The 230,686-nt window shown below is 50.1% G+C and carries 205 protein-coding genes, 3 tRNA genes, 2 rRNA genes and 11 pseudogenes (1 of these 221 cut by a window edge); 80 read left to right on the top strand and 141 right to left on the bottom strand.

Features of this window, described 5'->3' with window-relative positions:
* Positions 1-560 carry the 3' portion of an ACP phosphodiesterase gene (gene acpH, locus ATB02_RS01160; protein ID WP_105270959.1) on the top strand. The gene continues 22 nt to the left of window position 1, outside the view, so only the last 560 of its 582 coding nucleotides appear in the window; its start codon lies off the left edge, out of view; the stop codon is at positions 558-560.
* Between the two features lie 4 nt (positions 561-564).
* Here the strand turns inward: acpH and malZ are convergent, their stop codons facing one another.
* The 5 genes from malZ to phoB all read right to left on the bottom strand — a co-directional run bounded on the left by malZ (position 565) and on the right by phoB (position 7,754).
* Positions 565-2,382 carry a maltodextrin glucosidase gene (gene malZ, locus ATB02_RS01155; RefSeq protein ID WP_123059817.1) on the bottom strand — a complete coding sequence of 606 codons (1,818 nt, stop codon included), beginning with the start codon at positions 2,380-2,382 and terminating at the stop codon, positions 565-567.
* 154 nt (positions 2,383-2,536) lie between these two features.
* Complete coding sequence (gene proY, locus ATB02_RS01150; protein WP_001353407.1) at positions 2,537-3,910, bottom strand: proline-specific permease ProY; 1,374 nt, start codon at positions 3,908-3,910, stop codon at positions 2,537-2,539.
* 75 nt (positions 3,911-3,985) lie between these two features.
* Entirely contained in the window at positions 3,986-5,305 is a 1,320-nt protein-coding gene (brnQ, locus tag ATB02_RS01145; RefSeq protein WP_105270957.1) for a branched-chain amino acid transporter carrier protein BrnQ, read from the bottom strand.
* 406 nt (positions 5,306-5,711) lie between these two features.
* Positions 5,712-7,007, bottom strand: a complete 1,296-nt coding sequence (gene phoR / locus ATB02_RS01140; protein ID WP_105270956.1) for a phosphate regulon sensor histidine kinase PhoR — start codon at positions 7,005-7,007, stop codon at positions 5,712-5,714.
* Positions 7,008-7,064: 57 nt separating this feature from the next.
* A complete protein-coding gene (gene phoB, locus ATB02_RS01135; protein ID WP_000113933.1) occupies positions 7,065-7,754 on the bottom strand; it encodes a phosphate response regulator transcription factor PhoB in 690 nt (229 codons plus the stop codon).
* Between the two features lie 189 nt (positions 7,755-7,943).
* Here phoB and sbcD point away from each other — a divergent pair, with 189 nt between their 5' ends.
* The 3 genes from sbcD (at position 7,944) to araJ (ending at position 13,596) form a co-directional block, all read left to right on the top strand.
* Positions 7,944-9,146, top strand: a complete 1,203-nt coding sequence (gene sbcD, locus ATB02_RS01130) for an exonuclease subunit SbcD (RefSeq protein WP_001221329.1) — start codon at positions 7,944-7,946, stop codon at positions 9,144-9,146.
* Entirely contained in the window at positions 9,143-12,286 is a 3,144-nt protein-coding gene (sbcC, locus tag ATB02_RS01125) for an exonuclease subunit SbcC (RefSeq protein ID WP_105270955.1), read from the top strand. The genes sbcD and sbcC overlap by 4 nt, the downstream gene beginning before the upstream one ends.
* A gap of 125 nt (positions 12,287-12,411) precedes the next feature.
* Positions 12,412-13,596, top strand: a complete 1,185-nt coding sequence (araJ, locus tag ATB02_RS01120) for an MFS transporter AraJ (RefSeq protein WP_105270986.1) — start codon at positions 12,412-12,414, stop codon at positions 13,594-13,596.
* A 131-nt stretch (positions 13,597-13,727) separates the two neighbouring features.
* Here araJ and mak read toward each other — a convergent pair whose 3' ends face one another.
* On the bottom strand, positions 13,728-14,636 hold the full coding sequence (gene mak / locus ATB02_RS01115) for a fructokinase (protein WP_105270954.1): 909 nt from the start codon (positions 14,634-14,636) through the stop codon (positions 13,728-13,730).
* A gap of 124 nt (positions 14,637-14,760) precedes the next feature.
* Between mak and rdgC the strand changes: the two genes are divergently transcribed.
* On the top strand, positions 14,761-15,672 hold the full coding sequence (gene rdgC, locus ATB02_RS01110) for a recombination-associated protein RdgC (protein ID WP_001298537.1): 912 nt from the start codon (positions 14,761-14,763) through the stop codon (positions 15,670-15,672).
* A gap of 77 nt (positions 15,673-15,749) precedes the next feature.
* Here the strand turns inward: rdgC and ATB02_RS01105 are convergent.
* The 7 genes and pseudogenes from ATB02_RS01105 to ATB02_RS01065 all read right to left on the bottom strand — a co-directional run bounded on the left by ATB02_RS01105 (position 15,750) and on the right by ATB02_RS01065 (position 21,322).
* Positions 15,750-16,205, bottom strand: a pseudogene (locus ATB02_RS01105) (SF0329 family protein).
* Positions 16,202-18,481: a DUF2773 domain-containing protein gene (locus ATB02_RS01095; protein ID WP_123059815.1), complete on the bottom strand. Its 2,280-nt coding sequence runs from the start codon at positions 18,479-18,481 to the stop codon at positions 16,202-16,204. Before ATB02_RS01095 ends, ATB02_RS01105 begins: the two are co-directional and overlap by 4 nt.
* A 143-nt stretch (positions 18,482-18,624) precedes the next feature.
* Entirely contained in the window at positions 18,625-18,909 is a 285-nt protein-coding gene (ppnP, locus tag ATB02_RS01090) for a pyrimidine/purine nucleoside phosphorylase (protein WP_000941942.1), read from the bottom strand.
* Positions 18,910-18,980: 71 nt separating this feature from the next.
* The gene (locus ATB02_RS01085; protein ID WP_001276411.1) at positions 18,981-19,658 is read right to left on the bottom strand and encodes an AroM family protein; all 678 of its coding nucleotides are present in this window, start codon (positions 19,656-19,658) and stop codon (positions 18,981-18,983) included.
* Positions 19,659-19,915: 257 nt separating this feature from the next.
* Positions 19,916-20,107, bottom strand: a complete 192-nt coding sequence (gene yaiA, locus ATB02_RS01075) for a protein YaiA (protein WP_001142441.1) — start codon at positions 20,105-20,107, stop codon at positions 19,916-19,918.
* A 49-nt stretch (positions 20,108-20,156) separates the two neighbouring features.
* Positions 20,157-20,681: a shikimate kinase AroL gene (aroL, locus tag ATB02_RS01070; RefSeq protein WP_105270953.1), complete on the bottom strand. Its 525-nt coding sequence runs from the start codon at positions 20,679-20,681 to the stop codon at positions 20,157-20,159.
* A gap of 182 nt (positions 20,682-20,863) precedes the next feature.
* Positions 20,864-21,322, bottom strand: a complete 459-nt coding sequence (locus tag ATB02_RS01065) for a YaiI/YqxD family protein (RefSeq protein ID WP_105270952.1) — start codon at positions 21,320-21,322, stop codon at positions 20,864-20,866.
* A gap of 119 nt (positions 21,323-21,441) precedes the next feature.
* On the opposite strand from ATB02_RS01065, the gene proC reads away from it, so the two are divergent.
* Positions 21,442-22,251 (top strand): pyrroline-5-carboxylate reductase, encoded by an 810-nt coding sequence (proC, locus tag ATB02_RS01060; protein ID WP_001295331.1) that lies wholly within the window; start codon positions 21,442-21,444, stop codon positions 22,249-22,251.
* Between the two features lie 16 nt (positions 22,252-22,267).
* Here proC and adrA read toward each other — a convergent pair whose 3' ends face one another.
* The 5 genes and pseudogenes from adrA to ATB02_RS26415 all read right to left on the bottom strand — a co-directional run bounded on the left by adrA (position 22,268) and on the right by ATB02_RS26415 (position 26,084).
* Positions 22,268-23,383, bottom strand: a complete 1,116-nt coding sequence (adrA, locus tag ATB02_RS01055) for a diguanylate cyclase AdrA (RefSeq protein WP_000484048.1) — start codon at positions 23,381-23,383, stop codon at positions 22,268-22,270.
* A gap of 101 nt (positions 23,384-23,484) precedes the next feature.
* Positions 23,485-23,805: a phosphate starvation-inducible protein PsiF gene (psiF, locus tag ATB02_RS01050; protein ID WP_001295332.1), complete on the bottom strand. Its 321-nt coding sequence runs from the start codon at positions 23,803-23,805 to the stop codon at positions 23,485-23,487.
* Between the two features lie 118 nt (positions 23,806-23,923).
* Positions 23,924-25,339, bottom strand: a complete 1,416-nt coding sequence (gene phoA / locus ATB02_RS01045) for an alkaline phosphatase (protein WP_105270951.1) — start codon at positions 25,337-25,339, stop codon at positions 23,924-23,926.
* Positions 25,340-25,439: 100 nt separating this feature from the next.
* Positions 25,440-25,700, bottom strand: a complete 261-nt coding sequence (gene iraP, locus ATB02_RS01040) for an anti-adapter protein IraP (protein ID WP_000792970.1) — start codon at positions 25,698-25,700, stop codon at positions 25,440-25,442.
* Positions 25,701-25,881: 181 nt separating this feature from the next.
* Positions 25,882-26,084 (bottom strand): annotated as a pseudogene (locus ATB02_RS26415) (hypothetical protein).
* Positions 26,085-26,161: 77 nt separating this feature from the next.
* On the opposite strand from ATB02_RS26415, the gene ddlA reads away from it, so the two are divergent.
* Positions 26,162-27,256: a D-alanine--D-alanine ligase gene (ddlA, locus tag ATB02_RS01030; RefSeq protein ID WP_105270949.1), complete on the top strand. Its 1,095-nt coding sequence runs from the start codon at positions 26,162-26,164 to the stop codon at positions 27,254-27,256.
* 182 nt (positions 27,257-27,438) lie between these two features.
* Here ddlA and ATB02_RS01025 read toward each other — a convergent pair whose 3' ends face one another.
* The gene (locus ATB02_RS01025) at positions 27,439-27,651 is read right to left on the bottom strand and encodes a DUF2754 domain-containing protein (RefSeq protein ID WP_105270948.1); all 213 of its coding nucleotides are present in this window, start codon (positions 27,649-27,651) and stop codon (positions 27,439-27,441) included.
* Between the two features lie 259 nt (positions 27,652-27,910).
* On the opposite strand from ATB02_RS01025, the gene ATB02_RS01015 reads away from it, so the two are divergent.
* Positions 27,911-28,219 (top strand): YaiY family protein, encoded by a 309-nt coding sequence (locus tag ATB02_RS01015; protein ID WP_000763146.1) that lies wholly within the window; start codon positions 27,911-27,913, stop codon positions 28,217-28,219.
* Positions 28,220-28,276: 57 nt separating this feature from the next.
* Here ATB02_RS01015 and yaiW read toward each other — a convergent pair whose 3' ends face one another.
* Complete coding sequence (gene yaiW, locus ATB02_RS01010; protein ID WP_105270947.1) at positions 28,277-29,371, bottom strand: surface-exposed outer membrane lipoprotein YaiW; 1,095 nt, start codon at positions 29,369-29,371, stop codon at positions 28,277-28,279.
* Positions 29,372-29,383: 12 nt separating this feature from the next.
* Positions 29,384-30,604: a peptide antibiotic transporter SbmA gene (sbmA, locus tag ATB02_RS01005; RefSeq protein WP_105270946.1), complete on the bottom strand. Its 1,221-nt coding sequence runs from the start codon at positions 30,602-30,604 to the stop codon at positions 29,384-29,386.
* Positions 30,605-30,955: 351 nt separating this feature from the next.
* Here sbmA and ampH point away from each other — a divergent pair, with 351 nt between their 5' ends.
* On the top strand, positions 30,956-32,113 hold the full coding sequence (gene ampH / locus ATB02_RS00995; RefSeq protein ID WP_105270945.1) for a D-alanyl-D-alanine-carboxypeptidase/endopeptidase AmpH: 1,158 nt from the start codon (positions 30,956-30,958) through the stop codon (positions 32,111-32,113).
* On the opposite strand, the gene iprA is transcribed toward ampH, so the two are convergent.
* Together iprA and ehaB are read right to left on the bottom strand one after the other, a co-directional pair.
* Entirely contained in the window at positions 32,114-32,737 is a 624-nt protein-coding gene (gene iprA, locus ATB02_RS00990) for a hydrogen peroxide resistance inhibitor IprA (RefSeq protein WP_001295817.1), read from the bottom strand.
* A gap of 85 nt (positions 32,738-32,822) precedes the next feature.
* Complete coding sequence (ehaB, locus tag ATB02_RS00985; protein WP_105270944.1) at positions 32,823-35,840, bottom strand: autotransporter adhesin EhaB; 3,018 nt, start codon at positions 35,838-35,840, stop codon at positions 32,823-32,825.
* A 525-nt stretch (positions 35,841-36,365) separates the two neighbouring features.
* Here ehaB and hemB point away from each other — a divergent pair.
* On the top strand, positions 36,366-37,340 hold the full coding sequence (hemB, locus tag ATB02_RS00980; protein WP_001295337.1) for a porphobilinogen synthase: 975 nt from the start codon (positions 36,366-36,368) through the stop codon (positions 37,338-37,340).
* Between the two features lie 39 nt (positions 37,341-37,379).
* On the opposite strand, the gene tauD is transcribed toward hemB, so the two are convergent.
* The 4 genes from tauD to tauA are packed head-to-tail and all read right to left on the bottom strand — an operon-like array spanning position 37,380 to position 40,794.
* Entirely contained in the window at positions 37,380-38,231 is an 852-nt protein-coding gene (gene tauD / locus ATB02_RS00975) for a taurine dioxygenase (RefSeq protein WP_105270943.1), read from the bottom strand.
* The gene (gene tauC, locus ATB02_RS00970) at positions 38,228-39,055 is read right to left on the bottom strand and encodes a taurine ABC transporter permease TauC (RefSeq protein ID WP_032302536.1); all 828 of its coding nucleotides are present in this window, start codon (positions 39,053-39,055) and stop codon (positions 38,228-38,230) included. The genes tauD and tauC overlap by 4 nt, the downstream gene beginning before the upstream one ends.
* Positions 39,052-39,819, bottom strand: a complete 768-nt coding sequence (tauB, locus tag ATB02_RS00965; RefSeq protein WP_039021002.1) for a taurine ABC transporter ATP-binding subunit — start codon at positions 39,817-39,819, stop codon at positions 39,052-39,054. Before tauB ends, tauC begins: the two co-directional genes overlap by 4 nt.
* 12 nt (positions 39,820-39,831) lie before the next feature.
* On the bottom strand, positions 39,832-40,794 hold the full coding sequence (tauA, locus tag ATB02_RS00960; RefSeq protein ID WP_001018415.1) for a taurine ABC transporter substrate-binding protein: 963 nt from the start codon (positions 40,792-40,794) through the stop codon (positions 39,832-39,834).
* 302 nt (positions 40,795-41,096) lie between these two features.
* Here tauA and ATB02_RS00955 point away from each other — a divergent pair, with 302 nt between their 5' ends.
* From ATB02_RS00955 to fghA, 9 genes are all read left to right on the top strand, one after another.
* Positions 41,097-41,726 carry a response regulator transcription factor gene (locus ATB02_RS00955; RefSeq protein WP_000621915.1) on the top strand — a complete coding sequence of 210 codons (630 nt, stop codon included), beginning with the start codon at positions 41,097-41,099 and terminating at the stop codon, positions 41,724-41,726.
* A complete protein-coding gene (locus tag ATB02_RS00950; protein WP_105270942.1) occupies positions 41,726-43,267 on the top strand; it encodes an MASE1 domain-containing sensor histidine kinase in 1,542 nt (513 codons plus the stop codon). Before ATB02_RS00955 ends, ATB02_RS00950 begins: the two co-directional genes overlap by 1 nt.
* Positions 43,268-43,339: 72 nt before the next feature.
* On the top strand, positions 43,340-44,656 hold the full coding sequence (gene uhpC, locus ATB02_RS00945; protein ID WP_077756934.1) for an MFS transporter family glucose-6-phosphate receptor UhpC: 1,317 nt from the start codon (positions 43,340-43,342) through the stop codon (positions 44,654-44,656).
* Positions 44,653-45,684, top strand: a complete 1,032-nt coding sequence (locus ATB02_RS00940; protein WP_000783756.1) for an ABC transporter substrate-binding protein — start codon at positions 44,653-44,655, stop codon at positions 45,682-45,684. The genes uhpC and ATB02_RS00940 overlap by 4 nt, the downstream gene beginning before the upstream one ends.
* A 68-nt stretch (positions 45,685-45,752) precedes the next feature.
* Positions 45,753-47,831, top strand: coding sequence for an ABC transporter permease (locus ATB02_RS00935; protein ID WP_105270941.1), 2,079 nt, complete (start codon positions 45,753-45,755; stop codon positions 47,829-47,831).
* A gap of 11 nt (positions 47,832-47,842) precedes the next feature.
* Positions 47,843-48,889 (top strand): ferric ABC transporter ATP-binding protein, encoded by a 1,047-nt coding sequence (gene fbpC, locus ATB02_RS00930; RefSeq protein WP_000078830.1) that lies wholly within the window; start codon positions 47,843-47,845, stop codon positions 48,887-48,889.
* Between the two features lie 159 nt (positions 48,890-49,048).
* Positions 49,049-49,324, top strand: coding sequence for a formaldehyde-responsive transcriptional repressor FrmR (gene frmR, locus ATB02_RS00925; RefSeq protein WP_001141271.1), 276 nt, complete (start codon positions 49,049-49,051; stop codon positions 49,322-49,324).
* 34 nt (positions 49,325-49,358) lie between these two features.
* Positions 49,359-50,468: an S-(hydroxymethyl)glutathione dehydrogenase gene (frmA, locus tag ATB02_RS00920; protein ID WP_000842112.1), complete on the top strand. Its 1,110-nt coding sequence runs from the start codon at positions 49,359-49,361 to the stop codon at positions 50,466-50,468.
* A gap of 93 nt (positions 50,469-50,561) precedes the next feature.
* Complete coding sequence (gene fghA, locus ATB02_RS00915; protein WP_105270940.1) at positions 50,562-51,395, top strand: S-formylglutathione hydrolase; 834 nt, start codon at positions 50,562-50,564, stop codon at positions 51,393-51,395.
* 225 nt (positions 51,396-51,620) lie between these two features.
* Here the strand turns inward: fghA and ATB02_RS00910 are convergent, their stop codons facing one another.
* The 8 genes from ATB02_RS00910 to ATB02_RS00875 form a co-directional block, all read right to left on the bottom strand.
* Entirely contained in the window at positions 51,621-52,160 is a 540-nt protein-coding gene (locus tag ATB02_RS00910) for a DUF2058 domain-containing protein (protein WP_001096712.1), read from the bottom strand.
* Between the two features lie 101 nt (positions 52,161-52,261).
* Complete coding sequence (mhpT, locus tag ATB02_RS00905; protein ID WP_105270985.1) at positions 52,262-53,473, bottom strand: 3-(3-hydroxy-phenyl)propionate transporter MhpT; 1,212 nt, start codon at positions 53,471-53,473, stop codon at positions 52,262-52,264.
* Positions 53,474-53,882: 409 nt separating this feature from the next.
* Positions 53,883-54,902, bottom strand: a complete 1,020-nt coding sequence (gene mhpE / locus ATB02_RS00900) for a 4-hydroxy-2-oxovalerate aldolase (RefSeq protein ID WP_001013508.1) — start codon at positions 54,900-54,902, stop codon at positions 53,883-53,885.
* The gene (gene mhpF, locus ATB02_RS00895) at positions 54,899-55,849 is read right to left on the bottom strand and encodes an acetaldehyde dehydrogenase (RefSeq protein WP_000044306.1); all 951 of its coding nucleotides are present in this window, start codon (positions 55,847-55,849) and stop codon (positions 54,899-54,901) included. The genes mhpE and mhpF overlap by 4 nt, the downstream gene beginning before the upstream one ends.
* Positions 55,846-56,655: a 2-keto-4-pentenoate hydratase gene (gene mhpD, locus ATB02_RS00890; RefSeq protein WP_105270939.1), complete on the bottom strand. Its 810-nt coding sequence runs from the start codon at positions 56,653-56,655 to the stop codon at positions 55,846-55,848. Before mhpD ends, mhpF begins: the two co-directional genes overlap by 4 nt.
* 9 nt (positions 56,656-56,664) lie before the next feature.
* A complete protein-coding gene (gene mhpC, locus ATB02_RS00885; RefSeq protein ID WP_000121898.1) occupies positions 56,665-57,531 on the bottom strand; it encodes a 2-hydroxy-6-oxonona-2,4-dienedioate hydrolase in 867 nt (288 codons plus the stop codon).
* 17 nt (positions 57,532-57,548) lie between these two features.
* A complete protein-coding gene (gene mhpB, locus ATB02_RS00880) occupies positions 57,549-58,493 on the bottom strand; it encodes a 2,3-dihydroxyphenylpropionate/2,3-dihydroxicinnamic acid 1,2-dioxygenase (RefSeq protein ID WP_000543449.1) in 945 nt (314 codons plus the stop codon).
* Between the two features lies 1 nt (position 58,494).
* The gene (locus tag ATB02_RS00875; protein ID WP_105270938.1) at positions 58,495-60,159 is read right to left on the bottom strand and encodes a bifunctional 3-(3-hydroxy-phenyl)propionate/3-hydroxycinnamic acid hydroxylase; all 1,665 of its coding nucleotides are present in this window, start codon (positions 60,157-60,159) and stop codon (positions 58,495-58,497) included.
* Positions 60,160-60,349: 190 nt separating this feature from the next.
* On the opposite strand from ATB02_RS00875, the gene ATB02_RS00870 reads away from it, so the two are divergent.
* From ATB02_RS00870 to lacA, 7 genes are all read left to right on the top strand, one after another.
* A complete protein-coding gene (locus tag ATB02_RS00870; RefSeq protein ID WP_032183403.1) occupies positions 60,350-61,183 on the top strand; it encodes a DNA-binding transcriptional regulator in 834 nt (277 codons plus the stop codon).
* Between the two features lie 114 nt (positions 61,184-61,297).
* Complete coding sequence (locus ATB02_RS00865) at positions 61,298-62,074, top strand: MBL fold metallo-hydrolase (RefSeq protein WP_123059814.1); 777 nt, start codon at positions 61,298-61,300, stop codon at positions 62,072-62,074.
* 19 nt (positions 62,075-62,093) lie between these two features.
* Positions 62,094-63,047 carry a GlxA family transcriptional regulator gene (locus ATB02_RS00860; RefSeq protein WP_105270936.1) on the top strand — a complete coding sequence of 318 codons (954 nt, stop codon included), beginning with the start codon at positions 62,094-62,096 and terminating at the stop codon, positions 63,045-63,047.
* A gap of 36 nt (positions 63,048-63,083) precedes the next feature.
* Positions 63,084-64,166, top strand: coding sequence for a DNA-binding transcriptional repressor LacI (gene lacI, locus ATB02_RS00855; RefSeq protein WP_072039662.1), 1,083 nt, complete (start codon positions 63,084-63,086; stop codon positions 64,164-64,166).
* Between the two features lie 122 nt (positions 64,167-64,288).
* Positions 64,289-67,363, top strand: coding sequence for a beta-galactosidase (gene lacZ / locus ATB02_RS00845; protein ID WP_105270935.1), 3,075 nt, complete (start codon positions 64,289-64,291; stop codon positions 67,361-67,363).
* A gap of 51 nt (positions 67,364-67,414) precedes the next feature.
* Positions 67,415-68,668 (top strand): lactose permease, encoded by a 1,254-nt coding sequence (gene lacY, locus ATB02_RS00840; RefSeq protein ID WP_000291532.1) that lies wholly within the window; start codon positions 67,415-67,417, stop codon positions 68,666-68,668.
* Positions 68,669-68,733: 65 nt separating this feature from the next.
* Positions 68,734-69,345, top strand: a complete 612-nt coding sequence (lacA, locus tag ATB02_RS00835; RefSeq protein ID WP_105270984.1) for a galactoside O-acetyltransferase — start codon at positions 68,734-68,736, stop codon at positions 69,343-69,345.
* Between the two features lie 102 nt (positions 69,346-69,447).
* Here lacA and cynX read toward each other — a convergent pair whose 3' ends face one another.
* From cynX to cynT, 3 genes are read right to left on the bottom strand one after another with little or no spacing between them, the layout of a single operon-like run.
* Complete coding sequence (cynX, locus tag ATB02_RS00830; protein WP_105270934.1) at positions 69,448-70,629, bottom strand: cyanate transporter CynX; 1,182 nt, start codon at positions 70,627-70,629, stop codon at positions 69,448-69,450.
* 5 nt (positions 70,630-70,634) lie between these two features.
* Positions 70,635-71,105 (bottom strand): cyanase, encoded by a 471-nt coding sequence (gene cynS, locus ATB02_RS00825; RefSeq protein WP_000616244.1) that lies wholly within the window; start codon positions 71,103-71,105, stop codon positions 70,635-70,637.
* A gap of 30 nt (positions 71,106-71,135) precedes the next feature.
* Positions 71,136-71,795, bottom strand: a complete 660-nt coding sequence (cynT, locus tag ATB02_RS00820; protein ID WP_032183397.1) for a carbonic anhydrase CynT — start codon at positions 71,793-71,795, stop codon at positions 71,136-71,138.
* 109 nt (positions 71,796-71,904) lie between these two features.
* Here cynT and cynR point away from each other — a divergent pair, with 109 nt between their 5' ends.
* Positions 71,905-72,804, top strand: a complete 900-nt coding sequence (gene cynR / locus ATB02_RS00815) for a transcriptional regulator CynR (RefSeq protein ID WP_105270933.1) — start codon at positions 71,905-71,907, stop codon at positions 72,802-72,804.
* A 120-nt stretch (positions 72,805-72,924) separates the two neighbouring features.
* Here cynR and codA read toward each other — a convergent pair whose 3' ends face one another.
* The 6 genes from codA to prpB form a co-directional block, all read right to left on the bottom strand.
* A complete protein-coding gene (gene codA, locus ATB02_RS00810) occupies positions 72,925-74,208 on the bottom strand; it encodes a cytosine/isoguanine deaminase (RefSeq protein WP_105270932.1) in 1,284 nt (427 codons plus the stop codon).
* On the bottom strand, positions 74,198-75,457 hold the full coding sequence (gene codB, locus ATB02_RS00805; RefSeq protein WP_000076233.1) for a cytosine permease: 1,260 nt from the start codon (positions 75,455-75,457) through the stop codon (positions 74,198-74,200). The genes codA and codB overlap by 11 nt, the downstream gene beginning before the upstream one ends.
* Positions 75,458-75,785: 328 nt before the next feature.
* Complete coding sequence (prpE, locus tag ATB02_RS00800; RefSeq protein ID WP_105270931.1) at positions 75,786-77,672, bottom strand: propionate--CoA ligase; 1,887 nt, start codon at positions 77,670-77,672, stop codon at positions 75,786-75,788.
* A 39-nt stretch (positions 77,673-77,711) separates the two neighbouring features.
* Complete coding sequence (prpD, locus tag ATB02_RS00795; RefSeq protein WP_105270930.1) at positions 77,712-79,163, bottom strand: 2-methylcitrate dehydratase; 1,452 nt, start codon at positions 79,161-79,163, stop codon at positions 77,712-77,714.
* 33 nt (positions 79,164-79,196) lie between these two features.
* Positions 79,197-80,366, bottom strand: a complete 1,170-nt coding sequence (gene prpC / locus ATB02_RS00790) for a bifunctional 2-methylcitrate synthase/citrate synthase (protein ID WP_001285908.1) — start codon at positions 80,364-80,366, stop codon at positions 79,197-79,199.
* A 253-nt stretch (positions 80,367-80,619) separates the two neighbouring features.
* The gene (prpB, locus tag ATB02_RS00785) at positions 80,620-81,510 is read right to left on the bottom strand and encodes a methylisocitrate lyase (protein WP_000052170.1); all 891 of its coding nucleotides are present in this window, start codon (positions 81,508-81,510) and stop codon (positions 80,620-80,622) included.
* Between the two features lie 238 nt (positions 81,511-81,748).
* Between prpB and prpR the strand changes: the two genes are divergently transcribed.
* Positions 81,749-83,335, top strand: coding sequence for a propionate catabolism operon regulatory protein PrpR (gene prpR / locus ATB02_RS00780; RefSeq protein WP_105270929.1), 1,587 nt, complete (start codon positions 81,749-81,751; stop codon positions 83,333-83,335).
* Between the two features lie 97 nt (positions 83,336-83,432).
* On the opposite strand, the gene yahO is transcribed toward prpR, so the two are convergent.
* Entirely contained in the window at positions 83,433-83,708 is a 276-nt protein-coding gene (gene yahO, locus ATB02_RS00775) for a DUF1471 family periplasmic protein YahO (protein WP_105270928.1), read from the bottom strand.
* Between the two features lie 184 nt (positions 83,709-83,892).
* Between yahO and ATB02_RS00770 the strand changes: the two genes are divergently transcribed.
* Positions 83,893-84,525 carry a LysE family transporter gene (locus ATB02_RS00770; RefSeq protein WP_105270927.1) on the top strand — a complete coding sequence of 211 codons (633 nt, stop codon included), beginning with the start codon at positions 83,893-83,895 and terminating at the stop codon, positions 84,523-84,525.
* Between the two features lie 16 nt (positions 84,526-84,541).
* Here ATB02_RS00770 and ATB02_RS26410 read toward each other — a convergent pair.
* From ATB02_RS26410 to ATB02_RS00700, 16 genes and pseudogenes are all read right to left on the bottom strand, one after another.
* Positions 84,542-84,782 (bottom strand): annotated as a pseudogene (locus ATB02_RS26410) (hypothetical protein).
* Complete coding sequence (locus ATB02_RS27040) at positions 84,752-84,934, bottom strand: hypothetical protein (protein WP_446718955.1); 183 nt, start codon at positions 84,932-84,934, stop codon at positions 84,752-84,754. Before ATB02_RS27040 ends, ATB02_RS26410 begins: the two are co-directional and overlap by 31 nt.
* Positions 84,935-85,154: 220 nt before the next feature.
* Positions 85,155-85,970, bottom strand: a complete 816-nt coding sequence (locus ATB02_RS00765) for a hypothetical protein (protein ID WP_001353421.1) — start codon at positions 85,968-85,970, stop codon at positions 85,155-85,157.
* 242 nt (positions 85,971-86,212) lie between these two features.
* On the bottom strand, positions 86,213-87,262 hold the full coding sequence (gene yahK / locus ATB02_RS00760; protein WP_105270926.1) for an NADPH-dependent aldehyde reductase YahK: 1,050 nt from the start codon (positions 87,260-87,262) through the stop codon (positions 86,213-86,215).
* Between the two features lie 86 nt (positions 87,263-87,348).
* Positions 87,349-88,305 (bottom strand): ABC transporter permease, encoded by a 957-nt coding sequence (locus tag ATB02_RS00755; RefSeq protein ID WP_000750346.1) that lies wholly within the window; start codon positions 88,303-88,305, stop codon positions 87,349-87,351.
* Positions 88,302-89,273, bottom strand: a complete 972-nt coding sequence (locus tag ATB02_RS00750; RefSeq protein ID WP_000818890.1) for an ABC transporter permease — start codon at positions 89,271-89,273, stop codon at positions 88,302-88,304. Before ATB02_RS00750 ends, ATB02_RS00755 begins: the two co-directional genes overlap by 4 nt.
* Positions 89,266-90,750, bottom strand: a complete 1,485-nt coding sequence (locus ATB02_RS00745; RefSeq protein ID WP_000447340.1) for a sugar ABC transporter ATP-binding protein — start codon at positions 90,748-90,750, stop codon at positions 89,266-89,268. Before ATB02_RS00745 ends, ATB02_RS00750 begins: the two co-directional genes overlap by 8 nt.
* Before the next feature lie 48 nt (positions 90,751-90,798).
* Positions 90,799-91,782, bottom strand: coding sequence for an autoinducer 2 ABC transporter substrate-binding protein (locus ATB02_RS00740; protein ID WP_001042105.1), 984 nt, complete (start codon positions 91,780-91,782; stop codon positions 90,799-90,801).
* A 253-nt stretch (positions 91,783-92,035) separates the two neighbouring features.
* Entirely contained in the window at positions 92,036-92,446 is a 411-nt protein-coding gene (locus ATB02_RS00735; protein ID WP_123059819.1) for an ASCH domain-containing protein, read from the bottom strand.
* A 296-nt stretch (positions 92,447-92,742) separates the two neighbouring features.
* Complete coding sequence (locus ATB02_RS00730) at positions 92,743-94,125, bottom strand: amidohydrolase family protein (RefSeq protein ID WP_105270925.1); 1,383 nt, start codon at positions 94,123-94,125, stop codon at positions 92,743-92,745.
* A 9-nt stretch (positions 94,126-94,134) separates the two neighbouring features.
* On the bottom strand, positions 94,135-95,085 hold the full coding sequence (locus ATB02_RS00725; protein WP_105270924.1) for a carbamate kinase family protein: 951 nt from the start codon (positions 95,083-95,085) through the stop codon (positions 94,135-94,137).
* Between the two features lie 31 nt (positions 95,086-95,116).
* Positions 95,117-95,482, bottom strand: a complete 366-nt coding sequence (locus ATB02_RS00720; RefSeq protein WP_105270923.1) for a hypothetical protein — start codon at positions 95,480-95,482, stop codon at positions 95,117-95,119.
* Between the two features lie 25 nt (positions 95,483-95,507).
* On the bottom strand, positions 95,508-96,926 hold the full coding sequence (locus tag ATB02_RS00715; RefSeq protein ID WP_032183367.1) for a DUF1116 domain-containing protein: 1,419 nt from the start codon (positions 96,924-96,926) through the stop codon (positions 95,508-95,510).
* Positions 96,926-98,473, bottom strand: a complete 1,548-nt coding sequence (fdrA, locus tag ATB02_RS00710; RefSeq protein WP_032183365.1) for an acyl-CoA synthetase FdrA — start codon at positions 98,471-98,473, stop codon at positions 96,926-96,928. The genes ATB02_RS00715 and fdrA overlap by 1 nt, the downstream gene beginning before the upstream one ends.
* Positions 98,463-99,326: a DUF2877 domain-containing protein gene (locus ATB02_RS00705; RefSeq protein ID WP_105270922.1), complete on the bottom strand. Its 864-nt coding sequence runs from the start codon at positions 99,324-99,326 to the stop codon at positions 98,463-98,465. Before ATB02_RS00705 ends, fdrA begins: the two co-directional genes overlap by 11 nt.
* Before the next feature lie 39 nt (positions 99,327-99,365).
* Positions 99,366-99,971 (bottom strand): ankyrin repeat domain-containing protein, encoded by a 606-nt coding sequence (locus ATB02_RS00700; protein WP_000023647.1) that lies wholly within the window; start codon positions 99,969-99,971, stop codon positions 99,366-99,368.
* Positions 99,972-100,228: 257 nt separating this feature from the next.
* On the opposite strand from ATB02_RS00700, the gene ATB02_RS00690 reads away from it, so the two are divergent.
* Complete coding sequence (locus ATB02_RS00690) at positions 100,229-100,726, top strand: DUF1097 domain-containing protein (RefSeq protein ID WP_105270921.1); 498 nt, start codon at positions 100,229-100,231, stop codon at positions 100,724-100,726.
* Positions 100,727-100,817: 91 nt separating this feature from the next.
* Positions 100,818-101,750: a LysR substrate-binding domain-containing protein gene (locus ATB02_RS00685; protein WP_001084390.1), complete on the top strand. Its 933-nt coding sequence runs from the start codon at positions 100,818-100,820 to the stop codon at positions 101,748-101,750.
* 41 nt (positions 101,751-101,791) lie between these two features.
* Here the strand turns inward: ATB02_RS00685 and pdeL are convergent, their stop codons facing one another.
* Complete coding sequence (pdeL, locus tag ATB02_RS00680; RefSeq protein ID WP_001305451.1) at positions 101,792-102,880, bottom strand: DNA-binding transcriptional activator/c-di-GMP phosphodiesterase PdeL; 1,089 nt, start codon at positions 102,878-102,880, stop codon at positions 101,792-101,794.
* Between the two features lie 875 nt (positions 102,881-103,755).
* Positions 103,756-105,789: a choline BCCT transporter BetT gene (betT, locus tag ATB02_RS00670; protein ID WP_105270920.1), complete on the bottom strand. Its 2,034-nt coding sequence runs from the start codon at positions 105,787-105,789 to the stop codon at positions 103,756-103,758.
* A gap of 128 nt (positions 105,790-105,917) precedes the next feature.
* Between betT and betI the strand changes: the two genes are divergently transcribed.
* The 8 genes from betI (at position 105,918) to ATB02_RS00620 (ending at position 116,820) form a co-directional block, all read left to right on the top strand.
* Positions 105,918-106,505, top strand: coding sequence for a transcriptional regulator BetI (gene betI / locus ATB02_RS00660; RefSeq protein ID WP_001353423.1), 588 nt, complete (start codon positions 105,918-105,920; stop codon positions 106,503-106,505).
* Positions 106,506-106,518: 13 nt separating this feature from the next.
* A complete protein-coding gene (betB, locus tag ATB02_RS00655) occupies positions 106,519-107,991 on the top strand; it encodes a betaine-aldehyde dehydrogenase (RefSeq protein ID WP_105270919.1) in 1,473 nt (490 codons plus the stop codon).
* A 13-nt stretch (positions 107,992-108,004) separates the two neighbouring features.
* Positions 108,005-109,693 carry a choline dehydrogenase gene (gene betA, locus ATB02_RS00650; protein ID WP_105270918.1) on the top strand — a complete coding sequence of 563 codons (1,689 nt, stop codon included), beginning with the start codon at positions 108,005-108,007 and terminating at the stop codon, positions 109,691-109,693.
* A 1,162-nt stretch (positions 109,694-110,855) separates the two neighbouring features.
* Positions 110,856-111,419 carry a tyrosine-type DNA invertase IpbA gene (ipbA, locus tag ATB02_RS00645; RefSeq protein WP_105270917.1) on the top strand — a complete coding sequence of 188 codons (564 nt, stop codon included), beginning with the start codon at positions 110,856-110,858 and terminating at the stop codon, positions 111,417-111,419.
* 329 nt (positions 111,420-111,748) lie between these two features.
* Positions 111,749-112,543: a LuxR family transcriptional regulator HyxR gene (gene hyxR, locus ATB02_RS00640; protein WP_105270916.1), complete on the top strand. Its 795-nt coding sequence runs from the start codon at positions 111,749-111,751 to the stop codon at positions 112,541-112,543.
* 153 nt (positions 112,544-112,696) lie between these two features.
* The gene (gene hyxA / locus ATB02_RS00635) at positions 112,697-113,458 is read left to right on the top strand and encodes a protein HyxA (RefSeq protein WP_105270915.1); all 762 of its coding nucleotides are present in this window, start codon (positions 112,697-112,699) and stop codon (positions 113,456-113,458) included.
* Between the two features lie 41 nt (positions 113,459-113,499).
* Positions 113,500-115,968 (top strand): outer membrane autotransporter HyxB, encoded by a 2,469-nt coding sequence (gene hyxB / locus ATB02_RS26860; RefSeq protein ID WP_274540899.1) that lies wholly within the window; start codon positions 113,500-113,502, stop codon positions 115,966-115,968.
* 183 nt (positions 115,969-116,151) lie between these two features.
* A complete protein-coding gene (locus tag ATB02_RS00620; protein WP_105270914.1) occupies positions 116,152-116,820 on the top strand; it encodes a hypothetical protein in 669 nt (222 codons plus the stop codon).
* A 242-nt stretch (positions 116,821-117,062) separates the two neighbouring features.
* Here ATB02_RS00620 and ATB02_RS00605 read toward each other — a convergent pair whose 3' ends face one another.
* The 4 genes from ATB02_RS00605 to rclR form a co-directional block, all read right to left on the bottom strand.
* Positions 117,063-117,758 (bottom strand): LutC/YkgG family protein, encoded by a 696-nt coding sequence (locus tag ATB02_RS00605; RefSeq protein ID WP_032183351.1) that lies wholly within the window; start codon positions 117,756-117,758, stop codon positions 117,063-117,065.
* Positions 117,751-119,178, bottom strand: coding sequence for a LutB/LldF family L-lactate oxidation iron-sulfur protein (locus ATB02_RS00600; RefSeq protein ID WP_000023919.1), 1,428 nt, complete (start codon positions 119,176-119,178; stop codon positions 117,751-117,753). The genes ATB02_RS00605 and ATB02_RS00600 overlap by 8 nt, the downstream gene beginning before the upstream one ends.
* 10 nt (positions 119,179-119,188) lie before the next feature.
* A complete protein-coding gene (locus ATB02_RS00595; RefSeq protein WP_105270913.1) occupies positions 119,189-119,908 on the bottom strand; it encodes a (Fe-S)-binding protein in 720 nt (239 codons plus the stop codon).
* A 517-nt stretch (positions 119,909-120,425) separates the two neighbouring features.
* Positions 120,426-121,280 carry a reactive chlorine-specific transcriptional regulator RclR gene (rclR, locus tag ATB02_RS00590; protein WP_000339584.1) on the bottom strand — a complete coding sequence of 285 codons (855 nt, stop codon included), beginning with the start codon at positions 121,278-121,280 and terminating at the stop codon, positions 120,426-120,428.
* 225 nt (positions 121,281-121,505) lie between these two features.
* On the opposite strand from rclR, the gene rclA reads away from it, so the two are divergent.
* From rclA to rclC, 3 genes are all read left to right on the top strand, one after another.
* Positions 121,506-122,831, top strand: a complete 1,326-nt coding sequence (gene rclA, locus ATB02_RS00585) for a reactive chlorine resistance oxidoreductase RclA (RefSeq protein WP_105270912.1) — start codon at positions 121,506-121,508, stop codon at positions 122,829-122,831.
* Between the two features lie 108 nt (positions 122,832-122,939).
* Complete coding sequence (rclB, locus tag ATB02_RS00580) at positions 122,940-123,176, top strand: reactive chlorine resistance periplasmic protein RclB (protein WP_000474001.1); 237 nt, start codon at positions 122,940-122,942, stop codon at positions 123,174-123,176.
* 11 nt (positions 123,177-123,187) lie between these two features.
* Positions 123,188-123,781: a reactive chlorine species resistance protein RclC gene (gene rclC, locus ATB02_RS00575; protein WP_001355150.1), complete on the top strand. Its 594-nt coding sequence runs from the start codon at positions 123,188-123,190 to the stop codon at positions 123,779-123,781.
* 159 nt (positions 123,782-123,940) lie between these two features.
* On the opposite strand, the gene ATB02_RS00570 is transcribed toward rclC, so the two are convergent.
* Positions 123,941-124,810, bottom strand: a complete 870-nt coding sequence (locus ATB02_RS00570; protein ID WP_024211919.1) for an aldo/keto reductase — start codon at positions 124,808-124,810, stop codon at positions 123,941-123,943.
* 247 nt (positions 124,811-125,057) lie between these two features.
* On the opposite strand from ATB02_RS00570, the gene ATB02_RS00565 reads away from it, so the two are divergent.
* Positions 125,058-125,915: a helix-turn-helix domain-containing protein gene (locus tag ATB02_RS00565; protein ID WP_001309280.1), complete on the top strand. Its 858-nt coding sequence runs from the start codon at positions 125,058-125,060 to the stop codon at positions 125,913-125,915.
* Positions 125,916-126,035: 120 nt separating this feature from the next.
* Here ATB02_RS00565 and fdeC read toward each other — a convergent pair whose 3' ends face one another.
* Positions 126,036-130,289, bottom strand: coding sequence for an inverse autotransporter adhesin FdeC (gene fdeC, locus ATB02_RS00560; RefSeq protein WP_105270911.1), 4,254 nt, complete (start codon positions 130,287-130,289; stop codon positions 126,036-126,038).
* A gap of 544 nt (positions 130,290-130,833) precedes the next feature.
* Between fdeC and ATB02_RS00555 the strand changes: the two are divergent.
* A pseudogene (locus ATB02_RS00555) lies at positions 130,834-131,394 on the top strand (aldo/keto reductase); the annotation flags it as partial.
* 207 nt (positions 131,395-131,601) lie between these two features.
* Positions 131,602-131,958, top strand: coding sequence for a hypothetical protein (locus ATB02_RS00550; protein WP_001038968.1), 357 nt, complete (start codon positions 131,602-131,604; stop codon positions 131,956-131,958).
* A 288-nt stretch (positions 131,959-132,246) separates the two neighbouring features.
* Here ATB02_RS00550 and ATB02_RS00545 read toward each other — a convergent pair whose 3' ends face one another.
* Positions 132,247-133,173 (bottom strand): LysR family transcriptional regulator, encoded by a 927-nt coding sequence (locus tag ATB02_RS00545; protein WP_105270910.1) that lies wholly within the window; start codon positions 133,171-133,173, stop codon positions 132,247-132,249.
* 156 nt (positions 133,174-133,329) lie between these two features.
* On the opposite strand from ATB02_RS00545, the gene ATB02_RS00540 reads away from it, so the two are divergent.
* From ATB02_RS00540 to ykgO, 5 genes are all read left to right on the top strand, one after another.
* The gene (locus ATB02_RS00540; RefSeq protein ID WP_105270909.1) at positions 133,330-134,250 is read left to right on the top strand and encodes an alpha/beta hydrolase; all 921 of its coding nucleotides are present in this window, start codon (positions 133,330-133,332) and stop codon (positions 134,248-134,250) included.
* A 244-nt stretch (positions 134,251-134,494) separates the two neighbouring features.
* Complete coding sequence (locus tag ATB02_RS00535; protein ID WP_000182343.1) at positions 134,495-135,637, top strand: NADH-dependent flavin oxidoreductase; 1,143 nt, start codon at positions 134,495-134,497, stop codon at positions 135,635-135,637.
* A gap of 472 nt (positions 135,638-136,109) precedes the next feature.
* Complete coding sequence (gene ykgR / locus ATB02_RS27035; protein WP_000662258.1) at positions 136,110-136,211, top strand: small membrane protein YkgR; 102 nt, start codon at positions 136,110-136,112, stop codon at positions 136,209-136,211.
* Between the two features lie 363 nt (positions 136,212-136,574).
* Entirely contained in the window at positions 136,575-136,838 is a 264-nt protein-coding gene (locus ATB02_RS00520) for a type B 50S ribosomal protein L31 (protein ID WP_000803998.1), read from the top strand.
* Positions 136,838-136,978, top strand: coding sequence for a type B 50S ribosomal protein L36 (gene ykgO, locus ATB02_RS00515; protein ID WP_000866436.1), 141 nt, complete (start codon positions 136,838-136,840; stop codon positions 136,976-136,978). Before ATB02_RS00520 ends, ykgO begins: the two co-directional genes overlap by 1 nt.
* Before the next feature lie 34 nt (positions 136,979-137,012).
* Here the strand turns inward: ykgO and ykgL are convergent.
* A pseudogene (gene ykgL / locus ATB02_RS00510) lies at positions 137,013-137,240 on the bottom strand (protein YkgL).
* A gap of 823 nt (positions 137,241-138,063) precedes the next feature.
* Here ykgL and ecpR point away from each other — a divergent pair.
* The 7 genes from ecpR (at position 138,064) to ATB02_RS00470 (ending at position 145,500) form a co-directional block, all read left to right on the top strand.
* Positions 138,064-138,606 carry an ECP biosynthesis operon DNA-binding transcriptional regulator EcpR gene (gene ecpR, locus ATB02_RS00500; RefSeq protein WP_024166199.1) on the top strand — a complete coding sequence of 181 codons (543 nt, stop codon included), beginning with the start codon at positions 138,064-138,066 and terminating at the stop codon, positions 138,604-138,606.
* Between the two features lie 74 nt (positions 138,607-138,680).
* On the top strand, positions 138,681-139,268 hold the full coding sequence (gene ecpA, locus ATB02_RS00495; protein WP_000730972.1) for a common pilus major fimbrillin subunit EcpA: 588 nt from the start codon (positions 138,681-138,683) through the stop codon (positions 139,266-139,268).
* Between the two features lie 57 nt (positions 139,269-139,325).
* Positions 139,326-139,994, top strand: a complete 669-nt coding sequence (gene ecpB / locus ATB02_RS00490) for a fimbrial chaperone EcpB (protein WP_105270908.1) — start codon at positions 139,326-139,328, stop codon at positions 139,992-139,994.
* 25 nt (positions 139,995-140,019) lie between these two features.
* Positions 140,020-142,545, top strand: coding sequence for a fimbrial usher EcpC (gene ecpC / locus ATB02_RS00485; RefSeq protein WP_105270907.1), 2,526 nt, complete (start codon positions 140,020-140,022; stop codon positions 142,543-142,545).
* A complete protein-coding gene (gene ecpD, locus ATB02_RS00480) occupies positions 142,535-144,178 on the top strand; it encodes a fimbrial adhesin EcpD (RefSeq protein WP_105270906.1) in 1,644 nt (547 codons plus the stop codon). The genes ecpC and ecpD overlap by 11 nt, the downstream gene beginning before the upstream one ends.
* Positions 144,147-144,857, top strand: coding sequence for a fimbrial chaperone EcpE (gene ecpE / locus ATB02_RS00475; protein ID WP_032183326.1), 711 nt, complete (start codon positions 144,147-144,149; stop codon positions 144,855-144,857). The genes ecpD and ecpE overlap by 32 nt, the downstream gene beginning before the upstream one ends.
* A gap of 313 nt (positions 144,858-145,170) precedes the next feature.
* Positions 145,171-145,500, top strand: a complete 330-nt coding sequence (locus ATB02_RS00470; protein WP_001359037.1) for a YkgJ family cysteine cluster protein — start codon at positions 145,171-145,173, stop codon at positions 145,498-145,500.
* A 248-nt stretch (positions 145,501-145,748) separates the two neighbouring features.
* Here the strand turns inward: ATB02_RS00470 and ATB02_RS00460 are convergent, their stop codons facing one another.
* Complete coding sequence (locus tag ATB02_RS00460; RefSeq protein ID WP_087890992.1) at positions 145,749-146,363, bottom strand: YagU family protein; 615 nt, start codon at positions 146,361-146,363, stop codon at positions 145,749-145,751.
* A gap of 428 nt (positions 146,364-146,791) precedes the next feature.
* Between ATB02_RS00460 and ATB02_RS27030 the strand changes: the two are divergent.
* Positions 146,792-146,903 (top strand): annotated as a pseudogene (locus ATB02_RS27030) (integrase); the annotation flags it as partial.
* Positions 146,904-147,121: 218 nt separating this feature from the next.
* On the top strand, positions 147,122-148,399 hold the full coding sequence (locus ATB02_RS00455) for a tyrosine-type recombinase/integrase (protein ID WP_001269626.1): 1,278 nt from the start codon (positions 147,122-147,124) through the stop codon (positions 148,397-148,399).
* A gap of 81 nt (positions 148,400-148,480) precedes the next feature.
* On the opposite strand, the gene ATB02_RS00450 is transcribed toward ATB02_RS00455, so the two are convergent.
* The 16 genes from ATB02_RS00450 to proB form a co-directional block, all read right to left on the bottom strand.
* On the bottom strand, positions 148,481-149,194 hold the full coding sequence (locus ATB02_RS00450; RefSeq protein ID WP_000179454.1) for a phage baseplate protein: 714 nt from the start codon (positions 149,192-149,194) through the stop codon (positions 148,481-148,483).
* A gap of 33 nt (positions 149,195-149,227) precedes the next feature.
* Complete coding sequence (locus ATB02_RS00445; protein ID WP_033558870.1) at positions 149,228-151,057, bottom strand: hypothetical protein; 1,830 nt, start codon at positions 151,055-151,057, stop codon at positions 149,228-149,230.
* A gap of 14 nt (positions 151,058-151,071) precedes the next feature.
* Positions 151,072-151,275: a hypothetical protein gene (locus ATB02_RS00440; RefSeq protein WP_000452039.1), complete on the bottom strand. Its 204-nt coding sequence runs from the start codon at positions 151,273-151,275 to the stop codon at positions 151,072-151,074.
* An 85-nt stretch (positions 151,276-151,360) separates the two neighbouring features.
* A complete protein-coding gene (locus tag ATB02_RS00435) occupies positions 151,361-152,389 on the bottom strand; it encodes a major capsid protein (protein WP_000600406.1) in 1,029 nt (342 codons plus the stop codon).
* A gap of 18 nt (positions 152,390-152,407) precedes the next feature.
* Positions 152,408-152,770 carry a hypothetical protein gene (locus ATB02_RS00430; protein WP_000582635.1) on the bottom strand — a complete coding sequence of 121 codons (363 nt, stop codon included), beginning with the start codon at positions 152,768-152,770 and terminating at the stop codon, positions 152,408-152,410.
* Positions 152,767-152,979 (bottom strand): hypothetical protein, encoded by a 213-nt coding sequence (locus ATB02_RS00425; protein ID WP_105270905.1) that lies wholly within the window; start codon positions 152,977-152,979, stop codon positions 152,767-152,769. The genes ATB02_RS00430 and ATB02_RS00425 overlap by 4 nt, the downstream gene beginning before the upstream one ends.
* A 343-nt stretch (positions 152,980-153,322) precedes the next feature.
* Positions 153,323-153,658 (bottom strand): hypothetical protein, encoded by a 336-nt coding sequence (locus tag ATB02_RS00420; protein WP_001039289.1) that lies wholly within the window; start codon positions 153,656-153,658, stop codon positions 153,323-153,325.
* Position 153,659: 1 nt separating this feature from the next.
* Positions 153,660-154,067 (bottom strand): hypothetical protein, encoded by a 408-nt coding sequence (locus ATB02_RS00415; protein ID WP_001129157.1) that lies wholly within the window; start codon positions 154,065-154,067, stop codon positions 153,660-153,662.
* A gap of 132 nt (positions 154,068-154,199) precedes the next feature.
* A complete protein-coding gene (locus tag ATB02_RS00410; protein WP_000617149.1) occupies positions 154,200-154,478 on the bottom strand; it encodes a hypothetical protein in 279 nt (92 codons plus the stop codon).
* A gap of 11 nt (positions 154,479-154,489) precedes the next feature.
* On the bottom strand, positions 154,490-155,179 hold the full coding sequence (locus tag ATB02_RS00405) for a hypothetical protein (RefSeq protein ID WP_000609986.1): 690 nt from the start codon (positions 155,177-155,179) through the stop codon (positions 154,490-154,492).
* Positions 155,180-155,230: 51 nt separating this feature from the next.
* The gene (locus tag ATB02_RS26405; protein WP_000005056.1) at positions 155,231-155,398 is read right to left on the bottom strand and encodes a hypothetical protein; all 168 of its coding nucleotides are present in this window, start codon (positions 155,396-155,398) and stop codon (positions 155,231-155,233) included.
* Positions 155,399-155,417: 19 nt separating this feature from the next.
* The gene (locus ATB02_RS00400; protein WP_000870967.1) at positions 155,418-155,606 is read right to left on the bottom strand and encodes a hypothetical protein; all 189 of its coding nucleotides are present in this window, start codon (positions 155,604-155,606) and stop codon (positions 155,418-155,420) included.
* A gap of 2,621 nt (positions 155,607-158,227) precedes the next feature.
* Positions 158,228-158,386, bottom strand: coding sequence for a hypothetical protein (locus tag ATB02_RS26400; RefSeq protein ID WP_000788777.1), 159 nt, complete (start codon positions 158,384-158,386; stop codon positions 158,228-158,230).
* Between the two features lie 605 nt (positions 158,387-158,991).
* Positions 158,992-159,067, bottom strand: a tRNA-Thr gene (locus ATB02_RS00385).
* A gap of 114 nt (positions 159,068-159,181) precedes the next feature.
* Positions 159,182-160,435 (bottom strand): glutamate-5-semialdehyde dehydrogenase, encoded by a 1,254-nt coding sequence (proA, locus tag ATB02_RS00380; RefSeq protein ID WP_105270904.1) that lies wholly within the window; start codon positions 160,433-160,435, stop codon positions 159,182-159,184.
* 11 nt (positions 160,436-160,446) lie between these two features.
* Positions 160,447-161,550 carry a glutamate 5-kinase gene (proB, locus tag ATB02_RS00375; protein WP_001285288.1) on the bottom strand — a complete coding sequence of 368 codons (1,104 nt, stop codon included), beginning with the start codon at positions 161,548-161,550 and terminating at the stop codon, positions 160,447-160,449.
* A gap of 287 nt (positions 161,551-161,837) precedes the next feature.
* On the opposite strand from proB, the gene phoE reads away from it, so the two are divergent.
* Entirely contained in the window at positions 161,838-162,893 is a 1,056-nt protein-coding gene (phoE, locus tag ATB02_RS00370; RefSeq protein ID WP_000749856.1) for a phosphoporin PhoE, read from the top strand.
* Positions 162,894-162,931: 38 nt separating this feature from the next.
* Here phoE and crl read toward each other — a convergent pair whose 3' ends face one another.
* The 3 genes from crl to gpt form a co-directional block, all read right to left on the bottom strand.
* Positions 162,932-163,333, bottom strand: a complete 402-nt coding sequence (crl, locus tag ATB02_RS00365) for a sigma factor-binding protein Crl (protein WP_000174675.1) — start codon at positions 163,331-163,333, stop codon at positions 162,932-162,934.
* A gap of 57 nt (positions 163,334-163,390) precedes the next feature.
* Positions 163,391-164,635, bottom strand: coding sequence for an esterase FrsA (frsA, locus tag ATB02_RS00360; RefSeq protein ID WP_000189544.1), 1,245 nt, complete (start codon positions 164,633-164,635; stop codon positions 163,391-163,393).
* Positions 164,636-164,726: 91 nt separating this feature from the next.
* A complete protein-coding gene (gpt, locus tag ATB02_RS00355; RefSeq protein WP_001291990.1) occupies positions 164,727-165,185 on the bottom strand; it encodes a xanthine phosphoribosyltransferase in 459 nt (152 codons plus the stop codon).
* 260 nt (positions 165,186-165,445) lie between these two features.
* On the opposite strand from gpt, the gene pepD reads away from it, so the two are divergent.
* Both pepD and ATB02_RS00345 read left to right on the top strand, forming a co-directional pair.
* Positions 165,446-166,903: a cytosol nonspecific dipeptidase gene (pepD, locus tag ATB02_RS00350; RefSeq protein WP_001293009.1), complete on the top strand. Its 1,458-nt coding sequence runs from the start codon at positions 165,446-165,448 to the stop codon at positions 166,901-166,903.
* Between the two features lie 8 nt (positions 166,904-166,911).
* A complete protein-coding gene (locus ATB02_RS00345; protein ID WP_000106440.1) occupies positions 166,912-167,193 on the top strand; it encodes a hypothetical protein in 282 nt (93 codons plus the stop codon).
* 8 nt (positions 167,194-167,201) lie between these two features.
* Here ATB02_RS00345 and ATB02_RS00340 read toward each other — a convergent pair whose 3' ends face one another.
* From ATB02_RS00340 to lafU, 6 genes are all read right to left on the bottom strand, one after another.
* A complete protein-coding gene (locus ATB02_RS00340; RefSeq protein WP_000469798.1) occupies positions 167,202-167,726 on the bottom strand; it encodes a metal-dependent hydrolase in 525 nt (174 codons plus the stop codon).
* Positions 167,727-167,788: 62 nt separating this feature from the next.
* Entirely contained in the window at positions 167,789-168,403 is a 615-nt protein-coding gene (prfH, locus tag ATB02_RS00335) for a peptide chain release factor H (protein ID WP_039021149.1), read from the bottom strand.
* On the bottom strand, positions 168,400-169,539 hold the full coding sequence (locus tag ATB02_RS00330) for an RNA ligase RtcB family protein (RefSeq protein ID WP_105270903.1): 1,140 nt from the start codon (positions 169,537-169,539) through the stop codon (positions 168,400-168,402). The genes prfH and ATB02_RS00330 overlap by 4 nt, the downstream gene beginning before the upstream one ends.
* A gap of 317 nt (positions 169,540-169,856) precedes the next feature.
* Complete coding sequence (locus tag ATB02_RS00320; protein WP_105270902.1) at positions 169,857-170,309, bottom strand: GNAT family N-acetyltransferase; 453 nt, start codon at positions 170,307-170,309, stop codon at positions 169,857-169,859.
* Complete coding sequence (gene dinB / locus ATB02_RS00315) at positions 170,306-171,361, bottom strand: DNA polymerase IV (protein ID WP_105270901.1); 1,056 nt, start codon at positions 171,359-171,361, stop codon at positions 170,306-170,308. Before dinB ends, ATB02_RS00320 begins: the two co-directional genes overlap by 4 nt.
* Positions 171,362-171,431: 70 nt before the next feature.
* Positions 171,432-172,217, bottom strand: coding sequence for a putative lateral flagellar export/assembly protein LafU (gene lafU, locus ATB02_RS00310; protein ID WP_105270981.1), 786 nt, complete (start codon positions 172,215-172,217; stop codon positions 171,432-171,434).
* On the opposite strand from lafU, the pseudogene ATB02_RS00305 reads away from it, so the two are divergent.
* From ATB02_RS00305 to ATB02_RS00295, 3 genes and pseudogenes are all read left to right on the top strand, one after another.
* Positions 172,183-173,901: pseudogene (locus ATB02_RS00305) on the top strand (flagellar biosynthesis protein FlhA); the annotation flags it as partial. The gene lafU and the pseudogene ATB02_RS00305 sit on opposite strands and share 35 nt — an antisense overlap.
* A 104-nt stretch (positions 173,902-174,005) precedes the next feature.
* Positions 174,006-174,284, top strand: coding sequence for a type II toxin-antitoxin system HicA family toxin (locus ATB02_RS00300; protein WP_000598759.1), 279 nt, complete (start codon positions 174,006-174,008; stop codon positions 174,282-174,284).
* A complete protein-coding gene (locus ATB02_RS00295) occupies positions 174,277-174,633 on the top strand; it encodes a type II toxin-antitoxin system HicB family antitoxin (RefSeq protein WP_001030482.1) in 357 nt (118 codons plus the stop codon). Before ATB02_RS00300 ends, ATB02_RS00295 begins: the two co-directional genes overlap by 8 nt.
* Before the next feature lie 56 nt (positions 174,634-174,689).
* Here the strand turns inward: ATB02_RS00295 and ATB02_RS00290 are convergent, their stop codons facing one another.
* On the bottom strand, positions 174,690-175,439 hold the full coding sequence (locus ATB02_RS00290; protein ID WP_105270900.1) for an NlpC/P60 family protein: 750 nt from the start codon (positions 175,437-175,439) through the stop codon (positions 174,690-174,692).
* Between the two features lie 209 nt (positions 175,440-175,648).
* On the opposite strand from ATB02_RS00290, the gene dinJ reads away from it, so the two are divergent.
* The 3 genes from dinJ (at position 175,649) to dpaA (ending at position 177,086) form a co-directional block, all read left to right on the top strand.
* Positions 175,649-175,909, top strand: a complete 261-nt coding sequence (gene dinJ / locus ATB02_RS00285; RefSeq protein WP_032183287.1) for a type II toxin-antitoxin system antitoxin DinJ — start codon at positions 175,649-175,651, stop codon at positions 175,907-175,909.
* A gap of 2 nt (positions 175,910-175,911) precedes the next feature.
* Complete coding sequence (gene yafQ, locus ATB02_RS00280) at positions 175,912-176,190, top strand: type II toxin-antitoxin system mRNA interferase toxin YafQ (RefSeq protein ID WP_000615979.1); 279 nt, start codon at positions 175,912-175,914, stop codon at positions 176,188-176,190.
* Between the two features lie 155 nt (positions 176,191-176,345).
* Entirely contained in the window at positions 176,346-177,086 is a 741-nt protein-coding gene (dpaA, locus tag ATB02_RS00275; RefSeq protein WP_001225681.1) for a peptidoglycan meso-diaminopimelic acid protein amidase, read from the top strand.
* Here dpaA and ATB02_RS00270 read toward each other — a convergent pair.
* Together ATB02_RS00270 and lpcA are read right to left on the bottom strand one after the other, a co-directional pair.
* Positions 177,057-177,824 (bottom strand): class II glutamine amidotransferase, encoded by a 768-nt coding sequence (locus tag ATB02_RS00270; protein ID WP_001355142.1) that lies wholly within the window; start codon positions 177,822-177,824, stop codon positions 177,057-177,059. The genes dpaA and ATB02_RS00270 overlap by 30 nt on opposite strands.
* A gap of 205 nt (positions 177,825-178,029) precedes the next feature.
* Entirely contained in the window at positions 178,030-178,608 is a 579-nt protein-coding gene (lpcA, locus tag ATB02_RS00265; protein WP_000284050.1) for a D-sedoheptulose 7-phosphate isomerase, read from the bottom strand.
* A 239-nt stretch (positions 178,609-178,847) separates the two neighbouring features.
* Between lpcA and fadE the strand changes: the two genes are divergently transcribed.
* A complete protein-coding gene (fadE, locus tag ATB02_RS00260) occupies positions 178,848-181,292 on the top strand; it encodes an acyl-CoA dehydrogenase FadE (RefSeq protein ID WP_000973081.1) in 2,445 nt (814 codons plus the stop codon).
* A 42-nt stretch (positions 181,293-181,334) separates the two neighbouring features.
* Here fadE and ivy read toward each other — a convergent pair whose 3' ends face one another.
* Positions 181,335-181,781, bottom strand: a complete 447-nt coding sequence (gene ivy / locus ATB02_RS00255) for an Ivy family C-type lysozyme inhibitor (protein ID WP_198600570.1) — start codon at positions 181,779-181,781, stop codon at positions 181,335-181,337.
* A gap of 180 nt (positions 181,782-181,961) precedes the next feature.
* Here ivy and yafV point away from each other — a divergent pair, with 180 nt between their 5' ends.
* Positions 181,962-182,732: a 2-oxoglutaramate amidase gene (yafV, locus tag ATB02_RS00250; RefSeq protein WP_105270898.1), complete on the top strand. Its 771-nt coding sequence runs from the start codon at positions 181,962-181,964 to the stop codon at positions 182,730-182,732.
* Positions 182,733-182,783: 51 nt separating this feature from the next.
* Here yafV and ATB02_RS00245 read toward each other — a convergent pair.
* The 31 genes and pseudogenes from ATB02_RS00245 to tssH form a co-directional block, all read right to left on the bottom strand.
* Positions 182,784-183,158, bottom strand: a pseudogene (locus tag ATB02_RS00245) (ISAs1 family transposase); the annotation flags it as partial.
* Between the two features lie 206 nt (positions 183,159-183,364).
* Complete coding sequence (gene ltrA / locus ATB02_RS00240; protein WP_105270897.1) at positions 183,365-184,687, bottom strand: group II intron reverse transcriptase/maturase; 1,323 nt, start codon at positions 184,685-184,687, stop codon at positions 183,365-183,367.
* A gap of 535 nt (positions 184,688-185,222) precedes the next feature.
* Entirely contained in the window at positions 185,223-185,612 is a 390-nt protein-coding gene (locus ATB02_RS00235; RefSeq protein WP_105270896.1) for a hypothetical protein, read from the bottom strand.
* 20 nt (positions 185,613-185,632) lie between these two features.
* Positions 185,633-190,159 carry an RHS repeat-associated core domain-containing protein gene (locus ATB02_RS00230; RefSeq protein ID WP_241957628.1) on the bottom strand — a complete coding sequence of 1,509 codons (4,527 nt, stop codon included), beginning with the start codon at positions 190,157-190,159 and terminating at the stop codon, positions 185,633-185,635.
* Positions 190,160-190,189: 30 nt separating this feature from the next.
* Positions 190,190-190,621: a DcrB-related protein gene (locus ATB02_RS00225; RefSeq protein WP_103253938.1), complete on the bottom strand. Its 432-nt coding sequence runs from the start codon at positions 190,619-190,621 to the stop codon at positions 190,190-190,192.
* Between the two features lie 32 nt (positions 190,622-190,653).
* Positions 190,654-192,873: a type VI secretion system Vgr family protein gene (locus ATB02_RS00220; protein ID WP_105270895.1), complete on the bottom strand. Its 2,220-nt coding sequence runs from the start codon at positions 192,871-192,873 to the stop codon at positions 190,654-190,656.
* A gap of 24 nt (positions 192,874-192,897) precedes the next feature.
* Positions 192,898-193,284, bottom strand: a complete 387-nt coding sequence (locus ATB02_RS00215; RefSeq protein ID WP_094030461.1) for a hypothetical protein — start codon at positions 193,282-193,284, stop codon at positions 192,898-192,900.
* Positions 193,281-193,982 (bottom strand): hypothetical protein, encoded by a 702-nt coding sequence (locus ATB02_RS00210; RefSeq protein ID WP_198600569.1) that lies wholly within the window; start codon positions 193,980-193,982, stop codon positions 193,281-193,283. The genes ATB02_RS00215 and ATB02_RS00210 overlap by 4 nt, the downstream gene beginning before the upstream one ends.
* 141 nt (positions 193,983-194,123) lie before the next feature.
* Positions 194,124-194,195, bottom strand: a pseudogene (locus tag ATB02_RS26555) (hypothetical protein); the annotation flags it as partial.
* A pseudogene (locus ATB02_RS00205) lies at positions 194,196-194,969 on the bottom strand (phage late control D family protein); the annotation flags it as partial. It lies immediately after the preceding pseudogene.
* A 24-nt stretch (positions 194,970-194,993) separates the two neighbouring features.
* Entirely contained in the window at positions 194,994-195,365 is a 372-nt protein-coding gene (locus ATB02_RS00200) for a hypothetical protein (protein ID WP_105270893.1), read from the bottom strand.
* Positions 195,362-195,721 carry a hypothetical protein gene (locus tag ATB02_RS26550; protein WP_241957627.1) on the bottom strand — a complete coding sequence of 120 codons (360 nt, stop codon included), beginning with the start codon at positions 195,719-195,721 and terminating at the stop codon, positions 195,362-195,364. The genes ATB02_RS00200 and ATB02_RS26550 overlap by 4 nt, the downstream gene beginning before the upstream one ends.
* A 41-nt stretch (positions 195,722-195,762) precedes the next feature.
* Positions 195,763-196,095 carry a hypothetical protein gene (locus tag ATB02_RS26545; RefSeq protein WP_241957626.1) on the bottom strand — a complete coding sequence of 111 codons (333 nt, stop codon included), beginning with the start codon at positions 196,093-196,095 and terminating at the stop codon, positions 195,763-195,765.
* Between the two features lie 192 nt (positions 196,096-196,287).
* A pseudogene (locus ATB02_RS26540) lies at positions 196,288-196,398 on the bottom strand (TagF domain-containing protein); the annotation flags it as partial.
* 27 nt (positions 196,399-196,425) lie between these two features.
* The gene (locus tag ATB02_RS00185; RefSeq protein WP_103253942.1) at positions 196,426-196,899 is read right to left on the bottom strand and encodes a hypothetical protein; all 474 of its coding nucleotides are present in this window, start codon (positions 196,897-196,899) and stop codon (positions 196,426-196,428) included.
* Entirely contained in the window at positions 196,884-197,354 is a 471-nt protein-coding gene (locus tag ATB02_RS00180; RefSeq protein ID WP_089522471.1) for a glucosaminidase domain-containing protein, read from the bottom strand. The genes ATB02_RS00185 and ATB02_RS00180 overlap by 16 nt, the downstream gene beginning before the upstream one ends.
* Positions 197,355-197,381: 27 nt before the next feature.
* Positions 197,382-198,149 (bottom strand): TagF domain-containing protein, encoded by a 768-nt coding sequence (locus tag ATB02_RS00175; protein WP_105270892.1) that lies wholly within the window; start codon positions 198,147-198,149, stop codon positions 197,382-197,384.
* The gene (gene tssM, locus ATB02_RS00170; protein ID WP_105270891.1) at positions 198,149-202,015 is read right to left on the bottom strand and encodes a type VI secretion system membrane subunit TssM; all 3,867 of its coding nucleotides are present in this window, start codon (positions 202,013-202,015) and stop codon (positions 198,149-198,151) included. Before tssM ends, ATB02_RS00175 begins: the two co-directional genes overlap by 1 nt.
* Positions 202,015-202,260: a hypothetical protein gene (locus tag ATB02_RS00165; RefSeq protein ID WP_000522897.1), complete on the bottom strand. Its 246-nt coding sequence runs from the start codon at positions 202,258-202,260 to the stop codon at positions 202,015-202,017. The genes tssM and ATB02_RS00165 overlap by 1 nt, the downstream gene beginning before the upstream one ends.
* 50 nt (positions 202,261-202,310) lie before the next feature.
* Complete coding sequence (locus ATB02_RS00160) at positions 202,311-202,985, bottom strand: hypothetical protein (protein WP_103253946.1); 675 nt, start codon at positions 202,983-202,985, stop codon at positions 202,311-202,313.
* A gap of 5 nt (positions 202,986-202,990) precedes the next feature.
* Entirely contained in the window at positions 202,991-204,307 is a 1,317-nt protein-coding gene (gene tssL, locus ATB02_RS00155; protein ID WP_105270890.1) for a type VI secretion system protein TssL, long form, read from the bottom strand.
* Positions 204,304-205,647 (bottom strand): type VI secretion system baseplate subunit TssK, encoded by a 1,344-nt coding sequence (gene tssK, locus ATB02_RS00150; protein WP_105270889.1) that lies wholly within the window; start codon positions 205,645-205,647, stop codon positions 204,304-204,306. The genes tssL and tssK overlap by 4 nt, the downstream gene beginning before the upstream one ends.
* 3 nt (positions 205,648-205,650) lie before the next feature.
* The gene (gene tssJ, locus ATB02_RS00145; protein ID WP_016233836.1) at positions 205,651-206,184 is read right to left on the bottom strand and encodes a type VI secretion system lipoprotein TssJ; all 534 of its coding nucleotides are present in this window, start codon (positions 206,182-206,184) and stop codon (positions 205,651-205,653) included.
* 67 nt (positions 206,185-206,251) lie between these two features.
* Entirely contained in the window at positions 206,252-206,737 is a 486-nt protein-coding gene (locus ATB02_RS00140; RefSeq protein WP_103253949.1) for an Hcp family type VI secretion system effector, read from the bottom strand.
* Between the two features lie 176 nt (positions 206,738-206,913).
* Positions 206,914-207,366 (bottom strand): STY0301 family protein, encoded by a 453-nt coding sequence (locus ATB02_RS00135; RefSeq protein WP_105270888.1) that lies wholly within the window; start codon positions 207,364-207,366, stop codon positions 206,914-206,916.
* Positions 207,367-207,378: 12 nt separating this feature from the next.
* On the bottom strand, positions 207,379-207,786 hold the full coding sequence (locus ATB02_RS00130; RefSeq protein ID WP_105270887.1) for a BPSL0067 family protein: 408 nt from the start codon (positions 207,784-207,786) through the stop codon (positions 207,379-207,381).
* A 51-nt stretch (positions 207,787-207,837) separates the two neighbouring features.
* Positions 207,838-209,352, bottom strand: a complete 1,515-nt coding sequence (gene tssC / locus ATB02_RS00125; RefSeq protein ID WP_163425190.1) for a type VI secretion system contractile sheath large subunit — start codon at positions 209,350-209,352, stop codon at positions 207,838-207,840.
* A gap of 24 nt (positions 209,353-209,376) precedes the next feature.
* Complete coding sequence (tssB, locus tag ATB02_RS00120; RefSeq protein WP_000996814.1) at positions 209,377-209,922, bottom strand: type VI secretion system contractile sheath small subunit; 546 nt, start codon at positions 209,920-209,922, stop codon at positions 209,377-209,379.
* 61 nt (positions 209,923-209,983) lie between these two features.
* Entirely contained in the window at positions 209,984-210,274 is a 291-nt protein-coding gene (locus tag ATB02_RS00115) for a hypothetical protein (protein ID WP_000144227.1), read from the bottom strand.
* 2 nt (positions 210,275-210,276) lie between these two features.
* A complete protein-coding gene (locus ATB02_RS00110) occupies positions 210,277-210,480 on the bottom strand; it encodes a hypothetical protein (RefSeq protein ID WP_241957625.1) in 204 nt (67 codons plus the stop codon).
* A 12-nt stretch (positions 210,481-210,492) separates the two neighbouring features.
* The gene (tssH, locus tag ATB02_RS00105; protein ID WP_105270886.1) at positions 210,493-213,126 is read right to left on the bottom strand and encodes a type VI secretion system ATPase TssH; all 2,634 of its coding nucleotides are present in this window, start codon (positions 213,124-213,126) and stop codon (positions 210,493-210,495) included.
* A gap of 332 nt (positions 213,127-213,458) precedes the next feature.
* Between tssH and tagK the strand changes: the two genes are divergently transcribed.
* From tagK to ATB02_RS00075, 6 genes are read left to right on the top strand one after another with little or no spacing between them, the layout of a single operon-like run.
* Positions 213,459-214,370 (top strand): type VI secretion system-associated protein TagK, encoded by a 912-nt coding sequence (gene tagK, locus ATB02_RS00100; RefSeq protein ID WP_105270885.1) that lies wholly within the window; start codon positions 213,459-213,461, stop codon positions 214,368-214,370.
* Positions 214,357-215,187 (top strand): type VI secretion system accessory protein TagJ, encoded by an 831-nt coding sequence (locus tag ATB02_RS00095; protein ID WP_105270884.1) that lies wholly within the window; start codon positions 214,357-214,359, stop codon positions 215,185-215,187. Before tagK ends, ATB02_RS00095 begins: the two co-directional genes overlap by 14 nt.
* On the top strand, positions 215,184-215,678 hold the full coding sequence (tssE, locus tag ATB02_RS00090) for a type VI secretion system baseplate subunit TssE (protein WP_001276639.1): 495 nt from the start codon (positions 215,184-215,186) through the stop codon (positions 215,676-215,678). The genes ATB02_RS00095 and tssE overlap by 4 nt, the downstream gene beginning before the upstream one ends.
* A 15-nt stretch (positions 215,679-215,693) precedes the next feature.
* Positions 215,694-217,577 carry a type VI secretion system baseplate subunit TssF gene (gene tssF, locus ATB02_RS00085; RefSeq protein WP_105270883.1) on the top strand — a complete coding sequence of 628 codons (1,884 nt, stop codon included), beginning with the start codon at positions 215,694-215,696 and terminating at the stop codon, positions 217,575-217,577.
* Complete coding sequence (gene tssG / locus ATB02_RS00080) at positions 217,574-218,569, top strand: type VI secretion system baseplate subunit TssG (protein WP_103253955.1); 996 nt, start codon at positions 217,574-217,576, stop codon at positions 218,567-218,569. Before tssF ends, tssG begins: the two co-directional genes overlap by 4 nt.
* A 10-nt stretch (positions 218,570-218,579) precedes the next feature.
* Entirely contained in the window at positions 218,580-219,626 is a 1,047-nt protein-coding gene (locus ATB02_RS00075; protein WP_103253956.1) for a type VI secretion system protein TssA, read from the top strand.
* Between the two features lie 132 nt (positions 219,627-219,758).
* Here ATB02_RS00075 and ATB02_RS00070 read toward each other — a convergent pair.
* Positions 219,759-219,835, bottom strand: a tRNA-Asp gene (locus ATB02_RS00070).
* Between the two features lie 132 nt (positions 219,836-219,967).
* On the bottom strand, positions 219,968-220,699 hold the full coding sequence (dnaQ, locus tag ATB02_RS00060) for a DNA polymerase III subunit epsilon (RefSeq protein WP_001353444.1): 732 nt from the start codon (positions 220,697-220,699) through the stop codon (positions 219,968-219,970).
* Between the two features lie 64 nt (positions 220,700-220,763).
* Between dnaQ and rnhA the strand changes: the two genes are divergently transcribed.
* On the top strand, positions 220,764-221,231 hold the full coding sequence (gene rnhA, locus ATB02_RS00055; protein WP_000917883.1) for a ribonuclease HI: 468 nt from the start codon (positions 220,764-220,766) through the stop codon (positions 221,229-221,231).
* Here rnhA and ATB02_RS00050 read toward each other — a convergent pair.
* Positions 221,228-221,950 (bottom strand): class I SAM-dependent methyltransferase, encoded by a 723-nt coding sequence (locus ATB02_RS00050; protein WP_001353445.1) that lies wholly within the window; start codon positions 221,948-221,950, stop codon positions 221,228-221,230. The genes rnhA and ATB02_RS00050 overlap by 4 nt on opposite strands.
* Before the next feature lie 33 nt (positions 221,951-221,983).
* On the opposite strand from ATB02_RS00050, the gene gloB reads away from it, so the two are divergent.
* Positions 221,984-222,739 (top strand): hydroxyacylglutathione hydrolase, encoded by a 756-nt coding sequence (gene gloB / locus ATB02_RS00045; RefSeq protein ID WP_001052732.1) that lies wholly within the window; start codon positions 221,984-221,986, stop codon positions 222,737-222,739.
* A gap of 71 nt (positions 222,740-222,810) precedes the next feature.
* Positions 222,811-224,169, top strand: coding sequence for a murein transglycosylase D (mltD, locus tag ATB02_RS00040; RefSeq protein WP_105270882.1), 1,359 nt, complete (start codon positions 222,811-222,813; stop codon positions 224,167-224,169).
* A 47-nt stretch (positions 224,170-224,216) separates the two neighbouring features.
* Here the strand turns inward: mltD and ATB02_RS00035 are convergent, their stop codons facing one another.
* Together ATB02_RS00035 and ATB02_RS00030 are read right to left on the bottom strand one after the other, a co-directional pair.
* The gene (locus tag ATB02_RS00035; RefSeq protein ID WP_105270881.1) at positions 224,217-224,987 is read right to left on the bottom strand and encodes a class I SAM-dependent methyltransferase; all 771 of its coding nucleotides are present in this window, start codon (positions 224,985-224,987) and stop codon (positions 224,217-224,219) included.
* Between the two features lie 77 nt (positions 224,988-225,064).
* Complete coding sequence (locus tag ATB02_RS00030) at positions 225,065-225,865, bottom strand: endonuclease/exonuclease/phosphatase family protein (RefSeq protein WP_001230983.1); 801 nt, start codon at positions 225,863-225,865, stop codon at positions 225,065-225,067.
* A 240-nt stretch (positions 225,866-226,105) separates the two neighbouring features.
* Here ATB02_RS00030 and yafC point away from each other — a divergent pair, with 240 nt between their 5' ends.
* Complete coding sequence (gene yafC, locus ATB02_RS00025) at positions 226,106-227,020, top strand: DNA-binding transcriptional regulator YafC (RefSeq protein ID WP_032302443.1); 915 nt, start codon at positions 226,106-226,108, stop codon at positions 227,018-227,020.
* Here the strand turns inward: yafC and dkgB are convergent.
* From dkgB to ATB02_RS00005, 4 genes are all read right to left on the bottom strand, one after another.
* The gene (gene dkgB / locus ATB02_RS00020) at positions 227,017-227,820 is read right to left on the bottom strand and encodes a 2,5-didehydrogluconate reductase DkgB (RefSeq protein WP_088542378.1); all 804 of its coding nucleotides are present in this window, start codon (positions 227,818-227,820) and stop codon (positions 227,017-227,019) included. The genes yafC and dkgB overlap by 4 nt on opposite strands.
* A 162-nt stretch (positions 227,821-227,982) precedes the next feature.
* Positions 227,983-228,059: transfer RNA gene (locus ATB02_RS00015), tRNA-Asp, on the bottom strand.
* A 54-nt stretch (positions 228,060-228,113) separates the two neighbouring features.
* A 5S ribosomal RNA gene (gene rrf / locus ATB02_RS00010) occupies positions 228,114-228,229 on the bottom strand.
* Positions 228,230-228,323: 94 nt separating this feature from the next.
* Positions 228,324-230,686 (bottom strand): 23S ribosomal RNA (locus ATB02_RS00005); the annotation flags it as partial.

Raw genomic sequence — 230,686 nt, 5'->3', positions numbered from 1 at the left:
ATCTAGCCCATCTCGCGGAAAGCTCGCTTTCCGGCAATTTACTGGCTGATTTCGTACGCGGAAATCCTGAAGAAAATTTTCCGCCCGACGTCGTGGCTGGCATTCATATGCATCGCCGTATCGACGTACTGACCGATAATCTGCCGGAAGTCCGCGAAGCAAGGGAGTGGTTTCGTCGTGAAACCCGCCGCGTTGCGCCTATTACGCTGGATGTCATATGGGATCACTTTCTTTCACGCCACTGGTCGCAGCTATCACCGGACTTTCCGCTACAGGAATTTACCTGTTATGCCCGGGAGCAAGTGATGACTATTCTTCCAGACTCACCGCCACGCTTTATCAATCTGAACAACTACTTATGGTCTGAGCAATGGCTGGTTCGCTATCGCGATATGGATTTCATCCAGAACGTGTTAAACGGCATGGCAAGCCGTCGCCCACGTCTGGATGCCCTGCGTGACTCTTGGTACGATTTAGACGCCCATTACGATGCTCTCGAAACCCGCTTCTGGCAGTTTTATCCGCGGATGATGGCGCAGGCGTCACGCAAGGCGTTATAAGAGGTTAATTCATCCACACCGTAGCCGAAATGGCAGACAAAGCCAGAATCCCGTCCGTCAGTTGCCCATGCCCCTCCTTGCGTTGCCATTGCGCGACATTGAGTAACGGCGACGCGGGTAGCACCACTTCACAGGCTTCGCCACGGTTGATAGCTACCAGTACACGCTGCTGATTCAGCACGCGGCCAAATACCACCACGTTATCTTCCGCATATAGCACCTGACAGCCGCCACGACGCAGCGCCTGACTTTTCTTACGCAGCGCAATCATTCGCTGGTACAGCGCGAATAACGCCGTATCCTGCTTTTCCACCTGCCAGGGGAACGGTTTACGGCAAAACGGATCGTTTTTACCATCCAGTCCCACTTCATCACCGTAATAAATGCACGGTACACCAGGCCAGGTGAACAACCAGACCACCGCCAGCGGCAGGCGCGCAATATCCCGACCGAGCAGAGTTTTAAATCGCGCAGTATCGTGGCTATCGAGCTGATTAAACATACGTAATTGCTGTTGATGAGAAAGCCCTGCGCGGTAATTATCCATCCAGGCCATACAGGTTTGGGCGTCAATTTGCTGCGGATCATAAGAGATATCGGTGTTGGCAAGAAATCCCCACAACGGGAATGTGAAGCCGCGATAGTTCATGGCGGCATCTTCCACATCGGCCTGTAACCATTGCCGTGCATCGCCAAAATGCTCTCCGACAATATACGCTTCCGGCTGAGTTTCTTTCGCCGCTTCGGTGATCCCAGCAACGTGCTGCAAATTATTGCGCGCCCCACCCGCTTCCCCCAGCATATGCACCACATCCAGCCGCCAGCCGTCCATATTCCATGGTGCTTTCAGCCAATGGCGGACAATGCTGTCTTCCCCGCGATAAATTTCATTCACCAGACTTTCCGACTGATAATCCAGCTTCGGCAAGCTGGCATAGCCCAGCCAGTCGAGCGCCGTGCCATCATCACTAAACGAGTACCAGTCGCGCCAGGGCGATTCGGGGTTGTGACAAGCTCCCCCCGTGCCACGATTGTGCCTGTCAAACCAGGCATGGGAATCGCCACTGTGGTTAAACACGCCGTCCAGCACCAGCCGCATTCCCATCTGCTGTGTATTGTTTCGTAAACGCAGCAACGCCCCATCGCCGCCAAACTGCGGATCGACATGGCGATAATCCTCGGTATCGTATTTATGTACGCTGGGAGCTTTAAACACCGGATTAAGATACAGCGCCGTCACGCCAAGTTTTTTCAGATACGGCAGTTTTTCGCTGATACCGTCCAGATCGCCGCCATAGAACGTTGATCCGCCCGCCTGCGCCGTGACCGGTTCATCCCAGTCACGCAATATGATCTCTTGTCCGGCTGCGTGATGGTAATAAACATGATCCTGTTCAGCTTCACGAGGAAGACTACGGGCGAAACGATCAGGAAAGATCTGATAAAAAACCTGATCTGCCGCCCATTGTGGCCCGATGTCCGGTACATCGACGGCAAACTGCTCCAGTCGCGCTGGCGGCATTCGACTGAAGCCCTGCGGTGTAAACCAACGCTGGCGATCGTGCCACAATAATTTGAAGCTATAGCGCCGCCGGGGTTGCCCAATGGAAATATCGATGGCCGCCCGCCATGCCGTGACACCAGGCTGGGGCTGACTGCGCTGCTTATGCATCGGTACTGACGTTTCTTCGTTATCGTTTTCTGTACGTAGCATAATCCGCTGCGGTGGGTCTTCGCCTGTCAGCCACAGTGTAATGAGTAGTTGATCTTTGCTTTGTTTAACAAATGGGGGCACCGGCAGGTGCCATGCATTTAACATCATAATTCCCCTGTGATGAAAATCTGATCACCTTGCCATAGCCTAATGCAGGATCACTCATCATCTGAAGGATATTTGGGGGAGGAGGATGGGGGCGGATAACTTTCGGAATAGCCGGATCAGGGCTTGCCTTGATCCGGCTTACAGAACGCAGTGATTAGTGATTTTCAGCCAGCTGACGATCGTGGCGGCGTTTAAACATCCAGCCAATCAACAGCAGAACAATCCACGCGAAACCAACGTACAGCGAGATACGTGTGTCCGGATGATAACCAATCAATCCGATAATAAAGAGCAGGAAAATCAAACCGCCGATGGTCGTTGCTACCCCACCTGGTACTTTAAATTTCAGTGCCTTCACTTCTTCTGGCGGCAAACGGCGACGGAAAGCAATTTGCGACAGCAGGATCATAATCCATACCCACACCGTGGCGAAGGTTGCTAGCGAAGCGATCACCAGGAAGACATTTTCCGGCATGATGTAGTTCAGATATACCGCAAACAATAGCGCGGTAGTCATCACCAGCACCGTGACCCACGGAATACCGCGACGCGAGGTTTTGCTGAAAATTTTCGGCGCGCTACCCTGCTCTGCCATGCCGTGAAGCATACGACCTACGCCAAATACGTCACTGTTAATTGCTGACAGCGAAGCGGTCAGCACAACAAAGTTAAGAATGCTGGCGGCAAAGGTAATGCCCATATGCTGGAACGTCAGCACGAACGGGCTACCGGCAGTGCCAACCTGATTCCACGGATAGATAGACATAATGACGAACAGCGTACCGACGTAGAACACCAGAATACGCATCGGCACGGAGTTAATCGCACGCGGAATCGATTTTTCCGGATCTTTCGCTTCCCCAGCGGTAATCCCGATAATTTCGATCCCACCGTAAGCAAACATTACCATTTGCAGCGACATCACCATGCCAAGCCAGCCGTTACTGAAGAAGCCGCCGTTGCTCCAAAGATTATGGATACCGGTCGGTTGCCCGCCGTTGCCAATCCCCCAGATGATGATGCCGAAACCGGCGACAATCATGATGATGATGGTGGCGACTTTAAAGAACGAGAACCAGAACTCAAGCTCACCAAATACTTTCACGCTCATCAGGTTTACGGCGCAAATGATCAGCACCACGCTCAGTACCCAAATCCAGTGCGGCACCGTCGGGAACCAGACGCCCATATAGATACCGAAAGCGGTCACATCGGCGATGGCGACAATAAGGATTTCAAAGCAGTAGGTCCAGCCAGTGATATAACCTGCCAGTGGACCGAGGTTTTCCTGCGCATAGCGCGAGAAAGAGCTGGCTGCCGGGTTATGTACCGACATTTCCCCCAGCGCACGCATAATGATATACGCCGCGATACCACCGATAATATAGGCCAACAACACGCTCGGACCGGCCATTTTGATGGCGTCTGCCGAACCGTAAAACAACCCGGTGCCAATTGCTGAACCCAGTGCCATAAAGCGTATGTGTCGGGTACTTAGCCCACGCTTTAGCTTGTTCTTACTTTCCATCAATTCCTAACCCATCAACACAATAAAAAACCACGGGGCATCGCAGCCCCGTGGTTAAAACAAATATTCAGTGATTTAGTGAGCGCTGGAGGTCACCTGACGACCTGCCGCGCGATCCCAAATAATGGCCAGAACCACCATCACCACTGTTGGCATTAACCACGCAAGACCTTGTTCGGCCAGCGGTAAACGCTGCGCCCAGAACGGTAAGATATCGCTGAATGCAGATGCTTTGATCCCGTCGAGAATACCAAAAAGCAGGCTGATAAACATCGGCGGAGCAATCACGCGGGACGAATTATGCCACCATGAGCGTGTAAAACTTAATACAACCAGTGCGATACACGGAGGATAAATAGCGGTCAGCACCGGTACGGAGATCTGAATCAGCTGGCTCAAGCCGAGGTTAGACACCACCATCGAGAAGCCGCCGAGGATGAACACCAGCGTACGATAGGAGAGCGGTACGTACTGAGCAAAGAATTCTGCACAAGCACAGGTCAGGCCAACCGCCGTGACCAGGCAGGCGATAAAGATTAACGCCGCCAGCAGGAAGCTACCGCCGCCGCCAAAGGTGTGCTGAACGTAGGCATGCAGAATAGCCGCACCGTTTGCAGACTGATCGACCAGCGACGCGCTGTCTGAACCCAGACGGAACAGCGCCAGGTACAGCAGAGTCAGACCGACACCCGCCATCAGGCCAGCCCAGACGGTATAACGGGTCAGCAGACGCGCTTCGGTAACGCCGCGAGAACGCGCCGCATTAACAATAACGATACCAAACACCATCGCGCCCAGCGTATCCATGGTCAGATAGCCATTAACGAAGCCGTTAGAAAACGCGGCGTTATGATAAGCCTCAGTCGCCGTGCTGATAGAGCCCGCTGGCCAGACAATTGCCGCAACAGACAGGATGACCAGCGCGATAATTTTCAGCGGTGCCAGGAAGTTACCGACGGTATCCAGCAGTTTGCCCGGATAGAGCGAAACCAGAATAACGATAGCGAAATAAACCAGGCTGTAGATAAACAGCGGCAGCGCGGAGTCACCCGTCAGGGGCGCAATGCCCACTTCAAAGGAGACGGTGGCTGTACGCGGCGTGGCGAACAACGGCCCTACAGCCAGGTAGCAAACCGTTGCCAGCAGTACGCCAGCGACTTTACCAATTGGCGTGCTGAGGCTGTCAACACCACCGCCAACTTTCGCCAGCGCCACTACCGTTAATACCGGCAGGCCAACGGCAGTAATGAGGAAGCCGAATGCCGCAGTCCAGACGTGTTCGCCTGCCTGCAAGCCGACCATTGGAGGGAAAATGATGTTACCTGCGCCGACGAACAACGCAAATGTCATAAAGCCCAGAGCGATGATATCGCGCGATCTTAATTGATGGGTCATAAATCATACTGCCTGTGGATGTGGTGTTGTAACGTTAAATTTTTGTGCCAATCCCTGGGGATGATACAGCGGTATATTTAAACAATTTTAGCGGGAAATACTCCCAACCAGGCGCGGCGAAGAATAGTTTTTCGATTTACCGCGTGAATGCAGTCAGTATGACAGCACCTGAAGCGCAATTTAAACGCTTATAACGTTTTAAAGCAAGAAGGGATCTAAAAACCAGAGGTATATAGCGATAAGAAATCACCAACCAGTATAAAACACTATTTCCGTGAAAAAGACATGGCTAATCATGCGAACAAAAAATCACCAACCGTTGTAAAATCTAACGCCCGTATTTTGACTGCAAAGAAAATAAGCCAGCATCAGCTGGCTTATGGCAATAAAAGATGACAAAGGCGGATTATTCGCTGTTTTTGGCAATTAAACGTTCCGGGATAACAAAACTGAAACGCGTACCTTTTCCCACCGCACTCTCAATATGCAGGCGACTTTCGTGATGATTCACCGCATGTTTCACGATCGCTAACCCTAATCCGCTACCGCCAGTTTGTCGGGAACGTGCTTTATCAACGCGATAAAAACGCTCGGTCAGGCGCGGAATATGCTCTGGTGCGATGCCCGGTCCATTATCTTCAACGCTAAATTCGGCACCGTGCGGCACTCGCTGCCAGCGTACGGTGATATGCGTACCTTCCGGCGTATGATTCACGGCGTTATAAACCAGGTTAGAAATCGCGCTGCGAAGTTGGTCTTCGTTGCCAGACACCTTGAGGTCGTTATCTATTTCAAAGGTAAATGTCTGTTTCTGCTGGCTCAGAGTCTGGGCCTCACGCTCAACGACCCGCAGCATCATCGGCACATCAACCTTTTCATTAAGCAACTGCGTTGGCGCGGCTTCTATTTTTGACAGCGTCAGTAACTGCTTCACCAGCCCTTCCATCCGCTGGGTCTGCTCGCGCATGGTGTGCAACGCTTTTTCACGTACCGCACCTTGCAGTGGTTGCTCATCCATCATCTCCAGGTAACCCTGTAACACTGTCAATGGCGTACGCAACTCATGGCTCACGTTGGCAAAAAAGTTACGCCGCGCCCCTTCCAGTTGATGCATTTGCGTGACATCACGCGCCACCATCAGCAACTGTTTGTGGGTATAAGGCATGACGCGAATTTCCAGATGCCGCCCGGTATTGAGCACCAGATTGAGCGGGCGAGAAAAATCACGCGTTTTCAGATATTGCGTAAACTCCGGATAACGAAGCAGATTAAGGATGTTCTGCCCGTTATCTTCCGGCCAGCGCAAACCAAGAATTTGTTGCGCCAGACCATTACACCAGAAAATACCGCCCTCTTCCGTGGTCAGCACCACCGCATCAGGCAGCGACTCCGCGCCGCTACGAAAGCGTTTAATCAGATTGCCCAGTTCGCGGCGACGTTTTTTATTACGCAGCTGCATCTGGTGTAAGCCGTATAGCAGCGGTTCCCAGCTACCACGCCCCGGAGGCGGGGTCATACTGCGATCCACCCACAGCCACCATGAAAGGCGCAATAAATTCCAAAAATGCCAGATAAGCAGTCCTGTTACCGATGCCAGCAAAAACCAAGGCAGGTAACCAAAAAATGCACCCAGGATGAAAGCCGGGAGGCAGCAAAGTAGCAGCTCCAGCACCAGCCTTTTCCACGACAGCCGTTCCAGCACGTAAGATACTCCAGTTAAGAAATCATAAGCCCTGCTCTGCGTCCGATGAGCAAGGCGTTAAAAGCGGGTTGAAAAACGATATCCTGTACCGCGTACGGTCTGCACCATGCGGTCATGTCCGCCGGGCTCCAGTGCCTTACGCAGGCGACGAATGTGAACATCGACCGTGCGGTCTTCCACATATACGTTGGTTCCCCAGACGTGGTTTAACAGCTGCTCGCGGCTGTACACGCGCTCGGGATGCGTCATAAAAAAGTGCAGCAGTTTAAATTCTGTCGGCCCCATCTCCAGCGGTTCTTCGCCCGCCATCACCCGGTGAGATGTCGGGTCGAGACTGAGCCCCTGCATCTCGATCACCTCTTCCACCGCCATTGGCGAAATACGGCGCATTACCGCTTTGATTCGCGCCACCAGTTCCTTCGGCGAAAACGGCTTGGTGATATAGTCATCCGCACCGGTTTCAAGGCCGCGCACGCGATCTTCTTCTTCCCCTCTGGCGGTCAGCATCACCACTGGAATATCTCGGGTCATCGATTCGCGCTTGAGGTGTTTGATGAACTGGATACCGGAGCCGCCAGGTAACATCCAGTCAAGGAGAATTAAATCCGGCCAGGGTTCATTCAGTTGATTCACAGCACTGTCATAATCTTCCGCTTCGACCGGCTGAAAGCCATTTTGTTCGAGCACGAAGCAGACCATTTCGCGAATTGGAGCTTCATCTTCTACGACCAGAATACGTCTCGCCATGATTTGCCCTGTTGTAATAAATAGGTTGCGATCATTAATGCGACGTCATTATGCGTCAGATTTATGACAGATTTATGAAAAGCACGTCGCACATATCTTCAGGTAGTTGATTTCCGTGGCGCAGAAAAAAGCAAATGGCACATCTGTTTGGGTATAATCGCGCCCATGCTTTTTCGCCAGGGAATCGTTATGCGCATCCTTCACACCTCAGACTGGCATCTCGGCCAGAACTTCTACAGTAAAAGCCGCGAAGCTGAACACCAGGCCTTTCTTGACTGGCTGCTGGAAACAGCGCAAACCCATCAGGTGGATGCGATTATTGTTGCCGGTGATGTTTTCGATACCGGATCACCGCCCAGTTACGCCCGCACGTTATACAACCGTTTTGTTGTCAATTTACAGCAAACGGGCTGTCATCTGGTGGTACTGGCAGGAAACCATGACTCGGTCGCCACGCTGAATGAATCGCGCGATATCATGGCGTTCCTCAATACTACCGTGGTCGCCAGCGCCGGACATGCGCCACAAATCTTGCCTCGTCGCGACGGGACGCCAGGCGCAGTGCTGTGCCCCATTCCTTTTTTACGCCCGCGTGACATTATTACCAGCCAGGCGGGGCTTAACGGTATTGAAAAACAACAACATTTGCTGGCGGCTATTACCGATTATTACCAACAACATTATGCCGATGCCTGCAAACTGCGCGGCGATCAGCCTCTGCCCATCATCGCCACGGGGCATTTAACGACCGTTGGTGCCAGCAAAAGTGACGCCGTGCGTGACATTTATATTGGCACGCTGGACGCCTTCCCGGCACAAAACTTTCCGCCAGCCGACTACATCGCGCTCGGGCATATTCACCGCGCACAGATTATTGGCGGCATGGAACATGTTCGCTATTGCGGTTCCCCCATTCCACTGAGTTTTGATGAATGCGGAAAAAGTAAATATGTCCATCTGGTGACATTTTCAAACGGCAAATTAGAGAGCGTGGAAAACCTGAGCGTGCCGATAACGCAACCGATGGCGGTACTGAAAGGCGATCTGGCGTCGATTACCGAACAGCTGGAACAGTGGCGCGATGTATCACAGGAACCACCTGTCTGGCTGGATATCGAAATCACTACTGATGAGTATCTGCATGATATTCAGCGCAAAATCCAGGCATTAACTGAATCACTGCCTGTCGAAGTATTGCTGGTACGCCGCAGCCGTGAACAGCGCGAGCGTGTGTTAGCCAGCCAACAGCGTGAAACCCTCAGCGAACTCAGCGTCGAAGAGGTGTTTAATCGTCGTCTCGCACTGGAAGAACTGGATGAATCACAGCAGCAACGTCTGCAACATCTTTTCACCACGACGCTGCAGACCCTCGCCGGAGAACACGAAGCATGAAAATTCTCAGCCTGCGCCTGAAAAACCTGAACTCGTTAAAAGGCGAATGGAAGATTGATTTCACCCGCGAGCCGTTCGCCAGCAATGGGCTGTTTGCGATTACCGGCCCAACCGGCGCGGGGAAAACCACCCTGCTGGATGCCATTTGCCTGGCGCTGTATCACGAAACTCCGCGCCTTTCTAACGTTTCACAATCGCAAAATGATCTAATGACCCGCGATACCGCCGAATGTCTGGCGGAAGTGGAGTTTGAAGTCAAAGGTGAAGCGTACCGTGCCTTCTGGAGCCAGAATCGGGCGCGTAACCAGCCAGACGGTAATTTGCAGGTGCCGCGCGTAGAGCTGGCGCGCTGTACCGATGGCAAAATTCTCGCTGACAAAGTGAAAGATAAGCTGGAACTGACGGCGACGTTAACCGGACTGGATTATGGGCGTTTCACCCGTTCGATGCTGCTTTCGCAGGGGCAATTTGCTGCCTTCCTGAATGCCAAACCAAAAGAACGCGCGGAATTGCTCGAGGAATTAACCGGCACCGAAATCTACGGGCAAATCTCTGCGATGGTCTTTGAGCAGCACAAATCGGCCCGCACTGAGCTGGAGAAACTGCAAGCGCAGGCCAGCGGCGTCGCGTTATTAGCGCCAGAACAAGTGCAATCGCTGACAGAAAGTTTGCAGGTACTCACTGTCGAAGAGAAACAGTTACTCGCCGCGCAGCAGCAAGAACAACAATCGTTAAACTGGTTAACGCGTCTGGACGAATTGCAGCAAGAAGCCAGCCGCCGTCAGCAGGCATTGCAACAGGCGTTAGCCGAAGAAGAAAAAGCGCAACCTCAACTGGCGGCGCTCAGTCTGGCACAACCGGCGCGAAATCTTCGTCCGCACTGGGAACGCATCGCAGAACACACTGCGGCACTGGCGCATACTCGCCAGCAGATTGAAGAAGTAAATACTCGCTTACAGCGCACAATGGCGCTTCGTGCGAGCATTCGCCACCACGCGGCGAAACAGTCTGCAGAATTACAGCAGCAGCAACAAAGCCTGAATGCCTGGTTACAGGAACACGACCGCTTCCGTCAGTGGAACAACGAACTGGCGGGTTGGCGTGCGCAATTCTCTCAACAAACCAGCGAACGCGAGCATCTGCGGCAGTGGCAGCAACAGTTAACCCATGCAGAGCAAAAACTTAATTCACTTCCGGCGATCACGTTGACGTTAACCGCCGATGAAGTTGCTAGCGCCCATGCGCAACATGCTGAGCAACGCACGCTGCGTCAGCGCCTGGTCGCGCTGCATGGACAGATTGTTCCCCAACAAAAACGCCTGGCGCAATTACAGATCGCTATCCAGAATGTCACGCAAGAACAGACGCAACGTAACGCCGCACTTAACGAAATGCGCCAGCGTTATAAAGAAAAAACGCAACAACTTGCCGATGTGAAAACCATTTGCGAGCAGGAAGCGCGCATCAAAACGCTGGAAGCTCAACGTGCGCAGTTACAGGCGGGTCAGCCTTGCCCACTTTGTGGTTCCACCAACCACCCGGCGGTCGAGGCGTATCAGGCGCTGGAACCGGGCGTTAATCAGGCCCGGCTATTAACGTTGGAAAACGAAGTGAAAAAGCTCGGTGAAGAAGGTGCGGCGCTACGTGGGCAACTGGACGCCTTAACGAAGCAGCTTCAGCGTGATGAAAACGAAGCGCAAAGCCTCCGACAAGATGAGCAAGCACTTACTCAACAGTGGCGAGCTGTCACAGCCAGCCTCAATATCACCTTGCAGCCACAGGACGACATTCAACCGTGGCTGGATGCACAAGATGAACATGAACGCCAGTTGCGGTTACTCAGCCAACGACATGAATTACAAGGGCAGATTGCTGCGCATAATCAGCAAATTATCCAGTATCAACAGCAAATTGAACAACGCCAGCAGCAACTCTTAACGGCATTGGCGGGTTATGCACTGACATTGCCACAGGAAGATGAAGAAGAGAGCTGGTTGGCGACGCGTCAGCAAGAAGCACAGAGCTGGCAGCAACGCCAGAACGAATTAACCGCGCTGCAAAACCGTATGCAGCAGCTGACGCCGATTCTGGAAACGTTGCCGCAAAGTGATGAACTCCCGCACAGCGAAGAAACTGTGGCGCTGGAAAACTGGCGGCAAATTCATGAACAATGTCTCGCGTTACAAAGCCAGCAGCAGACGTTACAGCAACAGGATGTTCTGGCGGCGCAAAGTCTGCAAAAAGCCCAGGCGCAGTTTGACACCGCGCTACAGGCCAGTGTCTTTGACGATCAACAGGCGTTCCTTGCGGCGCTAATGGATGAACAAACACTAACCCAACTGGAACAGCTCAAGCAGAATCTGGAAAACCAGCGCCGTCAGGCGCAAACGCTGGTCACTCAGACAGCTGAAACGCTGGCACAGCATCAGCAACACCGACCTGACGGCCTGGATCTCAGTGTGACGGTGGAGCAGATTCAGCAAGAGTTAGCGCAAACTCACCAAAAGTTGCGTGAAAACACCACCAGTCAGGGCGAGATTCGCCAGCAGCTGAAGCAGGATGCAGACAACCGTCAGCAACAACAAACCTTAATGCAGCAAATTGCTCAAATGACGCAGCAGGTTGAGGACTGGGGATATCTGAATTCGCTAATAGGTTCCAAAGAGGGCGATAAATTCCGCAAGTTTGCCCAGGGACTGACGCTGGATAATTTAGTCCATCTCGCTAATCAGCAACTTACCCGGTTACACGGGCGCTATCTGTTACAGCGCAAAGCCAGCGAGGCGCTGGAAGTCGAGGTTGTCGATACCTGGCAGGCAGATGCGGTACGCGATACCCGTACGCTTTCTGGCGGCGAAAGTTTTCTCGTCAGTCTGGCGCTGGCCCTGGCACTTTCAGATCTGGTCAGCCATAAAACGCGTATTGACTCGCTGTTCCTCGATGAAGGTTTCGGCACGCTGGATAGCGAAACACTGGATACCGCCCTTGATGCACTGGATGCTCTGAATGCCAGTGGTAAAACTATCGGTGTGATTAGCCACGTTGAAGCGATGAAAGAGCGTATTCCGGTGCAGATCAAAGTGAAAAAGATCAACGGACTGGGATACAGCAAACTGGAAAGTGCGTTTGCAGTGAAATAACTATTCAGCAGGATAATGAATACAGAGTGGCGAATTATCTCTTGGCCTCGCAGGCCGTTATCCTGCAAGCTATCACTTTATTGGCTACGGTGATTGGTAGCCGTTCTGGTGGTTGTGATGGTGGTATGAAAAAAGTTATTTTATCTTTGGCTCTGGGCACGTTTGGTTTGGGAATGGCCGAATTTGGCATTATGGGCGTGCTTACGGAGCTGGCACATAACGTAGGTATTTCGATTCCTGCCGCCGGGCATATGATCTCGTATTATGCGCTGGGGGTGGTGGTCGGTGCACCAATCATCGCACTCTTTTCCAGCCGCTACTCACTCAAACATATCTTGTTGTTTCTGGTGGCGTTGTGCGTCATTGGCAACGCCATGTTCACGCTCTCTTCGTCTTACCTGATGCTCGCCATTGGTCGGCTGGTTTCCGGCTTTCCGCATGGTGCATTTTTTGGCGTCGGGGCGATTGTGTTATCGAAAATTATCAAACCCGGCAAAGTCACCGCCGCCGTGGCGGGGATGGTTTCCGGGATGACAGTCGCCAATTTGCTGGGCATTCCGCTGGGGACGTATTTAAGTCAGGAGTTTAGCTGGCGTTACACCTTTTTATTGATCTCTGTGTTTAATATCGCGGTGATGGCATCGGTCTATTTTTGGGTGCCGAATATTCGCGACGAGGCGAAAGGAAAGCTGCGCGAACAATTTCACTTTTTGCGCAGCCCGGCCCCGTGGTTAATTTTCGCTGCCACGATGTTTGGCAACGCGGGTGTATTTGCCTGGTTCAGCTACGTAAAGCCATACATGATGTTTATTTCCGGTTTTTCGGAAACGGCGATGACCTTTATTATGATGTTAGTTGGGCTGGGGATGGTGTTGGGGAATGTGCTAAGTGGCCGGATTTCAGGACGTTATTCACCACTACGCATTGCGGCAGTGACTGATTTCATTATTGTGCTGGCATTGCTGATGCTCTTTTTCTTCGGCGGCATGAAAACAACGTCGCTTATTTTTGCTTTTATTTGTTGCGCGGGATTATTTGCCCTTTCAGCACCACTGCAAATATTGTTACTGCAAAATGCCAAAGGTGGAGAATTATTAGGTGCCGCAGGTGGGCAAATAGCGTTTAACCTCGGTAGCGCGGTCGGCGCATATTGCGGAGGTATGATGCTGACGCTGGGGCTGACTTATAATTACGTGGCGCTGCCTGCCGCCCTGCTTTCGTTTGCTGCGATGTCGTCGTTGCTGCTGTATGGTCGCTATAAGCGCCAGCAAGCGGCGGATAGTCCGATGCTGGCGAAACCACTGGGATAGGTTGCAGTCACTGCTTGTTGTCGGATGCGGCGCGAGCGTCTTATCCGACCTACGCGAGCTGCTCATTTTGTAGGCCTGATAAGACGCGGCAAGCGTCGCATCAGGCATGATGCACCAATTGTCTACGTTTTTTATTCTTGTGACCATAACCATGCAGCGCCGCGTACGCCGCTGGAATCACCATGTTTCGCCTTACGCATCGGCGTTTCACATTCGCCGCCGAAGACAAATTGTTTAATCAACTGCGGAACCGTTTGATATAAACGATCTACATTGCTCATCCCGCCCCCCAACACAATCACATCCGGATCGAGAATATTCACTACGTGTGCCAGCGATTTTGCCAGCCGCAGCTCGTAGCGACGCAATGCCAGTTCCGCTACCGGATCGCTTTCTTCTACCAGGCGGATAATTTCACTGCCTTTCAGCGCATGTCCGCTCAAACGACGATAATCCGTCGCGAATCCCGTGCCCGAAATAAAGGTTTCAATACAACCTTGTTTACCGCAATAACAAGGGACTTCCTCGCGATAACGCAGTTCATCTTCGTCCATCCACGGTAGCGGATTGTGTCCCCACTCGCCTGCCGTGCCATTGCCGCCGATATGCGCTCGACCATTGAACGCTACGCCCGCGCCGCATCCCGTGCCGATAATCACGGCAAATACCGTCTGCGCTCCCGCTGCTGCGCCATCTACCGCTTCCGAGACCGCCAGACAGTTGGCGTCATTTGCCAACCGCACTTCCCGTTGCAACCGCGCGCTTAAATCTTTATCAAATGGCTGACCGTTAAGCCAGGTTGAATTGGCATTTTTCACCACGCCAGTGTAAGGCGAAATCGAGCCTGGAATGCCCATGCCTACCGTTCCGCGCTGCCCTGTCGCCTGCTCCGCCATATCAACCAACGTGGCGATCGTTTCGATGGTCTGATGGTAATCATCACGCGGCGTGGGCAGACGATGACGATACAACTGCTCCCCTGCATCGCCCAGTGCAATCACTTCAGTTTTGGTGCCGCCTAAATCGATACCTATACGCACGGTACTCTCCTTATTTTTTTCAATATCAATAGCGTAGAGACGGACAACCGGATTGGCAATGCAAGGCCGCCGACAATTCGTTATCATGCCCGCTAAATTTAACGACAAGGCCGTGGAAATTATCATGCTGTGGTTCAAAAATTTAATGGTTTACCGTCTTAGCCGCGAGATTTCGCTGCGTGCAGAAGAGATGGAAAAACAGCTAGCCTCGATGGCATTTACCCCATGCGGCAGCCAGGACATGGCGAAGATGGGCTGGGTTCCTCCGATGGGATCGCACAGCGATGCGTTAACGCACGTTGCCAATGGTCAAATTGTTATCTGCGCGCGCAAAGAAGAAAAAATCCTCCCGTCTCCGGTGATTAAACAGGCGCTGGAAGCAAAAATCGCCAAGCTGGAAGCGGAACAGGCGCGCAAGCTGAAGAAAACCGAAAAAGATTCGCTGAAAGATGAAGTGCTGCACTCTCTTCTGCCGCGCGCTTTCAGCCGTTTCAGCCAAACTATGATGTGGATCGACACGGTAAACGGTTTGATTATGGTGGACTGCGCCAGTGCCAAAAAAGCAGAAGATACGCTGGCATTACTGCGTAAAAGCCTGGGGTCGTTACCGGTTGTACCATTGAGCATGGAAAACCCGATTGAACTGACTCTGACCGAATGGGTACGCTCTGGTAGTGCGGCACAAGGCTTCCAGCTGCTTGATGAAGCCGAACTGAAATCGTTGCTGGAAGATGGCGGCGTGATCCGCGCGAAGAAACAAGATTTGACCAGCGAAGAAATCACCAACCACATTGAAGCAGGAAAAGTGGTGACTAAACTGGCGCTCGACTGGCAGCAGCGCATTCAGTTTGTGATGTGCGACGATGGTTCACTCAAGCGTCTGAAGTTCTGCGACGAGCTGCGCGATCAAAACGAAGATATCGACCGTGAAGATTTTGCCCAACGTTTTGATGCCGATTTCATCCTGATGACCGGTGAACTGGCAGCATTAATCCAAAACCTGATCGAAGGATTAGGTGGCGAAGCACAACGTTAATTGCTGATTTGCCTTTAATGCCGGATGCGACGCCTGCGGCGTCTTATCCGGCGTACGAATCCACACCAGGCATATAATCATTCGCTACGGCGGGCAATAATTTTTAGCGCAGCAATATTATGCGTTTTACGCCGTAACTGATCCAACCGTCTCATCCCTATTCACCTGTCAGCGGCACGCAGAATATTCACTAACCCCCATTTATCGCTGGTAAATTGTTTCGTTAACAGCTCCGCTTTTGGGGTATCAATATATTCACGCAATAAATCAGAAATTGAACAAATATCCGTCAGATAAGGATGCCAGCAAGTTTCACCATGAAAATTACGCACTCCACCATTGCCTGCCATAAAGTCTTTTGGGTAATCCCAGATCACGTCTTTATCCAACGTGATCCAATAACGCGGTAAATCGGTGCTTCCACCATTTTGGCTGCGCATGGGATAACGGGTACAGTGAATTTGCAGGTTGATCGTTGGCGTCAGTAAGTCATAAATCTCCCTCTGTAACTTGCTCCAGGGGCGTTGTGTCATTGTTTTTCCTCAAGCCGGTTACGCGCTTCACTGCGAATTTGCCGCGTTGCCCCGGTTTTCACTAAATCACGTAACTGCGAAAGATCGGGCTGATCGACAAATAAGATTAATGATGGATCCTCTTTTAACCACGCCGTTTTCACATCGGCAGCCAACTGTGGATTATTAATAGCCAGCGCCCGATCCTGTGACTCAGTCAATGTCGTTAACAAAGAGGCTGGGGTATGTACATTGCGCAACGCCGTCTGCCGCAAATGATCATTGTGACTTTTCAGCAATCCGCACCACCATTCATCATCTGATTTATCTTTTATCGTATCCAGCTCCGCAAAAATATCGCTTTCCTCATGATTCCAGCGGTGTAATCCTCTTTCACTTTGTCTACGGGTGCTATTTTTCATACTGACAACAGACAACGCCCAGTCGGAGTTAAAACGATACTGTTGATCGAGTTTGTTGATAATTCCGGAGGGTAAATCTTTATTATCAAATAACTGGTTTCGCATCCGATAGCGGTATTCAGCAGGTAAATAAACCAGTAAATCGATAGCATTATTAAGCATCTCTTCGTCAATAATACCATTATCAATCAGCGCCAGCTGTACTTCGTAGGCTTGCTCTTGATCTTCTTGCCGTTTACTCATCATTAATTTTAAGGTGTGTTGCCATAATTGTTTCTTATACTCCAGAGGTAACAATTTATCGCGTGCCAGCTCATACCAGATGCTGGGAATGTCATGCTGATTCAGTAGATAACTAATCACTTCCTTCGAGGTCAGATAACGCATGCCGTCACGTAAATTGTGCACATCTTCTTTTGCCAAAGTCAGTTGACGCGACTCCGGCAAAGCGACCAATAACGCCTTCACGATATTTTTATTTTCTTTATTATCCAGATACATTTGTTCTGCGATACGTTCAACATCCTCTGTCCTCAGGGTCGCTGACAGTTGGGTGATTTTTAGTTCAGTAAGCGTCCGGGCTAATGCTTGACGAACTTTCAGCGATTTATCTTTACTCAACAACACCGCTTGTTGTGCGGTTAAATCGGTTCCGGTAATTCTTTCGCGTAACTCCAGATCTTCGCTATTTATCAATTCATCAACCACTGCAGTTGGAACCAGCCAGGCGTAATCGTAATGGCTGATTAATGTCTTGCGCACACTGAGAAAAGGGCTTTGACTTAACGATACAACAATATCAGGAGAAAGATTATCCTGTCTGGCCTGCTCCAGCTGTATGCTCTCGACGGGTACAGACATTAATTTTTTATTCACTTCGGCGGATATATTGCTGTTTTTAACCAGTCCTCTGGCAACAGCTTCATCTTTAATTAATACATCGGTAAGCAAATGCATGTGTTGAGCAGGCCAGGACTGCGCCATTGATTCACGCGTCTGGTCATCAGGATGCTGTAACAATTGCAGCATAACGGCGGGTGACAAACGCTCTATCTGAGTCAGAAAACGTGCCACCAGTGAATCTTCATACTTTATTTTATCCGCAGGGAAATTGTCGAGTTTACCCGCTTCAATCCACTGTAATTTCTCATTAATTTTAGAATCAGCTTTATCTCGAAAAACAGGTAACCCTTGAATTATATTATCTGCGACGCTATCATAGTCAGGATATGCATTAAAAATATTATCAGTTTCGATTTCAGTATGATCATAAAAGTCGGGATTCACCAGTGAATAGGCTTTTTGAATATTCTCGTCCCAGTTATATTCTTCACCGCTTTCATCTTCATTGATATAAAACTCAGCTTTGATGACCTCAAATTGCGTTGCTTTATCGGAAACAATAATGCCTCGCGCGCTAATTCCTTTCATCACTTCAAAGTTGTGATCATTATAATCAGCATAAACCAAACCTTTCGCTGTCATCTGCCCTTTCACATACGCGAAATCATGATTAATAAAGTTGTCGACAATAACATTACCTAGTACAATCAGATGACCATTACCTGACAGATAATCATCATAATCGCCGGAAATCGTTAAATTACCGTTCACCACCAGTTTATGCTGATTGCTGAAGTTAGTGGGTAATGATAGGTCACCATTGTGATAATACCAACGGATATTATCTTTCAGCATATAAGCAGCTTCCATACTATCGTTGGTTGCCGCTTTAACCACGTTGCGCTCATCTGCCGTCATAAGATGAAAGTCAGAGGTAATAAGGTCCTCGCTACTGATCCACTCTGTGGCACATGCATTGCCAGCCATAAAAAACACGACCATACAGATGACCAATATATTAATTCCATTCATAATCTTCACTGATATTTATATCAACCTTGATGAATTATGAATATATCGGAAATCGAAAAAATCGCAGCAAAGGAAATATTATTATGGGTTAAAGAGAGGATATTTCAGAAAAATGCCCTCCCGTTCATGGGGAAGGCGAAGAATTACAGATAGCGGCACAGATAAGAGGTGGGTTCGGCAACTTGCAGATGAAACTCGCTGTGACCGGGAACATTAAACACCGAACCGGCTTCATACACTTGCCAGTCGGTCGCGTCAGGCAGTAACACATTCAGCGCACCACTGATTACCGTCATCTCTTCAGGCTCAGCGGTGCTGAAGGTGTATTCGCCTTCAACCATAACACCCACGCTGGCGCGACCAGTGCTGCTGCTGGAAAAGCCGATCGATTTCACTTTGCCGGAAAAGTACTCATTACTTTGAAGCATAAACTGGCCCTGTCTGGTAGTTGAACATCTACTTCACTATAGGGGCCAGAGGCGCTGGCTGTCACGCAAAATTACACCAGCAATTCCGCTGCCAGCCTTGCAATCAATACGTTAGAGAGCAAGACAGGAACATCGAGCTGTTTTTGCAGTAAATCGCGATGACGCTGGTTAAATCCCAAACAATCCAGCATGATGACATCTGCGCCTTTTGCCAGTAATTCTTTCCCGGCATCAATGATTTTTTGTTCCGAATCATGAATGGGGTTACCCAATGAAAATACTGGCGGTTTCTGCAAAATTTGCCATTTTTGCGCCTGAACGGTCAGTAGCTCTTCAACCGGTACGATAACCCCCACCTGATGATCTTCAACAATAGATGAAACCAGCGGTGGCAATATTCGCGACGGCTCAAGAAAGATCGTATTACGCGCGGTCATACTACTAATGTTTGCCGTACTCATTAATATAATGACGTCGTAACCCTGATTATCGAGCACTTCAACCACACCTTGCAGGTCTCGCTCCACTTTGCGACGCGAAACATGTGCCAGCTGGTTGTCATTTAATAATGTGAGAATTGTGTCTTCGCCTGCTTCTGGCGCGTACTCCGCCATCACTTCTTCGCGGCTTAACTTCCCCAGCAGGCTATGATGGGAAATATTATCTTCGTCAATGTATTCTGTCAGGAGCGGCAAAACTTCCTGCATAGGTACAATGCCGATGGTCAGGATCGCCAACGACGCACTCATTGTTCTTCCACCTTACTTTTATTTCGTCGTTAATTACCGGGCAAGCGCTAAGCACCACTGCCGACACTTACCTGTGCTACAAATGACAAAAAGCGTAGCAGCAGACCTGCACGGCATAATGTAAAGATTCCAAATGATTCCAGTAATGGATTGTTATTGTTTAATATTCTAATTATTTGAAAAACATGAATTGTGAAAAATGTGACGCAGATCCCTTGTGGTGGCACTCAGAATCCCTTCCGAGCAGTCTGATGCGGTCACTCTTTGTCAGGGTCCTCATAGCGTTTTTTCGCATCCATCGCTTCCTGAACGGTCGGATGTTCACTGATCAACGAGTCTGGTTTAGGATGATCGGCTCTGAGTTGGTACCAGGTTACCGTCTGTCCTGGCTTTCCTTTTTCAATCGTCACTATATATGCTTCACGAGGATAAGGCGGTTTCGTTGGCATCGTTCTTCCTTATTTCACGGGATGAACGTTAAGTATAGGCGCTCGAAAATCAACAATTGCTCGTCTGTGCCAGGGCGCTGCGAATTTCAGAAATCACCTGGCTGGGTTCGTTTGTTGCGTCGATGATAATATGCGCAACTTCGCGATATAGCGCATCGCGTTCTTCCAGCACTTCCTGAACTTCTTCGCTCAGCGGTTTCCCCGTTAAGGTTGGCCGTAAATCTTCTTCCGGTGCAGCTTGCAGTCGGTTAACCAGGACTGATACTGGCGCACACAAATAAACCACGATCCCGTTATTTTGCATAAAGTGACGATTAAATTCCGTCAGGATAATGCCGCCGCCCGTGGCGATAACGGTGGATGGCGCAGTTACCGCTTCCAACGCCGCCGTTTCTCTGGCGCGGAATCCCGCCCACTCTTCCCTTTCGACGATCTCCGCGACCGTCATATTGAGCTGTGATTGCAACCACTGGTCGGTATCGACAAATCGACGGTTAAGCGAATCGGCAAGGGCCATTCCGACCGTTGTTTTACCACAGCCCCGAGGCCCGATCAGAAAAAGAGGTTGTGTCATCGTGGGTTTTCCCCAATAGGTCGCAATGCGGCGAAAGCCGGTGTCATGAGAATAGCGATCATACCATCAAACTAGTACAATTTCGATTGTAAAGAAAAAATTCCACTTAAAGTGAAAATTTTAATACATCCCTTACTATACCAATAAATTTTCAAGAATGAAGTGTAAATAATAAATTACATTCAGCCACGACTACGTTGCACTTCCAGCCACCACTTCTCCAGCTCCGCGGCAAAGGCCTGGCGGTCACGTTGTGAAAGGCTATCTGGTCCCCCGGTCTGGATCCCACTGGCGCGTAAGGTATCCATAAAATCGCGCATCGTCAGGCGCTCACGAATGGTCGCTGGTGTGTAACGTTCGCCGCGTGGATTAAGCGCCGCAGCGCCTTTCTCGATGACTTCAGCAGCCAAAGGAATATCTGCGGTGATCACCAAATCGCCAGCTTCACACTGCCGGACAATTTCGTTATCGGCAACGTCGAAACCTGCCGCGACGCGCAGCGTTCGAATAAATCGCGAAGGCGGTACGCGTAAACTCTGGTTTGCTACCAGTACCAGCGGCATCTGCATACGTTCAGCCGCGCGATACAAAATCTCTTTAATTACATTGGGACACGCGTCGGCATCCACCCAAATTGTCATAAAGTCATCCTTTGTTGGGTAATTCTCTATTGTGTCGCGCTTTTGCCTTCCGGCATAGTTCTGTTTATGCTTCTGCCAGCGATTATCAAAACAATGAATTTCACGGCAGGAGTGAGGCAATGGAAAAGAAAATCGGTTTTATTGGCTGCGGCAATATGGGAAAAGCCATTCTCGGCGGTCTGATTGCCAGCGGTCAGGTGCTTCCAGGGCAAATCTGGGTATATACCCCCTCCCCGGATAAAGTCGCCGCCCTGCATGACCAGTTCGGCATCAACGCCGCAGAATCGGCGCAGGAAGTGGCGCAAATCGCCGACATCATTTTTGCCGCCGTTAAACCAGGCATCATGATTAAAGTGCTTAGCGAAATCACCTCCAGCCTGAATAAAGACTCTCTGGTCGTTTCTATTGCAGCAGGTGTCACGCTCGACCAGCTTGCCCGCGCGCTGGGCCATGACCGGAAAATTATCCGCGCCATGCCGAACACTCCCGCACTGGTTAATGCCGGGATGACCTCCGTAACGCCAAACGCGCTGGTAACCCCAGAAGATACCGCTGATGTGCTGAATATTTTCCGCTGCTTTGGCGAAGCGGAAGTAATTGCCGAGCCGATGATCCACCCGGTGGTCGGTGTGAGCGGTTCTTCGCCAGCCTACGTCTTTATGTTTATCGAAGCGATGGCCGACGCCGCCGTGCTGGGCGGGATGCCACGCGCCCAGGCGTATAAATTTGCCGCTCAGGCGGTAATGGGTTCCGCAAAAATGGTGCTGGAAACGGGAGAACATCCGGGGGCACTGAAAGATATGGTCTGCTCACCGGGAGGCACCACCATTGAGGCGGTACGCGTACTGGAAGAGAAAGGCTTCCGTGCCGCAGTGATCGAAGCGATGACGAAGTGTATGGAAAAATCAGAAAAACTCAGCAAATCCTGATGACTTTCGCCGGACGTCAGGCCGCCACTTCGGTGCGGTTACGTCCGGCTTTCTTTGCTTTGTAGAGCGCCAAATCTGCCGATTTCAACCACTCCCGATAGTGACTCATTTGTGGATTCAGCGGCGCAACCCCCACACTAATCCGTAATGTTACCTGTGGCGTATTCGGCAAACGTAACGTGTTTAGCCCTTCATGCACCCGTAACATGGCGGTAATGGCGCTCTCAGCTGGTGTACCGGACATGATTACCGCAAACTCATCGCCACCAAACCGACCAATCACATCGCTACCGCGCAGGGTAATTTGTAATTGTCGGGTAAGCGCAACAATGGCTTCATCGCCCACATCATGGCCCCAGGTATCGTTGATGCTCTTGAAATGGTCGATATCGATAATCAGTAACGTCGCATCGCGGTTATGCCGCCGACAGTTATCAAATTCATTGCGTAACATCGTTTCCCAATGACGTCGGTTATACACGCCCGTCATACCGTCACGGGTACTCATGACCTGCAATCGGCGTTTATGTTCCGCCAGTTTGGTTGCCGTCTGGTAGCTGACCCAGCCAAACAGCAGAGGATAAATGACGATAATGGGAAGGGAGAGCCACCATTCCAGCGGCGCGCTATTGAACGACACGGTGATACCCGTCAGTTCGAGAGTGACAAGGCACGAAACCACCATCAACACCAGACCCGCAACAAACAGACGGGGGCCGCCTGCCCCCATCAAATTCAGACACATAATCATCAACATCGCGGTGGAAGGCAGCACGTTTACGCCCATTACGCCTACCCACATTCCCGCTAATACTGCATCGGTTTTTAAGTTATAAATTTCCCGGCTAAGCGGATCGACAGCCCTACTCGCAATCTGCCAGGCTAAATGCGGCCAGACGAACGCCCAGCCGACCAACACCAGCCACCACCAGCCCGGCGGCGGGTGCGAAACCAGCGTTGAAGCAATCGGTAAGAACATGCCAGCCAGGCCAACCGCGCGGGGTAGTCTGACGCGACGGGCGAAGCGCAGCCCGGACCGCTGATGTTCGTTTTGAGGAGTTAAAGGAGGTTCCTCCCCATGCGCCGCCGCTTTTTTGAAAAAGTTTTCATCATTCATTATTTTTGGGAACATTCAGAAACAATTTTCCCAAATTATAGAGACGGGGCTAAAGGCAGAAGTATGAAATTTCGGGTGAGCCATTTTCGTAGCTCACCCGTTAGCACTATCAGGTATCAGGCGGCTTTCTTGAGGCAGGCGCTCATAAACTTATTACGATCATCACCTTTCAGAGATTGTTGCGTTGCTTGATTATTACATTCGCGCATCTTTTGCTGCTGTGGCGTCAAACTTTTTTCACCTGGCGCAGACTTGCTGTTCTTCAGGCAATCACTCATGTAGGTCTTACGAGCATCCCCTTTCAACGCCTGCGCCGTCGCCTGCTGATTACAGGAGGTCATACGCTGTTGTTGCGGGGTTAAGGTTCTCTCGGCAGCGCCGACGGTGGTTAAAAAAACCAGTCCGAAAAGCAAGGTAACCAGTAATGTTATTTTCATAGCACCATCCCTCTTCATGTTTTAACCATGAGCGTTTGCGCCCGTGATCTGCCATTAAGTCTGGTTGCTAACAGCAAAAAAACCACCCGACAGCGAAAATTCACCGCCGGGCGCGGTTTTATTTCAGCCCCAGGGCGGCTTTCATGGTGTAGAAGAGATCGGTCTGGTCGGTCAGTCCAACGACATTGGCGGCATGTGGGCCATACGCCGCAATACGCAGCTGACTACCGGTATGTTCTTGTGAATCCTCTTCGGAGTTCCCGTAACTCATCACCATCACTGCGCCATCTTTGGTATTTAGCGCCTGGGTGAGGCCCGGCGCTTTGGTGTCCGGCGCGACAATCTGGCTGGCGTGGGCGTGATCAGCGGTGACTATGACCAGCGTGTTGCCATCCTTTTTAGCGAATTCCAGCGCCCGTTGTACGGCTTCGTCGAGATCGACCGTCTCGCCAATTTGCCCACAAGGATTCGCAGCGTGATCCTGTTTATCGATTGATGCACCTTCAACTTGCAGGAAAAAGCCTTTCTCATTTTTACTCAACAATTCAATGGCTTTATCAGTCATCTGCGCCAGGGTCGGTACGCTGTCATTACGTTGCGGATTAGGCGTACAGGTAACTGCGGGCTTGTCGATATTGCCGTGGTACGTTGCTTTCGGTCCTTGCCAGCGCACTGGCATATTGCCGTCAGCAAACAGGCCAAGCAGGGGTTTTTGCTGGTTCGCTTCCGTCACCGCGTTCAGCGAGGCAGCATCGTTCACTAACTGATAACCACGCACCTGCGCCTGTTCACGCAGCGTTTTTCCCTGCCATTCACCAGCGGTTGCCATTTCCGCAAAGGTTTTTGCGCCGCCGCCAAGCGTAACATCGGCACGGGCGTTAAGCAGCTGTTCTGTAATCGATCCTTTTCCGCCTTTTTCCAGCGCGTTACCCGGACATTTTTCACTGGTCGCGCTCGGACCGTAGCATTTGCGCGAAGTCACATGCGCCACCAACGCGGCGGGAGTGGCATCCTGCAACTCTGCGGTAGAAACGTTACCGGTCGCCAGCCCTGCGGCTTTTGCCATTTCCAGAATCGTTGGGTGATCTTTTTCATGAATATCGACACCCAATGCGCCATTATAGGTTTTGACACCGGTTGACCAGGCAGTTGCTGATGCAGCCGAGTCGGTAACGTAGTCCGGTTTGCCGGTTTTTTTATTCAGCGCATAGTGAGTGTATTGCCCGGTAAGCGGTAAGGCATCAATACCTTTAAAAAAGCCGCCCGCACCTTCGGCATAATTACGTGCGGCAGTAATTTCCGAATCCCCCATCCCATCGCCAATCAGCAAAATAATATTTTTTGCAGGCTTATCGCTAAGAGAATCACGCAGAGCGGCGCTCTGATCACCCGTTAAGCGGCGAGCACCGCCGGGTGCAGTAATATCGCCCTGAGCAGCCCGGTTTTCCAGAATAGGCATTTCTGGTGTCCGGGCTTTTGTCACAGGGGTAAACAGTAACGGTAAGAGTGCCAGTGCAATAGTGCTTTGTTTCACTTTATTTTCTCCATGTACAAATACATTAAAAAATAAAAACAAAGCGACTATAAGTCTCAGCCGTGACAGCTTTATGACAGCTGTTGAAAAGATTACCTTTTTACTGACGAGGATGCTTCAATAACTTCTTTACATAATCGCGCAGCAGCTCCGTATCGTCGTCAGGAATGCTGGCATCGGGCTTTACCTCGTAAAGTGCCCCCTCTACCTGATCAATCAACCGCTGTTGGTCATTTTGCGCCATATTACGAAGCATTGCAGTGACGATAATCTCCAGTGCTTCTACCTGCGCGCACAGTTCTTTCGACTCTTCTTCTTTTTGGGCAAGCTTAAATAACAACTCAGCAATGAGATTTTTCATGTCTGTATTTCCTTATCCAAAGTATGGAGAAGTTAACATTATGCTTCACAACTTCATAGTGTCTGGAGGTAGTATTTTTATGACGAATGAAATACTTTGCGCAAATATTTTTTCCATATTTACCAGCGAAACGTTTCTCTTATTTAAATAAGTAACCATACAAAGTATAGGTTTTTAATTATCAACCTTTATTATAAGTAAAAGTTATGAAATATATTCTCTTTGCTAACTTATAATTAAGAGAAAAAACTCACTGCATGGCCATTTAAACCAGGAATAAATTAGCTTCCCGTTCATCATTTTTGTGATCTTGCGCACATCTTTGAGATAACGCACTTTCTTCACCAGTACGTTGCACACTTTGTCAGTAGAAGATTGCAACATTCTGTCAGAAGGCCGCGAATCCCCCGTTTTGTCGTGGTAATGTATGCACTTTGTGTTAGACGGGATAGGTTTTCAAGATGGAAAAACTGCGGGTAGGAATCGTTTTTGGTGGTAAATCAGCGGAACATGAAGTGTCTTTGCAATCGGCAAAAAACATTGTCGATGCCATTGATAAAAGTCGCTTCGACGTTGTGCTGCTGGGCATTGATAAACAAGGGCAATGGCACGTCAGCGATGCCAACAATTATCTGCTAAATGCAGACGATCCTGCCCATATTGCGTTGCGCCCTTCGGCGACCAGTCTTGCGCAGGTGCCTGGTAAACATGAGCATCAGCTTATCGACGCGCAAAACGGTCAGCCATTGCCGACGGTGGATGTCATTTTCCCGATTGTTCACGGTACGCTAGGCGAAGATGGTTCCTTGCAGGGAATGCTGCGGGTCGCCAATTTACCGTTTGTGGGTTCTGATGTTCTGGCGTCAGCGGCCTGTATGGATAAAGATGTCACCAAACGTCTGCTACGCGATGCCGGGCTGAACATTGCGCCATTTATTACCCTGACACGCACCAATCGTCAAAACATCAGTTTTGCCGAAGTGAAGTCAAAACTGGGGTTACCGCTGTTTGTAAAACCCGCTAACCAAGGCTCTTCTGTTGGTGTCAGCAAAGTAACCAGTGAAGAAGAGTACGCAATTGCCGTCGATCTGGCGTTCGAGTTCGATCATAAAGTGATCGTTGAGCAAGGGATCAAAGGTCGTGAGATCGAATGCGCGGTTCTGGGCAACGACAATCCGCAAGCCAGTACCTGTGGCGAGATCGTACTAACCAGCGATTTCTACGCCTACGACACCAAGTACATTGACGAAGATGGCGCGAAAGTGGTGGTTCCGGCAGCCATTACGCCTGAAATTAACGATAAGATCCGGGCAATTGCCATTCAGGCTTATCAAACGTTGGGTTGCGCAGGCATGGCGCGTGTAGACGTGTTTTTAACCCCAGAGAACGAAGTGGTAATCAACGAGATCAACACACTGCCAGGCTTCACCAACATCAGTATGTATCCGAAGCTGTGGCAAGCCAGCGGTTTGGGTTACACCGACCTGATCACACGTCTGATCGAGTTGGCGCTGGAGCGTCACGCTGCGGATAACGCGTTGAAAACCACGATGTAATTTTTAAATGCCCAATAACTGTTATTGGGCATTTAAGACTGTAAGATTGCCTGATGCGCTTTGCTTATCAGGCCTACAAGATAATTGCAATATACTGATTTTGTAGGCAGGATAAGGCGTTCGCGCCGCATCCGGCAAAAACAACGAGCACTTTGTCAGCCCCCAGAACGCCCAATCCTCTGTTATTGGGCGTTTTCAGTTTCTTCATCGCGACGACGAATAATCAGCCCCGTGAGCCAGAAACTAATCACCCACGTCACCAGACCAACGGCATAGGTCTGCCAACCTTTTGCTTCAAATCCCAGTAACCCCACCACGCCATTAAGAATGAATATCAGGCCAATGGCGAACGCATAGTAGTGCCAGTCACGGCGAATTTTTACAGGCAGACTCATGGCAGCTCCGTTAACGAAAAATAACATCTTCGCATAATCGATAACTTACGTCTGTGGGGTAGACAGCATTTCCCGTATCGTTAAAAAATTTAACTTAAAGTTACCGTTTTGTGACTCGTGACAAATATTCCCGCTTCGGGAATATTCCCAACATCAATTTACCATGATTCTGATATTGACAATCTAAATGACCTGTCAGACTTGCCATAAGCCGCTGGTATGACACCAGAAGAGAAGCAGATGACTTCCGGAGGTTTTTATGGCTGATTTCACCCTGTCAAAATCGCTGTTTAGCGGAAAATATCGCAATGCCTCTTCTACGCCTGGCAACATTGCCTATGCGTTGTTTGTGCTGTTTTGCTTTTGGGCTGGGGCGCAATTGCTGAACCTGTTAGTGCATGCGCCCGGCGTCTATGAGCGTTTAATGCAGGCTCAGGAAACAGGCCGCCCACGGGTGGAAATTGGTTTAGGTGTCGGTACCATTTTCGGGCTGATCCCATTTTTAATTGGCTGCTTCATTTTTGCAGTGGTGGCGCTATGGCTGCACTGGCGACATCGCCGCCAGTAAGAGTAGGTTGTCAGATGCGGCCTAAAATGCCTTATCTGGCCTGGCGTTCCCTTTTGCTTACTGTTTCATACAACGCGCCCGCCGTTCGTCTACGCGCTTCGCAAACCAGGCCGTAGTCAGATTGCGGGTAATTTTCGGGCTTTCCAGTTGGATGCCGGGCAACATTTCGCGGGGTAGTGATCTACCCGTTTTCGCTTCGGCAAGTTGATAAACTTTCTTGTACAGCGCCGTCTCCTCAAAAGAGAAGCTGTCCCCTTTCTCTAACTGACGGCGAATTTCGCTGTCGCTCATCCCCAGTTTGCCTGCCAGTTTGCGCGTTGCCAGCTCTGTTTTCCCAGGTTCTTTACTGTCGTAACGAATTAAATCACCGTCCAGCGCCAGCTTCATGCCAGTGGCCTTACTGACCGCGTTCTGAAAAGCGGCATTACGGCTGGCGTACCAGCCAGCGTTAAAATCGGCAAAACGGTATATCGGCGCGCTATAACTGGCGGGATAATTCAGTAAATGGTAAGTACCGAACCACAATCCGCCGCGGCGACTGAAGACTTCCTGACGGACTGTACCGTCCATTTTCCACGGATACCCTTTGGTATGCTGTTCGGCAAACGCAATGCTGACCTGCATCGGTCCACCGGTACGTACCGGATTAAGCGAACCAAACAGCGTCTGCCCCATTGGCACCATGCTGATCAAATCGTCAAAAATCGCGCTTAATTGCTTTTCTGTACGCACAGAATCTAACCGCTCACTATAACTTTTGCCGTTTGGCGATTTGATTTTTAGCGCGGTATGAACCAGAAAAGCTGGGATGTGCATCCGTTCGGCACGACGGTCAATCTCTTGCCAGGCGATCTTGCTTAAGCCTGGAACGGCCGGATCTGCCTGATAATTTGACTCCTGCTGCGCCACCGCCAGCACCGAGCAGACGTTTTCCAGCGTCGGTGCCAGCCCCTGACTTTCAAACGTGGTGGCAAGATCTTTCGCCCAGGCATCGCGGTCTTTCACACTCGCGGGCATCTTCTGCCGCACGACGCTCGCCACATCTATCGCTTTTTCGCCCTTTTTCAACGGTTGCGGAGCCTGACTACTACACCCTGCTAAAACCAGAACCGCCAATAACGAAAGCGAAGATAGATGATTGACGCGCGACATTACTTCTCCTTTTTAACTCAAGGTATGGGTTACTTCCTGAATTTTGTCACCATCCAGCTCATGTTCAAAGCTGCGCAGACGTTTGTAGATAGACATCAACTCAACCAGCGTGGTCCATGAGTTAATCAGGTACTGAAAAGCACCGCGAACCTGACCAAAAACGTTGGTAATCTGCGTCATCAGGCCGAGCGTAATCGTACCGGCAACAATCGACGGAAACAGCAAGAACAAACCGAAAACGTTATCGACCTGCAAATAGAGAATGCGGGCGATGTTGAAATACATATAGTGAAAATAGAGGCGGAAATAGTTTTTCCGCACGGCGCTAAACAGCTCGCGTACCGTAGGCGGCGTCGCGCGCGATGCATCGTCTTCACCATAAACCAACTCTTTACGGTAGGCAGCTTCTACACGCTGATTTTTAAACTCCAGTCCCGGCAGTTTGATCCCTACCACTGCCAGCAATCCGGTCCCCATCAACGACCATACGATAGCAGCAATCACCAGACCATACGGAATATGCCCGACAATCGGCAGCTCCGGCACATGCGCAGAGAGCGTTACCAGTACCGGCAGGAAGGCGATCAACGTCATGATAGCGTTGATAAAACTGACGCCCATATTCTCAAGCGTTGAAGCAAAACGCATGGTGTCTTCCTGCACACGCTGGGCGGCACCTTCGATATGACGCAGTTGTTGCCAGTTCGCCATGTAATATTCGTTCATCGCCGTACGCCAGCGGAACACGTAGTGACTGACAAAGAAGTTGTTCAGCACACTGATCACCACCGCGATCAGCGCAATCCCCAGAAAGACGCCCACTTCGCGGTAAAATTGTTCGATAGTGACTTTATGCGGCGAACTTAGCGCAGTTTGAATCAGATCATAAAACGGCGCATACCAGGCGTTGACGGCAACTCCAACTTCCACCAAAAACCAGGTGACGAAGATTATCAACGCAGTACCGAGTATTGACCAGTATTGCCAACGATGCGGGCTATAAATAAACCAGAACAGTGCAAAAAGCCCTACGCAAACAATGTAGTAAGCGTAAAAAATCAGGAAATCTAACGACCAGAAACGCGCGGCGCTAATTGGGATCTGCCCGGAAGCTCCGGTGATGCGCGCCACCCAGTCCCCCCCACCGGCTTGCCAGAAGATAACGGCAATCAATGCCCAAACAAAGGCCGAGAGAAAAAACATTCCCGGCTTTGGGAAAAAAGACTTAAACATATGCACTCCTGCTAACTTCTTATCGTTTTAACAACTGCTGTGTATTAACCGCATGACCGCTACAAAGAATCAGCCAAATGAAACCGCCCATTGTGACCCATAGCAAGGCGCATAGTTCGCCAGCCTGACCATAAGAATTGTTTCGACGGATTTCACAAACCAAAGATTATTTACATTAGCGGATTAACACGCGCAGGATCACAAATGCAGGCATTGGTGAGCAGGAAAAAGATCGTGTTTACGCGCCGTTACGTTTTTAACACTATTATTGCACTAATTCGCCCTTTGCAATCCATCAATGAGTAGTATAAATACGCTCAGTTACCTTCATTCAATCTATGGACACCACCGTTGAAACGTAGTCTGCTTTTTTCTGCCGTGCTTTGTGCGGCGTTATTGACCCCCGTCCATGCGGCGCAGCCGATCACTGAACCGGAGTTCGCCTCTGATATTGTCGATCGTTATGCCGATCATATTTTTTATGGCAGTGGTGCCACGGGGATGGCGCTGGTTGTTATCGACGGTAACCAGCGCGTCTTTCGCAGTTATGGCGAAACGCGCCCGGGTAATAACGTTCGCCCGCAGCTGGATTCGGTCGTGCGTATTGCTTCGCTCACCAAGCTAATGACTAGTGAGATGCTGGTGAAATTGCTCGACAAGGGGACCGTGAAGTTAAACGATCCGCTAAGTAAATATGCTCCACCAGGCGCACGTGTGCCGACTTACAATGGCACGCCTATTACCCTGGTGAATCTGGCAACCCATACCAGTGCCTTGCCACGTGAACAGCCGGGAGGCGCGGCACATCGTCCAGTGTTTGTCTGGCCAACGCGCGAGCAACGCTGGAAATACCTTTCTACGGCGAAGCTGAAAGCCGCGCCAGGCAGTCAGGCGGCATACTCTAACCTTGCGTTCGACCTGCTGGCAGATGCACTGGCGAATGCTTCTGGCAAGCCTTATACCCAGTTGTTTGAAGAGCAGATTACCCGTCCGTTGGGGATGAAAGACACGACCTATACTCCATCGCCGGATCAGTGCCGACGTTTAATGGTTGCTGAGCGCGGTGCCAGTCCATGCAATAACACGCTGGCGGCAATTGGCAGTGGCGGCGTCTATTCCACGCCTGGCGATATGATGCGCTGGATGCAGCAGTATTTGTCATCTGATTTTTATCAGCGCAGTAATCAGGCGGATCGTATGCAGACGTTGATTTATCAGCGCGCGCAGTTTACGAAAGTGATTGGCATGGATGTCCCCGGCAAAGCGGATGCGCTTGGTTTAGGCTGGGTATATATGGCCCCGAAAGAGGGTCGTCCGGGGATTATTCAGAAGACAGGTGGTGGTGGCGGTTTCATTACCTATATGGCGATGATCCCGCAGAAGAATATTGGCGCGTTTGTGGTGGTTACTCGTTCGCCATTGACGCGCTTTAAAAATATGAGCGATGGCATCAATGACCTGGTGACCGAACTGAGCGGGAATAAACCGTTGGTCATCCCCGCGTCCTGATTAATACTCTGAAGGCAAACGGTTGATAGCAACCAGTTTGCCTTTATTCATTTCGATATAGCCGCCTTTACGTAAAGCAGCGAGAACTTCTGCGACGACAGAACGCGATATGCGTGTACGTTGATGGATATAATTCATCACGCCAATACGTGAGCGCAATTCTTCATTCCAGTCAATCATTGATAATAACGTGGCGCGGATTTGTTCGTAGGAATTATGTCCAATGAGCTGCACATCGCGTAATTCCAGAATTCTATTTTGCCAGGCTAACCAGTAAAAAGCGTCTCGCCAGAGTTGATTTTGTTCAATAAGCGTAATGGTTTGTTTGGCTGGCAGATGATATCCCGTACAATTTCCTTCTGATATTAATTTGTATGGTATATCGTTTTTCATTAAACCATCAGCCAGTCCCATAATATAAGGAGCCTGGGTAATACCGATAAGTACGTTTTCTTCTCTACGCAAAGAGATAACGCCCTCTAAAATAACGAAAGTATCTTCGCTATTGACATCACTTGAAAATATAACTTGCTTTTCATTATTAAACTCGAAGCGCGTGCCGTATCTGGACAAACATTTATCGAGCTTACCAAATTCCTGAAGAGGTTTAACTACAGATAACATTTGCGCGTCCTTTGCAGTAATGCCCGTCAAATCCTTGACGGGCATTATTTAGATTAAATTACCTATTTCTTCGGAGTGAAGAATATTACCAGGTATATTTAACACCCACATTCGCGGACCAGTCTTGATCTACGTCACCACCACCGAGGTAGTTAGCATCGGTATAGGCGCTGAAGTTCTTGGTGAAGCTGAACTGAGTACCCAGACCAACACGTACCGCAGACCCTTCAGTACCGTTATCGATGGAATCACCGTTCACATCGTTATCGTTGTTAGAGTCGTCGTAGACGTAAGCCAGTTTGAAGTACGGAGTCAGAGCCTGGTCTTCGCTGTAGGTGAAGGTATAACCTGCATCTACACCCAGTTCATAACGCATGCTGTCGTAAGACTGACCGTCAACTTTCATGTCGTTGCTCAGCTGGTAATCATCACCAGACTGGAACAGACCAGAAATGCTGCCGTAAGGAGTCACGTAACCTGCATCACCCAGTTTGAAGTCGTAACCGGCTTTCAAACCAAAGCCCCAAGCGTCGGAGTTGGTGCTGCCGTCAACGTAAGTACCGTTACTCATGGTTGCAGACAGGTCGTTGTTGAAGTGAGAGTAGCTCAAGCTACCGTCAACAAAGACGTTGTTCGCGAAGTGAGCAGAAGAGTAGATGTAGGCAGTCTGGCTGTCTTGATCCACCTGACCAGAACGGTCATTCATATCACCTTTAGCGAAGCCTGCAGCCGCACCGACGATCCACTTAGCGTTGTTACCGTCAACTTTGGTATCAACACCGACCATGATGCCGTTTACATCCTGATCATAGTTAATGGTGCCGTTGTCGCCGTTGAAGTTACCACCGAAGTAGCTTACCCATGCGCCGCCGTTATCAGCCAGACCATGACGAGAGTTGGTCAGACGAGTACCAACGGTGTCTTGTTCCAGGTTCCAGATATTGGTGTTCGCAGACGGGATGCTCAGCGCCATGTTAGCGTAGTCGGTCAGCTCCATCTGTTGCAGAACAACGGTGTTACCGCGCTGCTCAGCCTGATAGGTGTATGCACCCAGGTCAGCTTTGTTGGCAGCAGAGAAGGTCGCGTTGCTGTTTTTGTCGTTAACGTAGATCAGCTCGTTGCCGTTGTAGTCAGCAATAGAACCAGCACCAGTAGCGTTGTCGATACGAACTTTGTAGTTACCAGTTGCCGCTGCAACATGGTCACCGTTGTTATCAACTTCGTTCTGACCAGCTTCGATAGAAGCAGTGTTGTCGTTATCGCCGTTACCGTTAATGGTCAGGTGACCATCAGAGTTCATTGCGATTAAGCCATAACCGTAGTTTGACTTGGTAGTGTCGTTGGTACGGTCGTTGGTCAGGTCGGCATCAAGTACGAAGCGGTTGCTTTCGATGTTGAACACACCAGCGTGAATGTTACCACTGGTATCAGTAGTGCTGGTCAGGTTCAGAGTATCAACCTGCAGAGCATTCGCAGCAGTGTTACCTACATCCAGGATACCGTCGTTAGTCACTTTGATGTTGTTGGCATACAGAGCAGCATCACCTACAGCCCAGCCAGCAGAAACTTCATCAGAAATGGTTACGGTACTGTTGTCGATAGTCAGTGAATCAGTTGCAACATGACCATCTTCATTGATGTTCAGCGCAGAAAGACCAGTCAGAGAGATAGAGTCAGAAATCAGCGTTGAATCAGCAACATTAACAGTTGAACCACTGTTGATGCTCAGGGTGTCGATCAGAGAAGTTTTGGTGGTATCCCACTGTGAACCGGTGTTCAGGGTCACATTGAACAGACCGCTCTGGTAAACTTCGTTACCGATGATGTGATCAAATTCGCTGTATTCAGAGTCGCTGTTTTCTACACCAACAGTTGATGAAGGCCACAGGCTGTTAGCTGCGATGTCGATCAGAGTTGCAGTTGCGTCGGACCCCATCGCATAAGCATCGTAAATGCCATCCAGCGGGCTGTTTTTATCGATCTTACCATCAAGGGTATCGTTATCAACATCACCGTCGCCATCGGTATCTGTCCCAATATCTGAGCCCAGATCAACCTGATGCGCAGACATTGCCGCACCAACCCACTTGCTGCCATTGTTCAGGGTCAGATCCAGGCGATCAGTACCATCCCAACCGTTAGTATCTACATCACCGTCAGCATCACGATAGCTATCACGACCTTGTGGGAAGAAGTTCTCATCAAAATTACTTGAGAAGAATACATCGCCCATCAGTGTGGAATTATCGAATGTGGCAGTGGTTTGCATAGCGTTATCAGCATATGGATGTGCAATAACAGCTAATGCAACATCATCAGCATTCCACCCATCACCATTGTAATCACTAGCATTACCAGTATTACCAAACCAACCAGTAGTACCTTCATCAGTCCATGAACCAGAGGTCACGGTAGAATCTTTAACAGTGATGGTGTTATTAAATACTTCGCTGCTGTTTACACCAGTGCTGACAGTGTTGTCGTCGATATCTTCCCACTCATAACCCTGAGTCAGCGTAATACCAGCTACATGAGAGTTATTAGAGATGGACAGATCAACTTCCTGATCCAGAGTGATGGCAGTACCAATGTTAAATACATTTACAACATGAGTGTCAGCGGCATTATTGTAAGTGCCGTTATATGTGTAGTGTTCGTAGTTGTCATCGATCGTTGAATTATCAACGGTCAGCGCCAGACGATCATGGTAGTAGTCATCCGCACGATCAGCACAATCAGTTGTCATGCACTCGGAATAAATCATGCCGTGAATAGTGCTGTTTTTGATTGTCAGGCTATTGGCGTTGGTATTAGTAGAAATACCATCGTCCAGATAGTAGGTAGAAATCACGCCGTTAACGGTAGCGTTATTAATGACCGGATAGATATCGCCGTTGTAATAACTATCAGCGGCATAGTTATTCCAGCCTACATAACCATCATAGTAAACGTCATCAGCATAGGTGGCGTCGTTGTAGTGATGGAAAGTATTGTAAGTTTGACCAGAAATATCGTTGGTCGCTGCATTAGCCTGAGAGGTGATAGCCAGAGTGCAAGCCAATGCTAATTGTGATACTACAAGTTTCTTTTTCCAGGAGTGCATTTGTCATCCCTCCTCAGGGACGTAATAAGTTGATCCATCAATTATCAATGCATAGAAAACATATTATGTTTCGCGTTTACGATTATGCGGCGTTATAGAGGAATGGTTCAATTATTCTTTCCCCTAAGTCCGATTGCGGACATATATAAAGCACGTGAACACACATAAAGAAATAAATAACAAAAATACATTATTTCAATAGGTTAATGAAAGCACCAATTTTAAAACATAGACCATAAAAATATAAAACAACCAAACCAGACAAATAATGTATCAATAAGCAATGAACTTTACGTTATTCACTTTTTGAAAACGTCACCAAATCCCCAAAAACAATAATCTATAGCTATAAATAAAAATTAAAAATATTTTCAATGAATATAAATTTATTGCTATTTCTATTACAAAGATGTCCTGACCTCTCATTCATTCTCTTCTTATCAACATCACGACAACTTTCGTAAAACACTCCTGCCCCGCTTCAGGTATACTGTGCACCTTAATTCCACAAACATCAGGCAGACCATGACAGACCTAATCCAACGCCCTCGTCGCCTGCGCAAATCTCCTGCGCTGCGCGCTATGTTTGAAGAGACAACACTTAGCCTTAACGACCTGGTGTTGCCGATCTTTGTTGAAGAAGAAATTGACGACTACAAAGCCGTTGAAGCCATGCCAGGCGTGATGCGCATTCCAGAGAAACATCTGGCACGCGAAATTGAACGCATCGCCAACGCCGGTATTCGTTCCGTGATGACTTTCGGCATCTCTCACCATACCGATGAAACCGGCAGCGATGCCTGGCGGGAAGATGGACTGGTGGCGCGTATGTCGCGCATCTGCAAGCAGACCGTGCCAGAAATGATCGTCATGTCAGACACCTGCTTCTGTGAATACACATCTCACGGTCACTGCGGTGTTCTGTGCGAGCATGGCGTCGACAACGACGCGACTCTGGAAAATTTAGGCAAGCAAGCCGTGGTTGCAGCTGCTGCAGGCGCAGACTTCATCGCCCCTTCTGCCGCGATGGATGGTCAGGTACAGGCGATTCGCCAGGCGCTGGACGCTGCGGGCTTTAAAGATACGGCGATTATGTCGTATTCGACCAAGTTCGCCTCTTCCTTTTATGGTCCGTTCCGTGAAGCGGCGGGAAGTGCATTAAAAGGCGATCGCAAAAGTTATCAGATGAACCCAATGAACCGTCGCGAGGCGATTCGTGAGTCACTGCTGGATGAAGCCCAGGGCGCAGACTGCCTGATGGTTAAACCAGCCGGAGCGTACCTCGACATCGTGCGTGAGCTGCGTGAGCGTACTGAATTGCCGATTGGTGCGTATCAGGTGAGCGGTGAGTACGCGATGATTAAGTTCGCCGCGCTGGCGGGTGCTATAGATGAAGAGAAAGTGGTGCTCGAAAGTTTAGGTTCGATTAAGCGTGCGGGTGCGGATCTGATTTTCAGCTACTTTGCGCTGGATTTGGCTGAGAAGAAGATTCTGCGTTAATGATCATTATGCCGGGTTATCCAACCCGGCATTTCCCCCTCACCCCGCCCGATAAAACGGAATATCCCCAAGAATCGTCGCCCGATGCATAATCCGCCGCTGTGGCAGGTAATCCGCATTGGCATAGTGCTGAGTCACGCGGTTATCCCAAATCGCAATATCATTCGGTTGCCAGCGCCAGCGCACCTGAAACTCCGGTTTAGTGATATGGGCAAACAAAAAACCTAACAAGGCTTCGCTCTCTTTATCGCTGACATCAACAATTCGTGTGGTAAAACCTTCGTTCACAAACAGCGCCTGTTTACCGGTCACCGGATGCGTTCGCACAACCGGATGGAGCAACGGTGGATTTTTCGCGACCGCCTCGCGCCAGCGTTGATGCTCATCCTCGGTTTTGCGGTACTTGTATTCCGGGAACGATTTACGGAAATCATGCTCCGCACGCAGCCCGCTCAACAGCTGGCGGAAGGGAATAGAGAGCGCCTCATAGGCCGCAATGCCGCTGGTCCAGAGCGTATCGCCGCCAGTCGAGGGTAACTCTTTCGCCGCCAGAATCGCCCCTGCGGGTGGCGTTTCAATAAATGTCACATCGGTGTGCCAGTTATCGTTATCCGGCGGATTATCGTTATGAGTATCCAGTACGATGATCTCCTCAACCCCTTCGGCATGAGGGTAAACAGGATGAATATGCAGTTCGCCAAAACGCTGGGCCAGCGCGCGTTGCTGCTGCGGTGTAATGGCTTGTTCACGCACAAATACCACCTGATGGCGCAGTACCGCATGGTAAAGCTGTTCAAACTGATTATCGCTTAACGGACGCGTCAGGTCGGCACCCGAAATTTGTGCACCGATATACGGCCCCAGCGGGGTAATGCTCAGACGTTCACTCATTGTACTTCTCCATGCCAGGGCGTCAGGCGGCGCTGTAACGCGCGCAGACCCAGTTCTAAAAGAAAGGCGATAATCGCAATCACCGCGATCCCCGCCAGCACCACGTCAGTCGCGAGAAATTCACCCGCTGACTGGACCATAAAACCCAAACCGCGCGTCGCGGCAATCAACTCCGCCGCCACCAGGGTAGACCAGCCCACACCCAGACCAATGCGTAATCCAGTGAGAATTTCCGGCAGCGCACCGGGCAAAATAACAAACCACAGTACCTGTGTGCGGCTGGCCCCCAGCGACTGAGCGGCACGAATGCGAACCTGCTGCGCGCTTTTCACCCCCGCCAGCGCCGACATCGCCACAGGTGCAAAAATCGCTAAATAGATCAGTAAGATCTTCGAGGTTTCACCAATACCAAACCAGATCACCATCAGCGGCAAATAAGCCAGCGGCGGCACCGGACGATAAAGCTCGATTATCGGATCCAGAATGCCGCGCACCGTCGGGCTTAGCCCCATGGCGATCCCGACCGGAATACCGATCAACACCGCCGCGAGTAGCGCCAGCAAAATGCGCGTCAGGCTGGCTGCCAGATGCTGCCACAGCGTGGCATCCATAAATCCCTGCGGCCCGGCAATGGTGAGCAGTTTTGCCAGTACCTGTTGCGGTGGCGGCAAAAACAGTGGGCTAATCAGTTGCAGCGCCGCGACTGCCCACCATACCGTGAGTAAAACCGCTAACGTGCCAATGCTTAAGGTCACCTGACGCGAGAGCGGCCAGCGCCATTTCAGCCGATGCGAATGCAGTTTTTCATTAATGAGCACACTCATGAGAACGCCTCCCGTTGCTCAAATACGCGGCTTAAAACATATTCGCGCATGGCGATGAATTGTGGATCGGACTTGATGCTGCGGCTCGGTTCCCCGGCAACAAAGCGGCGGGCGAAGTTGAGCGGCAGCCGCTCCAGCACGCGGCCTGGGCCGGGTGAAAGCAAAACCAGTTCGGTTGCCATAAACACTGCTTCTTCTATATCGTGGGTAATCAACAACACCTGCTTGCCCGTCTCCTGCCAGAGTTTCAGCAGCAGGGTTTGCATCTGGTCGCGGGTGAAGGCGTCCAGCGCGCCAAACGGTTCGTCGAGTAATAACAGCTGGGGATTTGCCGCCAGCGCGCGGGCAATCCCTACCCGCTGACGTTGACCGCCGGAAAGCTGCCAGATATAGCGTTTTTCTGCGCCTTCCAGCCCCACTTTTTTCAGCATCTGGTGCGCGATTTCCAGGCGCTGTACTTTCTCTACACCTGCCAGTTGCAGGCCGAATGCCACGTTGTCTACCACATTACGCCACGGCAACAGCCCTTCATTCTGAAAAACCACGCCCCGCTCTGCGCCCGGTCCCTCAATGCACTTACCCGCCAGTTGAATGCTGCCATGCTGATAAGGCACAAAACCGGCAATCAGATTCAGCAAGGTGGTTTTGCCGCAGCCAGACGGTCCCAGAACCACCAGAAGCTCGCCGCTTTCCAGCGTCAGGTTGATATCTTCCAACGCCGGTTTGCCGCCATAATCGGCGTAAAGATGAGAGATTTGCAGCATCTGCGCCTCCTTTTATTGCACGAAGCGCGAGGTCACGTACTGGCTGTAATCATTCGCCACGGCAGGGACTTTGCCCTGATCTTTCAAAAACTGCGCGGTATCGATGATCGCTTTATTCACCGGTCCGGTCAGTTCTGCCGTTTGTTGCTGCGGCGTCAGATAGGTATTCCCCTTCACCAGCCCCGGAACGTCACCTTCCGGCACGCCGCTTAAACGCGCCAGCTTGCTGATGTTTTCCGGCTGTTTCAGCCACGCGTCTGGGTTAGCAATGTACGGTTGCTGAGCATCGATGGCGCTTTTAGCGAACGCTTTCACGACTTCAGGATGTTTCTCGGCAAAATCTTTGCGCACGACCCAGACGTCCAGTGTCGGCGCGCCCCACTGCCCGACCTGTTCAGAATCGGTCAGCACCTTGCCATCTTTTTCCAGGGCGTTAACCGCCGGTGCCCAGACATAAGCACCATCAATATCTCCCCGCTGCCATGCGGCGATAATCGCGGGCGGCTGCAGGTTCACAATCTCAACTTGCCCAGGTTTAATACCCCAGTGTTTCAGCGCCGCCAGCAGGCTGTAGTGGGTGGTGGAGATAAACGGTACGGCGATGCGTTTACCAATGAGATCTTCGGGTTTGCTGATGGTTTTCTTCACCACCAGCGCTTCGGAGTTACCCAGTTTTGACGCCAGCAAGAAGACTTCAATCGGCACCTGTTGGCTGGCTGCAACCGCTAATGGGCTGGAACCGAGGTTGCCGATTTGCACGTCGCCAGAAGCCAGTGCTCGCACGATGCTGGCTCCGCTGTCAAACTTGCGCCAGTCCACCGTCGCCCCGCTCTCTTTAGCAAAGGTGTTATCAGCCTGAGCCACTTTCGCCGGTTCAGCGGAGGTTTGATAGGCCACGGTGACGTTCACCGCCTGTGCCTGAAAAGCGATGAATGCCAGTGCGGCAAGAAGTGTGTTACGCGATGAAATTGCCATGATTGTCTGCTCCCCTGTCTTGTTATGGGAGCAGTATTTCGTTGCGGGTCAGTTTGATAAAGGAATTAAAACGTCTTGTTAAGAACAAAGCGTTTTTAGAAAAAAATCGGCAATGGTTAGCGAGTTTGCGCATTTTGCGGTTTTGGCGAACGTAGCCCACCGGTTCACAAGCCAGATAAGATGTTCGCGCTCCGGCAAATTATTGCCATTTTGTTACATCCATTCCATATCTGTCGCTGGTAGATTGCCAGCGCCGCGCCGTGATGCATGATAGGAGAATTAGATAATAAGAGAAGAAAAGTATGATTCGGGTAGTGCTGGTGGATGACCATGTGGTGGTGCGCTCTGGCTTCGCACAATTACTCTCTCTGGAAGACGATCTGGAGGTCATTGGTCAGTACAGTAGTGCCGCACAGGCATGGTCGGCATTAATCCGTGATGACGTCAATGTTGCCGTCATTGATATTGCCATGCCGGACGAAAACGGCCTCAGTTTGCTTAAGCGCCTGCGTGCACAAAAACCGCAATTTCGCGCCATTATTCTTAGCATTTATGACGCGCCAACCTTTGTGCAAAGCGCGCTGGATGCCGGTGCCAGCGGCTATTTGACCAAACGCTGTGGGCCGGAAGAGTTAGTACAGGCGGTGCGCTCGGTCGGGCTGGGCGGGCATTATCTCTGTGCCGATGCAATTCGGGCTTTACGCGGCGGCGGGCAACCTGCCCAGGCGCTGGAAATTCTCACCCCACGAGAACGTGAAGTGTTTGATTTACTGGTCAAAGGAGACAGCGTTAAAGAGATCGCCTTTAAACTCGAACTCAGTCATAAAACGGTACATGTGCATCGCGCCAATGTGCTGGGAAAACTGAACTGCCATAGCACCATTGAACTGGTACATTTTGCGCTCGACCACCATCTGCTGGCGGGGCATTAATGTCGCGTAACCTTCGTCATTGGGTGATTTCGCTGTTTATTGTGCTGGCCTGGGGAAGCGGCTGGCTGATGTTGTGGACGCTCAGCTTTTATCTGACCAATAACGGTCAACAGGCAGTGTTATTTCTGCCGCACGGAGTTTACCTCGCTCTTCTTATTTTGCTCTCTCGCCGTTACTGGCCTGCGTTGGTGCTCCCCCCTTTGCTGATGATGTTCTGGCTGCACAGCGAGCAACTGTTGAACGGCTATCTCATGCTGGCAACGCCGGTTATTAGCCTGCTTCCTGCCATCCTTGCACAAAACGTCTGGCACCGTTTTCCACTTTACTGGCAGCGTCTGACGTTGCTGTTAGCCTCAGTAACAGCAGCTTCATTGCTGAATACAGCCATGCTAACCCCTTTTATGTCAGGCCCAATAATGCTGCCCGGTCTGACCTCATTTACCGGCGGCGTATTGTTGACGCCGTTTGTCTATCTCATCTTTGAGTTTCTGCGCCAGCAGCATCGCTATCAGCTTCTGAGACTCGATACGCATAATCCCCCCTTGCGAACCTCTTTAATCATCTGGTGTAGCCTATTTTTTATTATTGGTATCGGCACCCAGATGGTGTTGTCGCCTGAAATCGAACGCCTGCTGCTGATCGTGGTATTTCTACCCAATGTGGTCATGGCCTGGAAATTTGGCTGGCAAGGTGGCGTACTCTCGGGGCTTTTGGGCAGCATGATGATCACTATTGCCCGCCAGATTGGCGTGGGCTTTAGTAACCTGGTGGAACTGGAGATTTTTCTCGCAACCCAGGCATTGCTGGGAATTGGCCTGGGCATTGCCATCAGTCGCCAGCAACATCTGGCGCTAAACCTGCATCATTACCGTCAGCGACTGGAGGCAGAACTGGCAGCACGGCGGGCATTGGCTGAAAAGCTGATCCACACCGAGGAAGACACGCGTAAAAGCCTGGCTCGCGAGCTGCACGACGAAATAGGTCAGAACATTACCGCCATTCAGATCCAGTCGCAACTGGTGACGCGGGCACGCGATCCGACGCAAGTTCATTCCGCAGCTAGCCAAATCAACGAACTCGCCCGCCGCATTCATCTCTCCACCCGCCAGTTGCTGCGCCAGTTGCGGCCACCCGCGCTTGATGAACTGACATTCCGCGAAGCATTACTTCATCTGATTAATGAATTTGCCTTTAGTGAACGCGGCATTCATTGCCAGTTTACCTATCAACTAACCACCACGCCAGAAAACGAAACGGTTCGCTTTACACTGTATCGGTTATTGCAGGAGTTACTCAATAACGTCTGTAAACACGCCGAAGCCAGCGAAGTGACGATTATTCTGCGCCAGCAGGGAGAGATATTGCACCTGGAGGTCAGCGACAACGGTATAGGAATCGCCAGCGGGAAAATGACCGGATTTGGCATTCAGGGGATGCGTGAACGCGTCAGTGCCCTGGGCGGCGACTTAACGCTCGAAAAACATAACGGTACGCGAGTAATTGTTAACCTGCCCACATTTTTGCAACAAATCGCCGGATAACCAGGAAAAAGTCTTAGGCATCCCGGATTTTCTCTCATCCTCTTTCACTTTCATTTTCATATAGTCAGCAACATGGAGACGACCATGCACGCGCGTTCAGCGAGAGAGATTAATCAATGCTACCGGACATTACGTCCGCGATTGCTGATGTGCATGATTATTGGCTACGCCGCATTTTATCTGACGCGAAAAAGCGTGAATTACGTCCTTCCGGCGCTGCAAACCGACCTCGGACTGGATAAAGGCGACATTGGCCTGCTGGGTTCGCTGTTTTATCTCAGCTACGGATTGTCGAAATTTACCGCCGGACTGTGGCATGACAGCCACGGACAACGCGGTTTTATGGGCGTCGGCTTGTTCGCCACTGGGCTATTGAACATGGTGTTTGCCTTTGGCGAATCACTTACGCTTCTGCTTGTGGTCTGGACACTGAACGGATTTTTTCAAGGCTGGGGGTGGCCACCGTGTGCCCGCTTACTGACCCATTGGTACTCCCGTAATGAACGTGGTTTCTGGTGGGGCTGCTGGAATATGTCGATCAACATTGGCGGAGCGATTATTCCGCTGATTAGCGCCTTTGCCGCCCACTGGTGGGGCTGGCAGGCCGCGATGCTGACACCGGGGATTATCAGCATGGCATTAGGGATCTGGTTAACGCTACAGCTTAAAGGCACACCCCAGGAAGAGGGATTACCGACGGTGGGTCAGTGGCGTCACGATCCGCTGGAATTACGTCAGGAACAACAAAGTCCGCCGATGGGGCTGTGGCAAATGTTGCGCACCACAATGCTGCAAAATCCGATGATCTGGCTGCTGGGTGTCTCTTATGTACTGGTTTATGTGATCCGGATTGCGCTAAACGACTGGGGCAATATCTGGCTGACGGAAAGCCACGGCGTCAACCTACTCAGCGCCAACGCCACGGTAATGCTGTTTGAAGTGGGCGGCTTACTCGGCGCGTTATTTGCCGGATGGGGTTCGGATTTGCTGTTTAGCGGGCAGCGAGCCCCCATGATTTTGCTGTTTACCCTGGGGTTGATGGTGTCGGTCGCTGCACTCTGGCTGGCACCGGTTCATCACTATGCCCTTCTGGCTGTGTGCTTTTTTACTGTGGGCTTTTTTGTCTTTGGCCCGCAAATGCTGATTGGACTTGCGGCAGTGGAATGTGGACACAAAGCTGCGGCGGGTTCAATCACCGGATTTCTCGGCCTGTTCGCCTATCTCGGTGCGGCGCTGGCAGGCTGGCCGTTGTCGCTGGTCATCGAACGCTACGGCTGGTCAGGAATGTTCAGTTTACTCTCGGTCGCCGCAGTACTTATGGGTTTACTGCTGATGCCGTTACTGATGGCGGGCATCACCACCACTCACGCTCGAAGGATAAAACAATGAAAATGCCCCTTACCTCTACTCTGATTGCTTCTGCCGTTGCGCTGGCAACCTTAACGGGTGCCGCACAAGCGAAAGGTCGACTGGTGGTCTATTGCAGCGCCACTAATGAAATGTGTGAGACCGAAACCAAAGCGTTTGGCGAGAAATATGATGTGAAAACCTCGTTTATCCGCAACGGCTCCGGTAGCACCCTGGCAAAAGTCGATGCTGAAAAGAAAAACCCACAGGCTGACGTCTGGTACGGCGGCACCTTAGACCCGCAGTCGCAGGCCGGCGAGATGGGCCTGTTACAGGCATATAAATCGCCTAACCTTGAACAGATCATGGAAAAATTCCGCGATCCGGCAAAAGTGAAAGGAAACCTTTCCTCCGCCGTTTATGTGGGGATCCTCGGGTTTGGCGTCAACACAGAGCGTCTGAAAGAGAAAAACCTGCCTGTGCCGAAGTGCTGGAAAGATCTCACCAAACCTGAATATAAAGGCGAAATTCAGATTGCCGATCCACAAAGTTCCGGTACCGCCTACACCGCGCTGGCTACCTTTGCGCAGCTGTGGGGGGAAGATCAGGCCTTTGATTATCTAAAACAACTTAACACCAACGTCTCCCAGTACACCAAATCAGGCATTGCCCCGGCACGTAACGCCGCCCGCGGCGAAACGGCGATTGGTATTGGTTTCCTGCATGACTACTCGCTGGAAAAAGAACAGGGCGCACCACTGGAGTTGATTTCCCCGTGTGAAGGTACGGGCTACGAAATAGGCGGCGTCAGCATTCTGAAAGGTGCGCGCAACCTCGACAACGCCAAACTGTTCGTGGACTGGGTATTATCAAAAGAAGCTCAGGAACTGGCGTGGAAGAAAGGGAAGTCTTATCAGATCCTGACCAATACCACCGCCGAAACGTCGCCAAACTCGCTGAAGCTCGACGACCTGAAATTAATCAACTACGACATGGATAAATACGGTTCAACTGATGTTCGTAAGGCATTAATTAATAAATGGGTCAGCGAAGTGAAGATGGGTAAATAAACCCGCATTGCGTGCACTTGCCGGGTGCAGCACAGACGCCTGCCCCGGCCAACCATACCGGAACTGCTATGTCACAGATACTTGCACTCCATCCCGCGAAAAAGCGGGATGCGATTTTCCTTTGGGTTTTGCTGGGCTGGCTGGCATTTATCCTGTTGCCGAGCTGGAGCCTCGATTATGGTCTGCTGGAGTCCACGAGTGATGAGATCCTCGAGGCGTACAGCTGGTCGCATTTTAATATCAGCTGGCTGTGGTATTTACTCCCGAGTTTGCTGCTGGTTCGCCCGTTTAATGAGGCCAAACGCGAGCAGCGCAGCCGTCATTATTTTGATGCCGGCTGGGCATTGCTTTGTTTAGCGTTTATGGTCATCAGTGCCACCATCGTTGGCCGCGGTCTAGGCTACGCCGCCATCGTGCTGTTTATCGAATTAAGCGCGATAATGACGCTGGCCTTAACCCGCCTCGAATGGCTGGGTGGCGACCGCTTTGTGATCGGCTCGCTGATTGCGATTGTGGCGCTGATTGGCATTTTTATCGTCTGGCCGAGCATCGCCATTTTTATCCCGATGTTCACCAACGACGCGGGAGAGTTCGCCCCACTGGCGTTTATGAATGTGCTCTCGCAGGCCCATATCATTCAGGTGATCGTCAACTCTATCGTCTTATCGATAGCGGTGGGTATTGGCTGTACTTTCTTCGGTCTGGTGCTGGCGATATATACCACGCGCATCGCTAAACGCAGCGCCGTAATCGGCCGCATCTTTTCCATTCTGCCAATTGTCACGCCACCGTTTGTGGTCGGCTTAGGCGTTACGCTCATGATGGGGCGCTCCGGCTACATAACGGAATTTATGGTGGAGTGGTTTGGGCTGACCAACACCAACTGGCTGTATGGTTTTACCGGGATCTGGCTGGCACAGGTCCTGGCATTTACGCCAATGGCTTTTATGATCCTCGATGGGGCCATTAAAACCATTCATCCCTCGCTGGAAGAAGCCTCCTACACCCTGCGCGCCAGCCGCTGGCAAACCTTTAACGGTGTGTTTGTGCCGTTGTTAAAGCCCGCGCTTGCCAATGCCTTTTTAATCGTCGTGGTACAGTCACTGGCTGACTTCAGTAACCCGCTGGTGCTTGGCGGCAACTTCGACGTACTGGCGACGCAAATTTACTTCTACATTACCGGCTCGCAGCTGGATTATCAGGCCGCCAGCACCCTTGGCGCTTTCCTGCTGCTGTTCTCGCTACTGGTGTTCTGCGTCCAGTATATGTGGATTGGTAAACGCTCTTACGTCACGGTTTCCGGAAAGTCCTACCGCGGCGATGTCCAGCCACTACCGGTCACCCTGGTGTGGAGCGTGGTCGCCATACTTGCGATATGGATTGCCTTTAACGCCCTGCTCTATGGCAGCATTTTCTACGGCAGCTTCACGGTGAACTGGGGCGTTGACTACACCTTGACGCTGGATAACTTTATCAAGTTATTTGGTCAGGGGATGAGCGACGGCGCGTGGCCTTCACTGTTGGATACCCTGCTCTACGCCGGGATTGCCGCCCCCATTACCGCTATCTTTGGTCTGCTCATCGCCTGGGTGGTGGTGCGTCAACAATTCAAAGGCAAAAAGACCATCGAGTTCACCACCATGCTGTGCTTTGCCGTACCGGGTACGGTGGCGGGCGTCTCGTATATTCTCGCCTTTAACAGCGCTCCGGTTTATCTCACCGGAACGGCGGCAATTGTGATTATCTCGATGGTGATGCGTAACGTTCCGGTGGGTATTCGTGCCGGGATTGCAGGTCTGGGGCAGATCGACAAATCGCTGGATGAAGCCTCACTCAGCCTGCGTGCGGGTTCCCTGCGAACCATAACCCACATTTTATTGCCGCTGCTGCGCCCGGCCATTCTCTCGGCCCTGATCTACAGCTTTGTGCGGGCCATCACGACGGTCAGCGCCATCGTCTTTCTCGTCACGCCGGACACCCGCGTGGCAACCGCCTACATTCTTAACCGCGTTGAAGACGGCGAATATGGCGTAGCCATCGCCTATGGTTCGATTCTGATCGTGGTGATGCTGGCGATTATTTTCCTCTTTGACTGGCTGATCGGAGAAGCACGTATTTCCCGTTCTAAAGCCAAAAACCAGGCGTAATGGAGCGCACTATGAGTCAGAAAAATTTTGTGGAACTGCGCAACGTCACTAAACGATTCGGCAGTAATACGGTTATCGACAATATCAATCTCACCATCCCACAAGGGCAAATGGTGACGCTGCTCGGTCCTTCCGGCTGTGGCAAAACCACCATTTTGCGTCTGGTTGCCGGGCTGGAAAAACCGAGCGAAGGGCAAATTTTTATTGATGGCGAAGATGTCACGCATCGTTCCATTCAACAGCGCGATATCTGCATGGTGTTTCAGTCATACGCTCTGTTCCCACATATGTCGCTGGGCGAAAACGTTGGCTATGGGCTGAAAATGCTTGGCGTGTCGCGTAGTGAAGTGAAGCAGCGGGTGAAAGATGCGCTAGCAATGGTGGATCTGGAAGGATTCGAAGACCGCTATGTCGACCAGATTTCCGGTGGTCAGCAACAGCGTGTGGCTCTGGCCCGTGCGTTGATCCTTAAGCCTAAAGTGCTGCTGTTTGATGAGCCGTTAAGTAACCTCGATGCCAACCTGCGTCGCAGCATGCGCGATAAAATCCGCGAGCTGCAAAAGCAATTTAACATCACTTCGCTCTATGTGACTCACGATCAAAGTGAAGCTTTCGCGGTGTCCGACACCGTGTTGGTGATGAATAAAGGTCACATCATGCAGATTGGTTCACCGCAGGATCTCTATCGTCAGCCCGCCTCCCGCTTTATGGCAAGTTTTATGGGCGACGCCAACCTGTTCCCGGCGAACTTTAGCGAAGAGTATGTCGATATCTACGGTTATCGCCTGCCGCGCGCGGCGCATTTCCCGGCGCAAGGTAGCGGCACCGTCGGCGTTCGCCCGGAAGCCATCACCTTAAGCAATCACGGCGAAGAAAGTCAGCGTTGTGTTATTCGCCATGTCGCCTACATGGGGCCGCAGTACGAAGTGACCGTAGAATGGCATGGTCAGGAGATTTTATTGCAAGTCAACGCCACCCGTTTACAGCCCGATATTGGTGAGCACTATTACCTCGAAATCCATCCTTACGGGATGTTTGTTTTAGCGGATGCGGCATAAAAATAGCACATAAACGGTCCCAACCTGTCTTGAGGGACCGTTCACCTGTTTAGACGTCGGACAACAATTATTCTCCGGTGTTATATACTATAGGGGGGTATGCATTGACATATAGCATACCCCCCTATAGTATATTGCGTGCAGATGATGAGGTGCGAAATGCCCAGTACTCCGGAAGAGAAGAAAAAGGTCCTTACTCGAGTTCGTCGTATTCGGGGGCAAATTGATGCTCTGGAACGGTCGCTGGAGGGTGATGCCGAATGCCGTGCCATACTCCAACAGATCGCTGCCGTTCGGGGCGCGGCTAACGGGCTGATGGCAGAAGTGCTTGAAAGCCATATCCGGGAAACGTTTGACCGAAATGACTGCTACAGCCGCGAAGTCAGCCAATCCGTTGACGACACTATTGAACTGGTTCGTGCCTATCTTAAATAGCTGAATCTATTACCATATTGAGGAAGAGCGAGAGATGAAATCACGTGCTGCCGTTGCATTTGCTCCCGGTAAACCGCTGGAAATCGTTGAAATTGACGTTGCACCACCGAAAAAAGGTGAAGTGCTGATTAAAGTCACCCATACCGGCGTTTGCCATACCGACGCATTTACCCTCTCCGGCGATGACCCGGAAGGTGTATTCCCGGTAGTTCTCGGTCACGAAGGGGCCGGCGTTGTGGTTGAAGTCGGTGAAGGCGTAACCAGCGTCAAACCTGGCGACCATGTGATCCCGCTTTATACCGCAGAGTGCGGCGAGTGTGAGTTCTGTCGTTCCGGCAAAACCAACCTCTGCGTTGCGGTTCGCGAAACCCAGGGTAAAGGCCTGATGCCAGACGGCACCACCCGTTTTTCTTACAACGGGCAGCCGCTTTATCACTACATGGGATGCTCTACATTCAGCGAATACACCGTGGTTGCGGAAGTGTCTCTGGCCAAAATTAATCCAGAAGCAAACCATGAACACGTCTGCCTGCTGGGCTGTGGCGTGACCACTGGCATTGGCGCGGTGCATAACACTGCTAATGTCCAGCCAGGTGATTCTGTTGCCGTGTTTGGTCTTGGCGCGATTGGTCTGGCAGTAGTTCAGGGGGCTCGTCAGGCGAAGGCGGGACGGATTATCGCTATCGACACTAACCCGAAGAAATTCGATCTGGCGCGTCGTTTCGGTGCTACCGACTGCATTAACCCGAATGACTACGACAAACCGATTAAAGATGTCCTGCTGGATATCAACAAATGGGGTATCGACCATACCTTTGAGTGCATCGGTAACGTCAACGTGATGCGTGCGGCGCTGGAAAGTGCTCACCGCGGCTGGGGTCAGTCGGTGATCATCGGGGTCGCGGGTTCCGGTCAGGAAATCTCCACCCGTCCATTCCAGTTGGTCACCGGTCGCGTATGGAAAGGTTCCGCGTTTGGCGGCGTGAAAGGTCGTTCCCAGTTACCGGGTATGGTTGAAGATGCGATGAAAGGCGATATCGATCTGGAACCGTTTGTAACGCATACCATGAGCCTGGATGAAATTAATGACGCCTTTGATCTGATGCATGAAGGCAAATCCATTCGAACCGTAATTCGTTACTAATTTCCCGCTGATTTTGCCTCGTCCAGTTCAGACGAGGTTCGTAATACCGTCCCCGGGCAGCTGTCCGGGGAATTAACCATGAGATAATGGCTGATGGAACTCATTGAAAAACATGCTAGCTTTGGCGGCTGGCAGAATGTATATCGGCATTATTCCCAATCACTTAATTGTGAAATGAATGTCGGGGTCTATCTCCCACCTAAAGCCGCAAGTGAAAAATTGCCAGTGCTGTACTGGCTTTCGGGCCTGACCTGTAACGAGCAGAATTTCATTACTAAATCGGGGATGCAGCGTTACGCGGCTGAGCACAACATTATTGTTGTTGCGCCAGACACCAGTCCGCGAGGCAGTCATGTCGCCGATGCTGACCGTTACGATCTCGGACAAGGTGCCGGTTTTTATCTGAACGCGACGCAAGCGCCGTGGAGTGAACATTACAAAATGTATGACTATATCCGCAGCGAGCTGCCGGATTTAGTGATGCAACATTTTCCGGCAACGGAAAGAAAGTCAATCGCGGGTCATTCAATGGGCGGTCTGGGCGCACTGGTGCTGGCGTTACGTAACCCAGATGAATATGTCAGCGTCTCGGCATTTTCGCCCATTGTCTCCCCATCGCAAGTACCGTGGGGACAACAAGCCTTTGCCGCGTATCTTGGTGAAAATAAAGAAACCTGGTTGGATTACGATCCGGTGAGCCTTATTTCACAAGGTCAACGCATTGCGGAAATCATGGTTGATCAGGGGTTGAGTGATGATTTTTACGCAGAACAGCTGCGGACTCCAAATTTTGAAAAGATCTGCCAGGAGATGAATATCAAAACGTTAATCCGTTATCACGAGGGTTATGATCACAGCTATTATTTTGTCTCCAGTTTTATTGGCGAGCATATTGCCTACCACGCCAATAAACTGAATATGCGTTGAGCATCCGCGCACGCCAGCCGGATGCGGCGTGAACGCCTTATCCGCCTACATTTCGCCCATAAACCGTAGGCATGATAAGACGCGCATAGCGTCGCATCAGGCATCTGCGCACAACTGCCGGATGCGGCGTGAACGCCTTATCCGGCCTACATTTCGCCCATGAGCCGTAGGTATGATAAGACGCGTCAGCGTCGCATCAGGCATCTGCGCACGACTTATCTATGTTTACCACATCAAATCATCAGGCACTTTGAAGTCGGCATACGGATCGTCTTCATCCTGCTCTTCGGCGCTGAGCGCGCTGTGCAACACAATACTGCTGGCATCACGCTGAGCAATTTTATCGGCAACGCTGGCGGGAATAATGGCGTATTCACCTTCGCTATTGTTATCGATCTGCAAACGTGCAATCGCCAGACGACCATTAATCAACTGCGTTTGTGTGAGCTTATCGACAAAAATCTTCTTAATCAGATTGCCATCGGTAAAGTTAAAACCGATATCGCCATTGGCAATGGTGATCCGGTTCATTTCAATAAGTTGCTTCACCTGAGCTTTATATTCTTTCGCCAGTGCCGCTTGTTTTTGCTGCTCGCTAAGCTGTTTATCACGCTCAAGCTGTGCCTTTTTATTTTCTTCTACCGCCGCCCGAGCTTCACGCGCCTGAACGCGCGATTTTTTCGCCGTTCTCTCGACCTTCGCCGCTTTTTTGCTGGTGACTAATCCTGCTTTGAGCAACTGCTCTTGTAAGGTAAGTTTTGCCATCTTTGTTTCCAAACCCGCTGAATAATTTTTAGCGAGTATACCTGTAAACGCCGTAGGTGTATTGGGGGCAAGTCCCTTTCGCCCCGGCTTAATAAGGCGCGTCAGGCATCAGCGCACGGCTGCATTCGTGATTTTCGACTCATCAAAATAAACACCGCTAATCCAGCAACAAGAATACCCGGCGCAGATGCGGCCATTACGCCAACCGTGCCAGTGCCTAATGCCAGCATTTTCCCTGCCAGCAACGGGCCGCTCATGGCACCCAGACGCCCAATCGCCACGGCGGTTCCCACGCCGGTTGCGCGGATCTGCGAACTGTAAAACAACGGAGCCAATGCATACAAAACGCTTTGCCCACCTGTTGCAAACAACCCTGCGACGAATCCCGCCAGCAACATACCGCTAAATGACGATACCGTTCCCAGTGCCAGCAGCGAAGCTAACATGCCGCTATAAATCAGTAGCGACATGGCCATGGGTCGCAGTTTATCCATCAACGCGCCCAAAATTAATGTTCCGCTCGCCGCTCCCATTTGCAGTGCAAACATCACCCCTGCCGCCTGCGATGGCTGGAATCCTTGTTCCACTAAAAGCAGCGGTAGCCAGTTGATCAACATGTAGACCACCAGCAAAGTGAAGAAATAACACAACCACAGCAGCAGCGTTGCGGTTGCCGTGTCGGGCGCAAATAACGCACGCAGCGGCGGCGCAGCCTGTTTTTCGCCAGCGAACACCATCGACTCCGGCAGCCAGCGCATTAACAGCGGCACCAGAATCAACGGCACCACGCCACCTACCCAAAACACCGTTTGCCAGGCTAAGTTTGCCCCGGCAAAACCCAGTGTCGCCGCCAGCGCCGCGCCAATGGGAACCCCGCAATACATCAGGCTCACCGCCGTTCCACGAAAACGTGGCCCCGCCGCTTCAGACGTCAGGGCGATAAGATTCGGCAACGCCGCCCCCAGCCCGACACCGGTCATCAGCCGCGCAAAGACCAGTGAGGGGAAATCCCAGGCAATAGCCGTTGCCAGCGAGAACAAACCAAACAGTGCAACTGAACCAATCAAAATGCGTTTACGACCATAACGGTCCGCCAGCATTCCGCCAACCAGCGCGCCGGGTAGCAAACCGAGTATTCCGGCACTGAATATCCAGCCCATTTGCATTTTATCGAGTGCAAAAGCCTGGGCGATGCCACCCGCCGCAATGCCAGCCGCCTGAAGATCCAGTCCTTCCATCAGAGCGACTAAAAAACAAAGCCCGATGGTCAGCATCAGGCGGGATGAAGATGATGAAGGGGTACGAGTCGACATAAGATGAACCTCGTTGCGAATGCAGGTGAATCGCGGCTGATACATTGCCAGCCGCGTAATCAAAACCATTTAATGACTGCCTACGGACGAAAGTAGGCCGGATAAGGCGTTTATGCCGCATCCGGCTGTCGTGCGCCATTGCCTGATTCGACGCTGACGCGTCTTATCATGCCTACAAATTCCCGCGCCATCCGTAGGCCGGATAAGACGTTTACGCCGCATCCGGCAGTCGTGCACAGATGCCTGATGCGACGCTGACGCGTCTTATCATGCCTACAAATTCCCGCGCCATCCGTAGGCCGGATAAGGCGTTTATGCCGCATCCGGCAGTCGTGCGCCATTGCCTGATGCGACGCTGACGCGTCTTATCAGGCCTGGGATGGGTATACAAAATGCACGTTGCCAGCAGTCAACATGATTTGTTGTTGCGCAGATCCAGCGCCACGTCGACGATCATATCCTCCTGGCCGCCGACCATCCGGCGTTTACCCAGCTCAACGAGAATATCCACCGCGCTTAAACCATAACGCGCCGCCGCCGTTTCACAGTGACGCAAAAAGCTTGAGTAAACACCAGCGTATCCCAGCGCCAGCGTTTCGCGGTCGACACGTACCGGACGATCCTGCAACGGACGCACCAGGTCGTCAGCGGCATCCATTAACGCATAGAGATCGGTCCCATGCTGCCAGCCCAGTTTATCCGCGGCGGCAATAAACACTTCCAGCGGTGCGTTACCTGCACCCGCGCCCATCCCCGCGAGGCTAGCGTCGATGCGGTCACAGCCCTCTTCCACCGCCGCGATAGAGTTCGCCACGCCAAGACTCAAGTTATGGTGAGCATGCATGCCGGTTTGCGTTTCCGGTTTGAGCACCGCTTTCAGGGCGCGGAAACGGTCACGGATATCGCTCATGTTCATCGCACCGCCAGAATCCACCACATAAATACAGGTCGCACCGTAGCCTTCCATCAGCTTTGCCTGTTTTGCGAGATTCTCTGGCGTGGTCATGTGGCTCATCATCAGAAAGCCAACGGTATCCATTCCGAGTTCGCGGGCATACTGAATATGCTGAGCGGAAACATCAGCTTCGGTGCAGTGCGTAGCCACACGAACCACCCGCGCGCCAGCCTGCCAGGCATTTTTCAAATCGTGAATAGTGCCGATTCCTGGCAGCAACAACGTCGCGATTTTGGCGTGCTTCACCACATCCGCCGCCGCTTCAATCCATTCAAGGTCGCTATGTGCGCCGAAACCATAGTTAAAGCTGGAACCCTGCAAACCGTCGCCGTGGGCCACTTCAATCGAATCCACGCGGGCATCGTCCAGTGCTTTGGCAATCTGGCGGACATTTTCAAGTGAATACTGATGACGAATGGCGTGCATACCGTCACGCAACGTGACGTCCGAGATATAAAGTTTTTTACCGTTCATGCCGCTTCTCCTGCCTTGCGCGCCAGTGACTGGGCCATTTTTTCTGCTGTCGCCAGCGCACTGGAAGTCATAATGTCGAGGTTGCCTGCGTAGGCAGGCAGATAATGCGCTGCGCCTTCGACCTCCAGCCAGACCGCCGTTTTCAGCCCAGAGAACTGACCAATGCCCGGTAAATTAACCGGTTTATCCTGCGGGATAACTTCAAACTGCACGCGCTGTTTCAGGCGATATCCCGGTACGTAAGCCTGCACCGCCTCAGCCATTTCATTGATTGAGGCTTCGATATCATCTTGTGAAGCTTCATCGCTCAATACATACACCGTGTCGCGCATCATCAACGGCGGCTCTGCCGGATTAAGCACAATAATCGCCTTCCCTTTTGCCGCGCCGCCTACGACTTCAATGGCTCGCGAGGTGGTTTCCGTAAATTCATCGATATTGGCACGCGTGCCAGGGCCAGCAGATTTACTGGCGATAGAAGCGATGATTTCGGCGTAATGAACACGCGCCACGCGTGAAACCGCCGCTACCATCGGAATGGTGGCCTGGCCGCCGCAGGTGACCATGTTGACGTTCAATTGATCGACGTTTGCGTCGAGATTAACGACCGGCACGCAGTAAGGGCCGATGGCAGCTGGCGTCAGGTCGATTAAGCGAATATCCGGTTTCGCTTCGCGCAAAGCGGCATCGTTTTTCACATGTGCGCCCGCGCTGGTCGCATCAAACACTATATCGATATCAGCAAATTCAGGCATGTTCATCAGCCCAATCACCCCTTCATGGGTGGTAGCGACGCCCATACGTCTGGCACGCGCCAGACCGTCGGACTGAGGATCAATGCCGACCATCACCGCCATCTCCAGATGCTGACCGTGACGCAAAATTTTAATCATCAGGTCGGTGCCAATGTTGCCAGAACCGATAATGGCGACTTTACGCTTACTCATGACAGACTTCCTTTTAGGGCTGCGTTTGAAAATGTCGCAGCAACTGAACCTATGCCTTCGATATGGGCTTCAAAACAATCGCCCGCATTTACCGCCACCATCGGACCTAATGCCCCGGTAAGAATGATATCTCCGGCGCGCAGCGGTTCACCCAGGCTGGCCATTTTGCGTGCCAGCCAGACGGCGGCATTAAGTGGATGCCCCAGACATTCGCTGCCGCGCCCGCTGGAAACCTCTTCGTTATTACGCGTCATCGTCATAGTGCAGTTTTTCAGATCTAACCCTGCCGGACGTTGCGCCGGACCACCGATGACATATACCCCACAGGAGGCGTTATCTGCCACGGTATCGACAAACTGAATCGACCAGTCGCGAATGCGGCTGCCCACCACTTCCAGCGCCGGAAGCACCCATTCAATGGCGCTATACAGTTCGTCGAAGGTAATATCCGTTGCGGGTAAATCGCGGTTTAGCACCAGTGCGATCTCTGCTTCAATACGAGGTTGCAGAACACGGGAAAAAGGAATGGTTTCGTTATCGCCATAACACATGTCGGCAAATAATGTTCCGAAATCCGGTTGATCAACCCCCAGTTGTTGCTGCACTTTCGGATGCGTCAGTCCCACTTTACGCCCCACAACGCGACGCCCCAGCGCGACGTCATGTTGCACATTTATGTGCTGAATGCTGTAGGCCGCTTCAGCGTTATCAATACCAATCAGATCGCGTAGCGGCGCAATCGCTTCGCCCTGTTCTGCGGCGCGGTGTAAATCCGCCGCCAGTTGCTCAAGAGTATGCTTCGTCATGACCGTTCCTTAAGGACGTGCGAGGAAATTCAGTACCAGTTGATTGAAAGCGTCGGCATGTTCCCACTGAGCCCAGTGACCACAGTCGCGGAAGATATGCAGCTCAGAACCGGCGATGCCAGAAAGCAGACGCAGCCCTGCGTCCATCGGCACAAAACGGTCGTTACGCCCCCAGACAATCAGAGTTTGCGCTTTGATTTCCGCCAGACGTGGGCCAAAATCCGGGAACTGTTTCGGATTGGCTTCCAGGCTCTTAACGAAGTTTTCCAGGTGATCGCGACGCGACAGCATATTATTCAGGCGCGCTTCAAACAGGGCGTCAGTCAAATCGCTGGTATCGAAAACGAAGATATCCATCATCAGCTTCAGATTTTCGATAGTCGGCTGGCGATAAAGCTGATTCAGTCGCTTAATGCCTTCAGTTGGCATCGGCGTAAACAAACTCATGCCACCTGTACCGCCGCCCATCAGCACCAGTTTGCCGACGCGCTCCGGCCAGTTAAGGGTGAACGCCACAGAACTGTGGCCGCCCATCGAGTTGCCCAGCAGGTGGATTTTGGCGATATCCAGTTGATCCACCACGCTTTTCAGGATGCGCGCATTGAGATCCGATCGCGAACCACTGTTAACGATCGAATCGCTCTTACCCCAACCAGGACAATCCAGCAGGATCACCCGATAACCAGCTTCTACCAGCGGATCGATATTGCGGCTGAAGTTCGCCCAGCCCGTAGCCCCCGGGCCGGAGCCGTGCAGCAGGACAACGGTTTCGTCGCCTTGACCGCAGTCATTAAAATGGATGCGCAGCGTTTTACCCGCTTCTTCTACATTCAGAAAACGGCTGGTGGCGGCTTCGGTTTGTGGCTGATAACTCATCATCTTCTCCTGCATATTCAGTTCTCTGTTCTGGCGCTTAACGAGCCAAATCCGGCAATCCACTCCGGGATCGGGCGGTAATAACGCCCTTCGCTACGCCAGTTGCCAAACGCAGAAATAGCGGCAAAAGCAGCGACCCAGGTTTTGATTTCATGTGTCGACTTTCCTGCAATGGCGGAAAGCTCTTCGTTACTGACGGCATCCAGTTCCTGTATGCGTCCCTGCTCCAGCAAAGACATGAACTGGTTATCCCAAATCGGGTTGAGCGGATGCAGAGTTCTCTGATCCTCAACAAACCTCTCAGCGGCGCTAATCACCCGTTGCTGGCGCATTTCGCGCTCATTGGCGGGCAAATCTTTCCCGCTACCCAACAGACGATCGCGCATATGGGCATCCGCTTTCGCCAGTTCTGGCACCGGCGGCTGATGGGAAAGCCCACCGGAACCCAGGAACAGCACGCGCTTATTCAGCGTGCTGGTGAAACGTCCAATGGCTTCACCCAACATGCGGGTACGCTGAAAACCAGGTAGCGGCGTGGCGACACCGTTGATGAATACAGGCAGGACCGGCACCTTATCCAGCCCACCGAGCAAGAACTCCAGCGGCTGGGCGAACCCATGATCCACCTGCATACAGTAAGAAACGGCAAGATCAATCCCGCTCTTCATGACGGCATGCGCACAAGCCTCCGCCAACTCCACAGGCACAGGAAGCTCTCCTGCCGCACTGCCGAAATCACCAATTGCCGTCGCCCCAACGCCTAAACAGAAGGGTGGCATCACGTCATAGAAAAAACCGTTGTAATGATCTGGCGCAAACAGCACCACCAGTTCAGGGGAGAAGGCCGCAATACGCTCGCGGGCACTGGCAATCACGCCATTGACCTCATCAAGTATTTCTTGCGCCGGGTCGACATACCCTACCAGCGGCGAGTGGGAAAGACAGTGAAGATAAGCGTGCATATCAGGCTACCTTTTCGACAGAAACGTCGACATCAGGGCGGTTGAGTGTCATCACGGACGCCAGTTTATTCAGCGTATTACCCAGAGTTTGCGGAATGGCGATGGCGGCAACAAAGCGATCCGGGCGCATCACCACTAGCGAAGCATTATGTTGTGCGAACCAGCTACGCAGGCGACCTTGCGTATCGCCCACGCGCAGCACGCCGTCGTGGTTATCCTGCGCGGTATGAATTTGCACATCCGGCACCACCTGAATGAAGCGAGTACCCAGCGCGCGCCATTGCTGGATTTGCTCATCGCTCATCCCCCACAGTGGATTGCATCCCCAGCCAATTACCGCGAAGTTCGCGCCGATCGCGTTATCGAGCAACGTCACGTCGCCGTTTTCCAGCGTAACTTTCGGCTGAATAAACATCTTGCCGACCGGAGAGTGTTTCGCTTCGCCTTCACGCACCAGCGCACCGGCGTAATATTGCGGCATCGGCTTGAAGCGCATTTCGAGAAAGTAGCGTTTTACTGGCGGCAGATAATTCAGCAGCCAGGAAACACCGTCACGTAACGTACCCTGCCAGCGTTTCGGCGGAGCCAGTACGTTGCCCGCCGTCACCGACAGATCAATCATCGCTTTGGCGTGATCGCGACGTTCTTGTTGATAGGTATCGAGCAGCGCATCGCGAGCTTTCCCCTGGATAACCAACGCCAGTTTCCAGGCGAGGTTAAAGGCGTCGCGCATACCACTGTTATAGCCCTGCCCCTGCCACACCGGCATGATATGTGCGGCATCGCCCGCCAGCAGTACGCGGTCAATACGAAAACGTTGTGCCAGTCGCGCGTTGTGGGTGTAGACACGCTGACGAATCAACTCGACGTTGTCCGGATTAGGCAGCACTTTGCTTAACAGTTTGCGCATATTTTGCGGCTCGCGGAGCTGTTCTTCGGTTTCGCCCGGCATCACCATAAATTCAAAGCGACGTACCGCATGAGGCAGAGCCGCAGAAACATACGGGCGCACCGGATCGCAACACAAATAGATATGCGGCGTACTTAACGGATCGTTGGCGATATCCACCACAATCCACTGATTTGGTGCGGTTTTACCTTCAAACGGCACATTCAGGGTGCGCCGGACAAAACTTGCTCCACCGTCACAGGCTACCAGCCACTGGGCTTTGACCGTTTCCCGCTGCCCTTCTGCCGTTTTCAGATACAAGGTCACTTCGTCATCTTGCTGGCTGAAGGCCTCCAGCTCGCGGGAAAACAGGCAGCGCACATTCGGAAACCGCGACAACCCTTCCAGCATCACCGCATCGACCTGCGGCTGAATAAAGGCGTTACGACGCGGCCAGCCAAATTCATCGGTCATTGGCTGAATATCAGCAAAACAGCGGCCTTTTGGGGTAAGAAAACGCATCGCATGCCACGGCGTAGTGTGCGGCAGAACATTATCGACAAGGTCAACCGACTGCATGGTGCGCAGCGCCTCGTCATCAATTCCAATCGCGCGTGGATAGTCGATCAACTTATCGAGTTTCTCCACCACCAGCACGTCAATGCCTATCTGGCCGAGATAGTTCGCCATCATCAGCCCGACCGGACCGGCACCAGCGATCGCCACCTGAACGCAATGGTTAACAGCAGGCTGGATGTCAGGGTGTTGTATTGCCATTTCAGTACCTCACGACTCGGACAAAATGCCGTTGCGCGCACAGTTCAACGCAACTTATTTTGTTAAAAACATGTGAATGATTTTTTATTGTGCGCTCAGTATAGGAAGGGTGTTTTCGGCTACAATCGAAACATGCCTGAGTGTGCACCAAGTGCACAACGTTGTTTTAACTATAGAAATGTCAATTAATATGCAGAAAGATGAGCAGACGGAATACAAAACCGTGCGCGGCTTAACCCGCGGTCTAATGTTATTAAATATGTTAAATAAACTCGATGGCGGTGCCAGCGTCGGGCTGCTGGCGGAGCTCAGCGGCCTGCATCGCACCACTGTGCGGCGACTGCTGGAAACGCTGCAGGAAGAGGGATATGTCCGGCGCAGTACCTCCGATGACAGTTTTCGTCTGACCATCAAAGTGCGGCAATTAAGCGAAGGATTTCGTGACGAACAATGGATTTCTGCACTGGCAGCCCCGCTGCTGGGCGATCTGTTGCGCGAAGTGGTATGGCCGACAGATGTGTCCACGCTGGATGTTGATGCAATGGTGGTACGCGAAACCACCCACCGTTTCAGCCGTTTATCTTTTCACCGGGCAATGGTCGGACGGCGTTTACCGCTCCTGAAAACCGCCTCGGGACTGACCTGGCTGGCCTTTTGCCCGGAACAAGAACGCAAGGAGTTAATCGAAATGTTAGCCGCCCGCCCCGGTGATGACTATCAACTGGCACGGGAACCGTTAAAGCTGGAAGCCATTCTGGCGCGCGCACGCAAAGAGGGTTACGGACAGAACTACCGTGGCTGGGATCAGGAAGAGAAGATCGCCTCCATTGCCGTGCCCCTACGCAGTGAACAACGGGTGATTGGCTGTCTGAATCTGGTGTATATGGCAAGCGCAATGACCATCGAACAGGCAGCGGAAAAGCATCTTCCGGCGCTACAACGGGTAGCAAAACAGATCGAAGAAGGGGTTGAATCGCAGGCTATTCTGGTGGCCGGACGGCGAAGCGGCGTGCATTTACGCTAGTTGCGCCAATGTGTAATTTGGCCCATTCTCATCGTTATTCGCCCATTTGCCCACATGCACAGTACGGGCTGCACGCTACGCTAATGCCATCAATACTGTGATGTGGAGCAAATCATGAAAATTACTCAAATTCGTAATGCCACCCAAATTATCCAATACGCTGGCAAAACATTTCTTATTGACCCGTTACTCGCGCCTAAAGGAAGTTATCCGGGTTTTGCCGGAACGGCACGCGCAGAAATCCGCAATCCAACGGTAGAATTACCGTGCGATTTAACAACGTTACTCAACGTTGACGCCCTAATAGTGACCCATTTGCATGAAGATCACTGGGACGAAACAGCCTCCCGCGTCGTCCCCAAAGATAAACGGATTTATGTGCAAAATGAGCAAGATGCTGAATCACTGCATAAACAAGGATTTACGCATCTTACCGTACTTGCCGACGAGACTAAATTTGGCGATATTACTCTGCATAAAACGACAGGGCAGCACGGCTCCGATCGCACCTATGCAGACCCGGCTATGGCGAAGCGTTTAGGCGCAGCCTGCGGCGTTGTTTTCCAGCACCCGACAGAGAAAACGCTCTATCTGGCTGGCGATACCCTCTGGCGTGATGACGTCGAGGCTACAATGCTAACTTTCCAACCAGAAGTGGTGGTGTTGAATGCCGGATTTGCGCATGTTCTGGGGCATGGCGCGATAATTATGGGAGCTGAAGATATTCTCAAAACACATTTTACCCTGCCAGAAGCGCAAATTGTCGCGACACATATGGAGGCCGTAAACCACTGTTTGCTGACGCGTGATGCGCTCAAGGAATACGCCAGAGATAATCAAATTATCGAATTTGTGAACGTACCAGAAGATGGTGAAACGTTGACATTCTAATTCGGAGATAAAGAGTGTTATGCGCCCGCTAACTGTTGCCATTATCGCCGTTGCCGGTTTTAGTCCTTTTCACCTTTCCGTACCGTTTATCGTGTTTAGCGAAAAAATGGCGGAGAAAAAACGCTTTCATGTAATTATCTGCGCTGAAAAGCCGGGAAATGTGGACTCTGCCGATGGGTTTTCCGTAACCGCCACCCATGACTATACGGCAGTCATCCAGGCGGATATTGTGATAATTCCTTACTGGGGAACAATTACACAAAAACCGCCACAAAAACTGCTGAAAGCCTTAACGACCGCACGAGATAACGGGGCACAGATTGTCGGGCTTTGCCTGGGCACGTTTGTGCTCGGCTATGCAGGTTTACTGAACAATAAGCGTGCTGCCACGCACTGGGAGTTCGAGCGTGAATTTCAGGCACGTTTTCCACAAACACATCTGGATATTAACGCGTTGTATGTAGACGATGATGGCATTATTACCTCTGCCGGTACTGCCGCGGCGCTGGATTGCTGTTTGTATATTGTTCGGCAACATTTTGGCAGCGACTATGCTAACCATATTGCCCGACGGATGGTCGTACCGCCATATCGCACCGGCGGTCAAGCGCAGTTTATAGAGCAACCGGTGCCGAAAAATACCCATGATGAACGCATTAACCTCCTGCTGGATTACCTGCGGCAAAACATTGCGCAACAGCATGATCTCGACTCGCTGGCTCAGCGAGTAATGATGAGTCGCCGCACACTAACCCGTCATTTTATGAAAGCGACCGGTTCGAGTATCGCCGAATGGCTCATCACTGAACGCTTACGCCGTAGCCAGGAACTGTTGGGATCCAGTCAGTTGCCCGTTGAGCGGATAGCGGCTGAGGTGGGTTTTCTCTCACCTGTGACCTGGCGTCAGCATTTTAAATCTCACTTCGGCGTCAGCCCCGCAGAATGGCGCAAAACCTTTCGTGGTATGGCATGATAGCGCCCGGAAGAAAGTCAATTCAGGGTGGTGAATGTGAAACCAGTAACGCTATACGATGTCGCGGAGTATGCCGGTGTCTCTTATCAGACCGTTTCCCGCGTGGTGAATCAGGCCAGCCACGTTTCAGCGAAAACGCGGGAAAAAGTGGAAGCGGCGATGGCGGAGCTAAATTACATTCCCAACCGCGTAGCACAACAGTTAGCGGGCAAACAGTCGTTGCTGATTGGCGTTGCCACCTCCAGTCTGGCCCTGCACGCACCGTCGCAAATTGTCGCGGCGATTAAATCTCGCGCCGATCAACTGGGTGCCAGCGTGGTGGTGTCGATGGTAGAAAGAAGCGGTGTCGAAGCCTGTAAAGCGGCAGTACACAATCTTCTCGCGCAACGCGTAAGTGGTCTGATCATCAACTATCCGCTGGATGACCAGGATGCCATTGCTGTGGAGGCAGCCTGCGCTAATGTTCCGGCGCTATTTCTTGATGTCTCTGACCAGACTCCCATCAACAGTATTATTTTTTCCCATGAAGACGGTACGCGGCTGGGCGTAGAGCATTTGGTCGCATTGGGTCACCAGCAAATCGCGCTGTTAGCGGGCCCATTAAGTTCTGTCTCGGCGCGTCTGCGTCTGGCGGGCTGGCATAAATATCTTAAACACAATCAAATTCAACCGATAGCGGAACGGGAAGGCGACTGGAGCGCCATGTCCGGTTTTCATCAAACCATGCAGATGCTGAATGAGGGCATCATTCCTACCGCGATGCTGGTTGCCAACGATCAGATGGCGCTGGGTGCAATGCGCGCCATTACCGAGTTCGGGCTGCGCGTCGGCGCGGATATCTCGGTAGTGGGATACGACGATACCGAAGACAGCTCGTGTTATATCCCGCCATTAACGACCATCAAACAGGATTTTCGCCTGCTTGGGCAAACCAGCGTGGACCGCTTGCTGCAACTCTCTCAGGGCCAGGCAGTGAAGGGCAATCAGCTGTTGCCCGTCTCACTGGTGAAACGAAAAACCACCCTGCCACCCAATGCGCAAACCGCTTCTCCCCAAGCGTTGGCTGATTCCTTAATGCAGCTGGCGCGACAAATTTCCCGACTGGAAAGCGAGCAGTGAGCGCAACGCAATTAATGTGAGTCAGCTCACTCATTAGGCACCCCAGGCTTTACACCTGATGTGTCCGACTCGTATGTTGTATGAAATTGTGAGCGGATAACAATTTCACACAGGATACAGCTATGACCATGATTACGGATTCACTGGCCGTCGTATTACAACGTCGTGACTGGGAAAACCCTGGCGTTACCCAACTCAACCGCCTTGCGGCGCATCCTCCTTTCGCCAGCTGGCGAAATAGTGAAGAGGCCCGCTATAATCGCCCTTCCCGGCAGTTACGCAGCCTGAATGGTGAGTGGCAATTTGCCTGGTTCCCGTCCCCAGAAGCGGTGCCGGAAAGTTGGCTGGAGCGCGATCTTCCTGACGCCGATACTGTCGTCGTCCCCTCAAACTGGCAGATGCTCGGTTACGATGCGCCTATCTACACCAATGTGACCTATCCCATTGCAGTTAATCCACCGTTTGTTCCCACGGAGAATCCGACAGGTTGTTACTCGCTCACATTTAATGTTGATGAAAGCTGGTTACAGGAAGGCCAGACGCGAATTATTTTTGATGGCATTAACTCGGCGTTTCATTTGTGGTGCAACGGGCGCTGGGTCGGTTACGGACAGGACAGCCGTTTGCCGTCTGAATTTGACCTGAGCGCATTTTTACGCGCCGGAGATAACCGCCTCGCGGTGATGGTGCTGCGCTGGAGTGACGGTAGCTATCTGGAAGATCAGGATATGTGGCGAATGAGCGGCATTTTCCGTGACGTCTCGTTGCTGCATAAACCGACCACACAAATCAGCGATTTCCATGTTGCCACTCGCTTTAATGATGATTTCAGCCGCGCTGTTCTGGAAACAGAAATTCAGATGTGCGGTGAACTGCGCGATGCGCTGAGGGTGACGGTTTCTTTGTGGCTGGGTGAAACGCAGGTCGCCAGCGGTACCGCGCCTTTCGGCGGCGAAATTATCGATGAACGTGGTGGTTATGCCGATCGCGTCACGCTACGCCTGAACGTTGAAAATCCGGCGCTGTGGAGCGCCGAACTCCCGAATCTCTATCGTGCAGTTATTGAACTGCACACCGCCGACGGCACGCTAATTGAAGCGGAAGCCTGTGATGTCGGTTTCCGCCAGGTGCGGATTGAAAATGGTCTGCTGCTGTTGAACGGCAAGCCGTTGCTGATTCGCGGCGTTAACCGTCACGAGCATCATCCTCTGCATGGTCAGGTCATGGATGAGCAAACGATGGTGCAGGATATCCTGCTGATGAAGCAGAACAACTTTAACGCCGTGCGCTGTTCGCATTATCCGAACCACCCGCTGTGGTACACGCTGTGCGACCGCTACGGCCTGTATGTGGTGGATGAAGCCAATATTGAAACCCACGGCATGGTGCCAATGAATCGTCTGACCGATGATCCACGCTGGCTACCGGCCATGAGTGAACGCGTAACGCGGATGGTGCAGCGCGATCGTAATCACCCGAGCGTAATTATCTGGTCGCTGGGTAATGAATCGGGCCTCGGTGCTAATCACGACGCACTCTATCGCTGGATTAAATCTGTCGATCCCTCCCGCCCGGTGCAGTATGAAGGCGGCGGAGCCGACACTTCTGCAACCGATATTATTTGCCCGATGTACGCGCGCGTGGATGAAGACCAGCCCTTCCCGGCTGTGCCGAAATGGTCCATTAAAAAATGGCTTTCGCTGCCTGGAGAGACGCGCCCGCTGATCCTTTGCGAATACGCCCACGCAATGGGTAACAGTCTTGGCGGCTTCGCGAAATACTGGCAGGCGTTTCGTCAGTACCCCCGTTTACAGGGTGGATTCGTCTGGGACTGGGTGGATCAGTCGCTGATTAAATATGATGAAAACGGCAACCCATGGTCGGCTTACGGTGGTGACTTTGGCGATACGCCGAACGATCGCCAGTTCTGCATGAACGGTCTGGTCTTTGCCGACCGCACGCCACATCCGGCAATGACAGAAGCAAAACACCAACAGCAGTTTTTCCAGTTCCGTTTATCCGGGCGAACCATCGAAGTGACCAGCGAATACCTGTTTCGTCATAGCGATAACGAGCTCCTGCACTGGTCGGTGGCGCTGGATGGCAAGCCGCTGGCAAGCGGTGAAGTGCCTCTGACTGTCGCTCCACAAGGTAAACAGTTGATTGAACTGCCTGAACTGCCGCGGCCGGAGAGCGCCGGACAACTCTGGCTTACGGTACACGTAGTGCAACCTAACGCGACCGCCTGGTCAGAAGCCGGACACATCAGCGCCTGGCAACAATGGCGACTGGCGGAAAACCTCAGTGTGGCACTCCCCTCCACGTCCCATGCCATCCCGCAACTGACCACCAGCGAAACGGATTTTTGCATCGCGCTGGGTAATAAGCGTTGGCAATTTAACCGCCAGTCAGGCTTTCTTTCACAGATGTGGATTGGCGATGAAAAACAACTGCTGACGCCGCTGCGCGATCAGTTCACCCGTGCCCCGCTGGATAACGACATTGGCGTCAGTGAAGCGACCCGCATTGACCCGAATGCCTGGGTCGAACGCTGGAAGGCGGCGGGCCATTACCAGGCCGAAGCCGCGTTGTTGCAGTGCACGGCAGATACGCTTGCCGACGCGGTGCTGATTACCACTGTCCACGCCTGGCAGTATCAGGGGAAAACCTTATTTATCAGCCGGAAAACCTACCGTATCGATGGGCACGGTGAGATGGTCGTCAGTGTGGATGTTGAAGTAGCGAGCGACACACCGCATCCGGCGCGGATTGGCCTGACCTGCGAGCTCGCACATGTCGCAGAGCGGGTAAACTGGCTCGGATTAGGGCCGCAAGAAAACTATCCCGACCGTCTGACTGCGGCCTGTTTTGACCGCTGGGACTTGCCATTGTCAGACATGTATACCCCGTACGTCTTCCCGAGCGAAAACGGTCTGCGCTGCGGGACGCGCGAATTGAATTATGGACCACACCAGTGGCGCGGCGACTTCCAGTTCAACATCAGCCGCTACAGCCAACAACAACTGATGGAAACCAGCCATCGCCATCTGCTGCGCGCGGAAGAAGGCACATGGCTAAATATCGACGGTTTCCATATGGGAATTGGTGGCGACGACTCCTGGAGCCCGTCAGTGTCGGAGGAATTCCAGCTGAGCGCCGGTCGCTACCATTACCAGTTGGTCTGGTGTCAAAAATAATAATAACCGGGCAGGCCATGTCTGCCCGTATTTCGCGTAAGGAAATCCATTATGTACTATTTAAAAAACACAAACTTTTGGATGTTCGGTTTTTTCTTTTTCTTTTATTTTTTTATCATGGGAGCCTACTTCCCGTTTTTCCCCATTTGGCTACATGACATCAACCATATCAGCAAAAGTGATACGGGTATTATTTTTGCCGCTATTTCTCTGTTCTCGCTATTATTCCAACCGCTGTTTGGTCTGCTTTCTGACAAACTCGGGCTGCGCAAATACCTGCTGTGGATGATTACCGGCATGTTAGTAATGTTTGCGCCGTTCTTTATTTTTATCTTCGGGCCACTATTACAATACAACATTTTAGTAGGGTCGATTGTTGGTGGTATTTATCTTGGTTTCTGTTTTAACGCCGGTGCGCCAGCAGTAGAGGCATTTATCGAGAAAGTCAGCCGTCGCAGTAATTTCGAATTTGGTCGCGCGCGGATGTTTGGCTGTGTTGGCTGGGCGCTGTGTGCCTCGATTGTCGGCATCATGTTCACCATCAATAATCAGTTTGTTTTCTGGCTGGGCTCTGGCTGTGCACTCATCCTCGCCGTTTTACTCTTTTTCGCCAAAACGGATGCGCCCTCTTCTGCCACGGTTGCCAATGCGGTAGGTGCCAACCATTCGGCATTTAGCCTTAAGCTGGCGCTGGAACTGTTCAGACAGCCAAAACTGTGGTTTTTGTCACTGTATGTTATTGGCGTTTCCTGCACCTACGATGTTTTTGACCAACAGTTTGCTAATTTCTTTACTTCGTTCTTTGCTACCGGTGAACAGGGTACGCGGGTATTTGGCTACGTAACGACAATGGGCGAATTACTTAACGCCTCGATTATGTTCTTTGCGCCACTGATCATTAATCGCATCGGTGGGAAAAACGCCCTGCTGCTGGCTGGCACTATTATGTCTGTACGTATTATTGGCTCATCATTCGCCACCTCAGCGCTGGAAGTGGTTATTCTGAAAACGCTGCATATGTTTGAAGTACCGTTCCTGCTGGTGGGCTGCTTTAAATATATTACCAGCCAGTTTGAAGTGCGTTTTTCAGCGACGATTTATCTGGTCTGTTTCTGCTTCTTTAAGCAACTGGCGATGATTTTTATGTCTGTACTGGCGGGCAATATGTATGAAAGCATCGGTTTCCAGGGCGCTTATCTGGTGCTGGGTCTGGTGGCGCTGGGCTTCACCTTAATTTCCGTGTTCACGCTTAGCGGCCCCGGCCCGCTTTCCCTGCTGCGTCGTCAGGTGAATGAAGTCGCTTAAGCAATCAATGTCGGATGCGGCGCGAGCGCCTTATCCGACCAACATATCAGGACGGAATGATCAAAATGAACATGTCGATGACAGAAAGAATAAAAGCAGGAAAGCTATTTACCGATATGTGCGAAGGCTTACCTGAAAAAAGACTTCGTGGGAAAACATTAATGTATGAGTTTAATCACTCGCATCCAGCGGAAGTTGAAAAAAGAGAAAGCCTGATAAAAAAAATGTTTGCCACGGTAGGGGAAAACGCCTGGGTTGAACCACCTGTCTATTTCTCTTACGGCTCCAACATCCATATAGGCCGCAATTTTTATGCAAATTTCAATTTAACCATTGTCGATGATTACACGGTAACGATCGGTGATAACGTACTGGTTGCCCCCAACGTTACCATTTCCGTTACGGGACACCCTGTACACCATGAATTAAGAAAAAACGGAGAGATGTACTCTTTTGCGATAAAGATTGGTAATAACGTCTGGATCGGCAGCCATGTGGTCATTAATCCAGGCGTCACCATCGGGGATAATTCTGTTATTGGCGCGGGAAGTGTCGTCACAAAAGACATTCCACCAAACGTCGTAGCTGCTGGCATTCCTTGTCGGGTTATTCGCGAAATAAACGATCGGGATAAGCAATATTATTTCAAAGATTTTAAAGTTGAATCGTCAGTTTAAATAAGCAAAATTGCCTGATGCGCTCCGCTTATCAGGCCTATAAGTTCAGTGATCTACGTAGGCCGCATCCGGCGTAAACAAAGCGCAGGAACGAGCGTCGCATCATGCCTCTTTGACCCACAGCTGCGGAAAACGTGCTGGTGCAAAACGCAGGGTTATGATCATCAGCCCAACGACGCACAGCGCATGAAACGCCCAGTCCATCAGGTAATTGCCACTGATACTACGCAGCACACCAGAAAACCACGGAGCAAGCCCGGCAATGATAAAACCGATCCCCTGCATAAACGCCACCAGTTTGCCAGCAATAGCGGGTTGCGCAGAGTGATCGAGCGCCAGCAGCAAACAGAGCGGAAATGCGCCACCCAGACCTAACCCACACACCATCGCCCAGAAGACCGGCAATTGCAGCGGCAGCCAGATAAAGCCGCAGAAACCCACCAGTTGTAACGCCAGTGCCAGCATTAATAGTTTGCGCCGATCCTGATGGCGAGCCATAGCAGGCATCAGCAATGCCCCTGCGGCTTGACCAAGCGTCATCAACGCCAGCAAGGAACCGCTGTACTGCGTGCTGGCACCGATCTCAATATAGAAGGCGGGTAACCAGGCAATCAGACTGGCGTAACCGCCGTTAATCAGACCGAAGTAAACACCCAGCGTCCAGGCGCGGGGAGTGAAGACTACGCGAACCGGAGTGGTTGTTGTCTTGTGGGAAGAGACGACCTCGCGGGAGCTTTGCCACCACCAGGCAAAGAGCGCAATAATGGCAGGCAGCGCCCACCAGGCGAGAGTCTGGAACCAAATCTCGCTGTGTTGAACTAACCTGGGCGTCAGGGCGGCACCAAGTCCACCGCCGCCCATCAGAGCCGCAGACCACAGCCCCATCACCAGTGGCGTGCGCTGCTGAAACCGCCGTTTAATCACCGAAGGCATCACCGCCTGAATGATGCCGATCCCCACTCCACCGAGCAGTGCGCTGCTAAGTAGCAGCACACTTTGAGGGTAAAGCTCTCGCATCAATGCGCCGACGGCTATCAGCAACAAACTGATGGCGACGCTGCGACGTTCGCTGACATGCTGATGAAGCCAGCTTCCGACCAGCGCCAGCCCGCCCATGGTGACCACCGGCAGAGCCGTCAACAGGGCAGCCACGCTAAAGCTCATTCCGCTCGCCTGGCGCAATTGCGGTAGCAGTGGCCCGACGGAGGTGAGCAGTGGTCGCATATTAAGACCAATCAGCACCAGAACCAGCAGCATCGTGAACGTCTTTTGATGGTCGCGCATGGCTGTCAGAACGGTTTGGTCGGCAGATATTTACCATCTAAAGTGATGACAGCACGTTCGCCACCTTCCGGGTCCGCCACTTTCTTGACGTCGAGTTTGAAGTTAATCGCACTGATAATGCCATCACCAAACTTCTCATGAACCAACGCTTTCAGGGTCGTACCGTACACCTGCAACATTTCATAGAAACGGTACATCGTTGGGTCGGTTGGAACACGGTCATCAATGCAGCCACGCAGTGGAATCATCTGCAACAGTAAAATGGCGTCTTCGTCGAGCTCCAGCTTCGCCCCGACCAGGCGGGCAGCGTCGGCAGGAAGCGCCTGCTGCCCCAGCAAAGCCGCGGTCACAAAGGCTTCTGCCAGACCGGTGCCGTCGGCAATCTCGGCAAATGAGAGATCTTTTTTAGCTTTGCTGAGCAAAATGGCATCGGCAAGATCAAGACGAATATTGCGGTTAATTTGCGACTGAATCATGGTGAATCTCCTGATGGTTTAAAAATAAGGTTACGCTGCGGTCGGCTGGCGTAGCGGTATGGCACAAACGCGAGGATTAGCGGCCAGTGGCACAAACTGGCGGGTTGCGCCGTCAAAGGCTGCGATACTGCCGCTTTCAATGTCGTAAACCCAGCCGTGCAGGGCGATCCGCCCCTCTTCGAGCGCCAGGCGCACCGATGGATGAGTTTGCAAATTAGCCAACTGAGCAATGACGTTTTCACGTACCATCGCCGCAGCTTTTGACGCTAAATCGGAATGCGGGCGCGCCTCATTAACGACGCGGGCTGAATCGGCATAACGCAGCCAGTGGGAAACAGCAGGCATATGGTCCATGCACTGACAGCTGGCAATGGCAGTCATCGCGCCACAGTTGGAATGACCGCAAATCACAATGTCAGATACCCGAAGCGCAGCGACGGCATACTCCACCGAAGCAGAAACGCCACCAGGTTCCGGTCCGTAGGAAGGGACGATATTGCCCGCGTTGCGAATCACGAACAGATCGCCAGGTTCGCGTTGCGTCACCAGCTCAGGGACCAGACGGCTGTCGGAGCAGGAGATAAAAAGTGTGCGCGGGCTTTGCTGTGTCGCCAGCTGTTTAAACAAGGCTTCCCGCTCAGGAAATGCCTCGCGCTGGAATTTAAGGAATCCATCAATAATCTCTTTCACCGTTAACCTCTGTCTGTCTCTGGAATGAGAGGCAGACTACTCGCCGATTGCCATAAGGTAAAAGACTCATTTATGATGAGTTCTATTGGATTTACTTATAGGTTGGCGAATGCTCTCTCGACATATCAATTACTTTCTTGCCGTGGCTGAACATGGCAGCTTCACCCGTGCCGCCAGTGCGTTGCATATCTCCCAACCTGCGCTTTCCCAGCAGATTCGCCAGTTAGAAGAGAGTTTGGGCGTACCGCTGTTTGACCGTAGCGGGCGAACGATTCGTCTCACCGATGCGGGAGAAGTCTGGCGACAGTACGCCAGCCGTGCGTTACAGGAACTGGGGGCGGGTAAACGGGCGATTCATGATGTTGCCGATTTGACGCGAGGATCGCTGCGCATCGCCGTCACCCCCACCTTCACGAGCTACTTTATCGGCCCTTTAATGGCGGATTTCTATGCGCGTTATCCCGGCATCACGCTCCAGCTACAGGAAATGTCACAGGAGAAAATCGAAGATCTGCTTTGCCGCGACGAGCTGGATGTTGGGATTGCCTTCGCGCCGGTGCATTCGCCGGAACTGGAGGCAATACCTTTACTGACAGAAAGTTTAGCGTTAGTCGTGGCGCAACATCATCCACTGGCAGTCCATGAACAGGTGGCGTTGAGTCGCTTGCATGATGAAAAACTGGTACTGCTCAGCGCGGAATTTGCCACCAGAGAGCAAATTGACCACTACTGCGAGAAAGCGGGGCTACATCCACAGGTGGTGATAGAGGCGAACTCAATTAGCGCAGTTCTGGCGCTGATTCGCCGCACTTCCCTTTCCACATTGTTGCCAGCAGCGATTGCCACACAACATGACGGGCTTAAAGCTATTTCTCTTGCCCCGCCACTACTGGAGAGAACGGCGGTTTTGTTGCGGCGGAAAAATAGCGGGCAGACAACCGCCGCAAAGGCATTTTTGCAAATGGCGTTGGATGAATGTGCGGTTGTTGGCGGGAATGAATCACGGTAGCCGCTGACACAGGTCAGCGGCTGGAATTGCCTGATGCGCGACGCTTATCAGGCCTACGAGTTCAGTGCAAGGCGTTCACGCCGCATCCGGCATAAACTACGCTCGCTGCAACCCAGCCGATTACCGTTTGTAATCGATGGCTTCCGGCTGCTCCAGATACACGGTGGTTTGTGCCGGTTGCGTGGTGGCAATCACCTTACCACCACGTACCGAATAGCGTACCGGAACCTGACGGCGCAGCGCATCAAACCCATTTTCAGCCGGCAGGATAATCAGGTTAGCGCTGTTTCCGGCGACTATGCCGTAATCCTGCAAATTCAACGTCCTGGCGCTATGGTGGGTGATTAAATTCAGGCCGTCGTTAATCTGCCCGTAGCCCATCAGCTGGCAAACATGCAGACCCATATGCAGCACTTGCAGCATATTCGCCGTTCCCAGTGGATACCACGGATCGAAGACATCATCGTGACCAAAGCAGACGTTAATGCCGGACTCCAGCATCTCTTTAACGCGCGTAATACCGCGACGTTTTGGATACGTATCGAAACGCCCTTGTAGATGAATATTGACCAGCGGGTTGGCGACAAAGTTAATACCGGACATTTTCAGCAAACGGAACAGGCGCGAGGTATACGCCCCGTTATAGGAGTGCATTGCCGTGGTGTGGCTGGCGGTGACTCGCGCGCCCATGCCTTCACGGTGAGCCAGGGCGGCAACGGTTTCGACAAAGCGCGACTGTTCGTCATCGATCTCATCACAGTGAACATCGATGAGACGGTCGTATTTTTGCGCCAGGGCGAAGGTTTTATGCAGCGACTCCACGCCATATTCACGGGTAAATTCAAAATGCGGAATCGCCCCCACTACGTCAGCCCCTAAGCGTAACGCCTCTTCCAGTAACGCTTCACCGTTGGGATACGACAAAATCCCTTCCTGCGGGAAGGCGACGATTTGCAGATCAATCCACGGCGCGACTTCCTGCTTCACTTCCAGCATCGCTTTTAGCGCAGTCAGGGTTGCATCCGAAACATCGACATGGGTACGCACATGCTGAATACCGTTGGCAATCTGCCATTTCAGCGTTTGCCAGGCGCGTTGTTTCACATCGCCATGGGTTAATAACGCTTTGCGTTCGGCCCAGCGTTCAATGCCTTCAAACAGCGTGCCGGACTGATTCCAGTTCGGTTGTCCGGCGGTTTGCGTGGTGTCCAGGTGAATATGTGGCTCCACAAACGGCGGTATAACTAAACCTTGTTCGGCATCCAGGCTGTTTTCAGTTATGGGCATCACGCCGGATTGCGCATCAATGGCGCTGATTTTTCCGTCGTGAAGATGAATCTGCCACAGCCCCTCTTTGCCTGGTAACCGGGCGTTAATAATTGTTTGTAAAGCGTTATTCGACACTGTTAGCCTCCACATGCGTCATTGCTGCTGTCGTTTTACGATTCAAAATCGGGTTAAGGATCAGATAGCTCAGCGCGCCACCTAATACCGCGTTGACCGGAACAATGCCCGGTAACCAGTGGCCTGCGGCAATCCCCAGCGCGACCGCCAGAATCGCCACCCAATTGACACTCATCATACGCGTGGTCGCAAAGTGCTCATAGCGGCGACGGTTCATCAGATAGTCGGCGATGATCACGCCACCCACCGGAGGAATAGCAGCCGAAAGGAAGGTTAGCCAGCCGACAAAATTGTTATACAGCCATAGTGCGCAGACCGTGCCGATAATACCGTTGATTACTGAAAGAGTTTTGCTCGACATACCGGTAATATTGGCGAAACCTAAACCCGACGCATAGAGCGCGTTATCGTTGGTGGTCCAGATATTCAACCCCAGCACCACAATCGCGGGCAGCAGCAAGCCCTGAGCAATCATCACATCAGAGATATCCGCCATCCCCAGTGCCGCAGCGCCTGCCGCACCGAAAATAAACATCAACGAGTTGCCGAGGAAAAAGGCCACCATCGCCACCAGCACCGCCAGTTTGGCATTGCGACCAAAGCGGACAAAGTCAGCGGTGAGCGTACCCGCACTGATAAATGACCCCACAACCAGCGCCAGCGCGACATTGAAATCTAGCGGTTGTGCGGGAACGACCGCTTTTAAGGCGTCCAAACCGCCCATGCCGTTAACGGCCAGCCATACGGAATAACCGCCAAGGCAGGCAATCGCCGGAACCGCAATCACCGAAAGTACCGTCAGCGCCGAAATGCCAAAGAAGACGGTGACGGTCATCAGTAAACCGGAAACGGCAATCAGCAAATTAATATCCAGCCCGGTTGCCTTGCCCACCGGAATAGCAAACATCGCCACGCCAACACCAAACCAGCCGACCTGAGTGCCGCCCAGCAGCAGTGAAGGCAGCCATGAGCCTTTAACACCAAACGAGAAGCGAGCAAGAAGATGGGTGGTCAGGCCGGTTTTTGCGCCAATGTAACCAAGAAATGAAGTGTAAATACCGAGGAGAAGATTACCAATGAGGACTGCGAGGAAGAAATCATGATAGCTAAGACCGGTTCCGAGAGTGCCGCCGGTCCACATACTGGCGGAAAAGAAGGTTAATCCCAGCATGACGAACGTCAATGCCAATACCCCTTTCCGCGCCGACTGCGGGACTGGCCCCTGGCTAAAGTTGTTATCTTGCGACACGAAATTCCCCCTTTTTGCTGTTTGAAACCCAAAAAATCCGCCGCATTCTATTCATCTGAAGATAAAAAGCAATCGTTTTCGTGGAGGGGATATATTTTTTATATGGATGAATGCGGAAAAGTGGATAAAAACTTATTTGAGAAAAAATGGGTACGCATGATAAGACACGCCTGCCTCGCATCAGGCATCTGCGCACAGTGTCGGATGCGGCGCGTGCGCCTTATCCGACCTGCGGTTCAGGCCTGTAGGCATAATAAGACTCGGTAAGCGTCGCATCAGGCATCGGTGCACGGTGTCGGATGCGCCACACGACACATCCGACAACACCTTACTCTTCCATCGCCTGGCGGATCTGATCCAACGACGCAGGATCATCAATGGTCGTCAGATCTCCCGGATCGCGTCCTTCACAAATCGCCTGGATCGTGCGGCGCAGCATTTTTCCGGATCGCGTTTTTGGCAATTGCGAGACAAACCAGACGTGCGCCGGGCGACCAAAGTTGCCAATCTGGCTGTCCACCAGCGCCATAATCGCCTTCTCTTGCGAGTGCGCCACCTCGCGATCTTCCAGACTGTCGCTCTCTTTCGGAATGACAAACGCCACCGCCACCTGCCCTTTCAGCGCATCTTTCACCCCAACCACCGCCACTTCAGCAACGCCCGGATGACTGGAGATACTCTCTTCAATCTCGCGTGTGCCAAGCCGATGCCCGGCAACATTAATCACATCGTCAGTACGCCCGAGAATAAAGTGATAACCGTCAGCATCGCGGATGCCCCAGTCAAAGGTGGCGTACACCGGACGGGAAAACAGCGACCAGTACGTCTTCACAAAGCGGTCGTCATCGCCCCAGATGGTTTGAATACACCCCGGCGGCAGCGGCCCTTCCACCACTACCATCCCTTTCTCGTTGACACCGCACGGTTCGCCGGTGACTTCATTGAGCAACTGCACGTTGTATCCATACATCGGCACGCCGGGGCTTCCCAGACGTGTCGGCCTGTCGTCCAGACCACGAGCAATCGCCATAATCGGCCAGCCGGATTCAGTCTGCCAGTAGTTGTCGATGACCGGCACATCCAGCGTATTGCTCACCCAACTGGCAGTCGGCTCATCCAGCGGCTCCCCCGCCAGATAGAGCACTTCCAGCGACGAGAGATCGTGTTTGCGAATTTCGGCGGTAGGGAATTTTTTCAGCACGCGAATGGCGGTTGGCGCTGAGAACATCCGGCTAACCTGATATTTCTCGACGATTTTCCACCACACACCGCAGTCAGGATAAATCGGCAATCCTTCGTAAACGATAGTCGCCATCCCCGCCAGCAGCGGCGCGTAGACGATATACGAATGCCCAACTACCCAGCCGATATCCGACGCACAGAAGAACACACCGCCCGCTTTACCGCCAAAAATGGTGTCCATTGAGGTCGCCAGCGCCACCGCATAACCGCCGACGTCACGCTGTACACCTTTTGGTTTGCCGGTCGTGCCGGAGGTGTAGAGAATGCAGGAGGTTTCGTTGGATTCCAGCCACGCCACCGGCACCCGCGCGCCGATGTGCTGATGGCGCAATGACGCGAAATCGACATCCCGTCCGGTAACGCGCGCCATTTTCGCCAGCCCGCGATCCACCAGCAAAACGTGGCGCGGCTGATGCTGCGCCTGACTTATCGCATCGTCGAGCAATTTTTTATAAGGAATGATTTTGCCACCGCGCGCTCCGGCATCTGCCGAGACAATCAGCACCGGTTTAGCGTCATCAATCCGCGCAGCCACGCTGTGCGAGGCAAATCCACCAAACACTACCGAGTGAATAGCGCCAATGCGCGCGCAGGCCAGCAGGGTAATATGCGCTTCGGCAATCATCGGCATATACACCAGCACCCGATCGCCACGCTGCACGCCCAGCGAGCGCAGCATTGACGCCACCGCGTTCACTTCGTCATGCAACTGGCGAAAGGTAAAGGTGCGCTCTTCTTCTGTTTCCGAAGAGACGGCAATTAATGCCAGCGCCTCTGGCTGTTTCTCCAGCCAGCGGTCGATAGCGTTGTGACACAAGTTGGTTCGGCCTTCACAAAACCAACGGGCAAACGGCGGATTGCTGTGATCGAGCGTTTGCGTAAAGGGCGTCTGCCAGTCAATACGCCGGGCCTGCTCGGCCCAGAATTGCTCCGGTTCGTTAATCGAACGCTGATAAAATTCGCTAAAAGACATAATGCTCTCCTGTTGAACTTACGCCTTACCGCCGTTTACTTAAATGACGTACAGGTCGAGATACTCATTGACCGGCATCTGTTCCAGGCGAGTTCTGTCGAGAGAAACCTCCAGAATGCGCTGCTGTTGGCGAGTCGGGAACTGGCGCGCGAGGTTGATTTTGAATTTATCGACCAGTTTCGGAATACCGTCCTGGCGGCGGCGAGCATGACCAATTGGGTACTCCACCACCACTTCTTCAAATCGCGTGCCGTCGGTGAACTCAAGGGTTATGGCATTGGCGATGGCGCGTTTTTCCGGGTCGTGGTAGTCAGCGGTAAATGCCGGATCTTCAAAGCAATTGATCTTCTCGCGCAGGGCGTCGATGCGTTTATCTTGCGCGACGTTGTCTTCGTAATCTGCCGCCGTTAAGCGCCCGAATAACAGCGGGATCGCCACCATGTACTGAATGCAGTGGTCGCGGTCAGCCGGGTTATTGAGCGGCCCTTTTTTGTCGATGATGCGAATACAGGCTTCGTGGGTGCGAATGGTCACTTTTTCGATATCCGCCGCCGTTTTGCCTGCTGCCTGCATCTGTTCATAGAGCGTCATCGCCGCTTCAACTGCCGTCTGGGAGTGGAACTCCGCCGGGAAGGAGATTTTGAACAGCACATTCTCCATGACGTAAGAACCGTACGGACGCTGGAAGCGGAACGATTCACCTTTAAAGGAGACGTCGTAGAAGCCCCATACCGGCGCGGTCAGGGCTGACGGGTAACCCATTTCGCCCGTTTTCGCCATCAGTGCCAGACGTACCGCGCGGGAAGTGGCATCGCCCGCCGCCCAGGATTTACGCGTGCCGGTGTTCGGCGCATGGCGATAGGTGCGCAGCGACTGACCGTCCACCCACGCCAGCGAAACGGCGTTGAGAATTTCCTCGCGGGTCAGGCCAAGCATTTCGGCGACCACGGCGGTGGAAGCCACTTTCACTAACAGAACGTGGTCAAGGCCGACGCGATTAAAGGAGTTTTCCAGCGCGATGCAGCCCTGAATTTCATGGGCTTTAATCATTGCGGTCAGCACCTGTTTCATGGTCAACGGGGCTTTGCCGCTGGCGACCGCGTTGCGTGAAAGCCAGTCTGCCGTTGCCAGAATGCCGCCGAGGTTGTCGGAAGGATGGCCCCACTCCGCCGCCAGCCAGGTATCGTTAAAATCGAGCCAGCGAATCATCGCGCCGATGTTAAATGCCGCCTGGACGGGATCGAGCTGGAACTGGGTTCCGGGGACGCGCACGCCGTTAGGTACGACGGTACCAGGAACAATTGGCCCCAGCAGTTTTTTACAGGCCGGGTATTCGAGAGCTTCCAGACCGCAGCCAAGGGTGTCGAGCAGGCAGTAATGGGCGGTGTCGTAGGCCACTCTGGAGCTGATTTCGTAGTTCATGACGTAATCGACAATATCAATAATTTCGCGGTCGAATTCCGGACGGATGTTGTTGATTTGAGCTGACATTGGGTACGTTTCCTTCTTGTTATTCGTAGAGGTTTACTGGCGCTTATCCAGCGCGACAAACGGGCGGTCTTCAGGGCCAACATAATTGGCGGAAGGACGGATAATTTTGTTGTCCTGACGTTGTTCGATAATGTGCGCCGCCCAGCCGGTGACGCGGGCGATAACAAACAGTGGCGTGAACATCTCGGTGGGAACGCCCATCATGTTGTAGGAAACGGCGGAGAACCAGTCGAGATTGGGAAACATCTTTTTGCTCTCCCACATCACCGTTTCCAGACGATCGGCGATGTTGTACATCTTCAGCGAGCCGCCTTCCTGCGAGAGCTGCTTCGCCACACGTTTGATCACCTGATGACGCGGGTCGGCGATGGTATAAACCGGATGCCCAAAACCAATGACCACTTCTTTGTTTTCAACCCGCTTGCGGATATCAGCTTCGGCTTCGTCCGGCGTTTCATAGCGTTGCTGGATCTCCAGCGACACTTCATTCGCCCCGCCGTGTTTCGGCCCGCGCAGTGCGCCAATCGCGCCGATAATGGCTGAATACATGTCAGAGCCGGTGCCCGCAATCACCCGGCTGGTAAAGGTGGAGGCGTTAAACTCGTGTTCGGCGTACAGCACCAGCGAAATATGCATCGCCTTTTCCCAGCTTTGCGACGGCTTTTCGCCATGCAGCAAATGCAGGAAATGACCGCCTATAGAATCGTCATCGGTTTCCGGCTGGATGCGTTCGCCGTTGTGGCTGTAGTGATACCAGTAGAGAAGAATCGAGCTCAGCGACGCCAACAGTTTGTCGGCAATATCACGCGCGCCAGAGACGGTATGCCCCTCTTTTTCTGGCAGCGTGCAGCCGAGCGCGGAAACGCCGGTGCGCATAACATCCATCGGGTGCGACGCCGCCGGTAAGGCTTCCAGCACGGTACGCACGTTAGCCGGTAAACCGCGCAGGGCTTTCAGTTTCGTTTTGTAGGCGGCGAGTTCGTCACGGGTCGGCAGTTTGCCGTGGATCAGCAGATGCGCCACTTCTTCAAATTCGCAATGTTCCGCCAGGTCAAGAATATCGTAGCCGCGGTAATGCAAGTCATTGCCACTTTTACCCACGGTGCAGAGCGCCGTATTGCCCGCCGGAACGCCAGAAAGTGCCACAGATTTTTTCGGTTTAATGACATGGGTGCTGTTTTGCAGGATCGTTGTGTCGCTCATGTTGTCCTCGTCATTGTTATCATTTGTAGGGTCGAGATTGTTGTCGGATGCGACGCTATGCGTCTTATCCGACCTACAGTTCAGTTCATCCCGTAGGCCTGATAAGCCGCGTCAGCGACGCATCAGGCATCGGTTGTCGGATGCGACGTCATGCGTTTTATCCGACCTACAGTTCAGTGCACCCCGTAGGCCTGATAAGTCGCGTCAGCGGCGCATCAGGCATCGGTTGTCGAATACAACCAAAGGGCGTTTTTTATTTCGCCTGGTTACGGGCAAACAGGTCGTCGAGCTTCTCTTCGTACTGGTAGTAGTTGATGCTTTCATACAGCTCGTTGCGGGTCTGCATGGTGTCGATGACGCTTTTCTGCGTGCCTTCCTGGCGCAGGACGTTGTAGACATGTTCAGCGGCGCGGTTCATTGCGCGGAAAGCAGAAAGGGGATACAGCGCCATTGCGACATGGGCGCTGCGTAATTCGTCGGTGGTAAACAGCGGCGTGGCACCAAATTCAGTAATGTTGGCGAGGATTGGCACCTGCACCGCATCGGCAAACTGGCGGTACATGGCGAGTTCGGTAATTGCTTCCGGGAACAACATCTCGGCACCCGCTTCAACATAGGCCTGCGCACGCTCGATTGCCGCATCCAGCCCTTCAACCGCCAGCGCATCGGTGCGCGCCATGATCACAAAATCAGGATCGGTTTTCGCATCCACCGCCGCGCGGATCCGATCCACCATCTCTTCTTTCGAGACGATCGCTTTGTTCGGGCGATGACCGCAGCGTTTTGCTCCAACCTGATCTTCAATATGTAAGCCCGCCGCACCGGCTTTAATCATCGATTTCACAGTGCGGGCAACGTTAAAAGCCGAAGAGCCAAAGCCGATATCCGCATCCACCAGCAGCGGCAGCGAGCAGACGTCGGTGATACGGCGAATATCAGTCAGCACATCATCAAGAGTAGAAATACCGAGATCCGGCAACCCCAGCGAACCTGCCGCCACACCACCGCCGGAGAGATAAATCGCCTGATATCCGGCACGCTGCGCCAGCAGCGCATGGTTGGCGTTAATGGTGCCGACAATCTGCAATGGATTTTCTTTAGACAGTGCAGCGCGAAATGCTTTACCTGGAGAGTGTAGAGACATAGCCCATCCTTTGTTATCAACTTGTTATTTGCGTTGATAAAGACAAAGCAAGGGGTATGCCACAATTGCCTGAATAAAATTAAATGTTTAATTTCAATTTGTTAGAGATAAAATCATGAAGTGATCCGCAAATATGCGTTTCAGTTAACGTTTCAGGCAATGTTTCACTGCGTTTCATTGCAACAATTATGAAACAAGACTAAACCCAATATTCGGTTTCTTAACTTTGCGGTGCGCTATGGCACATCCACCACGGCTGAATGACGACAAACCGGTTATCTGGACGGTATCTGTAACGCGGCTGTTCGAGCTATTTCGCGATATCAGCCTCGAGTTTGATCACCTGGCGAATATCACCCCTATTCAGCTTGGCTTTGAAAAAGCGGTGACCTATATCCGCAAAAAACTGGCAAACGAACGGTGCGACGCCATCATCGCTGCTGGCTCTAACGGCGCATATCTTAAAAGTCGCCTGTCAGTGCCGGTTATTTTGATTAAACCGAGCGGCTACGATGTGTTACAGGCACTGGCAAAAGCCGGAAAGCTCACCTCTTCTATCGGCGTTGTCACCTATCAGGAAACCATTCCAGCGCTGGTGGCGTTTCAAAAGACCTTTAATTTGCGCCTCGACCAACGTAGCTACATCACCGAAGAAGACGCCCGCGGGCAAATCAATGAGTTGAAAGCCAACGGCACCGAAGCGGTGGTCGGCGCAGGGCTGATTACCGATCTGGCAGAAGAGGCCGGAATGACCGGAATTTTTATCTATTCTGCCGCCACCGTGCGCCAGGCATTTAGCGATGCGCTGGATATGACGCGCATGTCGTTACGCCATAACACTCACGATGCCACCCGCAACGCCCTGCGTACTCGTTACGTGCTGGGCGATATGCTCGGTCAATCACCACAGATGGAACAGGTACGGCAGACTATTTTGCTGTATGCCCGCTCCAGTGCGGCGGTGTTGATTGAAGGGGAAACGGGGACGGGCAAAGAACTGGCGGCCCAGGCGATTCATCGGGAATATTTTGCCCGCCACGATGCGCGACAGGGCAAAAAGTCGCATCCTTTTGTTGCCGTCAACTGCGGGGCGATTGCTGAATCTCTGCTGGAAGCGGAGCTGTTTGGCTATGAGGAAGGAGCGTTTACCGGCTCGCGACGCGGAGGCCGCGCCGGGCTGTTCGAAATTGCCCACGGCGGTACGCTGTTTCTGGACGAGATTGGTGAAATGCCGCTGCCGTTGCAGACCCGGCTACTGCGGGTGCTGGAAGAAAAAGAGGTCACCCGCGTCGGCGGGCATCAGCCTGTTCCGGTGGATGTGCGGGTTATTAGCGCCACTCACTGCAATCTCGAAGAGGATATGCAGCAAGGGCGTTTTCGCCGTGATCTGTTTTATCGACTGAGTATTTTGCGTCTGCAATTGCCGCCGCTACGCGAGCGGGTGGCGGATATTCTGCCGCTGGCGGAAAGCTTTTTGAAAGTGTCACTGGCGGCACTTACTGCGCCGTTTTCTTCCGCGTTACGTCAGGGATTACAGGCAAGTGAAACTGTGCTGTTGCGCTACAACTGGCCGGGAAATATTCGTGAACTGCGCAATATGATGGAACGACTGGCGCTATTTTTAAGTGTGGAACCGACGCCGGATTTAACGCCGCAATTTTTGCAGTTGCTACTGCCGGAACTGGCGCGCGAGTCGGCGGAAACTCCCGCTCCACGCTTACTGACTCCACAACAGGCACTGGAGAAATTTAATGGCGATAAAACTGCCGCGGCCAATTATTTAGGTATCAGCCGAACGACATTCTGGCGGCGGCTGAAAAACTGAAATGCCGAATGCAGCGCTAACGCTTTATCCGGCATAAATTTCAATAGATGATCACCGATATACTTACGCATCGGGCATGTTTACATGGGGTGCAGAATTATTTCTTCTTATAAATATTTGCCGTGCCGTGGATCTTATTGTCAGTTTGACCAGAGGTCAGCACCAACACATCTGCCCCTTTTTCATCCGCTTTTTTGATCAGATCTTCTTTCGCATCTGCAGTCGACATTTCATTACTGGTTGAAATATCACCTATTTTTTCATATTGCGATGCAACTTTTTCAAATTCCGCTTTGGTCATTAATTCTGCGGCATAAACGTTGGTAACGGCAAACGCTAACGCACCGATTAAAATTTTAGAGATTATTTTCATATTACGGCTCCAGAGTTGTTATCAAACTATCACCCACCCATATTATTGGGTTGATTAATAATTAGTTCAGTCAGGGCATAAACGCCAGTAACCGGAAATAAGACACTTTGTGATCTCTCTCGCATCCGATTACTTTTTGTAGAAATATGATGAAGTTACTTCACTTATTTATGGATGAAATCACATGGATCCCTTGCACGCCGTTTACCTGACCGTAGGACTGTTCGTGATGACTTTTTTTAATCCGGGAGCCAATCTTTTTGTGGTGGTGCAAACCAGCCTGGCTTCCGGTCGACGCGCAGGAGTGCTGACCGGGTTGGGCGTGGCACTGGGCGATGCGTTTTATTCCGGGTTGGGTTTGTATGGTCTTGCGACACTCATTACGCAGTGTGAGGAGATTTTTTCGCTTATCAGAATCGTCGGCGGCGCTTATCTCTTATGGTTTGCGTGGTGCAGCATGCGCCGCCAGTCAACACCACAAATAAGCACACTACAACAACCGATTAGCGCCCCCTGGTATGTCTTTTTTCGCCGTGGATTAATTACCGATCTCTCTAATCCACAGACCGTTTTATTTTTTATCAGTATTTTCTCAGTAACGTTAAATGCTGAAACACCAACTTGGGCACGTTTAATGGCCTGGGCGGGAATTGTGTTCGCATCAATTATCTGGCGAGTCTTTCTTAGTCAGGCGTTTTCTTTGCCCGCTGTGCGTCGTGCTTATGGGTGTATGCAACGCGTTGCCAGTCGGGTTATTGGTGCAATTATTGGTGTATTCGCGCTACGCCTGATTTACGAAGGAGTAACGCAGCGGTGAGCAGATAATTTACTCTCTACGTAATCAACCTGATTTGCCGAATCCCGCTCATCGGCGATGATATCCCCCGTAATGCGTGGTCCTTATTTCCGATAAGTTTACTTGAGTCTTTAGCTTCCCATTTCAGCCCACTCTCCCCTGTGTGGGCTTTTTTCATTTGTCTGCTTCAGTGAGTAGCTGGCAATGCTCCATCCACTCTGCAAGGATGATAATAAGAGGATCTGATTCAGAAGAGTTTTGAAAAATTGGACCGCCATCGAGGCCTCGAACCCCGTACCATACAACAATCCTGGTTGTCGTCTGCTCTTCCTGATGAGCTAATGGCGGTTTGTGATATGAGCCTTACAGCATATTGTCTGTCAGGCTTGAGTGCGACGCGTAAGATACAGAAAAGACCCCACACAAACATGATGGAATTATGATTTTTTTCATATGAATGTCAACCAACACATTCATAAAACACTCGCACAAGTTCACTTTTTAAGCAACATGACGCCGATCACAACACAATATCGGCGAAAAAGGAGGGTAAATGCCATTTGACGTAGAGATAAGCAGATGAAATGATTACCCGCTTTGCGATTCACTCTCTGATGGAATAACAAATTGGAGATGGAAAAGTTTCTAAACTAAAGAGTGTAGCGTATTTTAACATGCTTATTTACAGGATAATATTTGTCACCTAATTCCTGCACTCTATTAGATACCCATTGATTTAATCGTGCATCATCTCTGTATGTTTTCACGTTCAGAACGGAGAGCAATAACATCACTAGCGATTCAGGAAAAACAGGGTAAATATTTTTTAAGTGCAATAATAATTCATACGCAAGCGCCTGCTTAATAGGTGCGTCTGCATCTGGAATGCGCGACATTTCGCGAAGCCATTTTTCTACATGCTCACATTCTTTCCCTTCACGGAAAAGTCTCAACAAAGGCATATGGTGCTCAAGAAGAATGCATTTGCAATCTGTTCGTACTGAATCGATAAACTGCACTAATTTCTTAAGTCCGGTGAAGCGTCCGGCATGGATATTCTCTTTAATATCAAGAAACACGTCATCCTGATCATATACCCAAACGGTCCCTTTTTGATTTTCAAGTATCCGAAAAACAAACTTAATCGGGTAATCAGGGTAATCCACCCAGTCATAAACTCCAGGGAAATCATTAAACTGCACATTTATGGTAAGCGCATTGTCGGCTGCCCACTCGCAATCTCGTACGGCAGCCATGAGATAAATGAGTTTATCATCATCGACTAAATCATCACGACAATCATAAGGATAATCATAGTATTGTTTAATCAAAACCTTGAATATATCGACACAAGAAACCAGTGTACTTCTGATATCTTCAGGTAACTGATTGTTTTTAAACGTATTGTGTACGCTTTGTTTCGTATATAGCAACAAATTATTGTGCGGCGCTTTTAATGGTATCATTGCGATCTCTCTTAAATAAAAATAAACGTCGCAGATAATAAAGCCCTGATTAAACCAGGCACTATCAGAAATCGCTCATAACTAATATATGCAGCATTGTGTACTGGAGGGAATTAATTTAACAATTTGAATTTACGTTATAGATTTTACTGCTACTTTGATAGTATTTCGCCCTTCTTAACTAAAAAGTTAAGTGGAGGGCGAAATTAATATGTTAAATCATAGAGCATTTATTAATTTTTTCAGTCTGTTAGTGTGCGATTATCGATAACAAAACGATATTTCACATCACCACGTAGCATTCGCTCATAGGCTTCATTAATTTGATCGGCCCGAATCATCTCTATATCAGCCACGATGCCATGTTCGGCGCAAAAATCGAGCATCTCCTGAGTTTCTGGAATGCCGCCAATCATAGAACCGGCTATCGCACGGCGTTTCATGATCAGGTTGAAAACTTCCGGCGATTTATGCGGTGTCGCAGGCGCACCAACCAGGGTCATGGTGCCATCGCGCTTCAGCAAGGTGGTAAAATCATCGAGATTATGTGGCGCAGCTACGGTATTCAAAATGAAATCGAAACTCTTCACATGAGCCGCCATCTCATCGGCATTGCGCGAGTTAACAACTTCATCGGCCCCAAGGGCTTTTGCCGCTTCGCGTTTTGACTCAGACGTGGTAAACGCCACTACATGCGCCCCCATCGCGTGGGCCAGCTTTATCCCCATATGCCCCAGACCGCCAATGCCGACCACTCCCACTTTTTTACCCGGCCCGGCCTGCCAGTGACGCAGCGGCGAGTACGTGGTGATCCCTGCACACAATAAAGGCGCCACCGCCGCCAGTTGCGCTTGCGGGTGACGAATACGCAGAACATATCGCTCGTGAACGACAATCTGTTGTGAGTAGCCGCCCAGCGTATGGCCCGGTTCATCCGGCGTCGGCGAGTTATAGGTGCCGGTCATGTGATCACAGTAGTTTTCCAGCCCATCTTCACACTCTTCGCAATGTTTACAGCTGTCGACAATGCAGCCGACACCGACCAAATCGCCCGGTGCATGTTTTTTTACCTGATCACCAACGGCTACCACGCGCCCTACAATTTCATGGCCCGGCACGCAGGGATAAACCGTCCCCGCCCACTCGGAACGGACCTGGTGGATATCGGAATGGCAGACGCCACAGTAAGCGATTTCAATTTTGACATCATGCGGTCCCGGTTCACGCCGGGTGATATCCATCGGTTCAAGTGGTTGTTTAGCGGAATATGCACCAACAGCTTTGATCTTCATTGTGTTTACTCCTGATTAGCTATATGTATTTGGCGATGACTGAAATGCCATCGCAGCAAAACGCGTCCATTGAATATAGCCAATATTTAAACCACCCGATCCAGCCCCAACATGCCGCGAGCCTGAATGAAACAGAGCAGCAACGTTCCCCATAAGGCCATCGTCAGGTAGGGGCTTATCCCGAGAATATTGAAGCCGCTTTCAATAATTTGCAGAAGAAACAGCGCCAGCACCATGCCGATTATCCGCCCGCTGCCACCGTCCGGATTAACCCCGCCGAGTACTGCCGCGAGGATTGACACCAGCAAGTACGATTCGCCATAAGAGGCCTTAGCCGAGTTGAGTTTCGACATCATCAAAAATGCCGCTACCGCACAAAGCAAGGCGGAAATGACATACACCCATATCAGCACCCGACGAGTGTTAATACCGGAGTAAAGTGTTGCTCGTTCGTTAGAACCAATCAGATAAATGGATTTACCGAGCGGCGTTTTCTCCAGCAATATCCACAGCCCCAGCGCCACTGCGGTAAACAACCACATCGGTAGCGGAATACCGAACCACTGTGCATGATTCAACCACAGCACCCATGAGGGATAATTGGCAATGGCGCTACCGCCTGTCACCAGAATATTTACCCCCTTGAGCAACGTCATCATCCCAAGCGTTGCAAGAATTGGCGACACTCGAATACCAGCAATCAATACGCCGTTACATAAACCGATTATCACCGCCGCGCCAGCGCCCGCCAGCAGCGTAGCGACAACCGTAGCAATACCCGGTGGATACTGAGTCGCCACCCACGCCATCACCAGTGAACAGGCGTTAGCAGTGGCAATAATTGACAAGTTAATGCCACCGCAAAGCATGGTCACCGCCATAGCCAACGCCAGAATGCCCAGCACGGGCATTTGCGAAGCGACGGACTGGAAATTACTTATCGACCAGAAAATCTCCGGCATAGTAATGCTGAAGGCGGCAACAGTTAGCACCAGCAGGCCGATCAAGTAAAACTCAACGTTATTACGCCACGATTTTTTCATAGCAGACTTCGGTTCTGATGCTGACTCCACGCCGTGGCGCTAATGCTGGCAACGATGATGATGCCTGTTATCAATGTTTGCCAGTAAGACGAGACTCCCAATAAATTTAGCCCGTTTTGCATCACTGCCAACAACACCACGCCGAGCAAAGTACCGGTTAACGTGCCGCGCCCGCCGAGCAAACTAGTGCCGCCAAGCACCACCGCAGCCAGTACTGTCAGCTCATAACCCAGAAGAGAATCGGGGGCGACAGTCATCACCGTCCACGACTGCACTACACCCGCAGCACCAGACATCAATCCCATATAGCCGTAAACGAAAAGTTGCAGTTTCAGCACGCTAAAGCCGATGCGACTGGCTGATTCACGGTTCCCACCAAGGGCATAGATTTTGCGCCCCACACTGGTGAAATTCATGATAAATGCTGTTAGCAGCACCACCGTAATCATGGCGATCAGCGGCAGACCAAGGCCATAGTCATAGCCGTCAGCATCGGTGTACTTGAACAACATTACCCCCTGCTCAAACCACGGCGGAAAGTCGTACAGCCACACACCTTTACTCAACCATAACAGCAGGCCATAGAAAATATTCAGCGTCGAAATGGTGATGATGATAGAAGGCACCCGTAGGCGATTAACCAGTAAGGCGTTTATTAAGCCAAGTAAAATGCCGATGCCGCCCGCCAGGGCAAACGCGACAGCAAAGTTGCCACCCATTTTTTGTAGCAACAGCACCATGCCGTATTGCGCAATGATGGTCATTGCTGGAAACGAAATATCAATTCCACCGGAAATTAACACCACAAACAAACCACAGGCGAGAATAGTCAACATGGCATAGTTATTGGCGAGATCGTACAAATTACCGAATGTCAGAAACTCGTCGCTGCGCCAGGCAAGGCCGACAAACAGCCCCACAATCAGTAATGCCAGCCAGAATTCATGACGTTTTTTCAGTTCAGCCATTTACCACCTCCGCAATCCTGGCCTGAGAACTGCTGTCAGGCAGGAAGCTATGGGTGATCTGACCTTTTTGCATTACCAAAATCCGGTGGCTTTGATACCACGCTTCTTCAATTTCATCGCAGATCATCAATACCGCAATGCCATGAGCCGCCAGATCGCTGATAATGCCGTATATTCCTGCTTTGTTGGCGATATCAACACCGACAGTCGGGCTATCGAGAATCAACAGTCGTGGCCCAATCGCCAGCCATTTGGCGATCGATACTCGCTGCGCGTTACCCCCGGAAAGCGTATTCACCGGGAGATGTGGGTCAGAGACTTTGATGGTCAATGCCTTAATTAGCCTGTCCACCAGGTCACGCACTTTAGCTTCACTCAGAAAGCCGAAGCGATCTTTTACCTTGTGAAAAACAGTGCTAATGATGTTGTCTTCAATAGATTGCGCCATCACCAAACCGCGCGACATGCGATCTTCCGAAACATAACCAATACCGTGGCGGATGGCGTCCTGGTTACTATGCAGTGTAACCGGCTGACCGTTGATGAGGATCTCACCAGCATCCGGTCGGGTCATACCAAACAGACTCAGACATAATTCCGTGCGCCCCGCACCAAGCAGGCCAACAATCGACACCACTTCGCCCGCTTCCACCCGCAAGTTAATATTTTGATATTCCCCATGACGACTTAAATTACGCACCTCCAGCACCGGGGTGCTGGATTTTCCCTGCCACAACTCTCGCACCTGATATTCAAACTCCTGGCCGGTCATCAGGAAACCGAGTTGTTTTGTGGTCATCTCTGCAGCTGGAAAGGTCCCGACCAGCTCACCATCTTTCAACACTGAAATACGGTCGGAAACTTCCATCACCTCTTCCAGACGATGACTGACGAAGACCACGCAAATCCCGCGTTCCCGCAATTGATGCACCACCTGTAATAACCCTTGCACTTCCTGATGGGTCAGCGAAGCGGTTGGTTCATCCATCACGATCAACCGTGCGTCCTGCGCCAGTGCACGGCAAATTGCCACCAGCTGACAGCGGGCAATTGAAAGCTCAGAAACGAGCGTATCCAGTGGCAATGTGACGTTAATACTGGTCATTGCCGCCTGCGCCACCTCACGCAGACGACGTCGGTTAACAAACAGACCGTGGTGATAGTGATTCACGGCGATATTCTCCCAGACACTCAGGTTAGGAAATAAAGAGAGGTCCTGATAAATCACCTGAATCCCCTGCGCCACCGAAGCGGCGGGTGTCAGCTTTGACCAGTTTTTCCCACCAAGCGTAATTTCCGCCCCCTCATCCGGGCGATAAACACCGGACATAATTTTAATCAACGTCGATTTACCACAGCCGTTTTGCCCGGCAAGGCAGTGCACCTCACCCGACATAAAGTCGAGAGAAACATCGCGCAGCGCTCGCGTGGCATGAAACGTTTTGTTGATATGACGAAGGGAAAGGAAGGTTTCCATAGCATCCCCTGGCAATAAGAATCGGGGCTTTCGCCCCGAAGAAATGGATTAATAAAGTGAGTCAATATTGTCTTTGTTGACCAGTAATACCTTATGGAAACGGATAATTCGCTTATCCATATCTACGTCGGCCTTACCGAGATTCTCCATTTCTAATCCAGGTTTGATCTCTTCACCCTTCAGCAACGTGCTGGCAACTGCCGCGAGTGCGTAACCTGCAGAGGCCGGATCGTAAGTAATCCCTTCGGTGATATCACCACTTTTAATCAGTGATGCCGCCTGTGAAGGGATCATCATGCCATAGACTGCGACTTTATTTTTCGCCCGTTTCTCTTTCACCGCACGTCCCGCGCCAATCGGACCGTTTGAACCAAAGGAGACAACCGCTTTCAAGTCAGGATAGGTTTTCATCAGGTCCAGTGTGGTACGACGTGAGTCATCCACACTCTCGGCAACCGGCATGCGGCGGGTAACTTCATGCATATCCGGGTAATGCTCTTTCTGGTATTTCACCAGCAAGTCAGCCCATAAGTTATGCTGCGGCACGGTCAAACTACCCACGTAAATCACATAGCCGCCCTTGCCACCCATGCGTTTCGCCATATGTTCAACATATTCAGCGGCAAATTTTTCGTTATCAATGATTTCGATATCCCAGTTAGCACTTGGCTGACCGGGGGATTCGTTGGTCAGAACCACAATTCCGGCATCTCGCGCTTTTTTGAATACCGGTTCCAGCACGTTGGCATCGTTTGGCACGATAGTAATTGCGTTAACCTTACGGGCGATTAAATCCTCAATGATTTTAACCTGTTGCGGAGCATCAGTACTTGAAGGCCCCACCTGTGACGCATTAACACCAAAGGCTTTACCCGCCTCGACCACACCTTCGCCCATGCGATTAAACCACGGCATACCATCGACTTTAGAGATATTCACCACGACTTTTTCCGCGGCCTGGAGCGGCGCAGAAATTAGCGCAGCGCCTAATAACAGCGAAGACACCATATTGATAACAAAACGTTTATTCATCATTTCAGCCTCATTGCAGGGTAGTCAGGAAGTGTTCGCCCAAATTAGCGCGCTGGAGAGAATAAGAATTTTCGAATATTTTTATGCAGAATAAACAGCCCTATTTCAGGCAGCTATTAAAAATTTGGTTATAAATATGGACAAAACGGGCAGTAACAATAAGTGTGACAATCATCACGTAAAAAATAGCAAAATAAACAAAATTAGCGATACTTTATGTTTGTGAGCTTATTTCGCGTAGAAAAATAGTTATCTACATAATGTCAATAAGGGCATATTCTTCAAAGATAACATCCATTTCGGGTGAATAGCATCCTTCTGCCTGGAAAAAACGACGGTGTTCATTGCGCCAATATTCAAGACTGAGGTCACCTTCACCTTCCTTACGGGCAAGCTCCGCGGTGACATCAGAAAAGCGCAGTAAATGCAGGCCAATAACTCTGATAACACATACAGGCTCACCACGGCTATTTTCTACAATCTTATACTCACCAATCATCGGAAATGCGTTGTCTTCAATACATCCCGCCAGCGAACCACAGGAAGCTGTTTTAACACCAGTCGCAATCAACGTTGCGAGGTGATCGGCCAACGCTGCTGAATCGCCAAAAGTACAAAAGGAAGCATGGGGATATTTTTGTGAGATTTTTTCTTTTATGGTCATGAGAATATTTTCGCGATTACGGAAAAAAATCACATCTTAATTACTGTTGATAACCATCAGCAAGAGGATCATTGGTTTTTCTATGTTTAATCTTTTTTATCCGAAGCAGGTCACATTTATGGCTTGATAAATACCTTTGTTAAAACTCACTTTTGTGTATTTCTCTCAAATAATCCCCTGGAAATTATGCCGGGAGATTATAAAGTTCAGGATCATTCATTAACAAACCATTCCCGCCCCACTCCCTGGGGCTTAAATCTCTTACTATTCACCGTTGCAGGCGTTTCAAATTCGTATCAACCTGCCACACTCCCCCACACCAGTTGCCCTTTATGGAACGTTGCGGTTCTCGGCGAGATACGCGCCACCGCCTCGGCGGAACAGGAGGCGTCCACCAGCACAAAGCTGGCGTCATCCTGCGCTTTAGGCCAGACGCGCTCGCCTTTTTCGTTGAGCGGCAATACATCACCAGTGGCTAAAAACAGCGAGCGGGACAAATTCTGTTCGTTAGGACGAATATAGAGCTGCGCGTACAGATTGGCTTTTTCCAGCATGTCGCCCAGGCCGTAAGGCGACCAGTGGTCGATAACGCTGTCGGTGCCGGTCATCACTTTTACGCCTTTGTCGTGCAGCTGTTTGAGCGGCATATGCAACGTGCCAATCGGCACCGTCGAGGCGATCGAGATTTGCTGCGCCGCCATCCGGTTCGCCAGTTCATCTACTTGTTGCTCGTTGAGGGTAGCCAGCGCAAAGGCGTGGCTGATGGTCAGCTTGCCTTTTAGCTGCGGCGTTTTCTCCACTGTTTCAACCATATAATTGATGGCTGCCACGCCCGCCGGAGTGGTTTCGTGCAGATGAATATCGACGCCTTTGTCGTAGTCCAGCGCAATCTGGAACATGGTGTCGAGGGATTTTTCCATCGCGCCATCAACACTGGTCGGGTCCAGCCCGCCGACGTAATGCGCGCCTGCCTGCATTGCTTCACGCATCAAGGGTTCCGATTTCGACAGCAGCAAACCGTGCTGCGGGAAGGCGACAATTTCACACTCGAAGCCCGCCTGACGTCGCGCCAGCACCGCCTGCAAATTTTGCAGATTTTTCAGGCCGGAAACCGGTTCGATATTGCAGTGACTGCGGGCAATGGTGGTGCCTTTCGACTGCAATAGTTCGATCAGTTTTTCCGCCCGCTCCTGCGTGTACGGTTGTAACTCCGGCAGCATTTTCTGCTCGAGTTTGATCATGTCCTGGATGGTGGTGCCTGCCGGGCGATTGAGCGAGCGCCAAGGCCCGCCGTAAAAGGTTTTGTCGAGATGAATATGCATGTCGCGGGTGGTGGGCAGCATCAGCTTACCGCCAGCGTCATAGTGCGGCAGCGTGGCGTCCGGATGCTGCTTGTTCTCATGTAGCGCAACAATTTTACCGTCCTGAATCTCCACGGTCTGGCGCGCCGTGCGGGTCTGCACCGCCATGCCATTTTCATAGTCAAAACCGGTTTCCAGCAGCACGTTATCGAGATAGTAATGCGGGTCAGTGATTTTCATGGTGTTATTCGCGTCGCAGTGGGTGGTGCCAGAGACTGCCGCATGGGCGAGCGGCACAGAGGTACCAAACAGCGCGGCGGCGGTGACCATCTTACCGCTCTGGCTCAAAAACTCACGACGGCTATTGTTTTCTTTCATCTTACGTCCTTACGTTTTAATAATATGGGTGCCCGTCTCGCCACGCAGCGCCGCGGGCAGGCATTCCGGCGTGGTGATAATCACTTCTTTGCCGCCCTGTTCTAAAAATGTCAGGCTGGCGATGATTTTTGGCAACATGCTGCCAGGCGGGAAATGCCCTTCCTGCATATAGCGGGTCATGGTGGCAACATCCACCCGATCGAGCGCCTGCTGCTGCGGTTTGCCAAAGTGAATACACACTTTTTCCACGCCGGTGGTGATCACCAGAATGTCGGCGTGAATTTCGCGGGCCAGCAGCGCGGTGGAGAGATCTTTGTCGATAACCGCGTCCACGCTTTGGTAATCTCCCGCGTCAGTACGCACCACCGGAATTCCGCCACCGCCCGCACCAATCACCACAAACCCTTGTTGGATCAGCGCTTTAATGGCAGGTGCTTCGACAATACGTTTCGGTTCCGGCGAGGCGACCACGCGGCGATAGCCGCGTCCGGCATCTTCAACAAAACGCCAGTCAGGGTTTGCCTTTTGTAATTCGTTACGCTGGCTTTCACTGAAGAATGCGCCAATGGGCTTGGTGGGGTGAGCAAATCCCGGATCGTTTTTATCCACTTCCACCTGAGTCACCACGGTGACGGCTTTTTTCTCGCCGTGGCGCGCCAGCCGATTGTTCAGCGCCTGTTGGATCAAGTAGCCAATGCCGCCTTGCGTATCCGCCACACAGTTCGCCAGCGGCGTTAAGGGCAGCCCTTCGCGCTCGTGGGCAATCTCCGCACGGCGTAGATCCAGCCCAACCTGCGGCCCGTTGCCGTGGGTCAGCACAATGTCGTAATCGGAAGCCAGCATTTCCAGCACCGTATCGGCGACGGCCTTCACCGCCTCCGCCTGATGCTCAATCGACTGGCTGGCGTTATCTTTGATAATGCTGTTGCCACCAATGGCAACGACCACAAGTTCTTTCATGTTGTTATGTCCGCTACAGAGGGTGATGGGGTTATGACCAACGCCAAATTGCCTGATGCGCTACGCTTATCAGGCCTACAGATTCTTGAGCCATTCGTAGACCGGATAAGGCGTTCACGCCGCATCCGGCAATCGTGACAAATGCCTGATGCGCTACGCTTATCAGGCCTACAGATTCTTGCGCCACTCGTAGGCCGGATAAGGCGTTCACGCCGCAACCGGCAATGGTGACAAATGCCTGATGCGCTACGCTTATCAGGCCTACAGATTCTTGCGCCACTCGTAGGCTGGATAAGGCGTTCACGCCGCATCCGGCAATGGTGACAAATGCCTGATGCGCTACGCTTATCAGGCCTACAGATTCTTGTGCCACTCGTAGGCCGGATAAGGCGTTCACGCCACATCCGGCATGAACATGTCAGTCAGACGCCGTAACGTTCGCACCAGCCAAGAATGGCTTTCTCGAAGCAGGCGAATGGTGGATGCACAATGCCCGCGCCAATCATGCCGACGCCTGCATCTTTATGGGCAATGGCGGTGTTGATCACCGGCAGAATGCCACTGCTACCCACGCGGGTGATGTCGATTGCCGTCGGCACACCCATAAAACCGAGCAGCGGAATGGTCACGTTGGGGTTTTCGCCGAGAGTGATTTCGCACATCTGACGGGAGAAATCGATAGCCTCTTCCACCGTACCGCCCACCAGCGCGACGATTGCAGGCGCGGTCGCCATAGCAAATCCACCAATGCCGTAGGTTTCGGTGATGGCGCTGTCGCCAATATCCAGCCCCGAATCTTCCGGCTTATAACCGGCAAACATCGGGCCGATGACCTGTTGCGCCGGGCCGGTAAACCACTGCCCCGGCAGGCCGCTGACTCGCAGGCCGAACTCGACACCATTACGCGCCATCGTGGTCACCACGGTGCTGTATTCGATGCCGTGCGCCGCATCCATCGCCGCTTTACACATCGCCATCCACGTCGGGCCGGAGAAGTAGTCGCTGCTGGCGACAAACTCAAACACTTCGCGCTGTTGCTCGACGGAATAACCCGCCTGAATAATCCCCGGCGTCAGCGCCTGAATCAGCAGCGTCGTCCCGGCGTTATTGCGGTTATGGCATTCATCGCCCATATGCAGCGCCTGCGCCAGCATCAAGCGCAGATCAATCTCACCGAGAATTTTCATCGCGTCACGCAGCATTGGCCCCTGCACATCGCGCATCCAGTTGAGGCGGTCAATCACGCTCTGATCGTTGGCACCCATACGCAAAATCTTCGCCATCTGCTCGCTCATATTGGTGTAAGCGATGTTGCCGAAGGTTTTGTTTTTCACGATGTGCATAAACATCGAGGCAGAGGTAACACCCGCCATCGAACCCACGCAGTCATGCTCGTGGCACGGCGAGAAAGTGATCTCCCCGGAAGCCGCCAGTTCAGCCGCCTCGTCAAGATCTTTCGCCAGCCCTTCGAACACCAGCGCCCCGGTGACCGCGCCTTTCATCGCGCCGCACATTTTTTCCCAGGTCACTGGCGGCCCGGCGTGAAGAATGGTTTTCACCGTCATGCCTGGCACCACGTTAATCGCCTGATCAAAGCCAATCAGTACCGGATGCGACTGGATAATGCGTTCCAGCGCCTGCTGGTTAGCGGCGGCGATTTTGTCTGCCAGCGGTGAATCGGCAATGTTGTCCAGCGCCTGCACCACCTGCATATTGCCCTGCCCCGGCGGCGTCCAGTCGAGTTGGGTCACTTCTACATACTGCTTTTTCAGGTCATCGCTAAACATAGCGATGCCGACGTTAATAACGTTCAACGGTTGGCTAAACAGTGACTGGCTCATCAGGCTTCCTCCCCTTTGCAGATAAATTCACGCGCCAGCAATCCGGTATTGGTGCTACTGCTCGCCAGAATCACTCCGGCATCAAGCAGCATCTGGCTTTGTTGTTCTAATGATGGCGTATCAAGATCGGTACCCAGCACATAGGCGAGAATGATCAACTCGCGTCCTTCGGCAGCGGCGATCGCTTTCGCCTCTTTGATCGCATTGATGGTGGAGCCGACCGGATCTTCATGCGATCCAAATCCGAGCACAAAATCCATCACGATCACCGCCACTTCTGGATCGCGCGCTTCTTCGATCAACCGGCTGATGCGGTTGGTGGGGTCAATCATTGGATGCGGCTTGCCGTTGGTGAAGACGTCATCACCAAAGTCGAGGAAGGTGTGTTTGATGCTGCGGTTGATATCTTGCAGGCGGAATTCCGGATCGGGCTGGATATTGCTGTAGACATCGCCGTGTTTTTCCATCACCGCGAACATGGTTTCGTCACACAGCGTGCCGCCGCAGAACAGGCCACGAATGTATTTCTGCTGCGGTTGTAGACGCGCCCGCACATCCGCAGTCAACGGCTGGTTCAGCGTATGCAGCTCGAGATGTTCTTGTTTCACGCCACAGAGCATCACCGCTTTCAATGCCGCCTCTTTACTGCCGCGGGCAAACTGTAGCCCCTGCTCATCCACTGGCGTTTCGCCACGACCGAGGAAGCAGACTACCACCGGCTTGCGGCAGGCACGTGCGCGTTCCAGCACTTTGCGGGCCACCGCAGGCGCAGGCGGTTTGGAGATAAGCACAATGATTTCAGTTTGCGGATCGTTTTCCAGCATCCCGATGGCGTCGAGCATCATCAGGCCGCCGATTTTCTCGCTCAGGTCGCGCCCGCCGGTACCGATCAGTTGCGAAACGCCGCCGCCAAATTCATGAATGCGGACGCTCAGCTCCTGGCTACCGGTGCCGGATGCGCCAACAATACCGATGTTGCCGCGACGCACAGCGTTACCAAAGCAGAGCGCCGCGCCGTTGATAATCGCCGTGCCGCAGTCTGGCCCCATCATCAGCAGCCCTTTTTCGTGGGCCAGTTGCTTGAGCGCCAGTTCATCTTCAACTGAGACATTATCGGAAAACAGCATCACGTTAAGATCGTTTTGCAGCGCCTGACGTGCTTCGCGAGCGGCAAACAGACCGTTAACCGAAATCACCGCCAGGTTACTTTCCGGGATATGCTTTTTAGCGCTGGCAATAGTGGCGTAACGCGCTTCATGCGAGCCGCTTTGCGCTTTGCTGTTGAACAGCTCTTCAATCTCCACCAGCAACTGCTCGTTGTCCGCGCCCGCTTTGCCGTTGATGACAATCATCAGGTCGCCGTTTTTCGCCTGTTCCAGCTCCGGCGTCAGCAGCCCTAAATTCTTCAGAACGCCTTTGTTCATTTCGGTCGCCATCGCCACAAATGCCTGCTCGACGCCGTCGAGTTTATTTGCACGTGTGGAGATAGACATCAGCGAGACAGAATCAAAATAGGTATTCGGTTTAATGACTATTTTAACTGACATAATTCCCTCCGTAGGTTTGGCTCAGCGCACAACCATCAGCCATGCCATACAGCATGTCGCAGCCGGAACTGGAACCAATATGTTTAATTTTTTCTATTCCCTGGGTTGAATTCCCAGGGATGCCATAAATAATGTCGTGAATAAAATGGTGAATATTTTCCCGACAACGTTGCTGTAATGCGGCTTCCAGCGTTATGGCACTTAGTAACGTGGTATTATTTCTGCCGCGTTGCAGACCGAGATAAAATTCCTCTTTGTATTTTCCCGCCGGATGCCCGGAAATAAATAAAATAAGCGCCAGGCCTGTTAAATAATCATCGGCTGATGGTGTAAGGCCAATCCCTAACCCCATCATACTGACGACCGCTGAGGCGATATTTTGTTTATCGTTTACGGCCTGAATAACTGCCCGTCGTTTAATATGTAATTCTTTTTTTAATGCCTGATAGAACGGGTTATCGCCACAATAATTAAACAGGGTTTCATTTTCCCCCAGGTGTTGATGAATAATGTCGTGCCACTGTTGCCAGGCGATAAGGTGAAAATTTTCAGCGGTCATTTGCAAAGCTGGGGACAGCCAACGCTGGCAATGACTCATCTCTATATGAAGATGTTGACCAACCGTAATACCTTGATCATCAAACTGAACCTTATCACCATGACGGAACAGACCATCAAAGTGAGTGAGTGCCAACCGACAACTGTTTGGCGCATTGTCGTACTCTTCACAAAGCAGCGTTAGCAACTGCTGGCGAACCGGGATTGCGATATTTACCGCTCTGGCAAAGACCTGTTCAACCTGTCCTTGCCCCCGCTGCGCCAGAAAATCAGCATCCGCAGTTAGCGCCCACACACACCGTCTTTCTGGTGTGTCGATAGCAAGCCTCCCGGGTTATGCGCCTGCAGCAATAAGCAACTGAGCAATCTCTTCAAAGCCTCGTTCCCGCGCCAGTTCCAGCGGCGTTTTGCCATATTTATCCGTCATGTGCGGGCTGGCACCGTGTTCCAGCAATAACTGGACAATCGCCTGCTGTTTTATCCCGCCATCATTAAGCACAATTGCTTCCAGTAGCGGCGTCCAGCCAACATGGTTGGTCTGGTTAACGTTAATCTCCGTATGCGCCAAAAGCTCTTTTACAATACTTAAATGGCCTTTTTCACAGGCAGGCGTCAGGCCGACACCGCCAAAACGGGTGACGCAATTAAGATCGGGTTTAGCCGGTAAAATAATCCGTAACAGGGTTAAATCGCCGGTCAGGCAGCTCATTAAAAAAGGATTTAAACAGGTCTGGTCTTGTTTATTAATATCCGCACCGGCATCAATTAACGCCTGAACGCAAGCATATTGCTGATATAAACTTGCCAGCGTAATTGCCGTTTTCCCCTGGCGATCGCAGGTATTAATATCGACACCCAGAGCAAGGCAGGTTTTTACTTTATCGATATCACCCTGTTGCGCAGCCAATAAATAGTCGGCAGGTAGATTTTTTATACTCATTAACATTCCCCTGGTTTTTGTGGCTGTTTTCGATGAATTGAGAATAGCAACGATAATCTGATAAAAGAACCCGCTTAAATTTAATTCGCCGTATTTCGCCTTTTTGTTGAATGATGTTCAACAATCTTTTCGCAGTGTGCGGTAGTGCAATATTTGTTTCTTTGACCCGATACCCTTTCACTCAATCAGGTTTTATTTCTCTATAGTCTGCACATGTAAGAGTAGCTTTCGTCCATGTCTAACCAGAGGGGAACAAGATGAACGGACTCACGGCAACGGGTGTCACCGTCGGTATTTGTGCAGGGCTTTGGCAGTTAGTGTCTTCACATGTCGGGCTCTCTCAGGGATGGGAATTATTAGGAACCATTGGCTTCGTCGCCTTTTGCAGTTTTTATGCCGCAGGCGGCGGTAAATCGGGGTTTATCAGAAGCCTGGCGGTTAATTATTCCGGGATGGTGTGGGCGTTTTTCGCCGCGCTGGCTGCCGGTTGGCTGGCCTCGGTGAGTGGGATTCCCGGCTTCTGGGCGAGCGTGATTACGACTGTACCCTTCTCGGCGGTGGTGGTCTGGCAAGGACGTTTCGGTTTACTGTCTTTTATTCCCGGAGGCTTTCTCGGCATGACGCTATTTTTTGCCAGCGGGATGAACTGGACGGTGACATTACTGGGTTTTCTGGCGGGTAACTGCGTGGGGATAATTTCAGAATATGGCGGACAAAAATTAAGCGAAGCGACGACTAAACGCGACGGGTATTAAAAGTTATTCAAAAATGATTATCTATCTTTAACCGATACCTCTACAGTCATAGCTGGAGAAATTCATAGTAGATAATGGCGGGAATGGTTTAATGAACTCAATTTTTACCGAAGAGAATCTGTTGGCATTTACTACCGCTGCGCGTTTTGGCAGCTTCAGTAAAGCCGCAGAAGAGTTGGGTTTAACCACTTCCGCCATTAGCTACACCATCAAGCGAATGGAAACAGGGCTGGATGTGGTGCTGTTCACTCGCAGTACCCGCAGCATTGAGTTAACGGAGTCCGGGCGTTATTTTTTCCGCAAAGCTACCGACCTGCTGAATGATTTTCACGCCATCAAACGCAGCATCGATACTATTTCGCAGGGCATAGAAGCGCGTGTGCGTATTTGTATTAATCAGCTGCTTTATACGCCCAAACACACCGCACGCTTATTACAGGTACTGAAAAAGCAATTTCCAACCTGCCAGATTACCGTCACCACCGAAGTGTATAATGGCGTCTGGGATGCGATTATTAATAATCAGGCGAATATCGCTATCGGCGCACCCGACACGCTGCTGGACGGCGGCGGCATTGATTACACGGAGATTGGCGCGATTCGCTGGGCTTTTGCTATCGCCCCGGATCACCCGTTAGCCTTTGTGCCGGAACCCATCGCCGAAAGCCAACTGCGTCTCTATCCTAATATCATGGTGGAAGACACCGCGCATACGATTAATAAAAAAGTGGGCTGGTTGCTGCATGGGCAGGAGTCGATTCTGGTGCCAGATTTCAACACCAAATGTCAGTGCCAGATTTTAGGCGAAGGAATTGGTTTTTTGCCGGATTACATGGTCCGTGAGGCGATGGCGCAATCCCTGCTGGTTACCCGACAAATCCATAATCCGCGCCAGGATTCACGCATGTTACTGGCGACCCAGCACTCTGCCACCGGTCAGGTGACGCAGTGGATTAAAAAACAATTTTCGCCAAATGGCATATTAACGGGGATCTATCAGGATTTACTGCATCGGGAGAATTAATCGCTGCCAACCTCCCGATGCGCTGTGAATAGCGGTTTACATCAACCACCTGCTTTCATTACCCATTCAGAGATAAATTTATTACCCGGTACTGGCGGAGAGTACAAATAGCCCTGCAAAAAGTGTACGCCTTTACCAATCATTAAATCCGCCTGTTCCTGAGTTTCTACCCCTTCCGCCACAATACTCAGACCAGGCTTACGCGCCAGTTCGACAATATTGTCCACAATATGACCGGAGATTTCGTCAACACTCGCCATTTGCACAAACGACTTGTCAATTTTAATAAAATCGACCGGAAACGCCTGCAGATAACGATAGGTCGCATAACCCGTACCAAAGTCATCCAGCGCAAAGGTAATGTTGTGCTGATGAAGGCTGTCAAATATCGCTCTGGCTTCTGGCGTTACCGGAATGGGGTTGCGTTCCGTTAGCTCAAGAACCAGCTTGATTTTATCGTTACCTAATTTCTTGACCAGGTTCAGACACTCTTTTTCAAATCCTGCGGCCAAAAAACATCCTGCCGAGACGTTGATGCCAATATGGAAATTGTCCGGCAGCAAATGTTTTACTGGCATCAGAATATCCGCAGTCTGTTTCATCAACTGGCGAGTCATTATGACAATAAGACCGGATGACTCCGCCAGAGGAATAAACTGATCCGGTGGGATAATTCCCGTTTGCGGATGTTCCCAGCGAACAAGCACTTCACAGCCCGTCAGTACCCCTGTCTGCGCGCAGAAAACGGGCTGGATCCACGGTTTGAATTCGTGATTTTCCAACGCCAGACTGATGGCTTCAGGCGTGACGATATGGTGATAGTGATTATCATTAATATATTTGTGACTATTATTACCCGTGGCGGATATGATCTCCGGATTGTACTGAAAGAAAATATCCCGCCAGAAAGTAATATCGCTCTGAATCCCCAGTTTCTCAAAGAGCTGTTTCTTTTGATGTGAAATGGTCTTTGCACTGCGATTTCTGTACTGTGATATTTCTGTTACAGACATTCCCTGCATCAGCAGCTTGAGTAGCAGTCGTTCTTTCTCGGATACGCTACCAGGCAATGACAAATGAACCGTTGTACCGAACTCTTGCAGAAAAACACGAAAATCACATGAATTCATGAACACACCTTTTATCTTTTATCGCTGTTCAGTATGAGTGATTACCTGTGGATTCCTGAGCACACATAAGGGGTAACCATAAACATTAGCGATGCCATACGTATAACATCCCACATCACTATCAAGAAGATTATCTTTACCTCTGATGCTCGCTCAAAAACAGTTACGCTAAATACCTTAAAAAGGTAATCACAAGTCAAACTCAGGAGATAATCACGCAAGAATGCAATATTAAAATTCAGATACTCATTTTTGGTAATAAAGAAGTAGTTGGACTATTTCGATATTTATAATTTCCCACTACGTATTGACGCCCATTCATGAGTAAAGGCGCATTATATGAATTTAACAATCCAGATCAACTGAAAATACCTCAACCTCATAAACACATAGCGTCAACATTCAATGACATAATGAGTAAAGATGTTGGTTATGCATACACGTCATTACTCTATGCCAATCCCTTAACAACCTGCCTTTTAAGGCTGAATCCATTCAGCAATAGATAGCCAACATTATAACAATGACAATAAAAACAATATTTAAAACAATCAATAAAATATCAGACACAGACAATTAAACCTTAAACAACAAACAGTTACATTGATTTTAGTTGATTTGCGCTACGCGTTCCCCATGAATAAAGCGTCATTTCAAATTAGCACCAATATTTACATTAAATAAGACTAAGCTTATTGAACATTCACAACAGTCCAAACGTAGTGTTTGGGCTTCAATAGTTCTTTTCTTTTTTATTATCTGTTGCCTGGCAATCATCAATCGATACTAAGGGCGTAACTGTACAGATATAACGTATCAAGAGGTAAGAGAAACCGCGCCATATGCAGACATGGCGCGGTTTTATGCAACAACAATCACGCGTCCGGGAACATCACGCTATTACCCGGCGCTTCACGATGGAGATGGATAAAGTTCAGGTGCCGCTCGTACTGATCGAGAATATCGGTGATCACCTGCTCTTTGCTGTAGTCCATCAGGTCGTTACCCTGGCTGCCTTCTAACAAGAAGGTTTCCAGCCGGTAGTAGGTCGATTTACCGCTACGTGCGCGGTAGGTAAAGCCCGGCACCGAATATTGCTGCGGCCAAATCTGATAGACAAAGTTTTGCTCTTCGCCCATATGCACCAACAAATCCAGATGCCCCAACTGTTGTCCCTCTTCCGGCGGCAGGCTTTTTAGCTCCACGTACGCGCCGCGCAACCGCAGCTCCTGCGCCACTTCTTCCATTGCCGGGTAACAGACCGTCTCCATCATCTGTTTAGTGTAACGCGTTCCTGGGTAGTTCATCAGGCGCGAGAGACGCTTTTTCCAGCTCAGGCGATCCTGAAGCCCCAGCGGTCGCGGTGCGGTATCACGGTTGGCACTTTCACGGCGGTAATCTTCTACCTTCAGAGATTTATACAATCCCGCCATCACGAAGAAAATCACAAAGCTGAACGGCAGCCCCATGATTACCGTGGTGTTTTGCAGCGCGGATATCCCGTTGGTCATCAGCATGCCAAGCGTCAGCAGACCAATCGCCACCGACCAGAAGACGCGCAGCCAGCCGGGGGCGTCGCTGTTGATATCTTTAAGCTGCGAGGTGAAATTCCCCAGCACCAGCGCGCCGGAATCCGCCGAGGTCACATAAAACAGCAGGCCAGTAATGGTGGCGACGGAGGCGCTAAAGGTAAACGCCGGATACTGCGCCAGCAGGCTGTAGAAGCCGCGCTCCGGATGGAACATCGCTTCCTCGGCAAATGCCGCGCCGCCGTGGATGATTTCATACAGCGCGCTATTGCCGAACACCGAGAGCCATAACAGTGTGAAGGTAAACGGAATAATCAACGTGCCCAGCACGAACTGGCGAATGGTACGCCCGCGCGAGATACGCGCCAGGAACAGGCCGACAAACGGCGACCATGCCACCCACCATGCCCAGAAGAAGAGCGTCCAGTTATTCATCCACTCAACCGGACGGTCAAAGGCGAAACTGTTGAGCGTCATGCCCATAAAGCGGTTAACGTAATCGCCAACGTTCAGCACCAGCGCATTAAGCAGGAACGAGGTGTCGCCCATAAACAGCACGAACAGGATCAACCCCAGCGCCAGCGCAACGTTGAGTTCCGATAACACGCGAATGCCCTTATCGACACCGGAGGTGACAGAGATCGTTGCGATGATCACCGACAAGGCGATCAGCGCCGCTTTCGCCGCCATTGAATCCGGGATATCAAACAGTACGCTCAGGCCATAGTTAAGCTGCACCACGCCAATGCCGAGCGTGGTGGCAATCCCGAAGATGGTGCCGATCACCGCTGCAATATCCACCGAGTGACCAATCGGCCCGTTGATCCGTTTACCGAAAATCGGATACAGCGCCGAGCGGATGGTGAGCGGCAAATTATAACGATAGCTGAAGTATCCGAGCGCCATGCCCATCAGCGCATACATCGACCAGCCGGTTAAGCCGTAGTGAAACAGCGTCCAGACCATCGCCTGACGCGCGGCCTCAATTGTCTGTCCCGCGCCTTCCGGCGGCTGCATATACTGCGTGACCGGCTCAGCAACGGAGAAGAACATCAGATCAATACCAATCCCGGCAGCAAACAGCATCGCCGCCCAGCTCAGTAGACTGAATTCCGGTTTGGATTGTTCAGGCCCGAGCTTCACCGAACCAAAACGCGAACAAGCGATGCAGACCACAAAGACAATATAGAGCGTTGCCGCCAGCAGATAGTACCAACCGAAGGTTTTAGAAACCCAGTCCAGCGTGCGGCCAATCCACAGGGCCGAGAAGTCGCGAAACAGGATCGTTGTCAGGGAAAACAACAAAATCAGTCCGGCGGAGGTGTAAAACACCACCGGATTGATTTTGTCCTTTTCCCTGCTGTGCGAAAGGTCTGTCATCCAGTATCCCCACTTTTATTGTTACCATTTAAAATCAAATTAGTAACAATTAAGACACATTTTATATTGAACGTCCAATCAATAACGGCTTTAATAGATTAACAACGCTGATGAATGGAGTGGCAAAAATGCCCAAATTGGGGATGCAGTCGATCCGGCGCAGACAACTGATCGACGCCACGCTGGAAGCAATAAATGAAGTAGGTATGCACGATGCGACGATCGCGCAGATCGCCCGCCGGGCGGGCGTTTCCACCGGGATCATTAGCCACTATTTCAAAGATAAAAATGGTCTGCTGGAAGCAACCATGCGTGATATCACCAGCCAGCTGCGTGACGCGGTCTTGAACCGCTTACACGCGCTACCGGATGGCAGCCCTGAGCAGCGATTACAGGCGATTGTTGACGGGAATTTCGATGAGACGCAGGTCAGTAATGCTGCGATGAAAGCCTGGTTGGCGTTTTGGGCCAGCAGTATGCATCAGCCGATGCTTTACCGTTTGCAGCAGGTGAGCAGCCGCCGCTTGTTGTCGAATCTGGTGAGCGAATTTCACCGCGAGTTACCGCGCAAAGAGGCACAGGAGGCAGGTTATGGCCTGGCCGCGCTGATTGACGGTTTATGGCTGCGCGCGGCATTGAGCGGTAAACCGCTGAATAAATCTCTCGCACACTCGCTGACCCGTCACTTTATTACTCAGCATTTACCCACCGATTAACCGAGGAGACGTGATGTCCCGAATGGCAGAACAGCAGCTTTATATACATGGTGGTTATTCCTCCGCCACCAGCGGTCGCACCTTCGAGACCATTAACCCGGCCAACGGTAACGTGCTGGCGACCGTGCAGGCCGCCGGGCGTGAGGATGTCGATCGCGCCGTGAAGAGTGCCCAACAAGGGCAAAAAATCTGGGCGGCGATGAGCGCCATGGAACGCTCGCGCATTCTGCGTCGGGCCGTTGATATTCTGCGCGAACGCAATGACGAACTCGCTAAACTGGAAACCCTCGACACCGGGAAGGCGTATTCAGAAACCTCAACCGTCGATATCGTTACCGGCGCGGACGTACTGGAGTACTACGCCGGGCTGATCCCGGCGCTGGAAGGCAGCCAGATCCCGCTACGCGAAACGTCGTTTGTTTATACCCGCCGTGAACCGCTGGGCGTGGTCGCCGGAATTGGCGCATGGAATTACCCGATTCAGATTGCTTTGTGGAAATCCGCACCGGCGCTGGCGGCAGGCAACGCGATGATTTTCAAACCGAGCGAAGTCACCCCGCTTACCGCGTTAAAGCTGGCCGAAATTTACAGCGAAGCGGGCCTGCCGGACGGCGTATTTAACGTGTTGCCTGGCATCGGCGCGGAAACCGGGCAGTATCTGACCGAGCATCCGGGCATTGCCAAAGTGTCATTTACCGGCGGTGTCGCCAGCGGCAAAAAAGTGATGGCTAACTCGGCGGCTTCCTCCCTGAAAGAAGTGACCATGGAGCTGGGCGGTAAATCACCGCTGATCGTTTTCGACGATGCGGATCTCGATCTCGCCGCTGATATCGCCATGATGGCGAACTTCTTCAGCTCCGGTCAGGTGTGTACCAACGGCACCCGCGTCTTCGTTCCGGCGAAATGCAAAGCCGCATTTGAACAAAAGATTCTGGCGCGCGTTGAGCGCATTCGCGCGGGCGACGTTTTCGATCCGCAAACTAACTTCGGCCCGCTGGTCAGCTTCCCGCATCGCGATAACGTGCTGCGTTACATCGCCAAAGGCAAAGAGGAAGGCGCGCGCGTACTGTGCGGCGGCGATGTATTGAAAGGCGATGGCTTCGATAACGGCGCATGGGTTGCTCCGACCGTATTCTCCGATTGCCACGACGAAATGACTATCGTGCGCGAAGAGATCTTCGGCCCGGTGATGTCGCTCCTCACGTATGAGTCTGAAGACGAAGTGATTCGCCGCGCCAATGATACCGACTACGGCCTGGCGGCGGGCATCGTGACGGCGGACCTGAACCGCGCGCATCGCGTCATTCATCAGCTGGAAGCGGGTATTTGCTGGATCAACACCTGGGGCGAATCCCCCGCTGAGATGCCCGTTGGCGGCTACAAACACTCCGGCATTGGTCGCGAGAACGGCGTGATGACGCTCCAGAGTTATACCCAGGTGAAGTCCATCCAGGTTGAGATGGCTAAATTCCAGTCCATATTCTAACCAGGAGGTTTATTTGCAATTTGACTACATCATTATTGGCGCCGGCTCTGCCGGCAACGTCCTCGCGACACGTCTGACTGAAGATCCGAACACTACCGTGCTGCTGCTTGAAGCGGGCGGCCCGGACTATCGCTTTGACTTCCGTACCCAAATGCCCGCTGCGCTGGCGTTCCCGCTACAGGGTAAACGCTATAACTGGGCGTATGAGACCGAGCCGGAACCGTTTATGAACAACCGTCGCATGGAGTGCGGACGCGGTAAGGGGCTTGGTGGATCATCACTGATCAACGGCATGTGTTACATCCGTGGTAACGCGCTGGATCTCGATAACTGGGCGAAAGAACCCGGTCTGGAGAACTGGAGCTACCTCGACTGCCTGCCCTACTACCGCAAGGCCGAGACGCGCGATGTGGGCGAGAACGACTACCACGGCGCTGATGGCCCGGTAAGCGTGACCACCTCAAAACCGGGTGTCAATCCACTGTTTGAAGCGATGATTGAGGCGGGCGTGCAGGCGGGCTATCCGCGCACAGAAGACCTTAACGGTTATCAGCAGGAAGGTTTCGGCCCGATGGACCGCACCGTCACGCCGCAGGGCCGTCGCGCCAGCACCGCGCGGGGTTATCTCGATCAGGCCAAATCGCGCCCGAACCTGACTATTCGAACTCACGCCATGACCGATCACATTATCTTTGACGGCAAACGCGCGGTAGGCGTCGAGTGGCTGGAAGGCGACAGCACCATCCCAACCCGCGCAACGGCCAACAAAGAAGTGCTGTTATGTGCAGGCGCGATTGCCTCACCACAAATCCTGCAACGCTCCGGCGTCGGCAACGCTGGACTGCTGGCGGAGTTTGATATTCCGCTGGTGCATGAATTACCTGGCGTCGGCGAAAATCTTCAGGATCACCTGGAGATGTATCTGCAATATGAGTGCAAAGAACCGGTTTCCCTCTACCCTGCCCTGCAGTGGTGGAATCAGCCGAAAATCGGTGCGGAGTGGCTGTTTGGCGGCACCGGCGTTGGTGCCAGCAACCACTTTGAAGCAGGCGGATTTATTCGCAGCCGAGAGGAATTTGCGTGGCCGAATATTCAGTACCATTTCCTGCCAGTAGCGATTAACTATAACGGCTCGAATGCAGTGAAAGAGCACGGCTTCCAGTGCCACGTCGGATCGATGCGCTCGCCAAGCCGTGGGCATGTGCGGATTAAATCCCGCGACCCGCACCAGCATCCGGCGATTTTGTTTAACTACATGTCGCACGAACAGGACTGGCAGGAGTTCCGCGACGCGATTCGCATCACCCGCGAGATCATGCATCAACCGGCGCTGGATCAATACCGTGGCCGCGAAATTAGCCCCGGCGCGGAATGTCAGACAGATGAGCAGCTCGATGAGTTCGTGCGTAATCACGCCGAAACCGCCTTCCACCCATGCGGTACGTGCAAAATGGGGTACGACGAGATGTCCGTTGTGGATGGCGAAGGCCGCGTGCACGGGCTGGAAGGATTACGCGTAGTCGATGCGTCAATTATGCCGCAGATTATCACCGGCAATCTGAACGCCACGACCATTATGATTGGCGAGAAAATGGCGGATATGATTCGCGGACGAGAAGCGTTGCCGAGGAGCACGGCAAGATATTTTGTGGCAAATGGGATGCCGGTGAGAGCGAAAAAAATGAGTCGTGATTTGAACTAACGCAGGAACTTACAAGATTGAGAGTTACCGTTCTACGATGAGGACCGAATCCTTATATAAAAAACATAGGTAACTCTCATGCTTCATATCCGCAGTCCCGCCATCAAACTTTAAGCCGATTCGCTCAATCTGGCGGATGATGGTGCTATGGATACACTGATAAACCACAAGTGTAATGCCACTCAGCTTAAGAATCACGCAACCAGTGCTCCTGGCTAGGGTTACTTGTTCTTTCCCACTCCCGGTTAGCAGTGGTCAGCGATCAACTGCGTAAGCCGGGCGTATTTATCCCAAAGCGTGGAGTAATATCAGGTCTACGCTAAAAAACTCAATTTATTCGGTTATCATGCACACAAAGGGGGCTTGTGGCGAGTATAAAAATAAGTCAGACCCAAAAACTACGTGGAGCTTTAAACACGGTTCGTATAATTTATTAGCAGCGATTTATTTTTACCCTTCTTTAATCAGTCATCATGATTAAATATTTTTTATCACAAGATTATCGCTTCTCTAACATTTTATTTTTTATTTATTATCAATTGATAAGAAAAAATTGTTAGTACGTTTTTGCATAAAATTAAAAGTGTTGGAATACACTTAAACAAATGAACAAAAACCAAACAAACTGAGATTTGCAATCAGAAAAAATTATTCAAGAGAACATCTCTAATTTATTGGTAGCGTCCATGAACGATGATTTCCTCACAACCAAAAAGTAAAGAAAATTTTATGATAAGATATATTTGTAAATTAGTATTATTAACGTCAAAGATCTTTTCTTTTCTGCACCCTTACTTTGCAACGTATAAAAAACAAATAAAATCAATAATATATGCAGAAAAAGTTATTTTACGTAAAAATAACATTAAATAAATCAAGACTATTGAACATCACTAAAACATTAGACGTAATACACATTCACCCCCGCTCCTTGACTCAGGGTTTTAATATTTTTTGTTTCACATCATTGTAGAAAAAATCGCGCATTAAAAATGAGTTGTAGAAAAACCGCACAATAAATATTTCATATTTAATCTATTGCGTAGAACTACTATTCAAAAAATCTTATTAATGAGATAATGAAATTACATCGATAACGTTCTGATTGCAGGCACACTTATCTGGGTGTGCCTCTTTTTTTTACAACTGTACACGGTGGCGTATGACGAGAAAATATCTCACACAGGATGAAGTCTACAGGGTGATGGATGCAGCCCAGAGCATGTCCTTTCCTGAAAGAAATCGCTGTCTAATTATGATGGCTTTCATTCACGGTTTTAGGGCCAGTGAACTTCTTGATTTACGTTTATCCGATATTGATGCATCAGGAAAACAACTTAATATTCGGCGTATTAAAAATGGTTTCTCGACAACACATCCTCTTCTTCCTGATGAATATAATTTGATCAAGTTGTGGCTTAAGCAGAGGAAGTTAATTGAAAATGGAGTTGAAGGAGACTGGCTTTTTCTCTCCCGGAAACGCCGCCCTATCAGCAGACAACATTTTTTTTCGATCATTCGTGAGGCAGGAAGACGTGCAGGATTAGCTGTAAAAGCACATCCTCATATGTTACGTCATGCCTGTGGATTTGCTCTGGCTGACAATGGTGTCGATACCCGACTACTTCAGGATTATCTGGGTCATCGAAATATTCAGCATACTGTCAGATACACAGCCAGTAATGCTGCTCGATTTAAAGGGGTGTGGAAAAAAAAGCCTCGTTAAAACAGTACCTTCTGATTCAAAATGTCAGATTCCTACGTTTGCCTCAATTCTTCCATAAAAAAACAGCCCATTCAATTAAATAAAACACATAACATGTTGATATTTCTCGCTAAAGTAAAATAACCCCATGATTTGAAATGACTAACCATCAAGGTCATACCAGTGGTTAACTTTCACTCACACTGTTAAATAACACAAAATTAAAAACAATAAAAGTCATAAAAATTAGACTTATATTCCAAGAAAATTAAATATTCAGGTAATTAAACCAAACCTGACATTTTGAATCAAAATGTCAGGTTTTGTAGCAATGGCGTGGACGAGTCTGAATGAAGAAGCCTCTGGTTATTATCAGTGCCTGTCAGTTCACCAGGCTGGCACTGGAGTCTCTCATCCCAACGGACAGGTATCTCGTGCGGGTGTACAGCAACGTCACTACAGAGGTTGAATTCGTTTTAAAGACCTCCTGTGGCTACCTGTTAGCTGATATCCCTTCGCTTCCTTCGGGGGAGTTGGTTCTTCTGGCTTGTCTTGTCCGCTTGCGGAGTGATGCCGGGCAATGGCAGGTCTGCCTGACCGGTGACTCCGACTGGTTCGATAATGCTCCTGCTGCAAGTCTGTACTACGGCTTCCCACGCATAAGCACCCTGCTGACAGCGAGTCGTTATCAGAATCAAATTATCCGCTGGTTACTACGTCCTTTGCCCGGCGATATGAGTGATTTTTGGCTCCTGACTGCACGGGAGTTGAGCGTGCTTAAGATTCTGATGCAGGGCATGAGTTTCAGTGAGATTGCCCGTTATGAACAACGCAGTTCAAAGACCCTGCATGCGATTGCCACACGGGCATTAATGAAACTTGGACTGGGAACTCTGAGCGATTTCAGGCTGCTCTATACGGGATGCGGTGACAGCAGAGTGAAACGGAATATACGGCTACATGCAAGATATGTCGGACAACATTCCGCTCATCGACTCACTCAGTATGTGCAGAACATGGTATCCGGAATTCTTTATCCAGCGAAAGTTGCCGTTGGTGAATCAATAAATTCTGACGCCATATCCGGAAAAGTACTTTCCGGACAAAGAAAAAATATGTCTAAAAAAAGACCAGGTTTGTTATGACACAGCAGCGTTGTTACTACCCCCCACTGCGGCGCATACGGACTCGCTACAGTGTAGGAGCCAAAATATTTCTACTGCTCTGGGCTGCAGGATTGGGAGGCACGCTGTACAGCCTGTACAGCGTGCTGGCGTACTGACATCTGTGAGGGAAGGATGCGTTTCGTTCTTTTCTGTCCCTCAGGAATTGTACCAGCGCAGTTCGCAGCTCTATCAACCGGTTCTGTCGGCAATGTTACCTGCATTGGAACAGAAGAGGAGTTACGCAATAAATTGCGGCACAGGCCACAGAGTGTCGTGATATCGGCAGGGCGACCTGCCGAATGCGCTGAAATGTGGTTCCGATTTTATCGGGATCACTCATTCGTGGTGGTGTTGTGCGTCGCGCCCTTTTTTCTGCCACCGGATGTGAGTATTTCTGGCGTTCTCAAAAACCTGAGGTTACTGAAACCAGGAATGTCAGTAGAGCATGTCATCAGTATTGCAAATACCTCTGGTGGGTTTTCAGGGCTGAAACATGCAGAAATTTTGCCAGTTATGGACAGTTACTCTGTCTTTATGAAAGAGGTGAATAACCGCACAAAGACAATCGTCATGTCAGAACGCTTCCCGGAAAAGCAAAAGAAGGTGTTGTCGTTGCTTCTTGCCGGACACAGCTGGGAATACAGTGCGCAGTTTCTCAAAACGGGGATAAGACAGATATGGCTTGCCGAGCAGTCGCTAAAAAAGCGTTGGGGAATACCGGACAGCATGTCATTGCGGGAAGCCCTGCTGCTGAGCAGCAATAAATTTCACGGTGATGGAAATGCATTGGAAGAAACGAATGCCATGACATTGCGTGAAAACGGAAATACCAACAGGTATTCCGTGGTGGTAAATGCAGGGACGCAGGCTTTATCTCTGCATAAATATAAATAAGTGGGAAATTGAAATTAGTTACCAGAATGGAGAATTTCTTCATGAACAACAATAAGGCATTTTACCGCAGCGCATTAGCGACAGCTATTGTTATGGCTCTTTCTGCACCAGCATTCGCTGCTGATAAAGCGGTATCAACTGATTCGGTTACATTGGATAAAGATAATACAACTCTGAAACAAGATGTTGTTATTAGTGGTACTACACAGATTACAGCCGCAACAATTAATGCGAAAGATAAAGACCTTAATGTTACTTTGGGTGGTCATGATATTACCGCCACATCAACGGTAGACCAAGGTTTAGTTGAAGGTGTAAAAGTTAGCGGTGACAAAAATGTTGTGATTAATGCTACAGGCTCCACCATCACAGCTCAAGGCGAAGGCACCTATGTCCGGACTGCAATGGTCATTTCTTCTACTGGCGATGTTGTTGTTAATGGCGGTAATTTCGTTGCAAAAAATGAAAAAGGTAGTGCGACAGGGATATCTCTGGAAGGGGACACGGGAAATAATGTCACGCTCAATGGCACAACCATAAACGCTCAAGGTAATAAGAGTTCCAGCAACGGCTCTACGGCAATTTTTGCTCAAAAGGGTAGCGTATTGAATGGTTTTAACGGTGATGCAACCGACAACATTACCCTTGCTGGCTCAAATATTATTAATGGCCGGATTGAAACAATAGTTATTGCCAAGGAGAATAAGGGAACTCATACAGTCAACCTGAATATTAAGGATGGCTCAGTAATTGGGGCGGCTAATAATAAACAAACAATTTATGCCTCTGCTTCGGCACAAGGAACAGGTTCAGCAACGCAAAATTTAAATTTGTCTGTTGCTGATTCAACCATCTACTCTGATATCCAGGCCCTTTCTGCAAGCAATAGTTCAGTCGGTACCACAACAAATGTAAACATGAACGTTGCCCGCTCTTATTGGGAAGGTAATGCTTATGCTGATGCTTATGCTTATGCTGATGGCGATAAAGCGAGTAGTAATCTGAATATAAATCTTTCCGATGGCTCAGTCTGGAAAGGTAACGTAGGTAAAGGTCTGGATGGTAGTGCACGTGTCACACTGAAAAACTCCAGCTGGGATGGTGATGTCAACAACGCCAAAACTGCTGTTTTTCTGACGGATGGTTCTGTGTGGAATGGTGCTGTTTCCATTAACGCGCCAGTGGACCGCGCATCAGCACCAATGGGCTCGGTTCAACCAAATAAAAGCAGTGTATCTCTGCAGAACGGGTCTGTCTGGAATGTTACGGGTTCCTCAACTGTTAATGCTCTGGCAGTAAAAGACAGTACTGTTAATATCACGAAGGCTACTGTCAATACTGGCACGTTTGCTTCTCAAAACGGCACTCTGATTGTTGATGCCTCTTCTGAAAACACTCTGGATATCAGCGGTAAAGCGAGCGGTGACTTGCGTGTTTACAGTGCGGGTTCATTGGATCTTATCAATGAACAAACGGCATTTATTTCTACCGGCAAAGACAGCACTCTAAAAGCCACAGGCACAACGGAAGGTGGTCTGTATCAATATGACCTAACACAGGGAGCTGATGGTAACTTTTATTTCGTAAAAAACACGCATAAAGCATCCAACGCCAGCTCCGTGATTCAGGCAATGGCAGCTGCTCCGGCTAACGTCGCTAATCTGCAGGCTGACACGCTCTCCGCCCGTCAGGATGCTGTCCGTCTGAGCGAAAATGACAAGGGTGGCGTATGGATTCAGTACTTTGGCGGTAAACAGAAACATACCACCGCGGGAAATGCATCCTATGACCTGGATGTAAACGGTGTAATGCTGGGTGGTGATACCCGCTTCATGACTGAAGATGGTAGCTGGCTGGCCGGTGTGGCGATGTCTTCTGCGAAAGGTGACATGACCACCATGCAGAGCAAAGGTGACACTGAAGGTTACAGCTTCCACGCTTACCTGAGCCGCCAGTATAACAACGGTATCTTCATTGATACTGCTGCACAGTTTGGTCATTACAGCAACACGGCAGATGTTCGCCTGATGAATGGTGGCGGTACCATCAAAGCTGACTTTAACACCAATGGTTTCGGTGCGATGGTTAAAGGTGGTTACACCTGGGAAGACGGTAATGGCCTGTTTATTCAGCCATATGCCAAACTGTCTGCTCTGACTCTGGAAGGTGTGGATTATCAGCTCAACGGCGTGGACGTTCATTCTGACAGCTATAACTCTGTGCTGGGTGAGGCCGGTACGCGCGTGGGTTATGACTTCGCTGTGGGCAACTCGACCGTTAAACCTTATCTGAATCTGGCCGCACTGAACGAATTCTCTGATGGCAACAAAGTCCGTCTGGGTGATGAGTCTGTCAATGCCAGCATTGACGGTGCAGTATTCCGCGTGGGTGCAGGTGTACAGGCTGATATCACCAAAAACATGGGAGCATATGCAAGCCTTGACTACACCAAAGGTGACGACATTGAGAACCCGCTACAGGGTGTAGTTGGTATCAATGTGACCTGGTAAGAATAAAGCAGTCGGTTCCCCTGTCGACTGTTATACCCCCTGCAGGCAGCAGTATGCTGCCTGCAGGCTATAAATATCCAGTATTCATGATGCTGGCTTTTTGCTGATATTTACCCTGAACATTCCTGATACAGACTATTAATACAACCTTATCTGCGACAGATTTCATTTTCTGGATATATTATGAATGAACAAATCAAACAGGATATCGATCTGATTGAGATTTTATTTTATCTGAAAAAAAAGATTCGTGTTATTCTGTTTATTATGGCTACCTGTATGACAATGGTGCTGTTGTTTCTGTACATCAATAAAGATAATATAAAAGTGACTTACAGTCTAAAAATAAACCAGACAACACCAGGCATACTTGTTAGCTGTGATAGCAATAATAACTTTGCCTGTCAGACCACAATGACTGAAGATGTTATTCAGCGAATTACTACATTTTTTCAGATCAGCACAGACGTCAAGAATAGGGTAATAAAGCTGGAATGGTCAGGAGATAAGAGAGATTTACCAACTGCTGAAGCAGAAATATCTCGCGTGCATGCGTCTATTATCAAATGGTATGCGTCAGAATACCATAATGGCAGGCAAGTTCTCGATGAGATACAAACACCTTCAGCAATTAACAGTGAGCTTTATACAAAAATGATATACCTGACCAGGAACTGGTCATTGTATCCGAACGGTGATGGCTGTGTAACCATAAGCTCACCGGAAATAAAAAGTAAATATCCTGCTGCCATTTGCCTGATTCTGGGATTTTTTCTAAGCATTGTGATTTCTGTAATGTTTTGCCTTGTCAAAAAAATGGTAGATGAATACCAACAAAACTCTGGGCAGTAATAAACAGCATTCTGATAGAGAGTGCCTGTATAAAGCTGAAGTGACAATGACCGGGAAGGGAGCCCGTCTTCAGGAATGGATTCCTGTCTTTTTCACTGTAAATATCCTGGCATTATTAATGTCAGGATATTTACAGAAGAGCAGCATAACCATGACGGAACGGGGTTAAGTCAGGTTGTCCTTAACGCTATTCACAACCTCGTATACCGCCTTCAGGTTTATGTCCAGACTTCATATCTCTCTCAGCAATCCTCAATAATCAGATACACCGCTTTCACCGGACCATGAACCCCGACGACTTTGATAAGCTCAATGTCCGCCGTTGAACTAGGACCACTGATGATGTTAATACATGACGGCATTCGTTCACCGGCCTGCGCTTTCTGATGCAATTTTTCTGCGAGTTGCGCTACACGCGGCAGGATTGTGCTTTTACGCAGGATAAAAAGAGAAGATTCCGGGAGCAGGCTCAATGAACGCCCGCGCCCGGCGGCGGAAAAAAGAACCACGCCACCCGATTCGGTTAAACCATATTCAGCATATACGACGCCCACTTTAGCCTGCTCTGCTTGTGATATGTTCTCAATACCTTTCGCCGGATCCCAAACAACGGCATTGCATTCCTGCTGCAAACGTTCGCTAATCCCCAATTCCTCCAGCCTCGTGTCACCGCTAATCACGACCGACTGCTCTCCCAGCTCTTTACACAGACATATTGCAGCTTCTGCGGCCTGCGCCTCGCTGGTCAGTTCACAGCGCGTCAACATAACATCGCTGGCAAACTGGATAAACGCGTCACAGCGCTGCTGTTGGTTAAGTTCGGTAAGCCGCTCGTTAGCATAGTTGTTAAGCGGCGCATCTTCTGCTTGCGGTTCAAGTCGCTGCGGGCGACCCAGTGCCTGAGCAACGTTATTCAAAAATTCGCTCCGATTATCCATTCTTTTTCTCCTGCGCCTGATGTTTCTTAAACCAACTACGGAAACTCTCTCCGTCAGCTTCAGGAAGATCGCGTGCTTCCATCCAGTCGCTAATCGCGCCAAATTTGAGTGGTGTTTTGCCGCCATTGATAAACCAGCTTGCCGCATGAGCACCAGCCATCATCCCGACTTTCCACAATCCTGGATGACTATTGGCATAAGCGAACATTTTTATCGCCCGTTGCTCTGCTTTTGCGGTGATCCCTTTTTCAGCCATCACCCGACGATGACGCAAAATCAGTTTTGACAGCGGAATACGCACCGGACACACGCTGTCACAAGCTGTGCATAAAGAGCAGGCGTAGGGTAAATCTTTAAAATCTTTATAGCCGCCAAGTAACGGGGAAATCACCGCACCAATTGGCCCTGGATAAATAGAGCCATATCCATGACCGCCAATATGGCGATATGCCGGACAAGTATTCATACAAGCCCCGCAGCGAATACAGCGCAGCACATCCCGAAATTCAGAAGCCAGCACCTCAGAACGCCCGTTATCGACAATAACCAGATGAAACTCTTCAGGACCATCAACGTGCCCCGCTTCGCGCGGTCCTGTCAGCCAGGTGTTGTATCCCGTCAAACGTGCACCAACGGCACTGCGCGCCAGCATGGTGATCAATACATCTACCTCGGCAAACGTGGGGGCAATACGCTCCATTCCCATCACTGCAATATGCGTTTTAGGCAGCGTGGTACACATTCGCGCATTACCTTCATTGGTCACCAGGCATACCGAACCGGTCTCTGCCACCGCGAAATTACAGCCGGTAATACCTATTTCAGCACTGAGGAAATCTTCGCGGATTTTTTGCCGAATGAATAAGGTCATCGCTTCAGGCGTTTCCGGCCCCTCATAACCCAGACGTTCGTGTAGCACTCGACGGATCTGATGGCGATCTTTATGAATTGCCGGGACCACAACATGAGAGGGCGGATCTTGATCCAGCTGGAGAATGTATTCACCCAGATCGGTTTCAATCACCTGAATGCCTGCATCCTGCAACACATGATTGACACCAATCTCTTCGGTCACCATCGATTTAGACTTCACCACCTTCCGGGCATTTTTGCGTTGGGCGACCTGTAAAATGTAGCGGGTGGCGTCTTCTTTAGTTTTTGCAAAATAGACGTGACCGCCGTTTTGCGTCACTTTTTCAGAGAGCTGGTACAGATAAGCGTCGAGATTACTCAGAACATGATCACGTATCTGGGCGGCCCGGTCGCGCCACTCCTCCCAGTGCCCCAATTCATCGACCATTTTTTGCCGATTTGCCCCAATACGCTGCTGCGCGTTTGCCACAGCTTTGCGCATGATCGGATCTTCAATTTGCTGACGGATGCGTGTCTTAAAATCTGTATTACTGGTTTTGATCGACATCTTTATATCCTCAGCAGCTCATCAGCACTTCAGCAATATGCATCACTTTGACTTTCTGTCCTTCCCGTTGTAATCGTCCACTGATGTTCAGCAGGCAACTCACGTCAGCACCAATTAAATACTCAGGGCGGACTTCCATCAGGTGCGAAACCTTTTCTTTCACCATCTCGCCGGATATTTCGGCCATTTTGACCGAGAACGTGCCGCCAAATCCGCAGCAGGTATCCTGTTCAGCAAAGGTCAACAGCTCCAGTCCACGCACATTTTTCAGCAGCGTAAGTGGCTCGTCCTTCACCCCCAGCTTACGGGCCAGGCTACAAGATGGGTGATACACCGCTCTCCCTTGCAAACTGGCACCTACATCGACTACCCCTAATGTATTAACAATAAAAGAGGTGAGATCCTGCATACGCGCGGCAACCTTTTCGGCACGTGATGCCCATTCAGGCTCATCCGCCAGATACGTTGGGTAACTTTTTACGGCATAGGTACAGGAGCCAGCCGGTGAAATAATGGGATCGTCGTTATCCTCCAGTGCGGCGATCAGATTTTTCATCCCTGGAATCGCTTCTTTGATATAACCACTATTGATCGCAGGCTGACCGCAGCATCCCTGTTTCTCCGGGAAATTTACGCGACAGCCGAGTTTTTCCAGTAGCAGCACGGAGTCTCGTGCCATTCTTGATTTCAGGGCGTCACCAATACAGGTGACAAAGAAATTGACATTCACAACTAATACTCCATTACTTCATGCCCATTTATGCCCGATGGTTCCCCCCACCAGGGGATCAATCATCAATAAATATGGCGTTCTTTTTTAATTGGCTAGCAACATACCACCCCTCATTTGTATGACAAATGATAATCTTTCATCCAAACTTCAAATGCAATAACTAATTTTATTTCTTTCGGCATCGCTCACATTTTATAGGGAAATCGACGATCATTTTTGGCATAAGAAATCCATTTAAAAAGGCTACATCCCTTATACCTATTCAGTGTTACTTATTCAGGGGTTGTTGAGATATACAATGATGGTGTACTAACAAAATCACCGGCAATAATCAGGTATCAAGTAATAGTCGGCATTTTATTTAATTAAAGCAATTTAGTTTGCGTTTTTATTTACATACTGGGCCAGCATTCTTCAAAAAAACATATAAAACACAGTTGGAAATAGAAATAGTTGAAAGGCTCACAACACCCGGAATGCTGATTATCTTTGCTCCGATTCCTGGCGGTTTTATTCAGGGTGCAAGCTGTCTGACTCTTTCCCGATATTCTCCCGGGGTACAACCAAACTCGCGGACAAACGCCTTGTGAAAAGATGATTCACTGGCATAGCCTACTGACTCAGCAATCACCACAACAGGGAACGTTTCCCGGGAAAACATCTGGGCCGCTATTTGTAGACGCAACTTTGTTAATACAGCCAGCGGCGTGGTTCCGGAAACATCACGGAAAAGCTGGGCAAAACTTGCCCGGGACATGTGGGCGATGCTGGCCAGCGATTCGACGGTCCAGGCGTGTCCTGGCATTTCCAGCATTTGCTGTATTACCGCACCAAGACGTGGATGCAGAAGCAAACTGAGAATGTTTTTCTCAGTATTAACCTGTGCAATCCACTCACGCACCGCGAGGGTAAAGAATGTAGCGCAGATCTGGCTACACAGTGCATCCACTCCCGGCATTGCCGATTTGGACTCCTGTTGTAAAAACGGGATCGCCTCCCTCAGCCAGTTATATTCCACGCTGTGGTTAACCGGTGCTAAAAACAGCGTTTCCGGCAAAGACGTTAAAAAATAACGCGCCGAATGTTGCAGCCGAAGAGTGCCGCAGACAATACAGGTCGATTCATTATCGACATGACTCAGGCGATGAGCTGAATTTTGTGGTAGCAGGACCACATTTCCCGGGCGTAATGTAAAAATCTCCCCCGTCGGCATTTCCAGCTTCGCCGCTCCTTGCGTTAACGCATGCCAACGAATAACCGATAATTCCCCGGCACCATGTGGAAGCTGCCAGTCACTTCCTAACACGCAATTCTTATCGATCGTTCCTTGTGGAGCGTTAAGCATCAACAAACGGCTAAGGGCATCCATATCAGACTCCTGAGTGGTTTTTGATTACAAACACCAACAATCTTAGACAATAATTAATCTAATACCATCAAATGGTTAATCATGATTTTTGTTTTGTGATTCTGATTAAGAAAAAGAAAATACCAGACGATAAGACAAAATATCAAGCGTTGTGAAGAAATGTTATTTGCTCTTTTGCGTCTATAGTCATGATGTCAAATGAACGCGTTTCGACAGGAAATCATCATGAATAAATATCAGGCAGTTATTATTGGTTTTGGCAAGGCTGGAAAAACATTAGCCGTCACGCTGGCAAAAGCAGGTTGGCGTGTGGCTCTCATCGAACAATCAAATGCAATGTATGGCGGGACCTGTATTAATATCGGCTGTATCCCAACCAAAACATTGGTTCATGACGCACAGCAGCACACAGATTTTGTCCGTGCCATACAGCGTAAAAATGAAGTGGTTAATTTTTTACGTAATAAGAATTATCATAATCTTGCGGATATGCCCAATATCGACGTGATCGACGGCCAGGCGGAGTTTATCAATAATCATAGCCTGCGTGTTCATCGGCCTGGGGGAAATCTGGAGATTCATGGCGAGAAAATTTTTATTAATACCGGTGCACAAGCCGTGGTTCCGCCAATTCCTGGAATTACCACCACGCCTGGTGTATATGACAGCACCGGATTACTTAATCTAAAAGAATTGCCTGGGCATTTAGGTATTTTGGGCGGCGGATATATTGGCGTTGAGTTCGCCTCTATGTTCGCTAATTTTGGCAGCAAAGTAACCATTTTAGAGGCAGCTTCGCTGTTTTTGCCTCGGGAAGATCGGGATATTGCTGATAATATCGCGACGATTTTACGCGATCAGGGCGTCGATATTATCCTCAATACCCATGTGGAGCGAATCAGTCACCATGAAAATCAAGTGCAAGTGCATAGCGAGCACGCCCAACTGGCGGTGGATGCACTGTTAATCGCTTCCGGTCGTCAACCGGCTACCGCTTCGTTACATCCAGAAAATGCCGGTATCGCAGTAAACGAGCGCGGGGCAATTGTCGTTGACAAGCAATTACATACCACCGCAGACAATATTTGGGCGATGGGAGATGTTACCGGCGGGCTGCAATTTACTTACATATCACTGGATGATTACCGCATTGTACGTGATGAGTTACTGGGTGAAGGCAAACGTAGTACTGATGATCGGAAAAATGTGCCTTATTCCGTATTTATGACACCGCCACTGTCCAGGGTTGGTATGACAGAAGAACAAGCCAGAGAGAGTGGTGCTGATATTCAGGTGGTGACATTGCCTGTAGCTGCAATTCCGCGCGCCAGAGTGATGAACGATACCCGTGGGGTATTAAAAGCGATTGTTGATAATAAAACCCAACGTATATTAGGGGCATCACTGCTGTGTGTTGACTCCCACGAGATGATTAATATAGTGAAAATGGTGATGGATGCCGGGCTGCCTTATAGCATATTACGCGATCAGATATTTACTCATCCGTCGATGAGCGAATCACTCAATGATCTATTTTCATTAGTCAAATAAACTCAAAATCAGACGCCAGGACAAATATTCTGGCGTCTCAGAGAAAAGAATCTTATTAATTCCTTGTTATTATATAACTTCTTAATCACTTCATTGATGGTATTTTATATGTTTAAAAAACCTGTTTTATTTGCAACACTATTATCTGGCGTTATGGCATTTTCCACCAATGCAGATGATAAAATAATTCTGAAACATATCAGCGTCTCGTCAGTATCAGCATCACCGACAGTTCTGGAGGATGCCATTGCTGATATAGCCAGAAAATATAATGCTTCATCCTGGAAAGTCACATCGATGCGAATTGATAATAATTCAACCGCAACAGCAGTATTGTATAAATAAGGATGTTCACAATGGAAAAATACCTGCACCTGTTAAGTCGGGGAGATAAAATTGGCCTGACATTGATTCGTCTGAGTATTGCGATTGTTTTTATGTGGATTGGGTTATTAAAGTTTGTCCCTTACGAGGCAGACAGCATTACACCATTCGTCGCAAACAGTCCACTAATGTCGTTCTTTTATGAACACCCGGAAGACTATAAACAGTATCTGACTCACGAAGGCGAATACAAACCAGAAGCAAGGGCATGGCAATCGGCCAATAATACCTATGGTTTTTCCAACGGTCTTGGCGTCGTGGAGGTGATTATTGCTCTGCTGGTTTTGGCTAATCCTGTCAATCGCTGGTTAGGTTTATTGGGAGGGCTGATGGCATTTACCACACCGTTGGTAACACTCTCATTTTTAATCACCACCCCGGAGGCATGGGTACCCGCATTGGGTGACGCTCATCATGGTTTCCCTTATTTATCTGGTGCTGGTCGCCTGGTATTGAAAGATACTCTGATGCTGGCAGGTGCTGTCATGATAATGGCAGATTCGGCGCGGGATATTCTTAAACAACGCAGTAATGAATCCAGTTCAACGTTAAAAACTGAATATTGATAATCCGAACACTGTCTGTTGTTCACTTTTTCAGGCGTCAGGCTCCCTTTCTGATGATGAAGCCTGACGCCATATTACCGGAGATATGACAGAGTGAAGATCAATATCACTCCCCTGTTAAAAGATTCTTGTCGTCTCAGGTAAAATAAGTGATTAATATCAATCATGTATTTTTACAGCAAGACAACCACGAACAAACTCAGGATTAAAATGTTTTACCGATTCCCCAACATAACCCAAATCAAGCGAACTAATTTGCGCCATTTCTTTCTCTGTCAGTGAGAAATCCCAGATAGCAAAATTTTCTTCGATACGCTGTTGATGTGTCGATTTCGGAATAACGACCACTCCTCGTTGAATATTCCAACGCAGAATGACCTGAGAAATCGATTTTTGATGGGCATCTGCAATATTCTGAAGCAGACTATTTTCAAAGGGTTTATGTCTTCCACCGCCTAACGGAGCCCATGCTTCAGGCTGCACGTTATAATACTTCATGGTTGCCAGCGCCTCTGGTTGGGCAAAATAGGGATGCAACTCGACCTGGTTGACCATCGGTTTAACTCTTACCGTTTCACAAAAGTTTGCCAGAACATGAGGGTAGAAATTGGAAACCCCAATCGCTTTTAATTTGCCCTCTTCATAGGCATCTTCGAGTGCACGCCACGCACTAAAATAATCGCGCATGGCCTGGTGCAATAAATAGAGATCGAAGTATTCTAGTCCCGATTTTTTTAATGACGCTTCAATACCTGCTTTTGCCGTATCCTGATTCAACATATCCTGCACCCACAATTTAGACGTTATAAATAACTCATCTCGGGTACATAAACCTTCAGATATAGCTTCACGAACGGCTTCACCGACGGCATCTTCATTACCGTATACCGCTGCAGTGTCGATGAGTCGATAACCCGTGCGGATAGCGTTCAACACTGACTGTTTGCACACGTTTTTATCGGTAACCTGAAAAACACCAAATCCCATCATCGGCATTTTCAGATTGTTACTTAATACGGAAAATTCCACTGTCAGTCCCTCCATTAGGTATGAACAATGAGTCTACGTTAAAACGTAACCTCAAATTAGTATGTGGATTTTGATATCACTTATGCAAAAAATTCATTAATAATGTAGGACTGAAACCTCTCTATTTTTGGGGCAATGAAGCAGACGCTATCAGTGCTTTTGCCTTGGGCCTTGCTGTTTTTGATACACTTAGGGCCCAGGGCATAACGAAAATGTGCGATATGACAAAGAATTAATGGAGAATGTGATGATCAGGCAGAAGATTCTACAGCAGCTCCTGGAGTGGATTGAGTGCAATCTCGAGCACCCTATTTCAATCGAAGATATCGCACAGAAATCTGGCTACAGCAGACGCAACATCCAGCTTCTGTTCCGAAATTTCATGCATGTGCCTTTGGGAGAATACATTCGCAAACGAAGGCTTTGTCGCGCCGCCATTCTTGTCCGGCTCACCGCGAAATCTATGCTTGATATTGCACTCTCTTTGCATTTTGATTCACAGCAGTCATTCAGCCGCGAATTTAAAAAGTTATTCGGCTGCTCTCCCCGTGAATACCGCCACCGTGATTATTGGGATCTCGCAAATATCTTCCCTTCTTTTTTAATACGTCAACAGCAAAAGACGGAGTGTAGATTAGTCAACTTTCCTGAGACACCTATTTTTGGCAATTCATTTAAATATGATATTGAAGTGTCGAATAAATCACCGGATGAAGAAGTCAAACTGCGACGTCATCATTTAGCCAGATGTATGAAGAATTTTAAGACGGATATCTATTTCGTCTCCACGTTCGAACCGTCAACAAAATCGGTCGATTTGCTCACAGTTGAAACTTTTGCCGGTACGGTATGCAAACAAACCGATTCAGAGATGTCGAAAGAGTGGACAATTAACCGAGGACTGTATGCCTCTTTCCGCTATGAAGGTGAGTGGGAGCACTACCCTGAATGGGCGCGAAACCTCTATCTGATGGAATTACCTGCCAGGGGGTTAGCCAGAGTGAACGGCAGTGATATTGAGCGGTTTTATTACAATGAAAACTTCGTCGAAATCGATAGCAATAACATTGTTTGCGAAATTTTTATCCCCGTTCGTCCGGTTTAGCTGTAGCGATGTTTACATGAATTTATAACGAGACTACTGTCAGGCAATTCAATAAATAATGGCGTTGAAGATGTCAACGCCATTATTGTTTATTAGAATGTTACTTTCATACTCTTAATATTATTTCATCGCCTCCTCGCCCGTTGCCGTATTGGCATCCACCGCGGTAATGGTCACCGTCACTGGCTTCATTTCGTACCCGCCATACGTCAGGGCGTTAAATGTAAACGTATAGACACCTGGCTTGTTGGTACTAAATGTACGCGTGATTTTTCCGCTCACGAAATGGTCATTTTTCGACGGCAGGAACTGATAATCCTTCTCCGTCACCCCTTCCGGCGTCTGAATGTCGACCCACATATTCCCGCCAACGGGGTTATTTGCCGACATCAGGGTCACCTCCAGCTTCGCAGTCGATTTCCCATCCGCCACCAGAGATTGCACATCAGATGATGCGGCGAGCACCGCGTTTTTATCATCCGCAACGAATTTAGATTCGGCAGTTTTCGTTGATACCTGACCGTTGGTCTGACTCACTTGCGCCTTGAGTGTGTATGTCGCCGCAACAGTAGTGGTAGCGGTGAAAATAGCCTGCCCTTGCTCATTCGTTGTCGCAGTGCCATTCGGTTCCAGGTTTAACGAAGCCGGGCTGGCGGTCAGCGTCACTTCGCTATCTTTCACCAAATTCTTATTGGCATCAGTCACCGTAACTTTATACGTTTGTTTGGCTTTGCCGTCCGCCAGTGCATAGTTGCCAATCACCTCAATACTGGAGACGGTTGCGGTAGCCTTATCGGCTACAAACGTTATAGTCTGCGTATTCGAAGGCTGGCTATTCCCTGCCGATGCCGTGATCTCATACGTTCCGGCAGTCACTGAAACCACCTGCAACTCTGCTTTCCCCTCATCGTTGGCTTTCACCCAGACATTATCGCCAGTAAGCGGCTTGACACCCCGGGGCAGATTAAATGTCACCAGAGTTCCTGGAACAGGGTTACCGTTTTTATCCTCAACGGTCGCCGTCAGCGTAAAGGCATCTTTGCCGTTTGCCACTTTTTGAACGGCGGTGTCTACCTGCAGGTTTGCCTGACCGGTGCTGGCATCCGCGTTGAATTTCACCGTGACCGTCTTCTGAGAGTTTTTCACCGCGGCCGCGATTTCAAGTTCCCCTGCAACGGTTGATATCAACTCAATATCCGCTTTACCTGCCGCATTGGTTGTTACTGTATTCCCCGTCTTGCTAGTCACACCCTGCGGTAAAGTCAGCGTAACTTCTTGCCCCTGCAACGGGTTACCATAGCTGTCCACGACGGTCAGGGTTACCTGGTTAGCAGACTGTCCATTTGCCAGTTGGTTATTCACCTTCACCGCCATATCACTGATCACTGCCCGGGAAGCGTCGCCTGCAACATTCAGCACCAATGGCTGAGCAACGGCATTTTGGCCGTTCACGCGTGGCATGACAGACAACTGACCTGCAGCCGATCCCAGCGTTAAGGTCGACACGTAGACCCCATTACTTTGCTCTGTCCAGCTTCCAGCTGAAGGTCGCTCTGATCCCGTGCTGGCGGCACCGCTAAACACTGGTGCATCTGGCTTCAGCCCGGTGACCGGGTTCCCGTACGCATCCTTCACGGTGAAGGTGAGTTCCGTCGTCGTTTTAACCGTTGGAGTCTTATTGTCCGCAACAAGCGTAGAGTTCGCTGATGACATCTCCCCGGCGATGACCGTCAGCTGCGCGGCTTCGGTGGCTGCTGGCTGGCCGTTGAAGAGCGGCATGACACGAAGCTCGCCCGTCTTTCCGCCTGTGGTCAACGTAGCAACATAGGAACCGTCACCTTTTTCGGTCCAACTGGAAATAGTCGCCCCTTCAGAGGCGGTCCCCGTCAAACTTGCCGACAACGAAAGACCACTGATAGCGTTGCCATGCGCATCTTTCGCCACCAGCGTCACGGTTGTGCTTTCGCCTGCTTTTACGCGATCTGCGGCTACAGACACTGTCGACTGGCCTGAAGATAACGCATCAGCCACCACGGTTACTTTTGCCGCGTTTGCTGCCGCATCCTGTCCATTTAGCTTCGGCATAACTTCTAATTCACCCGCCGTAGAGCCGAGAGTAATCTGCGCAGTCCACGTCCCGTCGCCATTATCCGTCCAGCCTGAGGCCTTAGAACCTGCAGCGGCTGCGCCCGATAATGACGGTGCATCCGGATTGAGGCCTGTTACAGGGTTGTCATTAGCATCTTTTGCCGACCAGATTGCCGTAACTGTACCGCCAACCACCGGTTTATCCGGATTCAGGGCGATGGTCGAATGTGATTCATCAAGCGGCCCGGCGACAAATTTCAGCGTTTGTTGTAATGAGCCCAACTGATACTGCTCGCTGAAGGCACGCACAACAACGTTTCCGGCACGGGTCGAAGAAACCGTGGCGCTGTAAACCCCGGGTTTTAATTCCGAAATGGCACCAACGGTAACACCATTAGTGTCTTGCGGAACAAGTCGCAGGCGGCTGGCTTCTCCCGTCACCGGATTACCCTCGGAGTCCACCGCAGTCAGCGTCAGCGTGTAGGCTTGCTGACCATCAGCAACCACGTCACCTGACGGCTCGTTAGCGCTCAGGGTGGAGTTTGCCACATCCATCATCGTGGCCCGCAGTTCTGCAGTGACGGTTTTGCTCATGCCATCAACGCTAACAGTAATCGTTGCCTCACCTGACTGCGTTCCGGTCGTAAAGACAGACTGGTACACCCCTGCTTCAGTTTCGGTGAACTCACCCAGTGTGGGTTTTGCCTGTGATTTAGTGGCCTTCAGGGTACGAGTCACAATATTTCCAGCCGGTTTGAAGGATAGTTCAGTCTTGATCTGATCTTTCATGCCCTTGACTGGCTGGCCCTCTGCGTCGCGCAGAGACAGCACCAGCGGCTTTTGCTCATTACCGTTAGCAAGCATTTGAATACGGCTCTGACCGTCAAGCGTTAACGCCGTGCGATCGGCGCTCATACCAGCTCCGGTAATAACCACTTCTGTCTGCGCACGTTTCGAGGCATTGCCTTTGTTATCGTAGGCAACTGCTGAAATCGCATAATAATTGTCTTTGCCTGGACGGTAAGCCGGGAGCGTTACTTGCCACTGACTCCCCTGCCCGGTAATTTTGCCACCTTCAGCCAGTAATGACGGCGCTTCCCACTGCACATTTTTCAGTCCGTGAGTTGCTTTGCTGACCACAAGCCCCAGGGAAACCGTCTGACCGCCCTTGCCTTCAATACGCTCAGGCAGAGCAATACGGATCACTTCAGATTTGCAGTACTCAAGAACGATGTTGTTATTACGCTCAACCAGGTCATAGCGGCTGCCTGCCAGCATTCGACGCTCACGAATGCTGTCTGTATCGAGTTGTTTTTCCAGAGGTTCGCCAATTCGGTAGTTAACTTCCAGGCCAAAGCGAGTGTCATTCTCACCACTCTTGCCCTGCTTATGCCCGGCGCTCAGTGTCAGAAGAGGCACTGGTGTATAGGTTACCTCGGCAGAAATAGCATGCGGGTCTTTCTGGCGTTTATCTTTACCAAACAGCCCGACTTCATCGCCATAATACTGCTCATACATCAGGCTTGCGCCAAGCTGCGGCCAGGCAGGTAAATAGCCCTCAGCACGAATATCCCAGCCATTCGCCGGGCGTTCCTGATAATCCTCAACATCCGGTGATTTTTTCCAGCCAGAAGCCCGGATATAACCATTGGCGCTCAGTTTCAAATAATCACGCCAGTATTCCGCACCAACACCAATGCGGGTATGACTACGGGATAAATCATGATCGATAAAAGTATTCACCCCCGCCATCCAGTCATTTTCTGAAAAATGACGCCAGCCAAAACCAATATTTGACTGAGTACGATCGTCGGTACGATGTATTGCCCCCTGAGTGAACAACATATTTGTCGGCGTGTCATAAATCGGATAAAGCATTTCCAGCGAAGAGTCCTTCAGCGAGAAATCTTTATCGACATTCAGTTTGACGCGCGCAGTACCATATTTCCCGAGCCACTCTTGAATTTCCTGGTTAGCTTTAGCTGTGGCCATTCCGGTAATAAAGTTACGTGTCGCATCGCTATCTGGCTGACTGCTTAAAAATGTCCCGGCATTTGCGGCAAACGACGCGACATTTTTCTCCACATTATTATCAGCAGCTACCGTGGTATTTTCCATGCTCAACCGTGGCTGAACCGCATGCTGCGCGCGTGCTGCCATTACTGGGGTAAAGGTGACAGCGAGTGGGAAAAGAACCTGAACAGAGATATTTGCCCACGCCACGCAGTGGGCCAGAACTGAATAACGAAATCGTGGTTGTTTATGACCTGTTTTATAACGTGACATTGAGATAATTTCCTGATGAACGAATTAACGAACATAGGCAAACACAAATAATGGTGTCTGCTTGTCAGAAAAGCCGGGGATTTCCCGGTTTCCTTTTCCGCAGAAAAGGAAATACCTTTATGTAAGAAAGTGTACCGCCACCTAATATATCCAGTGCCTGTAGCCACTCATCAGGTGGTTGGGCGCGGGATTATATTTTTATTTATGGGTGAAAATTTAGCTTTTTGTGCAAGTCATTAAATAGATACCTATGTTATATTTCTTACTCTGCGGACAGTGAATAATAATGACCTGCTTTTAATTTACCACGATTGGAAATACGTCGAAGTAGGTATATACGCCAGGATAAACCGATATATTTTTTATGGATATTCATTTTCCTTCATCGGACTGTAAATTCCGGGGATATCGAACTTGCACTACTCATCGCAACCCTCAAACAGATTTATGAATTTTGTTCATAACCCCTGACAAATCCTGCCGTCTAATCGAGCTCTTCCCTTTACGTTATGCTTCTCATGAACGATAACGAAAGGATAACACCATGCAAAAAGTAAAACTGAACAACGGTATTGAAATGCCCCTGTTGGGCTTTGGTGTATTTCAGATGACCGATGCCGCTGAATGCGAAAGAGCGGTCATTGACGCTATTAACACCGGTTATCGACTGATTGACACCGCCGCCTCCTATCAAAATGAAACCCAGGTCGGGAACGCACTGAAACAAAGCGATATCGCCCGTAACGAACTCTTTGTCACCACGAAACTCTGGTTGCAGGATACCAGTTACGAAGGGGCCAAAGCCCAGTTCGAACGCTCTCTGAATCGACTGCAACTTGATTACGTTGACCTGTACTTGATTCACCAGCCATATGGCGATGTCCACGGAGCCTGGCGTGCCATGGAAGAGCTGCAACAGGCCGGTAAAATTCGCGCTATTGGCGTAAGTAACTTCCATCCTGACCGACTGGCTGACCTTATCGCTTTTAATAACGTCGTTCCGGCGGTAAACCAGGTTGAAGTTAACCCTTTCAATCAGCAGCTACAGGCCGTTCCCTGGATGCAAAGTCGTGGCATTCAGCCAGAAGCCTGGGCACCGTTTGCGGTTACAGGGCGGTAAGCGATTATGCATCTACCTATTTACGTCGGTCACTCAGTCAGAGTCTTGCCCATATTCAATGAGGTTCAACACCGCAGCCAATGAAAAGTAGGCCATGCGGGGATTAATAGCATTACTCATTAACCAATCGCTCTTTTCATTTACGTGCTCTTTATGTAACATATTGCTTTTATTGATCTTCCTGGAGTTTGCATGAATAAGAATCTCATCCTCGCATTTGCATTATTTTCCTTACCTGTATTTGCAGAAGAAGATCTGGGGCCAGGCAAATATGTTTGTGACATTAGGATTTCCAGCCTGGATACCGCTACTCAAATTCTGTCAAAATCCGCAACAGTTCTCGATAATGGAAACAATTTCATCGTTCAAATGCCAAATGGAGATCAATTGTACTCTCCAGATCTGGAAAATGTTGATGATGGTATAAAACAAAAAGCAACAATAGGTGGAGTGACATTTATTCGTCGTCCAACTTTTAACGATCGCTTCATCGTGGAAGATGGAAATACAGGATTCTTCTATAAGATGCGAAACTGCGAGAAGAAATAAAGGAAGTTTGATAGCGATACCCTCCTGATTTTCAGGCTTTGTACCTGTTCAAGACTTACAACTACAAGCCGCTACGTGTTAACGCCTCCCAAAATAACCACCGTTAACCGTAGCGGTCATAGATACTATTATTTTAGCCACATTACTGGTGATAATGATAATTGATATTATAGCCGTATAGAAAATAAGTATTAATTATCAGAAAGTTTATTATGTAAACGCGTCCTAATGATTACGTTATTCCTCTTACCGATATTCGCCCAGAGCAACCATCAATTACACATATCATCAATTTTCGAGTTTTACTCTTTTCTCCACCATAAAATCAATAAAAGCACGAACTTTAGAGGGCATTCTCACCCGTGATGAAACATAAATATAAAATCCAGAAAATGAAACAGCCCAATCCTCAAGAATCGGCTGTAACTTGCCCGCATAGATATGTTCAGCGATTGCAAAATCCAGATGTTGAATGATACCCGTTCCATTCAGCGCCATTCGTATCATGCTTTCGTCATCATTAGAAATATACTTACCTGAAACCTCTATTTCGAACTCTTCATTACTCCCCACAACATTAGAAAACTCCCATGCAGAGAGTGCACCGCTACTTTTATGCCGCAACCGAAGGCAATTATGGTTACTCAGTTCCTGAGGCGTTTCAGGAATACCGTGTTCTTTTAAATAATCTGGCGATGCCACAGTAACCAGTTTAATAAGCGGAGAAACAGGAACGGCAGTCATATGCTCATCCAGTCCTTGCTCAAGACGTATGCCCACATCACAGCCGTCCGCAATAATGTTAGATAAACCGTCATCCATAATGAGTTCTATCTTTGTTTTGGGGTAACGAGTAAGAAACTCGCCAATATGAGGCTCAACAAGCATCCGTGCTGCAACACGGGAGGAATTTATTCTCAACAGGCCTGTAGGTTCAAGTTGGGTATCACCAACATCTTTCAAAGCATCATCAATTTGCCCCAAAGCCGACACCAGCACTTCATACAGACGCTGTCCTTCCTCAGTAAGCGACATATTGCGGGTCGTACGGTATATCAGCTTGGTGTTAAGACGTTCCTCAAGAGATTTTAAATTCTGGGACAATGCGGCCCGTGTAATACCCATTTCAGAAGCGGCTCTGGAAAAACTGCCGACACGAACAATCAGCGCAAACCAGGCAAGAGAAGGCAAAATTGAAGGCTCTATTTTCATCATTGTAAACCTTAACTTAACACTGTGATAGATATTAGACCATTGATGATAACCAATACAAGTCATACTATTACGCCGTTCTCGATATGAACACAAATGCCAGTTGCGGATAATAGAAATGATATTTAAATCTGTTTAGGCAAATCCCCGGAGCTTGAAATGAAAACTGTTTCGATAAAACACACTTACTGGGATATAGCTGCTGATATCTATTTCCCTGACGATTTTAATAGTGAAAAAAAGTATCCTGCCATTATCAGCGCCCATCCAATTGGAAGCTGCAAAGAACAGACATCGGGTAGTGTGTATGGTGCCGCCCTGGCAAAAGCTGGCTTTATCGTCATTGCTTTTGATGCCAGTTTTCAGGGAAGCAGCGGTGGAGAACCGCGTTATCTGGAAGATCCAACAATGCGAGTAAAAGACTTCAGCATTGTCGTTGATTACCTTACCACCTTACCTTACGTTGATGCCGGGCGTATTGGTGTACTGGGTATTTGTGGTGGAGGTGGATATGCCATTAATGCCGCAATGACAGAACGTCGAATTAAAGCTATTGGTACTGTCACGGGTGCAAACTACGGGCGTCTTATGCGTGAGGGATTTACAGCGTTTAATCCTATCGGAGCACTCGAAGTAATGGCGCAACAAAGAACAGACGAAGCTAACGGCGCAAAACTTCGCGTAGATGATTTACTCCCCTCTTCTCCGGATGCAGCTCTTGAAGCGGGATTAACAGAAATAGACCTTTTTGAAGCCACAGAATATTATCGTTCGCCACGAGGCTGTGCACCTAATGGGGTAAATCGTTCGCTATTCTCACATCAGACTGTTGCCGTGGGTTGGGATGCATTTCATCTTGCAGAAGTCCTGTTAACTCAACCAATAATGGTTGTGGTGGGCGATAGAGTGGGCGCATTTGGTGCCTACCGTGACGGCTGCGAAATTATTGCCCGCGCTGCCTCAAAACATAAAGAGCTGGTCGTGGTTGAAGGTTATTCACATTACGACCTGTATGATAAGCCAGAACCTGTGAAACAGGCACTCGACAAATTAATTCCTTTTTATAAAACACATTTGTAATAATCTTACAGGGAGATTCCTTATCTCCCTGACATTTATCCTTTATTGACTACACAACAATAATGAAATTACTCAAAAAGAAATTTCATTAAAGAAACAAAAAAGCAGTAACTCAATCATTAAGATTATTAGAAACCCTTTGAAGGAATTATAAATAAAGCCAGAAATCTTGGTTCCAAAGCTGGCAACAACTAACCAGTTAAAACATACGCATCAAAATCAGATAAACATTTGAGGTATTGTTATGACAAATAAACACCCATCATTGTTTTCTCCTTTTATGCTGACAGAAAAAATAAAGCTACGTAATCGTATCGTTATGGCTCCTATGACAACCTGGTCAGCTAATCCTGATGGAACCATCTCTGAGCAAGAACTCGAATTTTATAAACGTCGCTCACAAAATGTTGGTTTAGTAATAACAGGATGCACCTATGTCACGCCAAGCGGCATTGGGTTTACTCATGAATTTGCCGCGTATGACGACCGTTTCATTAACAGCCTTGAAAAGTTAGCTGCTGCAGCCAAAAGTGGCGGTGCTCCGGCTATTTTGCAGATTTTCCACGCCGGTAATAAAGCCATCCCGGAGCTTGTGCCAAATTACGATGTTATTAGTGCCAGCGCATCAAGCGTAAAATCTGGTGACTTTATGAAGAGAGTGGTACAAAGCAGGGAAATGACTGAAAACGAAATTCAGGAAACCATTAGAGCATTCGGAGATGTCACAAAAAGGGCGATTAAAGCAGGTTTTGATGGCGTTGAACTTCATGGTGCGCACGGATTCCTTCTGCAGAATTTCTTCTCCCCTCTATTTAACCAGCGTAATGACCGATGGGGAGGAGATCTTGAAGGACGTATGCGCTTCCCGCTGGCCGTATTACAGGAAGTAAAAAATGTAGTCTATGAATATGCGACAAAGCCCTTTGCCATCGGTTACAGAATATCTCCTGAAGAATCTGTAACAGGGGGGCTGCGGATAGAGGATACTTATAAACTCCTTGATCGGCTCATTTCATCCGGTATTTCGTATATACATACCTCGCTGGTCAGTATTAACGATAGCTACCCTGTTGAGTCGCCAAATGGCCCCCGAACTATTGAATTGATTTTAAATCATATTGCAGGCAGAGTGCCGGTAATCGCCGCAGGTAAAATACGCACACCGTCTCAGGCTCAAGAAGCAATTTCCGCTGGCCTGCCACTTGTTGCGATCGGTAAAGGGCTGGTGATAAATCCAGAATGGGTGACTTTAGCTGAATCAGGTAGAAGTCATGAAATTCAAACAGCCCTTAATCCACAACGCGTTCCTGAATTAACCATTCCGGATAAACTATGGGATCAAATTCAGGCATCGAAAGGAACTGGCTGGTTTCCGTTAATGGATTAAATATCTATTACTCTCCCGAGAGTAAAACTATCAAACCAATGAGTAACCGATACAGCCTCGCAAATTCTTTCAGATAATTAACCCGTCACTGCGGCACGTTCTCTCATAAGGCGTGCCTGCTGTGTAATCCAGTATGTATCCGGCATAGTTGACGGTTTAATAGAACTCAATTCCTTTCCCAGGTTACCAACAACGATATCTTGTATAACACCCCAGGAGATACGACATTATGATGAGATGAGGTATGCTCCTCAGCGCCAATCAACGCCAGGGCTGGGCCAGTTTTGAGATCAGACTCATTCCCGGACTGACTTCAGGCGACATATATCAATGTCGTTGGGGCAATAAAAGATAGCCGATGTAATACATCTATTCAAATTTGTGATACATGTCAAAAAATTGGTTGACCAAACTCGTTATTTATATAAGGGCACTTACGAAGTGCACTCTTTTTTAAAGCGAGGAAGTACCAATGAAAGAGAATAAAGTACAGCAAATCAGTCATAAACTGATTAATATCGTTGTTTTTGTCGCAATTGTAGAATACGCCTATTTATTTCTCCATTTCTATTAATAACGGCAATAAACTGTTCACTTCAGTGATATTTAAAATATGCATCCTCTCCCTTTTTTTAAGTAATTATTATATCCGTGGGAGAGGAATACACGCTGTCAGGTAATCAATCAAACTGCGATAAATCATCGGCCAGTAAAGTGGAGATAGCCTCCATTCTCGAAAAATTCGTACTCTCAGCGAAACCATCATCAATCACTCATCCAGGCGTTTATGGGAGCGTCGCCAATGGCTGCTAACAATGCCAGACTTCCCCGTTGCCGAAATTCCACATACCACAAATGGTCACAGGGATTGGGTGTTGAAATGATTCGGATGAGCATGTATTTTTACGGTTATGTTATAACATAACAGGTAAAAATGATGAAACCCAATATCCATCCTGAGTATCGTACTGTGGTGTTCCATGACACCAGTGTTGATGAGTACTTTAAAATCGGCTCGACTATCAAAACAGACCGTGAGATTGAGCTGGATGGCGTAACGTATCCGTACGTAACAATTGATGTCTCTTCGAAATCGCACCCGTTCTATACAGGGAAGCTGAGAACAGTGGCATCAGAAGGAAATGTTGCACGGTTCACCCAACGTTTTGGTCGTTTTGTTAGCACGAAAAAGGGGGCATGATGAAAGTCCTTAACTCTCTGCGTACCGCAAAAGAACGCCATCCAGACTGTCAGATTGTGAAGCGAAAAGGACGGCTGTATGTGATTTGTAAATCTAATCCACGTTTTAAGGCCGTTCAGGGTCGTAAGAAAAAACGTTGATTCAAAATTCGACGAATTAACGATATTTGTCTGATTAATAATCATACCGGATTAATGTTGGTGTATTGATTACACCAACATTAATTTTCCTGGAAATATATTCTTTAAGTTCATTTAAAGCCAACTGCCTGACGTTTCTCTCCGAATATTCCATTATATTCATGTTGATTTATTGACCAACTTCTCCCCTGTATGCTGGTATCAACTCTCTTTTAGACTGAACAAGCCACTCCGCCCCCTCCCTTTGCGGAGCAGCCTGCATTTACACTCAAACTGTTAAGATGATAAATGTGGTAAATCTGTTGGTACTAACATAAAACGTTTACGCCACAGGAACAGCCTGATCCACCGGTAACCCCATCGCCGACGTTCGAGTGCCAGTTAGAGTAACGCGCACAGATGACTGCACGCAGTGCCCTGTCAAAGAGACCATCGTTCCTGTGACAGCTGGCAGCCTTCGTTTAACTTCACTTAATTTGGCTCTTGGGGGGCTTACCGAACAGATGACGTAGTCACACCTATTCAATTTTTCACCACTTATTGGAGTGAACACCCATAACCATTTTGTGCGGCATGTTAATCCATTAAAACACCTTGTTGATTGTCAAATCTTCTTTAATGATGGCCAATAATAGTTTTATGTTCTATTTATTATCATTAAAACTTGTTTTTTTACTAGTCGAGCACAAAACGCATTAAGACTATTCCTAACATCTCAGGGCAAAGTTCCTGGCTAATATAAAATGCAAGTAAGAATTGAACGTTATATTGCCAATAACCTTATGAAACTGAATGTCTTTTTCTTCTTATCAAAAAAGCAATATTTTCATTTTTAGTAAATATTGACTTAACCATGGAATTCCTTTTCTGTTCACATATTGACACTCATCAGGAAAAAAACATAAATTTAAGCCCAATCGAAAATAATTAAAACTTAATCTCGTTTAACCTATATTGATATGTGCTACGTATCTTATTTACTTCCGATTTACTAACAACACTGAATGTACTTGTAAAAATTACAGGTTTGGAAAGTAGTGACATGGCAAAATGATTACAGCAGGGACTATGAGGTTAAAAACCATATGGAATATCAAAACCGTTCTGATAAATACATCTGGTCTCCCCATGACGCCTACTTCTATAAAGGACTCTCTGAACTGATTGTGGATATCGACAGATTAATTTATCTATCGCTGGAGAAAATTAGAAAAGATTTCGTGTTTATCAATCTCAATACGGATTCTTTAACTGAGTTTATAAACCGTGATAACGAATGGTTATCCGCGGTAAAGGGGAAACAGGTCGTATTGATTGCGGCCAGAAAGTCAGAAGCCTTAGCAAATTATTGGTATTACAACAGCAATATTAGGGGCGTGGTATACGCTGGGCTGAGTCGTGATATTAGAAACGAATTGGCCTATGTGATTAATGGCAGGTTTCTCAAAAAAGATATTAAGAAAGATAAAATCACTGACCGGGAAATGGAAATTATCCGCATGACGGCCCAGGGAATGCTGCCTAAATCGATTGCCAGAATTGAAAATTGTAGTGTGAAGACAGTGTATACCCATCGGCGTAATGCTGAGGCCAAGCTGTACTCAAAAATATATAAGTTGGTTCCGTAAACTCCAGGCAAGTTAGTTTTAAAAAATGACTCACAGGGACATCATGTCCTCAATTTAACTCGGGAAGAAAAGCAATGAAAAAAAAGGTTCTGGCAATAGCTCTGGTAACGGTGTTTACCGGCATGGGTGTGGCGCAGGCTGCTGACGTAACAGCTCAGGCTGTAGCGACCTGGTCGGCAACAGCCAAAAAAGACACCACCAGTAAACTGGTGGTGACGCCACTCGGTAGCCTGGCGTTCCAGTATGCCGAAGGCATTAAAGGCTTTAACTCACAGAAAGGTCTATTTGACGTGGCTATCGAGGGTGACTCAACGGCTACCGCCTTTAAACTGACCTCACGTCTTATCACCAACACCTTAACCCAGTTGGATACCTCAGGTTCCACACTGAATGTGGGCGTGGATTATAACGGCGCGGCAGTCGAAAAAACTGGCGATACCGTGATGATCGATACCGCCAACGGCGTACTGGGCGGCAACCTTAGCCCGCTGGCTAACGGTTACAATGCCAGCAATCGTACCACCGCACAGGATGGTTTCACCTTCTCCATCATCAGCGGTACCACCAATGGTACCACCGCAGTAACCGATTACAGCACTCTACCGGAAGGCATCTGGAGCGGCGACGTTAGCGTACAGTTCGACGCTACCTGGACCAGTTGATCTCTATGATGTACCAGCAGGGGTAGCCCCCCTGCTTTATTCCTGGACGGAATTGTTATGAAAAAGCACCTTCTGCCTCTCGCTCTGCTGTTTGCCGGAATATCTCCGGCCCAGGCGCTGGATGTCGGCGATATATCATCGTTTATGAACAGTGACAGCAGCACGCTGAGCAAAACAATCAAAAACAGTACCGACAGTGGTCGCCTCATCAATATCCGTCTCGAACGGCTCTCTTCACCGCTTGACGACGGGCAGGTTATCGCAATGGACAAGCCGGATGAGTTGCTACTCACTCCCGCCAGCTTGCTGCTACCCGCCCAAGCCAGCGAAGTGATCCGCTTCTTCTATAAGGGACCAGCAGATGAAAAAGAGCGCTACTACCGCATTGTCTGGTTTGATCAGGCCCTCAGTGATGCGCAGCGCGATAATGCCAACCGCAGCGCTGTAGCCACTGCTTCCGCCCGCATCGGCACCATTCTGGTCGTCGCCCCCCGCCAGGCGAACTACCGCTTTCAGTACGCCAACGGCTCCCTGACAAATACAGGAAATGCGACGCTGCGGATCCTCGCCTACGGCCCCTGCCTGAAAGCCGCCAATGGTAAGGAGTGTAAAGAGAACTACTACCTGATGCCGGGCAAGTCGCGTCGTTTTACCCGCGTGGACACGGCGGATAACAAAGGACGGGTTGCACTTTGGCAGGGTGATAAGTTCATTCCCGTGAAATAGATAGCTGTGCAGATGGATAACGACAATGCCTTTACGACGGTTCTCCCCAGGACTGAAAGCCCAGTTTGCCTTCGGCATGGTCTTTTTGTTCGTTCAGCCCGATGCCAGCGCTGCTGACATAAGTGCGCAGCAAATAGGTGGGGTGATTATTCCGCAGGCCTTCAGTCAGGCGCTTCAGGACGGCATGAGCGTCCCGCTCTATATTCATCTTGCCGGTAGCCAGGGTCGCCAGGACGATCAGCGAATCGGCAGCGCTTTTATCTGGTTGGATGATGGACAGTTACGCATCCGGAAAATACAGCTGGAAGAGAGTGAAGATAACGCCAGTGTCAGCGAACAAACTCGACAGCAGCTGATGGATCTGGCGAACACCCCGTTCAATGAGGCCCTTACCATCCCCCTGACTGACAACGCGCAGTTGGATCTCAGCTTGCGCCAACTGCTGCTGCAGCTGGTGGTCAAGCGCGAAGCACTGGGCACCGTACTACGCTCACGTAGCGAAGACATCGGGCAATCCAGTGTTAACACCCTCAGCAGTAACCTGAGCTATAACTTCGGCATCTATAACAACCAGTTGCGTAACGGCGGGAACAATACATCCAGCTATCTGTCGCTAAATAACGTGACAGCACTGCGCGAACATCATGTGGTACTCGACGGCTCGCTGTATGGGATCGGTAGCGGTCAACAGGACAGTGAATTATATAAAGCGATGTATGAACGCGATTTTGCTGGTCACCGATTTGCCGGTGGAATGCTCGACACCTGGAACTTGCAGTCCTTAGGGCCGATGACCGCCATTTCAGCAGGGAAGATTTACGGCCTTTCCTGGGGAAACCAGGCCAGCTCCACCATCTTCGACAGCAGCCAGTCGGCCACGCCAGTGATCGCCTTTTTACCGGCGGCGGGCGAAGTACATCTCACCCGTGATGGGCGGCTACTAAGCGTTCAGAACTTCACCATGGGCAATCATGAAGTGGATACCCGGGGTCTACCGTACGGTATTTACGATGTGGAAGTTGAGGTGATCGTTAACGGTCGCGTGATCAGCAAACGCACTCAACGGGTCAATAAGCTGTTTAGCCGGGGGCGCGGCGTCGGTGCACCACTGGCGTGGCAGATATGGGGCGGTAGCTTTCATATGGATCGCTGGTCGGAAAACGGGAAAAAGACGCGACCAGCTAAAGAGAGCTGGCTAGCAGGTGCCTCGAGCTCCGGCTCACTGAGTACGCTTAGCTGGGCGGCAACGGGATATGGATACGATAATCAGGCCGTGGGTGAAACCCGTCTGACGCTGCCGCTTGGGGGGGCGATCAACGTTAACCTGCAAAATATGCTGGCCAGTGACAGCTCATGGAGCAGCATCGGCAGCATCAGCGCCACTCTACCGGGAGGCTTTAGTTCGCTATGGGTTAATCAGGAAAAAACCCGCATTGGCAATCAATTGCGACGTAGCGATGCCGACAACCGTGCAATCGGCGGCACACTCAACCTGAACTCACTGTGGTCGAAGCTGGGCACTTTCAGCATCAGCTACAATGATGACCGCCGTTACAACAGCCATTATTACACGGCAGATTACTATCAAAATGTCTACAGCGGTACCTTTGGTTCGCTTGGCCTGCGAGCCGGTATTCAGCGCTATAACAACGGCGACAGCAGCGCCAATACAGGGAAATATATCGCTCTCGATCTCTCGCTACCTCTGGGCAACTGGTTTAGCGCAGGGATGACCCATCAAAACGGCTACACCATGACAAACCTGTCAGCACGCAAACAGTTTGATGAAGGAACCATTCGCACTGTTGGTGCCAATCTGTCACGTGCCATCTCCGGTGATACCGGTGATGACAAAACCCTCAGCGGTGGGGCGTATGCACAGTTCGACGCTCGTTACGCCAGCGGAACGCTGAACGTCAATAGCGCGGCGGACGGCTACGTCAATACCAACTTAACTGCCAATGGCAGCGTTGGCTGGCAGGGTAAAAACATTGCTGCCAGCGGGCGGACTGATGGCAACGCCGGGGTGATATTCAATACCGGGCTGGAGGACGACGGTCAGCTCAGCGCCAAAATCAACGGACGGATTTTCCCGCTTAACGGCAAGCGCAACTACCTCCCGCTCTCTCCGTATGGGAGATATGAGGTGGAGTTGCAGAACAGCAAAAACTCACTCGACAGCTACGATATCGTCAGCGGCCGCAAAAGCCATCTGACCCTCTATCCAGGCAATGTCGCCGTCATTGAGCCAGAGGTGAAGCAGATGGTTACCGTCTCCGGTCGTATCCGTGCAGAAGACGGCACACTGCTGGCTAACGCACGGATTAACAACCATATCGGCCGAACCCGAACCGATGAAAACGGCGAGTTTGTCATGGACGTGGATAAGAAATACCCCACTATCGATTTTCGCTACAGTGGCAATAAAACCTGCGAAGTGGCACTGGAACTCAACCAGGCGCGCGGTGCCGTCTGGGTCGGTGATGTGGTCTGCAGCGGCCTCTCATCGTGGGCGGCGGTGACGCAGACAGGAGAAGAGAATGAGAGTTAACCTACTGATAGCGATGATAATCTTTGCGCTATTCTGGCCAGCAACCGCGCTCAGAGCGGCAGTGAGCAAAACAACCTGGGCGGATGCACCGGCACGCGAGTTTGTGTTTGTCGAAAACAACTCAGACGACAACTTTTTCGTCACGCCTGGCGGGGCGCTGGATCCGCGCCTGACCGGTGCCAACCGCTGGACCGGTTTAAAATACACTGGCTCAGGAACCATCTATCAACAAAGCCTCGGCTACATTGATAACGGTTACAACACCGGCCTTTATACCAACTGGAAGTTTGATATGTGGCTGGAAAATTCGCCGGTTTCATCTCCTTTAACTGGCTTGCGCTGCATCAACTGGTACGCAGGGTGTAATATGACCACCAGTCTTATCCTGCCGCAAACCACCGACGCCAGTGGATTTTATGGCGCGACGGTGACCAGCGGCGGCTCGAAGTGGATGCACGGCATGTTGTCAGACGCGTTTTACCAGTATCTGCAACAAATGCCCGTTGGCAGCAGCTTTACGATGACCATCAATGCCTGCCAAACCTCAGTGAACTATGACGCCAGCAGCGGCGCGCGCTGTAAGGATCAGGCCTCCGGCAACTGGTATGTTCGCAACGTCACCCATACGAAAGCAGCAAATTTGCGGTTGATAAATACCCACTCGCTGGCGGAGGTATTTATCAACAGCGACGGAGTACCGACTCTGGGCGAAGGGAACGCCGACTGCCGGACGCAAACCATCGGCAGCCGTTCAGGATTAAGTTGTAAGATGGTTAACTATACCCTGCAAACAAACGGGCTCAGCAACACCTCAATCCATATATTCCCGGCGATCGCCAACTCGTCGTTAGCCTCGGCCGTCGGGGCGTACGATATGCAGTTCAGTCTGAATGGCAGTTCATGGAAACCGGTGAGCAATACCGCCTATTACTACACCTTCAACGAGATGAAGAGCGCAGACTCGATCTATGTTTTCTTCTCGAGCAACTTCTTTAAGCAGATGGTGAACCTGGGGATCAGCGATATCAACACCAAAGATCTATTCAACTTTCGCTTTCAGAACACCACATCACCGGAGTCTGGCTGGTATGAATTTTCTACCTCCAACACGCTGATTATCAAACCCCGTGATTTCAGCATCAGTATTATCTCCGATGAATATACTCAGACACCGTCGCGAGAGGGATATGTCGGCAGCGGCGAACCGGCACTCGATTTCGGCTATATCGTAACCACCAGCGGTAAAACAGCTGCCGACGAAGTGCTGATCAAGGTGACCGGACCCGCGCAGGTGATTGGCGGACGCTCCTATTGTGTCTTCAGCTCCGATGACGGTAAGGCGAAAGTACCATTCCCGGCGATGCTTTCCTTTATTACCCGCAACGGAGCTACAAAAACCTACGATGCCGGGTGCGATGATAGCTGGCGGGATATGACCGATGCGCTGTGGCTAACCACACCGTGGACTGATATCTCTGGCGAAGTGGGGCAGATGGATAAGACCACTGTCAAATTTTCAATTCCAATGGATAACGCCATTTCGCTGCGTACGGTAGATGATAACGGCTGGTTTGGCGAAGTCAGCGCTTCAGGAGAGATTCATGTTCAGGCGACGTGGCGTAACATTAACTAAGGCGCTGCTGACAGTGGTCTGTATGCTGGCGGCACCTTTGACACAGGCGATTTCGGTCGGCAATCTGACATTTTCGCTGCCGTCCGAGACTGACTTTGTCAGCAAACGTGTAGTGAATAACAACAAAAGCGCACGGATATACCGTATTGCCATCAGTGCCATCGATAGCCCAGGCAGCAGTGAATTGCGCACTCGACCGGTGGATGGTGAACTGCTTTTCGCTCCCCGCCAGCTGGCGTTGCAGGCTGGTGAGAGTGAGTATTTTAAATTTTACTATCATGGTCCACAGGATAACCGCGAGCGCTACTACCGGGTCTCATTTCGCGAGGTCCCCACTCGCAACCAGACAAGACGCAGCCCAACCGGCGGCGAGGTCAGCACGGAGCCGGTGGTGGTGATGGATACCATTCTGGTAGTACGACCTCGTCAGGTTCAGTTTAAATGGTCCTTCGACCAGGTGACAGGAACGGTAAGTAACACCGGCAACACGTGGTTTAAGCTACTGATTAAACCAGGATGTGATTCGACCGAAGAGGAAGGCGACGCCTGGTACCTACGTCCAGGGGACGTGGTTCATCAGCCTGCGTTACGTCAGCCGGGGAATCATTATCTGGTCTATAACGACAAATTCATTAAGATTAGCGATTCCTGTCCTGCTAAGCCCCCTTCGGCGGACTAAGACTTATCCATCGGACGAGGGAAGAATTCCACCTCAGAGACTCAAATAATCGTTTAAATGATGTGGAAGCGATCGTCAATGTCACCTGTAATGATGGGCTTTCTCATATGTACACCATAGTGTTCAGGAGACACGGAAAGGTGCCAGGCAGCCTGCTAACGAGTGGTTTCTTCACGAATTAGTACGTAAAATCGGTAACGGCTGGAAATCATTCAATACTCACACTATCGAAAGTTCCCCAGCCAACCGCGGTACGTTCTTACATACGATGTACCGCTGTTCTCTTTACGATTTATAGCTGTACTGGTGAATTATGAGCAATCTGAATCCATGCATGACGTGTGGTGCCTGTTGTGCATTTTTCCGCGTCTCTTTTTACTGGGCCGAAGCCGACGATGCTGGCGGTACCATTCCCGCCAGGCTCACTGAACAAATATCCCCTTTTCACCGATGCATGAGCGGTACCAATCAGAAAACCCCCCGATGTATTGCCCTTGCAGGAACACCGGGCAAAAATGCCTGCTGCACGATATATAAAAATCGATCGTCCACGTGCAGAGAATTCGCCATGTCTGGTGAGAACGGAGTCGTCAATGAGGCTTGCAATCGTGCAAGAGCTAAATACGGGCTGACACCGTTATAAATATGCAATAATTAATTGCACTGCCCCGCCAGCTATAATCGCGGGGCTTCGTTTTTCAGGGATAACAAAACCCGAAACTTCTTCCATCTGCCAGCAACAATGCCTCTTCCTCTATAGTGTTCTCCGGATCTACAGCATCCTGAAGTAGCGCGATGTACTCACTGGCTATCTGCATCAGAAAGTTAAAAACAATGTTTTTAACCTATAAAAATGGCGCTGTATTTGCGCCATTTTTATCATTCAATGCATTATCTGTTTGAGCCTAAAGGGATCTCAGGGTCTGGCTCATGAGTAATTCTGTTTCGTAAATCTCTGCGAATAATTTCAATAGACCAGAACCAGACTAAATGTCCAAAAATTTCAGAGATATTCTCATACCACGGAAGATCAAAGAGAGGTGGCGTAAGTCCCATGAGAGGGAATGAAATCATATGAACAAAAAGTTGTGCTAAAGCACCTGCCAGTAAGCCCTGCCAGAGTTTAATTTTTGGAAATACTTCAGCGACCACACAATAACCGACAGCAAACACTATCGAAAAGATAATGTGCGTAACACCAACCCAGTTAAAGACATGCCCGGCAAAGGTATAAACAGCCGCATTGGGATCTGTCAGCCCCAGCCAATCCCGAAGAAAAATATACGGAGGATTGAGAAAATTACGGGAGCAATCAATTTGCCCAGCAGCCCTGATTAATGATTCCGGGCCACACGCTGCATTAAACATATCCACCGGGCTACGTGGCGGCAATGGAACTTCAGCCCCCCACTTCACAAATGCGGAAACAACGCCAGCAATTAGCCCAATGAATGCAGCAAGACCATAACGTCTGCGGTTCGGTGGAGTTTGTTCAAATATATTCATATTTACCCTGTTTGTTTCATTATGTTGTACACCTCTTCAGGAGTATTCATAAAACAAGATAAATGTAAAGAACTGTATTGTTTTGTATAACCACATGGTTACCTAATCGCCAATTAATATAAGCTCCATTATTTCTCCATATTTTTATGTTAGAAGTGACAAGGAGAAATGTAATGTTACTCTCAGAGAATATAAATCATTCCTTTTGCCCACCTTAATGGTGGGCTTTTTTATGCAAAACCTGAACACCCTGCGGTATTCCCCTGGCATTATGACTTTCGCGTTTAACCAACAGCCAAACCAGCAAACACGCCACTACAGGCACAGCAAAATCCATCAGGCTTGCCACACCCCATGCGTGCGGCTCAAAGCTGCCCCGCCATGGCATATTAATCCGCTTGCCATTTTCGAACAGCTGATTGGTTTAGTCCGGTGTTTTCCTGCTTGCACTTAAAAATGAGCGGATGGGAAACTCTCGAAATGGTTCGTCGATATGCTCACCTTTCAGTCAGGCATTTCACCGCGCACGCGAGCAAAATCAAAGGCACATGAGGAGAATGTGGTTGACTTAAAAACGAGGAAACTTATTGATTTTAATGGTGCCGATAATAGGAGTAAAACACTCGATTAATCTCGTGTTAATGCCATCACCTACGACCATTACTAATTGATTGAATCTTATAGAAAAATCATCATTTTCTATGCGTCACAATCAATTTTCACATTACAAACGCTCCGACACTTTAGCCGGGGAGTTTATGAGATACAAGCCTAATCAATACATAATCTGTGATTCTTACGGTAACTACTATTTAAGGATCACGCTGCCTGTGTATATGCAGCCCTTTTTTGAAGGAAAAAGGACGTTTGTCAGAAGTCTACACACAAGTAGTCTTCGTGTTGCACGTAGAAAGCGTGATCAGATTGCAGATGAATACCATTGTCTACGGGAGAGTGTCGCCCCTGTAAACAGCACAATAGAGAACACGCTGGAACTGTTACGCAGTAAGGCTAAATACGCCAAAACAGCTACCAGAATGCAAGATACAGCGTCTTCGTGTCCGTCATTGCTTAAAATTCTTGAAATCTACCTGACAATTAACAGCACGAAGAAGAAGCCAGCCACTTTAGCTAAGGCAAGAAAAGCGGTAGAGATGTTTCTCTCCTACCGTAAAAAGCCTGATATTGCATTGCAAGATGTAAGCCGCACCACTGTTACAGGCTGGATTGAACACATGCAAAAAACCCTTTCACAACAATCAATTGCAAATTATATCAGCCCAATGGCCCAGCTATGGGAGTTAGCTTCATCACGTTACCACGATGCGCCAGAAAGGGCGCTCTCCCCCTGGCGAGGGCATAGGCTTGATGTGGCACAAAGTAGAGAGAGCTATGAGGCATTTTCTAACAAAGAGCTATTGCAGGTGTTGCAAGTATTTTCCGGTAATTCAGCAGAAAACAAAGAAATGATAGCTTTGTGTCTTATCGGTTTATATACAGGTATGCGGATCAATGAGATAGCAAGTCTCACAATAGACGATGTGAAAGAGATCGAAGGTGTGCTGTGTTTTGAAATCACACAGGGAAAAACGAAAGCTGCGGCGCGTGTTGTGCCTGTGCATAGCCTTATCACTCCGTTGGTGTTGTCGCTGCGTGAAAAGCCTCATAATGGCTTTTTGTTCTATCACGCCAGCATTACAGAACGTGCAGACGGCAAGCGTTCCACGTGGCACACGCAGAGATTTACAAGAGCTAAACGAAAGGCTTTAGGGGAAAAGGGAACAGAAAGGAAGGTGTTTCATTCTCTGAGACACGGAGTAGCACAGCTTCTTGATCGAAATCAAATTCCAGAAGACAGGATCGCCCTTCTCCTGGGCCATACACGCGGCAATACAGAGACATTCCGCACATATAGCAAGAATGCAGCTTCTCCAGTAGAGCTTAAAAACTATATTGAGCTTCTACGCTACCCTGAAATAGAGAAAGGCTTATCAATCAATAAAAAATCAAATTTAAGGCGTAAAACAACGCCATAGACGCAATAAGGAGGCTTCAACATAGATTGGTAGCCTCTTTTATAATTACATCGTTACAGAGCGTTTTAGAGGCGTTTACGGCTATTCCTGTTTAAAGGCAGGAGTAATAGTGTCTTCACCTTCACTACTTGATTTTTCAGTGTTAACACGTTTTTTCATATTAGCCCCGATGTTCTTAGATGGCTGTGTTTTGATAGCTACAGTGTTTACAGTGCCATAAGAAACTAATCTTATTTGCTCAAAGCTAAGATCAAATACCAGGGATTCGCTTGCCTCTTCTGTGTATTCGATGCCTGTTAAAACAACGTTCTCAAAAGTTTTATTTTCTGTAACAAGAAGAAAAGGCTGTCTACTGTCCATAATCTGATTCAGGTAGTCGATAGCTAATGATCTTCTGTTCCCGTTCACCCCTGCACTCTTTAACAAGCCAGGATCGCTTTTAATCGGTGTTTCAGTGATCCTTCCTTTAAGAGAAAATTTATTGTTTTTAATTTGAACGTGATCAGACACAGTAGCACCATTTTCTACGGGGTAGCTTGTAACATCTGCCGAACGTCTCACGTTCACATCGTCAACACTGTCAAAGGCCAGTGCCATATAATTTTCATAAACGTCATTGCCAGAAGATGCCAGCCCACTGGTAACAATAGCAAATCCATTTTCTCCTTTTGTTGTATTAGCTTTGCTATTTTCGTTTTTTGTAGAGTTTATATCTTGTTCTGCTTTGTAAACAGCCTGAACGTGTTGTTCTGGAGTATTTGCTGCACGTATGGTTAAAATCCCGGCGGTCGCCATAATAATAATTTCCTTGTAATGTTATGGCGGGAATTACCCGCCGTTGGATTGTCCTGATAAGCTGGTTAATGTTAATGATTTCAAGAAGCTATCCCGACTTGCTCTTGCTGTAAAATCCACATAATCGCTTAATCTTGATGTGTCAGAATTAATAGTAAGAGGAACCTCTGTTACCACTTCAAAGGTCGGATTCAGATTAAACACAGGAGATAAATTATAAGCCGGAGTTGTCATTGCAAGATTATTTAAAGCACCCTGTTTGAGATTGGTTATCGGTGCTTCATTGACTGACATTTTTACATCTGACACAGAAGAATTATCATCGAAAAGCAATCCCTTAATCGTGTTAAAGAGAGAATGACTATTATCAGGTGTAGTTGTTGCAGTGCCAGCGCCTTTATATTGGTCAGGAACGAGATTAGAAAGATTCTGTTTCATCCCATCATTGCTTAATGGCGGTGCATCTCCCATATTTTTCTGAATAGCATCTGTCTTATCATCATTACGATTAAACCAGTTTACAATCTTCATAATAGCTTCAAAGAGACTTCCTGTAGCTTCTCCCAGCTTCGTAAAATACGGAGTGAGATTAGAAAGGTTTTTCATAAACTCTTCCGTTACTTTTGGATCGAGAGATTTCATAAAGCCGTCTACAAATGCTACTTGTCTTGCATCAGAAAGCTGTGAAAGCTGTCTGTTTAACTCCCTGAATTTAACAATAGATTCTTGCTGTGTTTCTGTTAGCCATTTTCCAGAGGCTTTTTGCTGATTAATACTTTCTTGTACATCTTTAACGGAACGTTGCCAATATTTTGACGTAAGCATCAAATCATCGCCCAGGTCTTCTAAACGTTGTCCAATTTGGGAGTCTGAAAACCCTTTTTTCATCATTCCATTAACAGCCTTAGAAATTAATCCAGCCGGATTATCAGCAAATTTTTTAAGGTCGCTTTTGTTAATAACTCCGATGTTTAGAAGTTCATTAATAGCGTTATCACCGCCTTTCCATTCAGATTTTCCGGTTTTCTTGTCTTTCACCAATTCAGCTTCACTATAAGATTTTGCGGCACGTTCACGCACATCTTTCATCTGATCCAGGTATTTCCTAGCCCCTTGATCACCCATCATAGAGTCAACGCCGTTTTTATACGCCCATTCTGTAATATTATACATCTGGTTAACGTCTACACCGCCCAGCTTGGCACGTTGAATTAGCTCCCCTTGGGCTTCAGCATTCGCAAAGCTATTAGCCATAAATTCAGAGGTTTTACTAACAGCCATCACGCCAGCAGCAGCCGTAGCGCCTCCAAATAACAGAGCGCCCATAGTGGCGGAATTCCCTGATCCTCCCTTAACGGGGGCAAATTGAGCTTTTCTGTTGCCATTAATCTTACGTTGTTGTTGTTGTAGGCGTTTCATTTGGCTATTCATACGTGCAAGCGAGATAGCCCCTTGCTCATATTGTTTTGCTATCTCTCTAGCCTGTGCAATAGCTTTGTATTGTTCCGCTACAGAGAGACGGTGCATTGCACTGATAGAGCTTGATACATCAAGGAGCTTTAATTCAGCTTTCTCCTTACGTGCTGCCAGGGCTTTTTGTTCTCTTGCAACTACACGTTGAGCGGCTAATTGTGCTTTAGCATTAGCTTTATCAGCCTGGGCTTGCTTTTTAGTAATCTTATCTACTTCACTTTGTGCTTTCTTATAGCCTTTAGTGACATTATCAAACCTTAATTTAGCTGGCTTGATGTTTTCTGCGAATTCCTTTAAGCCTGTAATAGAGTCTTTCGCTTTTTTCAAGCTGTCTTTATCTACACTAAATGTAACTGTGTTCTTAATTTTAGAAGTGTTAATTTCTAACATTTAAAATCCCCTTATTAATCATTTTTATCACCTTCTTTGCTTAAGAAATGGTGTAGAGCTTGATCAATACTCTCGTTTAGTCTGAACATACGGGCTTTTACTCCTTCATATGGAACATCTAGGAGAGAACATAGATATTTCAGATTTAACAATCCTCTAGAATCATTAGCATCTAAATGTACGTGTACACCATTTTTTGATTTCAGAATCACTTCCATATTTTAATCACCTCTCAAAATTTAAAAAATAAATAAAAAAAGGCGAAGCGTGAATACACGCCACGCCTCTATTACACGTTAAATATTATTTAACAGTGATTTGAACGGAGAAGCCTACACCGTGGTTTACAACCATCTGGCTATTCTCTGTAACAACGTTAACAGCATCACCACGAGAAGATTCATAGCTGTAGCTATAAACCTCAGCAGGAGCGGTATTAATCAGTTCAAAGGTGCTGGAAGCAGCCCCGTAGATGCTCTGGTAGACGTTAGAGCCTTTAGCGAATTTAGGCACGGCTACAGCGTCAGCGGTCATATGTGCAAGGTGTAGCGGATCTACCAGTTTAATAACATCAATGTTAGTTCCTGGAATAGTGAACGCTGTCACTCCTGGTAGCAGGTCACGACGCTGGTACACAACATTTCCCTCTTCCAGTGGGCTTACATACTGGAATGCGTTTGCCATACCAGCAGAGAATCGAATTGCAGAGAAGGCTTCCGGCTTACAGAAAACAACAATACGCTCTACAGCAGCCGCCTGGCTTTGTGCTTTCTCGATAATGTCAGTAGCAATCTGATCAAATTCTTTAAAAATCTTCGTGGTGTCAGTGCTGGAAGCGTTCACAGTGGCTTTCATAGCTGATACGTTAAACAGCTTGCCCCACTCAATTAACACATCATCAGTTTTAGGCGTGTAAGTTTTACCGCTAAACAGAGATGCAGCCAATACGCTTTCTTTAGTGCGCTGATACGCTACGTGGTGTTTAGCAACATAGTCAGCATAAATATCAGTGAGTGTTTCCTGAAAATCAGTGCCAGGTTTACGTTTGCCTTGAACATCAGAAGGACGGATCACATCTTCACGCAGGAAGTAAGGGATTTCAATCAGCCATTCTTTACCTTGTTCTCGCTTAGTAACGTTGTGTTCAGAAGAGAAACGAGAGGTTTCTTTGTTGAACAGAGATTCGTTGCTTTCGACAAGCTGGGAAACAGCTACTTTATGAGATGTAACCCCTACAGAATCCGTAAAATCAAGAGTAGAAAGCAGATAGTTTCTAGTGTTATGAGCCTGGAAAAGCGGAGCTAAATCAACGTAATCATTACCTAGAATCATTTATTATTATTCCTTTTATTAAGAAGTGAAAACAGAATGGAACCCTTCAAGCTGGAAGCCTTTTTTAATTAATGCTGTTTTTGCTGCTTCACTTACAGCATTCAGCGCATCAGCTTTAATGCATACAAGCCCAGCATTGCTACGTAAAACATCTACAGGCTTGTTTGCTCCAGCCGTTAAAAATTCACTCATAACAACATAGATATCATCTCCTGATACATATTTAGCGCCCGTGCTGGTGATCAAGTCTCCGCATTCAACATCAGCAGGAAGAGAAGCAAAAACCTTGTTTTCTACAGAGGCAAACGGATCAGTACAATAACTTACAATATCTGTGAAAGTCTTTCGAACTGGAAACAGAGTGTCTAAATCAATAATCATTTAGTAATCACCTTAGCTTTTAATTTGATTAATTCATTAAGGGAAGGTGTAGACGGAGAAGAAGGAGAAAAATATTTTTCAACACATCTTTCTACTTCCTCGACAGAACACCCAGCGTATTTAGCTACCATTTCGGTAATTTGTGGATTGATCTTTAGCAAATCATCGCGATACTTGATGATTTGCTCTTTATCATTTAAGAACAACATTTATATAAACCTTGTTACCTTGTTTAAAGTAAGAAATACAACTTTTAAGTTGTATAACGGGCAAAATAAAAGGCAGCATTTAGAGCCGCCTTTTATTAACTTGTACCTATGTAATTACCCTATGTTATGCATACTCCAAGATGTATGCATAACAAAGGAAAAAAGAGGTAATAATGACACTTAAGGAGGAGGAGAAGCGGGGAGCGGAGATTTTACTCCCCTTTAACGACAAGAAGAATTTTTAATATCGAACCAATAAAGGAAAAATAATCACCCTATATAATTATATTAACATACAATAGATGAAATGTCAAGATATTTTACAACTTTTTTGTTGCTTTTTTTATTCTTCTGTGATAACGGCTAAGCGTTGAGCGAGTTCGATAAGGCCATCTCCCACATAGCGAACATCAGATTCAATATCTTCTATCCAGTTTGATAGCTCCCATATCTGATCGGCTGTCAGGTATGCGTTTTCACGCTTACAGAGCATCTCTACACGCTTACAGAGCATCTCAAAGGCATTCACAGCTAAATCCCAGTGTTTAAACGCCTCATTTAGTGCCGCTGGCGTGGAGTTTTTGTGTGCTTCAAGTTCAGCACGGTTTAAAGGCAGGAGGTAATCATCCTCATAATAATTAATTAGTGAATAAATTGTGTCATACGTGTTTTTGTTCATATTAAAAGTCTCCATAGTGATCATCATTATCTAAATGGAATTCAGGAACTAAATTATTTAGGCCATTGGTGGCGAGATAACCAACGTAGTGGTTATAGTCTTCAAATCCTAAAATCTGGTATTTGCGTAAATCAGAGCTATCAACAATATACTCTTTTCTTTTTCTAGGTTTCCAGAATACGCCAGGTGTTGAAGATAAGATTTCTTGTAAGGCGTTAAATTCATCTCCACAAGGCACAGAGGGAGAATGTTCTATGATCTCTGTTTTCCATTCGCCAGGGGCGCTATTTTGCTTGGAGAGCGTAACTAGCTCTTTAAAGTCTTTACGTCTTAGAATAGATTTAGGTTTACTTAGAAGAGAAGCTGAATCACCGATTTTCTTAACAACGTTGTTTTTTCTTTTTGCCATTATTTACTTTTCCTTTTCTTTTAAAGGAAAACACCCCGAAATATGTTTCTAACGTGAGAAAGAACAATAACCAATACATAGCTACTATCATAATAATGTTTTCCTTTTATATTTTAATTACATAGAGAGATTTTAGAGAGTGGAATAGATGAATACTATTTCTTTATCCAGTCTTTTGAGATTGAATGTAGAGAAAGATAATTCTTTAATCTCTATAACACCGAAATTTGATAGCTGTTTCAGCCAGAATTTTAAACCATCTTCAGAGCACCCTGCTCGGTGTAACACATCGCTATATTTTAGCGGTGTTGGCTTTCCTTTATAGAGGTAAGCAAGTGTTTCGTAGATGCGTTTTCCTGTGTCATTACACTGAATTCTGTCTACTTGATTTTTTACTAAATATTGAATCATAACCCTCCTTATTAAAATGGAATATCAAAGTCATCATACACATTTGGGTAATTCTTAGAAAAATATGCCTCAATACCATTTGGTCGTTTTAGCCCGTGTCTATAAGCTAGTGAATTTGCAAATTCTATAAATGATGCCCCTCCTGTTCTGGTGTGTTTCTGCTGGCAGATAAGAGAGGCAAAATTCTCTAACACATCCTCCTCATTATCATTAGCTACCTTTTCACTTGATGAAACAGGTGTTTCTTCCGTCTCCCACGGCAAAGGCGCATCCCAATCATCAAGAACATCAAAAGAAGGCTGTTTATGGCCTTTAGGTTGTTCCTGTGCTTCTTCTGCCTCAGAAAGATCAGAGAGTGATGATTCTCCTGGGGGAGTAATATGTGCATCTGTGAGAGGGAGAGCATTGTAAATCAAAGATGAAATATACGGATCAGGATGTGGGGATGTTTCTAATAATCCCATCTCTTTAAGATCGTTTATCTTACGTTTAATTGTTGACGCTGAAGACTTAAAAATCTTAGCTAATGTTTCGTGACTTTCATAACAATTAAGGTTGTTTTCCTGATAACTAAGGAATCGAAAATAAAGCACAATATGTAATAGTTCTAAATCTTTTCCTTGAGGGAATTTATCAGAATAAATCTTTGATACATTATCAAACGTGTCATAGTGTTTTGTAAAAGTTAGTTGATTAATCATTAAAAATCTCCTTATAAATCACGCTTAATGCGCTACTAAAGTGAATGAGGATCACTTACCCTTTTTTTGTTTGATGTTCTCTGCTGCTTCAGTAATGATTTCTAACATCAAATCACTGACCATAATTTGCCTTTTCTTGGCTTCAGCAAATAAAACCTTGAAGATTTCAGGGTCAACGTGTAGGTAAGTGCGCGGAATTGGTTTCTTGGTTTCGCTCATAGTTTTCTCCTTCTATTCTTTACTCTGTTTCAGATTCTTTTTCATTTTTTCTTAGTTCATCAATAATCTTGAGTGCTTCATTGAAGCAAGCTGCTCGCTCTGGATAACCTCGACTCCTTGCCATATTACGATTCATTACTACTTGATGGCGTGTAAGCTCACCTTTTTTAAATGCCGAGATGACGTGCTCCGGGGTAAACCATTTCATAAAAAACTCCTTATTCAGTTAAAAGAAAAACACCTTGCAAGCCTGACGGCTTCAAAGTGCATTGATTTTGATTATTTAGAGAAGAATGTTTTTCTGTCCCTCTAATACCTATTATTACATATAAAGAAACATTTGTCAATACCCTTTTCATAAAAAATCTGATCTTTTTCATGCACTTACATTTTTTCTTAGCAATTCGTGCTCTCCTGTGTAGTGCTATTCTTCATTATTGTCTAAAACGCTCTAAAACGCGTTCTAACGAAGTTTTGATAAAAGCAATACATTCTCTTATGTAGAGGTTGTTTAGCTCGCCAGAGGCTTATTTAAGGGGCTTATTTTGTATTTGTTAGGTATATAAAAAGGTAATGGTAGATATAAGATAGAGAGTCACTTTATAAAACGCTCTGTAAAGCCCTGTAGTGAGATTATATATGTAGGCAATGCGTTTCCATTCCCTACCCTGCTTAATGCTGTTAGAGAAGCATTTAGACCCCTTATTTTTAATTACCTAAAGTATCCTCTATACACTCCTGTTATGAAACACCTCTGAATCCTTCATAAAACACATTATGACGCAAAGAACACTTTTCTAAGGTGATTCCCTTCCTGAATGCTGTTTCTTGCGTCAGAGAGCTACACAGAGCTTATAAAGCTATTATTAATAATAAAGTGGATAAAGTAAGTAAGATAACTAAGATAGATAAGATTAATAAGATCAGAATTCTCTTTCGGTGTCGCCTCTGGCTTTTCCACCGAAAACAATTACACGACTACAGAATGTAGAAAGTGGAATTGTATTGAGGCTTAGTGAAATTACACGAGGAAAGCAGAGTGTAATTGAGCTTTAGCCGCTCTCTCTTCGAGTAATTACACAACTACAGAGAATAACAGAGTTATTAAATGTAGGAGGGTAATTAAGAGTAGAGAGATAGAGTTAACACATAAGCAATCAGTATGATTGGTTAGGTGATTACTCTTACTGCGCACAGCGCAATAGTATTTCTTCGTGGGCGTTACCGCCAACGAAGTTACACGAAGAAAGTAACGCTTTGCTTTCGGTGTGAGCGGAACGGGCCAGCCACGAAGCCCAAAGGTAGCGGAGTAAGGCTGCTTGCCAGAGAGTGAAGCTAACGCCGGAAGGCAAAAGATCATATATATATATATAGATATAAAGAATATTATTATTATGATCTAATTAATAATCTAATATAGTTTTATTAATAGTCTTATTGTAGTTCACAGTGACCTACCCCCTAGCTCACTATGACCTACCCCCTAGCTCATAGTGAACTACCCCCCTAGCTCATAGTGAACTACAGTTACTACCAATCATCACATAGCACTCACTCTGTGTAATGCCTTTCAATGTGTGTGCCATAATCCCCCTATATTCCCTGTGTAAATCATAGAATATCCCTAACTTATTCCTGTGTAATTCCATACTAAAAAATTCAATGAAAAAGTAGCTTAAAGTGCAATTCTTACTTTCTTCACTTTTACATCACTTTCGCAAAGCCTTGTGTAATGCGGCTTACAGAGCACCATCAGAAATTGTTGGCTAAAAATTGTTCTGCTTGTTTCTGAACGAGTTTTCTCGTTTGTGCAAATTTTAAAATTTATTTTGTTTTTACAGCCTTATTCCGTGTAATGCGTGGCATAGCAAGCCCTTTTCTTGTGTTGTCAATACATTTGGCAACGTTCAAACATCTGTTTAGAAATGCCAAATTGTTGATCTAACAAATAAACCTGTATAAACAGAACACCATTTAATCTATTCCCCTGTGTAATCCACTACATCACACGATAAAAACAAAAAAAACCTTTAATTATATTTCATAACATATAAAAGTCAACAGAAGCCCTCTCGTGCTCCTACGTAAAAAATCCATCACTTTTCCCCTGATACATCAATTCAAGGCGTTCTATGTGTTCCTTAGTGCATATTACGTTTATTATGTTAAATGGATTTTGGCCTATATTTTGACCTGCACCCGCATAAACACTGGTTTCATCGCTTACAGCCCTTGTGAGACGTGGTGCTGTTTCTAGCATCTGATCCGACATAAAACCGATCATTCTCGTGTTTAGTGAAAGTTTAGTGAGAGACATTACAGAAAGGCTTTCTGTGTAATGATTTAATAGGTAAAAACGATGTTGATTACGCAAGAAAATTCCTTGCTGATATTTGGGGATTCTGGATTTTCCAGATCGGGGGGCGCTGAAAATCGCGTTAAGCACCTCTCGCAATCTAGCCATAAGGGAGGGGCTTCATATGTATTCAAAGGGATTTATAGGTATTTAGATGTATTTATAGCTATTTATGGCTATTTATTTTTATTTACCTTTATTTAAAAATAACCTTATAAATCAATAAGATACAGAACTATCTGTTTATATTTTAACCAATTAAATCAAGTTTAATACCCTTAAATACCCTAAAAATAGCCTTAAATACCCCAATAATTAATTTTAAGGCTTTCCGTGTTCTCTCCTGCATTATGAAAATGCAAAATAAGGCACAAAACAAGCTCACAGACGCATTAAACACACATCACCTATACACCCCTATACCAAGCAATGAAAACAGCGTTAGAATGCGTCCTGTTGCGCTCTGGAGATTTTCAGAAATCCTCTCTAAGCCATTTCAACTCACTAAGGAGTTTTCTTTCTTCGTTCTCTCTCTGTTTACGCTCTAGCCAGGCTTTTCCCTCTGGCGTAGACAGGAACTTACGAGCGTGAATCTTGCGGTTATTACGTTTGATAGCTGCAATGTTTTTCATCGTGTGCCTCTGTATTCATATGAAAATTAACAAGTTACATACTACACAGGGAGACTACGCATAAAACACAATACAAGTAAAGATACATTTTCAAGACAATAGGAGCCATAAAGCGCCTTTGATGGTTATACCAAAAAATAAGCGCCGTAGGCGTATCCACTAAAAAGGGCTTTTTCACAAAAGCTATGAAGTCTTAGCAGTTCTTCTCTTATCAGGCACCCGTTGTACTCCGGTGGACGAAACCGTGCTAGAGCTTGATTCTTTCCCGATCAAGTTAGGTTTTGAAGAGGTGGGCTTTAATCCACTATTGCACTTAAAACTCTTCCCATCATTTAGCCTGTTTATCCTCTGCAACGTCTCACGACGTGTAGCATCATTGGACACCGCGCCAGGTGTGGAACATCTTGCTAAGAGTTTTGGTAGAAGGTTTAGAGACGGTGGCACGTCTTCCAGCTTCAAAGGAACTTGTTACGAGGTTGAGCCTGGGAACTACTCGCCCATACGTGTTACACTACCAAAGCCCATAACAACGTATAGGCGTTTGTAAGTGATAACAGAAGATACAATTTCTTAGAGAAGTTAAGCTAAGTTATTGATTTTCTTGATGGTGCCGATAATAGGAGTCGAACCTACGACCTTCGCATTACGAATGCGCTGCTCTACCAACTGAGCTATATCGGCCCTGAAAGGACATGTTCACGAGCGTGAATCACGGTGGACAAGGTTAAAACTAACCGGGCGATGCGTCAATGGCCTTGTGAATCAAATGGCTACTTTTGCATCACCCGGTTTTATTTATGCACGAATGGTGTAATCACCAATGCCGATCCACTTGTAGGTGGTCAGAGCTTCCAGCCCCATTGGGCCGCGCGCGTGGAGTTTTTGTGTGCTTACCGCAACTTCCGCACCCAGACCAAACTGGCCGCCGTCGGTAAACCGCGTAGAGGCGTTAACGTAAACAGCGGAGGAATCCACTTCGTTGACAAAACGCTGGGCATTACGCATATCGCGGGTCAGGATCGCATCGGAGTGTTGCGTACCGTGTTCACGAATATGGGCGATGGCATCGTCAAGATCGCTGACGATTTTGACGTTCAAGTCTAATGACAGGAACTCATCGTCATACTCTTCGGCTTTAACAGCCACCACCTTCGCGGGGCCTGCCTGCAACTGCGCCAGCGCAGTTGCGTCAGCGTGTAATGTCACGCCGCTTTCCGCCATTTGCTTGCTTAATGCGGGCAGGAAGCTATCTGCGATGTTTTTATTTACCAGCAACGTTTCTACCGTATTACACGTGCTCGGGCGCTGAGTTTTCGCGTTGACAATCACTTTCAATGCTTCAGCGATCACTGCACTTTCATCAACGTAAATATGGCATACGCCTATACCACCTGTGATTACCGGAATCGTCGACTGCTCGCGGCACAGTTTATGCAACCCAGCCCCACCGCGTGGGATCAGCATGTCGATGTATTTATCCATACGCAGCATTTCACTGACCAGTGCACGGTCAGGATTATCAATCGCCTGCACGGCACCCGCCGGTAATCCGCAGGAATTCAGAGCATCCTGAATCACCGCTACCGTTGCAGCATTAGTGCGGCAGGTTTCTTTACCGCCACGCAGAATCACTGCATTACCGGTTTTCAGGCACAGCGAAGCAACATCAACCGTCACGTTCGGGCGCGCTTCATAAATCACGCCAATCACCCCCAGCGGCACGCGACGGCGTTCCAGGCGCAGGCCACTGTCCAGCACGCCACCATCAATCACCTGCCCCACTGGATCGGCGAGGTTACACACCTGGCGCACATCATCGGCAATGCTTTTCAGCCGTGCGGGCGTCAGTGCCAGGCGGTCAAGCATCGCTTCGCTAAGGCCATTGGCACGCGCGTCAGCAACATCCTGGGCGTTAGCATTGAGGATGCTTTCGCTTTGTGCTTCCAGTTCATCGGCGATTTTTTCCAGCACGCGATTTTTTTCGCGGCTGGAGAGTTGCGCTAATTTATACGAGGCTTGCTTCGCGGCAATGCCCATTTTTTCCAGCATCGGCCTGCTCCTTAACGGGTAATCATGTCATCACGGTGAACGGCAACCGGGCCGTATTCATATCCCAGTATTGCATCAATTTCTTGCGAGTGGTGTCCGGCAATACGGCGTAATGCATCGCTGTTGTAACGACTGACGCCGTGGGCGATATCGCGACCTTCGAGGTTGCAAATGCGAATGACTTCACCACGCGAGAAGTTGCCGGTTACGCTTTTAATGCCTTTCGGCAACAGGGAGCTGCCGCGTTCAAGAATGGCGGCGGTTGCCCCTTCATCTACCGTGATTTCACCCGCAGGCGGCGCACCGAAAATCCAACGTTTGCGGTTTTCAAGCGGAGTCGCCTGAGCATGGAACAGCGTACCGACGGAAATACCTTCCATCACATCACCAATGACACCCGGCTTACTGCCCGCGGCAATAATGGTGTCGATACCCGCACGGCAAGCCACGTCAGCGGCCTGCAATTTAGTGCTCATGCCGCCGGTTCCAAGACCTGAAACGCTGTCACCAGCAATCGCGCGCAGTGCGTCATCAATGCCGTACACATCTTTAATCAGTTCTGCCTGCGGATTGCTACGCGGGTCAGCGGTATACAAACCTTTTTGATCGGTCAGCAACAACAGTTTATCGGCACCTGCCAGAATCGCCGCCAGAGCCGAAAGGTTATCGTTATCGCCGACTTTAATCTCTGCAGTTGCGACAGCATCGTTCTCATTGATTACCGGAACGATGTTGTTATCGAGCAGTGCACGCAAGGTGTCGCGGGCGTTCAGGAAGCGTTCACGGTCCTCCATATCAGCACGAGTTAGCAGCATCTGTCCGACGTGAATACCATAAATCGAAAACAGCTGTTCCCACAGTTGAATCAGTCGACTCTGCCCTACCGCCGCCAGAAGTTGTTTCGAGGCGATAGTCGCTGGCAGTTCCGGGTAACCCAGGTGCTCACGTCCGGCGGCAATCGCCCCCGACGTCACAATTACAATCCGATGCCCGGCGGCATGTAGCTGCGCACACTGGCGAACAAGTTCAACGATATGGGCACGGTTCAGGCGGCGCGATCCGCCTGTTAGCACACTGGTGCCGAGTTTTACCACCAGCGTCTGGCTGTCACTCATGATTCTCTGCCATTCAATTTTAGGGAAAATGATATCAAACGAACGTTTTAGCAGGACTGTCGCCGGTTGCCAACCATCTGCAAGCAAAGCATGGCGTTTTGTTGCGCGGGATCAGCAAGCGTAGCGGCAGTTGTTTACGCTTTTATTACAGATTTAATAAATTACCACATTTTAAGAATATCATTAATCTGTAATATATCTTTAACAATCTCAGGTTAAAAACTTTCCTGTTTTCAACGGGGCTCTCCCGCTGAATATTCGCGCGTTAATTAAAATCAGGAATGAAAATGAAAAAGAGCACTCTGGCATTAGTGGTGATGGGCATTGTGGCATCGGCATCCGTACAGGCCGCAGAAATATATAACAAAGACGGTAATAAACTGGATATCTATGGCAAAGTTAAAGCCATGCATTATATGAGCGATAATGACAGTAAAGATGGCGACCAAAGTTATATCCGTTTTGGTTTTAAAGGCGAAACACAAATTAACGATCAACTGACCGGTTATGGTCGCTGGGAAGCAGAGTTTGCCGGAAATAAAGCAGAGAGTGATACTGCTCAGCAAAAAACGCGTCTTGCCTTTGCCGGGTTGAAATATAAAGATTTGGGTTCTTTCGACTATGGTCGTAACCTGGGGGCGCTGTATGACGTGGAAGCCTGGACCGATATGTTCCCGGAATTCGGCGGCGATTCCTCCGCGCAGACCGACAACTTTATGACCAAACGCGCCAGCGGTCTGGCAACGTATCGGAACACCGACTTCTTCGGCGTTATCGATGGTCTGAACTTAACCCTGCAATATCAAGGAAAAAACGAAAACCGCGACGTTAAAAAGCAAAACGGTGATGGCTTCGGCACGTCATTGACATATGACTTTGGCGGCAGCGATTTTGCCATTAGTGGGGCCTATACCAACTCCGATCGCACCAACGAGCAGAACCTGCAAAGCCGTGGCACGGGCAAGCGTGCAGAAGCATGGGCAACAGGCCTGAAATACGATGCCAATAATATTTACCTGGCAACTTTCTATTCTGAAACGCGTAAAATGACGCCAATCTCTGGCGGCTTTGCCAATAAGACGCAGAACTTTGAAGCAGTCGCTCAATACCAATTCGACTTTGGCCTGCGTCCATCGCTGGGTTATGTCTTATCGAAAGGGAAAGATATTGAGGGCATCGGTGATGAGGATCTGGTCAATTATATTGATGTCGGTGCTACATATTATTTCAACAAAAATATGTCAGCGTTTGTTGATTATAAAATCAACCAACTGGACAGCGATAACAAATTAAATATTAATAATGATGATATTGTCGCGGTTGGGATGACCTATCAGTTTTAATGGAGATTGCCGGATGCGGCGCATCCGGCACTTTTCACTCACGCGGTTAACTTCACCGGTTCATCACGAAAATCATCCGCCGGTTCCAGCTTCAGATTCAGTGTCGTCAGCAGTTCACGCAGCTTCTCATGAAACTCACGCAGGGTATGTTCCAGTCGCTCAACCACTTCGGCATCTTTTACCGGAACGTTCTTCCAGTCGCCTGCTTTATCGAACAGACCAAACTGGTAGCTGTAAGTAAAACGGGATTCCTGCGCTTCAAGCTCCATCCACCAACCCCAGAACTCACGCACTTCCGGCGCTGGTTTCACGTTGACGCATACAGCCAGACAATCGAAAAAGAATCGATTATCTTCGCACTTACCTTCACGAATATAGGGGCCTAGTGCGGTAAATTTTTTGATCAATCTGCTCTTCGGGTGTCCACTCGGTAACGTCATTGCGATCTCCTGTTGTGATGCACCTGTTTTACCAAACTGGTAAAATTTAGCAAATTTTTAACACAATCGTTTTTCGATCCAGCTCGTGATTTCCTGAAGACCTTTGTCAAAATTCCGATACACCGGATTAAATGGAATCTCTAACAATTTACCATCAGCAGATGATGAGGTGATTAAGCGTGAGTCCTCTTCCGGGCTGAACGGATCGTTCTTCCAGTAGCCTGATAACATTGGCGTTGGGCAGCGACGGCCCAGCAATCCTTGCACTTTTAATGAATAACGATTCAGTTCCACACGCAACGCTTCATCGGAAGCATCATGCATCCCCAAACGACTCGCCAGAACGTCAAGATACATTTCCGGCACCTGTTGCTGGCACTTAAAATCACTCAACAGGGTATGAACTACCGGACCAAGACAGGCAACCGCTTTCAGACGCGGCGATTCAAGATATGCCAGACGCACAGCAACGTTAGCGCCAAAACGGAAACCAAAGGCCGCGACACGGGTGTGATCCACCCACGGGACGTTAGGCAGCGCCTTTAAGACGTGCTGATGCAACAGGCTGGAGTCCTGGGTGAGCTTCCATTTTGAAGAAAAGCCCACCGACGGCATATCAATAGTCAGCATCGCAATGCCGCGCGGGGCAAAATAACGTTCATACAGACTGTAATAATCCGTCTGCATCGCATCCAGACCACCACACATTAATACCGTCGGGAACGGGCCATCGCCTTTCGGCATATGCAAAAAGCCGGTGATGGGCGCACCGCCTGGTACGGTAAACTCCATCTGCCGCATCGTGCCCGGCAGACGTTGGGCGGCCTCTTCATAGGCACGGTTTGACAAAGCCTGCGCTTGCTCGGCCAGGTCATCCCCTTTCAGATGAGGATAGGCGGCAATGTTGTATAACGTGGCCGCATGCAGCCAGTGACGACCACTGAGTTGTGGATCTTCTTCCGCACAGGCTTTTTGTTGCCACACCATCGCCTGGGTGGCCCACTCATAAATCCAGTTGCCGCCGCGGTAGCCAATCACCGTATCGTATAAATCATCGTCGGTACGTTCAGCATCGCTCATCACAATACGCGCCTGAACGTCGAGGATTTCACGTGGGTCAATGCCGCGCCAGATCCACATCAGACGGTTTATCATGCGATACCAGTGGGGGATGGTTTTACCATCAAGGGCCGACTGCACAGGCGGTTGTGCGCCGTGATTAAAGCGGCGGACTAGCGTCGAGGTTTCAGGATGTTTAAAGCGGGGTTTGAACAGGGTTTCGCTCAGGTTTGCCTGTGTCATGGATGCAGCCTCCAGAATACTTACTGGAAACTATTGTAACCTGCCTGAAGTTAAAAAGAACAACGCCCGGCAGTGCCAGGCGTTGAAAAGATTAGCGACCGGAGATTGGCGGGACGAATACGACGCCCATATCCCACGGTTGTTCAATCCAGGTATCTTGTGGGATATCAACAACATAATCATCAACCAGCGGACGACCTGCCGGTTTAGCGAAGATGGTGACAAAGTGCGCTTTTGGATACATTTCACGAATCGCAACCGCAGTACCGCCGGTATCCACCAGATCATCAATAACGATGAAGCCTTCGCCATCGCCTTCTGCGCGTTTCAGCACTTTAAGCTCGCGCTGGTTGTCGTGATCGTAGCTGGAAATACAAACGGTATCGACATGACGAATACCCAGTTCACGCGCCAGTAACGCACCCGGTACCAGACCGCCACGGCTTACGGCAATAATGCCTTTCCATTGTTCAGAAGGCATCAGTCGGCTTGCGAGTTTACGTGCATGGATCTGCAACATGTCCCAGGTGACGATGTATTTTTCGCTCATGTGAAGTGTCCCAGCCTGTTTATCTACGGCTTAAAAAGTGTTCGAGGGGAAAATAGGTTGCGCGAGATTATAGAGATCTGACGCACTAAAAACCAGTATTTCACATGAGTCCGCGTCTTTTTACGCACAGCCTCTCCCTGACGCGGGATAAAGTGGTATTCTCAAACATATCTCGCAAGCCTGTCTTGTGTTGACAACATTTTCTGCTAACCCTGTGACCTGCAATACTGTTTTGCGGGTGATCGACAAGGAGACTTAACGTGTCTGAACTGTCTCAATTATCTCCACAGCCGCTGTGGGATATTTTTGCCAAAATCTGTTCTATTCCTCACCCGTCCTATCATGAAGAGCAACTTGCTGAATACATTGTTGGTTGGGCAAAAGAGAAAGGTTTCCATGTCGAACGCGATCAGGTGGGTAATATCCTGATTCGTAAACCTGCTACCGCAGGTATGGAAAATCGTAAACCAGTCGTCTTGCAGGCCCACCTCGATATGGTGCCGCAGAAAAATAACGATACCGTGCACGATTTCACTAAAGATCCTATCCAGCCTTATATTGATGGCGAATGGGTTAAAGCGCGCGGTACCACGCTGGGCGCGGATAACGGCATTGGTATGGCCTCTGCACTGGCGGTTCTGGCTGACGAAAACGTGGTTCACGGCCCGCTGGAAGTGCTGCTAACCATGACCGAAGAAGCCGGTATGGACGGGGCGTTCGGCTTACAGAGCAACTGGTTGCAGGCTGACATTCTGATTAACACCGACTCCGAAGAAGAAGGTGAAATCTACATGGGTTGTGCTGGGGGTATCGACTTCACCTCCAACCTGCATTTAGATCGTGAAGCCGTTCCGGCTGGTTTTGAAACCTTCAAGTTAACCTTAAAAGGTCTGAAAGGCGGTCACTCCGGCGGTGAAATCCACGTTGGCCTGGGTAATGCCAACAAACTGCTGGTGCGCTTCCTGGCGGGACATGCAGAAGAACTGGACCTGCGCCTTATCGATTTCAACGGTGGCACACTGCGTAACGCCATCCCGCGTGAAGCCTTTGCGACGATTGCTGTCGCAGCTGATAAAGTCGACGCCCTGAAATCTCTGGTGAATACCTATCAGGAGATCCTGAAAAACGAGCTGGCAGAGAAAGAGAAAAATCTGGCCTTGTTGCTGGACTCTGTTGCGAACGATAAAGCTGCCCTGATTGCGAAATCTCGCGATACCTTTATTCGTCTGCTGAACGCCACCCCGAACGGTGTGATCCGCAACTCCGACGTGGCAAAAGGTGTGGTTGAAACCTCCCTGAACGTCGGTGTCGTGACCATGACCGACAACAACGTAGAAATTCACTGTCTGATCCGTTCTCTGATCGACAGCGGTAAAGACTACGTGGTGAGCATGCTGGATTCGCTGGGTAAACTGGCTGGCGCGAAAACCGAAGCGAAAGGCGCATATCCTGGCTGGCAGCCGGACGCTAATTCTCCGGTGATGCATCTGGTACGTGAAACCTATCAGCGCCTGTTCAACAAGACGCCGAACATCCAGATTATTCACGCGGGCCTGGAATGTGGTCTGTTCAAAAAACCGTATCCGGAAATGGACATGGTTTCTATCGGGCCAACCATCACCGGTCCGCACTCTCCGGATGAGCAGGTTCACATCGAAAGCGTAGGTCATTACTGGACACTACTGACTGAACTGCTGAAAGAAATTCCGGCGAAGTAATTACAATAATGTCCACGCCTGCGGGCGTGGACTACTGTTTGAAGCCAATGGCTATCTATATCGAAATAACAAAACATTATGAAACTCATGAAAAGGTCGCATATTTATATAGCTGCGACCATATTTCATGGGGAGAATTTCTGATCACCAAAGAAAGTTTTGCGCTGGAATCCGTGAAAGAACTTAAGGGTGAAAAGCAGAATTTTTATATGTTCAGAGCCTGGGGCAAAGTCAGGAAAACATACTTAGCCACGGGAGAATTTCCCCAGGAAACATGTTACGCCGCTTAAAGTCAGAATCATTTTTTCACGCGTTTTACATTTACCATTTTAGCATTACGCCTGCACCACATGGCAATGGCGGCAGCTACTAATGCCAGTTCCAGTAAAAAAGACCAGTGTAATAAAAAATTGAGCCACCACGGATGATGTACCGCTGTAATATGAAAGAATGCAAATGGCTGGTTAACGAAAGGCATCAACCACCAGATATCACCGACCAGCGTATCGAGTAATAAATGCGCGATACTATTCAGGCAAAACACCACGCCCAACCACGCCGGAAGTTTATTCTTCGCAATTGCGGCCCAGACTAATGTCGCCGCCAGCAGAGCAAACCATAATAATGGCCAATGAGACGGGTAAAGATGATGATGTCGTTGCCCGTTATCCACCAGATAACACCAGAAGAGATCAAAATCGGGTGCAACGGCCCCGACTAAGCCAATAACCATCGCCCACCGCGCATGACGAGAAATCAGCGGTAGGCGTTTCACTAAAGTACAAGTTATTAAATATCCAGCCGGAAGATGACCGATAAACATGACGAATCCTTTCATTTTTGCCCGCCGCTTTCACGAAGAAAACGGCGGGTGACATTCCTCAATTACACAGCGATAAAAGCCATCCCTGTAAACGTCCGTCGCGGGTTGCCACGTTCAATCTGGTGATGGAACATTCGCCGCTGCGATTTCAGCGCCGCACTATTTTCCTGTTGCTGTTGTTCCAGCTTCCAGGCAATCAGTAATCGCGCCAGTCGCTTGTTAGCATGCTGACTGCGCTCTGACTGAACCTTCACACTAATACCGGATGCCAGATGCGTGGCGCGCACAGCCGAGTCGGTTTTATTGACATGTTGACCGCCCGGCCCCGACGAACGCAGCGTCTCATAATGGATCGCATCGGATTGCTCCTGCTCATCTGCAGTAAAACGCCCAATGCCCAGAAACCAGTTTTTGCGCCCATGATGAGGGCGATACGGACTCGGACAAATCCACTGGATAGTGCCACACCAGCTTTCGCTTAGTGCCCATGCGTTGTCGCCATCAAGTGAAACCAACGCCGAACGCAGTGTGTCAGAGTAGCGACCCGTTTCTGTTTCCAGCACCGTTACCGCGACGTCTTGTCGGGCAGCTTCTTTAATCAGCCTGTCCAGTGCCTTTTTCACTGCGAGACAACATTCTTCCGGCCCCTGAGCTGAGGAGAGTTGCAGCAAGATCATCCTTTTTTCCCTCCACTGTTTTTGAGCGTTAGCACCGGACGCAGTCGCGCGACAGGAATAATTAACCCAGCCTGCACCAGACATTGCACCACGCTTTCAGCCGATTTATAAGCTTGTGGCGCTTCTTCAAAGATGAGTTGTTTATCGCGACAAATTACCCGGCTGCCAAGTTCAGTACGTGAGAGCTGCGTCGCTGTGTATTTCGCTGCCAGACGCCCTTTACACTCGGTGCGCCCCCATTTACGCCCTGCCCCATGCGCCAGCGAATGCAATGTTTCCTCACTCCTGACGGGCTGAACCAGCCAGGAGTAATCACCGCGTGAACCGGGAATAATCACCAGACCGTTGTCATCCGGTGTGGCACCTTTACGGTGTAACCATCCTTGTTGATCGCCGATTCGACATGCGCTAACAAAGTTATGCGCCACATCCAGAACCGAATTTCCGTTGGCCTTAACTTGTTGCATTATGCGCAAAGCGATCAGCTGGCGATTAGTACGCGCAAACGCCAGTGCATCGTCATGTTCCGCTATATACTGTAGCGCGTCGTCACTGCCTTCAGGCAAACCATGATGCGAAAACGAGGCAATATGCCGCTGTAAAATAGACTGCCCTAAACCACGCGAGCCGCTATGGACCAGCAGTTGCAGATGCTGCGCATCCAGACCTGACAGTGCAAACAGTTCCGCGTCGATGATTTGATCAACTTGTTGCAGTTCTGCAAAGTGGTTACCGCCACCGATAGAGCCAAGCGCGCAGCGCCACGGATGCTGTGCAAACGCTGACGGCAGGTTTTCCTCCAGCCAGCTTTCTTCAGCAACGTCATCCAGCGCAGATAATCGCTTTTCAAACTTATCGGCGTTGTATTTACGCGCGAGAATATCTGTTTGCCATAGCGCCATACCGCAGCCGATATCATTGCCGACCAGTGCCGGGTAAAAACGGCCTACGGAGAAGAACGCTGCGCCAATCGGATAGCCGCGTCCGGGGTGTAAATCTGGCATCCCCACTACGCGCTGCATGTTGGGTAAATTTGCCGTGATGTGTAATTGTTGGATCGCTGAACTCTCGATCCACAGGTCATCAGATGCGATGGTAAATACCGCATCGGATAAGGGACGAATATATTTGCCCATGTATCATTCCATTTATACTCGTCATACTTCAAGTTGCATGTACTGCGACTGCGTTCGTTCACCCCAGTCACTTACTTTAGTAAGCTCCTGGGGATTCACTCGCTTGTCGCCTTCCTGCAACTCGAATTATTTAGAGTATATAAATATAAAAATCAGGAAATGGCAGACGAATCCAGGGCAAGAAAAAAAGAATTAATCCTGGAAAGGTCTGCAAAGAGTCATTGATAAAGGATTTTTCATGATTTACCTCCTTGCAGTTTGTGGAATAAGAAAACGCGCACATACTAGGCGGGCGTTATTTTCATTGCAAGCTGGATTTAGTGTTGCGGTTTATATCGCATATGAAAATTAGTAAACCACGCTCCCTGGCATTCAACGCGCTGCTGCTTAACTGTCTGAAAACCATAACGTTTAAAAAAGGGTTTTGCGGTTATGCTGGCGTCCACCGTAAGTTCGGATTCAGACTTAATCAAAGGTTTTAACAAAGCGCTGGCAACCCCACGGCGAGTATATTCAGGGTCAACAAATAACATATCGATATAATGTTCAATGCGGGAAATAAAACCAACCGGTTGTGCATTAATCACAGCAACCCGCACTTGTGATTTCGCGAGTTTCTCTTTCCATCGATGTTCATCAATCTGCGCCCAGGCGGCAATTTGTTGTGGTGAATAATGCTGACTGGCGGTCATCGTAACCGCTCTAATAAAAATAGCGCATAGTTGCTGAAAATCGCCAGGCTGATAGTTCCTTATTTGTATATTATTCATAATCCCAGCACCAGTTGTCTTTCCATTTGCGGATCCAGCAACGTCACATGCAGCCCCACCAGTCGCACACCCCGCCCGCCACGGCGTTCATCCCAGGTTTTACGCGCAGTGGCGATCAAGTCAGCTTTATTCAGCCGCGGCCAGACGTGTTCCTGAGTGGTTTGCTGAAAATCGTCGAACTTTAATTTCACCCCCTGGCGGGCAATCAGTAAATCAGGTTTTACCTTTGCCAGACGACGCTCCAGTTCAGGGTAAAGCCGCTCGATAATCGCTTCACATTCAGACCAGTGATGAATATCTTCCGCCATCGTGCGTTCCACACCAACGGATTTTCGCAACCTTTCGCTGTTAACGTCGCGCTCGTCAATCCCCTGACTACGCTCCCATAAAATGCGGCCAAATTTGCCAAAGCGTTTAAGCAACGTCACCAGATCACACTTTTGTACATCGCCGCAGGTCCGCAGCCCCATCGCTTCCAGTTTTGCCGCCGAGACTTTGCCGACACCGGGAATTTTTGCCAGCGGTAAGGTTTGCAGAAATGCCGGAACGTCCGCCGGCGTAATCACAAACTGACCGTTGGGTTTATTCATGTCTGAGGCGATTTTGGCGAGAAACTTGACCGGCGCAACGCCCGCAGACGCCGTCAGTTGCAGCTCGTTGAAGATCGTCTGGCGGATTTCCTGAGCGATAAGGGTCGCAGAACCGTGGCAATGTACGCTGTCGGTGACGTCGAGATAAGCTTCATCCAGCGACAGCGGCTCAATACGCGATGTGTAGCGAGAGAAGATTTCGCGGATATGATTTGACGCTTCTTTGTAGGCGTCAAAGCGCCCTGGAAGCAAGGTGAGATGCGGACACAGTTTGAGCGCCATGCCGGTTGGCATTGCGCTACGCACGCCAAATTTACGCGCGGGATAATTGGCGGTGCTGATCACCCCCCGGCGTTCGCGGCTGCCGCCAATAGCAATAGGGATATCGCGCAGGGCGGGATTGTCGCGCATCTCCACCGCGGCGAAAAAGCAGTCCATATCCACATGAATGATTTTACGCATTGCTCACCTCTCAATACTGGTAAAGTATACAGTGATTTCAGAGTTTGAGAAATGCGTAAAGATTCAGCATTTAACGCGTTCGGTGCGAAAGCACCTGCTGCTTATCCAGCTTTTTCACCAACGGCTGCACCACCTTATCCCCATGCTGACCAAAATATTGATACAACGTATCGGACGCGCTTTTGGTGAGCACCATAATCTCAATGCGCCGGTTACCCGCACTTTGCGGATTTTTCGCGTCCAGCAACATCTGGTCCGCCATTGCGCTCACCTGCATCACTTTATCTTCCGGCATCCCGGCCTCTTCCAGCACCCGACGAGCCGAAAGCGCGCGGTCACCCGAAAGGTTCCAGTTGTTGTAAATATTGCTTTTATAGGCCATCGCATCGGTATGCCCGGTAATAATAATTTTGTTGTCGAGCGAGTCGAATACCGGCGCGAGCTCCACCAGCAGCGTTTTAAAGAACGGCATAATCTTCGCGCTGCCGCGTTCAAACATATTGCGGTTCTGGTCATCTTTAATCAGCACGCGTAATCCCTGCGGGACAATCTCCATCTCCAGATTGGCTTCCATATGCGCATCGCGGGCGATGGTGTTGATACTGGTCGCCAGCTCGCCAAGCTCAGTGGCGGACTTCTTCTTCAGTAGCGCCGTTTTCTCGTTGACGTCGCGCGCTTTTTTCTCCGTCTCTTCCGGCACCGCCACGGTGGCAGGTTTCAGCGGATGCGTCGGGCTGATTTTATTTAACGGCGACAGCCCGCCGCCATTGAAAATCGACTGCCCGTGCAGCGCGGCGATAATGCTTTCACGCTCGGATTTACTGACGCTGTTCACTATCAACTTTATTGTCGTCACCAAAGGGGCTGAGCGTATTTCCGAGGTTTCTGCCCGCTTTACCCTGGACGCGATGCCCGGCAAGCAAATGGCGATTGACGCCGATCTTAACGCCGGGTTGATCAACCAGGCGCAGGCGCAGACCCACCGCAAAGATGTTGCCAGCGAGGCCGATTTCTACGGCGCGATGGACGGGGCATCGAAGTTTGTGCGCGGGGATGCCATCGCCGGGATGATGATTCTGGCGATCAACCTGATTGGCGGCGTTTGTATCGGGATCTTCAAATACAACCTGAGCGCCGATGCCGCCTTCCAGCAATATGTGCTGATGACCATCGGCGACGGCCTGGTGGCGCAGATCCCGTCCCTGCTGCTTTCCACCGCGGCGGCGATTATCGTCACCCGCGTCAGCGACAACGGCGATATTGCCCATGACGTGCGCCACCAGTTGCTGGCAAGCCCGTCGGTGCTCTACACCGCCACCGGGATTATGTTCGTGCTGGCGGTGGTGCCGGGAATGCCGCACTTCCCGTTCCTGATGTTCAGCGCCCTGCTTGGTTTTACCGGCTGGCGAATGAGCAAACGCCCGCAGGCGGCGGAGGCGGAAGAGAAAAGCCTCGAAACGCTGACCCGCACCATCACTGAAACCAGCGATCAACAGGTCAGTTGGGAAACCATTCCGCTGATCGAGCCCATCAGTTTAAGCCTCGGTTACAAGCTGGTGGCGCTGGTGGACAAAGCGCAGGGTAACCCGCTCACCCAGCGGATTCGCGGCGTGCGGCAGGTGATTTCCGACGGCAACGGCGTGCTGCTGCCGGAGATCCGCATTCGCGAAAACTTCCGCCTCAAGCCCAGTCAGTACGCCATTTTCATCAACGGCATTAAGGCTGATGAAGCGGATATTCCGGCGGATAAACTGATGGCCCTGCCCTCCAGCGAAACCTACGGCGAGATTGACGGCGTGCTGGGGAACGACCCGGCGTACGGGATGCCGGTGACCTGGATTCAGCCCGCGCAGAAGGCGAAGGCGCTGGATATGGGGTATCAGGTGATCGACAGTGCCAGCGTAATTGCCACACATGTGAATAAGATTGTGCGCAGCTATATTCCTGATTTGTTTAACTATGACGATATTACTCAGCTGCATAACCGTTTGTCGTCGATGGCACCGCGCCTGGCAGAGGATTTGAGTGCGGCGCTGAATTACAGCCAGTTGCTGAAAGTGTACCGGGCGCTGCTGACCGAAGGCGTTTCCCTGCGCGATATCGTCACCATCGCCACCGTGCTGGTCGCCAGTAGTACCGTCACCAAAGATCATATTCTGCTGGCGGCCGATGTGCGCCTGGCACTGCGGCGCAGCATTACCCATCCGTTCGTTCGCAAGCAGGAGCTGACGGTGTATACGCTGAATAATGAGCTGGAAAATCTGCTGACCAACGTGGTGAATCAGGCGCAACAGGCTGGCAAAGTGATGCTCGATAGCGTGCCGGTGGACCCGAATATGCTCAACCAGTTCCAGAGCACGATGCCGCAGGTGAAGGAGCAGATGAAAGCCGCAGGTAAAGACCCGGTGCTGCTGGTGCCGCCGCAGTTGCGCCCTTTGCTGGCGCGTTATGCGAAGTTGTTTGCGCCGGGGTTGCATGTGCTGTCGTATAACGAAGTGCCGGACGAGCTGGAGTTGAAGATTATGGGGGCGTTGAGTTGATTGAGGATTCTTTTCCATACTTTGCAGCACCTGACACCATTAATTGACGTCACACTGCAAAGAGACTACGATGACACCATACAATGACGTCATGGATTGATAGTATGATTAAGGTCAGCGCGCTAGGCTCTCGTCATAGAAAAACATTCGACGATGTAATGACGGAGCCGCCAAAATCTGGAATTAAATGGGATGATGTTGTTGCTCTCATTAAAGCGGTGGGTGGATCAATAAAAAATAACAACGGCTCCAGACGAAAATTTCAGATTGGAACGACCAAATTCAGCACACATGAGCCGCATCCAAAGAATGTGATGGATAAAGGCGCAGTAGCAGGTCTTAAGGAGTGGTTTGTTAACTGTGTAGGGGTAGATTATGAATAAAGCATCGAACATTATCACAATTAAAGGTCAACCAGCCGCAGTGACATTTGAAGCCGATATCAACGCATTTCGCGGCAAGTTCCTCAATGTAAACGGTTATTGTGACTTTGTAGCCACAAGTATTGAGGCATTATATCGTGAAGGCGAAAGCGCTCTGGATGAGTGGATGGCGGATTGTGAAGAGGACGGTATTGCCCCTTTTCGTGAAGAAGAAGAGCAAAAACGCCTGACGCTTCGTGTGCCGCATCACATCGATTCGCGGCTGACCATCGTCGCCAGACAACATTCCATTTCAAAAAACCAGCTCATTATTGATGTCTTAGAACGTGAGTTTTCAGCCCAGATGTAAACAGGTCGGATGCCGCGTGGCATCCGACCTGTTGCCAGTTCGTCAATATTACCCATTTACAAAATCGTCTCTTCCGTCAAAATCCGCCGCGCGCCTAAAAAATGATCCTGCCAGAAAGGTTCAGCTAACCGACTTACCCGAATGGTTTCCCCGGTGCGCGGCGACTCGATAAACTGACCGTCTCCCAGATACACGCCCATATGATCGGCAATCTCGCGGCTGTGGATATGGAAAAACAGCAAATCGCCCCGGCGCAGGTCGTTGTTCGCCACAATCGTTGCCCGGCGGTAGTGGTACATCTCATTGGCCGTGCGCGGGAGTTTCGTCTCGAGGATCTTGTTGTAGGCATAAAAAACTAACCCGCTGCAGTCGAAGCCTTTATCAGGCCGCGTACCTCCCCAAACGTAAGGCTTACCAAGCTGCTGCTCCAGACGGTGAATCGCTACTTCGGTGATGTTATGCAGATGGTCGCTGCTTAAGAAATGGTTGTTTTCCGCCAGCGCCTGCCAATGTTTATCGCTCAACTTCAACGGTGCAGGGAACCACTCAGGATGCTGTTTTATCTGCTCCCGGTTGTGCTGGCGCAGCGCCCTTCTGCTTTGTGCATCGCCTTCCACAATGTAGCTGGCCTGTTTTTTCAGATGCGCGTGGTATCGCTTTAGCAATCGCGTACGGTTTTGCATCCGCTGGCGGGCGGCGTAGCTGAAAGAGATATGTGATGCGGTGGCGCTGGCAAATGAAGAAAACGGCAAGCAAAGCAACAATAATCCCGACAACACAAAAGAGGGAATCGACGGCAAAGACATTCTCAATAATGGCTGGTCATGCATTGATGTTGCAGTGTATCCCGGCCCGTACCTGAACAAACTTAATAAACCATTATTATAAAATTAATAAATATATTTCAGTTAATTATGTAAAAACATCCGTTTATTAAATTACTCATGGATTGTCGTTGTTGCTCATTTGAGCTACAATTCAAGCTGAATAAATATACAGCACAGGAGATACCCCAATGGCTGCTAACGCGTTTGTTCGCGCCCGAATCGATGAAGATCTGAAGAATCAGGCGGCGGACGTACTGGCCGGGATGGGGCTGACCATCTCTGACCTGGTTCGCATAACCCTCACAAAAGTCGCGCGTGAAAAGGCATTGCCGTTTGATTTACGCGAGCCTAATCAATTAACCATTCAATCAATTAAAAACAGCGAAGCTGGCGTTGATGTTCATAAGGCCAAAGACGCCGATGATTTATTTGATCAATTAGGAATTTAAATATGATTCAAAGGGATATTGAATACTCGGGACAATTTTCAAAGGATGTAAAACTTGCACAAAAGCGTCATAAGGATATGAATAAATTGAAATATCTTATGACGCTTCTTATCAATAATACTTTACCACTTCCAGCTGTTTATAAAGACCACCCGCTGCAAGGTTCATGGAAAGGTTATCGCGATGCTCATGTTGAACCGGACTGGATCCTGATTTACAAACTTACCGATAAACTTTTACGATTTGAGAGAACTGGAACTCACGCGGCGCTATTTGGGTAAAGCCCGCTTCCGATGAAATTTGTAAACCCTGCGCCGACAGGCTTGCGTAAAACTCTTTTGGTGATAATGTGAGCCTTCCAAATCCAGACTATTCCGATTTGGGATCCATTTTGCCGTCCTGGCGTGTGTAACCGTTTTATCAAGGAATAAGCAGTATGCGTAAAATCGCATTAATTCTTGCGATGTTGTTGATCCCGTGCGTTTCGTTTGCCGGTTTGCTGGGCAGCAGTAGCTCGACCACGCCAGTGAGCAAAGAGTATAAGCAGCAGTTGATGGGCTCCCCTGTCTACATCCAGATCTTCAAGGAAGAGCGCACCCTCGATCTCTACGTCAAAATGGGTGAGCAATATCAACTGCTCGATAGTTATAAAATCTGTAAATATTCCGGCGGCTTAGGGCCTAAACAGCGTCAGGGCGATTTCAAAAGCCCGGAAGGGTTTTATAGCGTCCAGCGTAATCAGTTAAAACCAGACAGCCGTTACTACAAAGCGATTAATATTGGATTCCCCAATGCTTATGACCGTGCGCATGGTTATGAAGGGAAATACCTGATGATCCACGGCGATTGTGTATCCATCGGCTGCTACGCGATGACCAATCAGGGTATTGATGAGATCTTCCAGTTCGTTACTGGTGCGCTGGTATTTGGTCAGCCAAGCGTGCAAGTGAGTATTTACCCGTTCCGCATGACCGACGCCAACATGCAGCGCCATAAATATTCCAACTTTAAGGACTTCTGGGAGCAACTGAAGCCGGGCTACGACTACTTTGAACAGACCCGTAAGCCACCGACCGTTTCTGTGGTCAATGGCCGTTACGTCGTCAGCAAGCCGTTGAGCCATGAAGTGGTGCAGCCACAGCTGGCATCAAACTACACGCTCCCCGAGGCAAAATAAGCGCCATTCGCCTGGCATAATCTTTTGCCAGGTTTCATTGCCCGTCAGCGGCTGTGTCGCAATCACCGTGACCACATCATTCGGTGTGGTCTGCGAGCTGAAGTCGATTTCCACATCCTGATCCAGCAACGTTGCCACGCCAAACGGCGCGCGGCGGGTGATCCAGTGCAGATTGGTCGAGCAATACGCCATTACATAGCGTCCGTCCGAAAGTAGCATGTTGAAAACGCCCTTCTGCCGCAGTTCATCCGCCAGTGAGGCGATATATTTAAACACTGCCGCCATGTTGCCCGGTGTGCGTGGGTAACGCTGCGTTAATTTATGCAGCAGCCAGCAAAAGGCTTTTTCGCTGTCGGTTTCACCTACCGGGCGGAAGTTGCCGGTTTCCAGTGACTTGTACCCCGTCAGTTGCCCGTTATGGGCATAAGTCCAGTTGCGTCCCCATAACTCGCGGGTAAACGGATGAGTATTTTCCAGTGCCACCTCGCCCCGATTCGCCTGGCGAATATGAGCAATTACCGAGCAGGATTTGATTGGATAGTCCTGGACCAGTTTGGCGATAGGGGAATTAAAGCTGGGTTGCGGATCTTTAAATGTGCGACAGCCTTTACCTTCGTAAAAGGTAATGCCCCAGCCATCTTTATGTGGCCCGGTTCCACCACCACGCTGCACCAGACCGGTGAAACTAAAGCAGATATCGGTAGGGACGTTAGCGCTCATCCCGAGCAATTCGCACATGGGTAACCTCCACAACAGCGGGAGCGCATGGCCCCCGGCGAAGATTGATTTAAGAATTTTCAGGTCGGATGCGGCGTGAACGCATTATTCGGCCTACGGTTCGGGTACAGATTTGTAGGCATGATAAGACGCGTCAGCGTCGCATCAGGCATCAGCGCACAAGTGCCGGATGCGGCGTAAACGCCTTATCCAGCCTACGCCAGACTTACTTAACCATCTCTTTTTCAATTAACTGGATCAGGATATGGATCACTTTAATGTGGATCTCCTGAATGCGGTCGGCATAACCAAAGTGCGGTACGCGAATTTCGATATCCGCTGTGCCAGCCATTTTACCGCCGTCTTTACCGGTCAGGGTGATCACTTTCATCCCCTTCTCACGCGCCGCCGCGATCGCTTTGATCACGTTTGCAGAGTTACCGGAGGTGGAGATCCCCAGCAGTACATCGCCTTCGCGACCTACCGCTTCAACGTAACGGGAGAAAATATCATTGAAACCAAAATCGTTACCGACGCAGGAAATATGACTAACGTCAGAAATGGCAATCGCCGGGTAGCCCGGACGGTTTTCACGGTAGCGACCGGTCAACTCTTCGGCAAAGTGCATGGCGTCGCAATGGGAACCGCCATTACCGCAGGAAAGCACCTTACCTCCGGCTTTAAAGCTATCTGCTAACAGGACCGCCGCGCGCTGAATGGCGTGAATATTGGCGTCATCTTTTAAAAAGTTAGCCAGCGTTTCCGCCGCTTCGTTCAGTTCGTTACGAATAAGATCCTGGTACATGAGGATATCCTTCAGCATAAATGTAATAGACAAAATGCAGTGTACCGGATACCGCCAAAAGCGAGAAGTACGGGCAGGTGCGATGACCAGGACTTTTTGACCTGAAGTGCGGATAAAAACAGCAACAATGTGAGCTTTGTTGTAATTGTATTGTAAACACATTGCTAAATGTTTTTACATCCACTACAACCATATCATCACAAGTGGTCAGACCTCCTACAAGTAAGGGGCTTTTCGTTATGATGATTTTGAGTATTCTCGCTACGGTTGTCCTGCTCGGCGCGTTGTTCTATCACCGCGTGAGCTTATTTATCAGCAGTCTGATTTTGCTCGCCTGGACAGCCGCCCTCGGCGTCGCTGGTCTGTGGTCGGCGTGGGTACTGGTGCCTCTGGCCATTATCCTCGTACCGTTTAACTTTGCGCCTATGCGTAAGTCGATGATTTCTGCGCCGGTATTTCGTGGATTCCGTAAGGTGATGCCACCGATGTCACGCACTGAAAAAGAAGCGATTGATGCAGGCACCACCTGGTGGGAAGGCGACTTGTTCCAGGGTAAGCCGGACTGGAAAAAGCTGCATAACTATCCGCAGCCGCGCCTGACCGCAGAAGAGCAAGCGTTTCTCGACGGCCCGGTAGAAGAAGCCTGCCGGATGGCGAATGATTTCCAGATTACTCATGAGCTGGCGGATCTGCCGCCGGAGTTGTGGGCGTACCTTAAAGAGCATCGTTTCTTCGCGATGATTATCAAAAAAGAGTACGGCGGACTGGAGTTCTCGGCTTATGCCCAGTCTCGTGTGCTGCAAAAACTCTCCGGCGTGAGCGGGATCCTGGCGATTACCGTCGGTGTGCCGAACTCATTAGGCCCGGGCGAGCTGCTGCAACATTACGGCACTGATGAGCAGAAAGATCACTATCTGCCGCGTCTGGCGCGTGGTCAGGAGATCCCTTGCTTTGCACTGACCAGCCCGGAAGCGGGTTCCGATGCGGGCGCGATTCCGGATACCGGGATTGTCTGCATGGGCGAGTGGCAGGGCCAGCAGGTGCTGGGGATGCGACTGACCTGGAACAAACGCTACATTACGCTCGCGCCAATTGCGACCGTGCTTGGGCTGGCGTTTAAACTTTCCGACCCGGAAAAACTGCTGGGTGGCGCAGAAGATTTAGGCATTACCTGTGCACTTATCCCGACCACCACGCCAGGCGTGGAAATTGGTCGTCGACACTTCCCGCTGAACGTACCGTTCCAGAACGGGCCGACGCGCGGCAAAGATGTCTTCGTACCGATCGACTACATTATCGGCGGACCAAAAATGGCCGGGCAAGGCTGGCGGATGCTGGTGGAGTGTCTCTCCGTGGGGCGCGGCATCACCCTACCTTCCAACTCAACCGGCGGCGTGAAGTCGGTGGCGCTGGCAACGGGCGCGTATGCGCACATTCGCCGTCAGTTCAAAATCTCTATCGGTAAGATGGAAGGGATTGAAGAGCCGCTGGCGCGTATTGCCGGTAATGCCTACGTGATGGATGCTGCGGCATCGCTGATTACCTACGGCATTATGCTCGGTGAAAAACCTGCCGTGCTGTCGGCTATCGTTAAGTATCACTGTACCCACCGTGGGCAGCAGTCGATTATTGATGCGATGGATATCACCGGGGGTAAAGGCATTATGCTTGGTCAGAGCAACTTCCTGGCACGAGCTTACCAGGGCGCACCGATTGCCATCACCGTTGAAGGGGCTAACATTCTGACCCGCAGCATGATGATCTTCGGTCAGGGAGCGATTCGTTGCCATCCGTACGTGCTGGAAGAGATGGAAGCGGCGAAGAACAATGACGTTAACGCGTTCGATAAACTGCTATTCAAACATATCGGCCACGTCGGCAGTAACAAAGTTCGCAGCTTCTGGCTGGGCCTGACGCGCGGTTTAACCAGCAGCACACCAACCGGCGATGCCACTAAACGTTATTATCAGCACCTGAACCGCCTGAGCGCCAACCTCGCCCTGCTTTCTGATGTCTCGATGGCGGTGCTGGGTGGCAGCCTGAAACGTCGCGAACGCATCTCGGCACGTCTGGGTGATATTTTAAGTCAGCTTTACCTCGCCTCTGCCGTTCTGAAGCGTTATGACGACGAAGGCCGTAATGAAGCCGACCTGCCGCTGGTGCATTGGGGCGTACAGGATGCGCTGTATCAGGCTGAACAGGCGATGGATGATTTACTGCAAAACTTCCCGAACCGCGTGGTTGCCGGGCTGCTGAATGTGGTGATCTTCCCGACCGGACGCCATTATCTGGCACCGTCTGACAAGCTGGATCATAAGGTGGCGAAGATTTTACAAGTGCCTAACGCCACCCGTTCACGTATTGGTCGCGGTCAGTACCTGACGCCGAGCGAGCATAACCCGGTTGGTTTACTGGAAGAGGCGCTGGTGGATGTGATTGCCGCCGACCCAATTCATCAGCGGATCTGTAAAGAGCTGGGTAAAAACCTGCCGTTTACCCGTCTGGATGAACTGGCGCATAACGCGCTGGCGAAGGGGCTGATTGATAAAGATGAAGCCGCTATTCTTGTGAAAGCTGAAGAGAGTCGTCTGCGCAGTATTAACGTTGATGACTTTGATCCGGAAGAGCTGGCGACGAAGCCGGTAAAGTTGCCGGAGAAAGTGCGGAAAGTTGAAGCCGCATAATTGAATAACGGAGCCGAAAGGCTCCGTTTCTTTATCCGCTAATTATTTAAAATTAAAGCCATCCGGATGATTTTCCAGGCTGCCGGTCAACGCCGCGAATAGCACCGTTTTACCATCAATCAAAAGCGCATCATTCACATTCAACCAGGTGAGTTTCTCTTGCGAGGTTTTCTCATCAATGGTCGAGAACAGCCCCGTCATCTGATTAGATTTCTCGGACCACATCACAGCGATACGTTGCGAGCCACAGTCATGCGGTTTGCACGCGCTCATCACCTGATACGTCTCATCTCCCAATGTCACGGTTTGTGCGGGGGTATAAGTCCCGCCTTTCATCACCCAGGCTGGCAGCTTATGCCCTTGTACCATCTGATTAAATGCAGCTTTGGTGGTTTCGCCCTTTGCCAGGCTGCTAATGGTTAAATCATCCTGCGCCATTACACTGGTGGCGATGACCAGTGCGGCGACTGTCGTTATTGCCTTAAACATCATTCCTCCCGAGCTTATCCTGCCCATGTTATTAACCTCCTAAAGCCTGGCGATAACACGATAATTTGCAAATCAGATATTTCCAATATCAGCATTTGTTATCAATTTATTCTGCGCTAAGGCAACTGCCTGATAAGGTGTTAAAGTTATAAAACCCTTCGCATAAAGGAGTTGTACACCGTGCCTGGTTTGAAGATTACGCTTTTGCAGCAACCACTGGTGTGGATGGATGGTCTTGCCAACCTGCGTCATTTTGATCGTCAACTGGAAGGTATTACCGGACGCGATGTGATCGTTCTACCGGAGATGTTTACCAGCGGCTTTGCCATGGAAGCGGCAGCTTCGTCGCTAGCACAAGATGACGTAGTGAACTGGATGACAGCCAAAGCGCAGCAGTGCAATGCGCTGATTGCAGGCAGTGTTGCATTACAAACGGAGTCTGGTTCGGTTAACCGCTTTTTGCTGGTTGAACCGGGCGGCACGGTACATTTTTATGATAAGCGTCATCTGTTCCGAATGGCAGATGAGCATCTGCATTATAAAGCGGGCAATGCGCGAGTGATTGTGGAATGGCGCGGCTGGCGTATTTTGCCGCTGGTGTGCTACGACTTACGTTTTCCAGTGTGGTCGCGCAATCTCAACAATTATGACCTCGCCATCTACGTCGCCAACTGGCCTGCACCGCGCTCTCTGCACTGGCAGGCATTGCTGACAGCCCGCGCGATTGAGAATCAGGCGTATGTGGCGGGATGCAATCGCGTCGGCAGCGATGGCAACGGCTGCCATTATCGCGGTGACAGCCGGGTGATTAATCCACAGGGCGAGATTATCGCTACTGCCGACGCGCATCAGGCAACGTGCATTGATGCGGAGCTGTCGATGGCGGTGTTAAGGGAATATAGAGAAAAGTTTCCGGCATGGCGGGATGCGGATGAGTTTAGGTTGTGGTGAGTGGGGGTTGTGTTTAGGGCCGGGGAGAGTTGGGGTATGACTACGAAAGCCCGCTCTCCTGCGACCACTTTTATCATAGGAGTGTGGAAGTGCTTTTCCATCAATCGCGATGACGTCTTTGTCATCTGAAGAATGACATTCACGCATCCGGTTAATAAAGCATTCGTGAAATTTTGCAGGACTGATACATGATACAACTCTGGCAATAGTATCGTGAACAGGAATACCATTTTCAAAATCACCATATTGCTTCAAAAAATCGAGATGAGTTTCCCCGAAATCCTCTATATCTTCCCAACCTTCTGCACCCGAAATAACGGCGCAAATAGTCAACAGTAGAATATCCGATAATTTATGTTCCACTTTCCAGGCTTGTCTGTAATCGGGGATAATAGAAATATGTCCCATCAATTTTTTAAGTTCCATTTTGTTCTCCTTAATTATGTAAGGAGTATTTGATCATGTATAAGCAATAAAAAACAGCTTCAGGTAATAAGGAATATCTCAATTTTTAAACATAAAATGCGAATTGTTTAGTACAAAAAAGCAGCGTTAAGTGAGTAGGCCACCGGAACCTCCCCGACAGCCTCTCGCAGAACCGTACGTGAAACTCTCGCTTCATACGGCTCCCGTCAGGCAAACGAGCTTCCTGGTCCTGCTTTCCAGTGGGCAAACAACTCTGGCTTCTCTTTTGACAGCCTTTCCATTAGCTGACACGCCTTCGTCTTTCTATACCGCAGGGTTTTATATTTCTTTCTCGCCCACGCAATCAGCGTCAGATTAATATATCTGCATACTTTCTTCATCGCTGATTTGTGGTATCTCGCGTAATAATTCAGCCACCCCGATATTATCGGATTCAGCCACTTCGCAATATCTTCGAGACTCATCTCCACCCTGCGTCTGATCCACAGTTTCCTGAGTTTTCCAATCATGCCTTTCTGCGCACGGTTACTCGCCGCCGGGCTGAAACTCGTAAAGAGGTTTCCCCGCCGGTGGTTACGTGCTCTTCGCGCTCTGAACGTATACCCCAGAAAATCAAACTGCACTGTTTCATGGTTCGCCTGTCGTTCGCTGTCTTTGCAGTAAACTATTTTCGTTTTCTCCGGATGTAATTCCAGTCCACATTCCTGAAAACGTTTTGCCAGCTTATTCAGTAATTCCTCTGCCTGTTGTTTACTGCCACAATGAATTAATCCATCATCTGCATAACGGCACCAGGGAATTTCCGGATAATGTAACGTCAGCCATTTATCAAACACATAGTGCAGAAATAAATTCGCCAGTACCGGGCTGATGACTCCACCCTGTGGCGTACCTTTATTTCTTTTCTTTAGTGTTCCATCCGGCATCTGCACCGGCGCTGTCAGCCACCGGCGAATATACAGTCTTACCCATTTATCCACACAATGTTTATCCACTGCCCTGAGTAATAAATCGTGGGGGATATTATCGAATAACCCTTTAATATCAAACTCAAGACACCAGTCGTATTGCCAGCAACGTTTTCTGGTGACTGCTATTGCATCCAGCGCTGATTTTCCATGCCGGTATCCGTATGAATCATTCAGGAAATAACGCTCCACTAATGGTTCAAACGTTACCAGCACCGTCATCTGCGCTATTCGATCGCTTACTGTCGGTATTCCTAAAAGTCTTTTGCTGCCATCCTTCTTCGGAATTTCCACCGCACGCACTGGCGGCGGCATCCAGCTTCCCGACGATAACCTGTTCCAGATTTTGTACAGATTTCCTTTCAGATCCCGCTCAAAATCTTTCAGCGTCTGGTTATCCACTCCGGCAGCTCCGGCATTCGCCTTTATCCGCCGGTACGCTTCCACCACATGCAATTTACTGACCTGAAACGGTTTTGTCTGTTCACACACAGCCTCCTCCTGCCTACAGTTGGGCTGTGATGCAGACTGCCCGACGCTGTCCCTTCGCTCCACGTTCATTACAAACGCTTCCTCACTACTACGAACAGCTCTGCCCCGGTTTCGCACATCGATACTCTCATACTCATAATTTCGGTTATTTGTATTTCTCTCTTGACATTGCGACGACCGGTTCCCGTAGTTCCTGCAGAGAGCCTGATACAGCGTCATGCCTGCTTTACGCCGGACACCATTCACGCAGCATTCGGAATTCACCCGTAAATTAATCCCGGCGGTATCACGAAACCTCCGGTTTTGATGTCACTTAGGACTAACGACGTTTCAACACAGGTTCGGGTTTACTCATCTCACTGTATCTCACATAGGATCAGATCTCGTCTGATCGTTCCCCCTGCGCTCACTACCATGGCTCTTTACCACAGCAGCCGGGGTTGTTTGGGACCGACTTCCGACAGCAGATCCCGGAGGGCCTGCCACCATCTCTTCACAAGCTTATGCTTATTACATGCAAAACGTCCCGTTTTGCATCTTTGTGCCTACGGCACACCGTGATCTTTCCCTGTTGCTGCGGTAGCCTTATAGATTAAATAGGATGCTATTTATAATAAATAATACCTGCCTCCTCTGTAATTAAAATCACATAATTTGGCTTTTCAGTAAACAATGGGGATATGATAAAAGGCCTTGAACAGCCCGATACCATATCAATTTCTCCCTTCAAATAATCTAACAAACTTCCCTTTAAACTCGAAACTAAATTCTCTCGAAAAAAACATTCCTTCCCTTTTTTTACGACAATATTAATTGCTATATAGTATTCATCATCAGTCATCAAAAGGCCCAACTCAGAAAAATCACTCACCCAGAGAGCATTAACACCCCTACGGATAACATCACGCATAGAGAAAAAAATCTTTTCTTTATCTAAAACATTAAAATCTCTTTTCTCTGCCGCCAACCCTGCGAAAGAAAATTTATTTTTCATAACAATCCTTATCTAACAAATTAGTTAGGTATATCATAAAATATATGCCCATCAGTACCATTATTATAATATTTTATATGCGAAAGATCTAAAAACCCTTCTTGTTGTGCTGAACGCATATGTTGCTCATATCCTTTAGGATATTTAGATGCACCATCAGCCCTTCCGGAATTGGTATTCATTGAATAACGATTCATATTTCCTTGAGCTTCATTCAAGAATATTTTTGCATCAGTGCTTGACTCCACCCTTACCTGAAACTTCTCACCATTACTAACAGCCTCTTTCATAGCCTTAACTGCTTCATTCCATTCCTTAGAGCCTCTTTTTAAAGGTTTTAATTGTTCAGATACATTGCCATTTTTACCTAAATCATCGGCTTTCCCTTTATAGAAACTTAAAGGGCAACCGACCAACCCCCACGGATCACACCAGCCCACCGGGTCATGCACATATGACTGCGTGTTCAGCCCGCCCGCCAGTTTCAGCGGATCCTGGCTTAAATACTGCCCCGTCCCGGCGTCGTAGTAGCGGTGTAAATTATACCACAGCCCGCTCTTCTCATCCTGCCACTGGCCCATGAACCCCGCATCGCAGCTTTCACGCTCACTGTCCGGCGAGTCGTTCGCTGCCGGAAGCCCCCACAGGCTGCGGTGTTTCGTCCACACCTTCCGCCCGTTCGCGCTGTACATCTCCTGCGGTGCACCGTCCGGGCCGGTCACTATCGGGTAAAAATGGCTGATGTCGTCATTCGCTGCCCGGCTTTCCTTTGCCAGCAGTTCGAACCCGCCACGGTAGTGCCACTGCTCCCGCAGTGCCGGACTGCCGTCTGCATACCGTTTCTCACTGGCGGAAAGTGCCATCCCCTGCCACTGGTAACGTACTTCGCTGATGGCGTGAGGGTGTCGTTTCCACGCTGCCCGGACGATGTTACGTTTTGCTGTGCGTCTGCCAAAGGCGTCGTAGCTGTACTGCCACACTTCACCGTCCGGTGTCTTTATCTCGCGTAACCGGTCGAAGTCATCCCAGCGGTAGCGCCACACCTGGGGGCGGAAGCCGCGTTTTTGTTCGGTGCGCTTTATCACCCTGCCGCAGCCGTCGTATTCGTAGCGGCTGTCGCCCGCCTGTGTCACACATTCACGGCTGTACTGGTGCTGCGACAGAATGCCGTTTATCCGGCTTTCGGCTATCTGCTCATTTACCGTATAGCGGTAGCGCTCTTCCTGCGCCGGGCCGTCAGCGTCCAGCCGCAGTACGCTGGTTATCTGGTCGCGGGCGTCATACTGGTAACGCGTTTCCCGCTCCGTACGCGTTTTCGACCACACTTCATGCCCGGTCAGGCGGCCCGATTTATCCCACGCGTAGCGGTGTTCGCCCAGCGGTCGCCACGACGCCACGCTCTGGTGGCTGCCTGCCAGCCGCTCTGCGCCCTGTTTTTGCCATGCCGTACGCCCGCAGGCGTCGTATCCCTGCTCCTGCATATATACCGCATGGTTCAGCGGCGTCTGTGCCAGCCAGCTTTCCTCATCCTCCGGCCGGTAACGCCGGTTTTTTTCCAGACCTGCCGGGGAATGACCGAAGTCCATCCGGTGGCCGTTGCTGCGGTAGCCCGTCAGAATACCCGAAGCGTCGTATTCTCTCTGTGTTTCCCCGTCCGGCGTAGTGGTGCCCGCCAGCCGCCCTGCCTCATCATAGCGGTACTCCGTGCGCTGGCCGTCCTGTTCTTCAGCCACCAGACGGTGATGCTCGTCCCACTCCAGTGTCACTTCGCTGGTGAGCGTGTAACCTGCTTCACCGGCGTCGCTGCGCTCATACACCTGCGCGCTCACCATCCGGTCATGGCGGTCGTACTGATAACACAGTTTCTGATGCTCGCCGCTGATGGTCGCCACCCGGCCATATTCATCCCGCGCATAGCGCCATACGCTGCCGTCCGGGCGGTGTTTTTCTGCCAGTCTGCCCTGTTCATCGCGGATATAGACGGTTCTGCGTCCCGACCAGTCCTCCTCCCCGGCCATCTGGCCCGCCGCATCGTAGTACAGCCGCCACTGCTGGTTGCCGCTGCGCGTAAGCTGCGTGAGCCTTGCGGCACCATCGTAGTCGCAAAGTATCCGCTGCCCGCCCGCGTCTTCCACTTCCCGCAGCAGGTCGAACGCCCCGTGGCGGTAGCGCGTGGTCTGGCCCATGGCCCCGGTGTGGAGAGTGATTTTGCCTTCACCATCATAGCGGAAGGTTTCAGCGCCACCGTCGGCCCGGATTACTGCGCTCAGTTTCTCATGCGGGTTATCGGCACCGGGGCGGTACTGCCAGTTCACGCTGCGCCCTTCAGCATCCACCAGCCCCGTCAGCCGCAGCCAGCGGTCTTCCGTGTAATGGGTTGTGCGGCCTTCACCATCGGTATGGGAAAGCAGGCCACCGTGAGCGCTGTAGCTCCACTGTTCGTGGCTGCCGTCCGGGTACTGTATCTCCTTGAGCAGACCGTCTTCGGTATGACGGTACTGCCAGTTCTGCCCGTTCACCTCCCGGCGGATAAGATTCCCTTCGGCGTTATAGTGGTACGCCGCCGTGGTGCGGTGGTCCTGGTATGCCGTAACCTGACAAAATTCATCCCACTGCCATTCACGTTTACGCCCGTTCTCGTCCGTTTCGCTCAGGATACGCCCGGCATAATCGCGTTTTATCTGAGTAATGCGCCCACCCGGCTGGCGAATACACAGCGGCTGGTCGTATTCGTTACGCTCCCATTCAGTGATACGCCCCAGCGGGTCACGCTGTTTTTTCAGCAGCCAGGACTCATCGAACCACAGCGTGGTGGTGGCTCCGGTGGCATCGGTGTAATCGGTTCTGCGCTCCTCCGGGAAGTAGCGGAAGGTGTCGTTATACAGGCCTTCCTGTGTGCCTGTGGCAGTCACCCGGCCTTCATCGTCATAGCGCAGGTGGAAGTGCGTCGGGCCGTTGTCGCGCCAGGAACTCAGCCAGCCCTGTTCGGTATAGGTATAATGCAACGCGCCATTAAAGCGGGTCTGCACATCGCTCAGTCGCTGTTCATCGCCGTGACTGATATAGTCATAGCGCACCAGCTCGCTTCCGTCTGACTCGTCGATCACACGAAATATCTGCCCCTGCGGGCCACACATCACCCGCAGATTCAGGCCGCTGCTGTGGGTTACGTTTGTCAGTTGGCCGATGACGTTATAGGTGAAGCGAATTTCGTTGCGGTTGCGGTCTTTTATTGCCGTTAGCCGCAGGCGGCGTGCGCCGGGGGAGATGGGCGTAAAGATATAACCCAATTGTGAGTATTCGTCGAAGATAATAGCCCGCTCACGGTTTCCCAGGAGGCGATAGTGCGGGACAAGCAGGTTACGGCTACTGTATGGTGCCTGCTCCGTGGAGTAGGCCGGACATAGCCCCTCAGCATCAAAGTAGGTGACGTTTTTCCCGTTGCAATCGAACTCCAGAAACTGCGACCAGTTACACAACCAGCGACTGCCCAGCAAACCACTAACCGGATGTCGGCCTGTATAAGCACGTTTCAGCGTCAGCGGTAAAATATGCGGATAGTTGAAATCAGTTCGGTAATCCAGATATTCACCCGTTCCGGTATCCACCGGATCGCTGAACCCCTGACTGATACGCTCATTTGCGGCTCTGTTTAACTGCTTTGCTCCCCATAGAGCTGTTAACACTTCCAGACTTGATACAACAGATTGCTCCAGCACCGTCATATCGGCATTAATCGGCCCATACTGTCCGGTCGTCTTATCAGCCGTAATGGTTTTACATCCTTCCTGAATAACTGCCGAGCAGGTAATTTTATGGCCCTTACGCGCCAGCGGCAGGCTGTTGACGGAAATAATTTTGCTCCCTTCCACTATCTGTGGAGGAGGACTGCCCGGATCCTTACTACATTCAACCGGATCAGTGACGCGAGCTACCGCTTTTCCTTCAAAAAAAACATTAGGAGAGCCTTCTACAATCTGTCCGGTTTCAGATGCCCAGCGGGAACCAATTACCATCGCTGCGCCACCGACAAATCCACCAGCTAATCCCCCGGCCCCGGCAGCAACGGTGGCAGCCAGCACACCCAATGCCGCGCCCCCTGTAGCGACAACCAGAGCTCCCACTGCAATCCCTACAATAAGTCCACCGATTAACCCACCAATAGCACCCAGAAAGGAATTGTTATGAACAATGTGATGACCCACACACGCAGGTATATCTGTTGGGCCGGAAACTGCGTGATCTTTACCCCAGGTATCCATGAACCAGTCACCTGCTTTGGTGCCCAGCCATCCCCCCAGCATCCCGCCAACCAGTCCGGCAATCAAAGGGCCTCCAAATCCTGCAACAGCTTTGGCTATTCCGGCTGCACAGGTGTTTGCTGCTGCGGCTGCCAGTCCTACCTTTGCCGTTGCTCCCACCATACTGACAGCCATTATTCCAGTACTGGCAATATGTCCTGTGGTAGCAATACTCTCCACTGTTTCGGCATTACTGTCCCGTTGATCCAGCTCCGCTAACTTCTCCTGCGCGCTTTTTTCCGTCATCTGTTCGTCCTTCCCGCTGAACTGGCTGGGTTATTTATCCTGTGGCATTCCAAAACAAAAATTCAATAATGCTCCCCGCATCGCTTTACGATCCTCCTCTGCCAGCGCCTGCGTTGAGGAATAGGTCAGCGTCAGTACTTGTCGCTCGTTCAGGATTACCAGCAGCAACTGCTGTATCATCACCCCCTTGTTATCCCAGCTAAATTCCCAGTATTCCGCCGGGCGCTCCTGCACATGACAGCGTTCTTCTACGGTGAACACCATTTTCGACAGTTCGGTACGGAATTTCTTTTTCTGCACCGCCAGATAGTCATCAAACTGCGCGCCTTCCGGCAATATTTCACGAGTGACAACTACATTTGCTCCGGCAACCGCACTTAGTACTGGCGTCAGAATATTCATACTGCTGTCCTGCCAGTTTCCCGGCAGAGTGAAATGCCCTTCATTAATGAGATATTGCATTGTTATTTTTCCCTGAAAATTAATGAAATGGATTACTGTGGATTTAGCGCCAGATGGGTGGGTCCATCGAGGGTGATAGTGCCGTCTGAATTCATAACAAGAGTGCTTTTTCCGACAGTCAACTTTATCTGCGTTGCTGCGGTAAGGTGTATCGCCCCGGTTTTTGACGTGATGGTGATATTCCCTTCTACCGTCTCCGTGCAGGTTCCCGTTTCTACCGTCACCTCGCGTTTACCCGTTTTCACCGTCAGAGACTGGTCGCCTTCCGTTACGGTAATATTCCGGTTGCCTTTGATGGTTTCGGTATGCTTACCATCAACAAATTCCGTGCGGTCGATTTTTACCGTGGATGTTTCGTTATGAATGATGGTTTTCGTCCGATCTGCCTTTACCGTGTGTGTTTCGTTATTTTTCACGACGGTATTCAGATCTTTCTCCGCAAGAAACCTCACTTCTTCCGCGCCCGTTTTATCATCGAAGCGCAGCATGTTGCCGTTGGTCGGGCCGCCATACAGCGAGTGGCTGAATATCCCGCTCTGCGAGGCCATGCCCGGCAGTCCCCACGGCGGCATGGTGTCCTGGTTGTAGGTGCGCCCTACAATGATCGGTAAATCCGGGTCGCCGTTTTTGAAATCCACCAGCACTTCCTGGCCGATGCGCGGGATCTGGATCATGCCGAATCCTTTACCCGCCCACGGATAGCTGACGCGGATCCAGCAGGAGCTGTTTTCGTCATTATTACCGTAACGATCCCAGCCAAACTGCACCTTCACCCGGCCATATTTATCCGTCCAGATTTCCTGCCCTGCCGGGCCGGTGACGATGGCGCTCTGCGGGCCTTTGGTGTGGGGTTTGCTCAGGGTTCGTTGTGGGCGGTAAACTTCGCGGGTGGGATGCAGTTCAAACGTGGTGACATAGGTAAAATGCTGATCCTGGCCGCTGTGCTGCGCGTTGTCCCGTAAAAACAGCGTGGTCTGTACCAGCAGGTATTCCTGATTAATTTCTGCCGTCGGGTGATTCATCAATGTAAAGGTGTACCCGGTCATGAGGGTACGGATATGACCGGCCCCATGTGCCCGGCTGCCGGGGCTGCGCTGCGCTTCCATACGAATGCGCGTCAGCATCTCACCTTCGCCCGTAGTGAAGTAATCACCAGGCCATTCATAATGCTCATATTCAGCATGACCGGTATTACGCGGACTAGCCACGGTACTTTTAAGCAGCGAACGAGGCTTCATAAAATCAAAATCGTCCATCACCCACTTTCCAGTACGCAGCCTCTCACTGGCCGTAATGGTGTGGATAAATTCCTTATCCAGTTTCAGCCCTTCCTGGTGCCACTCCACCAGTGGCGAGTCAGGACACGCTTTATGACCATTGATGGCATCCGCCAGCACCAGCGTATGGCTGTTCTCGCTGTGCTCAAACCACCAGTAAATTCCCCACTCCTGCATCAGGCGCTGGATGAAATCAAAATCCGTTTCACCGTACTGTACCTGCCAGGCACGAGGTGGATAATTTTCCACCAGCCGTTTTTCCACCGGAAAGGAATATTCATCCAGTACTTCATCGAGAATATCCACCACGGTTTTGTTCTGGAACGCTTTGTAGTCGCTGGTATGGGTCAGCAGCTTCAGCCATGGCTCAATGCGTAATTCATACGTTACCGAACGGCCCTCATGGCCGACCACCCTCGCCGCCGTCACCAGCCCGCTGATATACCGTTTTCCGCCACCGTCCAGTTCGATACTGACGCACAGGTCTTTGCCTACCATGGGCTGAAGCGGCAGGTTGGCCGCGGGGGAAACGTATCCCAGGTTCAGGGCGTCCGGCGTTTTAAGCTGTACTGTGTAGGAAAACAGATTCCCAAGCCCTTCCGAACCATTCATGCCTGCGAACAGCAGCATCTGCGGCGGCACCGAACCACCACTTACTGTGACGTTATGCGCCCCCGGACCACCGGCTGCAAGCGACGCCGCCGCATCCTGAACTGCACCAGCCATATCCGATATCCCTGCTGCTGCGGCGGCGGCTTGCGCAGCGGCTACTGCGGCTTTAACCAGACCTGACGGTTCCGGCAACGCACCAAACAGGTCCGCCACTGCCTGTTCTGCCATCTGCTCGGCGGCATCAGCTACATCGGTTGCGGCTGAACCTGTGCTCATACTGCCACTTTCGCCAGCTATTGGTGGTGTGGTGATGACGGGTCCACCGTTTCCAACTGGTTTATTACCCGTAGATACAAAACTCATGATATTTGCTCCTTTAATACCGGATTAAAATCTAGCCCCTGGTGGCCAAAAAATATAAGTAATCACTCTCCATTGCCCGTCTTTATAATGAAACCAACATGTCAGATTCAAATCCCCCTGCAAATTCCAGAACATTTCCTTAATAGGAACATTTTGAAATTCAGGATCTGTTATGCGATAAGTTTGATTCAAGCCGATATAATACTCACCAACAAATTTATATCGTGGCCTCACGAACTCATGAGCAGGCGGCCCATATTTCTTCATAAAAAAGATGTCATTACTTCCATCATGTATATCATTTTCTTCATAATATTTGGTGGATTGAGCAACTGCAGAAGGCGAGAAAACATTCACTGTAGTTATGTAAGTTATTGAAAGGAAAATCACTATAATACAGAAAAATTTCATTTGGTTACATTCAATAAAGTAAATTTAGTTTCAGGCATTATGACATTCAACGTTATAGTTGCGTTTTTAAGGTATCGTTCCCGAAGCTCCATTCCCACATTCATCAACCCACTAATATCTCCAACATACGGAGACGAAGAATCATAATCATCATCTAAGTAACCAAGTACATGTCCGGCTTCATGAGGTATATTTACTTGCAACGTATTATTACAGTTAATACATTTCGCTACTTTTTCCAGGTCCGCTGAATCAACATGAACCGTACTGTTTTTAAAATCAACATATGTTCTTAAATCAGCACCAGGCAAAACCTTTGTTGCAATAACCAACCAGTCTTCATTCTGAGATGCAGAAATTATTCTTACATCAAAAGGCAAAGCTTTACCCTGAAATTTTTTAGCGAACTCAGATTCACCGGAAACAGAATAAGTTATTTTCCCATTCCATGTCTGCTGAACAGATAAATATATCGCTCGCATAAAAATAGCTTTTTCCCATATAGTCCAGTCATCTGTAACGGTATTATCTTTATACCACTCATACTTCCATCTTATCACAGCCGTAATCGAACCAGTATTTTGATTTAATAAATACGTCCTCCTACCATCCTTATGTATAATGATATCGCCATCAATATTTGTTTTTTCATAGTATTCGGCCAGCAAACTATTCTCATCATATTTAAGCTTGGTCATTTTACTCTCATTAAATACTAATTGTTTGTATCGAAAATATTATCTGGAAAAATATTATTTTATATATTACGAGTATTGCCCCTTCAGCCGCAGCGCATCCACATACCGTCCTTCACTGCAGGGCAAGATTACGAAAGCCCGCCCCGCAAGGACTGACGCGAGGTAGTTTCTGTCCATGGCTGCTTTTATCATCTTACGTCTTAACCCTGCCTTGGTTTCGCCGTACTGCACCTGCCAGGCGCGGGGTGGATAATTTTCCACCAGCCGCTTTTCCACCGGAAAGGAATATTCATCCAGTACTTCATCGAGAATATCCACCACGGTTTTGTTCTGGAACGCTTTGTAGTCGCTGGTATGGGTCAGCAGCTTCAGCCATGGCTCAATGCGTAATTCATACGTTACCGAACGGCCCTCATGGCCCGCCACCCGCGCCGCCGTTACAAGGCCGCTGATATGCCGTTTGCCGCCGCCGTCCAGTTCGATATTGACGCACAGATCTTTGCCCACCATCGGCTTGAGCGGCAGGTTGGCGGCGAGGGAGACATATCCGAGGTTCAGGGTGTCCGGGGTTTTAAGCTGTACTGTGTAGGAAAACAGGTTTCCAAGCCCTTCCGAACCATTCATGCCTGCAAACAAAAGCAGCTGCGGCGGCACCGCACTACCACTTACTGTGACGTTATGCGCCCCCGGACTACCGGCAGCAAGCGACGCCGCCGCATCCTGAACTGCACCAGCCATATCCGATATCCCTGCTGCGGCGGCTGCGGCTTGCGCAGCAGCTACTGCGGCTTTAACCAGACCTGACGGTTCCGGCAACGCACCAAACAGGTCCGCCCCTGCCTGTTCTACCATCTGCTCGGCTGCATCAGCTACATCGGTTGCGGCTGAACCAGGGCTTATACCACCACTTTCGCCAGCTATTGGTGGTGTGGAGATAGCTGGCCCACCGTTACTGCCAGATTTATTACCCGTAGATACAAAACTCATGATATTTATTCCTTTAATATCGGATTAGAATTTAGCGCCCGGCTGCCAGAAAAAATAAGAAATAACCTGCCACTGTCCATCTTTATAATGAAAAAAACATGTCAGATTTAAATCCCCCCGCAAATGCCAAAACATTTCTTTGATGGGGATATTTCTGAATTCAGGATTCGTTGAGCGATAGACATTTTCAATCTCTATATAATACTCACCGACTAATTTATAACGAGGCTTTATAAATTCATACGCTGGCTGACCATAGTTATTTAATAGAACATTCTCTTCAACTCCATTATACACACCACTCGCATTCAGATAAGCATACCCAGGAATATCAGACATGCTATTTTTCGCCCCACCCACTATCAAAAAAATAATCACAGCGTATATTAGTTTCATTTTTTTACGCTTTTCACAAAAAAATTAGAACCCGGAACCATTCTATTTAACCGCTCAATGACATTTCCCATATAACGAGAGCGCAGTTCCATACCAATATTCATTAACGCACTGGCATCCCCGGAGAATGGTGTAGTTGCTTTATCTGCATCATCACTATAGTATTCATCAGTAAGATATCCAATAATATGCCCAAGCTCATGAGACAGCCCCATTTGCTTAGAGCAAACTTTTGATGAACCAAGACATTTAGCTGCTGCAACTATATCTTTAGAGTCAAGTTCAACGTATCGACTATTCCAGACAATGGAACTCTGACGAAAACTATTTGGATCATCATTATCAATTTTAAACACCACCACATCCCAATACCCATGACGATCAGTCTGAATTATTTCTATTGTGAAAGATAAATCCTTACCATTAAACTTACTGACAAACTCAGACTTCCCAGAAACGGATAAAATAACCTTATTATTCCATGTTTGATTAATGACAAAAATAACTTTTCCATGAAAGGCTTTTTTTCCATATCTGTCCAATCAGTTTTTGCATCCCATCTTTTTATCCAATTATATTTCCATCTCAGCAACAATGAGATTGCACCATTTTCACGGTCAATTCTTAAATCTCCCCAGGCATCATTGTCCCTGATATATCGTTTATCCAGCATTAAGTCGTCATAAGCATCGTATGCCTGCTGAATAGCCTCATCATGAGAGTCACCCATGTTCACCTCCTTATATTGCTATATATCCAATAAACCTGAAGATGCTTGCTTACCCACCAACGCAGACGGGACCAAGGGTAGCCTGAAGTCAACAGATAGCAATCAACTTGAAGTTCATGGGGATATTTGTTTCCCCATCTACACGTTTATCGTCATATTTTTGTATAGCTATTCTCAGCATTCGTGGGTAGATTATTTTTTTTCCAACCGCAGCGCATCCACATACCGCCCCTCGCTGTTCTGCTGCCACAACCAGCCCAGCCCCTGCTGCGCCTGCGTTAACATTTTTGCTAGCCAGCACGGTCACGGCAGGCAATTCCATGACAGGTACTACTCATCCGTACAACCCAACCCCCTGCGCTGAACCACTTCACTGGCAAACGTAGCTCCGGTTTTTTTCATTATTCCTTTTTGTATTTTTTGCAGCGCGGGAAATGAGATTCTCCTGCATGAATCCTCTTCCCATATATCACCAGTTACAGGGCTAACTGAAAATAGTCCCCACACATCTGTCGCTCCGGCGGAAGGAGAATCATAACCTACCCCAAAACTAAAATACCCAGGATGATACAGGTTACCTTTTTTATCTTTCAGAGAACCGTCAAGAAAAAACCCAGACAATTCCACATTATATTTTTCATTTTTTAGTGAAAAAACCAATAATGCCTGCGCCTGTATTTCAGTAAGACCTGACTGGTTAACAGTCGTTAGATCAAACCGCGGCACATTCCTGATAAGAATTTCAGCACAACAATTCACGGACACAACCATGAAAAGCAATACTGATATTAATTTACAGGACATGTTATTCTCCGCTTAACCATATTAATCACCCCCACTAACTCACTAGCATAACCGGTATGGCCGCCATTACTGTTTTTACCTGAATTAAAACCAGAATCAATCAATGCCTGCGCAAATTGCTCCGGAGATTTTTTATTTCTGACCGCATTACCAAATCGGATTGCAAAGGACTTTCCGCTAGTTGAAAAAGAGGTATAAGTGGCAACCCACACTTGATTACTCCCCAGCGGGTGAACCTGTCCTGACTGTAAAGGTGCCGGACCATGCATGGAAAAGTAGTTATTGTATTCTGTCGCGATTCTACCCTGCCCGTAAAAGGACTCCTTTGCAGCAAGCCCCAGGATATTTTCCACAGGCACATCAAGTTGCTTAGCGATTAATTCACATTCTTTCAGATATTGCTGTACAAACCTGACTGCACCAGTGTTATTACAGGCTTTATCATAAGACCCCATGATTCACTACTCCTTGTCTGATTATTTTTAATGCGGCCGGATATCCAGCCGCAACGCATCCACATACCGCCCCTCGCTGTTCTGCTGCCAGAACCAGCCCTGCCCCTGCTGCGCCTGCGTCAGCATTTTGTCCGGCCAGCCCGGCCACGGCAGGTGGCGCACACCGGGCAGTTCCACTACCGGCACGTCCCGCAGGCCGGTGAGTTCCCGGCTACGCTGCGGTACACGTCGTAAGCCGCGTAGCCACTGCGCCCAGCGCGGCCCCGGCCGCCACATCGCCCAGAGCTGGTCTGTCTGCTCCGCCAGTCGACCGCAGCGTTCTGTCTGTGGTGAGACATGAGCTGCCGTCAACTGCGCCAGCCAGTACAGCCAGCCCTGTGTGTCATCCAGGCTCTCTTCCAGCCATTCCCGCCCGACACGCTGGTAAATCACCAGTGGCCACGGCCTGCCCGTACTGTCACGCGAGGCGGTCAGCACCCCGGTCAGCCACTCATCGCGCCCGCCAATGGGGAGAAATCCCGGCGACAGCACAAAACTCCACGGCAATGGGTGGTGCTCCGGTAATGCCGTTTTCTCACGTGGTGACAGGTGCATCCAGCCGTCATTTGTTCCGGCCTTCTCGGCATCCGCGCCGTCCGGCACCACGATATGCCGCCCCTGTCCCAGCCACGTCTGCTGGTTTAGCCACGCCTGCCACACCTGCCCTTCGTTCGCGCTCACCCGCCAGCGCACGTAGTCCCGCTGGTACGGCAGTCTGCCGAACATCGCCGGAGCCGATACCTCTGCCCGGCGCATCACAGCGCTCGCTCCGGGCAGGCGAAGCGTTGCAATAGCCCGCGGTTCACCGGGTCAAAATCCCGTCCGGCGGTGATTTCCAGCACCACCCGCCGCCCGTCAAAACTGTACTCCACCTGCTGTGTTCCCCGTACCACCGTCTCCTGCGCGTTACCCGCATCCAGCAGGTGAAACAGCGCCCATGGCCCGTTAGTCAGCAACGTCGAGGTGTCCTGGCGGATGCGCGGGCTGGCGGTGATTTCCGCCATTGAGCCGTTGCGCGGCCCCGGCCAGTTCACTTTCAGCGGCCTGACCGGGCCGTGAGCGTAGCGAAGCACCTGGCCGTCAATGTCAATCACCAGTTCGGTGATGGCAGGGTCCATATCCACCACCCGCACCTGCATCGCCCAGGAAAACTTTTTCCCGCCTTCCCCATTAAAAAAAACGCTGCGGATCTGTTTCGCCTCCTGAAACGGTGTCAGGTCCGGCCCAAGCAACGTCATGTTGCCTTCGGTCGGTTTGTAGCGCCACGGGTTGCTGGCGGTGTCCGCCAGTGGGGCCAGTTGCTTCGTCCAGAACGCATCCAGCACGCCGCCGCTGGCAAAGATATGGTTAAAATCGTCCGCGCTGACTTCCTGCGGGCTGTCGGTGAAGGGGTAGCGCCCGTCGATGGCGTCGCGGCACTCATCACCGATCACCGCTTCCATCTGCGCGTTCAGCACTTCACCGGTGCCAGCGTTGATTTTTCGCGTTCCCTGCTGCGTGAGATCCAGCAGAATATTTTTCAGTGGCGCGGGCAGTTTTGCCGCCTCCAATTGCAGTTTATCCGCCGCAGAAATGCGGCCAGGTAATGTGCTCGCTGCCAGTGCACTATCAGCGATGGTGAGCTGGGTGTAATACTCATTGAGCATCGTCAGCAGCGAATTTAACTGCGGCGCGCCGCCGCCCTGCCCGCTGTCTGTCCGCCCGGAAACCACTTCCCGCAAGGCGGCGAAACGGTCATCCACCAGTGATTTCTCTAGCCGCTCTTCCGGGTGGATGTCCTGCAATAGCTTTGCCGTCTGCACTGCTTTTCCCACATTGCCGGAGAGCCGGTCCTGCGTGCGCTGGGCCATCTGCTTTTGTCTGGCCTGCGCATCCAGCGGCGGCACCAGCGTGGTCTGCTCCACCACCGCTTTACTCAGGCGCATCAGCGGGGAATCCGGCGAGGCCAGCGTACGCAGCACCTGAAGGTCATACGCCAGCCCGGGACTGCCGTCTTCCCCGGCACTGTTGATGCTGTGAATACTGGCCAGAAAATCCTGCCAGCGGCGGGCATATTCAGCCAGGTACAGGCGGCGTACCTCACGGGTAACCGGGAGTTCCTGCCCCGGCAACTGGCTCATCACAATATCCGCCGTTTTTTTTTGCGTGTTTTCCCGGCCCATCACCCAGGCGTCGTCCGCTGATGCGGCTGCGACAAACTCCGACAGCCGTTTGTCGAACAGTTCCCGGTAGCCTTCGCGAGTGAAGATGCCGGGCACGCCCCGATCCAGCGGCGCGCCATCCGTGCGGACAAAAACCGTTCCCGCATCCGCGCCCACAGCGCGAACCAGCGAAAACTCCTGCGGTGCTTCGCTCTCCATGGAAGCCAGGGCTCGAGTGTAGATACGCTCGGTGCTGGTATGGCCGTCAAGGAAGGCTCGCGCCTGGCGGATCAGCCCCTCATCTTTTTCCCAGGGCGAATGCACCACGCGGCTGCCGTCAAACAGGGCATCGATATGCTCCAGCACGGCGGCGCGACCGCCGAACTCCGCCACGCTGTCGCGGTTGTCCAGGTCGTTCAGCACCCAGGCGTGGATCTCCGCCGCGTTGTATTTATCCTCGTGGTCCTTATCGAGGTTCAGCAACAGATAAACATGCAGGGCGTCATAGGCGGCTTTGCTGTCCTGACGCGCAATCGCATCCGAAAGCACGTATTCCATGCGTTTCACCAGCGGTGGCAGCAGTAACTGGTCCAGCAGGCGGTCATACAGGGATGCGACGCTCTCCATCACCGGCGGAACGCTGTAAAGACCATAACGCCAGGCCAGCGGCGGCGAGTCCGGGTCCAGTCCCGGCCATGCAGAGAGCGCCCGTGCCTGGTTCAGCAGGGCCGGAACAGGCTGCATAGCAGGTTTTCCGGTATAGGCTTTGACATCACCATCCAGTTGGGTCGTCCGGCTGGCGATTTCATTCAGATAACCGCTGTTCCCCTGCTGGCTACCCTGCATGCCCTGCCACAACCAGAAAGCCAGCGCCAGTACCAGCAGATGCCCGCCAGTACGCAGCAGGCGATAACGCCAGGCCCATTGAAGATTCGGCTCCACCAGGTGCGCTTCGCGGAAGATAAACTGCGTCAGTAGATCGTGCAGGAAATAGCTGCGGTTGCCGTCCGGCAGGGTATGGGATGGGGAATCAGCCTTCCCTTTGATCGCCCGGACAAAACGCTGCCAGATGCCCGACTGGTCAGCCACGGCGTCTGCCTGCGCCTGCGCGGCGCTGGTAAAAAATACGCCGCGCAGGGTGTTGTTAAGCTGGGTGGCGTCAAATTTTGAGTCGAGGAAAATCTGCTCAATGGCTTCCAGCAGCGGCGCACCCAGCGCGGCAAATTCACGCGGGAAGCGATAGAGCCGCTGGCGGCTTTTAAGGTCGTACTCTTCCTGCAACCGGGTATCCAGCCCCTGATCCAGCCGCAGGGTCAGGTTTGCCAGTTCCTGGCTACAGAGCGCATGCAGCGACTGCGGATCGCTGGCGTGACGCCTGCGGCTGTATGGCAGAGTAAAGCCCCAGACCTGGGCGCGCAGGTGGCTGGTCAGCCCGTGGAAATACTCCGTAAAGCCCGGCAGCAGATCCATTTTGGTGACGACCAGATAGACCGGAAAACGAATACCCAGCGTCTCTCGCAGTTCCGCCAGCCGCGCACGCAGAGCCGCACAGGCAGCCAGTCGTTCCGCCGGGGACTGCGCGGTCAGATCCGCCACGTTCAGCGTCAGGATCACACCGTTGAGCGGTGCGCCAGGGCGGTGTTTGCGCAGCAGGCCAAGAAATCCCTGCCATTCTCCGGCATTGCGCTGTGTCGCGCTGATTTCGCCACCGTCATCGTGGCGGGCATAGCGCCCGGCAGTGTCAATAAGCACTGCTTCGTTGGTAAACCACCAGTCGCAATGCAGCGTTCCGCCGCCCGGCACGGTGAGGATATGCGCGGTTTGCTCCATCTGCTCCGCCAGCGGAAACTGCAATCCGGTGTTGAGCAGTGCTGTGGTTTTACCGTCGCCGGGGCTACCGATAACCATGAACCAAGGCAGTTCGTACAGAAAACGTTTTCCTTCCAGTACTTTACGCCAGCCCGGCAGGTCTACGCGCAGCTGTTTCAGTTGCCGAATAGCGCGAGTGACAATATGGCTGACGGTGCGTAAGTCGGCTTTAATTTCCCCGGCCACCGGTACGTCTTCCCCGCGCGGATGCAGGAAACGGCGCAGCAGTTGTTCGTCCAGACGCAGCGCCCGCCACAGCCGATACAGGCCATACAGCGCATAAGTCAGCAGGATCAGACCGATAAGCGTCAGACGCAGCCACAGCGGCGCAAACGGGCGAACGTCACCGAAGGCCAGCAAGGGGGAAACAAAGCCGATGACCAGGCACAGCACCGTCACGCCAATGATGCTCATCGACCAGTTCACCAGCCACAGGGCGAGGAACATCAGTAACAGAACGATGGTGACTACCCGGCTCCCCACAGATGCCAGCGGATGCAGGGTATCAAACGCCACCAGCGGCCCGATAAACCAGACCAGCAACGCCAGCATCACCACGCCGACAACGGCCAGCGCGCGGCGGGAAAACAGCATACTGAGAAATTTTTGCATTATTGTTCAGAACTCCATGCGATAATCAGTAATAGCAAAATGCCGCAAGCTGAAAAAATCCTTCCAGTACGGGCTACTGAAAGAAAATAAAGAGCAATCTGAACAATTATCAAAATAAAATAAATCAACATTTTGATTATTTCTCTGTTCCCATTTCCCTGAGGCAACGTTGTCATCGAAGGATCCATATCCTGCATCCATTGATACTCATTCCCGGAAAAAAGCATGATGATGATCAGACCCATAATGAATAACAACCATCCTGATATCTGAATTATTCTTCTCACGAAGACTCCTAATGGGCGATGAGTAAATTAGAGAAATGCAACCAGTTGTTGACAATAAAATTGCCATAGCTGGTATCTTCCTTTATTTTCTCCAGAGTAAGCGACATACCCCGGTTATAACGGGCACCAATAATTCTTATCTGCTCTTTCGTCAGGTGTGGTAAGGAGGACTGAAATTCATCTCTTTCAGCTAATTGATAAAGATGTCTGGCCACAAGTTGAATATTAAAAATATCATGCTGGAGGCAATTTGCCAGTTCACGCAATTGAGAGGTATCCATTTTTGACTCATCAAGCCCAAGCGTTCTGGCTGCGGTTCGCAATTGCATACTCACTGCACCAAAAGATGTTTTTTCTGGTCTCGAAGTTATTGTGATATGTTCATCAATCCACTCAGGCCCACTCCAGTCAATAGTCCGAGCATCAAATGCCAGCATATCTACAATACTGGGATCCCCCCCGACTTCTATCCAACACACACCTGCCAGTAAAGGTGCTGGCAAATTATATGTATTGGCAGCCGACGTTATCAGAAGATGGTTATGTTTTACCCAGCCATCTTTGAAATAACGCCCAAACGGTACACCACCGCCCCATTTTTTTGGCGCTAATTTCCAGAAAAGAAATTCGGTCACGCCCCATACCGGTGAATGATTCGATGCATTGCAGTCCAGATTATTCATTTTTCTCACTCCACCACCAGAATTTCCACCCGACGGTTCTGCGCCCGTCCGGTTTTAGTGCTGTTATCGGCCACCGGTACGGTATCTCCTTTCCCGACGACCCGAATCCGGCTGACCGGAACACCACCGGACGTCAGCAGTGAAGCCACTTCCGTCGCCCGTTTTTCCGACAACACCTGGTTGGAGGGGAATTCAGCGGAGTGGATCGGCTGGCTGTCGGTGTGGCCGGTCACCGTCACCGCGCCGCCCACACGCGCAATCTCACGCGCGGCCTTGTCAATCACCGGGCGCAGCGTGTCATTCACCGTTTTCTGCCCCGGCACAAACATGGTGTCGCCCCGGAAGACCACCCGGCTGTGATGGTCATCTTCCTCCACCGTCAGCAGGCCACGGGCAATTTCGTTCGCCAGCAGGATTTTCAGCCGTAATTTATGCACCGGAACCGGTGGCGGCGGCAGATTTTTACCAATGGCGTCGATATGCTGCTGTACGGTTTCAGTGGCGAGGTTCATACGGTGACTGTAAAAGGCAAACAGCGTCAGCATCACCAGCAAGGCTATTCCGGCGCTCAGCCAGACCGGCACCCGGCGCATGCGCCGCATCCGTCCGCTGACGGCGCCGGTAAATCCCGGTGAGAGCGTCGGCGTGATCGGATCGCGACGCTGGACCAGTTGAGTCAGCAGTTGCTGGCGGATATCGTCCAGTTGCTTACGCCCGTCGGGCCGCACGCTGTAACGGCCTTCAAACCCCAGCCCCAGAATGTGATAAATGATTTCCAGCACATCGCTGTGCTCCTGGAAGCTGGCGGCCAGACGCCCAATTATCTGAAATAGCTTGATGCCGCCTTCACTTTCGCCATGAAAAGTGACCAGCAGGCTTTTTCCGGCCCAGACACCGCGTCGTCCCCAAGTGGTGTTGTTGGCGGCTTCGTCCAGCGCCGTACACAGGCAGTAGCGTACCGCCAGCACATGTTCGCGGCGCAGATTTGCCTGGTCGCACAGCGTCTGATACCGGCGAACTTCACGTTCCAGCAGCGCGCGGTAATGTTCGACAAAAGCAGGGGCCAGTTCGCGGGGCATCTGCGCCAGTGCGCACAACAGAGGGCTTGCCGCCGCTAAAAGGGGATTCACGGCAGCGGTGATGTCAGCCAGCCGGAGCTTCATATCCGGGCAGTCTTCGACCACCACCTTGACCTCTTCCCTGCGAAGGCTGTCCTGTATTGCCGTATCATAACCATCACTGTCGGGCGGTTTTACTCCCCCGGCTGATGGCTGGAAGGGCAGAGTATTCGCCGCAGGCGGTGTCAGGATCTCGTCGGTCATTTATCGCGCACTCCCCACAGTTCCATCTCCAGCCCCGGAAACTCGCCGGCTGTGTGCATCGCCATGCCGCCATAGCGGGCGATATGTTCCCACAGCACGCCATCGCGGCGGATGTCGTAATAGATATACCCGGACTGGAATGGGATCTGTCGCGGCGGCACCGGCAGCACCTGTAACGTCAGGCCCGGCAGGTGCGAGCGGATCAGCTCCGGCAAGCGTTCGGACGGACCAATTTTGGTCTGGGCGGAAAAATGTTGCAGTAGGGCGTCGGCAGACATCTGCGCCTTCACCGCCAGCACCAGCGCGCTGAAGCCCGACAGTTCGGAAGGCTGAACCACCGCATTGAGAATGCCGTAAGTACCCTCAGCCAGGGTGATTCGCTGCGCCCCGCGAATAAGCACGGCATTCAGCAGGTACTGCACCTCGTCCACCACTGATTTCAGCCCGGCATAGGGTGTCAGATGCTTATATTCTTTATATTCTTCCGGACGGCGTGTTTGCGGACGCACGTAGGTAGAGAGTTCTCCGGCCAGTGCGCAGAGGTTACGATAGAGTACTTCAGGCGATAGCGGCGTTTTCGACATATGGATCAGTAAGGGGCCGAAACGATTAAGAACTTGCAGAAGCAGGTAATCCGACACTTCCGCCGCTTCATGACCATGTTTATCACTGCCCGTCAGTCGTTCCGCCAGTGAATCTGCGCGCATTTTGATCAGATCGTTGATCCACGATAGCCAGGTGCATATCAGTGCGCTGGCCTGGTAGTTCGCTACCGGCGGGATCAAATCTTTGTCAATATCGACCCGGCCATCGGGGTGCAGCGCTGTGATGCGCGTCAGCGGCAGGCCGATCCACGCGTCTGTCACCGCCTTTTCAGGTAACAGTCGCAAGCGCAGGTGGCTAAGTTGCAGTAGTTGCGCGCCTCGCCCCAGCGAATTGGCATCACGGATTTCACTTTCATGTACCGAAAAACGTGCCAGTGATTCAGGGTTATTGTCGAAACTGGTTTCTTCACTGTTCGGCGTGCGTATTGGCACAGCCAGATAAATCAACTGGTTAAGATGCTCAGGAAGGATGGTCAGAGGCGGCGGGAGTGGTGTGTGCCCCGGCGCATTAAAAGGTGTACCGTCAGCAAATACCCCGGAAGCCTTCGTTAGTACCAGCTTTCCGATGTTCAGCGCCTCACTACCAATACCATACTCATTGAAGCCCCAGAAAAAAGGTGAAAGAGGCAAACTGCGATAATGAATGACATGTTCCAGATAGCGTTCCTGCTGCTGAAACATCTGTGGCAGCAAAAATTGTCCTTCACTCCAGACCACCCGGTTATTCCAACTCATATTTTACTCATCCCGTTCTTTAATCACTATGGCGCTTTGCTCTATGCCAGCATCCAGTTCGACTTTTTTCTTTGGCATAAAGCGGCTGTACCAACTTTTTTCCGGTGGATCAGGAATTTTATATGTAGCCCGCCAGACCGATTTTCCCAGATTGCGGTATCCGGCGAGGATCCCCAGCGTGGTGGTTTCCTTATTGAGGGAGCGGCGCAATTTTTTCTCCTCGCCCGGACGCAGAATAAAGCTGTCGCGGTGGAGTAAATCATCAGCAAGAACAGCCTTGTCATTGTCCTGAAGGGACCACCAGTCCGCCGCCGTGAAAGCTGCATCATTTTTCAGTTCATAAACGCGTATCTCTATGGGCGCGGCTTTTTTCTGATTGTCAGGATTCACCTTATCGGAAGCCTTCATCACCAGATCGAGTCTTTGTGACATCAGGTCCGGCACGTCGTCGCTGTCAATGCTGCACCCGGAAAGCAGGCAGACAAAAGACAAAGCTACCGCACATAACCACCCACCGGGGTTACGCCATTTATTCACTGTAATTTCCTTTAAAATCAAATAATAAAAACCGGCCTGGCTATTTACCGGGCCGGAAAAGTACCGCTTAAATTTCTTTATTGGCCTTGAAGTCGTAGCCTGCGGTGATGGTGCCGCCGCTGCCACCTTGCTGGTTCTGCACCACGTATTCCTGCTTCACGGTGCTGAAAGAGAGTTCGACTGTTTCACGGGAGGCAATTTCACCTTCTTTACTGCCGCTGGGCGATACAACCGCCACAATCAGGTCAGTGAAGGTATATTTGAGATATTCCAGCGGATTGCCGCCTGCTTTACGCATGGTCAGCACAGCTTTCGGAATGTGTTTGCCAGAGGCGCAGTACTTGAACAGGTTCGGACTGGCGCGATCGATATAGTGGTCAAAGTCCAGGTTAGTCACGGAGACTTTACCGGATCCCAGACCGCTGCCCGCGTGCATGGTGGACTCCTGGTGGATATTCCAGCGCCAGCTCAGCACCTCAATTTCATTTTTATGTTTGTCATCCATTGACTCGCCGTCAATGCCGTCAATTTTCAGAAAAATGTCATAAGCCATTTTCATTTCCTTATTTAGAATTACTTAAAAATAACCTCTGATTTATCTGTACATCTGGATACAGGTAAACCATTGCCGTACAGAACCCCCTCTCCTTAATTTCAGAAGAACAGAAGGCTGTATAATTTCCGGTAATGAGATACCGGCACGTTATTAATTCATAAAATGAATTGCATCTATTTACATATCACAGATACCGATGACTTCCCTGGTTCCCGCTGCTCCAGCAAAGAAGATGCCTGACACTGTGTTGCCGATGCAGGTACTGGTTGTGATAACCAAACCTGTCCATGGTTATAAATACAGGAAACCCAGTAATGCTCACTATCCTGATTACTGTTCATTGTTGTATCCCATATTTGCCTGGTTTCACCCTTTATTTTCTCTGTCTCTGGTTTTAGATCCACCCGGTTTTCAGGTTTTCCCTGCGACATCCCTACACCGTCCAGCCACAGACGGGGTTCATAGCGGGAAGATCCCTGCCACGATGCAGGTACATCCGACTCCAGTACTGTCGTTGAGGATTTTATATTGATAAACACGGGGCAACTGACTTCCCACGCTGCAACAAATTGTGAATAAAACAATATATAACCCAATAACAGAGAAAAAATAAAACGTGTCCCCATTGAATCTATCCTCTACTCAATAAAATAAAAAGCTTCCGCATTATTACTGGCATCAGGATATGATCCATCGTTGCGCATCCCGCCTTTTCTGGAGATACGGCGCGCAGATACATTCGAGGCTTTACCTGTCCACTGGTCCATAACATAAATATACGAATCATCTTGTTCGAGATAGAATGCAGCATGTTTATGATCATCTTCCTTCGGTGAATATTTCCCATTCACAAAAGTCGCAATTGCTGTTCCTCTGGGGATCGATTTGTCTCCGAAAACCTTCCGCCCCTGCCTCCACGTTCCGGTATGCCCTACATGTGCATATACCTGAACTAAAAATACACATTCCTTTGCGTCCCCCATCCCCGGCATTCCCACCATTTCAGTGCCCTGCAAGGAATCTACCAGGCCATAAACATATGCCATATCTCCCCCTGAGTATTATCTGACATCATTCATTAAAATATTCGCAAAAAATCATGCATTACCCTGTTTTACTGACGGCAGTTTTGTGACCAGGCGCAGCGACCCCGTTAATCCCTCAAGCTGGAAATGTGGACGCAGGAAGAATTTGGCGTCGTAATAGCCCGGATTCCCCTCCACCTCTTCCACCACCACTTCGGCAGCTGCCAGCGGGCGGCGAGCTTTGGTTTCCTGTGAGGAGTTCACCGGATCGGCGTCAACGTAGTTCATGATCCACTCATTGAGCCAGCGCTGCATATCTTCACGTTCTTTGAACGAGCCGATTTTGTCGCGCACGATGCACTTGAGGAAGTGCGCAAACCGTGAGCAGGCGAACAAATATGGCAGCCTGGCGGAGAGATTAGCGTTGGCCGTGGCGTCCGGGTCGTAATATTCCTGAGGTTTTTGCAGCGACTGTGCGCCGATAAAGGCGGCGTAATCGGAGTTTTTGCGGTGGATCAGCGGGATAAAGCCATTTTTCGCCAGTTCCGCTTCACGGCGGTCAGAGATGGCGATTTCCGTCGGGCATTTCATGTCCACGCCGCCGTCATCGGTCGGGAAGGTATGACAGGGCAGGTTTTCCACCGCGCCGCCGGATTCCACACCGCGGATCAACGTACACCAGCCATAATGTTTAAAGGAACGATTGATATTCACGCCCATCGCATAGGCAGCGTTGCTCCAGACGTATTTGCTGTGGTCTGCGCCATCTGCATCTTCTTCAAAATCAAACTCATCGACAGGGTTTGTTTTCGCACCATAAGGTAAACGTGAGAGAAAACGCGGCATCGTCAGGCCGATGTAGCGGGAATCCTCGCTTTTACGCAGTGAGTTCCACGGTGCATATTCGAGGTTCTGGGTCACAATTTTGGTGAGGTCGCGTGGGTTAGCCAGTTCCTGCCAGGAATCCATCTGCAACACTGATGGAGAGGCCCCGGCAATAAACGGCGCATGGGCTGAGGCTGCCACTTTGGCAATGGAGCCGAGCAGATCCACATCCGGTGGCGTGTGATCAAAATAATAATCCGCAATAATACAACCGTAAGGTTCTCCGCCTAACTGCCCATATTCGGCTTCATACAGCTTTTTGAACATGGGGCTTTGATCCCACGCGATCCCTTTGTAACGTTTCATATTTTTCCGCAATTCATCCTTCGAAAGGTTCATAAAGCGGATTTTTAATTTTTCATCGGTTTCAGTGTTGTAAACCAAATGTTCCATCCCACGCCAGGAGGACTCCAGTTTCTGAAATTCTGGATGACTCAGGATTAGTTTGATCTGCTCAGTTAATTTGAAATCAATCTGCTCAATAATCGCAGCAATACTTTTATAAGCGTCGTCACTGACGGTGACGGTATTTGTCAGAGCCTGTTGGGCCAGCGTCTGAACTGCTGCCTCAACAGCCTTTGCTGCCTGAGGTGTCTTGGGACGGAAGGCTTTATCCAGGAGCGAATCAAATTCAGTGTCCTGATAGGCAGTGGTTTGCGCAGCAGAGAGATCGCCAGTCGCCAGAAGAGTATCGTTTACCATGAAAGTTCCTTAATAAAATCGCAGTTAGTCTGCTGTTCCTGTTTCACCTGATAAGACACTTTCCTGTTGAGCGACAGGTTTTGGCGCACTGGCCAGAGCTTTCAGTAACGTAGGGTCTTGTAATAGTTTGTTGATAAGATTTTCTGCTCCCGCTTTACCATCCATATACGTTTGTAGGTTGGCAAGCTGAGTACGCGCTTCCAGCAGCTGGTTCAGGGCATCCACCTTACGGGCAATCTGCGCAGGCGAAAAATCGTCCATATTCTCCAGCGTGATATCGACCATTAACTGCCCTTCGCCCGTCAGCGTATTGGGGACAGCAAACGCCACGCGCGGCGCAATGGCTTTCATCCGCTCGTTGAAGTTATCGATATCAATATCAAGGAATTTACGATCGGTGACCGGTGGCAGCTCTTCGCGTGGTTTACCGGCCAGATCGGCCAGCACTGCCATGACAAACGGTAGTTCGATTTTTTTCTCGGAGCCGTAAATCTCAACGTCATACTCAATCTGCACGCGGGGCGCGCGGTTGCGGGCAATAAACTTCTGCGCGCTGTTGTTGATAGCCATAATCCTTCATTTCCTTATCAGTGAGCCGACGACCACCAGGGGAGCGGTTCGACGGTACAGTTTAAAAATCATACGCAGAGAGTATTTTTATAATCTCTTTGTTTTCTTTGTACTTTTCGCGCAGCACAGGGAGTGATTTCTTCGCTGGAGGACACCAGGTATCAACCCCCTTTTCGATGTCTCTTTTATCCTTCTCTGGTAAAGAACTGTCCCATTCACCAGCAAGATGCTGGCACATTTCCGCATTACTCAGAAAATGCTGCACATCCTGTGGTAAAGACGGTTCCCCCTGAACACTGAAAGCGAACATCATTAACAGGAATGTCCACAACACCGGATAACGAAATGTCATACTTAATGTCCATCAATTGACCAGTGCATGAGATATGCTCTGGCGGGAGGGCGATATGTTGCAGAGATACAGACCCGTGCACGCGCATTACCAAGCGCGCGCAAAAAATTATCTACCGATGCACGAAAAGTCCCCTGCAAATCATTAGTGGAAGAACTTACAGGAAAGCGACTGACCCACAGTGCGCCACTTAATTCTTTTGCCATAAGGATGCTCCATTAATCCGTTTCAAAAATAATCTGTTCATCCTCATCAACACGAATGCGGATTTGCGTGATGGCCGTTTTCTCTGTCATCGCCTGCAACCAGTAACGGGACAGTTGTGGGAGGATATGTTGTTCGATATAGCCGATAAGCAAACGAGCGCCGGTTTCGTGCATCGGGCAGCGCGACACAATATGCGTGATCAGTTCATCGCCATACACCAGTGAAACGCCATGCTGCTCCGCCATCCGATCCATCAGCCTGCCAAGATGCAGGCGGGCAATGACGCCACGCGCGGTCTCATCCAGCGGTAAATAAGGAATAACCGTCACACGCCCCAGGAAAGCCGCCGGGAAGTATTTACGTAACTCCGGCATTAACGCCTCTTTTAGTCCTGCCGAATCAGGCATCAGCGCCGGATCATCACAGAGCTGGCTGATAAGTTCCGCCCCAGCATTAGTAGTCAACAATAACGTGGTATTTTTGAAATCGATGTGAACACCTTCGCCGTCCTCCATCGCGCCTTTATCGAATACCTGGTAGAACAACTCGTGGACGTCGTGATGGGCTTTTTCAATTTCATCCAACAGCACTACACTCCAGGGGTGACAGCGTACGGCTTCCGTCAACACACCGCCTTCGCCATAGCCGACGTAGCCGGGCGGCGCGCCTTTCAGCGTGGAGACGGTGTGAGACTCCTGAAACTCGCTCATGTTGATGGTGATCAGGTTCTGCTCACCGCCGTAAATAGATTCCGCCAGCGCCAGCGCGGTCTCGGTCTTGCCGACACCGGACGGCCCGGCCAGCAGAAAGACACCCACTGGTTTGCGCGGATCGCCTAACCCCGCCCGCGCGGTCTGGATACGCTCGCCAATCTGCGCCAGCGCAGCCGTCTGCCCGGTAACACGCTGCGCCAGACGGGCGGGAAGTTCCAGGATCTGACTGGCTTCATCTTTCACCATGCGTCCGGCGGGAATGCCGGTCCAGTCGGAGACAATTGCGGCCACCACAGCCGCACTCACTTCCGGGAACACGACGGGGTTTTCCCCCTGCCAGTCTCTTAGTACCGTTTCTGCCTGTTGTAGAGTGATTTCGTCGCGCTCGCCAGGCGCTGCGCCGCGTTGCTCCTGTAAACTGCGAACCAACTCCAGTTCCTGCTGCCACCGCGCTTCGGTGTCAGAAAGATCGGCATTAAGCGATATAATCCGCGCCGTCAGTACATCGCCCCGCTCCGAGCGGATACCCATTTTTTCCTGCTTTAATAACAACTCCTGCTCCAGTTCGGCAGCGTTGAGCTGCTGGCGCAGATACTGGACTCTCGCAGGCGGGGTATGCAGCGACAGCGCTACACGGGCCGCCGCCGTATCCAGCAGGCTGATGGCCTTATCCGGTAGTTGCCGGGCCGGAATGTAACGGTGAGAAAGCTGTACGGCGGCACGCACGGCCTCATCAAGGATCAGCACGTCATGGTGTTTTTCAAGCGTGGTGACTAACCCGCGTACCATCTCAACAGCCGCAACCTCTTCCGGCTCAGCAACCTGCAATACCTGAAAACGCCGAGTCAGCGCCGGATCCTTTTCGATATGGCGTTTGTACTCGCTCCAGGTGGTTGCGCCGATGGTGCGCAGGGTGCCACGCGCCAGCGCCGGTTTCAGCAGGTTGGCAGCATCCCCCGTACCAGATGTACCACCAGCGCCCACCAGCGTGTGAACTTCATCAACAAAAAGGATCACCGACTGCGGCGAGCGCGCGGCCTCTTCCAGCAACGCTTTCAGGCGGGATTCAAATTCACCCTTCATGGAGGCCCCAGCCAGCAGCGCTCCAACATCCAGTGACAGCAATCGCACGTTACGCAGTGACGGCGGTACTTCCCCCCCGGCAATCGCCAGCGCGAATCCTTCCACCACTGCCGTTTTCCCGCCCCCCGCTTCGCCGGTCAGTAGCGGGTTGTTCTGGCGACGGCGCAGCAGAATATCCGTCATAGTACGGATCTCGTGTTCGCGACCGGTGACCGGATCGATATTGCCTTCACGGGCCAGCGCAGTCATGTCCTGGCAGTATTTCGCCAGCGCGGATTTGCTTCCGGTTGATTCGCCGGCAAAGACCTGGCTAGCTTCCCCCGGTACTGCAGAATTTAAATCCGAGCCGTCATAAGGCATTTCTGTTAATTCAGGAGATGAAGTGATTAAAGACGGAAGAATATCTAATAGTTCATCTACCGGTAGCTCTGCCAATGGCGCACAAATATTTTTTAACACCCGACACAATTCTGGCGTGGTTAACCAGGCAAGTAATAACCATCCACTACGAATTTTTTGATCGCCAAAGCGGATACTTGCTAACATCCAGGCTTTTTCAACTGAAAGATCGATATGATGGGAAAAATCGTTAATTACACTCGCTCCGGCAGGCAATATATTCAATTGCTGAATTAACGCCTTCTCAACATCAGCAGATGTTATTTGATAATGTCGAAGCACATTGTGAATGTCATTCTCTGGTTGTTGTATTAACTGATGCAACCAATGCGTCAGTTCGACATAAGGGTTAGCGCGTAATTTACAGAACGTCGTCGCAGATTCCAAAGATCTAAACAAAGATTTGGTTAGCTTTCCATACAGTGCACTGCGCGAAACAGGAGTGTCCATCTGTTACACCTAATGATGTAATAACATATAAATGATACATAAAAATAACTGTATCGATTAAAACTTCTAATTAATAGAATTATCAAAAAGGCAGAATAAAACAATGATGCATATCACAGAACACAATGTAATATAGCAGGTAGTATCTTTTTCATGGTGATATTCAATAGAGCAAGCCAATTTCATACGCACCGTGAATATATTAAATTGTAAATCGCCACTATATATTTCCGTGAAAACTTATATTGATAAAGTAAATTGATCAGCTTTGCTTATCTAAAAATTTAGAAAACTTATTCTTTTGAAAGAAACACTCTACACAGTGATACGCAATGAAACCAAATATTACGTGGGAACTCCAAAAAATACAGGCGCATGGGATCGCCGATAACACAATTTACGCGACTGAAGGAACACAAATTATCTTCACCGTTACCTCTCCCTGGATTCCTGTTTTTGATGTGAATGATGATGTAAAGATTGCGCTCAGACTGACCCGCCACGAAGAAGCATGGTGGATTATCAATCAGTCTACCGAATATTGCTGTACGGTAAACGACCAGATTGTGGAACCTCATCACCGTATGCGTCTGAATGAAGGCGACCTGATAGAATGGGGATTATCTTCATGGTGCCTTGTGCATGGCAATCCATCATCTCCGAACCTAAGCGCAGTAAAGACATCGCAGACTGCCACCACGTCGGAAACAATAACCGAATATCTGGATCTGGATTGGTTCAGGCAGCAGCATCTGACATCACAAAATCCATTCGATATCATTCCTGTTCATGGAGCCTCCTCCACCGGAGAAGATGCGGAAAAAGAAAATGCCCTGACCCGACTTTATCAGGAATACCGCGAAGCGTTGTTATCTCCCGAACAAGATCTTCATCGCCATGCTGATCCTTTTCCCTTTAACGAAGAACCCTCCTCGCAGGATCTGGATTCATTGCGTGACCTGGTCACCGAAGCCGAGACATTGCAGGATATGGTCACTGGCGGGTTAAGCATTGACGCTATTCTCGATGTTCTGGACGCCACCGGCGAAGGGGAAACCGCCTGGCCTGCCGAAAAGACGCCCCCAGAAATCCTGCACCTGCTATCCCCGGAATGCGCACCGGAAACAGCGCATAACACCGTTCTGCCCGACCTGACACGCAAAGAGCATCGCATCATTGGCATTGACAGCCATTACCGGATAAACCCGGCACAACACGGAGATACCTCTCATGATAAACAATAACGAGCTACCGGCTACCCTGTCGGCGCTGCTGCGGGATTATTCCGTGGCGGAAGGCATTCAGATGGCCGAGCAGCAGGTCAGGATGCTCCCAGCGCAGACCTTCCGCCGCCACAGTCTATTTCAGTTATTGTGCGTGGCAGGCGACTGGTCGCGGGCACTGCAACAGATCCAGCTATGCGCCCGGATGGACGCAAATTATACCCGCGAAGCGCAGGTATTTGGCGAGCTGATCCGCTGTGAGATATACCGCCACGCCTGCTTTCAGGGAGAACAACGGCCCGATTTTATTCTTCCGCCGCCCGCCTGGATGGAGGATCTGCTGACCGCCCTCGCCTGTAACGCCCGTGGTGAAGCGCAGGAAGCTGACGCCCACCGCAGCCGCGCACTTGAGGCCATAACAGATACTGCAGGGCAGTGGAATGGCGGCGCATTTGACTGGATTAGCGACAGCGACTCCCGTATCGGTCCGGTACTCGAACTGATCGCGGGCGGGGTATATATCTGGCTGCCGTTTTCACAAATCTGTTCGCTGAAATCGCCGCGGCCTGCGCATCTGACCGATTTGCTCTGGAAACCCGTCAACGTCACACTGAACAATGGCGACACACACAGTGCCTGGCTGTTTCCCCGCTACAGCGGCTCTGAAAAGGCCGCCGACACCCTGCGTCTGTGCCGGGAAACGGTCTGGCAGGACGGGCCGGGAGAGACGCTGGTGCAGGCGCTGGGTCAGAGGGTGTGGCTCACCAGCCACGGCGATATCAGCCTGCTGGATTTGTCCGCCAGTACCTTTAATACCTCTGAAGGAAGCGACGCATGAGCGCCTCCCGCCAGCGTCCGGGCAATCACCTGCTGCCCACGCTGTTTGACCGTCTGTGCGACGATGCCCCGAACCAGAAACGCGACCACGATATCAGCGTCAGCCCGGTTCAGCTTAAGGAGATCATCCGCCGGGATTTGTCGTTTCTGCTCAACACCGTCAGTCATGAAGATGATATTGATGCTGCACGTTATCCGCACGCGGCAGCGTCCGTACTGAACTACGGCCTGCCGCCACTGGCGGGCAGCTTTCTGTATGAACACAAGTGGGACGATATTCGCAGGGCCATTTTGCGTACCATCATCCGGTTTGAACCCCGGCTGAAAGCGTCCACCCTGCAAATCATCCCACTTCAGGATGAGCGCCACCAGAGCGGCCATAACACATTACAGTTTGAAATTCGCGGCGAGATCCTCACGCAGCCCTACCCGATGGCATTCCGGGTACGCAGCGCGCTGGATATGGAACAGAGCCGCATTACGTTTTTTTAATTCAGAGAGAAACCGATGGATCCACGGCTACTGGAATACTACAACCGCGAACTGAGCTATCTGCGGGAAACGGGAGCCGAATTTGCCGCCCGTCATCCTAAAGTCGCCGCCAGACTGGGTATGCAGGGAACGGATATTGCCGATCCGTATGTGGAGCGTATGGTCGAAGCCTTTAGCTTCCTGACCGCCCGCACGCAGCTAAAAATTGACGCTGAATTCCCCCGTTTCACCCAGCGCCTGCTGGAAGTAGTCAGCCCCAATTACGTCACCCCCACGCCCTCAATGAGCGTGGCGCAGCTCCATCCCGACCCGGAAGAAGGCGATCTGGCGAAGGGATTTACCGTCCCGCGCGACACGGCCTTTTTTTCCGCCATTCCGGAAGGCGAAAGTACCGCCTGTCAGTTTCGCAGCAGCCAGGATGTAACGCTGTGGCCGCTCGCCATCGAAGAGGTGCGACTGACCGCCGCACCGCCGGATATGCCTGCCCTGCACCGCTCTCTGCCAGCCAACATTCACGTCGCTGGTGCGCTGCGTATTACCCTGCGCACCTTTGGTGAACTGACATTCAGTCAGCTTGCAGGGCTGGACAGGCTTCCGTTTTATCTCTGTGGCGAGGAGCGCACGGCCTCACACCTGTTCGAACTGCTACATACCAGCGCCATCGCGACCCTGGCTGGCATTCCGGGGCATTTTGACGGTGCGCTGGATGTGAATCTGCAACATCCCGTTATGTACGAAGGCCTGGAGCTGGATCAGGGGCTGCTGCCGCTGGCGTGGAACGTGTTTCACGGTCATAACCTGCTGCATGAATATTTTGCCTGTCCAGAACGCTTTTATTTTTTCACCCCGACAGGCCTGTCTGCCGGGTTACAGAAAATTGACGGTGGCGTGGCGGAGATTGTTATCCTGCTGAACCGCCTGCCGCCGGACTGGCTGATCCACCAGACAAACGCGGCACAGTTCAGCCTGTTCTGTACCCCGATTATCAACCTGTTTCCCCGCGTCACCGCACGGATCGATGTCACTCACAGCACGACGGAACAGCATCTGGTGGTAGACAGAACCCATCCACTGGATTATGAGGTGTTCTCGGTCCAGGAAGTGGAAGGGCTGGAAACCGACACCACACGGAAGATGGCCTTTCGCCCGCTCTACCACACCCGCAATAATGATGAAGGCAATCACGGACGTTATTTTTCCCTGCGCCGGGAGCCCCGCCGCTTATCAGAAAACGCCCGCCGTTACGGCACCCGTACCCCCTATACGGGCTCGGAAGTGTTCCTGTCGCTGGTTGACCAATATGAAGCGCCGTACCCAGAAAATCTGCGCCACATCACCATCACGGCCATGGTCACTAACCGCGATCTGCCCTGTCTTATTGCACGTAATGGCCGGGACGATCTAACCGTGGATGCGGCAATCCCAGTGGCGGGCGTAGGGCTTATCCGCCCGCCGCGCTCGCCGCAGCCCCCGCTGGCTGAACGTGAGATGGCCTGGCGTTTGATCCGCCAGTTATCTTTTAATTATCTGCCGTTGGCCGATCTGGATCACCGTACCGGCGGCCAGGCGTTGCGAGATCTGCTGAACCTGTTTATTCCTGCACATGACAGTCCGCAATCTCGCCAGGTGCGCGGCCTGATTGGTTGCCAAACGACCCCGGTCACCCGCCGTCTGCCCGGTTCCGGGCTGCTGGTCTATGGGCGTGGCGTCAGTTGTGAACTGACGGTAGATGAAGAAGGTTTTTCCGGCATCAGTCCGTATCTGTTCGGCCTGGTACTGGAACACTATATCGCCCGCCATGTTTCCATTAATACCTTCTCGCAGATGACGCTGAACAGCATGCAGCGCGGCAAAATTATGACCTGGCCTGTCAGGGCTGGACAGCGGGGAAGCGTATGAGCGACGATTTCACTCAGGCGCAGGAAACCCCATGGCGTTACGGTTTTCTGAACCTGATGCGCCGCGTGGATGTGCAGTTGTGTACCGTTCTGGCGGGCAACACCTGGCAACCACGGATGGAAAAATTTCGCCTCGGACAAACGCCCACGCTGACCTTTGCGCCACGGGAAATCGCCAGTGTGAGCTGGCAGGAAGGACGCCTGCACATCAGCCTGTACAGTCTCGGGCTGTGGGGGCCGAACGGCCCGCTGCCGCTGCACTACACCGAACTGGCGCGTAACCGGACCGAAAGCCGCCGCGATCCGACGCTGACCCGTTTTTCCGATCTTTTTCATCACCGCTGGCTGACGCAGTTTTACCAGGCCTGGCGCAGCGCCCAGTCCGCCGGAGGCGGTCTGGATAAACCGCAACATGACCGCTTTGCCTTTTATGTCGCCAGCCTCAGCGGGCAGGATTTGCGGGAGAGCGCCGACAGCCCGCTGCCGGATCACGTTCGCCTGGCAGCATCGGCGCATCTGGTGCGTGAGTCCCGCAACCCCGACGGGCTGGCCGCCACGCTGGCTCACTATTTCGGCGTGCCTTTCCGGATACAAGAGTATGTCCTGCACTGGATAGCCGTGGCGGACGATGAGATCACCCGGCTGGGGATGCCTGCTTCCTCTTCCGTTATTGGCAATGGCGCACTCATCGGCCAGGCGGTGCCGGATATGCAGTATAAATTCCGGCTGGTGATTGGCCCGCTGACGCTGGCCGATTATCAGCGTTTTCTGCCTGGCGGCAATAACCTGCCAGTCCTGACGGAACTGGTACGCGCTTTCACCGGTTTTGAATACTGCTGGGAAATTGAGCTACAGCTTAAACCACATGCTGCCCCTCCGGCTGTTACCGGTGGCCCATACCAGCTTGGCTGGACCGCCTGGGCCGGTAAAGCCATGCACGACAACCCGGTGACGGGCATGATTTTCGAACCTGAACACTATCTGGCGCACTGAGGATAATTTTATGGATACATCCCTGTCTGACCCTGTTTCGGCGGAATGCCCCTGCGGCCCGGATCTGGAGTACGATCCCGAGTACCTGCTGCTGTTCACCCGCGCCGCACCGCGTGAAGAAGCGCAATATGGCGATTTTGTCAGTACGCCGGAAATCATTAACTGGGCGGAGCTTGAGCGGGATGCCCGCCGCCTGCTGACGCGCAGTAAAGATATCCGTATTCTGGTTGTCCTGCTGCGCTGCCGTATCCAGCAGGCCGGTGCCAGGGGACTGGCGGAGGTACTCACGCTGCTGGAAACGTTGTGCGCCACGTACCCGGACGCCATCCACCCGCAACTGCTCGCGACTGAAGATATCACCGCCGAAGAGGCGGCTGTGGCACGCAGTAACGCGCTGGCGGCGTTGCTGGACCACGAAGGCGTAATGGCGGATATCCGGGGTATCACGCTGTCAAATAATGTCGCCATGCGCCTTCAGGTACGGGATGTGGAGCGTTCGCTGTCTGCATCACGCCCGGCGGATGCGCTGGCACCGGAATCGGTACGCCAGCAACTGGCCGACCTGGAAGCGCGCGGCGCACTGCCACTTGACGCCTTTCGCCAGGCCGCAGAGACCACTGAGCGGCTGCAACGCCATGCGCGTGAAACGCTGAATGAACAGGCACCGAACCTATCCCGTCTGACACAATTGCTGGCTCTGTTGCCGGGAGCGATACGGACCACCACGCCGGAGATCCTGCCACAACCAGTGGTTGAACAGCCGGAGAGCACCGCCATCGTTCATACTGAACAGATATCGTCAGAGCAGATTGCGCTACCGGTGCATATCGCGGAGGAAATATCACCGATGTCCGGCGCAGAACCCAGGCAGATCCGCGACCGGAACGACGCGCTGGAACGCCTGCGTGTCATCCGTCGCTGGTTTGAGCACAGCGAACCGAGCAGCCCGACCATTCCTTTGCTGCGCCAGGCAGAGCGCCTGGTCGGAAAACGCTTCTCGGAGGTTATAAATGAAATTCCAGTAGAACTGCTGGAAAAATGGGATGCGCTGGAGTAACAGAAGTGGCCAGAATTTATAATGTCTGGCCATTTTTTAAATCATATTCGTTTTACTTCCTGAGTGAAAAAATTCTCGCTTCACCAAAACGACGAAAGCCCGAATCATTACTGATTCGGGCTTTCTGAATATTGGCGGAACGGACGGGACTCGAACCCGCGACCCCCTGCGTGACAGGCAGGTATTCTAACCGACTGAACTACCGCTCCGCGTAGTGTTCCGTTGGGAACGAGGCGAATATTACGGATTGCCTCACCCTTCGTCAACGGTTTTTCTCATCTTTTGAATCGTTTGCTGCAAAAATCGCCCAAGTCGCTATTTTTAGCGCCTTTTACAGGTATTTATGCCCGCCAGAGGCAGCTTCCGCCCTTTTTCTGCACCAGATCGAGACGGGCTTCATGTGCCGCAAGCTCTTCATCTGTCGCAAAAACAACGCGTAACTTACTTGCCTGACGCACAATGCGCTGAATTGTTGTTTCACCTTGTTGCTGTTGTGTCTCTCCTTCCATCGCAAAAGCCATCGACGTTTGACCACCGGTCATCGCCAGATAAACTTCCGCAAGGATCTGGGCATCAAGTAATGCCCCGTGCAGCGTTCGTTTACTGTTATCTATTTCATAGCGAGCACATAACGCATCAAGGCTATTGCGTTTGCCAGGAAACATTTTCCTCGCCACCGCAAGGCTATCTGTGACCTTACAGAAGGTATTGGTCTTCGGAATATCGCGCTTGAGCAACGAAAACTCATAGTCCATAAAGCCGATATCGAACGCTGCGTTATGGATAACCAGCTCCGCGCCGCGAATATAGTTCATGAACTCATCGGCTACTTCGGCAAATGTGGGCTTATCGAGCAAAAACTCATCGGCAATACCATGTACGCCAAAGGCTTCTGGATCCACCAGCCGATCGGGTTTGAGATAAACGTGAAAGTTATTGCCCGTCAGGCGACGGTTCACCACTTCAACGGCACCAATCTCAATGATCTTGTGGCCTTCATAGTGCGCACCAATCTGGTTCATACCGGTGGTTTCGGTATCGAGAACGATCTGGCGTGTAATTGCAGTGCTCATAGCGGTCATTTATGTCAGACTTGTCATTTTACAGTTCGATTCAATTACAGGAAGTCTACCAGAGATGCTTAAACAGGTAGAAATTTTCACCGATGGTTCGTGTCTGGGTAATCCTGGACCCGGGGGTTACGGCGCTATTTTACGCTATCGCGGACGCGAGAAAACCTTTAGCGCTGGCTACACCCGCACCACCAACAACCGTATGGAGTTGATGGCCGCTATTGTCGCGCTGGAGGCGTTAAAAGAACATTGCGAAGTCATTTTGAGTACCGACAGCCAGTATGTCCGCCAGGGGATCACCCAGTGGATCCATAACTGGAAAAAACGTGGCTGGAAAACAGCAGACAAAAAACCAGTAAAAAATGTCGATCTCTGGCAACGTCTTGATGCTGCATTGGGGCAGCATCAAATCAAATGGGAATGGGTTAAAGGCCATGCCGGACACCCGGAAAACGAACGCTGTGATGAACTGGCTCGTGCTGCGGCGATGAATCCCACACTGGAAGATACAGGCTATCAAGTCGAAGTTTAAGCCTGTGGTTTACGACATTGCCGGGTGGCACCAACCGCCTGGCGAATTCGTGGCTTGTTTTTACTCTGTTTCATCGGATTTAGCGTTAAAGGAATAGTCCGTTTCCGGGCAACGATAAGTTGTAAGCAACCAAGCGCAGGAATATGCGCATTCAATAGTTTTCCACCGTGTTTGTTCCACGGGAGAACGTGGAAACGGCTGGCGTGCAGCACTTCAAAATTCAACAAAGAGAGCCAGTCCAGTTGCCGCATCAGAGTAAACATCCGGCTGTTATAGGGCGAGTTTTTTCGCAATACCGGCACAAGTTTGCGCAATCCCATTAAACTGATGGGATTAAAGCCACTAATGACCAGCCAGCCATCATCAATCAATACCCGATCGGTTTCACGCAATAAACGATGCGGATCGGTGCACCACGGCAATGTATGTGCCAGTAGACAAACATCAACGGATTTATCGGCAAAAGGAAGATGAAGTGGGTCCGCCTGCACCTGGACGGGCATTCCTTGCGCAGAAACATTCACTTGATGAGAAACCGCGCACGCTTCGCAATTGATTTCTGCGCTTAAATTGCCAATCTTAAGCAGATGAAAACCATACATTTTAGTGAACCACGGGTTGAGCTGGCGCTCCAGCGCCTTGCGATAAAGCTCTCCCCAGGGCAAATCGCCCCAGCAATCAGGAGCCACGACAGTTTGAGGGACTCTTGCTGGTTTCATCACAACCTTCCGTTTCACACTGAGAGGTAATCTATGAATCTTAACAGTATTCCCGCCTTTGATGACAATTACATCTGGGTTTTGAATGATGAAGCAGGTCGTTGCCTGATTGTCGATCCCGGAGACGCAGAGCCGGTATTAAACGCCATTGCCGCCAATAACTGGCAACCGGAGGCCATATTTCTCACCCACCATCACCACGATCACGTTGGCGGCGTGAAAGAACTGGTGAAAAAGTTTCCGCAAATTGTGGTGTATGGTCCACAAGAGACACAAGATAAGGGAACAACACAGGTAGTCAAAGATGGCGAAACTGCCTTCGTTTTGGGGCATGAATTTAGTGTAATTGCCACACCGGGTCACACTTTAGGACATATCTGTTACTTCAGTAAACCTTATCTATTTTGCGGCGACACGCTGTTTTCTGGTGGGTGTGGTCGGTTGTTTGAAGGGACACCATCACAAATGTATCAATCACTTAAAAAGTTAAGTGCGTTACCTGACGATACATTGGTATGTTGTGCTCATGAATATACGTTATCAAATATGAAGTTTGCTTTGAGTATTCTTCCGCACGATTTGTCCATAAATGATTATTATCGTAAAGTTAAGGAGTTACGGGCAAAAAATCAAATAACACTACCCGTAATTCTGAAAAATGAGCGGCAAATTAATGTTTTTTTAAGAACGGAAGATATTGATTTAATTAATGTAATTAATGAAGAAACATTATTGCAACAACCTGAAGAGCGTTTTGCATGGTTAAGGTCAAAGAAAGATAGGTTCTGATAAAACTTTCTTGTCATCGGCTCCGTTCGCCGTTATGATCGGTCGTCTTTTAAGCAACTATTGACACACACATGAAGGCAAAAGCGATATTACTCGCCTCTGTCCTGCTCGTGGGTTGCCAGAGTACCGGCAACGTTCAACAGCACGCACAGAGCCTTTCTGCAGCTGGTCAAGGGGAAGCAGCAAAGTTTACAAGTCAGGCACGATGGATGGACGATGGGACGTCTATCGCGCCAGATGGTGACTTGTGGGCTTTCATTGGCGACGAGCTAAAGATGGGAATTCCGGAAAACGACCGGATTCGCGAACAGAAACAGAAATATTTACGCAATAAGAGCTATCTCCACGATGTAACTTTACGGGCAGAGCCGTATATGTACTGGATAGCCGGGCAAGTTAAAAAACGTAACATGCCTATGGAACTGGTACTACTACCCATAGTGGAGAGCGCTTTTGATCCTCACGCGACGTCTGGCGCCAATGCCGCAGGCATCTGGCAGATCATTCCGAGCACGGGGCGCAATTATGGTTTGAAACAGACCCGCAATTATGACGCGCGTCGCGATGTTGTTGCTTCAACGACTGCCGCGCTGAACATGATGCAGCGTCTGAACAAGATGTTTGACGGCGACTGGCTTCTGACCGTAGCGGCTTATAACAGCGGCGAAGGTCGGGTCATGAAGGCAATTAAAACGAACAAAGCGCGTGGGAAATCCACGGACTTCTGGTCGTTACCGTTGCCGCAGGAAACGAAACAGTACGTGCCTAAAATGCTGGCATTGAGTGATATTCTCAAAAACAGCAAGCGTTATGGTGTACGTCTGCCAACGACTGATGAAAGCCGTGCTCTGGCGCGTGTGCACCTGAGCAGCCCGGTTGAAATGGCGAAGGTTGCTGATATGGCGGGGATTTCCGTCAGCAAGCTGAAGACATTCAACGCTGGCGTGAAAGGCTCCACGCTGGGCGCAAGTGGCCCGCAGTACGTGATGGTGCCAAAGAAGCATGCAGATCAACTGCGTGAATCTCTGGCTTCTGGCGAAATTGCTGCCGTACAGTCGACATTGGTTGCCGACAATACGCCGCTTAACAGCCGTGTTTACACCGTACGCTCTGGCGACACGCTTTCAAGCATCGCTTCACGCCTCGGCGTAAGTACCAAAGATTTGCAGCAGTGGAACAAACTGCGCGGAACTAAGCTGAAGCCAGGCCAAAGTTTGACGATTGGTGCAGGCAGTAGCGCACAGCGACTTGCAAACAACAGCGATAGCATTACGTATCGTGTGCGCAAAGGCGATTCGCTTTCAAGCATTGCTAAACGCCACGGCGTGAACATCAAAGATGTGATGCGCTGGAACAGCGACACTGTGAATCTGCAACCAGGCGATAAGCTGACGTTGTTTGTGAAAAACAACAATATGCCAGATTCCTGACAAACCAGATAATAAAAAGGCACCGATTCCCCCGGTGCCTTTTTTATTTATGCTGCTTTATGTGCTTCTACCATGATGATATCACTGGTGAAAGAGCCGTCATTCTGCAAGGCAAAATACGTTCTCACCTCTGTCGATGCGCTCTGTTGGTAAATGCGAATAGCGTCTACTAACGCTTCTGGCGTACGCATTCTCGCGACCCATGAAGAAAATTCCAGCGGTAACTTATCTGTAATTAAATTATCAACTATCAGATTGGCTTCATTGATTAACCTCAACCACTCACCGCTGGCGTAGTTTCGTACGTGAGAGGTATCGCGTAATGCTTCTACCGTCTGTAACCAGATGTCGCGCACTGGGTGACCCGGAGACATTACGTCCATCACAATCAGCTTACCGCCAGGTTTCAATATCCGATTCACTTCACGCAGTGCTGCACCAACATCATGCCAGTGATGGGCAGAATAACGGCTGATAACAATATCAAATGCGTTATCGGCAAATGGCAGACTTTCGGCATAACCCTGGCGGGTGGTGATATTTTTCAGTTGCCGGGCTTCAGCAGCTTGTGCCACGACATCCAGCATTTGGGCAGATAAGTCATACGCCACCACCGCGCTAACGTTCTGCGCAGCGACAAAGCTGGCATGCCCTGCTCCGCAGCCCATATCAAGTACACTTGCATCAGGATAATCAGCCAGACGCTCCGCCAGGCGCTGTAAATCTCGTCCGGATGCATGTACGGTACTGGTCAGATATTCGCTGGCTTGAGAGCTAAACTGCTTTTCTACGTGGTCATGGTGGGATTGTGTTGTCATTGCGCTGTCCTTTTGTTATTTGAGTATAAAAGGGCAGCGCCAAACGTTGGTCTGCCCTGTGGCAGACCTGACATACCTTATTTATCAGGCTTGCCGGGACTGAATTCAACGAGTAGCGGATTGTGATCGGAAGCGCGCGTAACCAGTACAGAAGCTTCGCTGACGTTCAGACCACGGTAGAAAACAAAATCGAGCGGGCGACCAAACGCCCGACGGCGCTGATCATCGGTAAAACGCACCTGGCGCAGCGACATTTCCCGCGCAAAGCGATATAACGCGTTCATCCTTCTACGGCTCCAGGCATTGAAATCTCCTGCCATAATGACCGGGCCGCTGTGGTGAGCTATCTGATCACCAATAGGAAGTAACTGCTTACTATAGACATCCACGCCCAGACTGAAGTTGACGGCGTGTATATTAACCACCATCAACAGGCGGGTGTCAGGTAATGGATAGACCGTCACCAGTGCCGACTTCGCCAGACGCAAAATGGGTTCTCGTTCACGTAACGGGCAGCAATACACTGGATGCGCCGCCGAAAGGGTCATTACGCCAGAAGGATGTTGTGGCAGTACGAAAGCGGGTACCTGATCGGCGGCAAGATAGTTAGCGGTCGCAAACTGTACTAACTCTGGCGTTGTCTGCGCTTCCTGCAATAACACCAGATGCGCATCTTTGCCGTAGTTCTTTAATACCGACAACCATTCAGCGCGTTGCTGTTTGTATATGTTCCACACCAGGATCCGAATACGCTCTTCGGTACTTAACGGTTCTCCAGGTGGTAATGCCTGGCCGATGCTCGCAAAAGACCCCGGCGGTAAGATCCTTTCCGCAGGTTGTCCGGCAACATAGCGCATGGCATAGGTGTTTTTTCGCACTTTTGACTTTGAAACCTCTATTACGTCAACCCTTCCGCACTCGGGAGGGTTCTACTGTTATAGGGATTTTAGCTCACTCTTTCAACGAGCAATTGTATATTGTTATGTAAGCAAGTGCTTACACCGGTCAGAAATTTGCTCATTATTGAGAACATTAAATCGGATGACATATCACGCATCCTGATGGTTTAATGACAAATAAATTCAAAATATCTCATCTATTTTGCAACAGGAGCAAAAATGAAAGCCACGTCGGAAGAACTCGCCATTTTTGTTTCGGTCGTCGAAAGCGGCAGCTTTAGCCGGGCAGCGGAACAATTAGGGCAAGCAAACTCAGCGGTAAGCCGGGCGGTGAAAAAGCTGGAGATGAAACTTGGCGTTAGCCTGCTTAATCGGACCACGCGGCAACTTAGCCTGACGGAAGAAGGCGAGCGTTATTTTCGTCGCGTACAGTCAATTTTGCAGGAGATGGCAGCGGCAGAATCAGAAATTATGGAGACGCGTAATACACCGCGTGGACTGTTACGGATCGATGCCGCAACTCCAGTGGTGCTGCACTTTCTGATGCCGTTAATTAAGCCTTTCCGTGAACGCTATCCGGAAGTTACTTTATCGCTAGTCTCCTCCGAAACGATTATTAATTTGATCGAAAGAAAAGTGGATGTCGCGATACGCGCTGGTACGTTAACGGATTCCAGCTTACGTGCCAGGCCGTTATTTAACAGTTATCGAAAAATTATCGCCTCCCCCGATTATATTTCCCGCTACGGGAAGCCAGAAACGATCGACGATTTAAAGCAACATGTTTGCCTGGGATTCACTGAACCCGCTTCCCTCAATACCTGGCCGATAGCCTGTAGTGATGGACAATTACATGAGGTAAAGTACGGTTTGTCATCCAATAGTGGGGAAACACTGAAACAGCTTTGCCTGAGTGGCAACGGGATTGCGTGTTTGTCCGACTACATGATCGACAGAGAAATCGCTCGCGGAGAATTGGTGGAGTTAATGGCAGATAAAGTGTTGCCAGTGGAAATGCCATTCAGTGCAGTCTATTACAGCGACCGTGCGGTAAGTACGCGCATCCGGGCTTTTATCGATTTCCTTAGCGAGCATGTAAAAACAGCTCCCAGAGGAGCTGTCAGAGAGGCTTAATCCCATTCAGGAGCCAGACCTTCCGGGCTAACCAGGCGGTCGTTGCAATCCAGTGCGGCGATCGCTTTTTTATCTTCGGCATCAAGCTGTAAATTTTGTGCCTTAAGATTACTCTCCAGGTTTTCACGTCTAGTAGAAGAAGGAATTACCGAGTAACCTTCCCCCATAGCCCACGCCAGAATCACTTGTGCCGGAGTCGCATTGTGTTTAGCTGCGATACGAGCAATAACCTCATTTTTCAGTGCCTTACCATAAGCCAGCGTCATATAGGAAGTAATATGGATGCCGTGCTGTTTAGCCCAATCAACCACTTTACGGTTTTGCAGATAAGGAGAGAGTTCAATCTGGTTAGTAGCGATGTTTTCAGCGCCAACAGCAGCAATCGCTTTTTCCATCAATGGGATCGTGAAGTTGGAAATACCGATCTCACGCGTCAGACCTTGTTTTTTCGCTTCCAGCAGCGCCTGCATAAACTCTTCAACAGAGACTTCATCGTTTGGTGACGGCCAGTGGATTAGCGTCAGATCAACATAATCGGTACGCAATTTTTGCAGGCTCTCTTTCAGACTTGGGGTCAATTTATCTTTGCTGAGATTTTCAATCCAGATTTTAGTGGTGATGTAGAGTTCATTACGTGGCACGCCACTTTCTGCAATCGCCTGACCTACTGCGGCTTCGTTATCATAGATTTGTGCGGTATCAATTGCGCGATAACCAAGTTCAAGCGCCGTTTTCACAGATGAAATAACAACGTCGTCTTTCAGACGAAAAGTACCTAAACCAAATGCAGGGATAGCCATAATATGCCTCTTTTAATGCTATGTTCGTTAACTGAGATGATTATGGACTTTAGACTGTTGCGGAAAAAGGGCATAAAATGCAGAGGATTTTTGCAATTATGGCAACAATAGACATACAGACGAAAAAAAACCTCGAGCGTTAACTCGAGGCTTCTTAATAAGTGGCGGAACGGACGGGACTCGAACCCGCGACCCCCTGCGTGACAGGCAGGTATTCTAACCGACTGAACTACCGCTCCACCGAATTCTTTTACAACCACCGGTTTTACGACCGGCTTACTGCTTAATTTGATGCCTGGCAGTTCCCTACTCTCGCATGGGGAGACCCCACACTACCATCGGCGCTACGGCGTTTCACTTCTGAGTTCGGCATGGGGTCAGGTGGGACCACCGCGCTAAGGCCGCCAGGCAAATTCTGTTTCATCAGACCGCGTCTGCGTTCTGATTTAATCTGTATCAGCTGAAAATCTTCTCTCAATCCGCCAAAACATCTTCGGCGTTGTAAGGTTAAGCCTCACGGTTCATTAGTACCGGTTAGCTCAACGCATCGCTGCGCTTACACACCCGGCCTATCAACGTCGTCGTCTTCAACGTTCCTTCAGGACCCTTAAAGGGTCAGGGAGAACTCATCTCGGGGCAAGTTTCGTGCTTAGATGCTTTCAGCACTTATCTCTTCCGCATTTAGCTACCGGGCAGTGCCATTGGCATGACAACCCGAACACCAGTGATGCGTCCACTCCGGTCCTCTCGTACTAGGAGCAGCCCCCCTCAGTTCTCCAGCGCCCACGGCAGATAGGGACCGAACTGTCTCACGACGTTCTAAACCCAGCTCGCGTACCACTTTAAATGGCGAACAGCCATACCCTTGGGACCTACTTCAGCCCCAGGATGTGATGAGCCGACATCGAGGTGCCAAACACCGCCGTCGATATGAACTCTTGGGCGGTATCAGCCTGTTATCCCCGGAGTACCTTTTATCCGTTGAGCGATGGCCCTTCCATTCAGAACCACCGGATCACTATGACCTGCTTTCGCACCTGCTCGCGCCGTCACGCTCGCAGTCAAGCTGGCTTATGCCATTGCACTAACCTCCTGATGTCCGACCAGGATTAGCCAACCTTCGTGCTCCTCCGTTACTCTTTAGGAGGAGACCGCCCCAGTCAAACTACCCACCAGACACTGTCCGCAACCCCGATAAGGGGCCTACGTTAGAACATCAAACATTAAAGGGTGGTATTTCAAGGTCGGCTCCATGCAGACTGGCGTCCACACTTCAAAGCCTCCCACCTATCCTACACATCAAGGCTCAATGTTCAGTGTCAAGCTATAGTAAAGGTTCACGGGGTCTTTCCGTCTTGCCGCGGGTACACTGCATCTTCACAGCGAGTTCAATTTCACTGAGTCTCGGGTGGAGACAGCCTGGCCATCATTACGCCATTCGTGCAGGTCGGAACTTACCCGACAAGGAATTTCGCTACCTTAGGACCGTTATAGTTACGGCCGCCGTTTACCGGGGCTTCGATCAAGAGCTTCGCGTTACCGCTAACCCCATCAATTAACCTTCCGGCACCGGGCAGGCGTCACACCGTATACGTCCACTTTCGTGTTTGCACAGTGCTGTGTTTTTAATAAACAGTTGCAGCCAGCTGGTATCTTCGACTGATTTCAGCTCCACGAGCAAGTCGCTTCACCTACATATCAGCGTGCCTTCTCCCGAAGTTACGGCACCATTTTGCCTAGTTCCTTCACCCGAGTTCTCTCAAGCGCCTTGGTATTCTCTACCTGACCACCTGTGTCGGTTTGGGGTACGATTCGATGTTACCTGATGCTTAGAGGCTTTTCCTGGAAGCAGGGCATTTGTTGCTTCAGCACCGTAGTACCTCGTCATCACGCCTCAGCCTTGATTTTCCGGATTTACCTGGAAAACCAGCCTACACGCTTAAACCGGGACAACCGTCGCCCGGCCAACATAGCCTTCTCCGTCCCCCCTTCGCAGTAACACCAAGTACAGGAATATTAACCTGTTTCCCATCGACTACGCCTTTCGGCCTCGCCTTAGGGGTCGACTCACCCTGCCCCGATTAACGTTGGACAGGAACCCTTGGTCTTCCGGCGAGCGGGCTTTTCACCCGCTTTATCGTTACTTATGTCAGCATTCGCACTTCTGATACCTCCAGCATGCCTCACAGCACACCTTCGCAGGCTTACAGAACGCTCCCCTACCCAACAACGCATAAGCGTCGCTGCCGCAGCTTCGGTGCATGGTTTAGCCCCGTTACATCTTCCGCGCAGGCCGACTCGACCAGTGAGCTATTACGCTTTCTTTAAATGATGGCTGCTTCTAAGCCAACATCCTGGCTGTCTGGGCCTTCCCACATCGTTTCCCACTTAACCATGACTTTGGGACCTTAGCTGGCGGTCTGGGTTGTTTCCCTCTTCACGACGGACGTTAGCACCCGCCGTGTGTCTCCCGTGATAACATTCTCCGGTATTCGCAGTTTGCATCGGGTTGGTAAGTCGGGATGACCCCCTTGCCGAAACAGTGCTCTACCCCCGGAGATGAATTCACGAGGCGCTACCTAAATAGCTTTCGGGGAGAACCAGCTATCTCCCGGTTTGATTGGCCTTTCACCCCCAGCCACAAGTCATCCGCTAATTTTTCAACATTAGTCGGTTCGGTCCTCCAGTTAGTGTTACCCAACCTTCAACCTGCCCATGGCTAGATCACCGGGTTTCGGGTCTATACCCTGCAACTTAACGCCCAGTTAAGACTCGGTTTCCCTTCGGCTCCCCTATTCGGTTAACCTTGCTACAGAATATAAGTCGCTGACCCATTATACAAAAGGTACGCAGTCACCCCATAAAG

This window comes from Escherichia sp. MOD1-EC5189 (genome assembly GCF_002966045.1).
Taxonomy (GTDB): Bacteria; Pseudomonadota; Gammaproteobacteria; order Enterobacterales; family Enterobacteriaceae; genus Escherichia; species Escherichia coli_F.
The sequence above is the reverse complement of the archived record's forward strand: the minus strand, read 5'-3'. Positions and strand labels throughout refer to the sequence as shown.

Coding starts and splice junctions, on each gene's coding strand:
- psiF (WP_001295332.1), bottom strand. CDS start 23,805: ATGAAAATAACATTACTGGTTACCTTGCTTTTCGGACTGGTTTTTTTA.
- fdrA (WP_032183365.1), bottom strand. CDS start 98,473: ATGTCAGTTAAAATAGTCATTAAACCGAATACCTATTTTGATTCTGTC.
- ATB02_RS00200 (WP_105270893.1), bottom strand. CDS start 195,365: ATGAAACTAATATACGCTGTGATTATTTTTTTGATAGTGGGTGGGGCG.
- betT (WP_105270920.1), bottom strand. CDS start 105,789: ATGACAGACCTTTCGCACAGCAGGGAAAAGGACAAAATCAATCCGGTG.
- ATB02_RS00700 (WP_000023647.1), bottom strand. CDS start 99,971: ATGAGTATAAAAAATCTACCTGCCGACTATTTATTGGCTGCGCAACAG.
- ATB02_RS00725 (WP_105270924.1), bottom strand. CDS start 95,085: ATGAAAGAACTTGTGGTCGTTGCCATTGGTGGCAACAGCATTATCAAA.
- ddlA (WP_105270949.1), top strand. CDS start 26,162: ATGGAAAAACTGCGGGTAGGAATCGTTTTTGGTGGTAAATCAGCGGAA.
- yahO (WP_105270928.1), bottom strand. CDS start 83,708: ATGAAAATAATCTCTAAAATTTTAATCGGTGCGTTAGCGTTTGCCGTT.
- ATB02_RS00755 (WP_000750346.1), bottom strand. CDS start 88,305: ATGAAAAAATCGTGGCGTAATAACGTTGAGTTTTACTTGATCGGCCTG.
- ATB02_RS00740 (WP_001042105.1), bottom strand. CDS start 91,782: ATGAATAAACGTTTTGTTATCAATATGGTGTCTTCGCTGTTATTAGGC.
- ATB02_RS26405 (WP_000005056.1), bottom strand. CDS start 155,398: ATGAGCGAAACCAAGAAACCAATTCCGCGCACTTACCTACACGTTGAC.
- tssF (WP_105270883.1), top strand. CDS start 215,694: ATGGATCCACGGCTACTGGAATACTACAACCGCGAACTGAGCTATCTG.
- ehaB (WP_105270944.1), bottom strand. CDS start 35,840: ATGCACTCCTGGAAAAAGAAACTTGTAGTATCACAATTAGCATTGGCT.
- gloB (WP_001052732.1), top strand. CDS start 221,984: ATGAATCTTAACAGTATTCCCGCCTTTGATGACAATTACATCTGGGTT.
- rclR (WP_000339584.1), bottom strand. CDS start 121,280: ATGGATGCCCTTAGCCGTTTGTTGATGCTTAACGCTCCACAAGGAACG.
- hyxA (WP_105270915.1), top strand. CDS start 112,697: ATGCGTTTCGTTCTTTTCTGTCCCTCAGGAATTGTACCAGCGCAGTTC.
- ATB02_RS00075 (WP_103253956.1), top strand. CDS start 218,580: ATGGATACATCCCTGTCTGACCCTGTTTCGGCGGAATGCCCCTGCGGC.
- betB (WP_105270919.1), top strand. CDS start 106,519: ATGTCCCGAATGGCAGAACAGCAGCTTTATATACATGGTGGTTATTCC.
- ecpA (WP_000730972.1), top strand. CDS start 138,681: ATGAAAAAAAAGGTTCTGGCAATAGCTCTGGTAACGGTGTTTACCGGC.
- dnaQ (WP_001353444.1), bottom strand. CDS start 220,699: ATGAGCACTGCAATTACACGCCAGATCGTTCTCGATACCGAAACCACC.
- ltrA (WP_105270897.1), bottom strand. CDS start 184,687: ATGAACGTGGAGCGAAGGGACAGCGTCGGGCAGTCTGCATCACAGCCC.
- yafC (WP_032302443.1), top strand. CDS start 226,106: ATGAAAGCCACGTCGGAAGAACTCGCCATTTTTGTTTCGGTCGTCGAA.
- ATB02_RS00435 (WP_000600406.1), bottom strand. CDS start 152,389: ATGATTCTAGGTAATGATTACGTTGATTTAGCTCCGCTTTTCCAGGCT.
- ATB02_RS00955 (WP_000621915.1), top strand. CDS start 41,097: ATGATTCGGGTAGTGCTGGTGGATGACCATGTGGTGGTGCGCTCTGGC.
- cynR (WP_105270933.1), top strand. CDS start 71,905: ATGCTCTCTCGACATATCAATTACTTTCTTGCCGTGGCTGAACATGGC.
- ATB02_RS00425 (WP_105270905.1), bottom strand. CDS start 152,979: ATGTTGTTCTTAAATGATAAAGAGCAAATCATCAAGTATCGCGATGAT.
- tauD (WP_105270943.1), bottom strand. CDS start 38,231: ATGAGTGAACGTCTGAGCATTACCCCGCTGGGGCCGTATATCGGTGCA.
- ATB02_RS00450 (WP_000179454.1), bottom strand. CDS start 149,194: ATGGCGACCGCCGGGATTTTAACCATACGTGCAGCAAATACTCCAGAA.
- hyxR (WP_105270916.1), top strand. CDS start 111,749: ATGAAGAAGCCTCTGGTTATTATCAGTGCCTGTCAGTTCACCAGGCTG.
- ATB02_RS00035 (WP_105270881.1), bottom strand. CDS start 224,987: ATGACAACACAATCCCACCATGACCACGTAGAAAAGCAGTTTAGCTCT.
- lacA (WP_105270984.1), top strand. CDS start 68,734: ATGAACATGTCGATGACAGAAAGAATAAAAGCAGGAAAGCTATTTACC.
- cynS (WP_000616244.1), bottom strand. CDS start 71,105: ATGATTCAGTCGCAAATTAACCGCAATATTCGTCTTGATCTTGCCGAT.
- ATB02_RS00235 (WP_105270896.1), bottom strand. CDS start 185,612: ATGAAAAATAAATTTTCTTTCGCAGGGTTGGCGGCAGAGAAAAGAGAT.
- malZ (WP_123059817.1), bottom strand. CDS start 2,382: ATGATGTTAAATGCATGGCACCTGCCGGTGCCCCCATTTGTTAAACAA.
- ATB02_RS00950 (WP_105270942.1), top strand. CDS start 41,726: ATGTCGCGTAACCTTCGTCATTGGGTGATTTCGCTGTTTATTGTGCTG.
- tssB (WP_000996814.1), bottom strand. CDS start 209,922: ATGGCTATCAACAACAGCGCGCAGAAGTTTATTGCCCGCAACCGCGCG.
- ATB02_RS00600 (WP_000023919.1), bottom strand. CDS start 119,178: ATGTCGATCAAAACCAGTAATACAGATTTTAAGACACGCATCCGTCAG.
- ATB02_RS00685 (WP_001084390.1), top strand. CDS start 100,818: ATGAACTCAATTTTTACCGAAGAGAATCTGTTGGCATTTACTACCGCT.
- ATB02_RS00340 (WP_000469798.1), bottom strand. CDS start 167,726: ATGTTTATCGGTCATCTTCCGGCTGGATATTTAATAACTTGTACTTTA.
- prpE (WP_105270931.1), bottom strand. CDS start 77,672: ATGTCTTTTAGCGAATTTTATCAGCGTTCGATTAACGAACCGGAGCAA.
- uhpC (WP_077756934.1), top strand. CDS start 43,340: ATGGAGACGACCATGCACGCGCGTTCAGCGAGAGAGATTAATCAATGC.
- ATB02_RS00875 (WP_105270938.1), bottom strand. CDS start 60,159: ATGGCAATACAACACCCTGACATCCAGCCTGCTGTTAACCATTGCGTT.
- tssG (WP_103253955.1), top strand. CDS start 217,574: ATGAGCGACGATTTCACTCAGGCGCAGGAAACCCCATGGCGTTACGGT.
- prpD (WP_105270930.1), bottom strand. CDS start 79,163: ATGTCAGCTCAAATCAACAACATCCGTCCGGAATTCGACCGCGAAATT.
- ivy (WP_198600570.1), bottom strand. CDS start 181,781: ATGTTTAAGGCAATAACGACAGTCGCCGCACTGGTCATCGCCACCAGT.
- rclB (WP_000474001.1), top strand. CDS start 122,940: ATGTTTAAAAAACCTGTTTTATTTGCAACACTATTATCTGGCGTTATG.
- crl (WP_000174675.1), bottom strand. CDS start 163,333: ATGACGTTACCGAGTGGACACCCGAAGAGCAGATTGATCAAAAAATTT.
- proB (WP_001285288.1), bottom strand. CDS start 161,550: ATGAGTGACAGCCAGACGCTGGTGGTAAAACTCGGCACCAGTGTGCTA.
- ATB02_RS00535 (WP_000182343.1), top strand. CDS start 134,495: ATGACAAATAAACACCCATCATTGTTTTCTCCTTTTATGCTGACAGAA.
- ATB02_RS00270 (WP_001355142.1), bottom strand. CDS start 177,824: ATGTGCGAATTGCTCGGGATGAGCGCTAACGTCCCTACCGATATCTGC.
- ATB02_RS01085 (WP_001276411.1), bottom strand. CDS start 19,658: ATGAGTGCGTCGTTGGCGATCCTGACCATCGGCATTGTACCTATGCAG.
- araJ (WP_105270986.1), top strand. CDS start 12,412: ATGAAAAAAGTTATTTTATCTTTGGCTCTGGGCACGTTTGGTTTGGGA.
- ATB02_RS00745 (WP_000447340.1), bottom strand. CDS start 90,750: ATGGAAACCTTCCTTTCCCTTCGTCATATCAACAAAACGTTTCATGCC.
- ATB02_RS00215 (WP_094030461.1), bottom strand. CDS start 193,284: ATGAAATTTTTCTGTATTATAGTGATTTTCCTTTCAATAACTTACATA.
- ATB02_RS26400 (WP_000788777.1), bottom strand. CDS start 158,386: ATGAAAAACATTGCAGCTATCAAACGTAATAACCGCAAGATTCACGCT.
- ATB02_RS00730 (WP_105270925.1), bottom strand. CDS start 94,125: ATGAAAGAAAACAATAGCCGTCGTGAGTTTTTGAGCCAGAGCGGTAAG.
- ATB02_RS00345 (WP_000106440.1), top strand. CDS start 166,912: ATGTCCACGCCTGCGGGCGTGGACTACTGTTTGAAGCCAATGGCTATC.
- ATB02_RS00770 (WP_105270927.1), top strand. CDS start 83,893: ATGGATCCCTTGCACGCCGTTTACCTGACCGTAGGACTGTTCGTGATG.
- ATB02_RS00175 (WP_105270892.1), bottom strand. CDS start 198,149: ATGCGCCGGGCAGAGGTATCGGCTCCGGCGATGTTCGGCAGACTGCCG.
- yafQ (WP_000615979.1), top strand. CDS start 175,912: ATGATTCAAAGGGATATTGAATACTCGGGACAATTTTCAAAGGATGTA.
- ATB02_RS00865 (WP_123059814.1), top strand. CDS start 61,298: ATGAAAATTACTCAAATTCGTAATGCCACCCAAATTATCCAATACGCT.
- ATB02_RS00460 (WP_087890992.1), bottom strand. CDS start 146,363: ATGAATATATTTGAACAAACTCCACCGAACCGCAGACGTTATGGTCTT.
- frmA (WP_000842112.1), top strand. CDS start 49,359: ATGAAATCACGTGCTGCCGTTGCATTTGCTCCCGGTAAACCGCTGGAA.
- ATB02_RS00750 (WP_000818890.1), bottom strand. CDS start 89,273: ATGGCTGAACTGAAAAAACGTCATGAATTCTGGCTGGCATTACTGATT.
- ATB02_RS00860 (WP_105270936.1), top strand. CDS start 62,094: ATGCGCCCGCTAACTGTTGCCATTATCGCCGTTGCCGGTTTTAGTCCT.
- lpcA (WP_000284050.1), bottom strand. CDS start 178,608: ATGTACCAGGATCTTATTCGTAACGAACTGAACGAAGCGGCGGAAACG.
- ATB02_RS26545 (WP_241957626.1), bottom strand. CDS start 196,095: ATGGGTGACTCTCATGATGAGGCTATTCAGCAGGCATACGATGCTTAT.
- ATB02_RS00545 (WP_105270910.1), bottom strand. CDS start 133,173: ATGATGAAAATAGAGCCTTCAATTTTGCCTTCTCTTGCCTGGTTTGCG.
- fbpC (WP_000078830.1), top strand. CDS start 47,843: ATGAGTCAGAAAAATTTTGTGGAACTGCGCAACGTCACTAAACGATTC.
- fghA (WP_105270940.1), top strand. CDS start 50,562: ATGGAACTCATTGAAAAACATGCTAGCTTTGGCGGCTGGCAGAATGTA.
- prfH (WP_039021149.1), bottom strand. CDS start 168,403: ATGATCTTGCTGCAACTCTCCTCAGCTCAGGGGCCGGAAGAATGTTGT.
- ecpD (WP_105270906.1), top strand. CDS start 142,535: ATGAGAGTTAACCTACTGATAGCGATGATAATCTTTGCGCTATTCTGG.
- ATB02_RS00115 (WP_000144227.1), bottom strand. CDS start 210,274: ATGACATTTCGTTATCCGGTGTTGTGGACATTCCTGTTAATGATGTTC.
- rnhA (WP_000917883.1), top strand. CDS start 220,764: ATGCTTAAACAGGTAGAAATTTTCACCGATGGTTCGTGTCTGGGTAAT.
- betI (WP_001353423.1), top strand. CDS start 105,918: ATGCCCAAATTGGGGATGCAGTCGATCCGGCGCAGACAACTGATCGAC.
- tssL (WP_105270890.1), bottom strand. CDS start 204,307: ATGACCGACGAGATCCTGACACCGCCTGCGGCGAATACTCTGCCCTTC.
- ATB02_RS00420 (WP_001039289.1), bottom strand. CDS start 153,658: ATGAACAAAAACACGTATGACACAATTTATTCACTAATTAATTATTAT.
- ATB02_RS00130 (WP_105270887.1), bottom strand. CDS start 207,786: ATGGCATATGTTTATGGCCTGGTAGATTCCTTGCAGGGCACTGAAATG.
- ATB02_RS00410 (WP_000617149.1), bottom strand. CDS start 154,478: ATGATTCAATATTTAGTAAAAAATCAAGTAGACAGAATTCAGTGTAAT.
- ATB02_RS00940 (WP_000783756.1), top strand. CDS start 44,653: ATGAAAATGCCCCTTACCTCTACTCTGATTGCTTCTGCCGTTGCGCTG.
- dinJ (WP_032183287.1), top strand. CDS start 175,649: ATGGCTGCTAACGCGTTTGTTCGCGCCCGAATCGATGAAGATCTGAAG.
- dkgB (WP_088542378.1), bottom strand. CDS start 227,820: ATGGCTATCCCTGCATTTGGTTTAGGTACTTTTCGTCTGAAAGACGAC.
- adrA (WP_000484048.1), bottom strand. CDS start 23,383: ATGTTCCCAAAAATAATGAATGATGAAAACTTTTTCAAAAAAGCGGCG.
- ATB02_RS00290 (WP_105270900.1), bottom strand. CDS start 175,439: ATGTCTTTGCCGTCGATTCCCTCTTTTGTGTTGTCGGGATTATTGTTG.
- ATB02_RS00520 (WP_000803998.1), top strand. CDS start 136,575: ATGAAACCCAATATCCATCCTGAGTATCGTACTGTGGTGTTCCATGAC.
- ATB02_RS00225 (WP_103253938.1), bottom strand. CDS start 190,621: ATGCAATATCTCATTAATGAAGGGCATTTCACTCTGCCGGGAAACTGG.
- ATB02_RS00135 (WP_105270888.1), bottom strand. CDS start 207,366: ATGGGGACACGTTTTATTTTTTCTCTGTTATTGGGTTATATATTGTTT.
- sbcD (WP_001221329.1), top strand. CDS start 7,944: ATGCGCATCCTTCACACCTCAGACTGGCATCTCGGCCAGAACTTCTAC.
- ATB02_RS01095 (WP_123059815.1), bottom strand. CDS start 18,481: ATGAATGGAATTAATATATTGGTCATCTGTATGGTCGTGTTTTTTATG.
- proY (WP_001353407.1), bottom strand. CDS start 3,910: ATGGAAAGTAAGAACAAGCTAAAGCGTGGGCTAAGTACCCGACACATA.
- pdeL (WP_001305451.1), bottom strand. CDS start 102,880: ATGAATTCATGTGATTTTCGTGTTTTTCTGCAAGAGTTCGGTACAACG.
- ATB02_RS00870 (WP_032183403.1), top strand. CDS start 60,350: ATGCAGAAAGATGAGCAGACGGAATACAAAACCGTGCGCGGCTTAACC.
- gpt (WP_001291990.1), bottom strand. CDS start 165,185: ATGAGCGAAAAATACATCGTCACCTGGGACATGTTGCAGATCCATGCA.
- ATB02_RS00230 (WP_241957628.1), bottom strand. CDS start 190,159: ATGACGGAAAAAAGCGCGCAGGAGAAGTTAGCGGAGCTGGATCAACGG.
- ATB02_RS00620 (WP_105270914.1), top strand. CDS start 116,152: ATGAATGAACAAATCAAACAGGATATCGATCTGATTGAGATTTTATTT.
- dinB (WP_105270901.1), bottom strand. CDS start 171,361: ATGCGTAAAATCATTCATGTGGATATGGACTGCTTTTTCGCCGCGGTG.
- ATB02_RS00165 (WP_000522897.1), bottom strand. CDS start 202,260: ATGGGTCTGATCATCATCATGCTTTTTTCCGGGAATGAGTATCAATGG.
- ATB02_RS00765 (WP_001353421.1), bottom strand. CDS start 85,970: ATGATACCATTAAAAGCGCCGCACAATAATTTGTTGCTATATACGAAA.
- tssE (WP_001276639.1), top strand. CDS start 215,184: ATGAGCGCCTCCCGCCAGCGTCCGGGCAATCACCTGCTGCCCACGCTG.
- hyxB (WP_274540899.1), top strand. CDS start 113,500: ATGAACAACAATAAGGCATTTTACCGCAGCGCATTAGCGACAGCTATT.
- ATB02_RS00050 (WP_001353445.1), bottom strand. CDS start 221,950: ATGAAACCAGCAAGAGTCCCTCAAACTGTCGTGGCTCCTGATTGCTGG.
- ATB02_RS00295 (WP_001030482.1), top strand. CDS start 174,277: ATGAATAAAGCATCGAACATTATCACAATTAAAGGTCAACCAGCCGCA.
- frmR (WP_001141271.1), top strand. CDS start 49,049: ATGCCCAGTACTCCGGAAGAGAAGAAAAAGGTCCTTACTCGAGTTCGT.
- rclC (WP_001355150.1), top strand. CDS start 123,188: ATGGAAAAATACCTGCACCTGTTAAGTCGGGGAGATAAAATTGGCCTG.
- proA (WP_105270904.1), bottom strand. CDS start 160,435: ATGCTGGAAAAAATGGGCATTGCCGCGAAGCAAGCCTCGTATAAATTA.
- proC (WP_001295331.1), top strand. CDS start 21,442: ATGGAAAAGAAAATCGGTTTTATTGGCTGCGGCAATATGGGAAAAGCC.
- prpB (WP_000052170.1), bottom strand. CDS start 81,510: ATGTCTCTACACTCTCCAGGTAAAGCATTTCGCGCTGCACTGTCTAAA.
- sbmA (WP_105270946.1), bottom strand. CDS start 30,604: ATGTTTAAGTCTTTTTTCCCAAAGCCGGGAATGTTTTTTCTCTCGGCC.
- ATB02_RS00445 (WP_033558870.1), bottom strand. CDS start 151,057: ATGTTAGAAATTAACACTTCTAAAATTAAGAACACAGTTACATTTAGT.
- yaiA (WP_001142441.1), bottom strand. CDS start 20,107: ATGCCAACGAAACCGCCTTATCCTCGTGAAGCATATATAGTGACGATT.
- tssH (WP_105270886.1), bottom strand. CDS start 213,126: ATGGACACTCCTGTTTCGCGCAGTGCACTGTATGGAAAGCTAACCAAA.
- mltD (WP_105270882.1), top strand. CDS start 222,811: ATGAAGGCAAAAGCGATATTACTCGCCTCTGTCCTGCTCGTGGGTTGC.
- yahK (WP_105270926.1), bottom strand. CDS start 87,262: ATGAAGATCAAAGCTGTTGGTGCATATTCCGCTAAACAACCACTTGAA.
- tssK (WP_105270889.1), bottom strand. CDS start 205,647: ATGAGTTGGAATAACCGGGTGGTCTGGAGTGAAGGACAATTTTTGCTG.
- phoB (WP_000113933.1), bottom strand. CDS start 7,754: ATGGCGAGACGTATTCTGGTCGTAGAAGATGAAGCTCCAATTCGCGAA.
- tauC (WP_032302536.1), bottom strand. CDS start 39,055: ATGAGTGTGCTCATTAATGAAAAACTGCATTCGCATCGGCTGAAATGG.
- tauB (WP_039021002.1), bottom strand. CDS start 39,819: ATGCTGCAAATCTCTCATCTTTACGCCGATTATGGCGGCAAACCGGCG.
- ATB02_RS00140 (WP_103253949.1), bottom strand. CDS start 206,737: ATGGCTTATGACATTTTTCTGAAAATTGACGGCATTGACGGCGAGTCA.
- ATB02_RS00735 (WP_123059819.1), bottom strand. CDS start 92,446: ATGACCATAAAAGAAAAAATCTCACAAAAATATCCCCATGCTTCCTTT.
- ppnP (WP_000941942.1), bottom strand. CDS start 18,909: ATGCTTCAAAGTAATGAGTACTTTTCCGGCAAAGTGAAATCGATCGGC.
- mhpF (WP_000044306.1), bottom strand. CDS start 55,849: ATGAGTAAGCGTAAAGTCGCCATTATCGGTTCTGGCAACATTGGCACC.
- rdgC (WP_001298537.1), top strand. CDS start 14,761: ATGCTGTGGTTCAAAAATTTAATGGTTTACCGTCTTAGCCGCGAGATT.
- ATB02_RS00690 (WP_105270921.1), top strand. CDS start 100,229: ATGAACGGACTCACGGCAACGGGTGTCACCGTCGGTATTTGTGCAGGG.
- frsA (WP_000189544.1), bottom strand. CDS start 164,635: ATGACACAGGCAAACCTGAGCGAAACCCTGTTCAAACCCCGCTTTAAA.
- dpaA (WP_001225681.1), top strand. CDS start 176,346: ATGCGTAAAATCGCATTAATTCTTGCGATGTTGTTGATCCCGTGCGTT.
- iraP (WP_000792970.1), bottom strand. CDS start 25,700: ATGAAAAATCTCATTGCTGAGTTGTTATTTAAGCTTGCCCAAAAAGAA.
- tssM (WP_105270891.1), bottom strand. CDS start 202,015: ATGCAAAAATTTCTCAGTATGCTGTTTTCCCGCCGCGCGCTGGCCGTT.
- lacZ (WP_105270935.1), top strand. CDS start 64,289: ATGACCATGATTACGGATTCACTGGCCGTCGTATTACAACGTCGTGAC.
- ATB02_RS00400 (WP_000870967.1), bottom strand. CDS start 155,606: ATGAAATGGTTTACCCCGGAGCACGTCATCTCGGCATTTAAAAAAGGT.
- mhpE (WP_001013508.1), bottom strand. CDS start 54,902: ATGAACGGTAAAAAACTTTATATCTCGGACGTCACGTTGCGTGACGGT.
- iprA (WP_001295817.1), bottom strand. CDS start 32,737: ATGTTATCTGTAGTTAAACCTCTTCAGGAATTTGGTAAGCTCGATAAA.
- ATB02_RS00415 (WP_001129157.1), bottom strand. CDS start 154,067: ATGGCAAAAAGAAAAAACAACGTTGTTAAGAAAATCGGTGATTCAGCT.
- tauA (WP_001018415.1), bottom strand. CDS start 40,794: ATGGCAATTTCATCGCGTAACACACTTCTTGCCGCACTGGCATTCATC.
- mhpC (WP_000121898.1), bottom strand. CDS start 57,531: ATGAGTTATCAGCCACAAACCGAAGCCGCCACCAGCCGTTTTCTGAAT.
- ATB02_RS00160 (WP_103253946.1), bottom strand. CDS start 202,985: ATGAATAATCTGGACTGCAATGCATCGAATCATTCACCGGTATGGGGC.
- tssC (WP_163425190.1), bottom strand. CDS start 209,352: ATGGTAAACGATACTCTTCTGGCGACTGGCGATCTCTCTGCTGCGCAA.
- ATB02_RS00220 (WP_105270895.1), bottom strand. CDS start 192,873: ATGAGTTTTGTATCTACGGGTAATAAACCAGTTGGAAACGGTGGACCC.
- ATB02_RS00440 (WP_000452039.1), bottom strand. CDS start 151,275: ATGGAAGTGATTCTGAAATCAAAAAATGGTGTACACGTACATTTAGAT.
- ATB02_RS00550 (WP_001038968.1), top strand. CDS start 131,602: ATGAATAAGAATCTCATCCTCGCATTTGCATTATTTTCCTTACCTGTA.
- mhpB (WP_000543449.1), bottom strand. CDS start 58,493: ATGCACGCTTATCTTCACTGTCTTTCCCACTCGCCGCTGGTAGGGTAT.
- rclA (WP_105270912.1), top strand. CDS start 121,506: ATGAATAAATATCAGGCAGTTATTATTGGTTTTGGCAAGGCTGGAAAA.
- ATB02_RS00095 (WP_105270884.1), top strand. CDS start 214,357: ATGATAAACAATAACGAGCTACCGGCTACCCTGTCGGCGCTGCTGCGG.
- prpC (WP_001285908.1), bottom strand. CDS start 80,366: ATGAGCGACACAACGATCCTGCAAAACAGCACCCATGTCATTAAACCG.
- ATB02_RS00180 (WP_089522471.1), bottom strand. CDS start 197,354: ATGGGGTCTTATGATAAAGCCTGTAATAACACTGGTGCAGTCAGGTTT.
- ATB02_RS27040 (WP_446718955.1), bottom strand. CDS start 84,934: ATGTTTGTGTGGGGTCTTTTCTGTATCTTACGCGTCGCACTCAAGCCT.
- fdeC (WP_105270911.1), bottom strand. CDS start 130,289: ATGTCACGTTATAAAACAGGTCATAAACAACCACGATTTCGTTATTCA.
- ecpB (WP_105270908.1), top strand. CDS start 139,326: ATGAAAAAGCACCTTCTGCCTCTCGCTCTGCTGTTTGCCGGAATATCT.
- ATB02_RS00935 (WP_105270941.1), top strand. CDS start 45,753: ATGTCACAGATACTTGCACTCCATCCCGCGAAAAAGCGGGATGCGATT.
- ATB02_RS01025 (WP_105270948.1), bottom strand. CDS start 27,651: ATGAGTCTGCCTGTAAAAATTCGCCGTGACTGGCACTACTATGCGTTC.
- ATB02_RS01015 (WP_000763146.1), top strand. CDS start 27,911: ATGGCTGATTTCACCCTGTCAAAATCGCTGTTTAGCGGAAAATATCGC.
- ATB02_RS00565 (WP_001309280.1), top strand. CDS start 125,058: ATGATCAGGCAGAAGATTCTACAGCAGCTCCTGGAGTGGATTGAGTGC.
- ATB02_RS00330 (WP_105270903.1), bottom strand. CDS start 169,539: ATGGGCAAATATATTCGTCCCTTATCCGATGCGGTATTTACCATCGCA.
- ecpE (WP_032183326.1), top strand. CDS start 144,147: ATGTTCAGGCGACGTGGCGTAACATTAACTAAGGCGCTGCTGACAGTG.
- ATB02_RS00110 (WP_241957625.1), bottom strand. CDS start 210,480: ATGGCAAAAGAATTAAGTGGCGCACTGTGGGTCAGTCGCTTTCCTGTA.
- ATB02_RS00455 (WP_001269626.1), top strand. CDS start 147,122: ATGAGATACAAGCCTAATCAATACATAATCTGTGATTCTTACGGTAAC.
- aroL (WP_105270953.1), bottom strand. CDS start 20,681: ATGACACAACCTCTTTTTCTGATCGGGCCTCGGGGCTGTGGTAAAACA.
- prpR (WP_105270929.1), top strand. CDS start 81,749: ATGGCACATCCACCACGGCTGAATGACGACAAACCGGTTATCTGGACG.
- ATB02_RS00320 (WP_105270902.1), bottom strand. CDS start 170,309: ATGAATAATATACAAATAAGGAACTATCAGCCTGGCGATTTTCAGCAA.
- ATB02_RS00185 (WP_103253942.1), bottom strand. CDS start 196,899: ATGTCCTGTAAATTAATATCAGTATTGCTTTTCATGGTTGTGTCCGTG.
- ATB02_RS00910 (WP_001096712.1), bottom strand. CDS start 52,160: ATGGCAAAACTTACCTTACAAGAGCAGTTGCTCAAAGCAGGATTAGTC.
- ATB02_RS00405 (WP_000609986.1), bottom strand. CDS start 155,179: ATGATTAATCAACTAACTTTTACAAAACACTATGACACGTTTGATAAT.
- lacY (WP_000291532.1), top strand. CDS start 67,415: ATGTACTATTTAAAAAACACAAACTTTTGGATGTTCGGTTTTTTCTTT.
- ATB02_RS00715 (WP_032183367.1), bottom strand. CDS start 96,926: ATGAGCCAGTCACTGTTTAGCCAACCGTTGAACGTTATTAACGTCGGC.
- ipbA (WP_105270917.1), top strand. CDS start 110,856: ATGACGAGAAAATATCTCACACAGGATGAAGTCTACAGGGTGATGGAT.
- ykgR (WP_000662258.1), top strand. CDS start 136,110: ATGAAAGAGAATAAAGTACAGCAAATCAGTCATAAACTGATTAATATC.
- ATB02_RS00540 (WP_105270909.1), top strand. CDS start 133,330: ATGAAAACTGTTTCGATAAAACACACTTACTGGGATATAGCTGCTGAT.
- ATB02_RS00430 (WP_000582635.1), bottom strand. CDS start 152,770: ATGATTATTGATTTAGACACTCTGTTTCCAGTTCGAAAGACTTTCACA.
- hemB (WP_001295337.1), top strand. CDS start 36,366: ATGACAGACCTAATCCAACGCCCTCGTCGCCTGCGCAAATCTCCTGCG.
- ATB02_RS00605 (WP_032183351.1), bottom strand. CDS start 117,758: ATGGATAATCGGAGCGAATTTTTGAATAACGTTGCTCAGGCACTGGGT.
- ATB02_RS00470 (WP_001359037.1), top strand. CDS start 145,171: ATGAGCAATCTGAATCCATGCATGACGTGTGGTGCCTGTTGTGCATTT.
- fadE (WP_000973081.1), top strand. CDS start 178,848: ATGATGATTTTGAGTATTCTCGCTACGGTTGTCCTGCTCGGCGCGTTG.
- mhpD (WP_105270939.1), bottom strand. CDS start 56,655: ATGACGAAGCATACTCTTGAGCAACTGGCGGCGGATTTACACCGCGCC.
- mhpT (WP_105270985.1), bottom strand. CDS start 53,473: ATGTCGACTCGTACCCCTTCATCATCTTCATCCCGCCTGATGCTGACC.
- cynX (WP_105270934.1), bottom strand. CDS start 70,629: ATGCGCGACCATCAAAAGACGTTCACGATGCTGCTGGTTCTGGTGCTG.
- tagK (WP_105270885.1), top strand. CDS start 213,459: ATGAAACCAAATATTACGTGGGAACTCCAAAAAATACAGGCGCATGGG.
- ecpR (WP_024166199.1), top strand. CDS start 138,064: ATGGAATATCAAAACCGTTCTGATAAATACATCTGGTCTCCCCATGAC.
- brnQ (WP_105270957.1), bottom strand. CDS start 5,305: ATGACCCATCAATTAAGATCGCGCGATATCATCGCTCTGGGCTTTATG.
- ATB02_RS00210 (WP_198600569.1), bottom strand. CDS start 193,982: ATGACCAAGCTTAAATATGATGAGAATAGTTTGCTGGCCGAATACTAT.
- sbcC (WP_105270955.1), top strand. CDS start 9,143: ATGAAAATTCTCAGCCTGCGCCTGAAAAACCTGAACTCGTTAAAAGGC.
- ATB02_RS01065 (WP_105270952.1), bottom strand. CDS start 21,322: ATGACAATTTGGGTGGATGCCGACGCGTGTCCCAATGTAATTAAAGAG.
- ecpC (WP_105270907.1), top strand. CDS start 140,020: ATGCCTTTACGACGGTTCTCCCCAGGACTGAAAGCCCAGTTTGCCTTC.
- phoE (WP_000749856.1), top strand. CDS start 161,838: ATGAAAAAGAGCACTCTGGCATTAGTGGTGATGGGCATTGTGGCATCG.
- ATB02_RS00300 (WP_000598759.1), top strand. CDS start 174,006: ATGATTAAGGTCAGCGCGCTAGGCTCTCGTCATAGAAAAACATTCGAC.
- yaiW (WP_105270947.1), bottom strand. CDS start 29,371: ATGTCGCGCGTCAATCATCTATCTTCGCTTTCGTTATTGGCGGTTCTG.
- ykgO (WP_000866436.1), top strand. CDS start 136,838: ATGAAAGTCCTTAACTCTCTGCGTACCGCAAAAGAACGCCATCCAGAC.